192 protein-coding genes, 1 tRNA gene, 2 pseudogenes and 2 riboswitches (2 of these 197 cut by a window edge) are annotated in these 230,686 nt (G+C 72.5%); of the genes and pseudogenes, 123 read left to right on the forward strand and 72 right to left on the reverse strand.

Annotated elements, in window-relative coordinates; all coding sequences use genetic code 11:
* Both ACLJWH_RS06805 and ACLJWH_RS06810 read right to left on the reverse strand, forming a co-directional pair.
* A protein-coding gene (locus ACLJWH_RS06805; protein WP_411140669.1) for a hypothetical protein crosses the window boundary here: on the reverse strand, window positions 1–232 show its 5' end (the start). It extends 1,367 nt beyond the left edge of the window; the window shows 232 of its 1,599 coding nt (coding positions 1–232); the start codon lies at window positions 230–232; the stop codon falls past the left edge of the window.
* 129 nt (window positions 233–361) lie between these two features.
* Window positions 362–685 (reverse strand): hypothetical protein, encoded by a 324-nt coding sequence (locus ACLJWH_RS06810; RefSeq protein ID WP_411140670.1) that lies wholly within the window; start codon window positions 683–685, stop codon window positions 362–364.
* Between the two features lie 140 nt (window positions 686–825).
* On the opposite strand from ACLJWH_RS06810, the gene ACLJWH_RS06815 reads away from it, so the two are divergent.
* Window positions 826–1,800 carry a carbohydrate kinase family protein gene (locus ACLJWH_RS06815; RefSeq protein ID WP_411140671.1) on the forward strand — a complete coding sequence of 325 codons (975 nt, stop codon included), beginning with the start codon at window positions 826–828 and terminating at the stop codon, window positions 1,798–1,800.
* A gap of 63 nt (window positions 1,801–1,863) precedes the next feature.
* Here the strand turns inward: ACLJWH_RS06815 and ACLJWH_RS06820 are convergent, their stop codons facing one another.
* Window positions 1,864–3,336: a cysteine desulfurase/sulfurtransferase TusA family protein gene (locus ACLJWH_RS06820; RefSeq protein WP_411140672.1), complete on the reverse strand. Its 1,473-nt coding sequence runs from the start codon at window positions 3,334–3,336 to the stop codon at window positions 1,864–1,866.
* Between the two features lie 335 nt (window positions 3,337–3,671).
* Between ACLJWH_RS06820 and coxB the strand changes: the two genes are divergently transcribed.
* The 4 genes from coxB (at window position 3,672) to ACLJWH_RS06840 (ending at window position 8,169) form a co-directional block, all read left to right on the forward strand.
* Window positions 3,672–4,634, forward strand: coding sequence for a cytochrome c oxidase subunit II (gene coxB / locus ACLJWH_RS06825; RefSeq protein ID WP_411140673.1), 963 nt, complete (start codon window positions 3,672–3,674; stop codon window positions 4,632–4,634).
* Complete coding sequence (gene ctaD, locus ACLJWH_RS06830; RefSeq protein WP_411140674.1) at window positions 4,631–6,364, forward strand: cytochrome c oxidase subunit I; 1,734 nt, start codon at window positions 4,631–4,633, stop codon at window positions 6,362–6,364. Before coxB ends, ctaD begins: the two co-directional genes overlap by 4 nt.
* Complete coding sequence (locus ACLJWH_RS06835) at window positions 6,361–6,759, forward strand: cytochrome c oxidase subunit 4 (protein WP_411140675.1); 399 nt, start codon at window positions 6,361–6,363, stop codon at window positions 6,757–6,759. The genes ctaD and ACLJWH_RS06835 overlap by 4 nt, the downstream gene beginning before the upstream one ends.
* 135 nt (window positions 6,760–6,894) lie before the next feature.
* Window positions 6,895–8,169 (forward strand): Ig-like domain-containing protein, encoded by a 1,275-nt coding sequence (locus ACLJWH_RS06840; protein ID WP_411140676.1) that lies wholly within the window; start codon window positions 6,895–6,897, stop codon window positions 8,167–8,169.
* 19 nt (window positions 8,170–8,188) lie between these two features.
* On the opposite strand, the gene ACLJWH_RS06845 is transcribed toward ACLJWH_RS06840, so the two are convergent.
* The gene (locus tag ACLJWH_RS06845; RefSeq protein WP_411140677.1) at window positions 8,189–8,590 is read right to left on the reverse strand and encodes a hypothetical protein; all 402 of its coding nucleotides are present in this window, start codon (window positions 8,588–8,590) and stop codon (window positions 8,189–8,191) included.
* Between the two features lie 272 nt (window positions 8,591–8,862).
* Here ACLJWH_RS06845 and ACLJWH_RS06850 point away from each other — a divergent pair, with 272 nt between their 5' ends.
* From ACLJWH_RS06850 to ACLJWH_RS06875, 6 genes are all read left to right on the forward strand, one after another.
* Window positions 8,863–9,483, forward strand: coding sequence for a heme-copper oxidase subunit III (locus ACLJWH_RS06850; RefSeq protein ID WP_052855054.1), 621 nt, complete (start codon window positions 8,863–8,865; stop codon window positions 9,481–9,483).
* Between the two features lie 68 nt (window positions 9,484–9,551).
* A complete protein-coding gene (locus ACLJWH_RS06855; RefSeq protein WP_131123987.1) occupies window positions 9,552–10,361 on the forward strand; it encodes a c-type cytochrome in 810 nt (269 codons plus the stop codon).
* Window positions 10,358–11,422, forward strand: coding sequence for a Rieske 2Fe-2S domain-containing protein (locus ACLJWH_RS06860; protein WP_411140678.1), 1,065 nt, complete (start codon window positions 10,358–10,360; stop codon window positions 11,420–11,422). The genes ACLJWH_RS06855 and ACLJWH_RS06860 overlap by 4 nt, the downstream gene beginning before the upstream one ends.
* Window positions 11,419–13,056 carry a cytochrome b gene (locus ACLJWH_RS06865; RefSeq protein WP_411140679.1) on the forward strand — a complete coding sequence of 546 codons (1,638 nt, stop codon included), beginning with the start codon at window positions 11,419–11,421 and terminating at the stop codon, window positions 13,054–13,056. Before ACLJWH_RS06860 ends, ACLJWH_RS06865 begins: the two co-directional genes overlap by 4 nt.
* A gap of 145 nt (window positions 13,057–13,201) precedes the next feature.
* Window positions 13,202–14,266 (forward strand): anthranilate phosphoribosyltransferase, encoded by a 1,065-nt coding sequence (trpD, locus tag ACLJWH_RS06870; protein ID WP_411140680.1) that lies wholly within the window; start codon window positions 13,202–13,204, stop codon window positions 14,264–14,266.
* Between the two features lie 97 nt (window positions 14,267–14,363).
* Window positions 14,364–14,481, forward strand: a riboswitch (SAM riboswitch).
* Window positions 14,482–14,672: 191 nt separating this feature from the next.
* On the forward strand, window positions 14,673–16,100 hold the full coding sequence (locus tag ACLJWH_RS06875; RefSeq protein ID WP_411140681.1) for an aminotransferase class V-fold PLP-dependent enzyme: 1,428 nt from the start codon (window positions 14,673–14,675) through the stop codon (window positions 16,098–16,100).
* A 38-nt stretch (window positions 16,101–16,138) separates the two neighbouring features.
* On the opposite strand, the gene ACLJWH_RS06880 is transcribed toward ACLJWH_RS06875, so the two are convergent.
* Both ACLJWH_RS06880 and ACLJWH_RS06885 read right to left on the reverse strand, forming a co-directional pair.
* The gene (locus ACLJWH_RS06880; RefSeq protein ID WP_136741556.1) at window positions 16,139–16,420 is read right to left on the reverse strand and encodes an Lrp/AsnC family transcriptional regulator; all 282 of its coding nucleotides are present in this window, start codon (window positions 16,418–16,420) and stop codon (window positions 16,139–16,141) included.
* Window positions 16,417–17,097, reverse strand: coding sequence for a rhomboid family intramembrane serine protease (locus ACLJWH_RS06885; protein ID WP_411140889.1), 681 nt, complete (start codon window positions 17,095–17,097; stop codon window positions 16,417–16,419). The genes ACLJWH_RS06880 and ACLJWH_RS06885 overlap by 4 nt, the downstream gene beginning before the upstream one ends.
* 325 nt (window positions 17,098–17,422) lie before the next feature.
* Here ACLJWH_RS06885 and ACLJWH_RS06890 point away from each other — a divergent pair, with 325 nt between their 5' ends.
* From ACLJWH_RS06890 to ACLJWH_RS06915, 6 genes are all read left to right on the forward strand, one after another.
* Complete coding sequence (locus ACLJWH_RS06890; RefSeq protein WP_381677542.1) at window positions 17,423–17,662, forward strand: hypothetical protein; 240 nt, start codon at window positions 17,423–17,425, stop codon at window positions 17,660–17,662.
* An 18-nt stretch (window positions 17,663–17,680) separates the two neighbouring features.
* On the forward strand, window positions 17,681–19,054 hold the full coding sequence (locus ACLJWH_RS06895; RefSeq protein ID WP_411140682.1) for an NYN domain-containing protein: 1,374 nt from the start codon (window positions 17,681–17,683) through the stop codon (window positions 19,052–19,054).
* Window positions 19,055–19,334: 280 nt separating this feature from the next.
* Complete coding sequence (locus ACLJWH_RS06900; RefSeq protein WP_411140683.1) at window positions 19,335–20,384, forward strand: NlpC/P60 family protein; 1,050 nt, start codon at window positions 19,335–19,337, stop codon at window positions 20,382–20,384.
* Between the two features lie 231 nt (window positions 20,385–20,615).
* Entirely contained in the window at window positions 20,616–21,656 is a 1,041-nt protein-coding gene (locus tag ACLJWH_RS06905) for an NlpC/P60 family protein (protein WP_411140684.1), read from the forward strand.
* 51 nt (window positions 21,657–21,707) lie between these two features.
* Window positions 21,708–23,126, forward strand: a complete 1,419-nt coding sequence (locus ACLJWH_RS06910; RefSeq protein ID WP_411140685.1) for a hypothetical protein — start codon at window positions 21,708–21,710, stop codon at window positions 23,124–23,126.
* Window positions 23,127–23,344: 218 nt separating this feature from the next.
* Window positions 23,345–24,487, forward strand: a complete 1,143-nt coding sequence (locus ACLJWH_RS06915) for a glycosyltransferase family 4 protein (protein ID WP_411140686.1) — start codon at window positions 23,345–23,347, stop codon at window positions 24,485–24,487.
* Between the two features lie 84 nt (window positions 24,488–24,571).
* Here the strand turns inward: ACLJWH_RS06915 and ACLJWH_RS06920 are convergent, their stop codons facing one another.
* Window positions 24,572–26,368 carry an AMP-dependent synthetase/ligase gene (locus ACLJWH_RS06920; RefSeq protein WP_411140687.1) on the reverse strand — a complete coding sequence of 599 codons (1,797 nt, stop codon included), beginning with the start codon at window positions 26,366–26,368 and terminating at the stop codon, window positions 24,572–24,574.
* 270 nt (window positions 26,369–26,638) lie between these two features.
* On the opposite strand from ACLJWH_RS06920, the gene ACLJWH_RS06925 reads away from it, so the two are divergent.
* The 6 genes from ACLJWH_RS06925 (at window position 26,639) to ACLJWH_RS06950 (ending at window position 31,802) form a co-directional block, all read left to right on the forward strand.
* The gene (locus ACLJWH_RS06925) at window positions 26,639–27,454 is read left to right on the forward strand and encodes a metallophosphoesterase family protein (protein ID WP_411140688.1); all 816 of its coding nucleotides are present in this window, start codon (window positions 26,639–26,641) and stop codon (window positions 27,452–27,454) included.
* A 181-nt stretch (window positions 27,455–27,635) separates the two neighbouring features.
* On the forward strand, window positions 27,636–28,133 hold the full coding sequence (locus tag ACLJWH_RS06930) for an SRPBCC family protein (RefSeq protein ID WP_411140689.1): 498 nt from the start codon (window positions 27,636–27,638) through the stop codon (window positions 28,131–28,133).
* A gap of 2 nt (window positions 28,134–28,135) precedes the next feature.
* The gene (locus ACLJWH_RS06935) at window positions 28,136–29,371 is read left to right on the forward strand and encodes an ArsA family ATPase (protein ID WP_411140690.1); all 1,236 of its coding nucleotides are present in this window, start codon (window positions 28,136–28,138) and stop codon (window positions 29,369–29,371) included.
* 101 nt (window positions 29,372–29,472) lie between these two features.
* Window positions 29,473–29,958 carry a DUF5304 domain-containing protein gene (locus ACLJWH_RS06940; RefSeq protein WP_411140691.1) on the forward strand — a complete coding sequence of 162 codons (486 nt, stop codon included), beginning with the start codon at window positions 29,473–29,475 and terminating at the stop codon, window positions 29,956–29,958.
* 123 nt (window positions 29,959–30,081) lie between these two features.
* Window positions 30,082–31,023, forward strand: coding sequence for an ROK family glucokinase (locus ACLJWH_RS06945; RefSeq protein ID WP_411140692.1), 942 nt, complete (start codon window positions 30,082–30,084; stop codon window positions 31,021–31,023).
* A gap of 5 nt (window positions 31,024–31,028) precedes the next feature.
* The gene (locus tag ACLJWH_RS06950; protein ID WP_411140693.1) at window positions 31,029–31,802 is read left to right on the forward strand and encodes an endonuclease/exonuclease/phosphatase family protein; all 774 of its coding nucleotides are present in this window, start codon (window positions 31,029–31,031) and stop codon (window positions 31,800–31,802) included.
* A 58-nt stretch (window positions 31,803–31,860) separates the two neighbouring features.
* Here the strand turns inward: ACLJWH_RS06950 and ACLJWH_RS06955 are convergent, their stop codons facing one another.
* Both ACLJWH_RS06955 and ACLJWH_RS06960 read right to left on the reverse strand, forming a co-directional pair.
* A complete protein-coding gene (locus tag ACLJWH_RS06955; RefSeq protein WP_411140694.1) occupies window positions 31,861–32,568 on the reverse strand; it encodes a hypothetical protein in 708 nt (235 codons plus the stop codon).
* Window positions 32,555–33,352: an alpha/beta hydrolase gene (locus tag ACLJWH_RS06960; RefSeq protein ID WP_411140695.1), complete on the reverse strand. Its 798-nt coding sequence runs from the start codon at window positions 33,350–33,352 to the stop codon at window positions 32,555–32,557. Before ACLJWH_RS06960 ends, ACLJWH_RS06955 begins: the two co-directional genes overlap by 14 nt.
* A 216-nt stretch (window positions 33,353–33,568) precedes the next feature.
* Here ACLJWH_RS06960 and ACLJWH_RS06965 point away from each other — a divergent pair, with 216 nt between their 5' ends.
* The 5 genes from ACLJWH_RS06965 (at window position 33,569) to ACLJWH_RS06985 (ending at window position 39,006) form a co-directional block, all read left to right on the forward strand.
* Entirely contained in the window at window positions 33,569–34,300 is a 732-nt protein-coding gene (locus tag ACLJWH_RS06965) for a lysophospholipid acyltransferase family protein (protein WP_052855003.1), read from the forward strand.
* Between the two features lie 309 nt (window positions 34,301–34,609).
* Entirely contained in the window at window positions 34,610–35,929 is a 1,320-nt protein-coding gene (macS, locus tag ACLJWH_RS06970; RefSeq protein ID WP_411140696.1) for a MacS family sensor histidine kinase, read from the forward strand.
* A gap of 23 nt (window positions 35,930–35,952) precedes the next feature.
* Window positions 35,953–36,597 (forward strand): response regulator, encoded by a 645-nt coding sequence (locus ACLJWH_RS06975; RefSeq protein WP_411140890.1) that lies wholly within the window; start codon window positions 35,953–35,955, stop codon window positions 36,595–36,597.
* Window positions 36,598–36,787: 190 nt separating this feature from the next.
* Window positions 36,788–37,816 carry a 6-phosphofructokinase gene (locus ACLJWH_RS06980; RefSeq protein ID WP_411140697.1) on the forward strand — a complete coding sequence of 343 codons (1,029 nt, stop codon included), beginning with the start codon at window positions 36,788–36,790 and terminating at the stop codon, window positions 37,814–37,816.
* 173 nt (window positions 37,817–37,989) lie between these two features.
* Entirely contained in the window at window positions 37,990–39,006 is a 1,017-nt protein-coding gene (locus ACLJWH_RS06985) for a 2-hydroxyacid dehydrogenase (protein WP_411140698.1), read from the forward strand.
* On the opposite strand, the gene ACLJWH_RS06990 is transcribed toward ACLJWH_RS06985, so the two are convergent.
* The 3 genes from ACLJWH_RS06990 to ACLJWH_RS07000 all read right to left on the reverse strand — a co-directional run bounded on the left by ACLJWH_RS06990 (window position 38,972) and on the right by ACLJWH_RS07000 (window position 41,946).
* On the reverse strand, window positions 38,972–40,933 hold the full coding sequence (locus tag ACLJWH_RS06990; RefSeq protein ID WP_411140699.1) for an anthranilate synthase family protein: 1,962 nt from the start codon (window positions 40,931–40,933) through the stop codon (window positions 38,972–38,974). The genes ACLJWH_RS06985 and ACLJWH_RS06990 overlap by 35 nt on opposite strands.
* Window positions 40,934–41,027: 94 nt before the next feature.
* Window positions 41,028–41,090, reverse strand: a complete 63-nt coding sequence (locus ACLJWH_RS06995) for a trp operon leader peptide (RefSeq protein ID WP_367536644.1) — start codon at window positions 41,088–41,090, stop codon at window positions 41,028–41,030.
* A 10-nt stretch (window positions 41,091–41,100) separates the two neighbouring features.
* A complete protein-coding gene (locus tag ACLJWH_RS07000) occupies window positions 41,101–41,946 on the reverse strand; it encodes an alpha/beta fold hydrolase (RefSeq protein ID WP_411140700.1) in 846 nt (281 codons plus the stop codon).
* A gap of 208 nt (window positions 41,947–42,154) precedes the next feature.
* Here ACLJWH_RS07000 and ACLJWH_RS07005 point away from each other — a divergent pair, with 208 nt between their 5' ends.
* From ACLJWH_RS07005 to ACLJWH_RS07015, 3 genes are all read left to right on the forward strand, one after another.
* Window positions 42,155–43,678 (forward strand): PLP-dependent aminotransferase family protein, encoded by a 1,524-nt coding sequence (locus ACLJWH_RS07005; protein WP_411140701.1) that lies wholly within the window; start codon window positions 42,155–42,157, stop codon window positions 43,676–43,678.
* 190 nt (window positions 43,679–43,868) lie between these two features.
* The gene (locus ACLJWH_RS07010) at window positions 43,869–45,218 is read left to right on the forward strand and encodes a class II 3-deoxy-7-phosphoheptulonate synthase (RefSeq protein WP_411140702.1); all 1,350 of its coding nucleotides are present in this window, start codon (window positions 43,869–43,871) and stop codon (window positions 45,216–45,218) included.
* A gap of 165 nt (window positions 45,219–45,383) precedes the next feature.
* Window positions 45,384–45,668: a bacterioferritin-associated ferredoxin gene (locus ACLJWH_RS07015; protein ID WP_411140891.1), complete on the forward strand. Its 285-nt coding sequence runs from the start codon at window positions 45,384–45,386 to the stop codon at window positions 45,666–45,668.
* A gap of 66 nt (window positions 45,669–45,734) precedes the next feature.
* Here ACLJWH_RS07015 and bfr read toward each other — a convergent pair whose 3' ends face one another.
* The gene (bfr, locus tag ACLJWH_RS07020; protein WP_411140703.1) at window positions 45,735–46,211 is read right to left on the reverse strand and encodes a bacterioferritin; all 477 of its coding nucleotides are present in this window, start codon (window positions 46,209–46,211) and stop codon (window positions 45,735–45,737) included.
* Window positions 46,212–46,357: 146 nt separating this feature from the next.
* Here bfr and ACLJWH_RS07025 point away from each other — a divergent pair, with 146 nt between their 5' ends.
* The gene (locus ACLJWH_RS07025; protein WP_411140704.1) at window positions 46,358–46,990 is read left to right on the forward strand and encodes a sulfite oxidase-like oxidoreductase; all 633 of its coding nucleotides are present in this window, start codon (window positions 46,358–46,360) and stop codon (window positions 46,988–46,990) included.
* A gap of 61 nt (window positions 46,991–47,051) precedes the next feature.
* On the opposite strand, the gene ACLJWH_RS07030 is transcribed toward ACLJWH_RS07025, so the two are convergent.
* From ACLJWH_RS07030 to thiO, 5 genes are all read right to left on the reverse strand, one after another.
* Entirely contained in the window at window positions 47,052–47,951 is a 900-nt protein-coding gene (locus ACLJWH_RS07030; RefSeq protein ID WP_411140705.1) for a deoxyribonuclease IV, read from the reverse strand.
* Between the two features lie 61 nt (window positions 47,952–48,012).
* A complete protein-coding gene (gene pknB, locus ACLJWH_RS07035; RefSeq protein WP_411140706.1) occupies window positions 48,013–49,992 on the reverse strand; it encodes a Stk1 family PASTA domain-containing Ser/Thr kinase in 1,980 nt (659 codons plus the stop codon).
* A 203-nt stretch (window positions 49,993–50,195) separates the two neighbouring features.
* Complete coding sequence (locus tag ACLJWH_RS07040) at window positions 50,196–50,990, reverse strand: thiazole synthase (RefSeq protein WP_094795369.1); 795 nt, start codon at window positions 50,988–50,990, stop codon at window positions 50,196–50,198.
* A gap of 9 nt (window positions 50,991–50,999) precedes the next feature.
* Window positions 51,000–51,215 (reverse strand): sulfur carrier protein ThiS, encoded by a 216-nt coding sequence (gene thiS / locus ACLJWH_RS07045; protein ID WP_411140707.1) that lies wholly within the window; start codon window positions 51,213–51,215, stop codon window positions 51,000–51,002.
* Window positions 51,212–52,390 carry a glycine oxidase ThiO gene (gene thiO / locus ACLJWH_RS07050; protein ID WP_411140892.1) on the reverse strand — a complete coding sequence of 393 codons (1,179 nt, stop codon included), beginning with the start codon at window positions 52,388–52,390 and terminating at the stop codon, window positions 51,212–51,214. The genes thiS and thiO overlap by 4 nt, the downstream gene beginning before the upstream one ends.
* A gap of 78 nt (window positions 52,391–52,468) precedes the next feature.
* Window positions 52,469–52,580: riboswitch (TPP riboswitch) on the reverse strand.
* Window positions 52,581–52,735: 155 nt separating this feature from the next.
* On the opposite strand from thiO, the gene ACLJWH_RS07055 reads away from it, so the two are divergent.
* The 5 genes from ACLJWH_RS07055 (at window position 52,736) to ACLJWH_RS07075 (ending at window position 57,622) form a co-directional block, all read left to right on the forward strand.
* Window positions 52,736–53,977, forward strand: a complete 1,242-nt coding sequence (locus ACLJWH_RS07055; RefSeq protein ID WP_411140708.1) for an NAD(P)/FAD-dependent oxidoreductase — start codon at window positions 52,736–52,738, stop codon at window positions 53,975–53,977.
* A 153-nt stretch (window positions 53,978–54,130) separates the two neighbouring features.
* Window positions 54,131–54,496, forward strand: a complete 366-nt coding sequence (locus tag ACLJWH_RS07060) for an Rv2175c family DNA-binding protein (protein WP_411140709.1) — start codon at window positions 54,131–54,133, stop codon at window positions 54,494–54,496.
* Between the two features lie 125 nt (window positions 54,497–54,621).
* The gene (thiE, locus tag ACLJWH_RS07065) at window positions 54,622–55,272 is read left to right on the forward strand and encodes a thiamine phosphate synthase (protein WP_411140710.1); all 651 of its coding nucleotides are present in this window, start codon (window positions 54,622–54,624) and stop codon (window positions 55,270–55,272) included.
* Window positions 55,273–55,519: 247 nt separating this feature from the next.
* Window positions 55,520–56,437, forward strand: a complete 918-nt coding sequence (metF, locus tag ACLJWH_RS07070) for a methylenetetrahydrofolate reductase [NAD(P)H] (protein ID WP_411140711.1) — start codon at window positions 55,520–55,522, stop codon at window positions 56,435–56,437.
* Window positions 56,438–56,473: 36 nt separating this feature from the next.
* Window positions 56,474–57,622 carry a hypothetical protein gene (locus ACLJWH_RS07075; protein WP_411140712.1) on the forward strand — a complete coding sequence of 383 codons (1,149 nt, stop codon included), beginning with the start codon at window positions 56,474–56,476 and terminating at the stop codon, window positions 57,620–57,622.
* A 152-nt stretch (window positions 57,623–57,774) separates the two neighbouring features.
* Here ACLJWH_RS07075 and ACLJWH_RS07080 read toward each other — a convergent pair whose 3' ends face one another.
* The 3 genes from ACLJWH_RS07080 to ACLJWH_RS07090 all read right to left on the reverse strand — a co-directional run bounded on the left by ACLJWH_RS07080 (window position 57,775) and on the right by ACLJWH_RS07090 (window position 60,947).
* Complete coding sequence (locus ACLJWH_RS07080) at window positions 57,775–59,277, reverse strand: phytoene desaturase family protein (RefSeq protein WP_411140713.1); 1,503 nt, start codon at window positions 59,275–59,277, stop codon at window positions 57,775–57,777.
* A gap of 50 nt (window positions 59,278–59,327) precedes the next feature.
* Window positions 59,328–59,948, reverse strand: coding sequence for a DUF4126 domain-containing protein (locus ACLJWH_RS07085; RefSeq protein ID WP_411140714.1), 621 nt, complete (start codon window positions 59,946–59,948; stop codon window positions 59,328–59,330).
* A 384-nt stretch (window positions 59,949–60,332) separates the two neighbouring features.
* Window positions 60,333–60,947 (reverse strand): TetR/AcrR family transcriptional regulator, encoded by a 615-nt coding sequence (locus ACLJWH_RS07090; RefSeq protein ID WP_411140715.1) that lies wholly within the window; start codon window positions 60,945–60,947, stop codon window positions 60,333–60,335.
* A 317-nt stretch (window positions 60,948–61,264) separates the two neighbouring features.
* Here ACLJWH_RS07090 and ACLJWH_RS07095 point away from each other — a divergent pair, with 317 nt between their 5' ends.
* From ACLJWH_RS07095 to ACLJWH_RS07105, 3 genes are all read left to right on the forward strand, one after another.
* Window positions 61,265–61,750 (forward strand): SAV_6107 family HEPN domain-containing protein, encoded by a 486-nt coding sequence (locus ACLJWH_RS07095; protein WP_411140716.1) that lies wholly within the window; start codon window positions 61,265–61,267, stop codon window positions 61,748–61,750.
* A 265-nt stretch (window positions 61,751–62,015) separates the two neighbouring features.
* Entirely contained in the window at window positions 62,016–62,771 is a 756-nt protein-coding gene (locus tag ACLJWH_RS07100; RefSeq protein ID WP_411140717.1) for a methyltransferase, read from the forward strand.
* Window positions 62,772–63,028: 257 nt separating this feature from the next.
* Window positions 63,029–63,439, forward strand: coding sequence for a DUF3040 domain-containing protein (locus ACLJWH_RS07105; protein ID WP_052854943.1), 411 nt, complete (start codon window positions 63,029–63,031; stop codon window positions 63,437–63,439).
* Between the two features lie 523 nt (window positions 63,440–63,962).
* Here ACLJWH_RS07105 and ACLJWH_RS07110 read toward each other — a convergent pair.
* From ACLJWH_RS07110 to ACLJWH_RS07125, 4 genes are all read right to left on the reverse strand, one after another.
* Window positions 63,963–66,398 (reverse strand): transglutaminaseTgpA domain-containing protein, encoded by a 2,436-nt coding sequence (locus tag ACLJWH_RS07110; RefSeq protein WP_411140718.1) that lies wholly within the window; start codon window positions 66,396–66,398, stop codon window positions 63,963–63,965.
* 196 nt (window positions 66,399–66,594) lie between these two features.
* Window positions 66,595–68,013 (reverse strand): DUF58 domain-containing protein, encoded by a 1,419-nt coding sequence (locus ACLJWH_RS07115; protein WP_411140719.1) that lies wholly within the window; start codon window positions 68,011–68,013, stop codon window positions 66,595–66,597.
* Window positions 68,013–69,035 (reverse strand): AAA family ATPase, encoded by a 1,023-nt coding sequence (locus ACLJWH_RS07120; protein WP_411140720.1) that lies wholly within the window; start codon window positions 69,033–69,035, stop codon window positions 68,013–68,015. The genes ACLJWH_RS07115 and ACLJWH_RS07120 overlap by 1 nt, the downstream gene beginning before the upstream one ends.
* A 289-nt stretch (window positions 69,036–69,324) precedes the next feature.
* Window positions 69,325–69,885, reverse strand: a complete 561-nt coding sequence (locus ACLJWH_RS07125) for a beta-class carbonic anhydrase (RefSeq protein WP_411140721.1) — start codon at window positions 69,883–69,885, stop codon at window positions 69,325–69,327.
* Window positions 69,886–70,379: 494 nt separating this feature from the next.
* Here ACLJWH_RS07125 and rsmH point away from each other — a divergent pair, with 494 nt between their 5' ends.
* The 16 genes from rsmH to ACLJWH_RS07205 all read left to right on the forward strand — a co-directional run bounded on the left by rsmH (window position 70,380) and on the right by ACLJWH_RS07205 (window position 88,304).
* The gene (gene rsmH, locus ACLJWH_RS07130) at window positions 70,380–71,339 is read left to right on the forward strand and encodes a 16S rRNA (cytosine(1402)-N(4))-methyltransferase RsmH (protein WP_411140722.1); all 960 of its coding nucleotides are present in this window, start codon (window positions 70,380–70,382) and stop codon (window positions 71,337–71,339) included.
* Window positions 71,336–71,821: a septum formation initiator family protein gene (locus ACLJWH_RS07135; RefSeq protein ID WP_411140723.1), complete on the forward strand. Its 486-nt coding sequence runs from the start codon at window positions 71,336–71,338 to the stop codon at window positions 71,819–71,821. The genes rsmH and ACLJWH_RS07135 overlap by 4 nt, the downstream gene beginning before the upstream one ends.
* Before the next feature lie 120 nt (window positions 71,822–71,941).
* A complete protein-coding gene (locus tag ACLJWH_RS07140; protein ID WP_411140724.1) occupies window positions 71,942–73,963 on the forward strand; it encodes a peptidoglycan D,D-transpeptidase FtsI family protein in 2,022 nt (673 codons plus the stop codon).
* Between the two features lie 18 nt (window positions 73,964–73,981).
* Window positions 73,982–75,700: a UDP-N-acetylmuramoyl-L-alanyl-D-glutamate--2,6-diaminopimelate ligase gene (locus ACLJWH_RS07145; protein ID WP_411140725.1), complete on the forward strand. Its 1,719-nt coding sequence runs from the start codon at window positions 73,982–73,984 to the stop codon at window positions 75,698–75,700.
* 62 nt (window positions 75,701–75,762) lie between these two features.
* Window positions 75,763–77,196, forward strand: a complete 1,434-nt coding sequence (locus ACLJWH_RS07150) for a UDP-N-acetylmuramoyl-tripeptide--D-alanyl-D-alanine ligase (RefSeq protein WP_411140726.1) — start codon at window positions 75,763–75,765, stop codon at window positions 77,194–77,196.
* 5 nt (window positions 77,197–77,201) lie between these two features.
* A complete protein-coding gene (gene mraY, locus ACLJWH_RS07155; RefSeq protein WP_052854925.1) occupies window positions 77,202–78,266 on the forward strand; it encodes a phospho-N-acetylmuramoyl-pentapeptide-transferase in 1,065 nt (354 codons plus the stop codon).
* A gap of 20 nt (window positions 78,267–78,286) precedes the next feature.
* The gene (murD, locus tag ACLJWH_RS07160) at window positions 78,287–79,681 is read left to right on the forward strand and encodes a UDP-N-acetylmuramoyl-L-alanine--D-glutamate ligase (protein ID WP_411140893.1); all 1,395 of its coding nucleotides are present in this window, start codon (window positions 78,287–78,289) and stop codon (window positions 79,679–79,681) included.
* Between the two features lie 58 nt (window positions 79,682–79,739).
* Window positions 79,740–81,080, forward strand: coding sequence for a putative lipid II flippase FtsW (gene ftsW / locus ACLJWH_RS07165; protein ID WP_411140727.1), 1,341 nt, complete (start codon window positions 79,740–79,742; stop codon window positions 81,078–81,080).
* A gap of 6 nt (window positions 81,081–81,086) precedes the next feature.
* Entirely contained in the window at window positions 81,087–82,175 is a 1,089-nt protein-coding gene (gene murG / locus ACLJWH_RS07170; RefSeq protein WP_411140728.1) for an undecaprenyldiphospho-muramoylpentapeptide beta-N-acetylglucosaminyltransferase, read from the forward strand.
* A gap of 22 nt (window positions 82,176–82,197) precedes the next feature.
* Complete coding sequence (locus ACLJWH_RS07175) at window positions 82,198–83,025, forward strand: cell division protein FtsQ/DivIB (protein WP_411140729.1); 828 nt, start codon at window positions 82,198–82,200, stop codon at window positions 83,023–83,025.
* A gap of 283 nt (window positions 83,026–83,308) precedes the next feature.
* A complete protein-coding gene (ftsZ, locus tag ACLJWH_RS07180) occupies window positions 83,309–84,562 on the forward strand; it encodes a cell division protein FtsZ (protein WP_411140730.1) in 1,254 nt (417 codons plus the stop codon).
* A 13-nt stretch (window positions 84,563–84,575) separates the two neighbouring features.
* Window positions 84,576–85,331 (forward strand): peptidoglycan editing factor PgeF, encoded by a 756-nt coding sequence (pgeF, locus tag ACLJWH_RS07185; protein WP_411140731.1) that lies wholly within the window; start codon window positions 84,576–84,578, stop codon window positions 85,329–85,331.
* A 3-nt stretch (window positions 85,332–85,334) separates the two neighbouring features.
* The gene (locus ACLJWH_RS07190; protein WP_411140732.1) at window positions 85,335–86,054 is read left to right on the forward strand and encodes a YggS family pyridoxal phosphate-dependent enzyme; all 720 of its coding nucleotides are present in this window, start codon (window positions 85,335–85,337) and stop codon (window positions 86,052–86,054) included.
* Between the two features lie 123 nt (window positions 86,055–86,177).
* A complete protein-coding gene (locus tag ACLJWH_RS07195; RefSeq protein WP_052854910.1) occupies window positions 86,178–86,798 on the forward strand; it encodes a cell division protein SepF in 621 nt (206 codons plus the stop codon).
* 71 nt (window positions 86,799–86,869) lie between these two features.
* Entirely contained in the window at window positions 86,870–87,163 is a 294-nt protein-coding gene (locus tag ACLJWH_RS07200) for a YggT family protein (RefSeq protein WP_052854907.1), read from the forward strand.
* A 49-nt stretch (window positions 87,164–87,212) separates the two neighbouring features.
* A complete protein-coding gene (locus ACLJWH_RS07205) occupies window positions 87,213–88,304 on the forward strand; it encodes a DivIVA domain-containing protein (protein ID WP_411140733.1) in 1,092 nt (363 codons plus the stop codon).
* Between the two features lie 268 nt (window positions 88,305–88,572).
* On the opposite strand, the gene ileS is transcribed toward ACLJWH_RS07205, so the two are convergent.
* Window positions 88,573–91,725, reverse strand: a complete 3,153-nt coding sequence (ileS, locus tag ACLJWH_RS07210) for an isoleucine--tRNA ligase (RefSeq protein WP_411140734.1) — start codon at window positions 91,723–91,725, stop codon at window positions 88,573–88,575.
* 600 nt (window positions 91,726–92,325) lie between these two features.
* Here ileS and ACLJWH_RS07215 point away from each other — a divergent pair.
* From ACLJWH_RS07215 to ACLJWH_RS07235, 5 genes are all read left to right on the forward strand, one after another.
* Window positions 92,326–93,168, forward strand: coding sequence for a TraR/DksA family transcriptional regulator (locus ACLJWH_RS07215; RefSeq protein ID WP_411140735.1), 843 nt, complete (start codon window positions 92,326–92,328; stop codon window positions 93,166–93,168).
* Window positions 93,169–93,287: 119 nt separating this feature from the next.
* The gene (lspA, locus tag ACLJWH_RS07220; RefSeq protein WP_411140736.1) at window positions 93,288–93,896 is read left to right on the forward strand and encodes a signal peptidase II; all 609 of its coding nucleotides are present in this window, start codon (window positions 93,288–93,290) and stop codon (window positions 93,894–93,896) included.
* Between the two features lie 115 nt (window positions 93,897–94,011).
* Complete coding sequence (locus ACLJWH_RS07225) at window positions 94,012–94,953, forward strand: RluA family pseudouridine synthase (protein WP_411140737.1); 942 nt, start codon at window positions 94,012–94,014, stop codon at window positions 94,951–94,953.
* Window positions 94,954–95,073: 120 nt separating this feature from the next.
* A complete protein-coding gene (locus ACLJWH_RS07230; RefSeq protein WP_411140738.1) occupies window positions 95,074–96,669 on the forward strand; it encodes a Na+/H+ antiporter in 1,596 nt (531 codons plus the stop codon).
* Window positions 96,670–96,728: 59 nt separating this feature from the next.
* Window positions 96,729–97,340: a dienelactone hydrolase family protein gene (locus tag ACLJWH_RS07235; RefSeq protein ID WP_411140739.1), complete on the forward strand. Its 612-nt coding sequence runs from the start codon at window positions 96,729–96,731 to the stop codon at window positions 97,338–97,340.
* 129 nt (window positions 97,341–97,469) lie between these two features.
* Here ACLJWH_RS07235 and ACLJWH_RS07240 read toward each other — a convergent pair whose 3' ends face one another.
* From ACLJWH_RS07240 to ACLJWH_RS07260, 5 genes are all read right to left on the reverse strand, one after another.
* A complete protein-coding gene (locus ACLJWH_RS07240) occupies window positions 97,470–98,417 on the reverse strand; it encodes a thioredoxin domain-containing protein (protein WP_411140740.1) in 948 nt (315 codons plus the stop codon).
* A gap of 60 nt (window positions 98,418–98,477) precedes the next feature.
* Window positions 98,478–99,200, reverse strand: a complete 723-nt coding sequence (locus ACLJWH_RS07245; protein ID WP_411140741.1) for a hypothetical protein — start codon at window positions 99,198–99,200, stop codon at window positions 98,478–98,480.
* A gap of 146 nt (window positions 99,201–99,346) precedes the next feature.
* On the reverse strand, window positions 99,347–100,195 hold the full coding sequence (locus ACLJWH_RS07250; protein WP_411140742.1) for a thioredoxin domain-containing protein: 849 nt from the start codon (window positions 100,193–100,195) through the stop codon (window positions 99,347–99,349).
* Between the two features lie 108 nt (window positions 100,196–100,303).
* Window positions 100,304–100,963, reverse strand: a complete 660-nt coding sequence (locus tag ACLJWH_RS07255) for a hypothetical protein (protein WP_411140743.1) — start codon at window positions 100,961–100,963, stop codon at window positions 100,304–100,306.
* 159 nt (window positions 100,964–101,122) lie between these two features.
* Window positions 101,123–102,574, reverse strand: coding sequence for a DUF2252 domain-containing protein (locus ACLJWH_RS07260; protein ID WP_411140744.1), 1,452 nt, complete (start codon window positions 102,572–102,574; stop codon window positions 101,123–101,125).
* A gap of 332 nt (window positions 102,575–102,906) precedes the next feature.
* Here ACLJWH_RS07260 and dnaE point away from each other — a divergent pair, with 332 nt between their 5' ends.
* Entirely contained in the window at window positions 102,907–106,455 is a 3,549-nt protein-coding gene (gene dnaE, locus ACLJWH_RS07265) for a DNA polymerase III subunit alpha (protein ID WP_411140745.1), read from the forward strand.
* Window positions 106,456–106,794: 339 nt separating this feature from the next.
* Here dnaE and ACLJWH_RS07270 read toward each other — a convergent pair whose 3' ends face one another.
* The gene (locus ACLJWH_RS07270) at window positions 106,795–106,968 is read right to left on the reverse strand and encodes a hypothetical protein (protein ID WP_411140746.1); all 174 of its coding nucleotides are present in this window, start codon (window positions 106,966–106,968) and stop codon (window positions 106,795–106,797) included.
* A 273-nt stretch (window positions 106,969–107,241) separates the two neighbouring features.
* Between ACLJWH_RS07270 and ACLJWH_RS07275 the strand changes: the two genes are divergently transcribed.
* From ACLJWH_RS07275 to ACLJWH_RS07290, 4 genes are all read left to right on the forward strand, one after another.
* Window positions 107,242–108,540, forward strand: coding sequence for an NYN domain-containing protein (locus tag ACLJWH_RS07275; protein WP_411140747.1), 1,299 nt, complete (start codon window positions 107,242–107,244; stop codon window positions 108,538–108,540).
* A gap of 240 nt (window positions 108,541–108,780) precedes the next feature.
* Window positions 108,781–109,713, forward strand: coding sequence for an ABC transporter ATP-binding protein (locus ACLJWH_RS07280; RefSeq protein WP_411140894.1), 933 nt, complete (start codon window positions 108,781–108,783; stop codon window positions 109,711–109,713).
* A 124-nt stretch (window positions 109,714–109,837) separates the two neighbouring features.
* Complete coding sequence (locus tag ACLJWH_RS07285) at window positions 109,838–110,650, forward strand: ABC transporter permease (protein ID WP_411140895.1); 813 nt, start codon at window positions 109,838–109,840, stop codon at window positions 110,648–110,650.
* A 68-nt stretch (window positions 110,651–110,718) separates the two neighbouring features.
* Complete coding sequence (locus ACLJWH_RS07290) at window positions 110,719–111,399, forward strand: ABC transporter permease (protein ID WP_411140748.1); 681 nt, start codon at window positions 110,719–110,721, stop codon at window positions 111,397–111,399.
* Window positions 111,400–111,773: 374 nt separating this feature from the next.
* On the opposite strand, the gene ybaK is transcribed toward ACLJWH_RS07290, so the two are convergent.
* The 3 genes from ybaK to ACLJWH_RS07305 all read right to left on the reverse strand — a co-directional run bounded on the left by ybaK (window position 111,774) and on the right by ACLJWH_RS07305 (window position 114,770).
* On the reverse strand, window positions 111,774–112,298 hold the full coding sequence (gene ybaK, locus ACLJWH_RS07295; RefSeq protein WP_411140749.1) for a Cys-tRNA(Pro) deacylase: 525 nt from the start codon (window positions 112,296–112,298) through the stop codon (window positions 111,774–111,776).
* A gap of 17 nt (window positions 112,299–112,315) precedes the next feature.
* The gene (locus ACLJWH_RS07300) at window positions 112,316–113,062 is read right to left on the reverse strand and encodes an LON peptidase substrate-binding domain-containing protein (RefSeq protein ID WP_411140750.1); all 747 of its coding nucleotides are present in this window, start codon (window positions 113,060–113,062) and stop codon (window positions 112,316–112,318) included.
* A gap of 106 nt (window positions 113,063–113,168) precedes the next feature.
* Window positions 113,169–114,770, reverse strand: coding sequence for an oxidoreductase (locus tag ACLJWH_RS07305; protein WP_411140751.1), 1,602 nt, complete (start codon window positions 114,768–114,770; stop codon window positions 113,169–113,171).
* 231 nt (window positions 114,771–115,001) lie between these two features.
* Here ACLJWH_RS07305 and hisD point away from each other — a divergent pair, with 231 nt between their 5' ends.
* The 8 genes from hisD (at window position 115,002) to hisF (ending at window position 120,908) form a co-directional block, all read left to right on the forward strand.
* The gene (gene hisD, locus ACLJWH_RS07310; RefSeq protein WP_411140752.1) at window positions 115,002–116,324 is read left to right on the forward strand and encodes a histidinol dehydrogenase; all 1,323 of its coding nucleotides are present in this window, start codon (window positions 115,002–115,004) and stop codon (window positions 116,322–116,324) included.
* Between the two features lie 8 nt (window positions 116,325–116,332).
* Complete coding sequence (locus tag ACLJWH_RS07315) at window positions 116,333–117,466, forward strand: histidinol-phosphate transaminase (RefSeq protein ID WP_411140896.1); 1,134 nt, start codon at window positions 116,333–116,335, stop codon at window positions 117,464–117,466.
* Window positions 117,463–118,056, forward strand: coding sequence for an imidazoleglycerol-phosphate dehydratase HisB (hisB, locus tag ACLJWH_RS07320; RefSeq protein ID WP_411140753.1), 594 nt, complete (start codon window positions 117,463–117,465; stop codon window positions 118,054–118,056). The genes ACLJWH_RS07315 and hisB overlap by 4 nt, the downstream gene beginning before the upstream one ends.
* A 118-nt stretch (window positions 118,057–118,174) precedes the next feature.
* Window positions 118,175–118,339, forward strand: coding sequence for a hypothetical protein (locus tag ACLJWH_RS07325; RefSeq protein ID WP_411140754.1), 165 nt, complete (start codon window positions 118,175–118,177; stop codon window positions 118,337–118,339).
* The gene (hisH, locus tag ACLJWH_RS07330) at window positions 118,336–118,977 is read left to right on the forward strand and encodes an imidazole glycerol phosphate synthase subunit HisH (protein WP_411140755.1); all 642 of its coding nucleotides are present in this window, start codon (window positions 118,336–118,338) and stop codon (window positions 118,975–118,977) included. Before ACLJWH_RS07325 ends, hisH begins: the two co-directional genes overlap by 4 nt.
* Window positions 118,977–119,699 (forward strand): bifunctional 1-(5-phosphoribosyl)-5-((5-phosphoribosylamino)methylideneamino)imidazole-4-carboxamide isomerase/phosphoribosylanthranilate isomerase PriA, encoded by a 723-nt coding sequence (gene priA / locus ACLJWH_RS07335; RefSeq protein WP_411140756.1) that lies wholly within the window; start codon window positions 118,977–118,979, stop codon window positions 119,697–119,699. The genes hisH and priA overlap by 1 nt, the downstream gene beginning before the upstream one ends.
* A 22-nt stretch (window positions 119,700–119,721) precedes the next feature.
* Entirely contained in the window at window positions 119,722–120,147 is a 426-nt protein-coding gene (locus tag ACLJWH_RS07340) for a RidA family protein (protein WP_411140757.1), read from the forward strand.
* Between the two features lie 5 nt (window positions 120,148–120,152).
* Window positions 120,153–120,908 (forward strand): imidazole glycerol phosphate synthase subunit HisF, encoded by a 756-nt coding sequence (gene hisF / locus ACLJWH_RS07345; protein WP_411140758.1) that lies wholly within the window; start codon window positions 120,153–120,155, stop codon window positions 120,906–120,908.
* 35 nt (window positions 120,909–120,943) lie between these two features.
* On the opposite strand, the gene ACLJWH_RS07350 is transcribed toward hisF, so the two are convergent.
* The 3 genes from ACLJWH_RS07350 to ACLJWH_RS07360 are packed head-to-tail and all read right to left on the reverse strand — an operon-like array spanning window position 120,944 to window position 124,339.
* On the reverse strand, window positions 120,944–121,687 hold the full coding sequence (locus tag ACLJWH_RS07350; protein ID WP_411140759.1) for a succinate dehydrogenase/fumarate reductase iron-sulfur subunit: 744 nt from the start codon (window positions 121,685–121,687) through the stop codon (window positions 120,944–120,946).
* Window positions 121,684–123,633 (reverse strand): fumarate reductase/succinate dehydrogenase flavoprotein subunit, encoded by a 1,950-nt coding sequence (locus ACLJWH_RS07355; protein WP_411140760.1) that lies wholly within the window; start codon window positions 123,631–123,633, stop codon window positions 121,684–121,686. The genes ACLJWH_RS07350 and ACLJWH_RS07355 overlap by 4 nt, the downstream gene beginning before the upstream one ends.
* A gap of 1 nt (window position 123,634) precedes the next feature.
* Entirely contained in the window at window positions 123,635–124,339 is a 705-nt protein-coding gene (locus tag ACLJWH_RS07360) for a succinate dehydrogenase cytochrome b subunit (protein ID WP_411140761.1), read from the reverse strand.
* Window positions 124,340–124,434: 95 nt separating this feature from the next.
* On the opposite strand from ACLJWH_RS07360, the gene ACLJWH_RS07365 reads away from it, so the two are divergent.
* A complete protein-coding gene (locus tag ACLJWH_RS07365; protein ID WP_411140762.1) occupies window positions 124,435–125,331 on the forward strand; it encodes a LysR family transcriptional regulator in 897 nt (298 codons plus the stop codon).
* Window positions 125,332–125,421: 90 nt separating this feature from the next.
* Here the strand turns inward: ACLJWH_RS07365 and ACLJWH_RS07370 are convergent, their stop codons facing one another.
* Together ACLJWH_RS07370 and ACLJWH_RS07375 are read right to left on the reverse strand one after the other, a co-directional pair.
* Entirely contained in the window at window positions 125,422–126,054 is a 633-nt protein-coding gene (locus tag ACLJWH_RS07370; protein WP_411140763.1) for a TIGR03085 family metal-binding protein, read from the reverse strand.
* A gap of 50 nt (window positions 126,055–126,104) precedes the next feature.
* Window positions 126,105–126,269 carry a hypothetical protein gene (locus ACLJWH_RS07375; RefSeq protein ID WP_172451264.1) on the reverse strand — a complete coding sequence of 55 codons (165 nt, stop codon included), beginning with the start codon at window positions 126,267–126,269 and terminating at the stop codon, window positions 126,105–126,107.
* A 32-nt stretch (window positions 126,270–126,301) separates the two neighbouring features.
* Here ACLJWH_RS07375 and hisI point away from each other — a divergent pair, with 32 nt between their 5' ends.
* From hisI to lgt, 11 genes are all read left to right on the forward strand, one after another.
* Window positions 126,302–126,724: a phosphoribosyl-AMP cyclohydrolase gene (gene hisI / locus ACLJWH_RS07380; protein ID WP_411140764.1), complete on the forward strand. Its 423-nt coding sequence runs from the start codon at window positions 126,302–126,304 to the stop codon at window positions 126,722–126,724.
* A gap of 11 nt (window positions 126,725–126,735) precedes the next feature.
* Window positions 126,736–128,289 (forward strand): anthranilate synthase component I, encoded by a 1,554-nt coding sequence (locus ACLJWH_RS07385; protein ID WP_411140765.1) that lies wholly within the window; start codon window positions 126,736–126,738, stop codon window positions 128,287–128,289.
* 189 nt (window positions 128,290–128,478) lie between these two features.
* On the forward strand, window positions 128,479–129,126 hold the full coding sequence (locus ACLJWH_RS07390; RefSeq protein ID WP_411140766.1) for a TIGR02234 family membrane protein: 648 nt from the start codon (window positions 128,479–128,481) through the stop codon (window positions 129,124–129,126).
* A gap of 85 nt (window positions 129,127–129,211) precedes the next feature.
* Window positions 129,212–129,457, forward strand: a complete 246-nt coding sequence (locus ACLJWH_RS07395; RefSeq protein ID WP_411140767.1) for an HGxxPAAW family protein — start codon at window positions 129,212–129,214, stop codon at window positions 129,455–129,457.
* 169 nt (window positions 129,458–129,626) lie between these two features.
* Window positions 129,627–130,064, forward strand: coding sequence for a DUF2752 domain-containing protein (locus ACLJWH_RS07400; RefSeq protein WP_411140768.1), 438 nt, complete (start codon window positions 129,627–129,629; stop codon window positions 130,062–130,064).
* A gap of 172 nt (window positions 130,065–130,236) precedes the next feature.
* Entirely contained in the window at window positions 130,237–131,046 is an 810-nt protein-coding gene (trpC, locus tag ACLJWH_RS07405; protein ID WP_052854825.1) for an indole-3-glycerol phosphate synthase TrpC, read from the forward strand.
* Between the two features lie 17 nt (window positions 131,047–131,063).
* Window positions 131,064–131,354 (forward strand): tryptophan biosynthesis modulator TrpM, encoded by a 291-nt coding sequence (gene trpM / locus ACLJWH_RS07410; protein ID WP_411140769.1) that lies wholly within the window; start codon window positions 131,064–131,066, stop codon window positions 131,352–131,354.
* Window positions 131,355–131,639: 285 nt separating this feature from the next.
* Window positions 131,640–132,920: a tryptophan synthase subunit beta gene (gene trpB / locus ACLJWH_RS07415; RefSeq protein WP_411140770.1), complete on the forward strand. Its 1,281-nt coding sequence runs from the start codon at window positions 131,640–131,642 to the stop codon at window positions 132,918–132,920.
* A complete protein-coding gene (gene trpA, locus ACLJWH_RS07420) occupies window positions 132,920–133,738 on the forward strand; it encodes a tryptophan synthase subunit alpha (protein WP_411140771.1) in 819 nt (272 codons plus the stop codon). The genes trpB and trpA overlap by 1 nt, the downstream gene beginning before the upstream one ends.
* A gap of 169 nt (window positions 133,739–133,907) precedes the next feature.
* The gene (locus tag ACLJWH_RS07425; protein ID WP_411140772.1) at window positions 133,908–134,717 is read left to right on the forward strand and encodes a DsbA family protein; all 810 of its coding nucleotides are present in this window, start codon (window positions 133,908–133,910) and stop codon (window positions 134,715–134,717) included.
* Window positions 134,718–134,831: 114 nt separating this feature from the next.
* The gene (lgt, locus tag ACLJWH_RS07430; RefSeq protein ID WP_411140773.1) at window positions 134,832–135,878 is read left to right on the forward strand and encodes a prolipoprotein diacylglyceryl transferase; all 1,047 of its coding nucleotides are present in this window, start codon (window positions 134,832–134,834) and stop codon (window positions 135,876–135,878) included.
* 100 nt (window positions 135,879–135,978) lie between these two features.
* Here lgt and ACLJWH_RS07435 read toward each other — a convergent pair whose 3' ends face one another.
* From ACLJWH_RS07435 to ACLJWH_RS07450, 4 genes and pseudogenes are all read right to left on the reverse strand, one after another.
* The gene (locus tag ACLJWH_RS07435) at window positions 135,979–137,154 is read right to left on the reverse strand and encodes an HpcH/HpaI aldolase/citrate lyase family protein (protein WP_411140774.1); all 1,176 of its coding nucleotides are present in this window, start codon (window positions 137,152–137,154) and stop codon (window positions 135,979–135,981) included.
* Entirely contained in the window at window positions 137,151–137,804 is a 654-nt protein-coding gene (locus ACLJWH_RS07440) for a CoA transferase (protein WP_411140775.1), read from the reverse strand. Before ACLJWH_RS07440 ends, ACLJWH_RS07435 begins: the two co-directional genes overlap by 4 nt.
* Window positions 137,801–138,787, reverse strand: a pseudogene (locus tag ACLJWH_RS07445) (ADP-ribosylglycohydrolase family protein); the annotation flags it as partial. The pseudogene ACLJWH_RS07445 and the gene ACLJWH_RS07440, both read right to left, overlap by 4 nt.
* Window positions 138,702–139,268, reverse strand: a pseudogene (locus ACLJWH_RS07450) (ADP-ribosylglycohydrolase family protein); the annotation flags it as partial. The pseudogenes ACLJWH_RS07445 and ACLJWH_RS07450, both read right to left, overlap by 86 nt.
* A 367-nt stretch (window positions 139,269–139,635) precedes the next feature.
* On the opposite strand from ACLJWH_RS07450, the gene ACLJWH_RS07455 reads away from it, so the two are divergent.
* The 4 genes from ACLJWH_RS07455 to ACLJWH_RS07470 all read left to right on the forward strand — a co-directional run bounded on the left by ACLJWH_RS07455 (window position 139,636) and on the right by ACLJWH_RS07470 (window position 147,344).
* Window positions 139,636–140,367 (forward strand): VIT1/CCC1 transporter family protein, encoded by a 732-nt coding sequence (locus ACLJWH_RS07455; protein ID WP_411140776.1) that lies wholly within the window; start codon window positions 139,636–139,638, stop codon window positions 140,365–140,367.
* Between the two features lie 332 nt (window positions 140,368–140,699).
* Window positions 140,700–145,331 carry a glutamate synthase large subunit gene (gene gltB, locus ACLJWH_RS07460; protein ID WP_411140777.1) on the forward strand — a complete coding sequence of 1,544 codons (4,632 nt, stop codon included), beginning with the start codon at window positions 140,700–140,702 and terminating at the stop codon, window positions 145,329–145,331.
* Window positions 145,324–146,784, forward strand: a complete 1,461-nt coding sequence (locus ACLJWH_RS07465; protein ID WP_411140778.1) for a glutamate synthase subunit beta — start codon at window positions 145,324–145,326, stop codon at window positions 146,782–146,784. The genes gltB and ACLJWH_RS07465 overlap by 8 nt, the downstream gene beginning before the upstream one ends.
* Window positions 146,785–147,155: 371 nt before the next feature.
* Complete coding sequence (locus ACLJWH_RS07470; RefSeq protein WP_411140779.1) at window positions 147,156–147,344, forward strand: hypothetical protein; 189 nt, start codon at window positions 147,156–147,158, stop codon at window positions 147,342–147,344.
* A gap of 104 nt (window positions 147,345–147,448) precedes the next feature.
* On the opposite strand, the gene ACLJWH_RS07475 is transcribed toward ACLJWH_RS07470, so the two are convergent.
* A complete protein-coding gene (locus tag ACLJWH_RS07475) occupies window positions 147,449–147,919 on the reverse strand; it encodes a PPOX class F420-dependent oxidoreductase (RefSeq protein ID WP_411140780.1) in 471 nt (156 codons plus the stop codon).
* 142 nt (window positions 147,920–148,061) lie between these two features.
* On the opposite strand from ACLJWH_RS07475, the gene ACLJWH_RS07480 reads away from it, so the two are divergent.
* The gene (locus ACLJWH_RS07480; RefSeq protein ID WP_411140781.1) at window positions 148,062–148,787 is read left to right on the forward strand and encodes an MBL fold metallo-hydrolase; all 726 of its coding nucleotides are present in this window, start codon (window positions 148,062–148,064) and stop codon (window positions 148,785–148,787) included.
* 178 nt (window positions 148,788–148,965) lie between these two features.
* Here ACLJWH_RS07480 and ACLJWH_RS07485 read toward each other — a convergent pair whose 3' ends face one another.
* Window positions 148,966–149,868, reverse strand: a complete 903-nt coding sequence (locus ACLJWH_RS07485; RefSeq protein ID WP_411140782.1) for a hypothetical protein — start codon at window positions 149,866–149,868, stop codon at window positions 148,966–148,968.
* A gap of 265 nt (window positions 149,869–150,133) precedes the next feature.
* Here ACLJWH_RS07485 and ACLJWH_RS07490 point away from each other — a divergent pair, with 265 nt between their 5' ends.
* From ACLJWH_RS07490 to ACLJWH_RS07505, 4 genes are all read left to right on the forward strand, one after another.
* Entirely contained in the window at window positions 150,134–150,943 is an 810-nt protein-coding gene (locus ACLJWH_RS07490) for a S1 family peptidase (protein WP_411140783.1), read from the forward strand.
* A gap of 307 nt (window positions 150,944–151,250) precedes the next feature.
* Window positions 151,251–151,925 carry a sortase domain-bontaining protein gene (locus ACLJWH_RS07495; RefSeq protein ID WP_411140784.1) on the forward strand — a complete coding sequence of 225 codons (675 nt, stop codon included), beginning with the start codon at window positions 151,251–151,253 and terminating at the stop codon, window positions 151,923–151,925.
* A gap of 129 nt (window positions 151,926–152,054) precedes the next feature.
* The gene (locus ACLJWH_RS07500; RefSeq protein WP_411140785.1) at window positions 152,055–152,735 is read left to right on the forward strand and encodes a response regulator; all 681 of its coding nucleotides are present in this window, start codon (window positions 152,055–152,057) and stop codon (window positions 152,733–152,735) included.
* Window positions 152,732–153,892: a sensor histidine kinase gene (locus ACLJWH_RS07505; protein ID WP_411140786.1), complete on the forward strand. Its 1,161-nt coding sequence runs from the start codon at window positions 152,732–152,734 to the stop codon at window positions 153,890–153,892. The genes ACLJWH_RS07500 and ACLJWH_RS07505 overlap by 4 nt, the downstream gene beginning before the upstream one ends.
* Window positions 153,893–153,901: 9 nt before the next feature.
* Here ACLJWH_RS07505 and ACLJWH_RS07510 read toward each other — a convergent pair whose 3' ends face one another.
* Complete coding sequence (locus ACLJWH_RS07510; protein WP_411140787.1) at window positions 153,902–154,057, reverse strand: hypothetical protein; 156 nt, start codon at window positions 154,055–154,057, stop codon at window positions 153,902–153,904.
* 310 nt (window positions 154,058–154,367) lie between these two features.
* On the opposite strand from ACLJWH_RS07510, the gene ACLJWH_RS07515 reads away from it, so the two are divergent.
* Complete coding sequence (locus ACLJWH_RS07515; RefSeq protein ID WP_411140788.1) at window positions 154,368–157,448, forward strand: endo-alpha-N-acetylgalactosaminidase family protein; 3,081 nt, start codon at window positions 154,368–154,370, stop codon at window positions 157,446–157,448.
* Window positions 157,449–157,491: 43 nt separating this feature from the next.
* Here ACLJWH_RS07515 and ACLJWH_RS07520 read toward each other — a convergent pair whose 3' ends face one another.
* Window positions 157,492–159,288, reverse strand: coding sequence for a glycoside hydrolase family 35 protein (locus tag ACLJWH_RS07520; protein WP_411140789.1), 1,797 nt, complete (start codon window positions 159,286–159,288; stop codon window positions 157,492–157,494).
* Between the two features lie 227 nt (window positions 159,289–159,515).
* Between ACLJWH_RS07520 and ACLJWH_RS07525 the strand changes: the two genes are divergently transcribed.
* From ACLJWH_RS07525 to ACLJWH_RS07540, 4 genes are all read left to right on the forward strand, one after another.
* Window positions 159,516–160,403: a helix-turn-helix domain-containing protein gene (locus ACLJWH_RS07525; protein WP_411140790.1), complete on the forward strand. Its 888-nt coding sequence runs from the start codon at window positions 159,516–159,518 to the stop codon at window positions 160,401–160,403.
* A 115-nt stretch (window positions 160,404–160,518) separates the two neighbouring features.
* The gene (gene pepN / locus ACLJWH_RS07530; protein WP_411140791.1) at window positions 160,519–163,068 is read left to right on the forward strand and encodes an aminopeptidase N; all 2,550 of its coding nucleotides are present in this window, start codon (window positions 160,519–160,521) and stop codon (window positions 163,066–163,068) included.
* 221 nt (window positions 163,069–163,289) lie between these two features.
* The gene (locus ACLJWH_RS07535) at window positions 163,290–164,726 is read left to right on the forward strand and encodes a pyridoxal phosphate-dependent decarboxylase family protein (RefSeq protein WP_411140792.1); all 1,437 of its coding nucleotides are present in this window, start codon (window positions 163,290–163,292) and stop codon (window positions 164,724–164,726) included.
* Window positions 164,723–166,183 carry a lysine N(6)-hydroxylase/L-ornithine N(5)-oxygenase family protein gene (locus tag ACLJWH_RS07540; RefSeq protein WP_411140793.1) on the forward strand — a complete coding sequence of 487 codons (1,461 nt, stop codon included), beginning with the start codon at window positions 164,723–164,725 and terminating at the stop codon, window positions 166,181–166,183. The genes ACLJWH_RS07535 and ACLJWH_RS07540 overlap by 4 nt, the downstream gene beginning before the upstream one ends.
* 351 nt (window positions 166,184–166,534) lie before the next feature.
* On the opposite strand, the gene ACLJWH_RS07545 is transcribed toward ACLJWH_RS07540, so the two are convergent.
* Complete coding sequence (locus ACLJWH_RS07545; protein WP_411140794.1) at window positions 166,535–168,028, reverse strand: IMP dehydrogenase; 1,494 nt, start codon at window positions 168,026–168,028, stop codon at window positions 166,535–166,537.
* Between the two features lie 954 nt (window positions 168,029–168,982).
* Here ACLJWH_RS07545 and pyk point away from each other — a divergent pair.
* The gene (gene pyk / locus ACLJWH_RS07550; protein WP_411140795.1) at window positions 168,983–170,419 is read left to right on the forward strand and encodes a pyruvate kinase; all 1,437 of its coding nucleotides are present in this window, start codon (window positions 168,983–168,985) and stop codon (window positions 170,417–170,419) included.
* A 46-nt stretch (window positions 170,420–170,465) separates the two neighbouring features.
* On the opposite strand, the gene ACLJWH_RS07555 is transcribed toward pyk, so the two are convergent.
* Together ACLJWH_RS07555 and ACLJWH_RS07560 are read right to left on the reverse strand one after the other, a co-directional pair.
* Window positions 170,466–171,254 carry a helix-turn-helix domain-containing protein gene (locus ACLJWH_RS07555; protein ID WP_411140796.1) on the reverse strand — a complete coding sequence of 263 codons (789 nt, stop codon included), beginning with the start codon at window positions 171,252–171,254 and terminating at the stop codon, window positions 170,466–170,468.
* Window positions 171,255–171,336: 82 nt separating this feature from the next.
* A tRNA-Leu gene (locus tag ACLJWH_RS07560) sits at window positions 171,337–171,419 on the reverse strand.
* Between the two features lie 89 nt (window positions 171,420–171,508).
* On the opposite strand from ACLJWH_RS07560, the gene ACLJWH_RS07565 reads away from it, so the two are divergent.
* The gene (locus ACLJWH_RS07565; protein ID WP_052854769.1) at window positions 171,509–172,192 is read left to right on the forward strand and encodes an ANTAR domain-containing response regulator; all 684 of its coding nucleotides are present in this window, start codon (window positions 171,509–171,511) and stop codon (window positions 172,190–172,192) included.
* Window positions 172,193–172,280: 88 nt separating this feature from the next.
* On the opposite strand, the gene ACLJWH_RS07570 is transcribed toward ACLJWH_RS07565, so the two are convergent.
* From ACLJWH_RS07570 to ACLJWH_RS07600, 7 genes are all read right to left on the reverse strand, one after another.
* Complete coding sequence (locus ACLJWH_RS07570) at window positions 172,281–172,997, reverse strand: ABC transporter ATP-binding protein (RefSeq protein WP_411140797.1); 717 nt, start codon at window positions 172,995–172,997, stop codon at window positions 172,281–172,283.
* The gene (locus ACLJWH_RS07575; RefSeq protein WP_411140798.1) at window positions 172,994–173,884 is read right to left on the reverse strand and encodes an ABC transporter ATP-binding protein; all 891 of its coding nucleotides are present in this window, start codon (window positions 173,882–173,884) and stop codon (window positions 172,994–172,996) included. The genes ACLJWH_RS07570 and ACLJWH_RS07575 overlap by 4 nt, the downstream gene beginning before the upstream one ends.
* A gap of 7 nt (window positions 173,885–173,891) precedes the next feature.
* Window positions 173,892–175,706, reverse strand: a complete 1,815-nt coding sequence (locus tag ACLJWH_RS07580; RefSeq protein ID WP_411140799.1) for a branched-chain amino acid ABC transporter permease — start codon at window positions 175,704–175,706, stop codon at window positions 173,892–173,894.
* 5 nt (window positions 175,707–175,711) lie between these two features.
* The gene (locus ACLJWH_RS07585) at window positions 175,712–176,641 is read right to left on the reverse strand and encodes a branched-chain amino acid ABC transporter permease (protein ID WP_411140800.1); all 930 of its coding nucleotides are present in this window, start codon (window positions 176,639–176,641) and stop codon (window positions 175,712–175,714) included.
* Window positions 176,642–176,766: 125 nt separating this feature from the next.
* The gene (locus tag ACLJWH_RS07590; protein ID WP_411140897.1) at window positions 176,767–177,990 is read right to left on the reverse strand and encodes a branched-chain amino acid ABC transporter substrate-binding protein; all 1,224 of its coding nucleotides are present in this window, start codon (window positions 177,988–177,990) and stop codon (window positions 176,767–176,769) included.
* A 570-nt stretch (window positions 177,991–178,560) separates the two neighbouring features.
* Complete coding sequence (locus ACLJWH_RS07595) at window positions 178,561–179,031, reverse strand: PaaI family thioesterase (protein ID WP_411140801.1); 471 nt, start codon at window positions 179,029–179,031, stop codon at window positions 178,561–178,563.
* A 115-nt stretch (window positions 179,032–179,146) separates the two neighbouring features.
* Window positions 179,147–181,444 (reverse strand): FdhF/YdeP family oxidoreductase, encoded by a 2,298-nt coding sequence (locus ACLJWH_RS07600; protein ID WP_411140802.1) that lies wholly within the window; start codon window positions 181,442–181,444, stop codon window positions 179,147–179,149.
* Between the two features lie 299 nt (window positions 181,445–181,743).
* Here ACLJWH_RS07600 and polA point away from each other — a divergent pair, with 299 nt between their 5' ends.
* The gene (gene polA / locus ACLJWH_RS07605) at window positions 181,744–184,401 is read left to right on the forward strand and encodes a DNA polymerase I (protein WP_411140898.1); all 2,658 of its coding nucleotides are present in this window, start codon (window positions 181,744–181,746) and stop codon (window positions 184,399–184,401) included.
* An 895-nt stretch (window positions 184,402–185,296) separates the two neighbouring features.
* Here polA and ACLJWH_RS07610 read toward each other — a convergent pair.
* Entirely contained in the window at window positions 185,297–186,361 is a 1,065-nt protein-coding gene (locus tag ACLJWH_RS07610; protein ID WP_411140803.1) for a DUF4184 family protein, read from the reverse strand.
* Between the two features lie 184 nt (window positions 186,362–186,545).
* Here ACLJWH_RS07610 and ACLJWH_RS07615 point away from each other — a divergent pair, with 184 nt between their 5' ends.
* The 3 genes from ACLJWH_RS07615 (at window position 186,546) to ACLJWH_RS07625 (ending at window position 189,777) form a co-directional block, all read left to right on the forward strand.
* Window positions 186,546–188,372: a lytic transglycosylase gene (locus ACLJWH_RS07615; RefSeq protein WP_411140804.1), complete on the forward strand. Its 1,827-nt coding sequence runs from the start codon at window positions 186,546–186,548 to the stop codon at window positions 188,370–188,372.
* 190 nt (window positions 188,373–188,562) lie between these two features.
* Complete coding sequence (locus tag ACLJWH_RS07620; protein ID WP_411140805.1) at window positions 188,563–188,697, forward strand: SPW_0924 family protein; 135 nt, start codon at window positions 188,563–188,565, stop codon at window positions 188,695–188,697.
* 18 nt (window positions 188,698–188,715) lie between these two features.
* The gene (locus tag ACLJWH_RS07625) at window positions 188,716–189,777 is read left to right on the forward strand and encodes a DUF3068 domain-containing protein (RefSeq protein ID WP_411140806.1); all 1,062 of its coding nucleotides are present in this window, start codon (window positions 188,716–188,718) and stop codon (window positions 189,775–189,777) included.
* Between the two features lie 195 nt (window positions 189,778–189,972).
* On the opposite strand, the gene hrpB is transcribed toward ACLJWH_RS07625, so the two are convergent.
* Window positions 189,973–192,585, reverse strand: coding sequence for an ATP-dependent helicase HrpB (hrpB, locus tag ACLJWH_RS07630; RefSeq protein ID WP_411140807.1), 2,613 nt, complete (start codon window positions 192,583–192,585; stop codon window positions 189,973–189,975).
* Window positions 192,586–192,686: 101 nt separating this feature from the next.
* On the reverse strand, window positions 192,687–193,514 hold the full coding sequence (locus tag ACLJWH_RS07635) for a class I SAM-dependent methyltransferase (protein WP_411140808.1): 828 nt from the start codon (window positions 193,512–193,514) through the stop codon (window positions 192,687–192,689).
* Window positions 193,515–193,886: 372 nt separating this feature from the next.
* On the opposite strand from ACLJWH_RS07635, the gene rpsA reads away from it, so the two are divergent.
* On the forward strand, window positions 193,887–195,407 hold the full coding sequence (rpsA, locus tag ACLJWH_RS07640; RefSeq protein WP_052854745.1) for a 30S ribosomal protein S1: 1,521 nt from the start codon (window positions 193,887–193,889) through the stop codon (window positions 195,405–195,407).
* Window positions 195,408–195,516: 109 nt separating this feature from the next.
* On the opposite strand, the gene ACLJWH_RS07645 is transcribed toward rpsA, so the two are convergent.
* Complete coding sequence (locus tag ACLJWH_RS07645; RefSeq protein WP_411140809.1) at window positions 195,517–196,518, reverse strand: nitrous oxide reductase family maturation protein NosD; 1,002 nt, start codon at window positions 196,516–196,518, stop codon at window positions 195,517–195,519.
* Between the two features lie 432 nt (window positions 196,519–196,950).
* Between ACLJWH_RS07645 and ACLJWH_RS07650 the strand changes: the two genes are divergently transcribed.
* The 4 genes from ACLJWH_RS07650 to ACLJWH_RS07665 all read left to right on the forward strand — a co-directional run bounded on the left by ACLJWH_RS07650 (window position 196,951) and on the right by ACLJWH_RS07665 (window position 199,863).
* The gene (locus ACLJWH_RS07650) at window positions 196,951–197,898 is read left to right on the forward strand and encodes a proteasome assembly chaperone family protein (protein ID WP_411140810.1); all 948 of its coding nucleotides are present in this window, start codon (window positions 196,951–196,953) and stop codon (window positions 197,896–197,898) included.
* 255 nt (window positions 197,899–198,153) lie between these two features.
* Entirely contained in the window at window positions 198,154–198,744 is a 591-nt protein-coding gene (gene coaE / locus ACLJWH_RS07655) for a dephospho-CoA kinase (RefSeq protein WP_411140811.1), read from the forward strand.
* Between the two features lie 106 nt (window positions 198,745–198,850).
* Window positions 198,851–199,309, forward strand: coding sequence for a cupin domain-containing protein (locus tag ACLJWH_RS07660; protein ID WP_411140812.1), 459 nt, complete (start codon window positions 198,851–198,853; stop codon window positions 199,307–199,309).
* A gap of 143 nt (window positions 199,310–199,452) precedes the next feature.
* Window positions 199,453–199,863 carry a tetratricopeptide repeat protein gene (locus tag ACLJWH_RS07665; protein ID WP_411140813.1) on the forward strand — a complete coding sequence of 137 codons (411 nt, stop codon included), beginning with the start codon at window positions 199,453–199,455 and terminating at the stop codon, window positions 199,861–199,863.
* Window positions 199,864–200,493: 630 nt separating this feature from the next.
* Here the strand turns inward: ACLJWH_RS07665 and ACLJWH_RS07670 are convergent.
* Both ACLJWH_RS07670 and ACLJWH_RS07675 read right to left on the reverse strand, forming a co-directional pair.
* Entirely contained in the window at window positions 200,494–200,808 is a 315-nt protein-coding gene (locus tag ACLJWH_RS07670; protein WP_411140814.1) for a DUF6343 family protein, read from the reverse strand.
* Window positions 200,809–201,034: 226 nt separating this feature from the next.
* Complete coding sequence (locus ACLJWH_RS07675; RefSeq protein ID WP_411140815.1) at window positions 201,035–202,825, reverse strand: UvrD-helicase domain-containing protein; 1,791 nt, start codon at window positions 202,823–202,825, stop codon at window positions 201,035–201,037.
* 428 nt (window positions 202,826–203,253) lie between these two features.
* Between ACLJWH_RS07675 and ACLJWH_RS07680 the strand changes: the two genes are divergently transcribed.
* Genes ACLJWH_RS07680 through ACLJWH_RS07690 form a run of 3 tightly spaced genes read left to right on the forward strand, consistent with a single transcriptional unit; the run spans window position 203,254 to window position 209,764 of the window.
* On the forward strand, window positions 203,254–206,262 hold the full coding sequence (locus tag ACLJWH_RS07680) for a DEAD/DEAH box helicase (RefSeq protein ID WP_411140816.1): 3,009 nt from the start codon (window positions 203,254–203,256) through the stop codon (window positions 206,260–206,262).
* Window positions 206,259–207,806 carry an SWIM zinc finger family protein gene (locus tag ACLJWH_RS07685; protein WP_411140817.1) on the forward strand — a complete coding sequence of 516 codons (1,548 nt, stop codon included), beginning with the start codon at window positions 206,259–206,261 and terminating at the stop codon, window positions 207,804–207,806. Before ACLJWH_RS07680 ends, ACLJWH_RS07685 begins: the two co-directional genes overlap by 4 nt.
* Window positions 207,803–209,764, forward strand: coding sequence for a helicase-associated domain-containing protein (locus ACLJWH_RS07690; RefSeq protein WP_411140818.1), 1,962 nt, complete (start codon window positions 207,803–207,805; stop codon window positions 209,762–209,764). The genes ACLJWH_RS07685 and ACLJWH_RS07690 overlap by 4 nt, the downstream gene beginning before the upstream one ends.
* Window positions 209,765–210,716: 952 nt before the next feature.
* Here ACLJWH_RS07690 and ACLJWH_RS07695 read toward each other — a convergent pair.
* The gene (locus ACLJWH_RS07695) at window positions 210,717–212,540 is read right to left on the reverse strand and encodes an FAD-dependent monooxygenase (protein WP_411140819.1); all 1,824 of its coding nucleotides are present in this window, start codon (window positions 212,538–212,540) and stop codon (window positions 210,717–210,719) included.
* Between the two features lie 707 nt (window positions 212,541–213,247).
* On the opposite strand from ACLJWH_RS07695, the gene ACLJWH_RS07700 reads away from it, so the two are divergent.
* The 4 genes from ACLJWH_RS07700 to ACLJWH_RS07715 all read left to right on the forward strand — a co-directional run bounded on the left by ACLJWH_RS07700 (window position 213,248) and on the right by ACLJWH_RS07715 (window position 216,558).
* Window positions 213,248–214,204 carry a quinone oxidoreductase family protein gene (locus ACLJWH_RS07700; protein ID WP_411140820.1) on the forward strand — a complete coding sequence of 319 codons (957 nt, stop codon included), beginning with the start codon at window positions 213,248–213,250 and terminating at the stop codon, window positions 214,202–214,204.
* A 156-nt stretch (window positions 214,205–214,360) separates the two neighbouring features.
* Complete coding sequence (locus ACLJWH_RS07705; RefSeq protein ID WP_411140821.1) at window positions 214,361–215,314, forward strand: IclR family transcriptional regulator C-terminal domain-containing protein; 954 nt, start codon at window positions 214,361–214,363, stop codon at window positions 215,312–215,314.
* A gap of 99 nt (window positions 215,315–215,413) precedes the next feature.
* A complete protein-coding gene (locus ACLJWH_RS07710) occupies window positions 215,414–215,863 on the forward strand; it encodes a hypothetical protein (protein ID WP_411140822.1) in 450 nt (149 codons plus the stop codon).
* Between the two features lie 41 nt (window positions 215,864–215,904).
* A complete protein-coding gene (locus ACLJWH_RS07715; RefSeq protein WP_411140823.1) occupies window positions 215,905–216,558 on the forward strand; it encodes a uridine kinase in 654 nt (217 codons plus the stop codon).
* A gap of 41 nt (window positions 216,559–216,599) precedes the next feature.
* Here the strand turns inward: ACLJWH_RS07715 and ACLJWH_RS07720 are convergent, their stop codons facing one another.
* The 4 genes from ACLJWH_RS07720 to ACLJWH_RS07735 form a co-directional block, all read right to left on the reverse strand.
* The gene (locus ACLJWH_RS07720; RefSeq protein WP_411140824.1) at window positions 216,600–218,027 is read right to left on the reverse strand and encodes a WGR domain-containing protein; all 1,428 of its coding nucleotides are present in this window, start codon (window positions 218,025–218,027) and stop codon (window positions 216,600–216,602) included.
* 136 nt (window positions 218,028–218,163) lie between these two features.
* A complete protein-coding gene (locus tag ACLJWH_RS07725; protein ID WP_411140825.1) occupies window positions 218,164–218,706 on the reverse strand; it encodes a DUF1697 domain-containing protein in 543 nt (180 codons plus the stop codon).
* A gap of 69 nt (window positions 218,707–218,775) precedes the next feature.
* The gene (locus tag ACLJWH_RS07730) at window positions 218,776–219,282 is read right to left on the reverse strand and encodes a methylated-DNA--[protein]-cysteine S-methyltransferase (protein ID WP_411140899.1); all 507 of its coding nucleotides are present in this window, start codon (window positions 219,280–219,282) and stop codon (window positions 218,776–218,778) included.
* Between the two features lie 235 nt (window positions 219,283–219,517).
* Window positions 219,518–220,405, reverse strand: a complete 888-nt coding sequence (locus ACLJWH_RS07735) for a glycerophosphodiester phosphodiesterase (protein WP_411140826.1) — start codon at window positions 220,403–220,405, stop codon at window positions 219,518–219,520.
* 563 nt (window positions 220,406–220,968) lie between these two features.
* On the opposite strand from ACLJWH_RS07735, the gene uvrB reads away from it, so the two are divergent.
* From uvrB to ACLJWH_RS07755, 4 genes are all read left to right on the forward strand, one after another.
* Entirely contained in the window at window positions 220,969–223,110 is a 2,142-nt protein-coding gene (uvrB, locus tag ACLJWH_RS07740) for an excinuclease ABC subunit UvrB (RefSeq protein WP_411140827.1), read from the forward strand.
* A gap of 158 nt (window positions 223,111–223,268) precedes the next feature.
* Window positions 223,269–223,847, forward strand: coding sequence for a TerD family protein (locus ACLJWH_RS07745; RefSeq protein ID WP_411140828.1), 579 nt, complete (start codon window positions 223,269–223,271; stop codon window positions 223,845–223,847).
* Between the two features lie 48 nt (window positions 223,848–223,895).
* Entirely contained in the window at window positions 223,896–225,938 is a 2,043-nt protein-coding gene (locus ACLJWH_RS07750; RefSeq protein WP_411140829.1) for a TerD family protein, read from the forward strand.
* 345 nt (window positions 225,939–226,283) lie between these two features.
* The gene (locus tag ACLJWH_RS07755; protein WP_411140830.1) at window positions 226,284–227,267 is read left to right on the forward strand and encodes a TerC family protein; all 984 of its coding nucleotides are present in this window, start codon (window positions 226,284–226,286) and stop codon (window positions 227,265–227,267) included.
* Window positions 227,268–227,312: 45 nt separating this feature from the next.
* Here the strand turns inward: ACLJWH_RS07755 and ACLJWH_RS07760 are convergent, their stop codons facing one another.
* The 3 genes from ACLJWH_RS07760 to ACLJWH_RS07770 all read right to left on the reverse strand — a co-directional run bounded on the left by ACLJWH_RS07760 (window position 227,313) and on the right by ACLJWH_RS07770 (window position 229,862).
* The gene (locus ACLJWH_RS07760; protein WP_411140831.1) at window positions 227,313–228,368 is read right to left on the reverse strand and encodes a S66 peptidase family protein; all 1,056 of its coding nucleotides are present in this window, start codon (window positions 228,366–228,368) and stop codon (window positions 227,313–227,315) included.
* Window positions 228,369–228,467: 99 nt separating this feature from the next.
* On the reverse strand, window positions 228,468–229,124 hold the full coding sequence (locus tag ACLJWH_RS07765; RefSeq protein WP_411140832.1) for an MBL fold metallo-hydrolase: 657 nt from the start codon (window positions 229,122–229,124) through the stop codon (window positions 228,468–228,470).
* A 9-nt stretch (window positions 229,125–229,133) separates the two neighbouring features.
* Window positions 229,134–229,862, reverse strand: coding sequence for a maleylpyruvate isomerase family mycothiol-dependent enzyme (locus ACLJWH_RS07770; RefSeq protein ID WP_411140833.1), 729 nt, complete (start codon window positions 229,860–229,862; stop codon window positions 229,134–229,136).
* A 496-nt stretch (window positions 229,863–230,358) separates the two neighbouring features.
* Between ACLJWH_RS07770 and uvrA the strand changes: the two genes are divergently transcribed.
* Window positions 230,359–230,686, forward strand: the beginning of a protein-coding gene (gene uvrA, locus ACLJWH_RS07775) for an excinuclease ABC subunit UvrA (protein WP_411140834.1). It continues 2,645 nt past the right edge of the window; the window shows 328 of its 2,973 coding nt (coding positions 1–328); the start codon lies at window positions 230,359–230,361; its stop codon lies off the right edge, out of view.

Genomic DNA, 230,686 nt, shown 5'->3' on the forward strand with positions numbered 1-230,686 from the left:
GGTCACCCTGGGCCGGTGCGCCCGTGCCGGATGCCGCGGCGCCGCCCGAGGACGCGGCCCAGTACGCCGCGCCGCCCCCGGTGAGCAGTACGGCGGCGGCCACCGAGGTGACCACCAGTGGAGTGCGCCGCCTGCGCACCGTGGGCAGCGAGGTGTCGGGGTTGCCGGGGCTATCGGTGTTGTCGGTGTTATCAGTGTTGTTGGTGTTGTCCGGGGTGTCGGGGGTCTGCACCGCATCGCTCCTTCGGCTCCGCTGGACATCTGACGTGTCATCCTCCGTGAGAGGAACGCCGATGGGACGGAGCCGGGGCGCGAGCGGTTCCCCGGCGTCGCCGCTCAGCCGCCGGGCTCGGACATACCGTCAGTCGCCGTACTCGGACATACCGTCGACAAGTGCGGCGGAGGCGGCCGGCACCTCGACCCCGCGCAGCTCGGCCGCGCGGCCCGGCGCCGGCGCGGCGGACCGGCCGGCCCGCCAGCGCGGCGCCATCCGCGCGCAGTCGCCGCGCAGCTGGTCCAGCGACTCCGGACCGTCGGCGGACCGCCGTCCGGGGTGCCCCGCCGCGCCGGCGCCCGCCGGGTCACGCGAGATGCCGGAAGAGGCGGAGGTGCTGGAAGCGCCGGAGGGGAAAGAAGTCCCGGAAGTGACGGAATGCGAAGTGGCGGGTTTCACATGCTTGGTCATACCGGCACCGTACGCACCGGGCAGCCTGCGGAGAAAGACCTACTATTGGGTAGATTCGTCAGGTAGGAGCGCCCAGGGCAACCCGGTAGCGTTGCCCTCCGTCCGCCGCCCCTTACGCCATCCGCAGGAGCAGATCCGTCGTGCGTATCGCAGTCACCGGCTCCATCGCCACCGACCACCTGATGACCTTCCCCGGCCGCTTCGCCGACCAATTGGTCGCCGATCAGCTGCACACGGTCTCCCTTTCCTTCCTGGTGGACCAGCTCGACGTCCGCCGCGGCGGCGTCGCCGCCAACATCTGCTTCGGCATGGGCCAGCTCGGCACCGAGCCGATCCTGGTCGGCGCCGCGGGCAACGACTTCGACGAGTACCGCGCCTGGCTCGACCGCCACGGCGTGGACACCCGCTCGGTGCACATCTCCGAGATCCTGCACACCGCCCGCTTCGTCTGTACCACCGACGCCGACCACAACCAGATCGGCTCCTTCTACACCGGGGCGATGAGCGAGGCCCGGCTGATCGAGCTCCACACCGTGGCCGAGCGGGTCGGCGGGCTGGACCTCGTCGTGATCGGCGCGGACGACCCCGAGGCGATGATCCGCCACACCGAGGAGTGCCGCACCCGCGGTATCCCCTTCGGCGCGGACTTCTCCCAGCAGATCGCCCGGATGGACGGCGACGGCATCCGCACCCTGCTGGAGGACGCGGCCTACCTCTTCTCCAACGAGTACGAGAAGGGCCTGATCGAGTCCAAGACCGGCTGGAGCGACGCGGAGATCCTCGCCAAGGTCGGTACCCGCGTCACGACCCTGGGCGCCAACGGCGTCCGCATCGAGCGGGTCGGCGAGCCGGCCATCGAGGTCGGCTGCGCGGAGGAGCGGACCAAGGCCGACCCGACCGGTGTCGGCGACGCCTTCCGCGCGGGCTTCCTGTCCGGTCTGGCCTGGGGCGTCGGCCTGGAGCGCGCGGCGCAGGTCGGCTGCATGCTCGCGACGCTGGTCATCGAGACCGTCGGCACCCAGGAGTACGAGCTGCACCGCAGCAACTTCATGGACCGCTTCACCAAGGCGTACGGCCACGAGGCCGCCGGCGAGATCCAGCCCCACCTGGTCTGAGCCCCACCTGGCCTGAGCCGTAGCGGCCGGGGCGGGGCCGGCCGTTCCGCCCCGGCCGGGCCGTCAGACGCGGCGCCGCACCAGATACGCGGCGCCGCGCTCCGCCGCCCGCTCGCCCAGGTACTCGTGATCGCGCATCGCGCACCAGGCGGGAATGTCCAGCCGCGCGGCCTCGTCGTCGGCGAGCACGGTCACCGTCCCGCCGACCGGCACCTCGCCGATCACCTTCGCCAGCTCGATGACCGGGAGCGGACAGCGCTTGCCGAGCGCGTCGAGCACCAGCTCACCGGGGGAGCCGGTGCCGGCTTCCGGGGGCGCGGCTTCCGGGGTGGCGGTTTCCGGGACGGCGGCCGCCGGGGACTCCGGCGCCTGCCGGGCCGCGCCTGCCGCCGGTCCCGCCGGCACCCCCAGCCGCTCCCGTACCGAGCGCACCACCTCCGGCAGCACCGAAAGGAAGCGGTCCACCGCCTCCTCGGGGGTGCCGTACGGGAGCGAGATCCGGACATTGCCCTCCGACAGCACACCCATCGCGCGCAGCACATGGCTCGGCGTCAGCGTGCTGGACGTACAGGACGATCCGGACGAGACGGAGAAGCCCGCGCGGTCGAGTTCGTGCAGCAGGCTCTCCCCGTCGACATAGAGACACGAGAAGGTCACCAGGTGCGGCAGCCGGCGGACCGGATCGCCGACCACCTCCACGTCCGGGACCAGCTCGGGCACCCGGACCCGGATCCGGTCCACCAGCCGCCGCAGCCGCGCCGCCTCGTCCGGCCCGCTCTCCGCCGCCGCGCGCAGCGCCCGCAGGGATGCCGCCGCGGCGATCACCGCGGGCAGATTCCCGAACCCCGGTACGCGGCCCGACTCCCGTTCGTCCTGCGGCCCCTGGGGTGAGAACCGGGTGCCCTTGCGGACCGCCAGCAGCCCGACCCCGGGCGGCCCGCCCCATTTGTGGGCGCTCGCCGCCAGCAGCGACCAGCCGCCGGGCACCGGCCCCCAGGGCAGCGACTGGGCCGCGTCCACCAGGAGCGGTACGCCCGCCTCCCGGCAGCGGGCCGCCACCGCCTCGACCGGCTGCTCGGTGCCCACCTCGTGGTTGGCGGACTGGAGGCAGACGAGCGCGGTGTCCGGCCGCAGCGCGGCCGCGACGTCCTCGGCCGCCACCCGGCCCGTACGGTCCACGGGCACCTCCGACAGCGTGCCGCCGGCCGCCTCGTGGCGGGCGGCGGCGTGCAGTACCGAGGAGTGCTCGACGGCGGAGTGCAGCAGCCGGCGGCCGACACGCCGACGGGCGGCGAGCGCGCCGGAGATTCCGGAATGCACGGCATACGTCCCCGAAGGGGTGAAAACCAGTTCGTCGGGGCGGCAGCCCACCGCCTCCGCGGCGGCCTCCCGCGCGGCGTCCAGCAGCAGCCGGGCCCGCCGCCCCTCGCGGTAGAGCCGGGCCGGATCGGCCCAGCCCTCGTCGAGCGCGGCGAGCAGGGCCTCCCGGGCGACGGGGTGCAGCGGGGCGGTGGCGGCGGCGTCGAAGTAGGGCACGTACGAGACGGTAGATCACGGTGCCCGGCACGGCACCGGCCCCGGGTCCCGGCGCGGCCGTGCGGGGCGGGGCAGGTGCCGCACGGGCCCGGGGGCCGGGCGCGGCGCCCCGGCGCGGTGCCGGGCGCCGCGTCAGATGCCTGGTGGGACCGGGGTTTCGGCCCCTTGGGGGTGCGGCGCGGCGCGTTGGGCACCCTCCCCGCGCGACCCCAAATAGCGTCCAGTAGGGTTTGGTCCGCATAAACATCCAAACCCCTGCCCGTGCCAGGGCCGGCGACCGACCAGCGAGACGGCCGCAGCCGGTCTCGCGGGCGAGACTCTCGGGAAGGCGCTACGTGAGTCCCAACGGCTCCGACCGCTCGTCGCGGCGCCCGATGCGGCGGAAGCTGCCGCAGGTGCTTGCTGCGGGCCTGGTCCTGGCGACCGCGACTGGTTGCACATACAAGGACTTCCCCCGCCTCGGCATGCCAACGCCCGTCACCGACGAGGCGCCGCGGATCCTCTCTCTTTGGCAGGGCTCCTGGGCCGCCGCCCTCGCAACGGGCGTGCTGGTGTGGGGCCTGATCATCTGGAGCGTGATCTTCCACCGCCGCAGCAGGACCAAGGTGCAGGTCCCCGCGCAGACGCGGTACAACATGCCGATCGAGGCTTTGTACACGATCGTGCCGTTCATCATCATCGCGGTGCTCTTCTACTTCACCGCGCGCGATGAGAGCGAAATCCTCAAGACCTCCAAGAAGCCGGACCACGTGATCAACGTGATCGGCTTCCAGTGGAGCTGGGCGTTCAACTACTTGGAGAACGTGGACGGCGACAAGTCGACCACGAACATCGATGCCAAGGAACTCGCCGCGATCCCGGACAAGTGGAAGAAGGGTGTGCCCGAGGGCGCCGAAGGCGTCTACGACGAGGGCACCCCGGCGACACGGAACCCGCAGACCGGCAACCCGGGCCCGACCCTGTGGCTGCCCAAGGGCGAGACGGTTCAGTTCATCCTGACGTCGCGTGACGTCATCCACTCCTTCTGGGTGGTGCCGTTCCTGATGAAGCAGGACGTCATCCCGGGCCACACCAACGTCTTCGAGGTGACTCCGAACCAGGAGGGCACCTTCATGGGCAAGTGCGCCGAGCTCTGCGGTGTCGACCACTCCCGGATGCTCTTCAACGTCAAGGTCGTCTCCCCCGAGAAGTACCGGGAGCACCTGAAGGACCTGGCGAAGAAGGGCCAGACCGGTTACCTGCCGTCGGGCATCAAGCAGACGGATCACGCCAGGAACGCGGAGACCAAAAACAAGTGAGCATCCTCAACGAACCTCAGGGTGCCGCCGCCGATACGGCTCCGGCAGCACCGCCCGTACGCCAGAAGCAACCCGGTATCGCTGTGGTGAAGTGGCTCACGACCACCGACCACAAGACCATCGGCACGATGTATCTGGTCACGTCGTTCGCGTTCTTCTGCATCGGCGGCGTGATGGCGCTCCTGATGCGCGCCGAACTCGCTCGCCCCGGCACGCAGATCATGTCGAACGAGCAGTTCAACCAGGCGTTCACGATGCACGGCACGATCATGCTGCTGATGTTCGCGACGCCGCTGTTCGCAGGATTCGCGAACTGGATCATGCCGCTCCAGATCGGCGCGCCGGATGTGGCGTTCCCGCGGCTGAACATGTTCGCCTACTGGCTCTACCTCTTCGGCTCGCTGATCGCCGTGGCCGGCTTCCTCACCCCGCAGGGTGCGGCCGACTTCGGCTGGTTCGCGTACTCCCCGCTCTCGGACGCGGTGCGTTCGCCGGGCGTCGGTGCCGATATGTGGATCATGGGTCTGGCCTTCTCGGGCTTCGGCACGATTCTCGGTTCGGTCAACTTCATCACCACGATCATCTGCATGCGTGCCCCCGGCATGACGATGTTCCGGATGCCGATCTTCACGTGGAATGTGCTGCTGACCGGTGTGCTGGTCCTGCTGGCTTTCCCGGTGCTGGCCGCCGCGCTGTTCGCCCTGGAGGCGGACCGTAAATTCGGTGCGCATGTCTTCGACGCGGCCAATGGCGGGGCATTGCTCTGGCAACACCTCTTCTGGTTCTTCGGGCATCCAGAGGTGTACATCATCGCGCTGCCGTTCTTCGGCATCATTTCCGAGGTCATTCCGGTGTTCTCCCGGAAGCCGATGTTCGGTTACATCGGTCTGATCGCGGCGACGATTTCGATCGCGGGTCTTTCCGTCACGGTCTGGGCGCACCACATGTATGTGACGGGCGGTGTGCTGTTGCCGTTCTTCTCCTTCATGACGTTCCTGATCGCGGTGCCGACGGGGGTGAAGTTCTTCAACTGGATCGGCACGATGTGGAAGGGCTCACTGTCCTTCGAGACGCCGATGCTGTGGGCGGTCGGCTTCCTGATCACCTTCACGTTCGGTGGTCTGACCGGTGTGATCCTGGCGTCGCCGCCGATGGACTTCCACGTCTCGGACTCGTACTTCGTGGTGGCGCACTTCCACTACGTCATCTTCGGCACGGTCGTCTTCGCGATGTTCTCCGGATTCCACTTCTGGTGGCCGAAGTTCACCGGCAAGATGCTGGACGAGCGGCTCGGCAAGATCACATTCTGGACGCTGTTCGTGGGCTTCCACGGCACCTTCCTCGTCCAGCACTGGCTCGGCGCCGAGGGCATGCCGCGGCGTTACGCGGACTACCTGGCGGCCGACGGCTTCACGACGCTGAACACCATCTCGACGATCAGCTCGTTCCTGCTGGGCCTGTCGATCCTGCCGTTCTTCTACAACGTCTGGAAGACGGCGAAGTACGGCAAGAAGGTCGAGGTCGACGACCCGTGGGGCTACGGCCGTTCGCTGGAGTGGGCGACGTCCTGCCCGCCGCCGCGGCACAACTTCCTCACGCTGCCGCGTATTCGTTCCGAATCCCCGGCGTTCGACCTGCACCACCCCGAGATCGCCGCCATGGACGCGCTCCAGAACCACGGCTCCTCGGATGACAAGGCGCTCGCCGGTGGCAAGGAGGCTGGCAAGTGAAGATCCAGGGCAAGATGTTCATCTGGCTCTCCGTCTTCGTCCTCGCCATGGCGGTCGTCTATGGCGTCTGGTCGAAGGAGCCCGCGGGAACCACCGCGCTGTTCCTCGCCTTCGGTCTGTGCATCATGATCGGCTACTACCTGGCCTTCACGGCCCGGCGGGTGGACGCGGGTGCGCAGGACAACGAGAACGCAGAGGTCGCGGACGACGCCGGCGAACTGGGCTTCTTCAGCCCGCACAGCTGGCAGCCGCTGTCCCTGGCCGTCGGTGGCGCGCTCGCCTTCATGGGCGTCATCTTCGGCTGGTGGCTGCTCTACTTCTCGGCCCCGATCATCTTCGTCGGACTCTTCGGCTGGGTCTTCGAGTACTACCGCGGCGAGAACCGCACGCAGTAGGCGCGGCGCACGTCGTACCGGGCGGGCCCGGACACCTCAACAGGTGTCCGGGCCCGCCCCGTTTCACCGCGGCCGACGCCCCCGTTTGCACTCCTCCAGCGCGCTGAAACGGGGGATTCTTCATATTTTTGGGTCATGAGTCACAGACCTCGAACCCGGACGGTGCTGAGGTGCGGCCTCCTGCTCGTGCCCCTTGCGGTGAGCGCCACCGCCTGCGGGGGCTCGGCGTCGGACCCGCTCTCCGCCAAGCCCTACGACGCGGCCGACCAGATCGCGGCCAACATCCCGGACGGCAAGCAGCGAGCGGACCCCAACAAGCCGATTGAGGTCTACGTCAAGGGGGACGACACGCGGATCACGGACGTGACCGCCACCGACGCCGCCGGCCGCCACGTCCGCGGCGAACTGAGCGCCGACGGCAGACACTGGCGCACCACCGCGCCGCTGGCCGCCGGCGCCCGCTACACGGTGCAGGTGAGCACCGAGAACGCGGACGGCGCGCCCGGCCGCAAGACCCTCGTGGCCGACACCGCGGACGCCGGTGACCGGCTGACGGTCAAGTTCGGCCCGGACAGCGGCGAGTACGGCGTCGGCCAGCCGGTCACCGCCACGCTGAGCCGGCCGGTCACCGACCCGAAGGCACAGGCCCTTGTCGAGAGCGCCCTGAAGGTCGACTCCTCCCCGCGCGTCGAGGGCGCCTGGCACTGGGTGGACGGCAAGACGCTGCACTTCCGCCCGAAGGACTACTGGCCCGCCCACGCCACCATCGCCGTGCACAGCAACCTGGACGGCCTGAAGGTCTCCGGAGGGCTCTACGGCGGCGCCGCGAAGCCCGTACGGCTCACCACCGGCGACCAGGTGGAGGCGATCACCGACGCCGCGGCACACACGATGACGGTGCTGCGCAACGGCGAGGCGATCAACACCGTCCCCGTCACCACCGGCAAGCCCGGCTTCTCCACCCGCAACGGCGTCAAGGTCGTGCTCGGGAAGGAGAGCTTCGTACGGATGACCAGCAACAGCATCGGCATCGCGGCAGGCAGTTCGGACGCCTACGACCTGCCGGTCTACTGGGCCACCCGGGTCACCTGGAGCGGCGAGTACCTGCACGCCGCGCCCTGGTCCGTCGGCTCGCAGGGCGCCGCCAACGTCAGCCACGGCTGCACCGGCATGTCCACCGCCAACGCGCAGTGGTTCTTCAACACCGTGCACGTCGGCGACATCGTCAAGGTCGTCAACAGCGGCGGCGACACCATGACGCCGTTCGACAACGGCTTCGGCGACTGGAACATGCCCTGGAAGGAATGGCGCGACGGCAGCGCCCTGAGGGGCCAGGGGACCGGTACCACGGGAGCGGCCGAGCAGCAGCCGGAGGCCGCCGATGCCGCCCGGCTGCGCCCGCGGATCTGAGGAGCGCGCCAGGGGCCGCTCAGGCCCCCGCGAGGAGCCTGGTGCGCAGCAGGGCGGCCAGCGCGTCGGCGAACGCCACCGGGTCCAGCGGATGGGTCAGCACGGCGTCCGCGCGGCTCCAGGTGGCCAGCCAGGCGTCCTGCGGGCGCCCGATGAGCAGCAGCACCGGCGGGCAGTGGAAGATCTCGTCCTTGATCTGCCGGCACACGCCCATCCCGCCCACGGGCGCCGTCTCGCCGTCCAGTACGCAGACGTCGATACCGCCCTGGTCCAGGGCCTCGATGACGGCCGGCTGGGTGGCGCACTCCAGGATCTTGAGCTGCGGGACATCGGCGGCGGGCCGCCGGCCGGCCGCCAGCCGGACCTGCTCGCGGGTGTTGGCGTTGTCGCTGTAGACCAGCACCGTGGCAGTCGCCTGCATCGTTCCTCCACGCTCTCGTAGCGGCACAGCATCGGGTGGGACCGTTGCGCGGATGCTACTCCCGCACCGGGCGCCCGCAGGAGGGGCCGGACCGGACCAAGATCTGTGCGACGGCCCGTCAGGACCCGCCGGGACCCGGCCGGCGAGCGCCGGGGACGGCCGTGCTTCGCCCCTTCGGGCGACCGCGGGAATGAGCCGTACGAGCAGGGCATACGCCCTTGACACACCGAACGGCACCCCCCGGAGTGAGGGCGGGATAAGCGACCGACATAATGTCGGTCGTGGCGACAGCAACGACAGTAGAAACCGGGCACGCGCACCCGTCGGTCAATCGACCGAACCTCACCAGCGTCGGAACCATCATCTGGCTGAGTTCCGAGCTGATGTTCTTCGCGGCCCTCTTCGCGATGTACTTCACCCTCCGATCGGTGACCGGAGCTGCGTATTGGAAGGAATCCGCTTCTGCGCTGAATCTTCCGTTCTCCGCGACGAACACCACGATCCTGGTGCTCAGCTCGCTGACCTGCCAGCTCGGCGTATTCGCCGCCGAGCGCGGTGACGTCAAGAAGCTGCGGGCATGGTTCGTGGTCACCTTCGTCATGGGTGCGATCTTTATCGGCGGTCAGGTCTTCGAGTACACCGATCTGGTCAAGCACGAGGGCCTCTCGCTCTCGTCGGGCCCGTACGGTTCGGTGTTCTACCTCACCACCGGTTTCCACGGACTGCACGTGACGGGCGGTCTGATCGCCTTCCTGCTGGTCCTGGGCAGGACGTACGCGGCCAAGAGGTTCACCCACACGCAGGCCACCGCGGCCATCGTCGTGTCCTACTACTGGCACTTCGTCGATGTCGTCTGGATCGGCCTCTTCGCCACGATCTACCTGATCCGGTAACCGGACCCGCATTTCAGACAGACCTAACCAAAGCATCGACGCAGAAGATCCTGACACCGGGGTAATCCGTGAAAAAGCTCTCCGCACGACGGCGCCATCCGCTGGCGGCGCTCGTCGTCCTACTCTTCGCGCTGGCGGTCACCGGGGGGCTGTACGCCGCGTTCGCGCCGGCGGACAAGGCTCAGGCCGATGACGCCGCCCAGTCTCTTGCCATCAAGGAGGGCAAGAAGCTCTACGCCGTGGGCTGCGCAAGCTGCCACGGCACCGGCGGTCAGGGCAGCTCCGACGGCCCGAGCCTGGTCGGCGTCGGCGCCGCCGCCGTCGACTTCCAGGTGGGCACCGGCCGTATGCCCGCCCAGCAGCCCGGCGCCCAGGTGCCGAAGAAGAAGAACATCTACAGCCAGGCCGAGATCGACCAGCTCGGGGCGTACATCGCCTCGCTGGGCGCCGGCCCCAGCGTGCCGACCAAGGACCAGTACAGCCCGGACGGGGCCGACATCGGCAAGGGCGGCGAGCTGTTCCGCACCAACTGCGCGCAGTGCCACAACTTCACCGGTCAGGGCGGCGCCCTGACCAACGGCAAGTACGCGCCGTCGCTCGAGGGCGTGGACCCGAAGCACATCTACGAGGCCATGCAGACCGGCCCGCAGAACATGCCCTCCTTCGGTGACGGTTCGCTGTCGTCGGAGAACAAGAAGGACATCGTCGCGTACCTCGGTGCCGTCAACAGCGATGACACCCCGAGCCCCGGTGGCCTGAGCCTCGGCGGTCTGGGCCCGGTCAGTGAGGGCCTCTTCGGCTGGATCGCCGGTATGGGCGGGCTGGTCGCGGTCGCCATCTGGGTCGCCGCCCGGACTACGAAGGCCAAGAAGTCATGAGTGAGACTGGACGACACGAAGACGTGCCAGAAGAAACCCTTCCCAGTGAGCGGGAGACGGCTCACGCCGGCGCGGTGCAGGTGGCGGACGATCCGTTCGCCGATCCGGGGCTGCCGGCCCACGAGCACCGCGTCCAGGACATCGAAGAGAAGGCCGCCCGGCGCTCCGAGCGCACCGTGGCCTTCCTCTTCCTGCTGTCCATGCTCGCGACGGTCGGCTTCATCGCCGCGTATGTGATCTTCCCGATCGACAAGATCGTCTACATCTGGCCGTTCGGTCACGTCAGCGCGCTGAACTTCTCGCTCGGCCTGACGCTCGGTGTGGCGCTCTTCTGCATCGGCGCCGGCGCGGTCCACTGGGCCCGCACGCTGATGTCGGACGAGGAGGTCGCCGACGAGCGGCACCCGATCGAGGCCGCGCCGGAGGTCAAGGCCAAGGTTCTGGAGGACTTCGCGCAGGGCGCGAAGGAGTCCGGCTTCGCCCGGCGCAAGCTGATCCGCAACACGATGTTCGGTGCGCTGGCCCTGGTGCCGCTCTCCGGCGTCGTCCTGCTGCGCGACCTCGGGCCGCTGCCCGAGAAGAAGCTGCGCGGCTCGGGCTGGAAGAAGGGCATCCGCCTGGTCAACCAGTCCACCAACCTCCCGCTGCGTCCCGAGGACATCGCGGTCGGCTCCCTGACGTTCGCCAAGCCCGAGGGCCTGGAGGAGAGCGACGAGGATTTCAACCAGCGGATCGCCAAGGACGCCCTGATGCTCGTGCGGATTCAGCCGCAGAACATCAAGGACAAGCAGGAACTCGCATGGTCGCACGAGGGCATCGTCGCCTACTCGAAGATCTGCACCCACGTGGGTTGCCCGATCAGCCTCTACGAGCAGCAGACGCACCATGTGCTCTGCCCGTGCCACCAGTCGACCTTCGACCTTGCTGACGGTGCCCGAGTGATCTTCGGCCCGGCCGGACACGCGCTGCCGCAGCTGCACATCACGGTGAAGGACGGCTACCTCGAAGCCGTAAGCGACTTCGCGGAGCCCGTCGGCCCGAGCTTCTGGGAGCGCGGATGAGTAACGAGACGAGCGCGACCACCACGCGCCGCGGCAAAGCGCCCGCCGGCGAACGGGTCGCGGACTGGGCGGACGGCCGGCTGGGCATCTACAGCCTGGCCAAGGCCAACATGCGCAAGATCTTCCCGGACCACTGGTCCTTCATGCTGGGCGAGATCTGCCTCTACAGCTTCATCATCATCATCCTGACCGGCGTCTACCTGACGCTGTTCTTCCACCCGAGCATGGCCGAGGTCGTCTACCACGGCTCGTACGTGCCCATGCACGGCGTCCGGATGACGCAGGCGTTCGAGTCGACGCTGAACATCAGCTTCGACGTCCGTGGCGGTCTGCTCATCCGGCAGATCCACCACTGGGCCGCCCTGGTCTTCCTGGCCGGCATGATGGTCCACATGATGCGGGTGTTCTTCACCGGCGCCTTCCGCAAGCCGCGCGAGGTCAACTGGCTGTTCGGCTTCCTGCTGTTCGTGCTGGGCATGTTCACCGGCTTCACCGGCTACTCGCTCCCGGACGACCTGCTCTCGGGCACCGGCGTCCGCTTCATCGAGGGTGTCATCCTGGCGATCCCGCTGGTCGGGTCGTACCTCCAGATGTTCATCTTCGGCGGCGAGTTCCCGGGGCACGACATCATCCCGCGGTTCTTCACGGTGCACGTGCTGCTGCTGCCGGGCATCATGCTCGGTCTGCTGGTGGCGCACCTGATCCTGGTCTTCTACCACAAGCACACGCAGTTCCCGGGTGCCGGCAAGACCAACAACAACGTCGTCGGCATGCCGCTGCTGCCGGTCTACATGGCGAAGGCCGGAGGCTTCTTCTTCCTGGTCTTCGGCTTCATCGCGGTGATCGCGGCGGTGGCCACCATCAACCCGGTGTGGGCGATCGGTCCGTACCGTCCGGACCAGGTGTCCACCGGCGCCCAGCCCGACTGGTACATGGGCTTCGCCGAGGGCCTGGTGCGCGTGATGCCCGGCTGGGAGTGGGACATCTGGGGTCACACCATCAACTTCGGTGTGCTGATCCCGATCGTGATCTTCCCGCTGGTCCTGGTCGCGATCGCGGTCTACCCGTTCGTCGAGTCCTGGATCACCGGTGACAAGCGCGAGCACCACCTCCTGGACCGTCCGCGCAACGCCCCGACCCGCACCGGCTTCGGTGTGGCCTGGCTGACCGCGTACTTCGTGATGCTCATCGGTGGCGGCAACGACCTGTGGGCCACGCACTTCCACCTGTCGATCAACGTGATCAGCTGGTTCGTCCGGATCGCGTTCTTCGTCGGGCCGGTGCTCGCCTTCATCGCCACCAAGCGGATCTGCCTGGGTCTCCAGCGGCGTGACAAGGACAAGGTGCTGCACGGGCGCGAGTCCGGCATCATCAAGCGCCTGCCGCACGGTGAGTTCGTCGAGATCCACGAGCCGCTCACCCAGGAGCAGCTGCACACGCTCACCCAGCACCACCAGCCCGAGCCCATGGAGATCGGCCCCGTGGTCGACGAGAACGGGGTCGAGCGCAAGGTGCCGCGTTCGCAGAAGCTGCGTGCCAAGCTCTCGCAGGGCTACTACGGCGAGAACAATGTCATTCCGAAGCCCACGGCGGAGGAGTACAAGGAGATCACCAGCGGCCACGGCCACCACTGATCCCCGCAGCGTCCTATAAGGGCGCGGTTGTGAGTACGCCACCCAGAAGGCCCCGTCCTGCCTCATCCGGACGGGGCCTTCCGGCATGCCCGGGGGTCGATAGGGTTGGCCGCACAAGCAGGAGACGAAACCAGGAGCGTGGACCATGAACGTTGTGACCCCGGTTGGCGGCGACAGCGTGGCGGCCCACACCTGGCCGGGCATCCTGAACGCCCTGCTGGACGGCCGTGACCTCGCCGCCGCCGACACCGCGTGGGCGATGGACAAGATCATGCGGGGCGAGGCCAGCGACGCGCAGATCGCCGGTTTCGCGGTGGCGCTGCGGGCCAAGGGCGAGACCGTCGCGGAGATCTCCGGAATGGTCCGGACGATGTACGCGCACGCCCGGCTGATCGAGGTGCCGGGGCCCAGCGTGGACATCGTCGGCACCGGCGGCGACGGCGCCAAGACCGTCAACATCTCCACGATGTCCTCGATCGTGGTGGCCGGCACCGGCGCGAAGGTCGTCAAGCACGGCAACCGCGCGGCGTCATCGGCGAGCGGCGCCTCCGATGTGCTGGAGCAGCTCGGCGTCAATCTCGATCTGACACCGCAGCGGGTCACCGAGGTCGCGCAGGAGGCGGGCATCACCTTCTGCTTCGCGGTGAAGTTCCATCCCTCGCTGCGATATGTCGCCCCCGCCCGCCGTGAGCTGGGCGTCCGCACCACGTTCAACGTGCTCGGCCCGCTGACCAACCCGGCGCGGGTCCGTGCCCAGGCGACCGGTGTCGCCGACGCCCGAATGGCGCCGATCCTCGCCGGGGTGCTCGCCGAGCGCGGCTCGTCGGCGCTGGTGTTCCGCGGCGACGACGGGCTGGACGAGCTGACCACGACCGCGACCTCCCGGGTGTGGACGGTGCGCGACGGCGCCGTGCGCGAGGAGCCCTTCGACCCGCGAGACGTCGGCATCCCGCTGGTCCCGGTGGCGGCGCTGCGCGGCGCGGACGCGGCGTACAACGCGGAGGTGGCGCGCCGGCTGCTGGACGGGGAGAAGGGTCCGGTGCGGGACGCCGTGCTGCTGAACTCCGCGGCGGCGCTGGTGGCGCTCCGGCCGACCGACGCCCCGTTGGCGGAGCAGATCCGGGCGGGTATCGAGCAGGCCGCCGAGTCGATCGACTCCGGGGCGGCCAAAGCGGCGTTGGCGCGCTGGGTGGCGGCCAGCAACGCCTGAGCGCGGCCGCTCCCGGGCACGGGAGGTGGCGCAAGGCCCGGTCCGCATGACGGACCGGGCCTTGCGCCTTTTTGTTCGTGTGGCATGATTCTGCCCAGGTCACGAGTGACAGCGATGCAGGCCCCGGCCCGCTGTCCGGCAACCCTCCTTCCGTGGCGGGGTGCCCCGGGTGATGACCAGGTCGCAGGCAACGAGGTCTGCGGCAAGCGCGGATCCCTCGCCAGGGATCCTGGTCCCCGAGGGAGCACCTTCCGTGATGAAGCGAATGCGATAGGGCCGAAGGCCCCTTTCTCCGCGTTGTTCCGCGCTTTTCCGCGCGTCTTCTCTCTTTCTTCAGCACGCTGCGCCCGCGCCTTTTCGCGCCGGTGCGCGCAGCGAATTCGCTTTTCTCTCACGGGAGTTCGCCATGCCTGTTTCCGTCGTTTCCGCCGTTTCCGCGGACTCTGCCGACCGCGCCGGTTCCGCCGACCGTTCCGGCTGTGCCCCGCTGCCCGTTCTGGGACGGGACGTCCGTGTCCCGCTGGTGACCGGTGGCGAGGCCGACTACGCCGCGCTGGACTACGCCGCCAGCGCCCCGGCACTCCAGCGGGTCTGGGACGACGTGGCGGCCTACGCGCCGTACTACGGCAGCGTGCACCGCGGTGCCGGATACCTCTCGCAGCTGTCCACGGACCTGTTCGAGAACAGCCGCCGGACGATCGCCGACTTCCTGGGCTGCCGCCCGGACGGCGACGCGGGCGACCAGGTGGTCTTCACCCGTTCCACGACCGACTCGCTGAACCTGCTGGCGGCCGCGCTCCCGCAGGACACCCAGGTGTTCGTCTTCGAGACCGAGCACCATGCGTCGCTGCTGCCGTGGGAGCGGCGCGCGGACACCGTGGTGACGTACCTGGACGCGCCGCGCACCCCGCGGCAGGCGGTCGACATCCTGGCGGCGGCACTGGCCGGCCGCGAGCCCTCCGCCGGCCCGGCGCTGGTGTGCGTGACCGGTGCGTCGAACGTGACCGGTGAGCTGTGGCCGGTACGGGAGCTGGCGGCCGTGGCGCATGCGCACGGCGCGCGGATCGTGCTGGACGCGGCACAGCTCGCACCGCACCACCCCATCGACATCGGCGCGCTGGACGTGGACTGGGTGGCCTTCTCCGGGCACAAGCTGTACGCCCCGTTCGGTGCCGGGGTGCTGGCCGGCCGCGCGGACTGGTTGCAGGGCGCCGAGCCGTACCTCGCGGGCGGCGGGGCCAGCCGTACGGTCGCGCGGCGTACGGACGGCGGGGTGGACGTCGACTGGCACACCACCGCGGCCCGGCACGAGGCCGGTTCGCCGAACGTCATCGGCGCCTACTCCATCGCCGCCGCCTGCCAGGCGCTGACCGAGGCCGGCTTCGACGAGCTGGTGGCGCGCGAGCAGCGGCTGATCGCCCGGGTCCGGGAGGGCCTGGCCACGGTCCCCGAGGTGCGGGTGCTCTCGCTGTTCGGCGACGACGCCCCGCGGGTCGGCGTCCTCTCGTTCGTGGTCGAGGGCTGGAACAGCTCGCACTTCGCGGCGGCGCTGTCGGCGGAGTACGGCATCGGGGTCCGCGACGGCCTGTTCTGCGCGCACCCGCTCGTACGGACCCTGCTCGGCAGCGAGTCCGACGAGCCGGGGGAGTGCGGCGCCCCCGAGGCGGCGCCGGGCGAGAAGTCGCTCAACGCCATCCGGGTCAGCTTCGGCGCCGGCACCCCCGATGAGCACATCGAGCGGTTCGTGCGGGCGGTCCGGGAGCTGGTGGCGGACGGTGCGCGCTGGAACTACCGCACCGAGGGCGGCCGTTGCGTGCCGGACCCCGCCGCCTGAGGGCGGCCGGGCGGTCCGCGTCGCCGGCCGCGACCGGCCTACGCGTCCAGGCCGATGGCGAAGGCCGCCTCCAGGTCGTGCTGCGAGTAGGTGCGGAAGGCGATGTGCGTCTCGGTGGAGGCGACGCCCGGCACCTTGCTGATCCGGCCGGGGATGACGTCGGCGAGGTCGTCGTGCGCGGCGACCCGGACCATCGCGATCAGGTCGTGCGCGCCGGTGACGGAGTAGACCTCGCTGACCCCCTCCAGCGCGGCGATCTTCTCGGCGATCTCCGGGATCTGGTCCACGCTGGTCTTGATGAGCACGATCGACGTGATCACGGCTGGCTCTCTCCCTCGGTCGCCGGTGCGTTGCTCCTGGTGGCCACCACACTATCCCTCCGGTAGCGGAGCCACGCGTAGAGGAAGCCGAGCGCGAAGCCCACCACATGGGCGAGGTAGGCGACGCCCGGACCGCTGGGGCCGTCCTGCGCCGACCGCCACTGGAGGAAGAACCAGAAGAGCAGCACGGCCCAGGCGGGGAAGCGCAGCGGCAGGAAGAAGAGGAACGGGAAGACGCTGGTGACCCGGGCCCTGGGGAAGAGGTGGAGGAAGGCGCCCAGGACGCCGGAGATCGCGCCGGAGGCCCCCACCAGGGTCTGGCCGGACGCGGCGTGCGCGGCCGCGTAGCCGAGCAGCGCCAGATAGCCGGTCGAGAGGTAGAAGACGGCGAACGGCAGCCGGCCCATCCGGGCCTCGGCCATCCCGCCGAAGACGTACAGAAAGAGCATGTTGCCGAGCAGATGCAGCCAGCCGCCGTGGACGAACAGGGCGGTGAGCGGCGTGACCAGGGCCCGGACCGAACCGCTCCACAGGTCGGCCGGGATCACCCCCCACTGCGCGAAGTAGGCAGCCTGGGCCCGGAGCAGCGCGTTGCCGGTGCCGTACACCCGGTTCAGGCCGGAGGCGGGGCCGAGCGCGAAGACCGCGCAGTTCAGGGCGATCAGCACGGCCGTCACCCGGGAGAACACGGCGCGCAGGGACCGGGCGGGCTGGGCCGGCCGGGTGAAGCGGGGAGAACGTGAACCACGTGAACGACGTGAACGACGTGCGGGACGGGGAGAACCGGGGAATTGCGACGGCGCCGTCATGAAGTGATCATGACGTAACGGGGGCAACCGGGACAGAGTGCCTCGCCGCGTCCGGGCTCTCGGGGAGCGCCCGCACCGGCCCCTGCGAGGCCGTAGGGTTACAGGCAGTATTTTGACGTACTTCCGCAGTCCGACGGTGCACCGCGGGAAGCTGCACGGCACGAGCACGACGAGCACGAAAGAGGACTTCACGATGGCGCTTCCCCTGCCGACGGCCGAGACGCGGTGGCGCTGCACCCTGTGCGGCAACCTCACGCGTTTCGACGTGACCCGCCGGTCCAAGGTCGTGGAGTACGTCCACCTGGATCTGGCCGGGGAGCCGAGGGTGGAGGAGCGCGAGGTCCTCGATGAGAGCATCGAGTCCGTGCGCTGCCGCTGGTGCAACGCGGTCGACCAGATCGAGCTGGTGGACCGGCCGGGCGCGAGCGCCTGAGATCGGAGCGATGCAGCCGTGGAGGAGCGTCCAGAGGGGGAGCCGGGCTCAGCGCACGACGACGCACCGGAGGGTGCGGCCGACGAGGTGCTCGACCGTCCGCTGCCCGAGGGCGTACGGCGCCGCGTCGTGGCGCTCACGGCGGAGGCGTTCGGCGGTCTGACGGTCGCCGAACTCCCGCCACCGCTACGGCAGTACGCACGTTTCACGCCGACTCGCCGGGCGAAATTCGCCGGTAATGCGATGGCCGCGGCGCTGGAGAGCGATGCGGTCTTCCGGCAGCGGATCGCGGGCAAGCTACGCGAGGCCCAGCCGGAACTCGCCGAAGCCCTGGAGCACGGCACCCCGCCCGCCGCCGCCGACCCGCTGGATGTCGCGGCGGCGGCCTATGTGCTGCGCCCGGAGGGCTGGGTCAAGCTCGTCGCGGCGGCCGGCGAGGAGGCCCAGCGGGTCCGTGCCGAGCGGGCCGGCGAGGAGGCCGAGCGGGAGCTGGCCCGGCTGCGCGAGGAGCTGGCGCAGGCGCGGACGGACGCCCGTACGGAGTCCGACCGGTCCCGGGCCGACCTGGACGCGGTCCGTAAGGAGAACGAGTCGTTGCAGCGCAAGCTGCGCAGCGCGCTGAGCGACGTCAAGCGGGGCGAGGCGGCGGTGCGCAAGGCGGTCGCGGCGCTGGAGGCCGCGCGGGCGCAGGCGGCGACGGAGAAGACCGCCGCGGACAGCGAACTGCGCCGCCTCAAGGCCCGGATCGCCGAGGCCGAGGCGGCGCTGGAGACCAGCAGACGGGCCGTCCGGGAGGGCCGCAGTGTCGAGGACATGCGGCTGCGGCTGCTGCTGGACACGGTCCTGGACGCGGCCCAGGGGCTCCGCCGCGAGCTGGCGCTGCCGCCCGCGAACGTCCATCCTGCGGACACCGTCGAGGCGGTCGTGCCGGGCCGGATGACGCCGAGGGACATCGCGACCCGGGCGCTGTCGGAGATGGACCCGGCACTCCTCGACCAGCTGCTGGCCCTGCCGCAGGCGCATTTGGTGGTGGACGGCTACAACGTCACCAAGACCGGCTATCCGACGATGCCGCTGGACAAGCAGCGGCTGCGGCTGCTGGGTGGCCTCGCGGTACTGGCGGCGCAGACCGGCGCGGAGATGACCTGCGTCTTCGACGGCGCGGAACTGGCGGCGCCGGTGCTGCTCGCCCCGCCGCGCGGGGTACGGGTGCTGTTCAGCAAACCGGGCGTGACGGCCGACGAGTTGATCCGCCAGCTGGTGCGGGCCGAGCCGCCCGGCCGTCCGGTGGTCGTGGTCTCCACGGACCGGGAAGTGGCCGACGGCGTGGCGAAGGCCGGCGCCCGGCCGGTCGCATCGGCCTTGCTCCTCAAGCGACTTGCCCGGACCTGACGAACCCGCGAATCCGGCGGCAATTCGTGCCTGAGCGTCAAGTTGCCATTACTGCCTGTGCGATGTTGGTAAAGGATGGGGCACCTGACGCAGTTTTTCCCCGTGAGGATTTGAAGGGATCACAAGTCGGTTACTAAGGTCGGGCCCCGAACCTTCATACAGGTGATCATCCAACCGGGATGAACAGTGAAGGAACCGCCGAGTCCGCGGTGTGCGCGCGGAGCCGGGGTCTCGTCCCCACTTCCCGGTAGGCGGCTGGAGGAAGAAGGAGCTCGCCTTCGTGGCGTCCCACCGTCGACCCAAGCAGCCGAGCCGTACTCGCGTGACCGTGCTCACCGCTACCGCCGCTGCCGCCGTTGCCCTCTCGTCCCAGGCCGCCCAGGCCGATCCGAAGCCGGCCAAGAAGGACGTCAAGGCCGAGGTTGACAAGCTCTACGAGCAGGCGGAGCAGGCCACCGAGAAGTACAACGGCGTCAAGGAAGACCAGGACAAGCTCCAGAAGGAGGTCGAGGGCCTCCAGGACAAGGTCGCCCGCGGCCAGTCGGAGCTCAACCAGCTCCGCAAGGGGCTGGGTGTCGTCGCCTCCGGCCAGTACCGCAGCGGCAGCATCGACGCCTCGGTGCAGCTCTTCCTCTCCGGTGACCCGGACACCTATCTGGACAAGGCCGCCACGCTCGAACAGCTCAGTGGCAAGCAGGCCGAGCAGCTGAAGGTCATCGCGGACAAGCAGCGCCGGCTCGCCCAGGAGCGGACCGAGGCCGCGGGCAAGATCAAGGACCTGACGGACACCCGTAAGGCGCTGGGTGACAAGAAGGACGAGGTCAAGGGCAAGCTCGCCAAGGCGCAGGAGCTGCTGAACACCCTCACGGCCAAGGAACGCGCGGAGCTGAAGGCCGAGGACGACAAGAAAGCGGCCGGCGGTGACAACCGCAGCAGCCGCGGCAACGACCGGGTCGACCTGGGCAACGACGCCCCGGCCTCCGGGCGCGGTGCGGCCGCCCTGGCCGCCGCGCAGTCGAAGATCGGGATGCCCTACGTCTGGGGCGCCACCGGTCCGTCCTCCTTCGACTGCTCGGGCCTGACCTCCTGGGCGTACAAGCAGGCCGGTCAGACGATCGCGCGCATGTCGCAGGACCAGGCCAACGCCGGTACCCGGATCTCCTCGCAGAGCGCGCTCAAGCCGGGCGACCTGGTGCTCTTCTACGGCGACCTGCACCACGTCGGCCTGTACGCGGGCAACGGCCAGGTGCTGCACGCGCCGAAGCCGGGCGCCTCCGTGCGCTACGAGGCGATCGGCAACATGCCCTTCATGTTCGGTGTGCGCGTCTGAACCGGCCGGACACTCCGGAACGGCCGCCCGAACGGGCGAATTGCTCCTTGCGCCGCTGACTTCCCGCCCCGCCGGTGACCTGCGCAGTCACCGGCGGGGCGGCTTTTTGCATATGAGCCGGGGTCTTTGGCCGCCGTGTATCCGCGCGGTTACTGTCTGCCCTCGCAGCCGCCGGTCACCGACCGCTCTTCCCGGGCGGCACGGGCTGCACACAGAAGGAGTGCGGCCCACGTGTCCCATCGCCGTAGCGCGCGGCCCGGCCCCGTCACCCTCACCGGTGTCACCGTCCTGTCGGCCGCCCTGGCGACCGCCGCCGCCGCGCTGACCGCGGCACCGGCGTCCGCCGACCCGGCGGACCACACCGCGGCCCGCGACGCGGCCGTCGCCCGGGTCGCCAAGCTCTACGAGCAGGCGGAGCGCGCCACCGAGCAGTTCAACGCCGCCGGCGAGCGGACCGGGAAGCTGCGCGGCGAGGTGTCGGCCCTTCAGGACCGCACGGCCCGCGCCCAGGAGCGGGTCAACCGGATGCGCGGCCGGCTCGGCGCGCTGGCCGCCGCCCAGTACCGGGCCGGCGGGATCGACCCCAGCATCACGCTGATGCTCACCGAACGGCCGGAGAACTATCTGGAGAAGGCCGCCGTGCTCGACCGCCTCAGCAGCTCCCGCCTCGGCGAGCTGCGCGCACTCCGGGCGGCACGGCGGGGCCTGGAGCAGCAGCGCCTGGAGACCGCGAGGAGGCTGGCGGACCTGGAAGCGGGCCGTAAGGCCGTCGAGCGCCACAAGGCGGAGGTCCAGCGCAAGCTGGCCGACGCCCGGCGCCTGCTGAACGCGCTCCCCGCGGGTGACCGGGAGACCTACGACCGGATCTCCCGGGGCGACGGGCACGGCGCCGGTGCCCCGGACCTCTCCGGGGCACCGGCGTCCTCGGGGCGGGCGGCCGCGGCCGTCGCGGCGATCCGCGCCGCCATCGGCTCCCCGTACGCCTGGGGGAGCACCGGGCCTTCGTCGTTCGACTGCTCCGGACTCACCCAATGGGCCTACGGCCGGGCCGGGGTCGCCCTCCCGCGGACCTCGCAGGCCCAGCGGGGCGCCGGGCATCAGGTGCCGCTCGCCCAGGCCCGCCCCGGCGACCTGGTCATCTACCGGTCGGACGCCAGCCATGTCGCGATGTACGTCGGCAACGGCCGGGTGGTGCACGCGCCGTATCCCGGCGCGCGGGTGCGCTACGACCCGGTGGGCATGATGCCGGTCTCGTCCGTCACCCGGCCCTGAGCGGACGCCCAGCGCTGTTGCCCCGGCCGGACCGCACATACGATCGGCCGCATGTCGGGTCAGCGAGCGGGACGGCGGCGGCCGTCGCGGGCCGGGGTGGCGGGCTGCGCCGCCCTGCTGCTCGCGCTGCTCGCCCAGCTGGCCGGCTGCGCGCCGCCCGCGCCCTCCTCACGCGACCGCTTCCCGGACGTCCAGCGGATGCTCGACGCACGGGCGCGGGCCGTCCGGGACCGGGACGCCGCCGCCTTCCTGGACACCACCGACCCGCGGGCCACCGGCTACCGGGCCCGGCAGCGGGAGATGTTCGGCAATCTGGCGGCGGTACCGCTGGCCGACTGGCGCTACGACCTGGTCGCGACCGGTGCCTTCCCGCTCCCGGACGGCGGCAGCGGCGAGCGGCTGGCCGCGCAGGTGCGGCTGCGCTACCGCCTGAAGGGCTTCGACACCGCACCGGTCACCTCCGTCCAGTACCTCACGCTGACCGCCCGCGACGGCCGCTGGCGGATCTCCTCGGACACCGACGGCGCGGCCGCCGGCCGGGCGGGCACCCGCCAGCTGTGGGACCAGGGTCCGGTGCAACTGGTCCGCGGCCGGTACACCCTGGTCCTCGGCACCGCCGTGGACCCGGCGCGGCTGCGCGATCTGGCGGACCGGGCGGACGCGGCGGTGCCCGCGGTCCGCGCCGCCTGGCGGGGGAACTGGCCGGGGCAGGTCGTGGTGGAGGCACCGGACTCCGTCGGCCGGATGGCGCAGCTGCTGGGCAGTGACGACCCGTCCGGCTACACGGGGATCGCGGCCGTCACGACCACCGAGGCGGGCGCCGCGGACGCCGCGCCCGCGGACCGGGTGATCGTCAACCCGGACGCGTACGACGAGCTGAACGACCTCGGCCGCACGGTCGTGCTCACCCACGAGACCACTCACGTCGCCACCCGCACAGCCACCACGGCGGCCACCCCGCTCTGGCTCTCCGAGGGGTTCGCCGACTGGGTTGCCTACCGCGGCTCCCGGCGCGCGCCCGCCGTCGCCGCCCCGGAACTCTCCCGGGCGGTCGCCGCCGGGCAGCTGCCGGTCCGGCTGCCGGCCGACGACGACTTCGGCTTCAAGGGCGGCGCGGACCGCCTGGCGCGGGCCTACGAGGGCGGCTGGCTGGCCTGCCGGATGATCGCCGACAAGTGGGGCGAGGCCACGCTGATGGCCTTCTACCGGGAGGCGGGGAAGTCCGGCAAGGGACAGGGGCACGCGGGGCCGCCCGCGAGCGCGGCGCCGTCCGCCGGGGCCGGTACGCCGTCCGGCACGGCGGTGTCCGGCGCTCCGGGGCCTTCGGGGACTTCCTCCGGGGCCACCGAGGACAACCGGCAGTCGGTCCGCGCGACCCGGCTGGACCGGGCGATGCGGGCCCAACTGGGCGTCGGGCTGGCGGAGTTCACCCGGCAGTGGCGCGCTTACGTGAAGGGCGAGCTGCACTGAGCGCGGGGTGGGCCGGCCGCCGGCTCACCGGGTGAGCGGCCCGGGGCCGGGCGGGCCCGCCCGGCCCCGGCGGCGGGCCCGGCGGCGGGTACGAGGGTCACGCCCGCCGTGGCCGGTCGCCGGGGCGGTACTGTCGGCCCCGAGCCGCCCCACCGGCCCCGCCCGCGTGGCCTGCCGCGCGGGCCCGCCCCGCCGACCCCGACCGCCGAAAGACCATCGTGCACAAGACCCTCATCGTCACGAACGATTTCCCGCCCCGGCCCGGCGGTATCCAGGCATTCCTGCACAGCATGGCGGTGCGGCTGGACCCCTCGCAGGTCGTCGTCTACGCCTCGACCTGGAAGCGGAGCGCCGAGGGCGTCGAGGCCACCGCCGCCTTCGACGCCGAACAGCCGTTCCCGGTGGTCCGCGACCGTTCGACGATGCTGCTGCCCACCCCGGCGGTCACCCGGCGGGCCACCGGTCTGCTGCGCGAACACGGCTGCTCCGCCGTCTGGTTCGGGGCCGCCGCGCCGCTCGGGCTGATGGCGCCCGCGCTCCGCGCGGCCGGCGCCCGCCGCATCGTGGCGACCACCCACGGCCACGAGGCGGGCTGGGCGCAGCTGCCGGCCGCCCGGCAGCTGCTGCGCCGGATCGGCGAGGGCACCGACACCCTCACCTATCTCGGCGAGTACACCCGGTCGTGGATCGCCGGGGCGCTCACCCCCGAGGCCGCCGCGCGGATGGTCCAGCTCCCGCCCGGCGTGGACGAGGAGACCTTCCACCCCGGCCCCGGCGGTGACGCCGTACGGGCCCGCCTCGGGCTCGCCGGCCGGCCGGTCGTGGTGTGCGTCTCGCGGCTGGTGCCGCGCAAGGGCCAGGACACCCTCATCGAGGCGATGCCCGCCATCGTGGCGGCGGTGCCCGACGCGGTGCTGCTGATCGTCGGCGGCGGTCCCTACGAGGAGAAACTGCACGCACTGGCCCTGGCGAAGGGTGTCGGGGACGCGGTGCGCTTCACGGGCGCGGTGCCCTGGGCGGAGCTGCCGGCCCACTACGGCGCGGGCGATGTGTTCGCGATGCCGTGCCGCACCCGGCGCGGCGGGCTGGACGTCGAGGGGCTGGGCATCGTCTATCTGGAGGCGTCCGCCACCGGGCTGCCCGTCGTGGCGGGGGACTCGGGGGGTGCGCCGGACGCGGTGCTGGACGGCGAGACCGGCTGGGTGGTGCCGGGCGGTTCGCCGGAGGCCGCCGCCGAGCGGATCGTCGCGCTGCTCCAGGACCCCGCGCTGCGCCGCAGGATGGGCGAGCGCGGCCGGGCCTGGGTCGAGGAGAAGTGGCGCTGGGACCTGCTGGCGGAGCGCCTCAAGGAGCTGCTCTAGCCAGTCGTCGTACGGGGTGTGGCCGATCTGACATACCCCGCCCCCGTACCGCGCCGCGTTCCGGGGGCCGGCCGAACTCCGGGGCTAGCCCCGGTAGATGGCCTCGATCTCCTCGGCGAAGTCCTTCGCCACGACGCTGCGCTTGAGCTTCAGCGACGGCGTGACATGGCCGGACTCCTCGGTGAACTGGGTCGGCAGGATACGGAACTTGCGCACCGACTCGGCCTTCGAGACGGCGGCGTTTCCGTCGTCCACCGCACGCTGCACGGCGGCCAGCAGCTCCGGGTCCTCGGCGATCTCGGCCGGGGTCACGTCCGCCGGGTGGCCGTGTTCCTGTGCCCAGCGCGGCAGGAACTCCGCGTCGAGGGTGATCAGCGCGCCGATGAACGGCCGGCCGTCGCCGACGACCATGCACTCGGCGATCAGGGCGTGCGCCCGGATGCGGTCCTCGATCACCGCCGGGGCGACGTTCTTGCCGCCCGCGGTCACCAGGATCTCCTTCTTGCGGCCGGTGATGGCCAGGTAGCCGTCCTCGTCGAGGGTGCCGAGGTCACCGGTGTGGAACCAGCCGTCGGAGAGGGCCTCCTTGGTGGCCGGCTCGTTGTTCCAGTACTCCGTGAACAGGTGCTCGCCGTGCAGCAGCACCTCGCCGTCGTCGGCGATCCGCACCACCGAGCCGGGCAGCGGCTGCCCGACGGTGCCGATCTTCTGCCGGTCCCACGGGTTGAAGGCGGTGGCCGCGCAGGACTCCGTCAGGCCGTAGCCCTCCAGGGCGGTGAAGCCGACGCCGCGGTAGAAGTGGCCCAGGCGCTCGCCGAGCGGGGCGCCGCCCGAGATGGCGTGCGTGGCGCGGCCGCCGAGGACGGCCCGCAGTTTGCGGTAGACCAGCCGGTCGAAGATCTTGTGCTTGATCCGCAGGCCGAGGGCCGGCCCCGGTGCGCCGTCCAGCGCGCGGCTGTACGCGATGGCGGTGTCCGCCGCCTTGTCGAAGATCTTGCCCTTGCCGTCGCCCTGCGCCTTGGCCCGCGCCCCGTTGTAGACCTTCTCGAAGACCCGGGGCACGCCCAGGATCAGCGTCGGCCGGAAGGAGGCGAGGTCGTCGGTGAGGTGCTTTATGTCCGGCGCGTGCCCCAGCTTGATGGGGGCCATCACGGAGGCCACCTGCACCAGCCGGCCGAAGACGTGCGCGACGGGGAGGAAGAGCAGTACCGAGGAATCGCCGGTGCTGAAGAGCGGCTTGAGGCGTTCGACGACATTGCCGCACTCCGCGAAGAAGCTGCGGTGGCTGAGCACACAGCCCTTGGGGCGGCCGGTCGTCCCGGAGGTGTAGACGATGGTGGCGGGCGCGTCGGCGTCGGCGAGCGCGCTGCGCGCGTCCACCTCGTCGTCGGAGATATCCGCGCCCGCCGACCGCAGCCGGGTGATGGCGTCCCGTTCGATCTGCCAGATGTTCTCCAGGAGGGGCAGCCGGTCGCGTACCGACTCGACGGCGGCCTCGTGTTCGGGGGTCTCCACCAGGCAGGCGACCGCGCCCGAGTCGCCGAGGATCCACTGGATCTGCTCGGCGGAGCTGGTCTCGTACACCGGGACGGTGATCGCGCCGGCGCTCCAGATGGCGAAGTCCAGCAACGTCCATTCGTAGCGGGTGCGCGACATCAGCCCGACGCGGTCACCCGGCCCGATCCCCGCGGCCATCAGGCCCTTGGCCGCGGCCCGGACCTCGGCGAGGAAGACGGTGGCGGTGACGTCCTGCCACTGTCCGTCCACCTTGCGTCCCATGACGGCGACATCCGGGTGCTGCGCGGCATTCCGGCGGATCAGATCCGTCAGGTTGCCGTCCGCGGGGACCTCGTACAGGGCCGGAAGGCTGAACTCGCGCAAGACTGCTGCTCCTCATTGGCGCCGGCGCCACGACGCTGTGTGTTCGCCGGCTGCGGTCCATGATCAGGCAGGGGATTGGACTGCCCGGACGTTACCCACCGGTATTGCAATTGGCATAGAGGGTCACCCCCAGATGTTCGATGCGTCACACGCTTGTGGACGCGCCAGGGGACTGCTCCGCGCAGAGTAGACCAGCCCTTTGGTGACCGGAAAGTAACCGCAGGTCGCGGCCCTCTCCCCGCATCGGCTCCGGGGATCTAGGGTGACTCCATGCGCGTGCATGTGGTGAGCGACGTACACGGCAACAGCCGGGACCTGGCCGCGGCCGGTGCCGGCGCGGATGCCGTCGTCTGCCTGGGCGACCTCGTGCTCTTCCTCGACTACGCCGACCACTCGCGCGGCATCTTCCCCGACCTCTTCGGCGTGGAGAACGCCGACCGGCTGATCGAACTCCGCACCGCCCGCCGCTTCCAGGAGGCCCGCGAGCTGGGCCGCAGCCTCTGGGGCGAGCTGGACCGCACGGGGACGGGCCGGGAGGCGGCCATCGAGAGCGCCGTACGCAAGCAGTACGCGGAACTCTTCGCCGCCCTCCCCACCCCCGCGTACGCGACCTACGGCAATGTCGATATGCCGAGCCTGTGGCCGGAGTACGCCGGACCCGGTATTACCGTCCTGGACGGCCAGCGGGTGGAGATCGGCGGCCGGGTCTTCGGCTTCGTCGGGGGCGGACTGACGTCGCCGAAGCTTCCCCCGGCACGCCGCTCCGTTCCCACCGGGGAGACCCCGATCCCGTACGTGATCGGTGACGAGGAGTACGCCGCCAAGGTCGAGGCACTCGGCGAGGTGGACGTGCTGTGCACGCACATCCCGCCGGACGTCCCCGAGCTCTGCTACGACACCGTCGCCCGCCGGTTCGAGCGCGGCAGCGCGGCGCTGCTGCACGCCATCCGCACCACCCGGCCCCGCTACTCCCTCTTCGGCCACGTCCACCAGCCGCTCGCCCGCCGGGTCCGGATCGGCGGTACGGAATGCGTCAATGTCGGGCACTTCAACGCGACGGGAACGCCGTACGTCCTCCAGTGGTGAGCGGCTCCGGCCCCCGGCGGCCGGGCCCCGCGGACCCCGCGGCCGCGGCGCGCGGGACCGGCCGTGCGGCGCCCGCTGATGTCCGGCGGCGGCCCGCCGCGCGGTAGCCTTCAGCAGCAGCGACACCGAGTTCGACGCCAGTCGGCGGACCGGTCTGTATCGGCATGGAGGAGTCACGGCGATGGCCGAACACACCAGCTCTAGCATCATGATCGAGGCGGCACCCGCCGAGGTGATGGGGGTGATCGCCGACTTCGACCGCTACCCGGAGTGGACCGGCGAGGTCAAGGAGGCGGAGGTGCTCGCCAAGGACGGCCGGGGCCGTGCCGAGCAGGTGCGCCTGCTGCTGGACGCCGGCGCGATCAAGGACGATCACACCCTCGCCTACACCTGGACCGGTGAGAACGAGGTCAGCTGGTCGCTCGTCAAATCGCAGATGCTGCGCGCCCTCGACGGCACCTACCACCTGGCCGCGCGCAACGGCGGCGCGAGCACCGAGGTGACCTACCAGCTCACCGTCGACGTCAAGATCCCGATGCTCGGAATGATCAAGCGCAAGGCCGAGAAGGTCATCATCGACCGCGCGCTGGCCGGTCTGAAGCAGCGCGTCGAGAGCCCCGAGAGCCCCGAGAGCCCCGAGGGCCCCGGCGCAGCCGCCGACGAGGCCGAGAAGCACTGAGCATGCGCACCCTCCTCGTCACCGGCACCGGCGGCGCGGGCCGCACCACGCTGGCCGCCGCGACCGCCCTGGCCGACGCCCGGCGGGGAGCGCGCGTACTGCTGCTCACCACCGAGAGCGGTGCCCCGGAAGCGGTGCTGGGCACGCCCCTCGGCGCCGCCGCACCCACCGAGATCGCCCCCCGCCTGCACGCCCGGCGGATCGACTCCGCCGACCGCTTCCGCCAGGAGTTCCTCGCCTTCCAGGAACGCGTCGGCGCCGCCCTCGACATGTTCGGCGCGGCCCCCCTCGACGAGGACGAACTCACCGAACTCCCCGGCTCCGAGGCGTTCGCGCTGCTGCACGCGCTGCGCGCCGCGCACGCGTCGGGCGACTGGGACACCGTCGTCGTCGACATGCCGCCGGCCGCCGAAACGATCCGCCAGCTCGCGCTGCCCGCGCAGGTCCGCCGCTATCTGCGCCGGCTGCTGCCGCCCGAGCGCCAGGCCGCCCGCGCCCTGCGCCCGGTCCTCGCCCAGCTCGCCGGCGTCCCGATGCCCGCCCAGAAGCTGTACGAGGCCGCCGAACGCTGGGAGCACGAACTCGCCGCCGTCCAGCGGGTGATCGACGACCCCGGCACGGCCGTACGGCTCGTCACCGAAGCCGGTCCGGTCGCCGCCGCGAACCTGCGCACCGTCCGCGCCGGGCTCGCCCTGTACGGCCGCCGCGTCGATGCCGTCCTCGTCAACCGGCTGCTGCCCACCGGCTCGGCGGACCCGTTCCTCGCCGCGCTCTCCGGCAGCCAGCAGACCGCGCTCAAGGCGCTCCGCGACGAGTTCCCCGAGGTCCCCGTCCACGAGGTGCCGCACCTGGGCCGCGACCCCCGGGGCGTCGACGAACTCGACGCACTGCTCGACGGCCCGGCGGGCGGCACCGCCCCCGCCGCGGCGACCGCTCCGGCAGCTGCCGCCGCCGCGCCCCGGCCGCCGCTCCCGGACACCGACCCCTGGACCGTCGAGGACCGGCGGGCCACCGACGGCGTCCTGCTCTGGCGGGTGCCGCTGCCCGGCGCCGACCGGGAGGGCCTGGGCCTGGTGCGCCGCGGCGACGAGATCGTCGTCACCGTCGGCCGCTTCCGGCGCATACGCACGCTCCCCTCCGCACTGCGCCGCTGCACCGTCTCCGGCGCCGGGCTGCGGGACGGTGTCCTCGACATCCGTTTCACCCCCGATCCCGGCCTGTGGCCCAAGGACCACTGAACGCCGTACCACCATTCGGGTACCGTCGAGGGTGAGTCCCGTCCCGAAACATCCGCTTCGCCGCCGTACCCGCCGCGCCGCAGGAGTCCACGGAGTTCACCATGAGTGATGCCACCGATCGTCCCGCCGACCGCCAGGCCGAGCCCGACGCCGACGCCTGGGCGGCGGCGTGCGCCGAGGACCTCGCGGCCGAAAAGGCCCGCCGCCGCGCCGAGTACGGCCCGCAGCCGGGCAGCGCCGCCGAGGAACTGCGCAAGCTCGCCGAAGCCGTGACCGACAAGCTCAGCGGCATCCAGCTGCCCGGCGCGCTGGGCCAGCTCGCCGGACAGGGCGCCGTCGGCCAGCTGTTCCGGCAGGCCAAGGCCGCCGTCGAGCCGGTCATCGAGCGCAACCCCGACGTCTTCGACCACCTCGCCGCGGCCGGCTCCGAACTGCTCGCCGCCTACCGCTCCGCCGTCGAGGGCAGTGAGGGCCGCTGGACCCGCGAGGACCTCGGCAACCCCCCGGGCCCGGCCGGCGACGCCCGTGCCACCGACCCGCGCGACGACGACGGCCCGGCCGGCACCGAGCGGATCGACCTCGACTGACTCCCCGCCGCGGCCGTCCCGGCGCGGGGCACCCCGGGCCGGCGGCCGTGCGGGACCGGGGAGCCGCCCCCGCCTCCGGTACGGTTGTCCCCGGCGGGGTTCGAGCGAAAAACTGAGGGACACATGGGACTCACCATCGGCGTCGACATCGGCGGCACGAAGATCGCGGCCGGCGTGGTCGACGAAGGGGGCGCGATCCTCGAAACGTGCACGGTGCCGACCCCGCAGGCCACCGACGCGCTGACCGAGGCCATCGCGGACGCCGTCCGGACGGTAGGCGCCGGTCACCGGATCGAGGCGGTCGGCATCGGCGCCGCCGGCTATGTCGACGAGAAGCGGGCCACGGTCCTCTTCGCGCCGAACATCGACTGGCGCCACGAACCGCTCAAGGACAAGGTCGAACAGCGCGTCGGCCTCCCCGTCGTCGTCGAGAACGACGCCAACGCCGCCGCCTGGGGCGAGTACAAGTTCGGTGCCGGCCAGGGCCACAGCGACGTCATCTGCATCACGCTCGGCACCGGCCTGGGCGGCGGCATCATCATCGGCAACAAACTGCGCCGCGGACGCTTCGGCGTGGCAGCCGAGTTCGGCCACATCCGGGTCGTCCCCGACGGACTGCTGTGCGGCTGCGGCAGCCAGGGCTGCTGGGAGCAGTACGCCTCCGGCCGCGCCCTGCTGCGCTACGCCCGCCAGCGCGCCTTCGCCACCCCCGAGAACGCCGCGGTGCTGCTCTCGCTGGGCGACGGCACCTCCGAGGGCATCGAGGGCAAGCACATCAGCGAGGCCGCCCGCCGCGGCGACCCGGTCGCCATCGACTCGTTCCGCGAACTGGCCCGCTGGGCCGGTGCGGGCCTGGCCGACCTCGCCTCGCTCTTCGACCCGTCCGCCTTCATCGTCGGCGGCGGCGTCTCGGACGAGGGCGAACTGGTCCTCGACCCGATCCGCAAGTCCTTCCGCCGCTGGCTGGTCGGCAACCAGTGGCGCCCGCACGCCCAGGTGCTCGCCGCCCAGCTCGGCGGCAAGGCCGGTCTGGTCGGGGCCGCCGACCTGGCGCGCCAGGGCTGACCGCGATGGTGGCCGAGCCGCCCGGACTCCCCGCGTCCGGCACCGCGGCGGACGGCTCCGCGGTGGTCCGCGTGCTCAGCTACAACATCCGCTCGATGCGCGACGACCGGGCGGCGCTGGTCCGGGTCATCCGGGCCTGCGCCCCCGATCTCGTGCTCGTCCAGGAGGCGCCGCGGTTCTTCCGCTGGCGCAAGGCCGCCGAGCGGCTGGCCCGCGCGTCGGGGCTGGTGTACGTCACCGGCGGCGGTACGACCGCGGGCCCGATGATCCTCTCCACGCTCCGCGCCCACGTGGAGCGCACGGAGGACGTCCTGCTGCCCCGCACCCCCGGACTGCATCAGCGCGGTTTCGCGACCGCGGTGCTCCGGTTCGGGGGCGCCCGGCTCGGCGTGCTCAGCTGCCATCTCAGCCTCTCCGCCGCGGAGCGTTACGGGCAGGCCGGGCTGCTGCTGGCGCGGCTGGCACGACTGGACGTGCCGTACGCCGTCGCCGCCGGAGACCTCAACGACCGGCCGGACGGCCGGAGTTACCGGCGGCTGGCGGACCGGCTCACCGACGCCTGGGTGGCGAAACCGTGGGGCGGGGAGTTCACCTCGACACCGGCCGCGCCGCGGCAGCGCATCGACGCGGTCTTCACGACGGACGGCGTCGAGGTGCTGGGCTGCGGCGTCCCGTACGGCCTGCCGGGCGTGCGCGAGGCGGACCTCAGGGCCGCCACGGACCATCTCCCGGTGCTGGCGGCACTGCGCGTCCCGGCCGCCCCCGCCCACCGGCCCTGAGCCGGACGCCCACCGGCCCTGAGCCGGGGACCTGCGTCACCCGGCTCCGCCGCGTCCGCTAGACGACCGCGCCGCTGCCCGGCAGATCGTCGTCGTCCTCGTCGTCGTGCTTCATCCGGGCCACGAGCGTGGCGAAGCCCCCGAGGAAGCCGCCGATGCCCAGCACCGTGATCCACCACGTCACCGGCTGCTGGAAGAGCATCATCAGCACCAGCAGCAGCGGACCGCCGAGCACCGCGAGCCAGGCGAACTTGGTGGTGACATCGGCGCTCGGCAGCGGGGGCGGCTCGGGCGGGGTGAAGTGCCCCTCGTCGCTCGCGTCGAAGTCGTCGTCGGACGGCTCGGCGGCCGACCAGTCGCGCGGCCCGACGCCGGGCGCGAAGACGATGAAGCCACCCGGCCGGCCGGTGCCCGCCGGGCTGCCGGGTCCGCCCTGATCGGGACCGTTCTTTGGCCGGTTCTCGCGCGCGGCGCCGTCCGCCGCTCCGTCGCCGGCCGCGTCCCCGGCGGCCGGCGGGCCGGCCTCGGCCGTGCCCGGCTTCGTCAGGTCGAGGGCGCCGGGGGTGCCGGGGACACCCGCCGGACCGGCGGCGCCCGCCGGCCGCGCGGCCGTGCCGTCGCCACCGTCGCCGCGGTCCTTGCCGCCGCCGCTGTCGTCGTCCGGTGCCGGGAACGGCGGCCGCTCGCCGTAGCCCGCGACGATCTCGGCCCAGGCGGCCTCCTCGTCCAGCGGATCCCGGGGGTCGCGGGGGCTACGCTCCACCACTGGCCGCCGTCCCCTCCCGTGCCGCGCCCGTCCGCGCCTCCGGTGCGAGCCGGGCGATGAAGGCGAAGGTGTCCTCGAAGATCTGCTCGGCGTCGTGGTCGAGCGTCGCGACGTGATAGCTGCGCTCCAGCAGTCTGTGCCGTACGTCCGTCGAGGACACCCGGCTCAGGATGCGTTCGGAGTCCGTGGGCGGGACGACATGGTCCTGCGGGCTGGTCATCACCAGCAACGGCTGGGTGACGCAGGGGAGTTCGGAGTCGACCTGGCGGAAGAACCGGCGCACCGAATGCGCGGCGTGCAGCGGCACCCGGTCGTAGCCGACCTCCCGCGCGCCGGGCTTGGCGATATCGCTCGCCACTCCCTTGGTCGTCCGCACGACATGGCGCAGCACCGGGAGCAGCGGCGCCGCCGCGTCGTGCACGCCGTTGGCGGGGTTGACCACGGCCACCCCGCTGATCGCGTCGCCGTGCCTGGCGGCCAGCCGCAGCGCCAGCGCGCCGCCCATCGACAGCCCGCACACGAAGACCCGTGAGCAGCGCTCGGCCAGCGCCCGCAGTTCGCGGTCCACCTCGGCGTACCAGTCCTGCCAGGTCGTGACCTGCATGTCCTGCCAGCGGGTGCCGTGTCCGGGCAGCAGTGGCAGCGCGACGCTCAGCCCGCGGTCGGCGAGATATTCCGCCCAGGGGCGTACGGACTGAGGGGAGCCGGTGAAGCCGTGGCACACAAGGACGCCGACCTCTCCGCCGTCACGGCGGAACGGCTCGGCTCCGGGAAGGAGCGGCACCGGAGGACTCCGATCGATGAGGGGAGCTGGATGGTTACCTCAGGGTACGCGGCGCGGCGCCCACCGGGTAGGCCGGACGACGGCCGCGGGAGCAGGTCGCGGGGCCTGCGCCGGGCGTCGCCGGGCGCTCGTCGCCCCGCCGCGGTGAGCCGGACGCCGGGGCAGGTTAAGGTCTTTGCGTCACACACAGGAGGCAGTCGGTTGATCTACGGCGCAATGAAGTTTTCCATCGGCGGGTCCCTGAAGCTTGCCTTCCGGCCCTGGGTGGAAGGCATCGAGAACATTCCCGCCGAGGGTCCCGCGATCCTCGCGAGCAACCACCTGTCCTTCTCGGACTCCTTCTTCCTGCCCGCGGTGCTGGACCGCAAGGTCACCTTCATCGCGAAGGCGGAATATTTCACCTCTCCGGGGGTGAAGGGGAAGCTGACGGCCGCGTTCTTCAAGGGCGTGGGCCAGCTTCCGGTCGACCGTTCGGGCGGCCGCGGCGCGGGCGAGGCGGCGGTCCGCAGCGGTATCGAGGTGCTGGAGCGCGGTGAGCTGTTCGGTATCTACCCGGAGGGCACCCGCTCCCCGGACGGCCGGCTCTACCGCGGTAAGCCGGGCGGTCTGGCGCGGGTCGCGCTGGCCACGGGCGCGCCGGTCATCCCCGTCGCGATGATCGACACCGAGAAGGTGCAGCCACCTGGCAAGATCGTGCCGAAGATGATCCGGCCGGGCATCCGTATCGGCAAGCCGCTGGACTTCGCCCGCTATCAGGGGATGGAGGGCGACCGCTTCATCCTGCGGTCGGTCACCGACGAGGTCATGTACGAGATCATGAAGCTGTCCGGCCAGGAGTACGTCGACATCTACGCGACCGCGGCCAAACGGCAGATCGCCGAGCAGGCGAAGGCGGCGGAGGCGAAGAAGAAGGCCGACGCGGAGCAGCAGAAGACCGACACGCCCTAGGGCGGGGCGTCACCGTGGCACCGTTCGCCCGAAGGGCGGGGTGTCCGGTGCGGCGCCCTGCGCGGCGGCGGGTCGCCCGGATCCCGCGTGTACGGGGCGGGTCCGGCAGCGCCGCGTGAGGGCATCCCCCCCGGCGGTGGCCGGGGAGCGGCGTGCGGGGCGCCACCGGGCAGGTACCACGGTGGCGACACGTCCTGGGTCCCGCCGGGCGGGCGGACACGACGGACCAGGCGGGCCGGAGCGGCCCGGACGGCGCGGGCAGGACCGGTGACGGCGACCGGCCGGGCCCGGCGAGGGGTGGGGACCGGCATGACGGAAGCAGACATACCGACGGTGCGCGGTGGCGTCACCAGGGGCAGCGGCAAGCGTCCGAAGACGGTACGGATGTCCGTCGAGCTGCCGCTGTGGCGCGCGCTCACCGGCTACCGCATTCTCACCTTCTGCTACACCTTCGCCCTGGTCGCGTTCTCCTACCGCCACTACGCCCATCCGCTGGGCGCCGCCGCCTACATGGGCACGCTCACCGTCTGGATGGCGCTGACCTGGCGCCGGACGACCTCCGCCGAGCGCTGTACGCGGCGGTTCCTGGTCATCGACCTCACGCTGGTGGTCGGCGGCATCCTGCTCACCTCGCTGGTCGACACGCACGCCCGCATCATGGGCGGTTCGCCGACGCTGCCGTCGATCTGGGCGGCGGGCGCCGTGCTGGGCTTCGCGATCAAGGGCGGCTGGCGGTGGGCCGCGGCGGCGTCCAGCGTGGTCGCCGTCGCCAACCTGATCGAGCGTCAGGAGCTGGCCCGCGGCACCATCCACAACGTCGTCCTGGTGTGGGTGGCGAGCGTGGCGATCGGCTATGTCGTCGAGGTGGCCCGCGCCAGTGAGCGCACCCTCGCCCGCGCCCTCCAGATTGAGGCCGCCACCCGGGAACGGGAGAGGCTGGCCCGCGACATCCACGACAGCGTGCTCCAGGTGCTGGCGATGGTGCAGCGGCGCGGTGCCGCGATCGGCGGTGAGGCAGCCGAACTCGGCCGGATGGCGGGCGAACAGGAGGTCGCGCTGCGCACCCTGGTCTCCGGCGGACTGGTGGGACCACAGCGCGTTGCGGCGCCGGACGCCGCGGCGGACACGGTGGCGCCCGCGACCGGTGCCGGACCGCCGCCCGCCGGCCGGACCGGGCCCGCGCGCCCGGCGCCCGTCACCGGTCCGTGCGACGTCCGGGCGCTGCTCGCGCCGTACGCCGGTGCCGGTGTCACCTTCTCCGAGCCCGGCGCCCCGGTGGAGCTGCCGGCCGCGGCGGCGGCCGAGCTGGCGGCCGCTGTCGGTGCCGCGTTGGACAATGTGCGGGTGCATGCGGGGGCCGCCGCCCGCGCGTGGATCCTGGTGGAGGACGAACCGGACGCGGTGCTCGTGACGGTGCGCGACGACGGCCCCGGCATTCCCGAGGGGCGGCTCGCCGACGCCGAGCGGGAGGGCCGGCTCGGCGTCGCCCTCTCGATCCGCGGGCGGCTGCGGGAGCTGGGCGGCAGCGCCGACTGGATCTCGGTCCCCGGCCAGGGCACGGAAGTGGAGTTGAAGGTCCCCAAGGGCGCCGCGCCCGGGGGCACGAGGCGGGGGAGGGCGAGAGCGTGAGTGAGCAGGCGGGCCTGCGGGTGATGGTGGTCGACGACCACCCGATGTGGCGCGACGCGGTCGCGCGGGATCTGGCGGAGGCCGGATTCGACGTGGTGGCGACGGCCGGGGACGGCCTCCAGGCGGTGCGCCGGGCGCAGGCCGTAGCGCCCGACGTACTGGTCCTGGATCTCAATCTGCCGGGGCTGCCCGGCGTCCAGGTGTGCAAGGAACTGGTCGGCGGCGATCCGGCGCTGCGGGTGCTGGTGCTCTCCGCGAGCGGTGAGCACGCCGATGTCCTGGAGGCGGTCAAGTCCGGCGCGACCGGCTATCTCCTGAAGTCGGCGAGCACCCAGGAGCTGCTGGACGCGGTGCGCAGCACCGCCGCCGGCGACCCGGTGTTCACCCCCGGTCTGGCCGGTCTGGTGCTCGGCGAGTACCGCAGACTGGCGACCGAACCGGCCCCGGCGGCGCCGGACGCGCCCGGCGCGCCGCAGCTGACGGACCGGGAGACCGAGGTGCTGCGCCTGGTGGCCAAGGGGCTCTCGTACAAGCAGATCGCCGAACGGCTGGTCATCTCGCACCGCACGGTGCAGAACCACGTACAGAACACCCTCGGCAAGCTCCAGTTGCACAACCGCGTCGAGCTGGTGCGGTATGCGATAGAGCGCGGCCTCGACGGGGTGTAGCGGGGCGTAGCCGCCGGCCGGACAGCCCGGTCCGCTCGTACGGGTGAACGCCGTGTCCCAACTCCCCGGCGAATCAACGGAGTCGGCGCCCGCCCCATCCCGGAGTGACCCAGATCACCTTTAGCGTGACCGGGGTCGGCTCATTCACGGCCGCGTGCGCGGCCACTGACGGGATGTAGGTGAAGCAGCGATGCGGGTCGGAGTGCTGACCGGCGGTGGCGACTGCCCCGGTCTGAACGCGGTGATGCGAGGCGTGGTCCGCAAGGGCACCCAGGAGTACGGATATGACTTCGTCGGCTTCCGGAACGGCTGGCGCGGCCCGCTGACGGGCGACACGATGCCGTTGGACATCGCGGCGGTGCGCGGCATCCTGCCCCGGGGCGGCACGATCCTGGGCTCCTCGCGGACCAACCCCTTCAAGGAGGCGGACGGCGTCCGCCGGATCAAGGCCACCCTGGCCAAGGAGGAGGTCGACGCACTGATCACGATCGGCGGCGAGGACACCCTCGGCGTCGCCGCCCGGCTCTCCGGCGAATTCGGCATCCCGTGCGTCGGCGTCCCCAAGACCATCGACAACGATCTCTCGGCCACCGACTACACCTTCGGTTTCGACACCGCCGTCGGCGTCGCCACCGAGGCCATCGACCGGCTGCACACCACCGCCGAATCGCATATGCGGGTGCTGGTGGTCGAGGTGATGGGCCGGCACGCCGGCTGGATCGCGCTGCACTCGGGCCTGGCCGGCGGCGCCAACGTCATCCTCATCCCCGAGCAGCGCTTCGACGTCGGGCAGGTCTGCGGCTGGATCGACGCCCGCTTCAAGGTCCGCTACGCGCCGATCGTGGTCATCGCCGAGGGAGCGATGCCCAAGGACGGCCAGATGGTCCTCAAGGACGGCAGCACCGACTCCTTCGGGCACGTCCGGCTCTCGGGCGTGGGGGAGTGGCTGGCCAAGGAGATCGAACGGCGTACGGGCAAGGAGGCGCGCACGACCGTGCTCGGGCACACCCAGCGCGGCGGCACGCCCAGCGCCTTCGACCGCTGGCTGGCCACCCGCTTCGGTCTGCACGCCGTCGACGCGGTGCGGGACGGCGACTTCGGGAAGATGGTCGCGCTGCGCGGTACGGACATCGTCCGGGTGCCGATCGAGGAGGCGACCGCGAAGCTGAAGACCGTCGATCCGGCGCTCTACGCCGAGGCCGGCGTCTTCTTCGGCTGAGCGGCCGCTACCCGCCGGGGCTCCCTGCCGCCCCTCCCGGGCCGGTGTGCCCCGGGGTGTTCCCCCGCCCGGTCTCCGGACGGCACCGCCGAGCGATGGGCCGTATATTCGGCATATTCGTCATATTCGGCCTATCGCTCATCAGCGGGTGAATCGGGATCGGTGGGAGAAACGTGGATATCGTCGCGTTCGGCGTGCAGGTGGACGAGCGGCCGTTGCTGGAGAAGGCGTTCGCCGAACGGCACCAGGTCCGCTGTCTGGATTTCTTCCTCAACCGCGACACCGCGCCCATCGCCGCCGGGTACGAGGTCGTCAGCGCGAGCGTCAACGACGATCTGAGCGCCGAGGTCCTACAGTCCCTCGCGGCCGGCGGCACGAAGATGATCGCCCAGCGCTCCACCGGCTTCAACAACATCGATCTGGAGGCCGCGGCCGACCTCGGACTGACCATCGGCCGGGTCTCCGCCTACTCCCCGTACGCGGTCGCCGAATTCGCCTGGACCCTGGCGCTGGCGGTGAACCGGGGGCTCGTCCGGGCCGTCAACCGCACCCGCAACTTCGACTTCCGGCTGGACGGTCTGATGGGCCGTGACCTGCGCGGCCGTACGGCCGGGGTGATCGGCACCGGCAAGATCGGCGAGGCGTTCACCCGGATCGCCCACGGTTTCGGGATGGACCTGCTGGGCTGGGACGTCGCCGAGAACCCCGCCTGCCTCGACCTCGGCATGCGCTACGTCGACCAGCGGCAGCTGTTCGCCGAGGCGGACCTGATCACCCTGCACGTCCCGCTGCTGGCGGCCACCCGGCATCTCATCGACGCCGACGCGCTGGCCGCTATGAAGGACGACGCGATCCTCGTCAACTCCAGCCGCGGCGGGCTGGTCGACACCGCGGCGTTGGTCGAGACGCTCAAGGCGGGCCGGCTCGCCGGCGTCGGGCTGGACGTCTACGAGGAGGAGGCCGGGCTCTTCTTCCTCGACAAGTCCCTCGACGTCATCAGCGACGACACCCTCGCCCGCCTGATGACCTTCGGGAACGTACTGGTCACCTCCCACCAGGCGTACTTCACCGCGGAAGCGGTCGGCCAGATCGTCGACACCACCGTCGCCAATGTCGAGGACTATCTGGCCGGCCGCACCAACGAGAACACGCTCGTCACACCAGGACAGCGGCCAGCAACTGTGCGGTGACCGAGGCGCCGTCCAGGGACAGCACCGACTCGGGGTGGAACTGCACGCCCGCGAAGCCGGGGCCGCGCAGCGCGTGCACCTCGCCGGTGTCCGCGTCCCGGCTCAACTCCACCCGGTGCATGGCCAGTTCGGCGGCCGTGCGGTCGTCGCAGCGGGCCGTGAAGGTGTTGTAGAAACCGACCGTCTCCGGGCGCCCGAAGAAGTCGATGCGCTCCTGGGCGCCCTGGAACGGCACGTCCTTGCGGACGATCTCCAGCCCCAGCTCCGCGGCGAGCAGCTCGTGCCCGAGGCAGACCCCGAGCAGCCCGTGCCGGTGGCCGGCGACGAGTTCCGCGGTCAGGGAGCGCAGGAAGCGCATCTTGGGGTCGGCGGCGTCGGACGGGTTGCCGGGGCCGGGGCCCAGCACGACCGGCCCCCGGTGCGCCCGGACGGCCGCGCGCAGCCCCGGTTCGTCGTAGCGGCGGACGGTGACGGTCAGCCCCGAGGTGCGCAGCAGATGCGCCAGCATCGCGGTGAAGGTGTCCTCGGCGTCGACGACCAGCGCGTGGCCGCGCAGCGCGGCGGTCGGCGCGGTGCTCTGCATCCGCAGCCAGAAGGGGGCGAGATCGGCGCGGCGGGCGTCGAGCGCGGCGCGCACCCGCGGGTCGTCGGCCAGGTGCGGCGGCGGCCCCGCGGCCCCGGCGCCGGCCGGTGCGGACCGTACGCCCAGCGCGGTGAGCACCCCGGCCGCCTTGGCGTGCGTCTCGGCGACCTCGCCGTGCGGATCGGAGGCGCGCACCAGGGTGGCGCCGACCGGCACCCGCAGCCGGCCGTCCGCGGCGATGTCGGCGGTACGGATCAGGATCGGCGAGTCCAGCGTCTGCGCGCCGCCGGCGTCCCGGCCGATCAGCGCCAGCGCGCCCGCGTAGTAGCCGCGGCCCCGTCCGTCGGGCCCGGCGGGCTCGTACCGGGCGATGACCCGGCAGGCGTTCTGCACCGGCGACCCGGTGACCGTCGCCGCGAACATCGTCTCCTTGAGCACCTCGCGCACATCGAGGGTGGACCGGCCGCGCAGTTCGTACTCGGTGTGCGCCAGGTGAGCCATCTCCTTGAGCCGGGGCCCGACGACCACACCGCCCATGTCGCCGACGGTGCACATCATCTTCAGCTCCTCGTCCACCACCATGGACAGCTCCTCCACCTCCTTGCGGTCGCCGAGGAACGCCAGCAGGCTCTCGGCGGTGGGGCCCCCGGCCGGGTAGCGGTAGGTGCCGCTGATCGGGTTCATCACGACCGTGCCGCCACACATCCGCACATGCACCTCGGGGCTGGCGCCGACGAGGGTGCGCACCCCGGGCCGGTGCACGACATACGTCCAGTACGCGCCGCGCTCGCCGGCCAGCAGCCGCCGGAAGAGGGCCAGTGCGTCGGCCGCCGAGAAGCCCGCGATCTCGCCCTCGAACGTCCTGCGGATGACGAAGTTGGCGCCCTCGCCGGTGCCGATCTCGTCCCGGACGATCCGCCCGACGGTCCCCGCGTACGTCGCGTCGTCCACATCGAACGCGCCGTCCGTCACCCGGACGTCGTGCGTGGGGAGCGCCGCCAGCAGCGCGTCCAGGGGGATTTCGGCGCACTCGCGGGGGCGCAGCACGGCGAGCGGGGTGCCGTCGTCATGGGCCTCGAAACCGCGCTCGCGGATCTGCCGGAAGGGGATCAGCGCGAGCGCGTCGGTCACCGGCGCGTCGGGGACGCCGTCGCCCAGCGGGATGTCCGCCAGCCGCTCGACCTCGGCCACCTCGCCGATCAGCACCTCGACGGCGGTGGTGTCCCGCCCCGGGGAGCGGCGGCGCAGCAGGGCGAACGGCGGGCAGCCGGGATCGAGCAGCCGCTGGACGAGGGCGGCGGCATCGGTACGGGGGACTGCGGGAGGGGTGGGGGTGTGGTGCACGGCGGGTTCCTTCCGGGAGGGGAGGAACGGCCGCCGTACGACGGAAGGCCGCCCCTCGGGGCGGCCTTCGCGAAGTCAGTGGTGCGCGCGCGAATCAGTGGGCCGCCGGATGAGCGGTCCACCACCAGTTCATGCTCATGACCGGTTGCGCGTACATGGCGGGAACTTTACCCGACGCCCGGCGCCGGGGCGGGGGACGGACGCAGACCGGCCAGAAATCCGGCCAGCGCCGCGTCGAAGGCGGTGGGCCGTTCGAGGTTGGGCAGATGGGCGGCGTCCTCGATGACCGCGAGCGTGGCACCCGGGATGCGCCGGTGCAGGAATTCCGCGTCGGCGACCGGTGTGTAGGTGTCGTCCCGTCCGACCACCACCAGCGTCGGCACCGCGATCCGCCCCAACAGGCCGGTGTAGTCGGGGCGTTCGGCCCGGCCGCGGAGCGCGGCGGCGGCTCCCTCGGGCGGTGTGCCGAGCATCATGCGGCGGACGTGCCCGGCGACCTCCGGCTGCCGTGCGACGTTCTCCGGCGCGATCATCTTGTCCAGTACCTCGTCGGTGTAGCCGCCCATGCCCTCGCCCAGCAGCCGGTCGGCGAGGGCGTTGCGCCGCGCCCTGCCCTCGGCGCTCTCGCCCTGCGCGAAGGTGTCGGCGAGGACCAGTCCGCGCAGCCGCTCCGGGAACAGCCGGGCGAACTCCAGGGCGATCTGGCCGCCCATCGACAGCCCGCCGAGCACGATCCGGTCGGCCCCGAGGCCCAGTACGTCCAGCAGCCCGGCGATATCGCGGGCGAACGTCTCCAGCGGTGTGACGCCGGGGACGACCGTCGACGCGCCGTACCCGCGCAGATCCGGCGCGATCACCCGCCATCCGGAACCCGGTCGCGCCGCGCCGAACGTCGCGGTCTGCGGCGCCCACATCGTCCGGTCGAAGGGATGCCCGTGGACGAGCACCAGCGGCACCCCGGTGCCCTGGTCCTCGTACCCGACGGTGATTCCTCCGACGGCAGCCGTACTCAACGCAACTCGCCTCATTCGCCTGGTTGTTGACGCCGTCGCCGGATGCCGGCGCCGTCGTGCGGCCCTTGACGTCCGATGCTAGGAGGCGCACACTCTCGGTGCAATAAAAACATTGCTCTCGGTGCAATGTGGGGCAATGGGCGGAACCAGGCGGAACGCGAGCAGGACCCGGAAGGGCCGGCAGGACCCGGACGGAGAGGGGCGGATCATGAGCGCGGAGGACTACCGGCGCATCGCCGACGCCGTCGCGGCGGACATCGCCGACGGACGGCTGCGCCCCGGCGACCGCCTTCCCACCCAGCGCGCCTTCGCCCGCGCGCACCGCATCGCCAACTCCACCGCCACCCGGGTCTACCGCGAGCTGGCCCGCCGCGGCCTGACCGTCGGCGAGGTCGGCCGCGGTACGTATGTGCGCGCCGCCCGGCACGCGCCGGGCCCCGCGCTCGCCGAACCGGCACCCGCGGGCACCGTCCCCGTCAACCTCGAACTCAACTACCCCGTCGTCCCCGAACAGTCCGCCCTGCTCGCCGCCGGCCTCGCGCCCCTGCTGCGGCCCGACGCCCTCGGCGCCGCCCTGCGCCCGCTCGCCCCGGCCGGTACCCCCGCCGCCCGCGCCGCCGCCGCGGCGCTGCTGAGCGGCCCGGCCCTGCGCGCGGACCCCGACCACCTCCGTTTCGCCGGCAACGGCCGGCAGGCGATGGCCGGCGCGCTCGCCTCCCTCGTCCCGCCGGGGGGACGCCTCGGCGTCGAGGCGTTCACCTATCCGATGGTCAAGGGCATCGCCGCGCGGCTCGGCATCACCCTCGTTCCGCTGGCCACCGACGCGGACGGACTGCGCCCGGACGCGGTCCGCGCCGCCCACCGCGCCGCCCCGCTGCGCGCCCTCTACGTCCAGCCCACCCTGCACAACCCGCTCGGCGTGACGATGTCCGCCGGGCGCCGCGCCGAGCTCGCCGCCACCCTCGGCGAGCTGGACCTGTGGGCCGTGGAGGACGCGGTGTGGGCCTTCCTGCACCCGGACGGCGCGGCGGACGGGGACGGGGCGGCGTCCGGGGCGGCAGGCGGGGACCGTACGGGAGAGGGGGACCGTACGGCGGACCGGGACCGCGCGGCGGACAGGAGCTGTCCGGGGGACGCGGCCGCTCCGGACGCCACCTCCGCCACCGGCACCGCCCGCCCGCCGCTCGCCGCGCTCGCCCCCGACTGCACGATCCTCGTCGACAGCCTCTCCAAACGGCTCGCCCCGGGCCTGACCGTCGGCCTCGCCCTGGCGCCCCCGGCGCACACCGGCCGGCTCTCCGCCGCCCTGCGCTCCGGCGGCTGGACCGCGACCGGCTTCGCCCTGGAGGCGGTCACCCGCTGGCTGACCGACGGCAGCCTGGAGCGGATCGTCGCCGCCAAACGCCAGGACGCCGCCGTCCGCCAGGCGCTGCTCCGCGAGCGGCTGGCCGGCTTCCGCGTACACGCCGACCCGCGTGCCTACTTCGCCTGGTGGGAGCTGCCCGCCCGGTGGCGCGCCGAGACCTTCCTGGCGGCCGCCGCGCGCCACGGGATCGCCGTCACCCCGGCCGCCGCCTTCGCCGTCGCGGCGGAGGGCGCCCAGGGCGCGGGTCCGGCGCCGAACGCCGTCCGGCTCGCGCTCGCCGGACCCGCCCATGAGCCGCTCGCCCAGGCGCTGACCACCCTCGCCGCGCTCGCGCACGGGACGCCCGACGACTCCCTCCCGGACTGACCGGACGGCGGAGCCGGACAGGCCGACGGCGGAGGGACGGGCCGAAGGGGAGTGCGGGGCCGGGAACCCCGCGGTCCGGGGCCGGGCGGAGCGCGGGCGGCGCCGAGGGGGCGGGTCCCGCCGAGTGGGCACTGTCTCAAAGTCCGGGCGGGGAAAGGGCGACTCCCGAGAACCCCGTAATGTTGGCCATGTGACCGTGAACGCTGAAACCCACGCCGGTGGCCACACCTGGCGAGACCTGCCCGCGGCGCAGCAGCCCGACTGGCCGGACCAAGAGGCTCTGCGCGATGTGATCGCGGAGCTTGAGTCCTATCCGCCGCTCGTCTTCGCGGGCGAGTGCGACCAGCTGCGCGAGCGCCTGGGAGCGGTCGCCCGTGGTGAGGCGTTCCTGCTTCAGGGCGGCGACTGCGCGGAGGCTTTCGACGCCGTATCCGCCGAGCACATCCGGAACAAGCTCAAGACGCTGCTCCAGATGGGCGCCGTGCTGACCTACGCCGGGTCCGTCCCGGTGGTCAAGGTCGGCCGGATCGCCGGCCAGTACAGCAAGCCGCGCTCCAAGTCGACCGAGACCCGCGACGGCGTGACCCTGCCGACCTACCGCGGCGACTCCGTCAACGGCTTCGAGTTCACCGAGGCGGCCCGGATCCCGGACCCGCAGCGGCTGAAGCGGATGTACCACGCCTCCGCGGCGACCCTCAACCTCGTCCGCGCCTTCACCACCGGCGGCTACGCCGACCTTCGCCAGGTGCACGCCTGGAACCAGGACTTCGTGAAGTCCTCGCCCTCCGGACAGCGCTACGAGGCGCTGGCCCGCGAGATCGACCGCGCGATGAACTTCATGAAGGCGTGCGGGGTGGAGCCCGAGGAGTTCCGCACCGTCGAGTTCTTCTCCTCGCACGAGGCGCTGATCCTGGACTACGAGTCGGCGCTCACCCGCACCGACTCGCGCACCGGCAACCTCTACGACGTCTCGGGCCACATGGTCTGGATCGGCGAGCGCACCCGCCAGCTGGACGGCGCGCATCTCGAATTCGCCTCCCGGATCCGCAACCCGATCGGCGTCAAGCTCGGCCCGACCACCACGCCGCAGGAGGCGCTCACCCTCGTCGAGCGCCTCGACCCGGACCGCGAGCCGGGCCGGCTGACCTTCATCACCCGGATGGGCGCGGACAAGGTCCGCGACAAGCTGCCCGAGCTGGTGGAGAAGGTCACCGCCTCCGGCGCCAAGGTCGCGTGGATCACCGACCCGATGCACGGCAACACCTTCGAGGCCGCCTCGGGTCACAAGACCCGGCGCTTCGACGATGTGCTGGACGAGGTCAAGGGCTTCTTCGAGGTCCACAAGAGCCTCGGTACGCACCCCGGCGGCATCCACGTCGAGCTGACCGGCGACGACGTCACGGAGTGCGTGGGCGGCGGCGACGAGATCTTCGTCGACGATCTGCACCAGCGCTACGAGACCGCCTGCGACCCGCGGCTCAACCGCAGCCAGTCGCTGGACCTGGCGTTCCTGGTGGCGGAGATGTACCGCGATCAGTGAGGCCGTCCGGCGCTGACGGCGGCCGGTGACACACGCGTGGGGCGCGGATCCTGTGATCCGCGCCCCACCGCGTTGTGGAGCGCTCCTCGCGACAGGTAAGGTAAGGGTTACCTCACTCGCGATCATCCGGATCGGCGAGCCCAGTTCCTCTCGGGGGTGAACCGCGTGTACGTCTGCTCCTGCTTCGGGATCACCGAACAGCAGGTCCGTGACCACGCGGATACCGGCGCCTGTACGCCGCGCCAGATCGCCTCCGCCTGCAAGGCCGGGACCGACTGCGGCGGCTGCGTACGCCGCATCCAGGCACTGCTCGGCCGCGGTGCGTGTCCCCGGCGCCAGCTCGTCGAATCGGGTGCGCCCGAGCCGCTGGGTGCCCAGCCGCCGGCCGCGGGGATGCCGGCCGTGGTGGTGGCGGAAGCGGCGCCTGTGGGGCTTCCGGAAGCCGCCTAGCCGGTGCCGCGCGCCCGGTGCACGGACGTCGGCGGGGCGTGTGCGGCCGGCCCGGCCGTTTGGTGATCAGCTCGGCTGCTTGATGACCTGGGCGATGTAGAGCGGTTCCCCGAGCTTCTCGACCAGTTCCAGCTGGGTGTCGAGATAGTCGATGTGGTGCTCCTCGTCCGCGAGGATGTCCTCGAAGATGTTCGCCGAGGTGATGTCCGCCTTGGCACGCATGACCTCGATACCGCGCTTGAGCCGGTCGATCGCCTCGGCCTCGATCTGCCGGTCGGCCTGGAACATCTCGGTGACGGTCTGGCCGACGCGAACATGGAACAGGCGCTGGTAGTTCGGCAGACCTTCGAGGAAGAGAATGCGGTCCGTCAGGATCTCCGCATGCTTCATCTCGTCGAACGACTCGGCGCGGGTGTATTTCGCGAGCTTCGTCCAGCCGAAGTTCTCCTGCATCTTGGCGTGCAGGAAGTACTGGTTGATCGCGGTCAGCTCGGCAGTCAGCTGCTCGTTGAGGAATTCGATGACCTCGGGGTCGCCCTGCATGGCAGCGGGCTCCTTCCGCGCGAGAACTGGGCAGGTGCCGCGCATCCTCGCACCGCCCCAGCGGGCCGTCCAGTAAGTGCACACTTAGTACGAGTTGTCCGAATCCCTCCCGCCCCGGTCACGGGCACCCCTTCCGGTCTGACAACATGGAGGACATGGGTCAGCCGGAAAGCCGCGAAGAGGAGCATCCTCAGCTGCCCCCGGGGCAGCGTCTTCAGCGAGGCTGGCCGGTCACGCATTACGGACCGGTGCCGAAGTTCCGCCCCGACCGCTGGGAGTTCCGGGCGTTCGGTGCCACCGCGGACGGCGACAAACACTGCTGGACGCACGAGGAATTCACCGCGCTGCCCTACACAACGGTCGTCGCGGATATGCACTGCGTCACGAAATTCAGCATGCTGGGCGCCGAATGGGGCGGGGTACGCACCCGCACCATCCTCGATCTCGCACCGCCCGCGCCCGATGTCACACATGTGATGGTGTGGGCCGAGTACGGATTCAGCTCGAATCTGCGGCTGGCGGATTTCGCCGCGGAGAAGTGCCTCTTCGCCACCCACCGTTCCGGCGAACTGCTCACCGCCGAGCACGGTTTCCCGGTCCGGCTGATCGTGCCGCAGCTGTATGCCTGGAAGGGCCCCAAATGGGTCCGCGGTATCGAGTACATGACGGCGGACCGCCGCGGCTTCTGGGAGGAGCGCGGCTACCACAATCTCGGCGACCCGTGGCGGGAACAGCGCTACTCCTATCAGGAGGAGCCGGGCGAGGGCCCGGAGCTCTGAACCCCGGGCCCGGTCCCGCCGGGAGACCGCCGCCCGCCGTCCGGCGCCGGCGCGGCTTCGCTCAGCGTTCGCGCAGCTCCTTCAGGAGCGCCACGTCCGCCGCGTGCCCCTCCTTGCCGCCCGGTGTCTCGATCACCAGTGGCACCCCCTCGGTCGCCGGGTGGACGAACAGCTCGCGGAACGGCTCCGCGCCGATGTGACCGGCGCCGATGTTCGCGTGCCGGTCCTTGTGGGCGCCGGTCACGTCCTGGGAGTCATTGGCGTGGATCAGCCGCAGCCGGCCCTCGCCCGCGACCTCCACCACCTCGTCCAGCAGCGCCTTCATCCCGCCCGGGGCCGCCATGTCGTGACCGGCCGCGAAGGCGTGGCAGGTGTCGAGGCAGATCCCGAGCCGGGGATGCCGGTCCAGCGCGTCGAAGTACGGCCCGAGGTCCTCGGCCCGTGCGCACAGCGAAGCCCCCTGGCCGGCCGTCGGCTCCAGCAGCAGCCACGGGTCGTCGTCCCGCGTCAGCTCGTCGAGCAGCGGCCGCATCCGCTCCCTGACCTGCGCCAGCGCCTCCGCACGCGGCCGGCCGCCGGTCGCCGAGCCGGTGTGCACCACCACGCCGAGCGCGCCGATCTCCCGCCCGCGCCGCAGCGAGTGGCGCAGCGACTCGACGGACCTGTCCACGGTCGCCTCGGTGTGCGAGCCGAAATTGATCAGATACGGCGCGTGGACATACGCGGGGACGCCCTCCCGCGCACAGCCCGCGCGGAACTCCTCGTCCTGCTCGGGGCTGCCGGGCGGCGTCGCCCAGCCGCGCGGATTGGCCACGAAGACCTGTACGGTCTCGCCGCCGATCTCGCGGGCGTACGCGATACCGACCTTGGCCAGGCCGCCGGCCACCGGCACATGGCCGCCGACCGGATTGCGGGTACGGGCGCGCGGCTCGGCGCGCTGCGGGGAGGGGGAGGTGCTCACCCCTCCAGGGTGCCAGGCGCCCCGCGGCCGCCGGACGGCGGCGGGCCCGCCGCACCCGCCGCTACAGCGCGCCCTTGAGCTTGATGGTGATCTTGCTGCCCTTGGGGGCCTGGTCACCGCCGCCGACCGACTGTGTATCGACGGAGTCCTGCGGGAACAGCAGCGGCTTCTGCACCTCGACCTCGAAGCCGAGATCCGTGAGCTGCCGCTTCGCGTCGTCGGTGCTCTTGCCGGTGACGTCCGGGACGGTCACCATCTCCGGCCCCTTGGAGAGCGTGAGGGTGACCGTGTCGCCCTTGCCGAGCTTGCCGCCCTGGCCGGGGGACTGCTGGGCGACGGTGTCCTTCGCCTGCGGCGAGTAGACGGGCTCGTCCGCGAACTTCACCTGGAAACCGGCACCGGTCAGCGCCGACTCGGCGTCCGCGCGGGCTGCGCCCACCACATCGGGCACGTCCACCGGGGCGCCGCGGCTGATCGTCAGCGCCACCGCCGTGTCCGGCCGCCGCCTGCTGCCCGCGGCCGGGTCCGTACGGATCACCGAACCCTTGGCGACCTCGTCGCTGAACTCCCGTGCCTCGGTGCCCGGCGTCAGCCCGCGGTCCCGGAGCTCGCGCCGGGCGTCCGCGACCGGTGTGCCCGCCAGATCCGGGATCGTGACGACCTCCGGGCCGCGCGAGACGGTGAGGGTGACGGTGCCCGTCCCGCGGATGCGCTTACCGTTCTCCGGGTCCGTGGCCATGACATGGCCGCGCTCCACGTTGGGGCTGTAACCGCGCACCACCTTCACCCGCAGTCCCTCGTCGCGCAGCGTCTTCTCGGCCTTGGCCTGCGGCAGGTCCAGGACGGCGGGGACCGTGGTGAACTGGCCGGCGTTTATGTACCAGACGCCCGCGCCCAGCCCGAGGACCAGCAGCACGGCGGCCACGAGGGTGGCGGTCCGGCGCTGCCGGAAGAGGCCGGTACGCGGCGTCGCGGCGGGCGCCGGGCGCAGCCGGGTGGTCCGCTCGGCGGGCGACGCCGCGGCGGCCGCCGGCAGCTCCAGCCTGGCGGTGCGGTTCAGCTCCGCGTCGGCGGGGGACCCGGGCAGCTGGAGCTGCTCGGCACCGGTCCGCGGCAGCACGCTGGTCTTCTCGGTGTCGTCCCCGTCCGCCGGGACGTCCTTCGCGTGGGGCGGTACGAGGTCCAGCTGCGCGTCGGTGAGCGCCGCGCGGGCGCTGCGTGCCCGGGACAGCAGCGCCACCGCGTCCTGCGGCCGCCGGGCCGGCTCCCGGGCGGTGGCCAGCGCCACCAGGCCGTCCAGTTCCGGCGCCAGACCGGGCACGGACTCCGACGGCGGCCGCACGTCCTCGTGCAGATGCTGGTAGAGGACCTGCGCCGCGGAGCCGCCGGTGTGCGGTTTGCCGCCGGTCAGCATCTCGTAGAGCACCACGCCGCAGGCGTAGACGTCCACGCGGGCGTCCGCGGTGCCGCTCTCGATCTGCTCGGGCGCCAGATAGGAGACGGTCCCCAGAACCGTGCCGGTGGACGCGGTGGTGTTGTTGTCCACCGCGCGCACCAGACCGAAGTCGGCGACCTTGACCCGGCCGTCGTCGCCGATCAGGACGTTCTCCGGCTTCATGTCGCGGTGCACCAGGCCGGCGCGGTGCGCGGCGCCCAGGGCGGCGAGGACGGGCTCCAGGATGTCCAGCGCGGCCCGCGGCTGGAGCGCACCCCGCTCGCGCAGTACGTCGCGCAGCGTGCACCCCGCGACGTACTCCATCGCCAGATAGACGTACGTACCGTCCGTACCCTGGTCGAACACGCCCACCACGTTGGGGTGGGACAGCCGCGCGACCGACTTGGCCTCGCGGATGAACCGGTCGACGAACGCCCCGTCCATGGCGAGGGCCGGATGCATCACCTTCAGGGCGAGCTCCCGGTCGAGCCGGGTGTCCACGGCCCGGTAGACCGTGGCCATACCGCCGGCGGCGATGCGGGCCTGGACGCGGTAGCGGCTGTCGAGCAGCCGGCCGACGAGCGGGTCCTCAAGGGTCGTATCCACGGCAGACGAGTCTACGAGGACCCGCCGGCCACCCGCCCGCCCGGCCGCCACCCCGCCCGTACTGAAGCCGAACGGTGACCGGAACACGACACGGGGCGCACGGGCCGGGGCCGCCCGGGGCCGGGTAGCCGCGATCGGCGGGAGTTCGGGAGGGGCGCACGTCCCGGCCGGACCGAACCGGTCCGCAGACGGCCCGCCCCGCCCTAGAACGCCGGGCGTTCCGGGTCCAGCTCCGCCACGCCCTCGGTCGGCGAGGAAGCCCGCGCGAAGTGGCGGCGCGGGATGCGGCCCGCGCGGTACGCCAGCCGGCCGGCCTCGACCGCGTGCCGCATCGCCCCCGCCATCAGCTCGGGCTCCTGGGCACGGGTCACCGCGGACGCCAGCATCACCGCCGCGCACCCCAGCTCCATGGCCAGCGCGGCGTCCGAGGCGGTACCGGCACCCGCGTCCAGCACGACCGGGACGCCCGCCCGCTCCGTGATCAGCTCGAAGTTGTGCGGATTACGGATGCCCAGCCCGGACCCGATCGGCGAGCCCAGCGGCATGATCGCGGCGCAGCCCACGTCCTCCAGCTTGCGGGCCAGCACCGGATCGTCGTTCGTATAGGGCAGCACGGTGAAACCGTCGTCCACCAGGGTCTCGGCGGCGTCCAGCAGCTCGACCGGGTCCGGCAGCAGGGTGCGCTCGTCGGCGACGACCTCAAGCTTGACCCAGTCCGTGCCGAGCGCCTCCCGGGCGAGCCGGGCGGTCAGCACCGCCTCGCCCGCGGTGAAACAGCCCGCGGTGTTCGGCAGCACCCGGATCGCGTGCCGCGCCAGCAGGGAGAGCACCGAGCCCTGCACGGCCGGATCCAGCCGCCGCATGGCGACCGTCGTCAGTTCCGTACCGGAGGCGAGCAGCGCGCGCTCCAGGACGCCGAGGCTGGGCGCACCACCGGTCCCCATGATCAGACGGGACCGGAAGGTGCGGCCGGCGAGGGTGAGGAGATCATCGGTCATGGTGGCGGATCAGCCTCCCTGGACCGCGGTGAGCACCTCGACGCGGTCGCCTTCGCCGAGCGGGGTGTCGGACCACCGGGTGCGCGGCACCACGGTCTCGTTGACCGCGGCGGCCACCCCGCCGGACGCCCGGGACAGCGTCGCGACCAGCCGGTCGAGGGTGAGGCCGCCGGGGATCTCGCGCGCTTCGCCGTTGACGGAGACGGAAACGGTGGGGGCACTCATACGGACTCCTCCTCCAGGACGCGGGCGCGCTGCGGCCCCGGGGCGGACACGGCGGAAAAGCGCGTGGGGGAGAACGGGCGGACCGCCGCCGGGAGCTCTCCGGTGGTCAGCGCCTCGGCCATCGCGTCACCGGTGACCGGCGTCAGCAGCACACCGTTGCGGAAGTGGCCGGTGGCCAGCTGGAGACCGGGCAGCGCGGTCGGGCCGAGCAGCGGCGCGTTGTCGGGGGAGGTGGGACGCAGCCCCGCGCAGGTCTCGGCCAGCGGCAGTTCGGTGATGCCGGGGACCAGCTCGTGCGCGTCCCGGAGCAGTTCGTAGACGCCGCCCGCGGTCACGGTGGTGTCCCAGCCCAGCTCCTCGCTGGTGGCGCCGAGGACCAGCTCGCCGTTCTCCCGCGGCACCAGATAGAGCGGGCCGCCGCGGACCACGGCCCGTACGGTGCGGGACAGGAAGGCGGCGCCACCGGCCGGTGGCGCCGGCATCCGCAGCCGCAGCACCTGCCCCTTGACCGGGCGCACCGGCGGCAGCACCGCGTCGGGGACCCCGGCCAGCTGCCCGCTGCGGCTCCCCGCGGCCAGGACGACCTGACCGGCCGACAGCCGTGTCCCGTCGGTGAGTTCGGCGCCCGAGGCACGTCCCCGGGCGACCGTCAGCCGCTCGGCCGAGGCGCGGTGGAAGGCCACCCCGGCCCGCTCGCAGGCGACGAGCAGCGCGCCCGCCAGCCGGCGCGGATCGACCTGATGGTCGCCGTCCACCCGCAGACCGCCGCGGACACCGGGCGCCAGCATCGGCTCCAGCCGACGGCACTCGCGCCCCGTCAGCCACTCCGAATCCAGCCCCGACCGGAGTTGCAGGGCGTGCAGTTCGCGCAGCAGGGCGCGGTCGTCGGCGTCCAGCGCGACGGCCAGTGTGCCGCACCGCCGGTAGCCGATCCGCCGCCCGCTCGCCTCCTCCAGCTCGGCGGTGAAGTCCGGATAGCGCCGCGCCGAGGCGAGGTTGAGACCCAGCAGGGTCTGCTCTCCGTAGTGGAGTTCGGTGACCGCGGCCAGCATGCCGGCCGCGATATGGGCGGCGCCGCCGCCCGGCGCCGGATCGACGACGGCCGTCTCCAGCCCCCGGCCGGCCGCCCGCCAGGCCGTGACCAGGCCGATGATGCCGCCCCCGATGACGAGCACATCGGCGTGCTGCCCGCCCGGGGGCGGTGGTGCGGCCGATGTCGATGATGTGGCGGTGGACGGTGTGACAGATGGATGCATGGGCGTCCAGCCCCTCCCTTCGCCGGCATGACCCGGATCAGGTTCGTACGGTCGGAGGCCGCCAGCCTCCCTCTCAGCCCGGTGCGTCCGGGCTCCCGCGAGTGCGTGTATCCCTCACCCTAATACGGGCCCGCGACGCGCCGTAAGGGCGCGCCCGGCGGGGCCCCGGCCGTGCGGCCCCGGGGTGACCGACCGTGACGCTGTGTCAGAGATCTCCTTGCGCGCTGCTGCTGGCGGCGAGACACACCGTCTTACAGTGATCGGGTGAGCGAGCAGAGCACGTCCTCCCAGGCCCCTGACCGGACGCCCCGCGTCGTGATCGTCGGCGCCGGAATCGCCGGTGTGCAGACCGCGGTCGCCCTGCGCGAACAGGGCTGGCGCGGCGCGATCACCCTGCTCGGCGGCGAGCCGCACCAGCCCTACGACCGCCCCCCGCTGTCCAAGGCGGTGCTGCTCGGCAAGGCCGAGGGCTCCACCTTCGACATCGACTTCGGCGCGCTCGGCATTGAGCTGCATCTGAGCCGGCCGGTCACCGCCCTGGTCCCGGGCGCGCACACCGTCGAGACCGCCGAGGGCCCGGTCCCGTACGACTACGCGGTCCTCGCCACCGGCGCCGACCCGATCCTGCTGCCCGGCAGTGCGGGGCTGCCCGGCGTCCACCTGCTGCGCACCCTCGACGACGCCGAGCGGCTGCGGCCCGTGCTGGCCGCCCGGCACGAGATCGTGGTCGTCGGGGCGGGCTGGATCGGCGCGGAGTTCGCGACCGCGGCGCGCGAGGCGGGCTGCGCGGTCACCGTCGTCGAGGCCGCCGACCGCCCGCTGGCCGGCGCCCTGCCCGCCGAGGTCGCCGCCCATATGACCGACTGGTACGCCGACGCCGGCGCCGACCTGCGCACCGGCGCCCGGGTCGCAGCCGTCGAGGCGGGCGCGGTCACCCTCGCGGACGGTACGACGCTGCCCGCCGACGCCGTGGTCGTGGGGATCGGCGCCCGGCCCGCCACCGGCTGGCTGGCCGGCTCGGACGTCGCGCTCTCGCCGCGGGACGGCTCCGTCCTGGCCGACGAGCGGCTGCGCACCTCCGTCCCCGATGTGTACGCGGTCGGCGACTGCGCCTCCTTCCCGTCCGCCCGCTACGGCACCCGCCTGCTGGTCCACCACTGGGACAACGCCCTCCAGGGCCCCCGTACGGTCGCCGAGAACATCCTGCGCGGTGCGGCGGAGGGCATGGTCTACGACCCGGTCCCGTACTTCTGGTCCGAGCAGTTCGGCCGGTTCGTGCAGTACGCGGGCCATCACGGGGACGCCGACGAGCTGCTCTGGCGCGGCGACCCGGCCGGCGCCGCCTGGTCCGTGCTGTGGCTGCGGGGCGCCCGGCTGGTCGCGCTGCTCGCCGTGGGCCGCCCGCGTGACCTGGCACAGGGGCGCAAGCTGATCGAGCGCGGCGCGGCCCTCGACCGGGAGCGGGCCGCGGACGCGTCCGTACCGCTGAAGGCGGCGGCGCTCTAGCGGCCGCGCACGGGCACGGGGTACGGGGCGGCCCGCGGGGGCGCCGCCGTGGCGCGGCGGATGGCACCGCGGGTGTCACCCGCCGGTGTGCCTCGGGCCGTCGACGGCGATGCCCGGCTACCGGCTGTCAGTGCGAGATGGCACGCTTGTCCTGTGACCGAGATTGACGCAAACATCGATGGACTCGTCCCCGCCTGGCTCACCCTCCCCGACATCGCCGAAGAGATCGGCGTCGAGGTGACACGCGTCCGGCAGCTGGTCAAGGAGGGCCAGCTGATCGCGGTGCGCCGCGGCGAGAACAGGGCACTGCACGTGCCGGCCGATTTCATCAAGGACGGCAAGGTCGTCAAGGGCCTCGTCGGGACCTTGACCCTCCTGCGCGACGACGGCTTCGCCGACGAGGAGATGCTGGAGTGGCTCTTCACCGTGGATGACACCCTGCCCGGCACCCCGGCGCAGGCGCTGCGCGAGAACCGCGGCACGGAGGTGAAGCGCCGGGCTCAGGCGCTCGCCGTCTGATCCGCACGGCGCGAGCGCGCCCTCATCAGCAATCGCATCAGCATCCGTAACCGCATTCGCATCCGAGGGGTGTACGGGCCGGAAGGCCCGGCCCGTACGCCGCCGACCTGGGGGGAAGCCGCCCGATGAGCACCGCACGACAGGCCCTGGCCGAGGCCCGGCTGTATCTGTGCACGGACGCCCGCAAGCGGCAGGGCGACCTCCCGCAGTTCCTGGACGCGGTGCTCGCCTCGGGCGTGGACATCGTGCAGCTGCGCGACAAGACCATGGAGGCGGCGGAGGAACTCGCCCACCTCGAAATCTTCGCGGACGCCTGCCGGCGGCACGGCAAGCTGCTGGCGGTCAACGACCGCGCGGACGTCGCCCATGCGGCCGCCGCCCCGGTGCTGCATCTGGGACAGGGCGATCTGCCGGTCCCGGCCGCCCGCGCCCTCCTCGGCACGGACGTCCTGATAGGCCGCTCCACCCACGCCGAGGCCGAGGTGGACGCCGCGGCCACCGAAGCGGGGGTGGACTATTTCTGCACCGGACCGTGCTGGCCGACGCCCACCAAACCGGGCCGCCACGCCCCGGGCCTCGACCTGGTCCGCTACACCGCCTCGCGCGCTCCGGAGCGCCCCTGGTTCGCGATCGGCGGGATCGACGCCGGCAATGTGGACGAGGTGCTGGCGGCGGGCGCCCGCCGGATCGTGGTCGTCCGCGCCCTCACCGAGGCGGACGATCCGGGCGCGGCGGCGGCGGATCTGGCGCGCCGGGTCCGCGCCGCGGCGGAGTGAGTGGCGCATCCGGTAGCGGGATCTCCGGGCGTCCGGTGCGCCGGGCATCCGCAGAGGCACCCTCCGCACAGGCGATGAAGGGATGATCCGGGCATCTGGGTCCTTGGTCGCCGGTAGGGCCCGCATGCTGTCCCCGGATGACCGAGTGGTGATCCGCGCCTGTCCAGCCCGTGGACACGAATCGGCCATACCAGGCATAACGCCGGTGCCGGTTTGAGTGTGCCCGGCCGGTGGTTAACCTGCCCATATGGCCCTAGGTACAGCTTCCACCAGGACTGATCACGCGCCGACCGTGCGCGAGCTGCTGGCTTCCGGCAAGCAGTCATACTCGTTCGAGTTCGCCGCCCCGAAGACCGAGAAGGGCGAGCGGACCCTGTGGAACGCCATCCGCCGGATCGAGGCCGTCTCCCCGACCTTCGTCTCCGTGACGTACGGAGCCGGCGGATCCTCCCGTGAGGGGACGGTGCGCGCCACCGAGCGCATCGCCACCGACACCACGCTCACCCCGGTCGCCCACCTGACCGCGGTCAACCACTCCACCGCCGAACTGCGCAACGTCATCGGCCAGTACGCCGACGCCGGTATCCGCAACATGCTCGCGGTGCGCGGCGACCCGCCCGGCGACCCGATGGGCGAGTGGGTGCGGCACCCCGAGGGCGTCACCTACGCGGCCGACCTGGTCCGGCTGATCAAGGAGTCCGGCGACTTCTGCGTCGGCGTGGCGGCCTTCCCCGAGATGCATCCGCGCTCCACGGACTGGGACACCGATGTGGCGCATTTCGTCGCCAAGTGCCAGGCCGGCGCGGACTTCGCCATCACGCAGATGTTCTTCTATCCGGAGGACTATCTGCGGCTGCGCGACCGGGTCGCGGCGGTGGGTTGTTCGACGCCGATCATTCCGGAGATCATGCCGGTCACGAACGTGCGCCAGATCGAGCGGTTCGCGCAGCTCAGCAACGCGGCCTTCCCGCCCGAGCTGGCGGAGCGCATCCTCGCGGTCAAGGACGACCCGGCGGCTGTACGCTCCATTGGCATCGAGTACGCGACCGAACTGTGTGCGCGCTTGATGGCCGAAGGCGTGCCCGGGTTGCACTTCATTACCCTGAACCACTCCACGGCGACCCTGGAAATCTACGAGAATCTCGGACTGCACCAGCAGTCCTGATGACGGTGGCCGGAAAGCGGCGAAAGAGGGGCGTATATGGGCTGGACGGTCCTCTACATCGCATTCGGCTTCGTCGGGCTGTGGCTGCTGAGTGAGGTCCTGCTCCAGCACAAGGCCCGGCTGCGCTGGCGGCTGCTCGCCTTCACCGGCTTCCTCGGGGTGGTGGCCGGCGTCATCATCCCGTCGGTCATCGTGATCGCCGTGGGTGCCATCGCCTTCGCGGTCGGGCAGGTGAAGGTGACGCTCTCCTTCCGGCGCGGCTTCACGACCGGCTGGGCCCTGCGCCGCAAGCGGACGGAGAGCCGGCGGCGCAGGGCCCGCTCCGGGAACGCCAAGGCACCCGCCGCCGAGCCGGCCCTCCAGGTCTCCGGCCTGGAAGCGGTGCCGCTCACCGAGGGCACCGGCCACGGCACCGACGAGCAGGGGACGTTCACCCAGCGGGACACCCCTCAGGACCAGGGTGCCACCGAGGGCCAGGCGGACTTCCCAGGGCAGCACGGCCTGCACCAGGAGCCCTACCAGGGGCCGGGCCCGTACGACGCGCACCACGGCTACCAGGGCCAGGACCCCTACCAGGACCCGTACCAGGACCGCAGCGTCTTCGTACCGCAGAACTACCCGGACCAGGACGGCTATCCGCGCCCCGACGCCACCGCCGTCTACGCCCCACAGCCGCTCCCCGACGAGACCGGGCAGTACGGCGTCTACAGCACCGACGCCCGCACCCCGCAGACCGGCCGAACCGGCTACGACGCCTACGGCAACGCCACCGGCGGCAGCGACGGCGGCGGCAACGGCCCTGCGTACGGCGGCGGTTACGGCGCTCCCGCCGGGGAGCAGGACCCCTACGCGGGCCAGTACGGGACGTACGGGGGCGACGGCCAGGGCGGACAGCAGCCCTACGCCGACCCGTACCTCGGCGCCCAGCAGTACCCCGCCCCGTACGACCCGTACGAGCAGCCGGACCCTTATGGCCGCCCCCCGTACGTCCCGGAGCAGTACGACGGCCGGCCGGCCGACGGAACCGGGCAGCCCCAGGGGCAGCACCCCGGGCAGGGCTACGTCGAGACGCCGCCCGGCGGGGTCTGGGTCCCGCAACAGCGCGACGCCGAGCCCCCAGCCGGACAGCCGCCCTACCCGCCGCACCAGCAACAGGGTTACGACGAGCAGCACTACCGCTACTGAGCCCTGCGCGGCCCGGCGCCAGGTCGCACGGGCCGGGGCGCGCGGTGGCTTCGTCCCCACCGCGGGCCGCGGCCGGCGCGACCGGCCCGGACGCCGGATGCCGTCCGGGCCGGCGCCGGACCCCGCCCGTCGTCAGGCCCGGGGCCGGGCGCTCACACCGACCCGTGCCAGTCGTCGCCGTTCACGATCAGGCCCGCGACGATCGCGCCGGACATCCCGGCGTGCGCCAGCCCGCCGCCCGGATGCGACCAGCCGCCGACCGCGTATAGCCCGGGTATCCGGGTGCGGTTGGCGGGCCGCAAGAAGCGGCCGTCGGCGCCGGCCAGCGCCGGGCCCGGCACCGACTCACCGTCCGCGGGCGGCAGGACCTCCCGCCACAGCACCCGCTCCCGCAACCCCGGAACCGCGGCCTCGGCGATCTCGGTCATCCGGTCCGCGAGGGCCTCGTCCTCTGCCGACGGGCCGGGCACGGCGACCGTCGCCGTCAGCGTCACGGCCTCGTGGCCGTCGTCCGGGCGGCCGGTGGCGTCGTCCGGACGCAGCACCGTCACCGTCGGCCGGGCACACGGCACGCGCCGCCCCGGGCTGTCCCCGAACACGCCGGCCAGCTCGGCCGCGCGGTCCGGGGTGTGGACGACCGTCCGGTGCGCGGCGTCGCCCGGCCGCGCCCCGCGCAGCGCGAGCGCGACCGTGAACCGCCCCGGCGCACGGTCCCCGGGCCGGGCGGCCGGGCGGACGTCCTCCGCACCCCACGGCAGCCCCGCCCGCAACATCGCTGTCAGCCGGGCTGGTTCGACACCGGCGACCACCGTCTCCGCGTCGGCCACCCGGCCGTCGGCCAGCTCGACGCCCGCCGCCCGGCCGTCCTTCTCGACGATCCGGGTGACCTCCGCGCCGAAGGTGAACTCCACTCCACGGGCCGCGCAGCGTTCGTACAGCGCGTCCGCCAGCGCCCGCATCCCGCCGCGGGCGTACCAACTCCCGAAGGTCTGCTCCATGTACGGCAGCACGGCGGCGCTCGCCGGCGCGCCGCGCGGATCGAAGCCGTACGCCAGCGCATGGCTCTCCAGCAGTGCGACGAGCCGGGGATCCGCCAGCTCACGGGCGGCGACCTCGGCAAGGGTGGCGGTCGTGGGGCCCTTGCCGCGGCCGAACAGCCCGCGCCGGCGCACCGCCGGATACGGATCGCGGCCCAGCACCCGCCAGTCCTGCCACAGCGGCTCCTCCAGGAGCGGCCGCCGGGTGGCGTCCCACGCCTCGCGGGCGCGGCCCACGAACGCGCTCCAGCGCTCGCCCGCACCGGCGCCCAGCGCGCCGTCCAGGGCCGCGAGGACACCGGCCCGTGAGGCGTTCGGCAGGGACACATCGGTGCCGTCCGCGAAGACATGGCGGGCGGCGGGATCGACCTGCGACAGCTCGACGCAGCTCTCCAGCGGCTCGCGGCCGGTCTTGACGAACAGATCGCGGTAGACGGCGGGCAGATGCAGCAGACCGGGCCCCGTGTCGAAGGCGAAGCCGTCCCGCTCGAACCGCCGCAGCGCGCCGCCGTACGTCGCGCCGCGCTCGAACACCGCCACCCGGTGGCCCGCGACGGCCAGCCGGGCGGCGGCCGCCATCGCGCCCATCCCGGCGCCGATCACCGCAATCCGTGCCATGCCTGCGACTTTATCCGGGCCCACTGACAACGCCCGCGCGGGCGGTCGGCTCAGCCCGGCATCGGCCCCGTGTCACCGGCCGTGGCCAGCCGTTTCTCCTGGCGTCGCTGCCGCCGTCGGCGCAGGTACCGGCGGATCCGCGACCAGAGGAAGATCACCAGCGCGATACCGCCGATCAGCAGCAGCGCCGCGATGATCGCCGCCAGCACCGGATGGAACACGGCGAAGGCGACGAGCCCGGCGACCCCCAGATCCTCGGCCAGGCTCAGCACGATGTTGCTCGCGGGCTCCGGCGAGGTGTTGACGGCGATCCGCGTGCCCGCCTTGACCAGATGGCTCAGCAGCGCGGTGGAGCCGCCCACCGCGCCCGCCGTCACCTCGGGCAGCGAGCCGCTGTGACCCGCCAGCAGCGCCGCGACGACCGCACCGGACACCGGCCGGATCACCGTGTGCACGGTGTCCCAGACCGAGTCGACGTAAGGGATCTTGTCCGCGACGGCCTCACAGAGGAAGAGCACCCCCGCCACGATCAGCACATCGGGGCGCTGGAGCGACGCGGGCACCTCGTCGGTGACCCCGGTCGCACCGAGCAGGCCGAAGAGCAGCACGACGGCGTAGGCGTTGATCCCACTCGCCCAGCCACTGGTGAACACCAACGGGAGTACGGACACGCGGGAAAGCGTAGGGCAGCGCTGGGGCGGTGTGCTCAGGTTTGAGTATCCGTACTCAGACGCCGAGATGAGTAGGTACGCGGATGGGCCGGGACCCGCGTGGAAGGAAGAGTGGAGATCACGGAAGGGACGCGGCGCCGCACCGCCGGCACGGGGCGGCGGAACGGCGTGGCTCCCGGACGTGACGGGGGAGGTACGGGGGCTCCACGGGGGAAAACGGGGAGCACGGGGGAAGCGCTGTCCTGGTCGGATCGGTGGGGGAACGATCTGTGCCAGGGCAGCGCACTGCCGTGTGCGCGGCCTCGCGGCCGTCCGGCAGGCACCCTACGGCGCGCGTCCCATGGGACCGCCCGCTGCGGATCTCCCCGCGGCCGCCCGGTGCGGTTACGCGCCCCGGCCGCTGACCCGCCCCTGGAGAAGCCGCGACAGCGCCGCGTGCACCTCGTCGATCGACCGGTCCGGCTGGTAGGACTGCCAGTCCAGGGCGGCCACCAGAACCATCCCGAACAGCGCCGAGGCGGTGAGCGGAATGTCGATCTCGTCGCTCAGCTCACCGTCGGCCACGGCCTCCCGCAGGACCTCCTCCACCACGGTGATGGCTCGTTTCCGCACCACCATCAAGGTGGACTGCCAGGCGCGGTTGGTACGCCACAGCTCGGCGACGTAGAGCTGGGTGAGTGCCGGATAGCGGGAGATGAAGTCCAGGCCGGCCCGGATCATCGCGTCCAGGGCGTCGATCCGGCGGCCGCCCCGGTCGGCCACCTCGTCGGAGGCCGCCTGCAAGGAGGTCGCCAGCAGCTCGATGCCGTGCCGCAGCAGCTCCTCGAAGAGAACGTTCTTGCTCGCGAAGTTGTAGTAGACGGTGCCCTTCGCGACGCCCGCCCGCTCGGCGATCTCGTCCACCGTGGTGGAGGAGAAGCCCTGTTCGGCGATGAGCGTGACCGCCGCGTCGAAGAGTCTGCGTCGGGTGGCGTCGCGGCGTGTAGTGGAGCTGTCCATAGGGGCGATTGTGCCGGTCCCGGATGTGTACGCGTGCACAGGACCGGTTCTGGAACAGGTCCTCCCCGGCGCCCGCTCCCGGTTCGCCGCACCCCGCGGCGACCGCCGTGCCGGACCGCCGCGCAGGACCGCCGCGCGGCCGGTGCAGTCCGCGGCCGTGCGGCAACGGGCCGCGGAGCGGCGTGGGCGGCACCGGGAGCCACCCGGAGTCATTCCGTCTTTCCGGCGAAAGAGCAGGTCAGCGCCGATTGTCAGTGGTACCCGCCACGATGGGGTCAGACGGTCCCGAACCGGCATGCGACAACAGGAGGTTCGTCATGGCAGTTCGTTCCACGGCGGGCAGTTCCGCTGCGTACGCTCCCCCGAGCGATGTCCATCCCGTCCGGCGGCGGACGGCGGCACCGCCCGCCGCCCTCGCCCTGCTCGCCCAGGCCCGGCACGGCCTCGACGAAGCACAGACCCTGTCCACCCCCAACGAACGGTTCGCCACCGCCCATCTGGCTGCGCTGCGCACCGCGGCCGCCGTTCTCGCCGTGCGCGCCAGGCCCGAGAGCGCGCCGCGCCGCAGACCGCGCATCCGCAGCGCCTGGGAGGTCCTGCCGGAGGTCGCTCCCGAACTGGCCGAGTGGAGCGCCCTGTTCGCCTCCGGCGCCGATCGCCGGGCCAAGGCGGAGGCCGGCATAGCTGGCGCGGCCACCCGCCGCGACGCCGATGACCTGCTCCGTGACGCCGGCATGTTTCTGCGGCTCGTCGAACGGATGCTGCTGCTCCCGCCCGCCCTGCCGCCCCAGCGGGCGGGCTGAGGGGCGGCGGGCGGCACCCGGCGCGGCCGTGCGGCCGCAGCCGGGGTGCGCGGCGGCCCGTGGCGGCATTCCGTGGGGGCGTGCGGTGGACGGGCCTCCCGCAGGGCCACCCGTACGGGCACCCGGGCGGCGCACTCCGGGGCCCGGCCGGCCGGCAGGACGCCTGATGGCGGCCCACGCGGCGCCGCAGACGGCGGACGGCGCGGAACGCAATAGGGTGGTAGGCGCCTGAGTAGTTCATGCCCCCGTCGAGGAGCCACCCGCCGTGTCTGACCCGCTGCGCCCGCGCGCATCCCTTCGTACCGCCGTGGTCTGGGAGGTCCTCAAGGACGCCCTGGAGCGCCGGGCCAAGGCCGCCGGGCGCGACGCCCTGGACGTCCTCGACACCGGAGGCGGCACGGGCAACTTCGCCGTGCCGGTGGCCGGCCTCGGCCACCGCGTCACCGTCGTCGACCCCAGTCCCAACGCCCTTTTCGCCCTGGAGCGCCGGGCCGGGGAGGCGGGCGTCGCCGACCGGGTACGCGCCGTCCAGGGCGACGCCCACGGCCTGTTCGACGTCGTCGAGCGCGGCGGCTACGACGCCGTCCTCTGCCACGGCGTGCTGGAGTACGTCGACGATCCGGCCGAAGGCGTCCGCAACGCCGTCGCCGCACTGCGCCCGGCCGGCACCCTGAGCCTGCTGGCCGCGGGCCTGGGCGGCGCCGTGCTGGCCCGTGCCCTCGCCGGACACTTCACCGAGGCCCGCCAGGCACTCACCGACCCGGCCGGACACTGGGGCGCCGGCGATCCGGTGCCGCGCAGGTTCACCGCCGACCAGCTCGCCGGCCTGGTCTCCGGCGCCGGTCTGGAGGTCGGCGCCGTACACGGCGTCCGAGTCTTCGCCGACCTGGTCCCCGGTGTGCTCGTCGACGCCGAGCCGGGTGCCATGGAGGCCCTGCTGAAGCTGGAGGCGGCCGCCGCCGAGCAGCCCGCGTTCCACTCCGTCGCCACCCAGCTGCACGTCCTCGCCGAGCGCGACTGACCCGCGCGACCGCACGGCTACCGCGTGCGGTCGGCCACAGGCCACCCGATCAGCCCCTTCTCCCCGTATGATCGGGATACGACGTTCCGGCATGACGGACAGGCGGGTGGGGAATGCACGCAGCATCACCACCGGCCGCCGCAGCGGCCCGGACAGTGAAATGGCGTAGAGGGGCGGGTTTCACGGGGGCGATTCCCTGCCTATCCTGAAAGGGTCGCACCCGGTCGCCCCCCGCGACCGACGAGTAGGAGGACTCCGTGCCGCTCTCGGAGCACGAGCAGCGCATGCTCGAGCAAATGGAGCGAGCGCTGTACGCCGAAGATCCCAAGTTCGCGACAGCGCTTGAGGGAAGCGGGCTGCGCACGTACACCCGGCGACGGGTTTACCAAGCGGTCGTCGGCTTCCTGGTGGGAATCGCACTGCTCATGGCCGGAATGGTCGCGCAGCAGATCTGGATCAGCGTGGTGGGCTTCCTCGTCATGCTCGGCTGTGCGGTACTCGCTGTCACCGGATGGCGTAAGGCGCCCAAGCCGGGTGAGCAGCAGCCGGGCACGGCCTCCCGGGGCGCCGGCGGGGCCCCGTCGAGCCGCCAGGCCGGGCAGAAGCGCACGATGATGAACCGCATCGAGGACCGCTGGCAACGCCGCCGGGACGAACAAGGCCACTGAGTCCGCCGCCGGCTCAGCGGTTCCACCAGCCCCTTTTCGCCAGTTTTTCCAGCGCGCCGCTGTCCGCCGTACGGGGTGAGAGAGCCCCGAGCGGGACACCACCGAACCGGACAGCTCCTCGGCGTGACGCGCACCGGCTCGACGCATACCGACGTGATGCGGCCGTCCGACAGGATCGGGCGGCCGCATCACGCTGTCGTGGGGTACGGGGCGGAACCGGACACCCCCCGTGTACTGGTTCCGCGGTCCGGCCGGTCGCGGGCCGGACCGCCCGCGCCCCGGGTCCGGGATCTCGCGAGCCCTCCTTCGCCGGGGCTGCCCTCGGGCGTGGCGTGTCGTTACAGGGGCGTCGTGCGCCCGAGGGGCGGGTCCCGCGGTGTCCGGTGCGGTGCATCGCACGGCGGAGGGTCGCCCTGATACCGGGTGTATCGGGATCATCCCCGCAACGCCGCGTGGGGGTGCCACCCAGCGGTAGCTGGGGGAGTGCCGGGCGCCGGGGGCGGGCGCCTCTTTGCCGACACGCCTAGGCCCGCTGACGTTCCCGGCGGAGGGCGGCCGCCGCGCGGCGGGCGGCGGTGACCGGGCGGCTGTCGGCGCAGCGGAGCCGGAGGGCGCCCCACCGGGCGGCGAGGGCCCAGCGGAGGCGTGCCGCGGAGCGAGGGGCGAGCAGCGCGCGCAGGCGCAGCGGGCGGGAGGCCCCGGAGTGCAGTGCGGCCCGTACCCGCTGTACGTCCGCGGCGAGGCCGGTTACCGGATGTGGCCGCGGCGCGTACAGGACCTGCTCGACCGCGGCCGCCACCCGGTGGGCGGCGTCGGCGGCCTCCGGCGGGAGTTCCCCGGTGCGCACGATGCGGGCGGCCGCCTTGCGCGGGGTGAGTGAGCCGTCCGGCAGGATGCCGAAGTCCCAGCCGGTGTCGAGCAGCTCGCGCCAGGCGGCGAGGGTGGCGGCCGCCGGGTCCCCGTCCGTGCCGTCGGCCGTCAGCCGCCGGGAGCGCGTACGGGCGCGCCACAGCAGGGGGAGCGCGGGCAGCAGCAGGACGAGCAGTGCGGCGAGCACGATGCCGGTGACGGCCCAGGGGGACGGGCCGCCGTCCGACGGGCCCGCGTCCGACCGGGCGGGCGGGGCCGGACAGCCGGCCGACCCGGACCCCTGGTGGCCGGGGCCGCAGGACGGGGCGGCGGACGGCCCGGCAGCGGGGGCCGAGGGGCGCGACGGCTGCTGCGCCGGCGGGGCGGCGGCACCGGAGCGGGCATCGTCGCCGAGGGTGTAGTCCGGGGTGCTGCCGCGGCTCGGCGTCGGCTCGAAGCGCGTCCAGCCGACGCCCTCGAAGTACAGCTCGGGCCAGGCGTGCGCATCCTTGAGGCCGACCGATGTCGTACCGTCCGGCTGCCTGGTTCCCGGGGTGAAGCCGACCGCGACCCGGGCCGGTATGCCCAGCGTCCGCGCCATCGCCGCCATCGTGAAGGAGAAGTGGACACAGAAGCCCTCCTTCTGCTCCAGGAACCGCACGATGGCCTCGGAACCGCTGCCGGCCCGGACCTCCGTGTTGTAGCTGAAGCCGCCGTTGAGCGAGAACCAGTCCTGGAGCTTGACGGCCTTGTCGTACGCGGTCCGGGCGCCGTACGTCACCTTCCGCGCCGTGTCGTGCACCACCGGGGGCAGCGAGTCCGGCACCTTGGTGTACTCGCGCAGCAGCTCCGTGGGCGGCGCCGGGGCCGTGGCCAGCTGATGGGCGGTGGGCCGCACCAGCAGGCTCTCCACCTGGTACTGCACACCGCGGGTGTTCTGCCCGCGGTCGCCGACGAGCGTGCGGCCCGCGGGCTCGAAACGCCAGCGCCCGGCGATGTCCACCTTCGCCGCCGGGTAGGGGAGCGGCAGCCAGTTCTGGGCGTACCACTCGGCGGTCGAGAGGGAGGTGTTGACCCTGAGGGTGCGCACCGCCGGGGAGAGACCGGGCGGGTCCGGCAGCCGGTCCGGGACGTCCGTGACCGTACGCTCGGACGGCTTCCAGGCCGTGCCGTCGAACTGGTCCAGGGCGACGATCCGCAGATACATGTCGCGGGTGTCGTCCGTGGTCGTGCGGTAGTTGAGGACTTCCTTGTCGGCGGGCTGGTTGAGGCTGTTCTGGAGCGAGACCAGGGGGTTCACGGCGGAGATCGTGCCGCCCCCGCCCCCGGCCTTCTCACCGCCTGCCGGCGGGCCGAGCAGACCGCCGCCGAGCGAGGGCAGCGCGGCGGGCACCACCAGCGCGATCCCGAGCACCACCGCGCCGATCCGGTGGCCCGTACGGACCGGGGCGAACGCCGTCCCGCCGGGCCCGGCGGGACGGCTGCGGCCATTGTCCGGCCGGTCCGCACCGGGGCTCCCGCCGAACACCCGGCCCCACTGGGAGAGCCGGTCGCGGCCCTCGGCGAGGAGGAGCAGCAGATAACCGGCCGCCGCGACCAGGAACCACAGCCAGCCCGCGCCGCCCGGGGAGAGCCCCGCCGCCACCGAGTACAGCGCGAGCAGCGGCAGCCCGGCGGGGGCCGCCGCGCGGTACGTGACCGCCAGCGCGTCCACGCACAGGCCGATGACCAGCACACCGGCGACCAGCAGCAGCCGGATGCCGGGGGTGACCGGCGCGGGAATGGCGTACCGTCCGACGTCCGAGGCGCCCTGCTGCACCAGCCGGCCGAACTCCGCGACGGCCTCCGGCCCCGGCAGCACCCAGGCGATCGCCTGGCCGCGGGCGAAGAGCAGGGTCAGCAGCAGCACGGCGGCCAGCGCCTGCGCCGCGAGGGCCAGCGGTCTGACCGGTGACATCCGGCGGGCCGCCGCGCCCACACCGCTCACGATCGCCAGCAGGACCGCCGCCTGGCCCAGCCAGCCGATCGGTTCCACCAGCGGCAGCAGCGCGCAGGCCGCGCCCAGGGTCGCCACCGCCGCACACAGTGCCAGCCGCGCCCGGCCGTTCATGCTCGTGCCTCGCTTCGCTCGGGACCGCGTACCCGGGAGCCGCGCCGGCCGCCGGTCCATCCGCCGGGCGGCGGCGCGACGCGCCTGGCCGGGGCGTATCCGCCCGCGCCCCGCCTGCCGGTCACGCACGCACCGGCCGGGCACGCACCGGCCGGGCCCGCGCCCCAGGTCACGCCCCCACTCGCCGAGCCCCCGCTCATGCACCGCCCCCCGCCGCCGACGTCTCCGCGGCCCGCGCCGCCGGTTTCGGCACGGTGGCCGGGCCCGCCGGGGGGCTGCCCAGCACCGGCTGCTCCGTGCCGCTCCCGGCGCGGTCCGTGGCGCGCCAGAGGTCGGGGAGCGAGGCGCCGGGCGACACCGGCAGCGCCGTCCAGCCCGCCTCGCGCAGTATCCGGAGCGGGCCGGCCACCGGTACCCGGGAGTGCGGACCGGGGAAGCGTATGCCGCCGATGCCCCGCGTCCAGGCGTCGCCGTCCAGGACGAACGCGACCGCCGCGCCGCTGCGCCGCCGCATCCGGCCGGCCACCGCCGCCTGCTCCTCGTCCAGCTCGCCGAAGAAGGCGACCAGCAGTCCCTCGTCGCCGCCGTGCAGCACGTCGTACGCCGCCAAGAGCCCCTCCTCCTCGGAGTGCGCCACGTCGGCGAGGGTGTCCAGCAGCAGGCCCGCGGCGTCGGCGGACCCGGCACCGCCCGTACCGTCGGGGCCCGGTACCGAGGTGCCGGTGTCGGTCAGCAGCCGTACGGACAGCCCCCGCTCCAGCAGATGCACCGCCGTCGACGCGGCGCCCGCCACCGCCCACTCGAAAGCGGAGTCGGGCCCGGCGCCCCGGTGGGCCGTGCGGCGGGTGTCGAGCAGTACCGTGCAGCGCGCCTGCCGCGGCTGCTCCTCCCTGCGGACCATCAGCTCACCGTGGCGGGCGGTGGACCGCCAGTGGACCCGGCGCAGATCGTCGCCGTGGCGGTAGCCGCGCGGGATGATGTCGTCCTCACCGGCCAGGGCGAGCGACCGCTGCCGCCCGTCGCCGTATCCCGACGCCTCGCCCGCCGGCCGGACCGGCGGCAGCGGTTCGGTCCGCGGCACCACCGTCAGGGTCTCGGAGGTGCTGAAGGAGCGGGTCAGCTCGCACATCCCGAACGGGTCCGAAAGCCGCAGCTGCAACGGCCCCAGCGGATAGCGGCCGCGCAGGTCGGAGCGGACGCGGTAGGACACCTCGCGGGCGCCGCCGGCCTCCACCCGGTCCAGGACGAAGCGCGGCCGCGGCCCGAGGACGTAGGGCACCCGGTCCTGGAGCATCAGCACACCGGTGGGCAGCCGGGAGACGTTCTCGATCCGCAGCTGGACCCGGGCCTCGGCCGCCGTGGGCACCCGGGCGGGGGAGAGCGTCCGGCTGCCCGTCACCCGGTAGCGGGTGCGGTGCAGGGCCAGGACACAGACCAGCGGCAGTGCCGCGAGCAGCAGCCCGACCCGCAGCAGATCCGCCTGCCCCAGGAGATAGGAGCACACCGCGGCGGCCAGCCCGGCCGCCAGGAACGACCGGCCGCGGGTCGTCAGCCCCCCGAGGGCGGCCCGCAGCCCGCTCCGCTCCGGCGTGCTCTCGCTCCCCCCGCCGGACATCACAGCCCCCGTACGCCGGGCGGCCGCCAGCCGCGGGTCTGCCGCCACTGCTGGGCGGACGGGTCGGGGACCGGGGTGCGGTGCAGGATCTCCAGCACGATCTGCTCGGCCGTACGGCGGTTCAACTGGGCCTGGGCGGTGGGCAGCAGCCGGTGGGCGAGCACCGCCACCGCCAGCGACTGCACGTCGTCCGGCAGCGCGAACTCCCGGCCGGCGAGCGCGGCCGCGGCCTTCGCGGCCCGCAGCAGGTGGAGCGTCGCCCGCGGCGAGGCGCCCAGCCGCAGCTCGGGATGGCCGCGGGTGGCCACCACCAGGTCCACGGCGTATCTGCGGACCGCCTCGGCGACATGGACCTCACGCACCGCGTCGATCAGCTTGAGGATGTCGTGGGCGTGCGCGACCGGTTTGAGGTCGTCCAGGGGAGAGCCGGCGCCGTGCACGCCCAGCATCCGGAGTTCGGCGGCCGGGCTCGGATAGCCGATCGATACCCGCGCCATGAAACGGTCCCGCTGGGCCTCGGGGAGCGGATAGGTGCCCTCCATCTCCACCGGGTTCTGGGTGGCGACCACCATGAAGGGGCTGGGCAGCTCATAGGTCTGCCCGTCCATCGTGACCTGGCGCTCCTCCATCGACTCCAGGAGGGCGGACTGGGCCTTGGGCGAGGCGCGGTTGATCTCGTCGCCGATCACGATCTGGGCGAAGATCGCGCCGGGCTTGAACTCGAAGTCCTGCCGCTGCTGGTCGAAGACGCTGACGCCGGTGATGTCGGACGGCAGCAGATCGGGCGTGAACTGGATGCGCTGCACCGAGCAGTCGATGGACCGGGCCAGCGCCTTGGCGAGCATCGTCTTGCCCACGCCCGGCACGTCCTCGACGAGCAGATGTCCCTCGGCCAGCAGCACCGTCAGGGAGAGCCGTACGACCTCCGGCTTGCCTTCGATCACACCCTCGACCGACCGGTGAACCCGCTCAGCTGTGGTGGTCAGATCACTGAGGCTCGCTCGTTCGTCATACGTCGTCACCCGGCCCTCCTCGGCCCTTCCCCACGCTCCCGGAGAAGCGGGGGACACCCCATCCATGGGCCGGTGCCCGCTGTACCACGGACCCGGCCCACCCCGACATACACGTCGTGCCCGGCCAGGGCCCGCACAACGTCACCCACGCATTGTTGCCGTCCCCGCGGCTTCGCGTCATGGCCTGTGGATAACTGGTGGCGATATGTCCCGACCCGCCCCGGCCCCCTGGCGAATCCGGCCCGCCCGCGCGATCCCGTCCGTACGGTTCCACGTCCGCACGGGCCGGTCCCGGGAGTCACCGCTGCGGGCTGATCTCCCGCAGCAGACCCGTCGTCACGTCGAAGACGAAGCCGCGGACATCGTCCGTGTGCGGCAGGAAGGGGGAGGTCCGCACCCGCTGCATGGACTGCCGCACGTCCTCGTCGAGGTCCTTGAACGCCTCGACCGCCCATGTGGGCCGTTGCCCGACCTCGGCCGCCAGATCGTGGCGGAAGTCCTCGGTCAGGCTCAGCAGACCGCAGTCGGTGTGGTGGATCAGCACGATCGAACGGGTGCCCAGGGCGCGCTGGCTGATCGTCAGGGAGCGGATGATGTCGTCGGTGACCACACCGCCCGCGTTGCGGATGGTGTGGCAGTCGCCGAGCTCCAGGCCCAGCGCGGCGTGCAGGTCGAGCCGGGCGTCCATACAGGCCACCACGGCGACCTTGAGGACGGGCCGGGCATCCATGCCGGGGTCGGTGAAGGCGGCGGCGTAGCTCTCGTTCGCCTCGATCAGACGGTCGGTGACCGTGCCACCGGTACGCGCGGCGGCGCTGTCATCGGGCGGGGGCAGCGGCTGCGAGGCAGGTATAGGCATGCGTTCACGGTAATGGCCGGTGGCCCGTCCGGCTGCATGGGAAGCCCGGCACGAGGGTCAACTTCACCCCTTGTGAGGTAACCCACAGGTGCCTTCGTGAGGCCGCCGTACGGGTGACCGGGCCGGGCGAAAGCCGTCGCGGGACGCGCGGAACCGGTTGATTGACCGGGACACCCGGTGGACTAAAGTGGCGCGAAGTGGGAGGCGTGACGCTCTCCTTGGATTCCGAATCACCCGCGTGCGCGATCCCGTACGTACGGCTCGGCCTCCTCCCGCTCCCCGGTCTTCCGACGTCACTTCCCCGTCGTCGGAGGGCCACTTCCCCTTCAGAGCGGGCGGGGACCAAGCGGTACGTGCGGCCTCCCCCAGCCAGCGGCCGGGGCCCCACCTGCCGCCCACCCCATCGGAAGGCACATGAGCGAGCGCAGCGAGCGAATCAGGAAGAGGTGCGCGCTCTGCGAATGCGGGCCCGCCGAGCGCGGCGAGGCCGGCGCATGAGCGGCAACACCCGTCACGTACCCGTCATGCTCCAGCGCTGTCTGGACATGCTCGCCCCCGCCCTCGCCGAACCCGGGGCGGTCGTCGTCGACTGCACCCTCGGCCTCGGCGGGCACAGCGAGGCGCTGCTCGCCACCTTCCCGGCGGCCCGCCTCGTCGCCCTCGACCGCGATCCGGCCGCGCTGCGGCTCGCGGGGGAGCGGCTGGCCCCCTACGGGGAGCGCGCCACCCTGGTGCACGCCGTCTACGACGAACTGCCCGAGGTCCTCGACCGGCTCGGACTGCCACGCGTCCAGGGTGTCCTGTTCGACCTCGGCGTCTCCTCCATGCAGCTCGACGAGGCCGAGCGCGGTTTCGCGTACGCGCAGGACGCGCCGCTGGACATGCGGATGGACCAGACGACCGGGATCAGCGCCGCCGACGTCCTCAACACCTACGCGCCCGGTGACCTCGTCCGGATCCTGCGCTCCTACGGTGAGGAGAAGCAGGCCAAGCGGATCGTCGAGGCGATCGTCCGCGAACGCGCCAAGGAGCCGTTCACGAACAGCGCGCGGCTGGTCGAGCTCATCCGCGGCGCGCTGCCGCAGGCCGCCAAGCGCACCGGCGGCAACCCCGCCAAACGCACCTTCCAGGCCCTGCGCATCGAGGTCAACGCCGAACTGGCCAGCGTGGAGCGCGCCATCCCGGCCGCCGTGAAGGCCCTGGCGGTCGGCGGCCGGATCGCCGTCCTCTCCTACCAGTCGCTGGAGGACCGCATCGTCAAGCAGGTCCTCGCGGCCGGCGCGGCCAACACCGCACCGCCCGGCCTGCCGGTCGTCCCCGAGCGCTACCAGCCCCGGCTGCAACTGCTGACCCGGGGCGCCGAACTCCCCACGGAGGAGGAAGTCGCCGAGAACCGGCGCGCGGCCCCCGCCCGGCTGCGCGGCGCACAGCGCATCCGCGAGGACATCGCGTGAGCGCCCAGGGGCGGCCGCGCGGGAGGCAGGGACGCCTCTCGGCGCTCTTCCCCTCCGGCGCCGGCACCGCGGCGCGTACGCCCTTCGTACTCCTGGTCGTCGTCCTGCTCGGCTCCGGGCTGATCTCGCTGCTGCTGCTCAACTCCGCGCTCAACCAGGGATCGTTCGAGCTCAGCAAGCTGGAGAAGAAGACCGACGAGCTGACGGACGAGCAGCAGGCGCTGCAACAGGAAGTGGACGCCTACTCCGCGCCGGGCGGGCTCGAACGGCGGGCCCGGGAGCTGGGCATGGTGCCGGGCGGCAACCCGGCGTTCCTGAACCCGGACGGTACGGTCCGCGGCAAGCCGAGCGAGGCCACGTCCGGGCCGGCGCCGATGAGCTTCCGGGTCCGGCCGCTGCTCCCGGGCCGGTCCGCGCTGCCGGGCACGGCGGACGCTCCGGGTGCCGGGGCCGCCCCCTCTCCGACGACCCTCGGCAGGTGATCCCGTGACGCGCGAGGCCGCTGACCCCTGCGGCACCTACACCGCCCAGACCCCAGGTGATCCCGCGGCCACCACCGCCCGCGGTCCCGCCACCCCCGCGCACGCCCCGGAGAACGCGGTATGACCGAGCCCAAGGACCCCCGCCGCCGCGTCCCGCGCCCGGCCCAGCGCGGCCCGCAGCGCCCGGCCGCCCGCCCCTCGGCGAAATCGGCGTCCGGCAAGCGCACCGCGTCCGGGTCCGGCAGCTCCAGACCCGCGGCGGCCCGGCGCCCCGCCCCCCGCTCCGGACGCCCGCGCTCCGGGGCCGCTCCCTTCCGCCTCGGCAGCCCGCGTCCCCGGCTGCGGCTGGTCGCGCTCGCGCTGACGCTGGTGATGCTGGTCTTCGTCGTACGGCTCTTCCAGGTGCAGGCCGTGGACGCCGCGACGTACGCCGCCAAGGCCAACGAGAACCGCTACGTGCCGGTCAAGCTCGCCGCCGAGCGCGGCACGATCACGGACCGGGGCGGTGTGGCCCTGGCCACCTCCGTGGACGCGTACGACATCACCGCCGACCCCAGCCTGCTGGCGCCCGACAAGATCAAGATCGAGGACGCGCCGCAGCAGGCCGCGGCGCTGCTCGCGCCCGTCCTCGGCGAGGACCGGGCCACCCTCGCCAAGAAGCTCGGCAACGCCCGGACGCGCTACGTCGTGCTCGCCCGGCAGCAGACCCCGCAGGTCTGGAAACAGATCAAGGACCTCCGTAAGGTCCTCGACCGCAAGGCCGCCGCCGCACCCCGGCAGACGCCCCGCCCCAACGTCCTGGTCGGCATCTTCGCCGACAAGCACAGCAAGCGCGTCTACCCCAACCAGGACCTCGCGGCCGGCGTCGTCGGCTTCGTCAACAACGAGGGCAAGGGTGCCGGCGGCCTGGAGGCACGGCTCGACAAGAGCCTCGCGGGCAAGGACGGCAAGCTCGTCTACGCCCAGTCCGGCGGCCGCCGGGTGCCCACCGGCGACACCCAGGAGCACCCTGCCGTCCCCGGCACCGGCGTCACGCTGACCCTCGACCGAGACATCCAGTGGGCGGCCCAGCAGGCCATCACCCAGCAGGTCGCCAAGTCCAAGGCCGACCGCGGTTACGTCGTCGTCCAGGACACCCGGACCGGCGAGATCCTGGCGCTGGCCAACTCGCCCGGCTTCGACCCCAACAACGTCGCGAAGGCGGACCCGGCCGCGCTGGGCAACGCCGCGCTCACCGACGCGTACGAACCGGGCTCCACCAGCAAGCTGATGTCGATGGCCGCCGTCCTGGAGGAGGGCGCCGCCACCCCCGCGACCAAGGTCACCGTGCCCAACCGGCTGCACCGCGGCGACCGGCTGTTCGCGGACGACATCGACCACGCCACCTGGCACCTCACACTCAACGGCGTGCTCGCCAAGTCCAGCAACATCGGCACGATCCTCGCCGTCGGCCAGCTCGGCAAGACGCAGCAGGAGACCAACCAGGTGCTCTACTCCTACCTGCGGAAGTTCGGGATCGGGAAGCCGACGGGGCTCGGCTTCCCGGGCGAGACGGCCGGCATCCTGGCCGAGCCGCAGAAGTGGAACACCTCGCAGCAGTTCACCATCCCGTTCGGCCAGGGGCTGTCCCTCAACGCCGTCCAGGCCGCGTCGGTCTACTCCACGATCGCCAACGGCGGCGAGCGCATCGCCCCCACGCTCGTCCGCGGCACCACCGGGCCCGGCGGCCGCTACACCCCCGCGCCCGAGCCCGCCAAGAACCGCGTGGTCAGCAAGAAGACCGCGGCCACCCTCGCCACCATGCTCGAGTCGGTGGTCGACGACGAGGAGGGCACCGGAGCGAACGCGAAGATCGACGGATACCGTGTCGGGGGCAAGACCGGCACGTCCAACAGGGTGGACCCCAAGACCGGCCGTTACCACGGCTACACGGCCTCCTTCGCCGGGTTCGCGCCCGCCGACAAGCCCCGTATCACGGTCTACTGCGCCGTCCAGAACCCCACCAAGGGCAGTTATTTCGGCGGTCAGGTCTGCGGCCCGATCTACCAGAAGGTCATGGAGTTCGCGCTGAAAACCCTCCAGGTTCCGCCGAGCGGCAGCCAGCCCCCGAGGCTGCCGGTCACCTTCAAGCCAGGCGAATGAAATCGAGGCAACACCGCCGTGACGACCATCACCCCCGGCCCCGGGAACCGATCCCCGCAGCAGCCCTCACTTCGCCCCGGAGCCGTTGTGCCCGGTACGCTCACCGCCGTGTCACAAGCTGATCAGTCCCCAAAAACCCGGAACGCCGAGAAGGAAAGCCCCGGCACATACCCGGGCGCACCCCGCCCCGAGCGGGTCCGTCCGACCCGCCTGGCGGATCTCGCCGCGCAGCTGGGCATCCCGGCTCCGGCCGCGGGCGGGCCCGATGTCCAGGTCACCGGCATCACGCACGACTCCCGGGCGGTCCGTCCCGGTGACGTCTACGCCGCGCTGCCCGGCGCCCGTCTGCACGGCGCCGACTTCGTCGCCCAGGCCGCCGACCTCGGCGCCGCCGCGATCCTGACCGACCCGGCGGGCGCGGACCGCGCCGCGGCGACCGGCCTGCCGGCCCTCGTCGTCGAGAACCCGCGCTCGCGGATGGGCGCGCTGGCCGTCTCGATCTACGGAGCGCCGGGCGAGGACCTGCTCCAGATCGGCATCACCGGCACCTCCGGCAAGACCACCACCGCCTACCTCATCGAGGGCGGGCTGCGGGCGGCCGCCGCGAAGTCGGACGGTGCGCCGACCGGCCTGATCGGCACCGTCGAGACCCGGATCGGCGGTGAGCGTATGAAGTCCGAGCGCACCACCCCCGAGGCCACCGACCTCCAGGCGCTCTTCGCCGTCATGCGCGAGCGCGGCGTCCGCGCCGTCGCCATGGAGGTCTCCAGCCACGCGCTGGTCCTCGGCCGCGTCGACGGCTGCGTCTTCGACGTCGCGATCTTCAACAACCTCAGCCCGGAGCACATGGAGTTCCACTCCGGCATGGAGGACTACTTCCAGGCCAAGGCCCAGCTGTTCACCAGGGCCCGCAGCCGTGCCGGTGTCGTCAACCTCGACGACGAGTACGGCCGGCGGCTGGCCGACGGCGAGTCCGAGGTCCCGGTCACCACCTTCTCCGCGGAGGGCCACCCGGACGCGGACTGGCGGGCCGCGGACGTCGAGGTCGGCGCCCTGGGCTCGACCTTCACCGTGCACGGCCCGGACGGCCGGACGCTGCGCGCCGCCTCCCCGATCGCCGGCCCGTTCAACGTCGCCAACGCGCTCGCCGCCATCACCGCGCTGATCGTCGCGGGGATCGACCCGCAGACCGCCGCCGACGGCGTCGCGGCGGTCCCCGGCGTCCCCGGCCGCCTGGAGCGCGTCGACGCCGGCCAGCCCTATCTGGCGGTCGTCGACTACGCGCACAAGACCGATGCCGTCGAATCGGTGCTCCGCGCGCTGCGCAAGGTCACCGAGGGCAAGCTGCACGCCGTCCTCGGCTGCGGCGGCGACCGTGATCCGCACAAGCGCGTCCCGATGGGGGCCGCGGTCGCCCGGCTCGCCGACACCGCCGTACTGACCTCCGACAACCCCCGTTCCGAGGACCCGCTCGCGATCCTCGCCACCATGCTCGCGGGCGCCGCCGAGGTGCCCGTCCACGAACGCGGCACGGTGCTGGTCGAAGAAGAGCGGGCCGCCGCCATCGCCGCCGCCGTCGCCCGTGCCGAGCCCGGCGACACCGTGATCGTCGCGGGCAAGGGCCATGAGCAGGGCCAGGACATCGCCGGAGTGGTCCGCCCCTTCGACGACCGCCAGGTGCTGCGCGAGGCCATCGAGGCTTCCTTGACGTCACAGCAGCCGAACCACCAGGGATGACACACCGCCATGCGCGCACAACCCTTCTGTTGGTACCTCCTGCCCCCCGCCGGGGGTGACCTGTGATCTCCCTGTCCCTAGCCGAGATCGCGAGAATCGTCGGCGGGCAGCAGCACGACATACCGGACGCCGGCGTCCAGGTCACCGGGCCCGTCGCCAAGGACTCCCGCGAGGTACGCCCCGGCGGCCTGTTCGTGGCCTTCGCCGGGGAACGCGTCGACGGCCATGACTTCGCGCACCGCGCGGTCGAGGCGGGCGCGGTGGCCGTACTGGCGGCCCGCCCCGTCGGCGTCCCCGCGATCGTCGTCGACGATGTGGTCGGCGCGCTCGGCGCGCTCGCCCGCACCGTCGTCGAGCGGCTCGGCGCCACCGTCGTCGCCCTCACCGGCTCGGCCGGCAAGACCAGCACCAAGGACCTGATCGCCCAGCTCCTGCAACGGTGCGGTCCGACCGTCTGGCCGGAGGGCAACCTCAACAACGAGATCGGGCTGCCGCTGACCGCGCTGCGTGCGGAGACGGACACCCGGCACCTCGTCCTGGAGATGGGCGCCCGCGGCGTCGGCCACATCCGCTACCTCGCCGAGCTGACCCCGCCCAGGATCGGCGTGGTGCTGAACGTCGGCACCGCGCACATCGGCGAGTTCGGCGGCCGTGAGCAGATCGCCCAGGCCAAGGGCGAACTGGTCGAGGCGCTGCCCGAGGACGGACTCGCGGTCCTCAACGCGGACGATCCCTACGTGCGCGCCATGGCGCCCCGTACGAAGGCCCGTACGCTCCTGTTCGGCGAGGCCGCGGACGCCGACGTACGTGCCGAGAATGTCCGGCTCACCGCCGAGGGCAGGCCCGCCTTCACGCTTCACACACCCTCCGGGTGCGGCGATGTGACGATGCGGCTGTACGGTGAGCACCACGTGTCGAACGCGCTTGCCGCGGCCGCCGTCGCCCATGAGTTGGGCATGCCCGCAGACGAGATCGCCGTGGCGCTCTCCGAAGCCGGCACGCTCTCCCGCTGGCGGATGGAGGTCACCGAGCGCGCGGACGGCGTGACGGTCGTCAACGACGCCTACAACGCGAATCCCGAGTCCGTGCGAGCGGCGCTGCGAGCGCTGGTCGCGATGGGCACAGCCGCCAAGACAGCAGGCGGTCGTACGTGGGCGGTGCTCGGTGAGATGGCCGAGCTCGGCGGGGACGCGCTCGCCGAACACGACGCGGTCGGACGGCTGGTCGTCCGGCTCAACGTCAGCAAGCTCGTGGCAGTCGGCGGCAGGGAAGCGGCCTGGCTCGACATGGGCGCCAAGAACGAGGGTTCGTGGGGTGAGGAGTCGGTGCACGTGTCCGACGCGCAGGCGGCGGTCGACCTGTTGCGCAGCGAGCTGCGACCGGGAGACGTCGTGCTGGTGAAGGCGTCCAGATCGATGGGTCTGGAGCGGGTCGCCGCAGCATTGCTGGACGACGAGGGCGTACTGGGCGCTGAGGGCGGGGCCGCAGCCCGATGAACTCGATGAAGCAGATCCTCTTCTCCGGAATGATCGGGCTCTTCCTGACCCTGATCGGTACGCCGGTGCTGATCAAGCTGCTGGCCAAGAAGGGCTACGGTCAGTTCATCCGCGATGACGGACCGCGGGACCACCACAGCAAGCGCGGTACCCCCACCATGGGTGGTATCGCCTTCATCCTGGCCACGATCATCGCGTACGCGCTGACCAAGGTCATCACGAGCAGCGACCCCACCTTCTCCGGTGTGCTGGTGCTCTTCCTGATGGCGGGCATGGGTCTGGTCGGCTTCCTCGACGACTACATCAAGATCGTCAAGCAGCGTTCGCTGGGCCTGCGGGCCAAGGCCAAGATGGCCGGCCAGCTGATCGTCGGCATCGCCTTCGCGGTGCTCTCCTTGCAGTTCGCGGATCTGCGCGGACAGACCCCGGCCTCCGACCGGCTGTCCTTCACCCAGGACTTCGGCTGGCAGATCGGCCCGGTGCTCTTCGTGATCTGGGCGCTGTTCATGATCCTGGCGATGTCCAACGGCGTGAACCTCACCGACGGCCTCGACGGCCTGGCCACCGGCGCCTCGGTGATGGTCTTCGGCGCGTACACGTTCATCGGTATCTGGCAGTACCAGGAGTCCTGCGCCAACCAGATCACCGCGGGACCCGCCTGTTACGAGGTCCGCGATCCACTCGACCTGGCGGTCGTCGCCTCGGCGCTGATGGGTGCCTGCTTCGGCTTCCTGTGGTGGAACACCTCACCCGCCAAGATCTTCATGGGTGACACCGGTTCGCTGGCACTGGGCGGCGCGCTCGCCGGTCTGGCCATCTGCTCCCGTACCGAAATGCTGCTGGCCGTTCTCGGCGGCCTGTTCGTGCTCATCACCATGTCCGTGGTGATCCAGGTCGGATCCTTCCGCCTCACCGGCAAGCGGGTCTTCCGCATGGCGCCACTTCAGCATCACTTCGAACTGAAGGGCTGGAGCGAAGTGCTGGTGGTGGTCAGATTCTGGATCATCCAGGGCATGTGCGTGATCGTCGGACTCGGCATCTTCTACGGCGGCTGGCAGGCGGCCAAGTGACCCCGCAGGACTTCTCCGGCATGCGCATCACCGTCGCCGGCCTCGGCGTGAGCGGCGTTCCCGCCGCCCGCGCCCTGGCCGGCCTCGGCGCCACCGTCACGGTCGTCAACGGCAGCGACGGCGAGCGGCAGCGCGCCGAGGCCGCCGAGCTCGAAGCGCTGGGCGTGACGGTCCGCCTCGGCGACGGCGACGCCCTCCCCGAGGGCACCGAACTCGTCGTCACCACCCCCGGCTGGAAGCCCACCAGCCCGCTCTTCCGCGCCGCCGAGCAGGCCGGCGTGCCCGTATGGGGCGATGTCGAGCTGGCCTGGCGGCTGCGCCGTCCCGACGCGCCGCCGTGGCTCGCGGTCACCGGCACCAACGGCAAGACGACCACGGTCCGGATGCTGGCCGCCATCCTGGAGGCCGAGGGGCTGCGCACCGCCGCCGTCGGCAACATCGGCGTCCCGCTCGTGGACGTCGTCCTCTCGGACGAGCCGTACGACGTCCTGGCGGTCGAGCTCTCCAGCTACCAGCTCCACTGGGCGCCCTCCGTACGCCCGCACTCCGCCACCGTCCTCAACCTCGCCCCCGACCATCTCGACTGGCACGGCTCCATGGCGGCGTACGCCGCCGACAAGGGCCGTGTCTACGAGGGCAACACCGTCGCCTGCGTCTACAACGCGGCGGACAGCGCGACCGAGGACCTGGTCCGCCGGGCCGACGTCGAGGAGGGCTGCCGGGCCATCGGCTTCACCCTCGGCACCCCCGGCCCCTCGCAGCTCGGTGTGGTCGAGGGCATCCTCGTCGACCGCGCCTTCGTGGCCAACCGGCAGCAGCAGGCGCAGGAACTGGCCGAGGTCACGGACATCACCCCCGCCGCCCCGCACAACATCGCCAACGCCCTCGCGGCCGCGGCGCTGGCCCGCGCCTTCGGCGTGCGCCCCACGGCGGTACGCGACGGGCTGCGTGCCTTCCACCCGGACGCGCACCGCATCCAGCACATCGCGGACATCGGCGGCGTCGCCTACATCGACGACTCCAAGGCCACCAACACCCACGCCGCCGAGGCGTCCTTGGCGGCGTACGAGCACATCGTCTGGATCGCCGGTGGTCTGGCCAAGGGCGCGACCTTCGACGAGCTCGTCCAGAAGTCGGCCGCGCGGCTGCGCGGTGTGGTGCTGATCGGCGCCGACCGGGCGCTGATTCGCGAAGCCCTGGCGCGACACGCCCCCGATGTGCCGGTGGCCGACCTCGACCGGACCGACACTGGGGCGATGCCCGAGGCGGTCCGGGAAGCGGCCCGGCTGGCCGAGCCCGGTGACACGGTCCTGCTGGCCCCGGCCTGCGCCTCGATGGACATGTTCGTGAACTACACCAAGCGGGGCGATGCCTTCGCCGACGCGGTCCGCGAACTGACCGCACCGGATCACTGACCGTTTCTCCCCGCTGCCGTCATCACCGGCGGCGAGCGCACCCGTGGAGGGGACGAGAATGACGGCCCGATCGGCGAAGGCGGCCTCACCGAGACCGGCGCGCCGGCCCTCCACGGGGCGGCCGCCGCGCGGTGGCCGCGCCTTCGGCGGTCCCCGGCGCTTGTACGCACAGGCGAAACGCGCCTGGGACCGGCCGCTGACCGCCTACTATCTCGTCCTCGGCGGCAGCCTTCTGCTCATCGTGCTGGGGCTGGTGATGGTCTACTCGGCCTCCCAGATCAAGGCCCTTCAGTACGGTCTGGCACCGTCGTACTTCTTCCGCAAACAGCTGCTCGCCGCCGTCCTCGGCGGCGGACTCATGCTGGTCGCCGCCCGGATGCCCGTCAGGCTGCACCGCATGCTGGCCTATCCGCTGCTCGCGGGCTCGGTGTTCCTGATGTGCCTGGTGCAGGTGCCGGGTATCGGGGTCGCCGTCAACGGCAACCAGAACTGGCTCAACCTGGGCGGCGTCTTCCAGATGCAGCCCAGCGAGTTCGGCAAGCTCGCGCTGGTCCTGTGGGGCGCCGATCTGCTGGCCCGCAAGCACGACAGGAAGCTGCTCGCGCAGTGGAAGCATCTGCTCGTGCCGCTGATCCCGGTCGCCTTCCTGCTGCTCGGTCTGATCATGCTCGGCGGCGACATGGGCACTGCGGTCATTCTCACGGCGGTCCTCTTCGGGCTGCTGTGGCTGGCCGGCGCCCCCACCCGGCTGTTCGTGGGTGTCCTCTCCGCCGCGGGCGTGATCGCGGCGCTGCTGATCAAGACGAGCGCCAACCGGATGTCCCGGCTCGCCTGCATCGGAGCCACGGATCCGGGCCCCGGCGATCAGTGCTGGCAGGCCGTACACGGTATTTACGCGCTGGCTTCCGGCGGATTCTTCGGTTCCGGGCTGGGCGCGAGTATGGAAAAATGGGGTGAACTCCCGGAACCGCACACCGACTTCATCTTCGCCATCGCCGGGGAGGAACTGGGTCTGGCGGGGACGCTGTCGGTACTCGCCCTCTTCGCGGCTCTAGGCTATGCGGGTATCCGCGTGGCCGGACGCACGGAGGACCCCTTCGTGAGGTACGCCGCGGGAGGTGTGACCACCTGGATCATGGTGCAAGCCATGATCAATATCGGTGCGGTGCTCGGCCTGTTGCCGATCGCCGGTGTCCCGCTCCCGCTGTTCTCCTTCGGAGGTTCCGCCCTGCTGCCGACGATGTTCGCCGTCGGGCTGCTGATCGCCTTCGCGCGTGACGAGCCCGCCGCACGGGCGGCGTTGGCCATGCGGCAACCGGTTTTCGGCAGGAAACCGGCTGGGGTGAGATGGAAATCGATGAGACGGCGCGTGAAGAAGCGACCGTCCGGAGAGCGGTGAATTTCGGTGCATGTCGTACTCGCCGGTGGGGGGACCGCCGGCCACATCGAGCCCGCGCTCGCCCTCGCGGATGCCCTGCGCAGGCAGGACCCGACCGTGGGGATCACGGCACTGGGCACGGAGAAGGGACTGGAGACCCGGCTCGTTCCCGAGCGGGGCTATGAGCTCGGCCTGATCCCGGCCGTACCGCTGCCACGCAAGCCCACCCCCGAACTGATCACCGTCCCCGGGCGGCTGCGCGGCACGATCAAGGCCGCCGAGCAGATCCTGGAGCGCACGAAGGCGGACTGCGTCGTCGGCTTCGGCGGCTATGTGGCGCTGCCCGGCTATCTGGCCGCCAAGCGGCGGGGCGTGCCGATCATCGTCCACGAGGCCAACGCCCGCCCCGGCCTGGCCAACAAGATCGGCTCGCGGTACGCCAAGTTCGTCGCCGTCAGCACCCCGGACAGCAAGCTGCGCGGTGCCCGCTATGTCGGGATTCCGCTGCGCCGCACCATCGCCACGCTGGACCGCGCGGCCGTCCGGCCCGAGGCGCGGGCCGCCTTCGGCCTCGACCCCAACCTCCCGACGCTGCTGGTGTCCGGCGGTTCCCAGGGTGCGCGCCGGCTCAACGAGGTCATCCAGGCCGCCGTGCCCGCGCTCCAGCGCTCCGGCATTCAGGTACTGCACGCGGTCGGCCCGAAGAATGAACTGCCGCGCGTGGACAACATGCCCGGTATGCCGCCGTATGTCCCGGTACCGTATGTGGACCGGATGGATCTCGCGTACGCCGCGGCCGACATGATGCTCTGCCGCGCGGGCGCGATGACCGTCGCCGAACTGTCCGCCGTCGGGCTCCCGGCCGCCTTCGTCCCGCTGCCCATCGGCAACGGCGAACAGCGGCTCAACGCCCAGCCGCTGGTCAACGCCGGCGGCGGCCTGCTGGTCGACGACGCCCAGCTGACGCCGGAGTGGGTGCAGAACACCGTGCTCCCGGTCCTGGCCGATCCGCACCGGCTGTACGAGATGTCCCGCGCGGCCTCCGAGTTCGGCCGCCGGGACGCCGACGAGCTGCTGGTCGGCATGGTGTACGAGGCGATCGCGCAGAGCAAGTAGCGACGAGAGAGAGCAGGGGAGCGTGGCCGGACCGACGACCGCGAAGCGCGACGGGAAGAAAGCGTCGCGGTCCGGCCCGCCCCCTTCGAAGGCGTCCCGCACACGGCGGTTCCCGCGGCTGCGCCGTTCCTTCCGTGCCTTTCGCGTACCGGGCCGCCGCGGTCTGATCATCATCTCGATCCTCGCGGTGCTGCTCGGCGCGTTCGGCGTCTGGACCCTCTACGGTTCGGACTGGCTCCGCGTCGAGCAGGTCAAGGCCGAGGGCACCGAGGTCCTGACCCCGGATGAGGTCATCGAGGCGGCGCAGGCCCAGATGAACGCGCCGCTGGTCTCTGTGGACACCGACGCGATGGCCCGACGGCTGCGCGCGCGCCTTCCGCGCATCAAGACCGTTGACGTCGTGCGATCCTGGCCGCACACCATCGGTCTCGAAGTGACCGAAAGGACACCGGAACTCCTGATGAGATCGGGCAAAAAGTTTGTCGAAGTGGATGCCGAAGGTGTCCGTTTCGCCACTGTTCCGGCCGCTCCCAAGGGTGTTCCCTTTCTGGAAATGGCGGCGTCGGACTCCCCGAGCCTGCACCGGTTCGGCACCGACCGGCTGCGGCGCGCGGCGGCCGACGTCGCCGGGGATCTGCCCGCGCCCCTGCGCAAGGATGTGCGGACGGTCCGCGTACGGTCCTACGACTCCCTCACTCTCGAACTGACGGGGGGCCGTACGGTCGTGTGGGGCAGCAGCGAACAGGGCGCTGAGAAGGCGAAGGTGCTCACCGCGCTGCTGAAAGCGGCACGTGATGCGCGCCACTTCGACGTCTCGGTGCCCAGTGCCCCGGCGACGTCGGGGAGTTGACGTACGTCACCGCAGGCCAGCACCCTGGATGGCTACCACTATGGGTGATCACATAGGGTGAAAAGAAAAACGGGAGGTTCGGCGTGTTCGTTGAACGCGCGCCACTTGTCGACTTAGTGTCTCGTTCCAAAGGGACTATGGAACCCAGGAACACAGGCACAGGTAACCCTAAACTTCAACGTTAGGGTTCGGGTCGGCGATACGGACCGTCCCATCGGCATCAGTCGGCGTCCACACGGAATGTGAGGCGACGACACGTAACTCGAGGCGAGAGGCCTTCGACGTGGCAGCACCGCAGAACTACCTCGCAGTCATCAAGGTCGTCGGCATCGGCGGCGGTGGCGTGAACGCCATCAACCGGATGATCGAGGTCGGGCTCAAGGGCGTCGAGTTCATCGCGATCAACACCGATGCGCAGGCGTTGCTGATGAGCGACGCCGACGTCAAGCTCGACGTCGGCCGCGAAATGACGCGCGGACTCGGCGCCGGCGCCAACCCGGATGTGGGCCGCAAGGCGTCCGAGGACCATCGCGAGGAGATCGAGGAGGTCCTCAAGGGGGCCGACATGGTCTTCGTGACCGCGGGCGAGGGCGGCGGCACCGGCACCGGCGGCGCGCCCGTCGTCGCCAACATCGCCCGCTCGCTGGGCGCCCTGACGATCGGTGTGGTCACCCGGCCGTTCACCTTCGAGGGCCGCCGCCGCGCCAACCAGGCCGAGGACGGCATCGCGCAGCTGCGCGAAGAGGTCGACACCCTCATCGTCATCCCCAACGACCGGCTGCTGTCCATCTCGGACCGCCAGGTGAGCGTGCTCGACGCGTTCAAGTCGGCGGACCAGGTGCTGCTGTCGGGTGTCCAGGGCATCACCGACCTGATCACCACGCCCGGCCTGATCAACCTCGACTTCGCCGACGTCAAGTCCGTGATGTCGGAGGCCGGCTCGGCGCTCATGGGCATCGGCTCGGCGCGCGGCGACGACCGCGCGGTGGCCGCCGCGGAGATGGCGATCTCCTCGCCGCTCCTGGAGGCGTCCATCGACGGCGCTCGCGGTGTGCTGCTCTCCATCTCCGGCGGTTCGGACCTCGGTCTCTTCGAGATCAACGAGGCCGCGCAGCTGGTCAGCGAGGCCGCGCACCCCGAGGCCAACATCATCTTCGGTGCGGTCATCGACGATGCGCTGGGCGACGAGGTCCGGGTGACGGTCATCGCCGCGGGCTTCGACGGCGGTCAGCCGCCGGCCCGCCGTGACGCGTCCACCGGCCTGTCCGCCGCGAAGCGGGACGAGCCCGTACCGGCCCCGAGCCGTCCGGTCACCCCGGCCGAGCCGCGGCCGTCGGCCTTCGGCGGCCTCGGTGCGGTGCCCGTACGGGACGTGGGCGGCTCCGCCGCGGAGCGTGCCGGAGCGGCCGGTCCGGCCGACAGCTCCGTGCTGGGCGAGGTGCCGGCACCCCCGGCGAACACCCCGCAGGTTCCCCAGGCCCGTCCGTATACGGACACCGCGGCCGAGGAACTGGACGTACCCGACTTCCTGAAGTAGCCGAAGCACGCAAGTGATAGGACAACAGCACTACGAGAGCGGCGCGCACTTCGCCTTCACCGACAGGTGGGGCGGGGTGAGCGCCGCTCCGTTTGACCAGCTCAATCTCGGCGGCGCGGTCGGCGACGACCCGCGGGCGGTACGGACCAACCGCGAGCTCGCGGCCCGGGACCTCGGCCTCGATCCGGCGTCGGTCGTCTGGATGCACCAGGTGCACGGCCGGGACGTGGCGGTGGTCGACGGGCCGTGGCGTACGGAAGACATCCCTTGTGTGGACGCGGTGGTGACCGCCCGTCGGGGACTCGCCCTCGCCGTCCTGACCGCCGACTGCACTCCCGTTCTCCTCGCCGACCCGGTCGCCGGGATCGCGGGGGCCGCGCACGCGGGCCGGCCGGGGCTGGTCGCCGGGGTCGTCCCCGCGGCGGTCGAGGCGATGGCCGCACTGGGCGCGGAACCGGCCCGGATCGTGGCCCGCACCGGACCCGCGGTTTGCGGGCGCTGTTACGAAGTGCCCGAGGCGATGCGCTCCGAGGTCGCCGCGGTGGTCCCGCAGGCGTGGTCGACGACCAGTTGGGGCACCCCGGCGGTGGATGTCACCGCGGGGGTACGGGCCCAGCTCGCCGCGGCGGGGGTATCGGTCCGTGAGGATTCCCACGTCTGCACGCGGGAATCGGCGGACCACTTCTCTTATCGGCGCGACCGCACCACGGGGCGGCTCGCGAGCTATGTATGGGTCGGGGTCACCCCCGCCGAAGGTGGGGAGGGCTGAGTCATGACGGACCGCAGAACTGAACTGGCCGAGAACCTGGCGCGGGTGGAGGACCGTATCTCCACCGCGTGCGCCAAGGCCGGCCGGCCGCGTGACGAGGTGACCCTGATCGTGGTCACCAAGACCTATCCGGCGAGCGATGTCCGGCTGCTCGCCGAGCTGGGAGTGCGGCACGTCGCGGAGAACCGCGATCAGGACGCGGCGCCAAAAGCCGCAGAATGCGCTGATTTGCCGCTTACTTGGCACTTCGTTGGTCAATTGCAGACGAACAAGGTACGTTCTGTGGCCGGTTATGCCGGAGTTGTGCAGTCGGTCGACCGGGCCAAGCTTGTCACGGCGCTCTCCGGAGAAGCCGTCCGGGCCGGACGGGAGCTGGGCTGCCTGATCCAGGTGGCGCTTGACGCCGGGTCGGGGGAGCGGGGCGACCGCGGCGGGGTGGCACCGGACGGCGTCGCCGCGCTCGCGGAGGCGGTGACGGCGGCCCAAGGTCTGCGCCTGGACGGTGTGATGACGGTCGCACCGCTGGCCGGACCGTACGCCGCCCGCCAACTCGCCGCTTTCGAGCGGCTGATGGAAATCTCGTCCGACCTGCGCACGGCCCATCCTGCTGCCAACATGGTGTCAGCGGGCATGAGCGCGGACCTCGAAGACGCCGTGGCGGCCGGGGCGACACATGTGCGCGTCGGCACTGCGGTACTCGGAGTCCGACCACGGCTCGGGTAACGTCGCCAAGAAGTCGGACCACAGCACAAAATATGGTCATTCCCGCAAACATGTGGGCAGACCGAGTGGATCCAAGGCGCCCGGTGACGGAGCCGATCCACCACAGAGCGGAGGACGCAGAGAATGGCCGGCGCGATGCGCAAGATGGCGGTCTACCTCGGCCTCGTGGAGGACGATGGGTACGACGGCCGGGGTTTCGACCCCGACGACGAGTTCGAGCCCGAGCTTGACCCGGAGCCGGACAGGGGGCGGCGTCAACAGCACCAAGTGCAGGCCGAGACACGCCCGGAGCGGGAGGAACCGGTCCGGGCCGTGCAGCCTCCGGCGCAGCGCGAGCCCGCTTCGCTCGCCGCGGAAAGCGGACGACCCGCCCGAATCGCCCCCGTGGCATCCATCACACCCGACCGCCCGAATCTGGAGAAGAACGCACCGGTGATCATGCCCAAGGTTGTGTCCGAGCGGGAGCCCTACCGCATCACCACACTGCACCCGCGGACCTACAACGAAGCCCGTACCATCGGGGAACACTTCCGTGAGGGCACTCCGGTGATCATGAATCTCACGGAGATGGACGACACGGACGCGAAGCGACTTGTCGACTTTGCCGCCGGACTCGTCTTCGGTCTGCACGGCAGTATCGAACGGGTGACGCAGAAGGTGTTCCTGTTGTCGCCTGCTAACGTCGATGTCACGGCGGAGGACAAGGCCCGTATCGCAGAGGGCGGGTTCTTCAACCAGAGCTGAGACGCAACACCGGGCACACCGAGGCCGCGAGGCCAACACAGAGGCAAGGCAAGGGGAGAGGGACGCGCGAGATGAACGTCGCTGGTCAGGTGATCTATATCGCGCTGTACTGCTTCCTGATCGTGTTGATCTTCCGGCTGGTGATGGACTATGTCTTCCAGTTCGCCCGTTCATGGCAACCCGGCAAGGCGATGGTGGTCATTCTGGAGGCCGCCTACACTGTCACTGATCCGCCACTCAAGCTTCTGCGGCGGGTCATCCCGCCGCTGCGTCTCGGGGGCGTGGCGCTCGACCTGTCCTTCTTCGTATTGATGATCATCGTGTACATCCTGATCACCGTCGTGAGGTCGGTGTTGTTGGTGTGAACGATACGGTCTTGCCGATTGCCGACGACTACGTTGAGGTGAAGTAGAGATGCCGTTGACCCCCGAGGACGTGCGGAACAAGCAGTTCACGACCGTCCGCCTCCGAGAAGGCTATGACGAGGACGAGGTCGATGCCTTCCTCGATGAGGTCGAAGCCGAACTGACCCGTCTTCTGCGGGAGAACGAGGACCTGCGCGCCAAGCTGGCCGCCGCCACGCGTGCCGCCGCGCAGAACCAACAACAGCAGGGCATGCGTAAACCGGACCCGCAGGATCAGCAGCAGCAACGCCAGGGTGCTCCGGTGCCCGCTGCCATATCCGGTCCGCAGCCGGTCCCGCAGCAGCAGGGGATGGGTGGCCCTCCCCAACTGCCCGGCGGTGCACCTCAGCTGCCCCCCGGCCCTGGTGGCCATGGCCCGCAGGGTCCGCACGGACCCGGTCCGATGGGCCCCGGCGGTCCGCTCGGTGGCCCGATGGGCGGCCCCGGCGGTCCGCAGCAGCTGCCGCAGGCGCCCCAGCAGGGTGGCCCCGGTGGCGACAGCGCGGCCCGCGTGCTGTCCCTGGCACAGCAGACTGCCGACCAGGCGATCGCGGAGGCCCGTTCCGAGGCCAACAAGATTGTCGGCGAGGCGCGTAGCCGTGCCGAGGGCCTGGAGCGGGACGCCCGCGCCAAGGCCGATGCGCTGGAGCGGGACGCGCAGGAGAAGCACCGCGTGGCGATGGGCTCGCTGGAGTCCGCCCGCGCCACGCTGGAGCGCAAGGTCGAGGACCTGCGCGGCTTCGAGCGCGAGTACCGCACGCGGCTGAAGTCGTACCTGGAGAGCCAGCTGCGTCAGCTGGAGAACCAGGCTGACGACTCGCTCGCCCCGCCGCGGACCCCGGCGACCGCTTCGCTGCCGCCGTCGCCGTCGATGGCGTCGGCCGGTGCACCGAGCATGGGTGGCGGCCACTCCATGGGCGGTGGCCCGTCGATGGGCGGCCACGGCGGTCCGTCCGGCGGCGCTCCGTCGTACGGCGGCCAGCAGCAGATGTCGCCCGCGATGACCCAGCCGATGGCACCGGTGCGGCCGCAGAGCCCGCAGCCGATGCAGCAGGCGCCGTCGCCGATGCGCGGCTTCCTCATCGACGAGGACGACAACTGACGTCCGCACCGCGCGTGTAGTAGGCAATCAGGGCCGGGCCCCGAGGGAACATTCCTCTCGGGGCCCGGCCCTTTTGCATGCCGGGTGCCGAGTGCTGAGTGCCGGGTGGTCGGGAGACCGGTTCGGCGGACCCGTGGTCCGGACGCGGTGGCTGCGGACGGCGAAGCCCCCCGGCGCGGGAAGTGCCGGGGGGCTTCGTGCGATGTCGGGCCGCGGTGGCGGCGACGAGTGCGGCCGTTACGGCGGCACCGTCAACACGGCCAGGTGACTACGCCTTGCGGAGCTGGAAGGTGAGAGCCAGGCCCTCGTCCGTGAAGGGCTCGCCGTAGCCGGTGGTGTCCTCGCCGGTGGCGCCGTGCTCGTCCACGAACGCGGTGGCGAGCACCTCGTCGGAGATCAGACCGGCGTGGTCGGCCAGTGCCGTACGCACCTCGTCGTCGGTGGACCGCCAGCGCAGCGCGATCCGGTCGGCGACGTCCAGCCCGCTGTTCTTACGGGCCTCCTGGATCAGCCGGATGGCGTCGCGGGCCAGGCCCGCCCGGCGCAGCTCCGGGGTGATCTCCAGGTCGAGTGCGACGGTGGCACCGGAGTCGGAGGCCACCGACCAGCCCTCGCGCGGGGTTTCGGTGATGATGACCTCGTCGGGGGCCAGGGTGACGGTCTCGCCGTCGACCTCGACGCTCGCCGTACCGTTGCGCAGCCCGAGCGAGAGCGCCGCGGCGTCCGCGTCGGCGACGGCCTTGGCGACCGCCTGGACGCCCTTGCCGAACCGCTTGCCCAGGGCGCGGAAGTTCGCCTTCGCAGTGGTGTCGACCAGGGAACCTCCCACCTCCGAGAGCGAGGCGAGCGAGGCGACGTTGAGCTCCTCGGCGATCTGCGCGCGCAGGTCCGCGGAGAGCTCCGCGAAGCCGGCGGCCGCGACCAGCGCGCGGGACAGCGGCTGACGGGTCTTCACACCGGACTCGGCGCGGGCCGCCCGGCCCAGCTCGACCAGCCGGCGCACCAGCAGCATCTGCGTGGACAGTGTCGCGTCGGTGCGCTCCGGGTCGGCGACCGGCCAGCTGGAGAGGTGGACGGAGTCCGGGGCGTCCGGGGTGACCGGCACGACCAGGTCCTGCCAGACCCGCTCCGTGATGAACGGGGTGAGCGGCGCCATCAGCCGGGTGACCGTCTCGATGACCTCGTGCAGCGTGCGCAGCGCGGCCGCGTCGCCCTGCCAGAAGCGGCGGCGCGAGCGGCGGACGTACCAGTTGGAGAGGTCGTCGACGAACGCGGACAGCAGCTTGCCGGCCCGCTGGGTGTCGTACTCCTCAAGGGACCGGGTGACCTGATCGACCAGGGTGTTCAGCTCGCCGAGCAGCCAGCGGTCCAGCAGCGGGCGGTCGGCGGGGGCCGGGTCGGCCGCGGACGGTGCCCACTGGGACGTACGGGCGTAGAGCGCCTGGAAGGCGACGGTGTTCCAGTACGTCAGCAGGGTCTTGCGGACGACTTCCTGGATGGTGCCGTGGCCCACCCGGCGGGCGGCCCAGGGCGAACCGCCGGCGGCCATGAACCAGCGGACCGCGTCGGCGCCGTGCTGGTCCATCAGCGGGATCGGCTGGAGGATGTTGCCCAGGTGCTTGGACATCTTCCGGCCGTCCTCGGCGAGGATGTGGCCCAGGCAGACGACGTTCTCGTAGCTCGACTTGTCGAAGACGAGGGTGCCGACCGCCATCAGGGTGTAGAACCAGCCGCGCGTCTGGTCGATGGCCTCCGAGATGAACTGCGCCGGATAGCGCTTCTCGAAGAGCTCCTTGTTGCGGTACGGGTAGCCCCACTGCGCGAACGGCATCGAACCCGAGTCGTACCAGGCGTCGATGACCTCGGGGACGCGGGTCGCGGTCCCCTGGCAGGTCGGGCAGGCGAAGGTGATGTCGTCGATGAAGGGGCGGTGCGGGTCCAGCCCCGACTGGTCGGTACCGGTCAGCTCGGAAAGTTCGGCGAGCGAGCCGACGCAGGTGAGGTGGTCCTCGGCGCAGCGCCAGATGGGCAGCGGAGTGCCCCAGTAGCGGTTGCGGGACAGCGCCCAGTCGATGTTGTTGTTCAGCCAGTCGCCGAACCGGCCGTGCTTGACCGAATCCGGGAACCAGTTGGTGTTCTCGTTCTCCCGCAGCAGGGCGTCCTTGACCGCGGTGGTGCGGATGTACCAGGACGGCTGGGCGTAGTAGAGGAGCGCGGTGTGGCAGCGCCAGCAGTGCGGGTAGCTGTGCTCGTACGGGACGTGCCGGAAGAGCAGGCCGCGGGCGTCGAGGTCGGCCACGAGCGCCTCGTCGGCCTTCTTGAAGAACTGGCCGCCGACCAGCGCCAGCTCCTCCTCGAAGGTGCCGTCCGGGCGGATCGGGTTGATCACCGGCAGGTCGTACGCCTTGCAGGTCCTGAGGTCGTCCTCACCGAAGGCCGGGGCCTGGTGGACGAGGCCGGTGCCGTCGTCGGTCGTGACGTACTCGGCGTTGACGACGAAGTTGGCGCCCTCCAGCTCGACGAGGGAGAAGGGGCGCTCGTAGGCCCAGCGCTCCATCTCGCGGCCGGTGAAGGACCGGCCGGTGGCCGTCCAGCCCTCGCCGAGGGCCTTCGCCAGCAGCGGCTCGGCGACGACCAGCTGCTCGGTGCCGTCGGTGGCGACGACATAGGTGACGTCGGGGTGCGCGGCGACCGAGGTGTTGGAGACCAGGGTCCAGGGGGTGGTCGTCCAGATCAGCAGCGCGGCCTGGCCGGCCAGCGGGCCCGAGGTCAGCGGGAGGCGGACGAAGACCGAGGGATCGACGACCGTCTCATAGCCCTGCGCCAGCTCGTGGTCCGACAGGCCGGTGCCGCAGCGCGGGCACCAGGGGGCGACGCGGTGGTCCTGGACCAGCAGGCCCTTGCCGAAGATCTCCTTGAGCGACCACCACACCGATTCGATGTAGTCGGGGTCCATGGTGCGGTACGGGTCGTCGAGGTCGGTCCAGTAGCCCATGCGGGTCGTGAGCTCGGCGAAGGCATCGGTGTGCCGGGTCACCGACTCACGGCACTTGGCGTTGAACTCGGCGATGCCGTACGCCTCGATGTCCTTCTTGCCGTTGAACCCCAGCTCCTTCTCCACGGCCAGCTCGACCGGGAGGCCGTGGCAGTCCCAGCCGGCCTTGCGGCCGACGTGGTAGCCCTGCATCGTGCGGAACCGGGGGAAGACGTCCTTGAAGACGCGCGCCTCGATGTGGTGGGCGCCGGGCATGCCGTTGGCGGTCGGGGGACCTTCGTAGAAGACCCACTCGGGCCGTCCCTCGGACTGCTGGAGGGTACGGGCGAAGACCTTCTGCTCCTGCCAGAAATCGAGCACGGCGTGCTCAAGGGCGGGAAGGTCTACCTGGGCGGGCACCTGGCGGTACTGGGGCTGCGGACTCATCGGGGGCTTCCTCCGGCGGACACCTGCTGCGTTCTCCGTCCGGAGGGACGAGAGCTCGCGCTCCCGCGGTACCACCCTCCTTGGCGGTGCCGCTGCACCGCCCCCTCATTGGGGTCGCGCTGCCGGTTCTACTCGCCTCCGGGGTGACCCGCGGGCTTTCTTCCGGCGACTCCGGGGTGATCTTCACGTCGTGCACGCCCCCGGGCTCACACCGTCCCCGGGTCGCTGTCGGCTGCGTACGACGCTACTCGTCCCATCAATGCCTCTCGCTGCGCCCAGTGTACGGGGCCGCGGTGACAGTGGCCGACCGGTTTTCCGGGTGGGCGGGGGCGTGGGGCCGGGCGGCGGTGCGGTGCGGACGGCGTGACCCGAATGGCGAGACACCGGGTGCCGGAGTGCGCGGGGCGGTCGGTGCCCCTCGCGGTGGCGGATTACCGGGCGGGGAGCCGGGAACAACGGAGGCAGACCGGGCTCGGGGGCCGGGCGGCGGGCGCCGGCGGGCGGTGCGTCCCGTTGCCGCGTGCCGTGTGGCGATTTATCGTTCCCGTCACGATTCGCGAACAAGATCACCTAGATCATATACGTGAAGGGGTCGCGGCCATGGTGGCGAAAAAGACCGCCGCGAAGAAGAGCACGACGCCCGCCGGGAAGGCCGCCGCGAAGAAGGCCGCGCCCGGTGGGCAGCGGCACGCGACCACGGCGGCGGACGCCGCGGTGGATGCGGCGCACGGCACGGCGACCCCCGAGCAGGCCCCGGTGGGGAGCACGGCGAAGAAGACCCCGGCCAAGAAGACCCCGGCCAAGAAGACCCCGGCCAAGAAGGCTCCGGCGGCCAAGGCCCCGGCCAAGAAGGCGGCCGGGACCGCCGCCGCGAAAGCCGCTCCGAAGGCCGCCCCGGCCAAGACCGCCGCCGCCAAGACCGCGGCATCGAAGACGGCGGAGACGAAGACGGCACCGTCCGGGACCGCGGCTGCCAAGGCGAAGAAGACGGGTGCCGGGAAGGTGGCGGCGAAGAAGCGCGCGGGTGCGGTACCGGCCGCGGCGCCGGACGAACTCGCCGTCCGGCCCGGCGAGGACCCCTGGACGCCGGACGAGGTCGCCGCGGCGCGGACCGAGCTGATGGGCGAGGCGGTGCGGCTGCGCACCGAGATCGCCGCGTCCGAGACCGCCATCGCCGGGCTGATGCGGGACTCCGGCGACGGCGCGGGGGACGACGAGGCCGACACCGGCACCAAGAACATCACCCGGGAACACGAACTGGCGCTCGCCTCCAACGCCCGCGAGATGCTGGCGCAGACCGAGCGGGCGCTGGGCCGGCTGGACGCGGGCACGTACGGCCTGTGCGAGAACTGCGGCAAACCGATCGGCAAGGCGCGGATGCAGGCGTTCCCGCGCGCGACGCTGTGTGTGGAGTGCAAGCAGAAGCAGGAGCGGCGCGCCTGACGGTGCCGTGGGGCCGTCGCCGGACACCCGTACCGGCCCCGGCCACCAGCGTGTGCCGTACCCTCATGGTCAGCCAGGCGTGGCCTGGCCGCGGACTCAACGGGCTGAGGGACTCACACGTGGCAGAGGCGGAACGCATCACCGGTACGCCGGAATCCGAGCCGGGTTCCGGATCGGATCCCGCATCGGGAGCCGAAGGGGGACGGCCGGCGGAGCCGGAGCCGGAACAGGGGGAGGGCCGGGGCAAGCGCCGGATCCTGGCACTGCTCCTGGTCGCGGCCGTCGTGTACATGCTGGACCTGGGCAGCAAGATGCTGGTGGTCGCGAAGCTGGAGTACCACGCGCCCATCCAGGTCATCGGGACGCTGCTCCAGTTCGACGTGATCCGCAACCGCGGTGCCGCCTTCGGCATCGGCGAGGCGCTGACGATCTTCCTCACGATCATCGCGGCGGTGGTGATCGTGGTGATCGCCCGCATCGCGCGCAAGCTGTACAGCCTGCCGTGGGCCATCGCCCTCGGGCTGCTGCTCGGCGGCGCCTTCGGCAACCTCACCGACCGGATCTTCCGCGCGCCGGGCGTCTTCGAGGGCGCGGTGGTCGACTTCATCCGCCCGGCGCACTTCGCGGTCTTCAACCTCGCCGACTCCGCGATCGTCTGCGGCGGCATCCTGATCGTGATCCTCTCCTTCCGCGGGCTCGACCCCGACGGCACGCTCCACAAGGACTGACGGGCCGGGCGGCCGCCGGGCCCCGGCGGCCGGCCACCCGCCACCGGGGCCGGGCCGGGCGGGCCCCGGGGCGGACCCGGGAAGGGCACCGCGGCGGGACTGCCATACTCGTGGGGTGAGCACCGTTCCCGAGATCCGCACCCTGCCCGTACCGGACGGCCTGGAGGGCGAGCGCGTCGACGCCGCGCTGGCCCGCATGTTCGGCTTCTCCCGTACGAAGGCGGCCGAACTGGCCGCGGCCGGGAAGGTCCGGGTCGACGGGTCCGAGGTGATGAAGTCCGAGCGGGTACAGGGCGGTGCCTGGCTGGAAGTCGAGATGCCGGCGCCCGCGGTGCCCGTGGAGATCGTCGCCGAGCCCGTCGAGGGCATGGAGATCGTGCACGACGACGACGACATCGTCGTGATCGTCAAGCCGGTCGGCGTCGCCGCGCACCCGAGCCCCGGCTGGAGCGGCACCACGGTCATCGGCGGTCTCGCCGCGGCCGGCTACCGCATCTCCACCTCCGGCGCGGCCGAGCGGCAGGGCATCGTGCACCGCCTCGACGTCGGCACCTCGGGGCTGATGGTGGTGGCCAAGTCCGAGCGCGCCTACACCCTCCTCAAGCAGCAGTTCCGCGAGCGTACGGTCGACAAGCGCTACCACGCCCTCGTCCAGGGCCACCCGGACCCGATGAGCGGCACCATCGACGCCCCCATCGGCCGGCACCCGCAGCACGACTACAAGTGGGCCGTGACCGCCGAGGGCAAGCCGTCGGTCACGCACTACGACCTGATCGAGGCGTTCCGGGCGGCCAGTCTGCTCGACATCAAGCTGGAGACCGGCCGCACCCACCAGATCCGGGTGCACATGTCCGCGCACCGCCACCCCTGTGCCGGTGACCTGACCTACGGCGCCGACCCCACGCTCGCCAAGCGGCTCGGGCTCACCCGCCAGTGGCTGCACGCCGTGCGGCTGGGCTTCGAGCACCCCTCCGACGGCAGCTGGGTCGAGTTCGAGAGCGCCTACCCCGACGACCTCCAGCGCGCCCTGGACACCGTCCGGGACGAGAGTGCCTGATACCGCGGTGGCCGGACACCGGTCCGGCCACCCGCGGCACCGGCCGCGACGGATACCGACCGGTGTCGTGGCAGGCTTGGGGCGGAAAACGATCGAAACCGACCCCGGAGCGTAGCCACCGTGGACCAGCTGGCCCTGATGTTCGTTCTTCTCCTCGGGGCTGTGGTCACGGTCCCGGTCGGTGACCGGCTGGGGCTTCCCTCACCGGTGCTGATGACCCTCTTCGGGGCCGTGCTGGCGCTGCTGCCGTTCGTGCCCAACGTCGAGGTGCCGCCCGAGTTCATCCTCCCGCTGGTGCTGCCACCGCTGCTCTACGCCGCCGTGCAACGCACCTCCTGGCGGCAGTTCACGGCCAACCTCCGGCCGATCCTGCTGCTCGCCGTCGCCCTCGTCTTCGCCACCACGGCCGCCGTCGCCGCGGTCGCCCAGGCCGTCGTGCCCGGTCTGCCGCTGGCCGGCGCCGTGGTGCTCGGCGCGCTGGTCGCCCCGCCCGACCCGGTCGCCGCGACCGCCGTCGCGGGCAAGCTCGGACTGCCCCGCCGGATGGTCTCCATCCTGGAGGGCGAGGGGCTGTTCAACGATGTCACCGCGATCGTGCTCTACCACGTCGCGCTCGCCGCGGCCGTCAGCGGCACCTTCTCCGCCCCCGCCGCGGTCGGTTCGCTGGTGCTGTCCGCGGTCGTGGCCATAGCGGTCGGGCTGGTGCTCGGCTGGGCCGCCAACAAGCTGATGGGGCGGCTCGGCGACCCGACGTTGCAGATCGGCCTGACGCTGCTGGTGCCGTTCGTCGCGTACGTACTCGCCGAGGAGTTCCAGGGGTCCGGGGTGCTGGCGGTGCTGACCAGTGCGCTCTTCCTGGCCGAGTACGCCGTCGACGCCGACGACGTGATGGGCCGGCTCGCCGGATACACCTTCTGGGAAGTCGTCGACACCCTCGTCACCGGTGTCGCCTTCGGGCTGATCGGCCTGGAGATGCACAACATCTTCGGCACCGCGTCCGGGCGGTGGGCCGAGATGCTCGGCGCGGCCGCGGCCGTCGTCGGTGTGGTCGTCGCCGTCCGCCTGCTGTGGCTGCTGCCCGCCGCCTGGCTGGCCAAGCGGATGCACAAGCGCCGCGACTACGACGAGGACATCCCACTGAGCTGGCGCGAGACGGTCATCATGTGGTGGTCCGGGATGCGCGGGGTGGCCTCGGTGGCGCTGGCGCTGGCCATCCCGTACACCGTCGACGGCGGCACGGACTTCCCGGCCCGTGACGAGATCCTCTTCATCGCCTTCGCGGTGGTGCTCACCACTCTGGTAGTCCAGGGCCTGAGCCTGCCCTGGCTGGTGCGCAAGCTCCGGGTGCGGGCCGACACCGATGCCGAGGACGCGCTGGAGCGGGAGCTGGCGCTCCGGGTGATCAAGGCGTCCAAGCGGCGGCTGCGGGAGATCATGGAGGTCGAGGAGCTGCCCGAGGAGATCACCGACCAGCTGTCCCGGCGCGCGTACGACATCGGCGCCCGGATCTCGCCGGAGATCATGGACGACGAGCGGCGCGAGCACTTCGAGAAGCGGATCACGCGGATGAAGAAGGTGCAGCGCATCCACGGGGAGATGCTCTCCGCGGCCCGGCACGAGGTGCTCGCCGCGCGCAGCGAACCGGGTGCCGACCCGGAGATCGTGGACCGGGTGCTGCGCCATCTGGACATGCGCAGCCTGCGCGCCACGCAGTGAGCGGAACTGTCAGTGGCAGCTGGCACGATGGGGGAAGAGCGAGCAAACCCCAGGGAGTGATGTCAGTGCCGGCCTCCACCGAGTCCGCGGCCAGCGGTTCTTCGACGATTGTCCTGTTCCATTCGGTGTGCGGACTGCGCCCCGCGGTGCACGCCGGGGCGGACCGGCTGCGCGCCGCCGGGCACGAGGTGATCGTCCCCGATCTGTTCGACGGCCGGACCGCCGGTTCGGTGCAGGACGGGATGGCCATCAAGGACGCCATCGGCAAGGACGAACTGCTCAAGCGGGCCGTTCTGGCCGCTGCGCCGTACTCCGACCGCGGTCTGGTCTACGCGGGTTTCTCCTTCGGCGGTTCGGTCGCGCAGAATCTGGCGCTGGCGGACGAGAAGACCCGCGGTCTGCTCCTGCTGCACGGCACCTCCGACATCGCGGAGGACGCCGTCGCCGACGACCTCCCGGTGCAGCTGCACGTAGCCGACCCGGATCCGTACGAGCCGCACGACTGGCTGAACGCCTGGTACCTCCAGATGCGGCGGGCCGGCGCGGACGTCGAGGTCTTCCGTTACGCCGGCGCCGGCCACCTCTACACCGACCCCGAACTGCCGGACTACGACGCGGAGGCGGCGGAGCACACCTGGCGGGTGGCGCTGGGGTTCCTGGCCGGACTGTAGCGGCGGGCGCGGGAACCCTCGGCGCACCGGCCCTGGCCCCGGGAATCCCCGGAGCCAGGACCCCGGGGATTCCCGGACATCCCGGTGAGTGCGCCCGCCCGTTCCCCCGTACGGCACCGGCGGTGCGGTCTACCGGGTCGGTTCGCCCTCGCGGATCCCCTTCCCGCCGCCGGTCTCCTTGCCCTTGGCGCCGTCCTTGCCGCCGCTCTTGTCCGCGTCCTGGCCCGGAGCGGTCCCCTTCGCCGGGCCGAACTCCTTGTCGATCATCTTCTTGAAGTTGGCCTGCGCGAGCTGGTTGTACTGCTCCTGCGTCATCTGCTGCTGCGGTACCTCGGGGATCACCAGCTTCTTGTCACCGTGCATGAAGGTCGGCGTGCCCTTGACCCCCTTGCGGCCGAACAGCGCCGTCATCTCCATCACCCAGCGGTTGTAGGTGCCCTGCTCGACCGCCGTCTCGAACGCCTTGTTGTTCTTCAGCGCCGGTACCTCGGCGGCGACCTTGAGCAGTTCGGAGTTCTTGCCGTAGACGTCCTCGCGCTCATCGGGGTGGTACTTGGCGGAGTACAGCGCCGCCTTGTACTTCAAGAAGGCGTCCTGGCTGATGTTCAGCGCCGCGCCGAGCGCGTTCAGCGCCTTCTTGGAGCCCTCGCCGCCGCCCATACCGTCGATGAAGGTGTACATGGTGAAGCGGACCTTGTACCGGCCGTCCTCGATGTCCCTGAGCAGGGCCGGGCCGGTGCTCTGCTCGAACGCCGCGCACGCCGGGCAGCGCACGTCCTCGAAGACCTCCAGGGTCTCCTTGGCGTTCTTGCCGCCGATCAGGATCTCGGTGCCGTTCTCGCCCTGGGTGTGCGCCGGTGCGACGAGCTTGGCCTCCTTGGCGGCCTCCCAGCCGGTGGGCTCGTTCGCCTTCAGCACGGCGTAACCGATGCCGCCGGCGATCGCCAGGACGCCGATCACCGCGCCCGCCACGACGAGCTGGCGGCGCACCTTCTCCTTCTTCTTCTGCCGCTCGCGCTCGGCACGGATCCGTTCGCGGGCTGCCGACTTGCTGGCCTGGTTGTTGCGGTTGCTCATGAGTGTGTCCCGGTCCCCTCGGTGCTGCGGCGGGCTGCCGCCGACTCTCGTACGGACTGCTCAGACGGCGGCGGGGCGGTGGTGGTGCCCCTGCCGTGCGGGCGCGGGGGGCGGGCCGCGGCGCTGTACGCAGTGCACGAGGTGGGGCCGCGGGCGGGCCGGCAGCACGGGATGCGGCGGCCGGATCCGGCGGCGGGGCGGGGGAGGCGCGGCGGCGTCCGCGCGCGGCAGCGGCCGGAACGCGAACGCGGCCACCGCGCGCAGCAGCCGGTCCAGTGCGGCATCCCCGCGGTGCAGCCAGGCGGCGGCGAGCAGCCCGACCGCCAGATGCGCGGCGAGCAGCAGCCAGGGGGCGGCCACCGGTACGGCGGGCGGCAGCGGGCCGCCCGGATGGGCGGCCACCCGGGCCAGCGGGGTGCCCAGCTCGCCGCCCCGGCAGAGCAGTTCGACGCCGACCGCGCGCAGCGGGCCGGTGACCGGACCGCCGGCCGGTCCGTAACAGGTGTGCTGCCCGGCGGTGAAGACGGTGTCGGCGGCCAGCTCCAGCGGTATCAGGAGGGCGGCGATCCGCCAGTAGCCGCGCTCCCGGCCGCCCAGCGCGTACGTGGCGGCGAAGACGGCGGCGCAGCTCGCGGCGACCGTCGCGGGCGGTAACGGGGCACGCGAGAGCAGGACGTGGGAGGCCGCGGACAGGGTGACGCAGAGCGCGGTGAACAGCGCGGCCCGCACCACCCTGAGGTGCACCGCCGGCCGGGCCACCGGGCGCACTCCCGTCCCCTGCATGCCGGGAGTCTGCCATGAACACGACGGAAGGCCGGGTCAAGATTTGGCATCGGCCGGCGCGCAGCTCGCGCGCCGGCCGGGAATGCCGCGGTCAGCCGTGCCCGGCGGTCAGCCGTGCCCGGCGGCCGGCCGGGCACGGCGGGAGGTCAGGACTTCAGGGCCTTGTCGACCATCGAGTTGAAAGCGTCCAGCGTGGCCGGGGCCACCTTGCCCCGTTCGCCGTCGGTGCCCAGCACCGCGCCGTTCAGCTTGATCGTCGGGGTGCTGGTGACGTCCTTGACCGAGTCGAACGCGTCGGACATCTCCAGCGCCCACCGGTCGTACGTGCCGTCCTTGACGGCCTTCTGGAAGGCGGCGTTGCCCTTGAGCGCCGGGACGGTGTCGGCGACCTTGAGCAGATAGCTGTTGTCGGCGAACTTGTCCGGGCCGGTCTCCTCCGGGTGGTACTCCTTCGAGTACAGCGCCTCCTTGTACTTCAGGAAGGCGTCCGGGCCGACGTTGAGCGCGGCACCCATGGCGCTCAGCGCGTCCTTGGAGCCGGTGCCCTTGAGCATGCCGTCCAGGAAGGTGCCCACGTGGAAGGACGCCTTGTACTTGCCGTCCTTGACGTCCTTCTGGATCTGCTCCCCGACGTTCTGCTCGAAGTTGGCGCAGCCGGGGCAGCGCGGGTCCTCGAAGACCTCCAGGGTGTTCTTGGCGTCCGCCTTGCCGACGACGACCTCGGTGCCCTTGGCACCGGCGGTGTTGGCGGGCTTGACGAGCGTGGCCTTCGCGGCCTTCGCCCAGGTGTCGCCGGCCGCGCCGCCGCCGGCGCTGTCGCCGCCCGAGTTGGCGACCGCCACGCCGATACCGCCGGCTATCGCGAGGACCGCGACGATCGCGCCGCCGACCGTCAGCTGCCGGCGGGTCCGGTCCTTCTTCGCCTGCCGCTCGCGCTCGGCGCGCAGCCGCTCGCGCGCTGCCTGCTTGTTGGCCTGGTTGTTGCGGTTGCTCATGGCTGTACCTGCTCCGTGGGAAATCCGTGGGAAGGGGGTGCGTGCTGTCGGGAGGCGTACGCGCGCCCTTAGGGGTGCGTACGTACGCGCGCTGCGCGGGCCGGGGCCTCAGGCAGCGAGCGCGCAGGGCGGTCCACGGCGCACGACACAGTGCACGAGCAGGGGGGCGGTGCCGGTGGCCGGAACGGCCCCCACGGGAGCGGGCGCCGGGCGGCGCGGGGCGAGCGCCCGGCCGGCCACCGCGACGGCGATCAGCAGCGGCCGGAAGGCGAAACCGGCCACCGCGCCCAGCAGCTGCGCCAGTGCGGCCTCGCCGCGGCGCAGCCAGGCGGCTGCCAGCAGCCCGATGAGCAGATGCGCCACGAGCAGCAGCAGCCAGGTCGAGACGGGCGCGGCGTCGTCCCCGGACAGCTGGGTCAGCGGGGAGCCGACCGAACCGCCGCCGCAGAGCAGATCCACGCCCAGCGAGCGCAGCGCGCCGGTGACCGGGCCGCCGGCCGGTCCGTAACAGGTGTGCTGGCCGATGCTGAAGACGGTGTCGGCGGCCAGTTCCAGGGGGAGCAGCAGCGCGGCGATCCGCCAGTAGCCGCGCTCCCGGCCGGCCAGCGCGTAGGCGAGGGCGTACACGGCGAGGGAGAGGGCGGCGACGGTGGTCACCGGCAGCGGCATACGGGACAGCAGCACATGGGACGCCGAGGACAGCGTCACGCACAGCGCCGTGAAGAGCGCCGCGCGCAGTGCCCGCAGGTGTGCCGCCGAGATGTCCATTGGTGCGAGTGTGCCATGGGCCGGGATAAGTGCCGGCTAAGGGGCTTCGGGGCGGAACGTCCCGCGAATCCGCCCGGTGGGTGCCCGGCGGGACCGGCTCTGGCGCCCCGGTCGCGCCGGGGCGGTCCGGGCACGCCGGCGCGGTTCCGCGGCGCGGCCTCACACGCCGGGGATCCGGCCGTCGCGGAGGAGGTCCACGAAGATCTCGTGGTCGCGGCGGGCACGCGCGCCGTAGGAGTGCGCGAAGTCCACCAGCACCGTGGCGAAGCCCTCCTCGTCGGCCGCGATGGCCGCGTCGATGGCGCGCTCGGCCGAGAACGGCACCAGGGCGTGGCCGCCGCCGGCCGGCACGGCGTGCAGGGCCGCCGTGACCCGGCCCAGGCCGGCCACCACCGCCGAGATCTCCGCCGGGTCGTCGAGCTCCGGCCAGTCCAGACCGACCGCGTACGGGGAGAGCTCGGTGACCAGATGACCCGCGCCGTCCAGCTCGGTCCAGCCCAGCCACGGGTCGGCGTGTGCTTGCAGCGCGCGCTGTGCGACGGCGGCGCGGTGTCCCTCGTGCCGGAAGTGGCCGCCGACCAGAGGGCCGGTGAGGTGCCGCGCGACGGCCGGGGTCCGCGCCTGCCGCAGGGAGATCACCACATCGCTCTCCAGGGCGTCACTGCCGCCCTCCAGGAGGATGTCGTAGGAGGGTGTTCCGGCCGGGCCGGTGCCGTGCCGGCCCACCACGTCCTTGACGCGGTACGCGTCCGGGTGGGCCAGGCTCGACTCGGGCAGCGTCTCCAGATAGCCGTCGAAGGCCGCCAGGACCTTGTAGCGGGCCGCCGCGTCCAGCTCGACGGCCCCGGCGCCGGCCGAGAACCGCCGCTCGAAGTCGCGGACCTCCGTCACCGTCTCCAGCAGCCCGCTCCGGGTGCGCGCACGGGCCTCGCGCAGCGTGTCCAGCAGCGGACCCTCGGCGGTGTCGAGGGTGAGCGGCGGCAGCTCGTCGCGGCCGGGGCTCTTCGCGTCGGCGGCCAGCGCGTGGATCCGCTCGCGGTAGGCGGCGGCGTACGTCCGCACCAGGCCGGTGATCTGCGCGTCGCTGAGCGCCTTGGCGTGGCCGAGCAGCGCGACGGAGGCGGCGAACCGCTGGAGGTCCCAGAGGAAGGGCCCGACGTACGCCTCGTCGAAGCCGCCCGCGTGGAGGACCAGTCGGCCCGTGGCGTCCAGGTACGTGCCGAACGCCCCGGCGTGCAGATCGCCGTGGATCCACACCCGGCTGGTCCGCTCGTCCAGATACGGGCCGGTGTGCGGGCTGTCGGTGTGCGGGCTGCCGGTGTGCGGGCTGCCGGTGTGCGGGCCGGCCGCGGTGACACCGTCCGTCCCGTACGCCCTGTCCGCACTGTCCTTCTCGTCCGGCCGCGCTCCGTGCCCGGCCGCCAGGTCGCGGTAGAACAGGCAGGCCGCGCCCCGGTAGAAGGCGAAGGCGGAGGCGGCCATCTTCCGGAACGTGCCCCGCAGGGCCGCGGGGCCGGCGGCGAGCGGCTCCGCGAACGCGGTGTCGAAGACGGCGAGGATCTGCTCGCCGCGCCGCGCGGCGTCCTGTGCCGGGGCGTGCTGGGACGACATCGCTGAGTGCCTCCTGAAGAACGGCAGCGGAGAGGGGGCGGAGACCGGCGCCGGAACCCGGTCCCCCGGAGCGGCCGCGGAGGCCGGCCGGGGAGACATGTCACCGGGATCCGTCGCCGGGATCCGTCACGGACAACGGGCGGGACCTCGCGGGAGTGCCCCTCCCGGGCCGCTCGTCCGATGGCTTCCGGCGCCCTCCGGCGTCGCCCCGGTGCCGCCCTGGGATCGCCTCGGTTGTCACTGGGGGGTCGTAGACTTCGAAACCGTCTCACCCACCTCCCTCGCCCCCGCCGGGAGGTGCCCCGCCGACCGTTTCCCGGAGGTCTTCCGCCGTGGCCAAGCCGCCCTTCACGCACCTGCACGTCCATACCCAGTACTCGCTGCTGGACGGTGCCGCGCGGCTGAAGGACATGTTCAACGCGTGCAACGAGATGGGCATGTCGCATATCGCGATGACCGACCACGGCAACCTCCACGGCGCCTACGACTTCTTCCATCAGGCGAAAAAGGCGGGCGTCACCCCGATCATCGGCATCGAGGCGTATGTCGCCCCCGAGTCCCGCCGCAACAAGCGGCGCATCCAGTGGGGCCAGCCGCACCAGAAGCGCGACGACGTCTCCGGTTCCGGTGGTTACACCCACAAAACCATCTGGGCGGCCAACCGGACCGGTCTGCACAACCTCTTCCGGCTCTCCTCCGACGCGTACGCCGAGGGCTGGCTGACGAAGTGGCCCCGGATGGACAAGGAGACCATCGCGCAGTGGTCGGAGGGGCTGATCGCCTCCACCGGCTGCCCGTCGGGCGAGGTGCAGACCCGGCTGCGGCTCGGCCAGTTCGACGAGGCGGTGCAGGCGGCCTCCGACTACAAGGACATCTTCGGCGAGGGCCGGTACTTCCTGGAGCTGATGGATCACGGCATCGAGATCGAGCGGCGGGTGCGCGACGGTCTGCTGGAGATCGGCAAGAAGGTCGGCATCCCGCCGCTGGTCACCAACGACTCGCACTACACCTACGCGAACGAGTCCACCGCGCACGACGCCCTGCTGTGCATCCAGACCGGCAAGAACCTCTCCGACCCGGACCGCTTCCGCTTCGACGGCACCGGCTACTACCTCAAGTCGACGGACGAGATGTACGCCATCGACTCCTCCGACGCCTGGCAGGAGGGGTGCGCCAACACCCTCCTGGTCGCCCAGCAGATCAACAACGACGGCTGGTTCGACAAGCGTGACCTGATGCCGAAGTTCGACGTGCCCGAGGGGTTCACCGAGGTCACCTGGTTCCAGGAAGAGGTCCGGGTCGGCATGGCCCGCCGCTTCCCGAACGGGGTCCCCGAGGACCGCCAGAAGCAGGCCGAGTACGAGATGGACATCATCATCCAGATGGGGTTCCCCGGCTACTTCCTGGTGGTCGCCGACTTCATCATGTGGGCGAAGAACAACGGCATCGCGGTCGGCCCCGGCCGTGGCTCCGCGGCCGGCTCGATCGTCTCGTACGCCATGGGCATCACCGACCTCGACCCCATCGAGCACGGGCTGATCTTCGAGCGGTTCCTCAACCCCGAGCGCATCTCCATGCCCGACGTCGACATCGACTTCGACGAGCGCAGGCGCGTCGAAGTGATCCGGTATGTGACGGAGAAGTACGGCGCAGACAAGGTCGCCATGATCGGCACGTACGGCACCATCAAGGCGAAGAACGCCATCAAGGACTCCGCGCGCGTCCTGGGCTACCCGTACGCGATGGGCGACCGCCTCACCAAGGCGATGCCCGCCGATGTCCTCGGCAAGGGCATCGACCTCAACGGCATCACCGACCCCAAGCACCCGCGCTACGGCGAGGCGGGCGAGATCCGGGGGATGTACGAGAACGAACCGGACGTCAAGAAGGTCATCGACACCGCCAAGGGCGTCGAGGGCCTGGTCCGGCAGATGGGTGTGCACGCGGCCGGCGTGATCATGTCCAGCGAGACCATCACCGACCACGTCCCGGTCTGGGTGCGGCACACCGACGGCGTGACGATCACGCAGTGGGACTACCCCAGCTGTGAGTCGCTCGGCCTGCTGAAGATGGACTTCCTGGGCCTGCGCAACCTCACGATCATGGACGACGCCGTCAAGATGGTGAAGGCCAACAAGGGCGTCGACCTCGATCTCCTCTCCATCCCGCTGGACGATCCCAAGACCTACGAACTGCTCCAGCGCGGCGACACCCTCGGCGTCTTCCAGTTCGACGGCGGCCCGATGCGCTCGCTGCTGCGGCTGATGAAGCCCGACAACTTCGAGGACATTTCCGCCGTCTCGGCCCTGTACCGGCCCGGCCCGATGGGCATGAACTCGCACACGAACTACGCGCTGCGCAAGAACGGCCAGCAGGAGATCACCCCGATCCACCCGGAGCTGGAGGAGCCGCTCAAGGAGGTCCTCGGCCTCACCCACGGCCTGATCGTCTACCAGGAGCAGGTGCAGAAGGCCGCGCAGATCGTCGCCGGCTACTCCCTCGGCGAGGCCGACGTGCTGCGCCGCGTCATGGGCAAGAAGAAGAAGGAGGAGCTGGACAAGAACTTCGTGCTCTTCCAGGCCGGCGCGAAGAAGAAGGGCTTCTCGGACGCGGCGATCCAGGCCCTGTGGGACGTCCTGGTCCCCTTCGCCGGCTACGCCTTCAACAAGGCGCACTCCTCCGCGTACGGCCTGGTCACGTACTGGACCGCGTATCTGAAGGCCAACTACCCGGCCGAGTACATGTCCGGACTGCTCACCTCGGTGCGCGACGACAAGGACAAGTCGGCGGTCTATCTGAACGAGTGCCGCCGCATGGGCATCAAGGTGCTGCCGCCGAACGTCAACGAGTCGGAGGCGAACTTCGCCGCCCAGGGCGACGACGTGATCCTCTTCGGCCTCACCGCGGTCCGCAACGTCGGCCAGAACGTCGTCGATTCGATCATCCGCTGCCGCAAGTCCAAGGGGAAGTACGCCTCCTTCCCCGACTACCTCGACAAGGTCGACGCGGTCGCCTGCAACAAGCGCACCACCGAATCGCTGATCAAGGCCGGCGCCTTCGACGAGATGGGCCACACCCGCAAGGGGCTGACGGCGCACTACGAATCGATGATCGACAACGTCGTCCAGGTCAAGCGCAAGGAGGCCGAGGGGCAGTTCGACCTCTTCGGCGGGATGGGCGACAGCTCCGACGACGGCTCCGACGGCCCCGGCTTCGGGCTCGACGTCGAGTTCTCGGACATCGAGTGGGACAAGGCGTACCTCCTCGCCCAGGAGCGCGAGATGCTCGGCCTCTACGTCTCCGACCACCCGCTCTTCGGGCTGGAACACGTTCTGTCCGACAAGGCGGACGCGGCCATCGCCCAGCTGACCGGCGGCGACTACTCGGACGGCTCGATCGTCACCATCGGCGGCATCATCTCCGGCCTCCAGCGCAAGATGACCAAGCAGGGCAACGCCTGGGCCATCGCCACCGTCGAGGACCTCGCCGGCTCCATCGACTGCATGTTCTTCCCGGCGACCTACCAGCTGGTGTCGACCCAACTCGTCGAGGACACCGTGGTGTTCGTCAAGGGCCGGCTCGACAAGCGGGAGGACATCCCGCGGCTGGTCGCCATGGAGATGATGGTCCCCGACCTCTCCGAGGCGGGGGCGAACGCGCCGGTCACGATCATCATCCCGACGGTCAAGGTCACCCCGCCGATGGTCGAGAAGCTCGGTGAGGTGCTCAGCAGCCACCGCGGCTCCACGGAGGTGCGGATCAAGCTCCTGGGGGCCCGCAAGACCACCGTGCTCCGGCTGGACCGGCACCGGGTCACACCCGACCCGTCGCTGTTCGGCGATCTCAAGGTGCTGCTCGGCCCGTCCTGCCTGGCGGGCTGAGCCCCGGCGGGCCCCGGTCACCGGGCGCGGGGCCGCCGGTCCGTCCCGGTGGCGACGGCCCGGACGCCGCCGCACGCCCGGACGCCCCGTATGCGCGGGCGCCCGGGTCCGGCGGGCGCCCCGGCGAGGGCGGCCCGCCCCGGTGGCGGCGACGTTGCTCAGCCACAGCGGTGGTGTACCCGAACGGGTAACAACCGTGGGATGCGGCGGACCTCTGCGCGAAGAGCGTGTGCGCCGCAACCGGAACCCGTACGAGGGACGGCCGTCGGCCGGCCGCGGTGCCCAGGCCGAGGGGCGCGTCCGCACCGGGCGCGCCCCTCAACTCATCGGTGCGCTGTGTCAGTTGTGGCCGAAGCGCCGCTGGTGCTTGCGGGCGACGTCCGCCGGATTGCCCTGGGCCGACTGCTGTGGCTGGGATATCGCGTCGAGGGACGATTTCTGGGACTGCTCGTGACCGCGCTCGGCCGGTCCGGCCTTCTGCTGCTTATTTCGGTCTTTCTTGTGCTTGGCCATGATCATGCCTCCTGAGGGGGGATCCTGAGATCGGGGCCGGGACCAGACTTACACGCCGGACAAGGCACCGCATTTCGGGTAATTACCGCGGGTGATGCGGGAGGTCACGCGAACCACCCGGGATCCCCGCCGAATCCGCCACGCCGATGATCGAGTTCGGGCAGATAACCCCCGTACGGTCGGGCAGACTCGAAGGAAAGCCGAAGGAAACTCGTGCCACAGGCCGAGCCGGGGGGCGACCGGACTTCAGCACCTCAGGGAAGAGGGTGGAACGTGGATCGCTGCGTCGTCCTGGTGGACGCCGGATATTTGCTCGGCGCCGCCGCGAGTCTGCTCGCCGGAGAGCCTGCCCGGTCCCGGATCACCGTCGATCACGCCGCCCTCATCCAGGGCCTGCGGCAGCGGGCCGAGGCCGATACGGAACGGCCGTTGCTGCGGATCTACTGGTTCGACGGCGCCCCCGACCGCGTCCCGCAGCCCGAGCACCGCCGGCTCCGCGTCATGTCGCGGGTCACCGTCCGGCTCGGCGCCCTCACCCGCAGCGACGGACGCTGGGCGCAGAAGGGCGTGGACGCCGCCATGCACGCCGAGCTGACCGAACTCGCCCGCAACCGTGCCTGCTCCGACATCGTCCTCGTCACCGGCGACGGCGATCTGCTGCCCGGTCTGATGTCGGCGAAGGAGCACGGCGTCGCCGTCCACCTGTGGGCCGTCCAGGCCGCGGACGGCGACTACAACCAGTCCGAGGACCTGGTCGCGGAGGCCGACGAACGGCGGGTGCTGGACCGGGCCTGGATCACCCGGGCGGTACGCGCCAAGGAGATCGGCGGCCCCTGCGCACCGCCCCCCGTACCGCGCCCCGAGATCGCCGCGATCCTCTCCGCGCCGCTGCCGGAGTCCGCGGTCGCCGCCGCGGCCGCCGCCGCCACCGGGTCGGACACCACCGACCACGGCCACGAACGCCGCAACGGCACGAACGGTACGGCGCGGCCCGGGAGCACCGACGACAGCGCGACGGACGAGAACTCCGGCACCACCGGCCCCAGGGTCGTCCCCACGCCCAAGGATCTGGCCGGGCTGAGCCGGACCCACGCCGCGGGTCCGGGACCGGCCGCCCCGGCGTCCGGCGGCCAGCAGGTGCCCGCACCCAGCGCCACTCTGCGCTGGTCCTCCGACAAGGGGTGGGTCGAGCGCGGTGGCCCGGCGGGCGAACTGTCCGAGACCGCGTCCCTGCCGACCCTCGCCCAGCTGACCAGCGCCGAGCAGCGCTGGGCCGACCGTGAGGAGGACATCACGGCCGTCAGCGGCGACCCCTTCGAGGTCGGCCAGGTCTTCGCCCGGCGCTGGACCGAGCGGCTCTCCGGCACGGCGCATCTCCAGCAGCTCTCGGTGGAGTACCCGCGTATCCCGCACCGCATCGACGGCGAACTGCTCCGCTACGCCGCCCGGTTCGGCCTGCTCGCCCACAAGGACGACCAGATCGACGAGCACGACCGCTATGCGATCCGGGCCGGATTCTGGCGCGAGGTGGACCAGCGCACCGCCGCCGAGCGCACCCCGGCCGGGGACTGACGGCCGCATCCGGCCGCCCGCCGCGCGCGGCGGGCCCGCCGCACCTCGCCCGCCGGCCGCGCGCCCGCGTCCGTCCCCCGCGCACGGCCCGCCGCCCCGGCCCCGGTGCCGCCCCTGACCCGCGGGCCGGGGGCGGCACGGGGCCGCGTACCCTCATAGCTCGTGAGAACGGGCGCAAAACAGGTGGAGCGCGGCGCGACGGTGTGTGCCGTACGGGACCTGGTCAAGACGTACCCCGCGATGCGCGGGCGCCGCGGGGCGGCACAGGCGCCCGCGGTACGCGCCAGTGACGGCATCAGCCTCGACGTGCGGCGCGGCGAGATCTTCGGGCTGCTCGGCCCCAACGGCGCCGGCAAGTCCACCCTGGTGCGCCAGCTGACGGGACTGCTGCGACCGGATTCCGGCAGCGTGTCCGTGCTCGGCCACGACCTGGTGCGCCACCCTGAGCGGGCCGCGCGGCTGCTCGGCTATCTGGGTCAGGAGTCCACCGCGCTGGACGAGATGACCGTCGCGCTCGCCGTGGAGACCACCGGCCGGCTGCGCGGACTGACCGCGCGCGAGGCACGGGCCCGGCGGGACGCGGTCGTCGGTGAACTGGGCCTCGCGGACATCGCGGGCCGCGCCCTGAAGAAACTCTCCGGCGGACAGCGGCGGCTGGCGTGCTTCGCGGCCGTGCTGATCGGCGAGCGGCCGCTGCTGGTACTGGACGAGCCGACCACCGGTATGGACCCCGTCGCGCGGCGCGCGGTGTGGGCCGCGGTGGACCGGCGCCGGGCCGAGCGGGGTACCACCGTGGTGCTGGTGACGCACAACGTGCTGGAGGCCGAGAGCGTGCTGGACCGGGTCGCGGTGATCGACCGGGGCCGGGTCATCGCCTGCGACTCACCGGGCGGGCTGAAGGAACTGGTGGGGGAGGAGATCCGGCTGGAACTGGTGTGGCGGGATCAGCCGCCCCTGGACGTCCCCGAGGTCGCCGCCCTCGCCGCCACCGCCCGCGCGGCCGGCCGCCGCTGGACCCTCCGCCTCCCCGCCGGACAGGCCCGCGCCGCCGTCTCGGCCGTCACCGCGGGCCCGGCCTTCGCCGCCCTGGACGATTTCACCCTCGCCACGCCCAGCCTGGAGGACGTGTATCTGGCACTCGGCGGGCGCGGGGAAGGGCTGGTCAAGGGGTGAGGCGGGGGAGCGCGGCGGCCGCGGGCGGCGACCGCCCGGCGCCCGGCATGGCGGGTACGGGGGCGTACCGAAGACGTACCGAGGAAGGCTTGGTGGAGGCGTGAGTGTGGTTCCCGCGGAAGCGGTGGCCGGGACCGGAGTGGGCACCCCGGATCCCGGGGCGTGGCCCGAGGACGGCCCGGCCGCCCCGCTGGGGCCGCGCGCCCGCCTGTTCCCCGCGCTGGGCGCCGTCTACCGCGCCCAGCTCTCGCGGGCCCGGGTCGCCCGGATCCCCCTGCTCTTCGTCGCCACCTTCCAGTCCGTCGGGATCATGATCCTGATGCGCGGGGTGGTCGACGGCGGCGACGAGGCGCGGGCCGTGGTGTCCGGGGCCAGTGTGCTGGTCGTCGCCTTCGTGGCACTCAATCTGCTGGCGCAGTACTTCGGGCAGCTACGGGCCGGTGGCGGGCTCGACCACTACGCGACGCTGCCCGTGCCGCCGGCCGCGGTGGTGCTCGGGGCGGCCGGTGCGTACGCCTCGTTCACCGTGCCCGGCACGGTCGTCACCGCCGTCACCGGCTGTCTGCTCTTCCAGCTGCCGATGGCCAACCTGTGGATACTGGCCGCCGTGATCCCGCTGGCCGGTGCGGCGCTCGCCGGCCTCGGCGCCGCCCTCGGACTGCTCGCCCCCCGCCCTGAACTGGCCACCCTCTGTGGTCAGTTGGGCATGTCGGCGGCGCTGCTGCTGGGCGTACTGCCGGCCGGCCGGCTGCCCGCGCCGATCGGTTACGCCCGCGATCTGCTGCCCTCGACGTACGGGGTGGAGGCGCTGGGGCGGAGCTTCGACGCCCGCCCCGACTGGTGGGCGATCGGCGCCGACCTGGGCGTTTGTGCGGCCGTCGGCGTGCTCTCGCTGGCCGTCGCGGCCTGGGCGTACCGCCGGGCGGCGGTCCGGTGACCGGGCCGACAGGCCCGAACGGGCGTCCTGCTGCTGGCGGCACGGCGCCGACCTGGCACGATGACAAGGTGACCGCACCGCTGACGCCACGCGACGACCAACCGCCCGAAGAGCCGCGGAACCCCTGGGCCGCGCCCGCCACCGGGGGAGCCACGGCCGACCCCGACGGGTACGGGGCCGCGGAACACGGCGGCCTCGGCGGCCCCGGATTCCGCCGCGAGCTGGTCGAGGGCGCCGTGCTCGCGCTCGTCCTGGCGGTCAGCGGTGTGCTGCTCGGTGTGCTGTGGGCGTGGCTGGCGCCGCACACCCCGCTGATCGCGGACACCCGCAACGTCTACCTCAAGAACGCCGAGGGGGAGGAGGCGATCGGCGCGGACGGCACGTTCGTGCTGCTGGCCCTCGGTTTCGGGGCGCTCAGCGCCGCCGTGGTGTTCCTCTTCCGCCGGCGGGGCGGGCTTCCGCTGGTGGCGGCGCTGGTCGTCGGCGGGCTGCTCGCCGCGGTGGTGGGCTGGCTGACGGGCATGTGGCTGGGCCCCACACCGGATGTCGTCGCCCACGCCAAGGAGGTCGGCACCGGGGTGACCTTCTACGGCCCGCTGCGGCTCCAGGCCAAGGGCGTGCTGCTGGCCTGGCCGATCGCCGCGATGGTGGTGCAGGTGGTGCTGACCGGGCTGTTCGGGCCGCGCGACCCGGAGCAGCCGCCCGTGGTGCCGGACTGGTCCGGCCACCTGGGACCGCAGGAGCGGTGACGACGGCCGGTCCCGGCGCCCGGCCCGTGACATCCGGCCGGCGGGCGCCGCGGACCGGAGCCGTCCGGCAGGTCCCGGTCCCCGGGGCCTCAGGACGGCCGGCGTCCGTGGTTGGCCCGGCGCTTCCTGATGCGCCACTTCCGCTTGCGGGTCCTCTTCGACATGGCGTACCTCCACCCCGGTCGTAGCCGAGGAGGCGCCCGCCGTAAAGGCTCCGGACGGGCCCGCGGCCGCCGTACGGCGCCGTCCGCGGCTGTTCTCGGCCATGCCCGCCCGGCTGCCCGGGGCCCGGCCGCCACGATCCGGTCCCATGAGCCGGTCCGTCGCCCCGGCTCCGTCAACCCGGCCCCGTGACCCGGGCCTCGCCCCCGGGCTCAGCCGCGGGCGATCGGTGCCAGCCGCGCGCCGGTCAGCGCGACCAGATCGGCGGGGGACAGCTCGACCTCCAGGCCGCGCCGGCCCGCCGAGACGCAGACCGTCGGCCGGCCCTCGGCCGATACGTCCACCACCGTCCGCAGCCGTTTGCGCTGGCCGAGCGGCGAGATGCCGCCGAGGACGTACCCCGTGCTCCGCTCGGCCGCCGCCGGATCGGCCATCGCGGCCCGCTTGCCGCCCACCGCGGCCGCCAGCGCCTTGAGATCCAGGGAGCCGGACACCGGGACCACCGCGACGGTCAGGGTGCCGTCCACCTCCGCCAGCAGGGTCTTGAACACCTGCTCCGGTGCGACGCCGAGCGCCTCGGCGGCCTCCTCGCCGTACGAGGCGGCGGCCGGGTCGTGCTCGTACGCGTGCACCGTGAACGCGACACCGGAGGCGGTGAGCGCGACGGTCGCCGGGGTGCCGCCGGCGCCGGACCGCGACGGTTCGTGCTTCGCCTGCTTCTTCGACTTCTTCGACAACTGGGGAGCGCCTCGCGTCAGTTGGGGCTGGTCGGCTGCCGGGTCAGATTCACGGCCGGCAGCGACGGGAGCTTACCGAGCAGCGCCGACTCCTGGCGAAGGAGTTTCAGCTCCTGGGTGAGCCGGGTCGCGGTGTCCGCCGCCTCCAGCAGCCGCTGCTTGGCGGGGATGTCCAGTACGGCCGCGGCGGCCACGAGGTAGGAGAGCACGGCCGGGTCGGCGGGCAGGTCCTGCCCGGTGGACAGGGTGCGTTCGTTCGCCCACGCCAGCCGCTTCTGATAGGTGCGGAAGGCCCGTACGACGCCCGAGGCGAGCGCCCCCGCGCCGGTCCCCTCGCCCTCCTCCAGCTCCACCACCTCGCCCGTCAGATACGGCCCCGAGGCGTCCACCGACAGCAGCCGGAAACGGCGGGTGCCGGTCGCCAGCACCTCGTAGCCGCTGTCGTCGTCGGACGACCTGGCACGGATGGTCGCCGCGTCCGCGATGCAGCCCACCGGATGGAACGCCCGCATCGGGTCGTCGCCGAAGCCCGCCGTGGGGCCTTCGGCGGCGGGCAGGGTGGCGTCCGGCATGCCGTGCGCGGTGGGGGCGACCTCATGGCCGTCCCGGATGGCGATCACGCCGAACCGGCGGTCGTCCTCGGGCCTGGCGGCCAGATCGCGCATCATCGCCCGGTACCGCGCCTCGAAGACGTTCAGCGGGAGCACGAGTCCCGGGAACAGCACCGAGTTCAGCGGGAAGAGCGGCAGGCGCACGGAAGTCACAGTCGGCAAGCCTAGAGCCTGCGGCCCCGGGCGCCCCCCACGGGCCGGTACGCGGAGCGCGAACGGCGGGCCGGGGCCGCGGGACCCCGCCCCGGCCCGCCGTCCGCTACTGCCGCCGCAGCAGCCGGGACGCACCCGCCGCGACCGTCGTGGCCAGCACCCACCCGGCGAGGATCAGTACGGCCGCCACCCACTGCGCGCCGCCGGCCGGCTTCCAGGCGGTGCCCTGGTTGAGGTCCACCACCGGCAGCAGCAGATCCAGGGCGTAGAGGTACGGGTTCCAGACCGGCGCCTCCTCCGGTTTGAGCGGCGGCGGCGGGGACCCGGCGAAATAGGCCGCGCCGATCGCCCACAGGATGGCCATCCACACCGCGGCCCGGCCGGGGCGGTAGCCGTACGCCACCGTCCAGTCCTGGAGGAAGCCCCATGCCTTCCCCGCCAGGGGGAGCGTCTCGCGGCGGCGGCGCTGCTTGGCCAGCAGCACCTCCCGGGCGCCGGAGTCCTCGCCGCTGCGGCGCAGCGCGGCGGCGAGCATCTCGTACGGTTCGGGTGCGTACTCGGGCGTCGCCGCCGCCACCCAGCGCAGCCGCACGGTGAGCGGGAAACGGCCGTGCGGGACCAGCGTCTCGTAGGCGAAACCGGCCATCCACAGCCCGCCGAGCCCCGGCCAGCTCGCCGATCTGTCGACGAGGGTGACCACCCGGGCGCCGGAGAGGACCACCCGGCCGCGCTGCGGACGCTCGCCGAGGAACCGCAGTTCGGGCGTCTGGATGCGGCGCAGCGACAGCTCCTGGTCGGACTCCATGACGAACCGGGCGTCCTCCAGGTCGATCGCGTCGCCGAACCGCCCGTCGTCCAGCCGCATCCCGCCCTCGCACTCGAAGCGCTGCATGCGGGTGCCGCGGGAGGGGGTGTGCGAGATGCCGTACGGGGGCGTGACGCCGCTGGAGAAGGGGGAGTTCGCCAGGCCCGCGGCCGTCAGATAGAGGGTGCGCTCGACGGTCAGCTGCGGGGCGTTCAGCGCGCGGCGGCCGAAGGGGTTGCTCAGCCGGCTGCCGCGCAGGCTGAGCGTGACGCCGACCGTGGCGCCGCGCAGCGACAGCTCGCCGTAGGACTCGATCATCTCGGCCTGGAGGTCCTGGGCGACGGTCATACCGTCCGCCATGATCGACCTGCCCTGCCGGTCCTTGTGCACCACGATCTGGTTGAGCAGCAGGTCCGTGCCTATCTGGGCGTCCGTGAGCCGGACGCCGGACTGCACCACGCAGCGCGGCAGATGCAGATCGCCCTCGGTGTGCAGCCGGGCCGCCTCCACCCGGGGGATCGCGCAGTTCACCAGCCGCAGGGTCGTGAACCGGCTCTCGGGCAGCACCACCTCCGCCTCGAAGCGGCAGTCGCGCAGCTCCACGAATGGCTTGATCGTGCCGCCCGCGAGGTCGAGGGTGTCCGTGATGTACGCGCCGGTGAGCTTGAGCGCGGCGACCCGGCCCGGCTGGGCGTGCGGGCTCTCCAGCAGCAGCAGGGCCACGACGCGGGCCCGCACCCGGCGCTCCGGCCCCCACAGATGCTGTCCGTGCGGATCGTCCCGGACCGGATCGCCCACGTGCAGATCGCAGGTGCTGCCGTTGCGGAACGCCTGCCACATGCCCCATTCCGCCGAGGTCAGCCGCAGGTCCGCGGGCGCGTCGCCGTCCTCGTGCTCGGTCACGTGGGCTCCCCCCTTCCCGTCGCCGTACGTCTGTACGGATGCCATGCCCGGTGGTGACCGCTTGAACACGCGCGGTGAGGGTCAACTCCGGTCAACTTCCGGTGGTCCGGACACGTGGCCGGAATTGGCCTGGTCCGGACGGTTCCGGCCGCCGTCCGGACCGGGCCGCGCCGGGTATCACTGAGTGATACGGCCGCTCGGGCCCGAGAACCGGTCTGAGACACTGGGACTGTGATCTCCCGAATCGATCTGCGCGGTGACGCCCTCCCCGAGGGCGGCGCCCTGCGCGACCTGCTGCCCCGTGCCGAGTTCGACGTGGAAGCCGCCCTGGAGAAGGTGCGGCCCATCTGCGAGGACGTACGCCATCGCGGCACCGCGGCGCTGATCGAGTACGCGCGGCGGTTCGACGGCGTCGACATCGAGCGGGTGCGGGTACCGGCCGAGGCGCTCGACCGCGCCCTCCAGGAGCTGGATCCGGCCGTCCGGGCCGCCCTGGAGGAGTCCATCCGGCGCGCCCGGATCGTCCACCGTGAGCAGCGCCGTACGGACACCACCACCCGGGTCGTCCCCGGCGGCACGGTCACCGAACGCTGGGTGCCGGTCGAACGGGTCGGCCTGTACGTCCCCGGCGGTCTGGCCGTCTACCCCTCCTCCGTCGTGATGAACGTCGTCCCGGCCCAGGAGGCCGGGGTCGCGGGCATCGCCGTCACCTCCCCGCCGCAGAAGGAGTTCGGCGGCCTGCCGCACCCGACGATCCTCGCCGCCTGCGCCCTCCTCGGCGTCGACGAGGTCTATGCCGCCGGCGGCGCCCAGGCCATCGCGATGTTCGCGTACGGCACCGACGAATGCCCGCCGGTCAATCTCGTCACCGGCCCCGGCAACATCTTCGTCGCCTCCGCCAAGCGCCTGCTCAAGGGCCGGATCGGTATCGACGCCGAGGCCGGGCCGACCGAGATCGCGGTCCTCGCGGACGCCACCGCCGACCCCGAGCACGTCGCCGCCGACCTGATCAGCCAGGCCGAGCACGACACCCTCGCCGCGGCCGTCCTGGTCACCGACTCCGCCGAGCTGGCCGAGGCCACCGAGGCCGCGCTGAAGCGGCAGGCCGAGGCCACCAAGCACACCGAACGGATCACCACGGCGCTGGCCGGCCGGCAGTCCGCGATCGTCCTCGTCGACGGCCTCGACGCGGGCCTGAAGGTCGTGGACGCCTACGGCGCCGAACACCTGGAGATCCAGACCGCCGACGCCTCCGCCGTCGCCGCCCGGGTCCGCAACGCCGGCGCGGTCTTCGTCGGCCCGTACGCCCCCGTCTCGCTCGGCGACTACTGCGCCGGCTCCAACCACGTCCTGCCGACCGGCGGCTGCGCCTGCCACTCCTCGGGCCTGTCCGTGCAGTCCTTCCTGCGCGGCATCCATGTCGTGGACTACTCCCGCGACGCGCTGGCCGAGGTCGCCCACCATGTGGTGACCCTCGCCGAGGCCGAGGATCTGCCGGCCCACGGCGCCGCGCTGAAGGCCAGGTTCGACTGGAAGGTCCCGCAGAGCAAGTGAGCAGGCACGTGACCGGCATCGACGATCTCCCCATCCGCGACGAGCTCCGCGGCAAGTCCCCGTACGGCGCCCCGCAGCTCGACGTCCCCGTACGGCTGAACACCAACGAGAACCCCTACCCGCTGCCCGAACCGCTGGTGCGGCGGATCGCCGAGCGGGTCACCGAGGCCGCCCGGCACCTCAACCGCTACCCCGACCGGGACGCCGTCGAGCTGCGCACCGGGCTCGCCGCGTACCTCACCCGCACCGGCGGCCACCCGGTCACCGCCGCCCAGGTCTGGGCCGCCAACGGCTCCAACGAGGTCATCCAGCAGCTGCTCCAGACCTTCGGCGGCCCCGGCCGCACGGCCCTCGGCTTCGAGCCGTCGTACTCCATGCACGCGCTGATCTCGCGCGGTACGGGCACCGGCTGGATCTCCGGACCGCGCGGCGACGACTTCACGATCGACGTGGCGGCGGCGACCGCCGAGATCGCCGCGCACCGGCCCCACGTGGTCTTCATCTGCTCGCCGAACAACCCCACCGGCACCGCCGTCGAGGCCGGTACCGTCCTCGCGCTGTACGAGGCGGCGCAGGCCGCCCGTGCCGACGGCGCCGGGGCACTGGTCGTGGTGGACGAGGCGTACGGCGAGTTCAGCCACCGCCCCTCACTGCTGCCGCTGATCGAGGGCCGGCCGAATCTGGTCGTCTCCCGGACCATGTCCAAGGCGTTCGGCGCCGCCGGGCTCCGGCTCGGCTATCTGGCCGCCGACCCCGCGGTGGTCGACGCCGTCCAGCTCGTCCGGCTCCCGTACCACCTCTCGTCCGTCACCCAGGCCACCGCGCTCGCCGCCCTGGAGCACACCGACACCCTGCTGAAGTACGTCGAGCAGCTCAAGGCCGAGCGGGACCGCCTGGTCACCGAGCTGCGCGCCATCGGCTGCGAGGTCGTCACCTCCGACGCCAACTTCGTCCAGTTCGGCCGCTTCGACGACGCGCACGCCGCCTGGCAGGCGATCCTCGACCACGGCGTGCTGGTCCGCGACAACGGCGTACCGGGCTGGCTGCGGGTCACCGCGGGCACCCCGGCCGAGAACGACGCGTTCCTCGACGCGGTGCGCACGCTCTGCAAAGAACGCAGCCTGAAGGAGAACAAGCGATGACCCGCGTTGGGCGCGTGGAGCGCACCACCAAGGAGACGACGGTGCTGGTCGAGATCGACCTCGACGGCACCGGACAGGTCGATGTGTCGACCGGGGTCGGCTTCTACGACCACATGCTGGACCAGCTCGGCCGGCACGGCCTCTTCGACCTGCGGGTCAAGACCGAGGGCGATCTGCACATCGACACCCACCACACCATCGAGGACACCGCCCTCGCGCTCGGCGCCGCCTTCAAGCAGGCCCTCGGCGACAAGGTCGGCATCTACCGCTTCGGCAACTGCACCGTCCCGCTGGACGAGTCGCTCGCCCAGGTCACGGTGGACCTCTCCGGCCGCCCGTACCTGGTGCACACCGAGCCGGAGTCGATGGCGCCGATGATCGGCAGCTACGACACGACGATGACCCGGCACATCTTCGAGTCCTTCGTCGCGCAGGCCCAGATCGCCCTGCACATCCACGTGCCGTACGGCCGCAACGCCCACCACATCGTGGAGTGCCAGTTCAAGGCGCTGGCCCGCGCCCTGCGCTACGCCAGCGAACGCGACCCGCGCGCGGCCGGCATCCTCCCCTCCACGAAGGGCGCGCTGTGAGCGACGCACGAGCGGCCGCCGGGCCGCAGCCGACCATGATGACCGCACCGCTGCGCCGCTCGGGCGGAGCCGGGGGCACCTCCCGGGCGTCAGCCCTGGGGGAGACCGGGGGGATGCAGTGAACGGCCTGTCGACCGTCTTCATCATCGTCGGCCTCTTCCTCCTCGGCGGCGTCTACTCCTTCTGGAAGCAGAAGCTGCCCAAGAGCGTGGTCGTGCTGCTCGCCATCGGCTCCGCGATGTGCCTGACCGCCGGTGTGCTGCGGCTGGGGGTGTGGAATTGACCGCCGCGAAGAAGGTCGTCGTCCTCGACTACGGCTTCGGCAACATCCGCTCCGCCGAGCGCGCCCTCGCCCACGTCGGCGCCGAGGTGGAGATCACCCGGGACTACGACCGGGCGATGAACGCCGACGGCCTGCTGGTCCCCGGCGTGGGCGCGTTCGCCGCCTGTATGCAGGGGCTGCGGGACGTCCGCGGCGACTGGATCGTGGGACGGCGGCTGTCCGGCAGCCGCCCCGTCATGGGCATCTGCGTCGGCATGCAGATCCTCTTCGGCCGCGGTATCGAGCACGGCGTGGAGACCGAGGGCCTGGACGAGTGGCCCGGTACGGTCGGCCCACTCAAGGCCGACGTCGTCCCGCACATGGGCTGGAACACCGTCGAGGCCCCCGCGGACTCGCGGCTCTTCGCCGGGCTGGACGCCGACGTCCGCTACTACTTCGTGCACTCCTACGCGGTGCACGACTGGGAGCTGGAGACCGGCAACCGGAACATCACCGCGCCGAAGGTCACCTGGGCCACGCACGGCGAGCCGTTCGTGGCCGCCGTCGAGAACGGCCCGCTGTGGGCCACCCAGTTCCACCCCGAGAAGTCCGGCGACGCCGGTGCCCAGCTGCTGACCAACTGGATTGAGACGCTCTGATGACGAAGCTCGAACTGCTCCCCGCCGTGGATGTCCGCGAGGGCCAGGCCGTCCGCCTCGTCCACGGCGAGTCCGGATCCGAGACGTCCTACGGCGACCCGCTCCAGGCCGCCCTCGCCTGGCAGCGCGCGGGCGCCGAATGGCTGCACCTGGTGGACCTCGACGCGGCCTTCGGCACCGGCGACAACCGGGCGCGGATCGCCGAGGTCGCCGCCTCCATGGACATCAAGGTCGAGCTGTCCGGCGGTATCCGCGACGACGCGTCGCTGGCCGCGGCGCTCGCCACCGGCTGCCGCCGGGTCAACCTCGGCACCGCGGCGCTGGAGACCCCCGAGTGGGTCGCCAAGGTCATCGCCGAACACGGCAACCAGATCGCGGTCGGCCTGGACGTCCGCGGCACCACCCTGCGCGGCCGCGGCTGGACCCGCGACGGCGGCGACCTCTACGAGACGCTGACCCGCCTGGACGCCGAGGGCTGCGCCCGCTACGTCGTCACCGACATCAACAAGGACGGCACCCTCCAGGGCCCCAACCTGGAGCTGCTCAGGAACGTCTGCGCGGCCACCGACCGACCCGTCGTCGCCTCCGGCGGCGTCTCCTCGCTTGACGATCTCCGGGCGCTTGCGACCCTGGTACCGGAGGGTGTCGAAGGCGCGATCGTCGGCAAGGCGCTGTACGCGAAGGCGTTCACCCTGGAAGAGGCGCTGGCGGCAGTGTCGTAGGGCGTAACCGAAAGGCGGCGTGATGACCATCGAGCGCGTACGGACCGGCAGTCCCTGGGAAGAGGCCATCGGCTTCGCACGCGCCGTGGCGGCCGGCGACCGGGTCCTGGTCGCCGGCACGATGCCCCTGGTCGACGGCGTCCTGCACGGCGACGGCGACCCCTACGAACAGACCAAGGTCGCCTTCACCAACGCGCTGGCGGCGATCGAACCGTTCGGCCTGGGCGCCGACGCCGTCCTGCGCACCCGGATGTACCTGACCCATCTGCGTGATGTGGACGCGGTGAGCCGCGCCCACCGGGAACTCTTCGAGGCCGTCCGCCCGGCCGCGACCCTGGTCGTGGTCTCCGGCTTCGTCGATTCCCGCGTACTGGTCGAAGTAGAGCTCGAAGCCTTCCGAGGCTGCCATTCCCCGGGGGGCGACCCCCGCACCCCCGAAGGAGTCTGATCCGCATGACCCTGGCGGTCCGAGTCATCCCCTGCCTGGACGTGGACAACGGCCGGGTCGTCAAGGGCGTGAACTTCCAGAACCTGCGCGATGCGGGCGACCCCGTGGAGATGGCCAAGATCTACGGCGAGGAGGGCGCGGACGAGCTGACCTTCCTCGACATCACCGCCTCCTCCGGCGACCGGGAGACCACCTACGACGTGGTCCGCCGCACCGCCGAGCAGGTCTTCATCCCGCTGACCGTCGGCGGCGGTGTGCGCACCCCCGAGGACGTCGACAAGCTCCTGCGGGCCGGTGCCGACAAGGTGGGCGTCAACACCGCCGCCCTCGCCCGTCCCGACCTGATCCGCGAGATCGCCGAACGCTTCGGCAGCCAGGTGCTGGTGCTCTCCGTCGACGCCCGCCGCACGGCGAGCGGCTCCTTCGAGGTCACCACCCACGGCGGCCGCCGCTCCGCGGGTATCGACGCCGTCGAATGGGCGCACCGGGCGGCCGAGCTGGGCGCCGGCGAGATCCTGCTGAACTCCATGGACGCGGACGGCACCAAGGACGGCTACGACGTCGAGATGATCGAGGCGGTCCGCTCCCACGTCAGCGTCCCGGTCATCGCCTCCGGCGGCGCGGGCCGCCTTGACCACTTCGCCCCCGCCGTCGCCGCGGGCGCCGACGCGGTCCTGGCCGCCTCCGTCTTCCACTTCGGCGATCTGCGCATCGGCCAGGTCAAGGACGCCCTGCGGGAGGCGGGCCACCCGGTGCGCTGAACCGCGCCGTACGGGTGGCCCGCGCCACCGGGCCGTCAGCCGCGCTTGCGGGCGGCCCGGACGAACTCCCGGTTCATCTTCGCGATGCTGAACAGCGGGATGCCCTTGGGGCAGGCGGTCGCGCACTCACCGGTGTTCGTGCAGCCGCCGAACCCCTCCGCGTCCATCTGCCCGACCATCTCCAGAACCCGGCTCTCCCGCTCCGGGGCGCCCTGCGGCAGGGAGTTGAGGTGGACGACCTTGGCGGCGGTGAACAGCATCGCCGAGCCGTTGGGGCAGGCCGCCACGCAGGCGCCGCAGCCGATGCACTCGGCGTGCTCGAAGGCGGCGTCGGCGACCGGCTTGGGGACGGCGGTGGCGTGCGCCTCGGGCGCGGCGCCGGTCGGCGCGGTGATGTAGCCGCCGGACTGGATGACGCGGTCGAACGCGGACCGGTCCACGACCAGATCCTTGACGACGGGGAAGGCGGCGGCCCGCCACGGCTCGACGTCGATGGTGTCGCCGTCCCGGAAGGACCGCATGTGCAGCTGACAGGTGGTGGTGCGCTCCGGGCCGTGGGCGTCGCCGTTGATGACCAGGCTGCACGCGCCGCAGATGCCCTCGCGGCAGTCGTGGTCGAAGGCGACCGGCTCGTCACCGCTGAGGATCAGCTCCTCGTTGAGCGTGTCGAGCATCTCCAGGAACGACATGTCCTGGGAGATACCGTCCACCTCGTAGGTGGCCATGGCTCCGGGGGAGTCGGGGTTCCGCTGGCGCCAGACGCGCAGGGTGAGCTTCATGCGTAGCTCCGCTGAGTGGGGTGGACGTACTCGAAGACGAGGTCTTCCTTGTGCAGGACGGGGGCTTCGCCGGTGCCGGTGAACTCCCAGGCGGCGGCGTAGCCGAACTCCTCGTCCCGGCGGGCGGCCTCGCCGTCCGGGGTCTGCGATTCCTCGCGGAAGTGCCCGCCGCAGGACTCGGCGCGGTGCAGCGCGTCGAGGCACATCAGCTCGGCGAGCTCCAGATAGTCGATGATGCGGTTGGCCTTCTCCAGCGACTGGTTGAACTCCTCGCCGGTGCCGGGCACCTTGATGCGGCGCCAGAATTCCGCGCGGATGTGCGGAATCCGGTCGAGGGCCTTGCGCAGCCCCGCGTCGGTGCGGGCCATCCCGCAGTACTCCCACATGAGTTCGCCGATCTCCCGGTGGAAGGAGTCGGGCGTCCGGTCACCGTCGACGGCCAGCAGTTTCGCCAGCCGTTCCGTGGTCTCGGCGACGACCCGCACGGCCGCCGGATGCGTCGCATCGACCGAATCGTCCAGCGGATGGCGCGCGAGATAGTCGTTGATCGTCGACGGCAGTACGAAATAGCCGTCCGCGAGGCCCTGCATCAGCGCGGAGGCCCCCAGCCGGTTGGCGCCGTGGTCGGAGAAGTTGGCCTCCCCGATGGCGAACAGTCCCGGCACGGTGGTCTGCAGGTCGTAGTCCACCCACAGTCCGCCCATCGTGTAGTGCACGGCGGGATAGATCCGCATCGGTACCTCGTACGGGTTCTCCGCGGTGATCCGCTCGTACATGTCGAAGAGGTTGCCGTACTTCTCCTCGACCCCGGCCCGGCCCATCCGCCCGATGGCGTCCGCGAAGTCCAGGTAGACGCCCTGCCCGCCCGGCCCCACGCCGCGCCCCTCGTCGCACACGTTCTTCGCCGCCCGGGACGCGATATCGCGTGGCACGAGATTGCCGAACGCCGGATAGATCCGCTCCAGGTAGTAGTCGCGCTCGTCCTCGGGAATCTCGTTCGGCGGCCGGGTGTCGCCCTTCGCCAGCGGCACCCAGATACGCCCGTCGTTGCGGAGCGACTCGCTCATCAGCGTCAGCTTCGACTGATGGTCTCCGGTGCGCGGAATGCAGGTCGGATGGATCTGCGTGAAGCAGGGATTGGCGAAATAGGCGCCCCGCCGGTGCGCCCGCCAGATCGCCGTGGCATTGGAATTCATCGCGTTGGTCGACAGATAGAAGACATTGCCGTAGCCGCCGCTCGCCAGTACCACCGCATCCGCGAAGTACGGGGCTATCCGCCCGGTGACCAGATCCCGGGCGACGATGCCCCGGGCCCGCCCGTCGACCACGATCACATCGAGCATCTCGGTACGGGCGTGGAGCGTCACCGTCCCGGCCGCTATCTGCCGGGAGAGCGCCTGATAGGCCCCCAGCAGCAGCTGCTGGCCCGTCTGGCCGCGCGCGTAGAACGTCCGGGACACCTGGACACCGCCGAACGACCGGGTGTCCAGCAGACCGCCGTACTCCCGCGCGAACGGCACGCCCTGGGCCACGCACTGGTCGATGATCTCCACCGAGATCTGGGCCAGCCGGTGCACATTCGACTCCCGCGCGCGGAAATCGCCGCCCTTCACCGTGTCGTAGAACAGCCGGTGGACGGAATCCCCGTCGTTGCGGTAGTTCTTCGCGGCGTTGATACCGCCCTGCGCGGCGATGGAATGCGCCCGGCGCGGCGAGTCCTGATAGCAGAACTGCTCGACGTGATAGCCCTGTTCGGCCAGGGTCGCGCCGGCCGCGCCTCCCGCGAGCCCGGTGCCGACGACGATGACGGTGTGCTTGCGTCGGTTGGCCGGATTGACCAGCTTCGCCTCGAACCGCCGCCGGTCCCACCGCTCGGCGATCGGTCCTTCGGGGGCGGTACGGTCGGCGACCGGTTCACCGGTCGCGTATGCGTGGTACGAGGTCATCTCAACTCACTACTCCGGTCAGCACGGAGACGGGGACGGCGATGAAGCCGAGGGTCAGGAGGGCCGCGAGGCCGTTCGCCAGGCCCTTGAGCGGCCGGTCGAGGCCGGGCCGGTTGGCACCCAGCGTCTGCGCGGCACTCCAGAAGCCGTGCCGGACGTGCAGGCCCAGGGCGAGCATGGCGACGAGGTAGATCGTGGTGCCGTACCAGGTGGAGAAGCTCGCCACGACGTTCTCGTACGGATGGCCGGCCTCGGCGCGCGGATTCACCGTCAGCGTCGTCAGATCCAGGATGTGCCACACGATGAACAGGCCGAGGATGACCCCGCCCCAGCGCATGGTCCGGGTGGCGTAGGTGGCGCGGCGGCGGCGGTGTGCATAGGGGGAGGGGCGGGCGGCCAGGTCGCGACGGCTGAGCTGGTACGCGGCCACGGCATGCGTCACCACCGCGACGACCAGCACCACCCGGGCGATCCACAGGAACCACTCGTGGTGCAGAAACGGCTCACCGATGGTGCGCAGCCAGGCGGCGTAACCGTTGAAATCCAGTGCCCCGAAGAAGATCTTGAGGTTGCCCAGCATATGGACGACCAGATACAGCAGCATCACGATGCCGCTGACGGCCATCGCCGTCTTCTTGCCGACGGTCGAGCGCCACAGAACGCCTGCGAAGGACGGCCGTCGATCCGTCCGTGTGTCCAGTGCCATGAGTCCTGACGTTAAGGACCGACAGTCCTATCAGTCCAAGACATGGACCGGCTCATCTCCATAGCCAGAGCCTATCGCCGCTTTACGATGCCCCCATGCAGCTCCAACAGCTCCGCTATTTCACCGCCGTGGCGGACACCCGCCACTTCACCCGCGCCGCCGAACGCGAACACGTCGCCCAGCCCTCCCTCTCCCAGCAGATCCGCTCGCTCGAAAAGGAGCTGGGCGCCGACCTCTTCCACCGCGCCCGCGGCCACATCACCCTCACCGACGCCGGCGAAACCCTCCTGCCCCTGGCCCGCCGCATCCTCGCCGACGCCGAGACCGCCCGCCGCGAAGTCCAGGAGGTCGCCCAGCTCCGCCGCGGCCGGCTGCGCCTCGGCGCCCCGCCCAGCCTCTGCGCCAGCCTCGTCCCCGACGTACTGAGCGCCTTTCACGCCGGCTACCCCGGCGTCGAACTCATCGTCCACGAGGACGGCTCCCAGGACCTCGTACGGGCACTGGCGGACGGCGAGATGGACCTCGCCCTGATCATCACGCCCCTCCCCGTCCAGGCCCCCGCGCTGGTCACCTCCGAGCTGCTGCGCGAGGAACTGGTGGTGGTGTCCGCCCCCGACCGCCCCGCCCCGGTGAGCCGCCGCACCCGCATCCAGGTGGCGGATCTGCGCGGCCGCCCCCTCGCGATGTTCCGGCGCGGCTACGACCTGCGGGAATTCACCATCGCGGCCTGCCGGGCGGCCGGCTTCGAACCTGTCCTCACCGTCGAGGGCGGCGAGATGGACGCGGTCCTCGGCTTCGTCCGCGCGGGCCTGGGCATCGCCGTCGTCCCCAGCATGGTCGCCGAACGCTCCGGCCTGCGCATCACCCGCTTCGCCACGCCCGGTATGCACCGCGTCATCTCCGTGGCCCACCGGGCCGACGTCTCACCCCCGCGCGCGGCCCGCGAACTGGAACGCATCCTGCGGGAACACCTGGACCTGGGGATGTCCTGACGGCACCGGCCGGGGCGGCTACGGAGCGGAGTCCGGCCGCGGCGCCCGCCGCGGACCGCGCCTCCCGTCGCCCGCCGCGGACCGCCCCCGTCACACCCCCAGCTTCGCCTCCATCACCTGGGCGATCGCTTCCTTGTCACCGTCCAGCTCCACATCCGCCGCCCCCTGCCGCCCGAACGCGAACAGCGTCAGCTCGCCGGGCTCCCCGACCACCGTGACCACCGGCGTCCCCCGGTGCGCCACCACCGTCCGGCCGTCCGGCCGCCGCAGCACCAGCCCGACCGGCGACTTCCGCCCCAGCACCCGGGCCACCCGCTCGATCCGCGCCCACAGCGCATCCGCGAAGACGGGATCCAGCTCCCGCGCCGCCCAGTCCGGCTGGGCCCGCCGCACGTCCTCGGCATGGACATAGAACTCGACCGTGTTCGACGCCTCGTCGATCTGCTTGAGCGAGAACGGCGACATCCGCGGCGGCCCGGTCCTGATGAGCTGGATCAGCTCCTCGTACGGCTTCTCCGCGAACTCCGCCTGGACCCGCTCCAGCCGCGCGGCCAGCGGCTTGACGAGAATCCCGCCCGCCGCGTCGGCACGCCGCTCGCGCACCACCACATGCGCGGCCAGATCCCGCGCCGTCCAGTTGTCGCACAACGTCGGCGCCTCCGGGCCGGCACTCTCCAACAGGTCGGCGAGAAGAAGCCGTTCGCGCTTCGCATGGGTCGACATACCGCCAGCCTACGACCGCGAACCAGCCCCTGCCACGGCACCGCCCGCCCTCAGCGCCACACCACCAGCACCACCGCCACGGCCACCGCCGCCACGAACACCGCCCCCAGCACCCGCACGGCGACCCGCGCGGCACGGTCCGGGTCCCGCTCCGGCCCCTGGCCCCGGTGCGGGCCCGGCTCCGGCGGCGGTACGGGCGGACGCTGCTGATACATGCCAGCAGGATGACGCACGGCACAATGGACCCATGACCAGCCGCGCCACCACCGCAGAAACCGCCGCAGCCACCGCGGACCCGGCCGCCGGGACCGCCGGATCCGCCGGCACCGCTCTGGACCCCGCCATCGCCGCCCGCCTCAAGCGGGACGCCGACGGTCTGGTCCCCGCCATCGCCCAGCAGTACGACACCGGCGAGGTACTGATGCTCGGCTGGATGGACGACGAGGCGCTGCACCGCACGCTCACCACCGGCCGCTGCACCTACTGGTCCCGCAGCCGTCAGGAGTACTGGGTCAAGGGCGACACCTCCGGCCACGTCCAGCACGTCAAGTCCGTGGCGCTGGACTGCGACGCCGACACGGTCCTGGTCCGGGTCGACCAGGTCGGCGCGGCCTGCCACACCGGCGACCGCACCTGCTTCGATGCGGACGTGCTGATCACCGACCAGTAGGCTCCGCTGCCATGACCACGGGAACCACCGGCACCGCCATTCCGGACCTCGACACGTTCCGTACGCTCGCCCACGACCGCCGGGTCATCCCCGTCACCAGGCGCCTGCTGGTGGACAGCGACACCCCGGTGGGGCTCTACCGCAAACTCGCGGCCGAGCGGCCCGGCACCTTCCTCCTGGAATCCGCCGACGCGGGCGGCTCCACCGGGTCCGGCGGCGGGGGAGACCGCAGATGGTCGCGGTACTCGTTCATCGGCGTCCGCAGCGCCGCCACCCTGACCGTCCGCGACGGCCGGACGCACTGGCTCGGCACCCCGCCCGTCGGCGTCCCCACCGACGGCGACCCGCTCGCCGCCCTGCGCGCCACCGTCACGGCGCTGCACACCCCCCGGGACCTGATCGAGGGCGCCGGACTGCCGCCGTTCACCGGCGGCATGGTCGGCTACCTCGGCTACGACATCGTGCGCCGGCTGGAGAAGATCGGTGAGCGGGCCGCCGACGATCTCCGGCTGCCGGAGCTGACCATGCTCCTCACCTCCGACCTCGCGGTCCTCGACCACTGGGACGGCACGGTCCTGCTGATCGCCAACGCGATCAACCACAACGACCTCGACACCGGCGTCGACGAGGCGTACGCGGACGCGGTGGCCCGCCTCGACACCATGGCCGACGACCTCGCCCGCCCCGCGCCGGCCGGCGCCGCGGCGCTGCCGCCCTCCGAGCTGCCGCCGTACACCGCGGAGTGGGGCGGCGCCGCCTACCAGCGGGCCGTCGAGGACGTCAAGGAGCGCATCCGGGCCGGTGAGGCGTTCCAGGTGGTGCCCTCCCAGCGTTTCGAAACCCCCTGTACGGCGAGCGCGTTGGACGTGTACCGGGTGCTGCGGGCCACCAACCCCAGCCCGTACATGTACCTCTTCCGCTTCGAGGGCGACGTGGACGTCGTCGGCTCCAGCCCCGAGGCGCTGGTCAAGGTCGAGGACGGCCGGGCGATGGTGCACCCCATCGCCGGCACCCGGCCGCGCGGCGCCACCCTCCAGGAGGACCAGGCCCTCGCCGACGAGCTGCTGGCCGACCCGAAGGAGTGCGCCGAACATCTGATGCTCGTCGACCTGGGCCGCAACGATCTGGGACGGGTCTGCGAGCCGGGCAGCGTCGAGGTCGTCGACTTCATGTCGGTGGAGCGCTACAGCCACGTCATGCACATCGTCTCGACCGTCACCGGACGGGTCGCCGCGGGCCGCACCGCCTTCGACGTCCTCACCGCCTGTTTCCCCGCCGGCACCCTCTCCGGCGCCCCCAAACCGCGGGCCATGCAGATCATCGAGGAACTGGAGCCGAGCAGGCGCGGTCTGTACGGCGGCTGCGTGGGCTATCTCGACTTCGCCGGCGACTCCGACACCGCCATCGCGATCCGTACCGCCCTGCTGCGGAACGGCACCGCCTACGTCCAGGCGGGCGCCGGTGTCGTCGCCGACTCCGACCCGGTCGCCGAGGACACCGAGTGCCGCAACAAGGCGGCCGCGGTGCTGCGCGCGGTGCACACCGCGAACCGGCTGGGCACCTGACGGTCCGCGCTGCCGGGCGGACGAACGGGCCGGGCACCCGGCGCGGCCACGCCCCACCGGCGGGCGGCCGCCCGGCAGCGCGGCCCGACGCTCCGTCCCGCACCGGCCTGCCCCCGCACCGGCCTGCCCCGCACGGGTCCGGCACCCCGCGCGCCGGGCCCCACCCGCCCGTACGCGATAGTGGGGCATGTGAGTGCCGCACCCCAGCCCCGTACCGACGCCGCGCCCCCGAAGGCCGCCGCGCCCCGCAGTGCCACGCGCACTCTCGCCCTCGCGCTGCTGTCCGGCGCGGCCGGCGCCGGCCTCGCGCTGCTCGCCTCCGGCCGCACCTGGGCCGAGGGCTCCGCGACGCTGGCGCAGGGCGAGCTGCCCAGCAGTGTCACCGGCGCCGATGTGACGGGCGTGCCCGGCGCGCTCGCCATCGTCGGCCTGGCCGCGCTGGTCGCCGTCTTCGCGGTGCGCCGGGCCGGCCGGATCGCGGTCGCCGCGCTGCTGGCGCTCAGCGGCCTGGGCACCGCCGTCGCCGCGGTCCTCGGCCGCTCCGACACCTCGGCGCTCAAGGAGAAGGCGGCCCTCGCGGTCGGCCTGAGCAGTACCGATGTGCATCACGTCACACATTCCGGCTGGCCGTGGGTGGCCGCCGCCGGCGGTCTGCTGCTGCTGGTCGCCGGCGCGCTCGCACTGCTCCACGGCCGCTACTGGCCTGAGATGTCCGGGCGTTACGAGCGCACGCCGGACGGCGCCCGCGGCCCCCGCCGCGCCGCGCCCGCGCCGGACCTGGCCCGCCCGGAAGAGATCTGGAAGTCCCTGGACCGGGGTGAGGACCCCACCCGGTAGCCGGGCTTCACCGGCCATCGGGGACAATGGCGAAGAGGTATCACCGCGGCCGGACCCCGGCGCAACAGATCAACGAGGAGCACTCATGTCGAGCAGTGGCCACGGACACACTCCCGCCGCATGGACCGGCGTCATCATCTCGTTCATCGGCTTCTGTGTCGCCGGCCTGTTCATGGTGATGGCGAACGTCCCCGGTTTCTGGGCGGGCATGGTCCTGATCGGCCTCGGTGCCGTGGTCGGCGGCCTGATGCGCCTGGCCGGGATGGGCGCGACCCCGAAGCGGTCGGCGCAGGTCCCCGTGCCGGCGGCCGCGCAGCCGCAGGAGGGCTGACCTCCGCCGCTCCCGTGGCGCCGGACACCGGCACCACACCGGCAGCACCCCACGCAGGCGCCGCTTCCCGGCCCGTACGCACCCCCGGTGCCGTACCCGCCGTCCGTGCCCACCCCGGACGGCGGCCGAGAAGCTGCGCCTTCGCGCGTCCGGCAGCACAATCGGCACCGTGAACGCTCCCGTGGCCCCGCCGACGGCCCGCCGCCGCGGCCCGGTCCGCAGACTGGCGGCGCCGTTCGGCGTCCTGGCGGCCGGCCTCGCCGCCTTCGCGTACGTCGGCGCCGTCGATCCGCGCCACCCCGGCCACTATCCGGTCTGCCCGCTGCTCCACCTCACCGGCGTCTACTGCCCGGCCTGCGGCGGACTGCGCAGCGCGTACGCCGTCGCGCACGGCGACCTCGGCGCCGCGCTGGGCGCCAACGCCCTCGCGGTCGCCGCCTACGCCGCCTGCGCGGTCTTCTGGGTGGTCTGGACCGTCCGGGCGGCGAGCGGCCGCCGTACGCCGGGCCCGCAGCCCCGGGCCGTCCACTGGTGGGCGCTGGGCGCTCTGCTGCTGGTCTTCACGGTGGTCCGCAACCTCCCCTTCGGCGCCGCCCTCGTCCCGTGACCGCCCGTCCGCGCACACCGTCGTAATGGCCACAGATGTCCAGGTAGTGGGACTGATGTCCACCGGGTGCGTGACCTGTGCCCCGTGCCGGATACCATCGAAGAGTCTGGGGGACGGCACCTCGCCCCGCGGGCACTGTCCACCTCCACCGCTGAAGAAGGAGGCCGCTCGCGTGAGTGTGCTCGACGAGATCATCGACGGAGTCCGCGCCGACCTCGCCGAGCGGCAGGCGCGCGTCGGCATCGACGAGCTCAAGGAACGGGCCCGCAAGGCACGCCCGGCCAAGGACGGTGTCGCCGCCCTCAAGGGCGAGAGCGTCACGGTGATCTGCGAGGTCAAGCGCTCCAGCCCGTCCAAGGGCGCGCTCGCCGCGATCGCCGACCCCGCCGGGCTCGCCGCCGACTACGAGGCGGGCGGCGCCGCGGTCATCTCCGTCCTCACCGAACAGCGCCGCTTCGGCGGTTCGCTGGCCGACCTCGAAGCCGTCCGCGCCAAGGTGGACATCCCGGTCCTGCGCAAGGACTTCATCGTCACCGCCTACCAGCTGTGGGAGGCCCGCGCGTACGGCGCCGACCTGGCGCTGCTGATCGTCGCCGCGCTGGAGCAGGAGGCCCTGGTCTCGCTCATCGAGCGGGCCGAGTCGATCGGGCTGACGCCGCTGGTCGAGGTGCACGACGAGGACGAGGTGGCCCGCGCGGTCGACGCCGGGGCCAGGATCATCGGCGTCAACGCCCGGAACCTCAAGACGCTGGAGGTCGACCGCGGCAACTTCGCCCGGGTCGCCCCCGAGATCCCGGACCATATCGTCAAGATCGCCGAATCCGGGGTGCGCGGGCCGCACGACCTGATCGCGTACGCCAACGACGGCGCGGACGCCGTGCTCGTCGGCGAATCCCTCGTCACCGGCAAGGACCCCAGGACCGCGGTCGCCGACCTGGTCGCCGCGGGCTCCCACCCGGCCATCCGCCACGGCCGGTCCTGAGCGGCCGGGACCCGGACATGACCGCCTCCGCCGCCGGCCTCCGCCGCCCCGCCCCGGGTACGCACCCGGGCCGGGCGGGCGTGTGTGCCGCGGCGGGCGCCGCCCGGCCGCCGCACCCGGCGCCGGGCCACGGCCACCGGCCGCACCGTCACCGCCGCCCCGAGGCCAAGCGCTCCGCGCTGCCCTCCTGGCACCGCGGCTGCCGGGCGCCCGCCCGGCGGGTGCTCGGCCGGCGGGTCAGATATCACATCGGCGCCGAGCCGGGACAGGTCAACGGCAGGAGATGGCCGGCGGGGTCCGCGCGCTGACGCGCCGGCCCCGCGCCGGCGCAGGGGTACCCAGGGGCACGGCGGTCGTCCGACCGCTGCGCCACAGCCCACGCCGTCCGTCGGCCACCCGCCGGCGGCGGCGCCCCGCGCGGTGACCGCGGCCGGTCCGGTGTCCCGAGGACGCCGGACGGCCCGTCAGCGGAACCGGTACGAGCCGGTTCCGCGCCCACCGAGACCGGCACAGCGCGCACCGCACAGCGTGATGCCCGTATTCCGACATACCCAGACTTCCGGGGCGGCTGCCCCGGCCTAGGAGTGCGTCAGATGTCCTCCGAGTTCTTCATTCCCGACCCCGACGGTCAGGTCCCCAGCGCCGAGGGCTACTTCGGTGCCTTCGGCGGCAAGTTCATCCCCGAGGCGCTGGTCGCCGCGGTCGACGAGGTCGCCGCGGAGTACGAGAAGGCCAAGGCGGACCCCGCCTTCGCGGCCGAGCTCGACGACCTGATGGTCAACTACACCGGGCGCCCCAGCGCGCTCACCGAGGTGCCGCGGTTCGCCGAACACGCGGGCGGCGCCCGGGTGTTCCTCAAGCGCGAGGATCTCAACCACACCGGCTCCCACAAGATCAACAATGTGCTGGGGCAGGCGCTGCTCACCAAGCGGATGGGCAAGACGCGGGTCATCGCGGAGACCGGCGCCGGCCAGCACGGCGTCGCCACCGCGACCGCCTGCGCCCTCTTCGGCCTCGACTGCACCATCTACATGGGCGAGGTCGACACCCGGCGACAGGCCCTCAACGTCGCCCGGATGCGGATGCTCGGCGCCGAGGTCGTCTCCGTGACGTCCGGCAGCCGCACCCTCAAGGACGCCATCAACGAGGCGTTCCGCGACTGGGTCGCCAACGTCGACCGCACCCACTACCTCTTCGGCACGGTCGCCGGACCGCACCCCTTCCCGGTGCTGGTCCGCGACTTCCACCGGGTCATCGGCGTCGAGGCCAGGCGGCAGATCCTGGAGCGCGCCGGCCGGCTCCCGGACGCGGCGGTGGCCTGCGTCGGCGGCGGCTCCAACGCCATCGGCCTCTTCCACGCCTTCCTCCCCGACGCGACGGTCCGCCTGATCGGCTGCGAGCCGGGCGGACACGGCGTCGAGACCGGCGAGCACGCGGCCACCCTCACCGAGGGCACCCCGGGCATCCTGCACGGCTCGCGCTCCTACGTCCTCCAGGACGAGGACGGCCAGATCACCGAGCCGTACTCGATCTCGGCCGGACTGGACTACCCGGGCATCGGCCCCGAGCACTCCTACCTCAAGGACACCGGCCGCGCCGAGTACCGCGCGGTCACCGACGACGCGGCGATGCAGGCGCTGCGGCTGCTGTCGCGGACCGAGGGCATCATCCCGGCCATCGAGAGCGCGCACGCGCTGGCCGGCGCCCTGGAGGTCGGCCGCGAGCTGGGCTCCGACGGCCTGCTGCTGGTCAACCTCTCCGGCCGTGGCGACAAGGACATGGACACCGCCGCCCGCTACTTCGGCCTGTACGACGACGAAGGCCGCGGCGCCGCCCGCGCCGAGGACCGGCCGGCAGACCAGGAGGAGAAGTGATGTCGGGCAACGTGGAACTGCTGACCTCGGTGCTGGCCACCGCCCGCGCCGAGAACCGGGCCGCGCTCGTCGGCTACCTCCCGGCCGGTTTCCCGACCGTGGACGGCGGCGTGGCGGCGATGACCGCGATGCTGGCGGGCGGCTGCGACATCGTCGAGGTCGGACTGCCGCACAGCGACCCGGTCCTGGACGGGCCGGTGATCCAGACCGCCGACGACATCGCGCTGCGCGGCGGTGTGAAGATCGTCGATGTGCTCCGCACGGTCGGTGAGGTGCACGCCGCCACCGGCGCGCCGGTGCTGTGCATGACGTACTGGAACCCCGTCGACCGCTACGGCGTCGAACGGTTCGCGGCCGAGCTGGCCGCGGCGGGCGGCGCCGGCTGCATCCTGCCCGACCTGCCGGTCGAGGAGTCCGAGGGGTGGCGCAAGGCCGCCGAGCAGCACGGTCTGGCCACCGTCTTCGTGGTCGCGCCGAGCAGCCGGGACGAGCGGCTCGCCAAGATCACCGCGGCTGGCACCGGCTTCGTCTACGCCGCCTCCCTGATGGGGGTCACCGGCACCCGCGAGTCGGTCGGCCGCGAGGCGCAGGACCTGGTGCACCGCACCCGCGCCACCACGGACCTGCCGGTGTGCGTCGGGCTCGGCGTCTCCAATCCCGAACAGGCCGCCGAGGTCGCCCAGTTCGCGGACGGTGTGATCGTCGGCTCGGCGTTCGTCAAGCGCCTGCTGGCGGCGGACGGTGATCCGGCGGCCGGTCTCGCCGGCGTACGCGCCCTGGCGGGCGAGCTGGCCGAGGGCGTGCGCAGGCGCGGATAGCGCCGCCGGGCACCGCGCGCCGCCGGGCACGCCGGGAGGCCCGGCCCGCGCGCGGGCCGGGCCGGGCCGGGTACGTGTGTACGGCGGCCGGGTGGGCGCCGTCCCCCGATAGGGCGAACATCGGTGCGGAGGGGTGCGACGGCGCCCCTCCGCTTCGTTGTCCAGGGGCGTGAGCCAGAAGAATCATGACGATAAGAGCAGCGCCCGCGAGCGGCTGCAAGCACAGCGCGACAAGGAGAGGGCACGGGCCCGGCGCGGCCGGCAGGCGATCGTCGCCGGAGTGGTGGTGGCGGTGCTGGCGATCGCGGGCGGCGTCGCCGTCTGGGTCTCGTCCGACGCGGGCGAGGAGAGCGGCAGCACGGAAGCGGCGCTCCCCAAGGGGACGACCGACGGCGACAAACCGGCCGTCCCGGTGGGTCTGCGCGGCGCCCCGGCCACCCTCACGGTCTGGGAGGACTTCCGCTGTCCCGCCTGCCGGCAGTTCGAGACCGGCTTCCGCTCGGCCATCCACGAACTGGAGGACTCCGGCGAGCTCCGGTCCGAGTACCACCTCGCGACGATCATCGACGGCAACGCCGGCGGCCGGGGATCCCTCACCGCCGCCAACGCCGCGCTCTGCGCCCAGCAGGCCGGCCGGTTCCGCGAGTACCACGACGTGCTCTACACCCACCAGCCCCCCGAGCAGCAGGACAAGTTCGCCGGCAAGAAGTACCTCCTGGAACTGGCCGGCAAGGTGAAGGGGCTGGTGACGGACTCCTTCACCCGGTGCGTCGACGACGGGACGTACGACGCCTTCGTGCAGAAGTCCAACGCCGCCTTCACCAACTCCGGATACCGCGGTACGCCGACCGTGCTGCTCAACGGCAAGGATCTGGCGACGGTGAAGGGCGGGCAGTTCACCCCCGCGGAGTTCAAGAAGATGGTGCGGGACGCCAACAAGGGCAAACAGCCGGGCCGGAGCGCCGCCCCCGCCTCGTAGCGGCCGGCCGCGCCGGACACTCCGCGTCACGGCGCGGCCCGGCGGGGTCGTTACGCAGCCGTTGCCGAGTGGGTTGCCGCCGATCCGGCCCGGCGCGGTAGCGTCGACCCTGCCATGGACCTCGCATTCATTCCCAGCCCGTCGGTCGGTGTCGTACATCTCGGCCCGATCCCGCTGCGCGGCTACGCGTTCTGCATCATCATCGGCGTCTTCGTCGGCGTCTGGCTCGGCAACAAACGCTGGGTGCAGCGCGGTGGCCGCTCCGGCACCGTCGCGGACATCGCCGTATGGGCCGTGCCCTTCGGACTCGTCGGCGGACGTCTTTACCACGTCATCACGACGTACGAGCCGTACTTCGGCAAGGACGGCCATCCGCTCGACGCCTTCAAGGTGTGGGAGGGCGGCCTCGGCATCTGGGGCGCGGTCGCGCTCGGCGCGGTGGGTGCCTGGATCGGCTGCCGCCGGCGCGGTATCGCGCTCCCGGCGTACACCGACGCGCTGGCGCCGGGACTCGCGCTCGGGCAGGCCATCGGGCGCTGGGGCAACTGGTTCAACCAGGAGCTCTACGGCCGGGCGACCGATGTGCCGTGGGCTCTGGAGATCAGCTCCGACCCGGCCGTCGGACGGATCGGCGGCACCTACCACCCGACCTTCCTCTACGAGTCCCTGTGGTGCGTCGGCGTCGCGGTCCTGGTGATCTGGGCGGACAAGCGCTTCCGGCTCGGCCACGGGCGGGTCTTCGCGCTCTATGTCGCCGCGTACTGCGCGGGCCGCGCCTGGATCGAGTACATGCGCGTCGACGAGGCGCACCACATCCTGGGCATGCGGCTGAACGTCTGGACCGCGCTCATCGTCTTCCTGCTCGCCATCGCCTACCTGGTGATCTCCGCGAAGAAGGCGCCGGGCCGCGAGGCGATCGTCGAGCCCGGGGCGCAGGAGGAGGCGGCCGCCGCCGCGGCCGGGGCGGACGCCAAGAGCGACAAGACCGATAAGGCCGATAAGGCCGGCGAGACCGCCAGGAGCGACGAGAGTGACGAGGCCCGGCCGGACCGGCCGGGCGCGAAGGTCTCCGTGGCGAAGAGCGTCGGTGGCGAGGGTGCCGGGGACACCGTTCCGGGGGACGGGGCGGACGCCGCCGGGGACGGCACGAAGACGTCCTGACACGGCGCGTACCGCGGCCGGTCTCCGTAGCGCGCCGGGCGGACCCGATACACCGGGTCCGCCCGGCGCTTCGCTGTGCGGGGCCGTCCGGAGAGCGGGCTCAGCGGTAGCGGTAGGCGAGGGCCAGTACCCGGCGGGCGCCGGCGACCACGGCCGGGTCCACGAACCGGCCGTCCGAGAGGGCCACCGCCCCGGCGTCCGTCGTGGCGGCCCGCACGATCTCCTCCGCCGCCTCGATCTCCTGGGCACAGGGCCGGTGGGCCGCCTCGATGACCGGGAGCTGGCGGGGATGGATCGCGGCCCGGCCCAGGAAGCCCAGCGCCCGGCCGTACGCACAGGACCGGGCCAGGCCGTCCAGATCGCGCGCGTCCGGATAGACCGACTGCGGCGGCGGGGGCAGACCGGCGGCGCGGGCGGCGACCACCGCCCGGCTGCGCGGCCAGGCCAGCCCCGTCTCCTCCCGCAGCCCCAGTTCCGCGCGGAGATCGGCCTCGCCGAGGGCGATACCGCGCAGCGCGGGGTGTGCGGTGGCGATGGCGAAGGCGTGCTCGATGCCGAGCGCGGATTCGAGGAGGGCGTAGAGGTGCGGGACGCGGGCGTCCGGGTGCTTGGACGGGACCGATGCCGTGGGTGCGGGCGCGGACGTCGCGGTGGGGGCGGGCGTCGGCGCGGACGGCGGAGTCAGGGGGGCCGGGGCCGGGGCACCTCCGGCGGGCCGGGCGGGAGCTTCCGCGTGAGGGGCGGCGGTGGGTGGGAGCGTGATCGGGGTCATGAGGGGCGGCGCCATGAGGGGTGTGGTGTGCGGGGTGCACGGGTCGTACCGGAGTTGCGCGGCGTACGGGCGGTCCGCGGCGTAGGGGCGGTCCGGTGCGGGCCGGGGCGCGGCGGTGGCCCAGGCGGCGGCGCGGTGGATGTCGGCGGGGTGGTGGACCTTGGGCAGCCGCAGTCCGGCGAGGCCCGGGAGGGCGCTGAGGGTGCGGATCTCGGTCTCGGCGAGCGGGCCGTCCAGGGCGTTGACGCGGACGTGCACCGGGGCCGGGCCGGGGGCCGCCTCGGCCAGCAGCTCGGCGGTGGCGCGCAGCGCGTACTCCTTGCGGTACGGGGCGACCGTGTCCGCCAGGTCGACGAGGAGCACATCGGCGCCGCAGCCGAGCGCCTTGGCGACCGCGTTCGGGCGGTCACCGGGCACGTACAGCCAGGTCAGCGGTGTCGGGTACGGGTCCGGGCCGGGGGCGGGGGGCCGCAGCGGGGCGGGCGGCGGCCCGGCGGCGGTCACCGCGCGCCCGCCGCGGACGGCCCGGCGGCCCCGGGACCGGCCGGACCGAGGGCGGTCGGCGCCTCGTCACGGTCCGCGCCGTGCGGGCGGCCCGCCCACCGGATCGCGCCCGGGATCCCGGCGAGCCGGCAGCGGACGTGCCGCATCCGCGCCGTGCCCGGCTCGCCGTCCGGGACCTCGGTGATCGAGCAGGGGGCTCGGTACCGCTCGTCCGCGGACAGCGCGTGGACGGCGTGGACGGCGTGGACGGTGTGGGCGGGCGGGACGGCTGCCTCGGCCTTCTCGGACGCGGCGGCGAGGGTCTCGGCCGGGTCGTGCCGGGCGATCCGGCCGCCGACCGCCGCGCCCGGTTCGCCGGTGTGCCGGTCGCGCCCGGCGCCGGGCGCGCACCGGGGCCCGCCGGTCGCATCCGTCCGGCCGACCAGCCGCGACACCCGGTCGGCGACGGACCGCCACGAGGCGGGCACGGCCACCCAGGAGCCGTCGGCGGTGCGACAGGCGTCGCGCGGGGCGTGGCCGGCGGAGCGGTCGCCGGTGCGTGACCGGACGTGGCCGAGCCGGTCGGCCCGTGGCGCGGTGTGCGGCGCGCGGCGGCCGGTGGTGTTCGGGCCGGCTGCCGGGGCCGGGCCGACGGCGGTCGGATCGGTCATGGGGTGGATGCCTCCGGTCGGTCGGGGTGGCGGACGGCGAGCGCGGCGGTGCGGTGCGCGAGGGTGTCGAAGCCGATGCCGTCCAGCCCGCCGGCCGTCGTGGCGAGCCGGTTGCGCAGCGGCGCCGTCCAGCGGGCGGGGAGCGCGGCGGGCGCGCCCGCGAGCAGCCCGGCGATCGCGCCGGCCGTCGCGCCGTTGGAGTCGGTGTCCCAACCGCCGGACACCGCACGGCAGATGGAGCCGCTGAAGTCACCGTCGGCGTGGGTGAGCGCGGCGGCCAACAGCGCGGCGTTCGGTACGGCATGCACCCGGTGGTGGTGCCCGTACGCGTCGTGCAGGCGGTCGACGACAGCCGCGAAGCCGGCCGGTGTCCCGGTCGGCCCGGCGCGGGCCGCCGCGATACCGGAGCGGACGGCTCGCGCCAGCCGGGACCGGGCGGGGAGCACGCGGAGTCCGGCCCGCAGCGCACCGTGCACATCAGCGCCGCCGCCCGCGGCCTCGGCGATGGCCGCCGCCGCGAACATCGCGTCGTACACCCCGTTCGCGGTGTGGCTGAGCGTGGCGTCCCGCCAGACCTCCGCGGGGGCGCCCGCCGGGTCGCCGGGGCGGGTCCAGCCGTAGACGTCCGCCCGGATCCGCGCGCCGATCCACTCCCGGAACGGGTTGCGGTAACGGGCGGTGTGCGGCGGCTCGATACCGTCCAGGAGGTCGCGGTACGCGATGCGCTCCGCGGTGAAGGTACGTCCCGCGGGCAGCTCGTCCAGCCACAGCCGGGCCAGGTCGGCGGTGTCGAAACCGTGCCCGTGGCGTTCGAGGAGCAGCAGGCCGAGGACGGAGTGGGTGAGGTCGTCGTCCTCGGGCATCCCGTCGATGTGCCCGGCGAGCGAGGTGGCGCGGCCGCGGCGGTTCCAGGGGTACGCGGCGGCCGGCGCCGAACGGCGTGGCGCGCATCGCCAGTCCGTCGCTCCAGGCGTGCCGGTGCTGTGCCGAGACGGGGGCGGCCAGGCCGCGGCGGAGATTCTCCAGGGTGCCGCGCTCGCTGAGGCCCGCGCCGCGGAACGGGCCCTCGTCGGGGTCGGCGATCAGCCGGCGCCAGGCGGTCTCGGCCTGGGCGACGGTCAGCGCCGAGCCGTGCGCGGCCGGCAGCAGCCCGGAGAAGACCGCGTACTCGGTGTCGTCGGAGCCCGCCGGGTCCGCCGTGACATAGCCCTCGATCCGGCCCCAGCGGCGGCGGATCTGAGCGGGCCGCGGATTCTCGGCGGGCCCGCCGGGCGCGTCCCCGACGGCGGGCCCGAGCAGCGCGCCGCGCGCCCGGTCGCGCACGGGACCGGGCGGACGGGGGACGGCACCGCGTACGGCGTCACCCGCGGGGCCGCCCGCCGGACCGGGACCGGGCCCGGGACCGGGTCCGGCCGCGCGGCGGGCGGGCCGGGGCGTCGCGGGCGGGCGCTGCGGTGCGCTCATGGTGCGTGCCCTTCTGTCGTACGGGGCGGATCCGCCGTGCGGGGCGGACCGCCGCGGTCTCACGGGCGCGGCGCCGCATCGGGCGCCGCGGTGTATCCGTCCCACGCCGCGGCCCGGCTCTCCTGCCTCGGGCGGCAGGGTCACCCGGTCGAATCCCCTCGGGACGCCCGCCGCGGCACCCCCGGCCGCCCTCGAAGCGGTCCGTGATCCGGATCTCACTCTCGGCGACTCGGTAAAGCCGCAGGTCAGAGCGGTAAGTTTGGCCTTCCTTGCTAGCGGCGGAGGGTGATTCGCGCATAGCTTCGAGATGTTGCAGGGGGAAGTGCCGCTATCGGCCCACACCTCGTGGAAGGGAGCAGGTCCCGCTATGTCAGTTATGGACGCCTCGGCGCCGACCCATATCGCGCACCGTGACAACCACACCCACCGCGATGTGAACGGCGGCTGGCTGCGCCCCGCCGTCTTCGGCGCGATGGACGGTCTGGTCTCCAACCTCGCCCTGATGACGGGTGTCGCGGGCGGTGCCGTGGCACAGCAGACGATCGTCCTCACCGGCCTCGCGGGGCTGGCCGCCGGCGCCTTCTCGATGGCCGCGGGGGAGTACACCTCGGTCGCCTCGCAGCGGGAGCTGGTCCTCGCCGAGCTGGACATCGAGCGGGCCGAACTGCGCAAGCACCCCAAGGACGAGCTGGACGAGCTGGCCGCGCTCTACGAGTCGCGCGGCGTCGAGCCGGAGCTCGCCCGGAAGGTCGCCGAACAGCTCTCCGCGGACCCGGAGCAGGCGCTGGAGATCCACGCTCGTGAGGAACTGGGCATCGATCCGTCCGACCTTCCGTCGCCCACCGTCGCCGCCGTCTCCTCCTTCGGATCGTTTGCGCTGGGTGCGCTGCTGCCTCTCCTTCCTTATCTGCTGGGGGCTTCCGCGCTGTGGCCCGCGGTGCTGCTGGCGCTGGTGGGGCTCTTCGGCTGCGGGGCGGTCGTGGCCCGGGTGACCGCGCGTTCCTGGTGGTTCAGCGGGCTGCGCCAGCTGGCCCTCGGTGCTGCGGCCGCGGGTGTGACGTACCTCCTGGGAGCGCTCTTCGGAACCGTCGTAGGGTGACGTTTCATGCGGATGGCCGCATAATTAACGTGGTACCCGGCGGTTTCGCGCTACGGGCCGCCGGGCATAAGGCCGAGGCGTCGTGGGCAATGTCGCCCGTCGAGCGCCGCACTCCCGGACGACGAGACATCCGTCCATTCCGTCCATGACCTTGTTCCACCGCACTGCGCGGTGTCCGCATGCTGGAAGCCTGTATCCGCTTTTCGAGAAGCGGGCCATCCTGTAACCTGCACGAAATTTCGCGGAGGGCCAACGTCGTCCCTCGGTAATTCCCCCAGAGCCTGTACGGCCTGGGAGGTATCCACATTGCCACCACGACGTTGGGAGAGCCGATGCGTTCCGCGTCCACGCACTCCGCGACCACCGGCAGCGCCCGCGCCGCCTGGTCGCCCATGGACGGGCGCCCCGCCCAGCAGGGGATGTACGACCCGCGCGATGAGCACGACGCCTGTGGCGTCGGCTTCGTGGCGACCCTCACCGGCGAGGCCGGCCACGCGCTGGTCGAGCAGGCGCTCACCGTTCTGCGGAATCTTGAGCACCGCGGTGCCACCGGCTCCGAACCGGACTCCGGTGACGGCGCCGGCATCCTGCTCCAGGTGCCCGACGCGTTCCTGCGCGAGAACGTCACCTTCGAGCTCCCCGAAGCCGGCGCGTACGCCGTCGGCATCGCCTTCCTGCCGTCCGGTGCCCGGGATGCGGCCGCCGCCGTCTCGCAGATCGAGACGATCGCCGCCGAGGAGGACCTCGACGTCCTCGGCTGGCGCGTCGTCCCGGTCGCCCCGCAGCTGCTCGGCAACGGCGCCCGCGCCACCATGCCGGCCTTCTCCCAGCTGTTCGTCGCCGACCGGCCCGACGGCGCCCGGGGCGGCGCGGCCACCGGACTGGCCCTGGACCGCAAGGCGTTCGCGCTGCGCAAGCGCGCCGAGCGCGAGGCGGGTGTCTACTTCCCCTCGCTCTCCGCCCGGACCATCGTCTACAAGGGCATGCTGACCACCGGCCAGCTGGAGCCCTTCTTCCCGGACCTGTCCGACCGCCGCTTCGCCACCGCCATCGCGCTGGTCCACTCGCGGTTCTCCACCAACACCTTCCCGAGCTGGCCGCTGGCCCACCCGTACCGTTTCGTCGCGCACAACGGCGAGATCAACACGGTCCGGGGCAACCGCAACTGGATGCGCGCCCGGGAGTCCCAGCTCGCCTCGGAGCTCTTCGGCGAGCAGGACCTGAAGCGGATCTTCCCGGTCTGTACGCCGGACGCCTCCGACTCCGCCTCCTTCGACGAGGTCCTGGAGCTGCTCCACCTCGGCGGCCGCTCGCTGCCGCACTCGGTGCTCATGATGGTCCCCGAGGCGTGGGAGAACTCCCCGGCCATGGACCCGGCCCGCCGCGCCTTCTACCAGTACCACTCCACGATGATGGAGCCCTGGGACGGCCCGGCCTGCGTCACCTTCACCGACGGCACCCAGGTCGGCGCGGTCCTCGACCGCAACGGCCTGCGTCCCGGCCGCTACTGGGTCACCGACGACGGCCTGGTCGTGCTCTCCTCCGAGGTCGGCGTCCTCGACATCGACCCCGCCAAGGTCGTCCGCAAGGGCCGCCTCCAGCCCGGCCGGATGTTCCTCGTGGACACCGCCGAGGGCCGGATCATCGAGGACGACGAGATCAAGGCGCAGCTCGCCGCCGAGCAGCCGTACCAGGAGTGGCTGGACGCCGGTCTGATCGGCCTCGCCGACCTGCCCGAGCGCGAGCACATCGTGCACACCCACGCCTCGGTCACCCGCCGCCAGCAGACCTTCGGCTACACCGAGGAGGAGCTGCGGGTCATCCTCGCGCCGATGGCCAAGGCCGGCGCCGAACCCATCGGCTCGATGGGCACCGACGCGCCGATCGCCGCGCTCTCCGAGCGCCCCCGGCTGCTCTTCGACTACTTCACCCAGCTCTTCGCGCAGGTCACCAACCCGCCGCTGGACGCCATCCGCGAGGAACTGGTCACCTCGCTGATCTCCTCGCTCGGCCCCCAGGGCAACCTCCTGGAGCCGTCCGCGTCCTCCTGCCGCAGCGTCACCCTGCCCTTCCCGGTCATCGACAACGACGAGCTGGCCAAGCTCGTCCACATCAACGCCGACGGCGACATGCCGGGGATGAAGGCCGTCACCCTCTCCGGTCTCTACCGGGTCTCCGGCGGCGGCGAGTCGCTGGCCGCCCGGATCGCCGAGATCTGTGCCGAGGCGGACGCCGCCATCGACGACGGCGCCCGGCTGATCGTCCTCTCCGACCGGCACTCGGACGCCGAGCACGCGCCGATCCCCTCGCTGCTGCTCACCTCCGCCGTCCACCACCACCTCATCGGCACCAAGGCGCGCACCCAGGTCGGCCTGCTGGTCGAGGCGGGCGATGTGCGCGAGGTGCACCATGTCGCGCTGCTCATCGGCTACGGCGCCGCGGCGGTCAACCCGTACCTGGCCATGGAGTCCGTCGAGGACCTCGTCCGGGCCGGCACCTACTTCCGCGAGCTGCCCGGCCTCGACACCGACACCGCCATCCGGAACCTGATCAAGGCGCTCGGCAAGGGCGTGCTGAAGGTCATGTCCAAGATGGGCATCTCGACCGTCGCCTCCTACCGAGGCGCCCAGGTCTTCGAGGCCATCGGCCTGGACGAGGGGTTCGTGGCCGAGTACTTCCACGGCACCACGACCAAGATCGGCGGCGCCGGTCTCGACGTCATCGCCCAGGAGGTCGCCGCCCGGCACGCCAAGGCATACCCGGCGACCGGTATCGCCGCCACCCACCGCGCGCTGGAGATCGGCGGCGAGTACCAGTGGCGCCGCGAGGGCGAGCCGCACCTCTTCGACCCGGACACCGTCTTCCGGCTCCAGCACGCCACCCGCTCACGCCGTTACGACATCTTCAAGCAGTACACGGAGCGGGTGAACGAGCAGTCCCAGCGCCTGATGACGCTGCGCGGCCTGTTCTCCTTCGCCTCCGGCCGGCCCGCGGTCCCGCTGGCCGAGGTCGAGCCGGCGTCCGCCATCGTCCGGCGCTTCTCCACCGGCGCGATGTCCTACGGTTCGATCTCCCGCGAGGCCCACGAGACCCTCGCCATCGCCATGAACCAACTGGGCGCCAAGTCCAACACCGGTGAGGGCGGCGAGGACCCGGACCGTCTCTACGACCCGGCGCGGCGCTCGGCGATCAAGCAGGTCGCCTCCGGCCGGTTCGGCGTCACCAGCGAATACCTCGTCAACTCCGACGACATCCAGATCAAGATGGCGCAGGGCGCCAAGCCCGGCGAGGGCGGCCAGCTGCCCGGCCACAAGGTCTACCCCTGGGTCGCCACAACCCGGCACTCCACCCCGGGCGTCGGCCTGATCTCGCCGCCGCCGCACCACGACATCTACTCCATCGAGGACCTCGCCCAGCTCATCCACGACCTGAAGAACGCCAACCCCCGGGCGCGTATCCACGTCAAGCTGGTCAGCGAGGTCGGCGTCGGCACCGTCGCCGCCGGTGTCTCCAAGGCACACGCGGACGTCGTCCTGATCTCCGGCCACGACGGCGGTACGGGCGCCTCGCCGCTGACCTCCCTCAAGCACGCCGGCGGCCCCTGGGAACTGGGCCTCGCCGAGACCCAGCAGACGCTGCTGCTCAACGGCCTGCGCGACCGCATCGTCGTGCAGACCGACGGCCAGCTCAAGACCGGCCGCGATGTCGTCATCGCCGCCCTGCTGGGCGCCGAGGAGTTCGGCTTCGCGACCGCCCCGCTGGTCGTCTCCGGCTGCGTCATGATGCGCGTCTGCCACCTGGACACCTGCCCGGTCGGCATCGCCACCCAGAACCCGGTGCTGCGCGAGCGGTTCAGCGGCAAGGCCGAATACCTCGTCAACTTCTTCGAGTTCATCGCGGAAGAGGTCCGTGAGCTCCTCGCCGAGCTGGGCTTCCGCACCCTCGACGAGGCGATCGGCCACGCCGAGATCCTCAACACCGCGCGGGCCGTGAACCACTGGAAGGCGCAGGGCCTGGACCTGGCCCCGCTGCTGTACGTCCCCGAACTGCCCGAGGGCGCCGTCCGCCACCAGGTCACCGTCCAGGACCACGGCCTGGCGAAGGCGCTCGACAACGAGCTGATCGAGCTCGCCGCCGACGCGCTGGCCGCGGACACCGCCGAGGCCGCGCAGCCGGTCCGGGCCCAGGTCGCGATCCGGAACATCAACCGGACCGTCGGCACCATGCTCGGCCACGAGGTCACCAAGAAGTTCGGCGGCGCGGGCCTGCCCGACGACACCATCGACCTCACCTTCACCGGCTCGGCCGGCCAGTCCTTCGGCGCGTTCCTGCCGCGCGGCATCACGCTGCGCCTGGAGGGCGACGCCAACGACTACGTCGGCAAGGGCCTGTCCGGCGGCCGCATCGTGGTCCGCCCGGACCGCGGCGCCGACCACCTCGCGGAGTACTCCACCATCGCGGGCAACACCCTCGCCTACGGCGCGACCGGCGGCGAACTGTTCCTGCGCGGCCGGGTCGGCGAGCGGTTCTGCGTCCGCAACTCCGGGGCGACCGTGGTGTCCGAGGGCGTGGGCGACCACGGCTGCGAGTACATGACCGGCGGCCACGCCGTCATCCTGGGCGAGACCGGCCGCAACCTCGCGGCGGGCATGTCCGGCGGTGCCGCGTACGTCCTCGACCTCGACCCGGACAACGTCAACCGCGAGCTGGCCGGTGCGGTCGGCGCGCTGACGGACACCGACAAGCGGTGGCTGCACGATGTCGTGCGCCGCCACCAGGAGGAGACCGGCTCCACCGTCGCCGCCAGGCTCCTCACCGACTGGGACGCGGCGGCCGCCCGTTTCAGCAAGATCGTCCCGGCCACCTACCAGGCAGTGCTCGCCGCCAAGGACGCCGCCGAGCGAGCCGGACTCACCGAGTCCGAGACCCACGAGAAGATGATGGAGGCGGCGACTCATGGCTGACCCGAAAGGCTTCCTGACCACCGGCCGCGAGGTCGCGCAGACCCGCCCCGTCGGCGAGCGCGTCCAGGACTGGAACGAGGTCTACGTTCCCGGATCGCTGCTGCCGGTCATCAGCGAGCAGGCCGGCCGTTGCATGGACTGCGGCATCCCCTTCTGCCACAACGGCTGCCCGCTCGGCAACCTCATCCCCGAGTGGAACGACTACGCCTACCGCGAGGACTGGAGCGCCGCCAGCGAGCGGCTGCACGCCACCAACAACTTCCCGGAGTTCACCGGGCGGCTCTGTCCGGCCCCCTGCGAGTCGGCGTGCGTACTGGGCATCAACCAGCCGGCCGTCACCATCAAGAACGTCGAAGTCACCATCATCGACAAGGCGTGGGACAGCGGCGACGTCACCCCGCAGCCCCCGGAGCGGCTGTCCGGCAAGACCGTCGCCGTCATCGGCTCGGGACCGGCGGGCCTCGCCGCCGCCCAGCAGCTGACCCGGGCCGGCCACACCGTCGCCGTCTACGAGCGCGCCGACCGCATCGGCGGCCTGCTGCGCTACGGCATCCCCGAGTTCAAGATGGAGAAGCGCCACATCAACCGCCGCATCGAGCAGATGCGCGCGGAGGGCACCAAGTTCCGTACGGAGGTGGAGATCGGCCGCGACATCGACGCCCGGAAGCTGCGCAAGCGCTACGACGCCGTGGTCATCGCCGCCGGTGCCACCGTCTCCCGCGACCTGCCGGTGCCCGGCCGCGAGCTGGCGGGCATCCACTTCGCGATGGAGTACCTCCCGCTCGCCAACAAGGTGCGGGAAGGGGACCTGACGGTCGCCCCGATCAGCGCCGCGGGCAAGCACGTCGTCGTCATCGGCGGCGGTGACACCGGTGCGGACTGCGTCGGCACCGCCCACCGCCAGGGCGCGGCCTCCGTCACCCAGCTGGAGATCATGGGCCGGCCGGGCGAGGAGCGGAACGCGAACCAACCCTGGCCGACCTTCCCGATGCTCTACAAGGTCACCTCCGCGCACGAGGAGGGCGGCGAGCGGCTCTACTCCGTCTCCACCACCCACTTCGAGGGCGACGAGGACGGCAATGTCCAGTTCCTGCACCTGGTCGAGGTGGAATTCAAGGACGGCAGGCCGGAGCCGCGGCCCGGCACCGAGCGGCGGATCCCGGCCCAGCTGGTCACCCTCGCCATGGGCTTCACCGGCACCGATCAGGAGAACGGTCTGGTCACCCAGTTCGGCCTGGAGCTGGACGCCCGAGGTAATATCGCCCGTGACGCGGATTTCGCCACCAATGTCCCCGGCGTGTACGTTGCCGGTGACGCCGGCCGCGGCCAGTCGCTGATCGTCTGGGCCATCGCCGAGGGCCGCTCGGCCGCCCGGGGCGTGGACCGCTTCCTGACCGGCGCGAGCGCCCTGCCGGCCCCGATCAGGCCGACGGACCGCGCACTGACCGTGTGACCGCCCCACCGGGGCCCTGACTGTCCCGTACAACGTCGTGCGGAACACACCGCGGCGCCTGCCCCACTCCCCGACCGGAGCGCAGGCGCCGCGGACTTTGCGCGCGTACGCCCCGGACCGGCCGGGCGCGCTACGAACCGTTCCGCCGGCCCGGGAAGCGGCGTCCGAGCTCGCCCGGATCCTCTGCGATCACATCGCGGGCGCGCTGGGCGTCGCGATCGCCGACGCGATGGCCGAACGCGGTCTGTCGGCGGGGGAGTGCGGCCCGGCGCTGACCCGCCGGCGCCACCTGGCCGGCCGCCCTCGGTATCCCCGACACCGGCCCGCCGGCCGCCCACCGCGCCCATGTCCGCACCTGCCCGGACTGGACGGTGCGCCGCCGGCACCTCGCCGGCGCGGCCCTGTTCGGCCACGCCCCGGAGCGGCGGTGGATCGTCAAGGCCCCGGCCACCCGCGTCCGCACCGTCACCGGCACCGGACGCACGGCGTCCCGCGGGCATCTGGGGCTGCCCGACGACGTCCTCTCCCCGTCCCCGGCCCTGCTCCCGCCGCGCCCCTGACGGCGGCCGGGGCGGTCCCGGCGGACCGGCGCAGCACCGGTCGGGCGCGGAACGTCAACGGGGGCGCCCACCGCGCCCGTCGAGCCGCCGCGACCGGCGGGCGGTCACTCCGGCCGGGCCAGGTGGGCCGGGAAGCCGCCCGTCGCGACCGGGCCCCAGCGCAGCGGCGTGACCCGGATCAGCGACTTGCCCTGCTCGCGCATCGCCGCGCGGTACTCGTCCCAGTCCGGGTGCTCACCGGCGATGTTGCGGTAGTACTCGACGAGCGGTTCGACCGAATCCGGCGCGTCGATGATCTCGGCCTCGCCGTCCACCTGCACCCACGGCCCGTGCCACTCGTCCGACAGGACGATGACACTGACCGACGAGACCCGCCGCGCGTTGCGGACCTTGGCGCGCTCCGGATAGGTCGCCATGACCAGCCGCCCGGCATCGTCCACCCCGCAGGTCAGCGGCGACCCCTGTGGAGTGCCGTCGGACCGGCGGGTGAGCAGGATCGCGCGGTGACGGGGGCGGACGAAGTCCAGCAGTCCGGGCAGTTCGACACGGGCGTTGGTGGCGATGGAAGGGCTCATGCGGGCGAGCCTACGGCGTGCGGCGCGCGGTGGCGGGCAGGCCGACCGGCGGCGTCCGGCCGCGCGCCGTCCGCCGTCCGCTCAATCCGCCTCCGGCGCAAAGAGGGTGAGCGGAGCGCGCGCGGCGGTTAGCGTCCGCGTCATGGACACCCTCACCCAGCTCACCCCCACCATCTGGCAACTCCCGTTCGCCGTCGGGCATGTGTACGCCGTCGCCCTGCCGGACGGCGGGTACGCGGTGGTCGACACCGGCGTCCCCGGGTCCGCTCCCGCCATCCTCGACGCGCTCACCCGGCTCGGCGGCCGGCCGGGCGGGCTGCGGCAGATCGTGCTGACGCACGCGCACCTCGATCACATGGGGTCGGCGGCGGACCTGGTCGCCGCCACCGGCGCCCGCGTACTGGCCGGCGCGGCGGACGCCCCGTACATCCGCGGCACCGCCCCCGAACCGCCGCCCGTGCTCACCCCGCGCGAACGGGTGGTGCACGCACAGGTCACCGCCGGTCTCGCCGCCGGCACCCCGCCGGTGCGCCCTGTCGACGTGGACCGCGAACTGCACGAGGGGGACACCCTGGACGACTGGCCCGAGCCGGTCCGGGTACTGCACGTCCCGGGGCACACGCCGGGCAGCACCGCGCTGTACCTCCCGGAGAGCGGGGTGCTCTTCCCCGGCGACACCATCGCCACGGTGGACGGCCGGGTGGTCCTCGGCCCGTTCAACAGCGACCAGGAGAGGGCCGTCGCGTCCTTCCGGAGGCTCGCCGCCCTCGACGGCCTCGACACGGTGTGCGTTCCGCACGGCGACCCGGTCCGCGGCGGCGCGCGGGCCGTCCTGGCGGCGGCGACGCCGGAGCGGGACTGGCTGTGAGCGGGGGAGCGGCGGACGGGGCGGTCGCGGGCACGGCCGCGGACGGCGTGCCCGGTCCGGCGGCGCGGGCCGTCGCGGTGCCGCTGACCGTATGGGAGCCGGCCCCGCCACCGATCCGCTGATCCGTCGATCCGTTGATCCGCCGTCCGGTGGCCGGTCCGTACCCGTCCCGGCTCCCTCAGGTCTCGCAGTCCAGCAGGGTGTGGCAGAGCGCGCAGCGGGCCTGGAGCCGGCCGCGGACCGGGACCCGGATCCGCTGATGGCAGGCGGGGCACGGGAACGTGACCCGCAGTGGTGCCGGGCCCTCGAAGGCATAGCTGTCGCCGGGGCCGCGCACCGCCGTCCCGGCCGCGCCCTGTGCCGCCCTGCGGTCCCTGGTGTAGCGGTGCCGGGCGGTCCACCCGGCACCGGCCAGCGGCGGCCGGCGGGCGTCCTGGCGGGCCCGTGCCCGCCCCGCCGTATAGGCGTCGTACGCCTGCGGGCTGGTGAACCACGGCGACGGGTCCTCGTCGAAGAACAGCGCCCGCTCGGCGAGGACGTAGCCGAACTCCTCCGGCGTCAGATAGCCGAGCTTCTGGGAGAACGGGCCGTGCTCACGGTAGGCGTCCAGCAGCAGCCAGCCGGCGCCGAGATAGGCGGTGGCGGTGTCGGTGAGGATCTCGTTGTCGCGGGTGCCGGGGAAGGACAGGTCCAGGCGGTGCAGATAGACGTGCATCACCTCGTGGGCCAGCGCGGCGCCGATGTCCTCGCGGTGCGTGGCGAAGCGGGTGTTGAGCTCGATGAAGTACTCGGGCCCCGCGGTGAGTTCGACGTTCGCCGCATGTTCCATATCGCGGAAGGACACCACCATCCGGGCGTCCGGCAGGCGCAGATGGCGGACCAGGGCGCGGGCGACCCGCTGCGCCCCCAGGTGCAGGTCCTCCGTGTCGTCGAAGGCGACGTCGACCGGCAGCACGCTCGTGCCGAAGGTGCTCACCGTGTCGTACGACAGGCGTTTGTAGAGCGCCGTGACGGCCGACCGGACCGTGTCGAGGTGGGGATATCCGCGTCTGATCTCAGCCCCAGGGCTTCCCGCTGCCATCCGGCCACTGTACGGGTGACCGGGATCGACCGGTATGGGCCGAACGGTGCCGCTGGGGCAGGGGAGTTGGCCGGATGTGCACTCTTGTCACTCTGATCTCCCGGTCCACATAATCACAGAGCGCTTCACGGGCTCATCCCCCACTGGGTCCGGACGCCTCGCGGTGTGCCGACGTCCGCCGCGGGCGTCCTTCGACGGCCGCGGCCGGCTCCAGTGTTGGCATGAGCCCGTCATGTGCAGCTGTCCCCCCACGGAAGGAAGCCCGTTGCGCACCTACCTGAAGCACCTCAAGAGATCCGCCGCCGCCGGCGCCGTCGTCCTGGCCGCCGCCAGCCTCCAGCCCGCGTCCGCCTTCGCCGCCCCCGCGCCGCAGCCCACCGGCTCCGTACAGACCAGGGTCGTCGGCGGCACCCGGGCCACCCAGGGCGAATTCCCCTTCATGGTCCGGCTGTCGATGGGCTGCGGTGGCGCCCTCTACACCAAGGACATCGTGCTCACCGCGGCGCACTGCGTCGACGGCAGCGGCCCGAACACCTCCGTCACCGCCACCGGCGGCGCCGTGGACCTCCAGGACTCCAAGGCGGTCACGGTCAAGTCCACCGAGATCCTCCAGGCCCCCGGCTACAACGGCAAGGGCAAGGACTGGGCGCTGATCAAGCTCGCCAAGCCCATCGACCAGCCGACGCTGAAGATCGCCGAGAACGACACGTTCAACAACGGAGACTTCCAGATAGCGGGCTGGGGCGCCGACAAGGAAGGCGGCGCCCAGCAGCGCTACCTCCTCAAGGCGACCGTCCCGTTCGTCGACGACGCCACCTGCCAGCAGGCGTACGGCAGCTCGCTGACGCCCGGCGAGGAGATCTGCGCGGGCAAGCTGACGACCGGCGGTGTCGACACCTGCCAGGGCGACTCCGGCGGCCCGCTGTTCCGCAAGGACGACGCCGGTGCCTGGCTCCAGGTCGGCATCGTCTCCTGGGGCGAGGGCTGCGCCCGCCCCGGCAAGCCCGGCGTCTACACCGAGGTGAGCACCTTCGCCGCGGACATCAAGAAGGCCGCGGCCGGACTGGGCGGCTGACCCGCCGCCGCCCCGGGCCCGGGGACACGCTCCCCGGGCCCGGCACACCGACGGGCCGCTCTCGCGGACCCGCGCGCCGCGCCCCCGGACCGGGACTTTGGTCCGCCCCGCACCGGGACCTCCCTCGTTCTTTCGGCCGGTCCGCACCCCGCCACAGATGGCCGGACAGCCGATAGGCGGACCGGCGGTGGCTCCGTAGCGTGAACGCCGTGACCACCGAGCCGCACCCCCGTGCCCCGCTGCCGCCCACGACCGCCCCCGCGTCCGGTGCCCGCGCGACGGACCGCGGCCCGGCCTGAGGCGCGCGGTGGAGATCCCCGCCACCCGCCGCCGGTTCCGCGGCGGACCGGTGCGCGTCCTGGGAGAGCACCCCCCGGGCCGCCCCTCGCGCCGCGCCGACCGCCGGGTGAACACCATCGCCGCGCTGCTCCTCGCCGGCTCCGCGGCCACCCTCGCCTGGACCCTGCTGAGCGGCCACGACACCGTACGGTCGGTCGTCGTGGCCGGGACCGCCGGCAGCCACACGCCCGTCGCCCTCGACATCCCCAAGGCCGGGGTGCACGCCCCGCTGATGCGGCTCGGCCGGAACGCCGACGGCACGGTGCAGACCCCGGACGCCGGTCAGGGCGCCTACGCCGGCTGGTACGACCGGAGCGCACCGCCCGGCGACAACGGCACCGCGGTCATCGTCGGCCACCACGCCACCCGCTACGGCCACGCCGTCTTCCACGACCTGCGCGCACTGGGCCGGGGCGATCTCATCGACGTCACCCGCGCCGACGGCAGCCACCGCACCTTCGCCGTCCAGCGCAAGGAACAGGTGGCCGGGTCCGCCCTCCCCGGCGAGCGCGGCTATGTGAACAGCCGCGGCCCCACCCTGCGGCTGATCACCTGCGCCGGGGTGCCGGACGCGGCCCGCCACCCGGCCGGCGACCTCGTGGTCTACGCGGTCCCCGGCGGGGCGGGACACCGGCCGGACTGACCGGACCGCCTGCCGGGGGGCGGTCCGGCCGGCACTGCGGTTGCGGCCCCCGGCCACCGCCGGTCAGATGGAGACACACGGGCCCGGACCCCCGCGGCCGGCGGCCCGGAGCACGGAGACAGGGAAGAGATGCCGATCAGCGTGGTCATCGCGGACGACCAGGAGATGGTCCGGACGGGATTCCGGATGATCCTGGAGAGCCGGCCCGACATCGAGGTCCTCGACGACGTGGTGGACGGCGAGGCCGCCCTCGACGCCGTGGAGCGGCTCCGCCCCGACGTGCTGCTGCTGGACATCCGGATGCCCGGGACCGACGGCCTGGAGGTCACCCGCCGGCTGGCCGAACGCGCCGCTGCCCACCCCGAGTACCAGGAGAAACCGCGGATCGTCATCGTCACCACCTTCGACCTGGACGCCTACGTGCACGCCGCGCTGCGCGGCGGCGCCTCCGGGTTCCTCCTCAAGGACGCCAGCCCCGCGATGCTGGTGGAGGCGGTCCGGGCCGCCGCCGTCGGCGACTCGCTCGTCTCACCCGCCATCACCGTCCGGCTGCTGCGCGAGCTGGCCCCGGCCACCGGCCGCGGTTCCACCGCCCGCACCCCCTCCGAACCGCTCACCGAACGCGAACAGGACGTCGTCCGGGCCCTGGCGAGCGGCCGGACCAACGCCGAGATCGCCGCTGAGCTGTACGTATCGCTGTCCACCGTCAAGACCCACCTCGCCCGGGTGCAGACCAAACTGGCCGCCCGCAACCGGGTCGAGATCGCCGCCTGGGCCTGGGCGAGCGGCCTGGCCGCGGGCGGCACATGAGCCCGGTGTCCGGCTGGGCCCACGCCCACCCCCGCGGGTCCGCCGTGGCCAAGGCCGCGCTCGCGGCGGTGCTGCTCTTCCTGGTCGGGTTCGAGACGGTGGCGCTGGCCCGCCAGCCCACCCGGCCGCACGCCATCGTGGTGGCCACCGCCGTCGTGGTGTGCCTGTGCGCGGTGCCGTACTCCTGGATCCCGCTGAACGTCCGGGCCTGGACCGCGGCCGCCGCGTCCCTGGCCGGCTCCGTGGTGCTGATCGCCGGCCGGCACGCCCTCAAGGTGTGGGGCCTGGGCGAGGGCATCGCCCTGCTCGTCCTGCTCACCGCCGTCGTCCACCGCGCCCCCGGCCGCACCGCCGCCGTCCTCGGCCCGATGCTGGGCCTGGCCTGCGTGCTCGCGCCGATGCGGGACATCCGGCTGGGCGTCTTCACCATCGTCTACGGCGTGCTGACCGTGGTCGTCGCCGCCTACTCGCTGATCCTGCGCTGGCAGGAGGCCCAGCGGATGCGTGATCTGGCGGCGGTACGGTCCGCCGAACGCCTGGAACTCGCCAGGGAACTCCACGACGTGATCGCCCACCACGTCACCGGCATCGTGGTGCAGGCCCGCGCCGCCCGCTTCACCGCCGTCGACGCCGAACGGGCCGATGCCACCTTCGCCCGGATCGAGACCGCCGGCGGCGAGGCGCTCGGCGCGATGCGCCGGCTGGTGCGGGTGCTGCGCGAGGGCGCGGCCGGCACCCAGCCGCTCGCCGGTCTCGCCGAGGTGCGCACGATGGCCGACGCGTTCGCCCGTAACGGCCCGCCGGTCGTCCTCACCATCGGCCGGGGCCTGGCCGAGGCGCTGCCCGCCGAGGTCGCCGCGGGCGTCCACCGCATCGTGCGGGAGGCGCTGACCAATGTCCGCAAGCACGCGGCGGACGCGACGGCGGTGCGGATCACCCTGCGCTCCGTCCCCGAGGGGGTGGAACTGCGGATCGCCGACGACGGCCGCGTCCGCGCCCCCCTCTCCGAACAGGCCCGCGGCGGCGGCTTCGGCCTGGCCGGGCTCACCGAGCGCGCCGAGGCGATGGGCGGCCGGCTCACCGCGGGCCCCGCCCCGGAGGGCGGCTGGGAGGTCGCCGCGGTCCTGCCGCTGGAGGGCGGCGGACCGCGGAGCTGACCTGGGCCGTCATGCCGCCGGGCCCCGCGGACGGGTGACGTCCTTCGCGGGCGGCCCGCCGTCCGGCGGGCAGTCGTCGACGGCCTCGCCGGCACCGGAGCCGGGGCAGCCCACGCACCCGGCGTGGGCGCGCACCGGGACGGTCACCGGCTTCGGGCCGCGCATCGCCCGGTGCGTGCCGCACCCTCCTCGCAGGACGTCCGGGTGCCGCCGGTGGCCCGGACCGTCGACGCGGCGGAACCCGGCCGCGAGTGAGCACCGACCCGGGAACTCCCGGCGCCACCGCCCAGGGGAGCGGCCACCGAATCCACCGGGGCAGCCCCCGTACGCGCCGTCGGGCCCGCCCCACGGCCCGTCCCGCACCCGCCGTCCGTTAGTCCAACACCTGTCCCTCCTTTGTCCATAGGCGCCCGCCGCGCGCGGGGCGCACGCTGTCCGGCGACAAGCAGTGCCGGTGCGAAGGAGGACAGCGCGCGTGAACGAACAGCCAGATGCCCGACGCGGGCCCAGCCGCAGAAAGGTCGTCGCCGCCGGCGCGCTCGCCGGGGCCGCCACCGCCCTCCCGCTCGGCGCCGGCGTCGCCACGGCCGCGCCCCGGGCCGGCGAGGCGGTACTGCGCTCCGGCACCCTGGAGGTCCGCGTCGGCACCGCCTTCCCGCGCATCGTCTCCTACACCGACCGCGGCACCGGCGCCGTCCTGTACGGCCAGGACACCCCCGTCACCCAGGTCCTCCTCGACGGCACCGCGCACACCCCGAAGGTCACCCACCGGGCCCGCGCCGACCGCGCCTCCTACACCCTCGCCTTCGACGGCGGCACTGAGATCGCCGTCGAGATCTCCGTCCGGGGCCGGCAGGTCACCTGGCAGGTCACCCGCATCGCCGACACCGCGGCGCGGCCCGTCGGCACGCTCCAGATCCCCGGCCTCGCGCTGCTGAGCGTGCGCAGCGACCAGCCGGACGCCGCGCTGCTCGCCGCCCGCATCGAACTGGACAAGGCGGGCAGTGGCGACACCCTGGTGCGGGTCACCGCCGACACCCCCGCCGACGCCGCGCCCACCGGATGCGCGTACGCGGTGGTCGCCACCGGCGAACTGGCCGCCGCCATCGAGACCAACACCGTCTACGACCGGCCCGCGGCCGGCACCACCTGGGAGAACGGCAGGCTGTGGCGGCAGACCGTGCACAGCGGCGGCCGGGTGCAGGCGCGGCTGTCCTGCGGCCAGTGGACGTACCGGGCGGCCGGCCAGCCGACGGCCGCCACCGACCCGCTGCCGTACGCCACGGTCATCGTCACCCGCGACCGCAACGGCGACGGCACCGCCGACTGGCAGGACGGCGCCATCGCGATGCGCGACATCATGGTGATGCCGCCGGGCGCCGGCGAACAGCATCTGCGGGTCGTCCCGCACATCCCGTTCAACTTCGCCAGCCAGGCCACCAACCCGTTCCTCGCCACCCTCGACAACATCAAACGGATCGCCCTGGCCACCGACGGACTGCGGCAGTTCACCCTGCTCAAGGGCTACCAGTCCGAGGGCCACGACTCCGCCCACCCGGACTACGGCGGCAACTACAACGAACGGGCCGGCGGGCTGCGGGACCTCAACACGCTGCTGCGGGCCGGAAAGAAGTGGCAGAGCGACTTCGCGGTCCATGTGAACGCCACCGAGTCCTATCCGGTCGCGCACGCCTTCTCCGACACGCTCGTCAACCGGAACGACGAGCAGTGGGACTGGCTGGACCAGTCCTACCGCATCGACCCCCGCCGCGACCTGGTCTCCGGCGATATCGCCCGGCGCTTCCGGCAGCTGCGCGAGGAGACCGACCCGGCACTCGACACCGTCTATATCGACGTCTTCCGCGAATCCGGCTGGAACTCCGACCGGCTCCAGCGCCACCTGCACGACCAGGGCTGGCAGGTGGCCACCGAATGGGGCCACGGCCTGGAACGGTCCGCGCTGTGGTCGCACTGGGCGAACGAGACGGACTACGGCGGCGACACCTCCCGTGGCATCAACTCCCGCCTCATCCGCTTCCTGCGCAACCACCACAAGGACGTCTTCGCCGACAAGTGGCCCACCCTGCTGGGCGCCGGGCGGATGGGCAACTTCGAGGGCTGGACCGGCAAGACCGACTGGTACGCCTTCCACACCGTCATCTGGACCGACGCGCTGCCCGCCAAGTACCTCCAGGCGTACCCGATCAGGACCTGGGGCGCGCACGAGATCACCTTCGAAGGTCCCACCGGCACCTCCGTCAGCGACGCGGACGGCACCCGGAAGATCACCACCGACGGCCGGCTGGTCTACGACGCCGGCACCTACCTGCTGCCCTGGGAACCGCGCCGCGCCACCGACCCGGAGAAGCTCTACCACTACAACCCCCGCGGCGGCACCACCAGGTGGTCACTGCCGCGCGGCTGGTCCGGCGCCGGCGCGGTGTACGCCTACCGGCTCACCGACCAGGGCCGCACGGACCGGACCCGCGTCCCCGTCCGCGGCGGCAGGATCACCCTCACCGCGCAGGCCGGTGTGGCGTACGTCGTCCACCGGCGCCCGGCCCCCGCCCAGGGCGACCCCGGCTGGGGCGAGGGCACCGGCCTGACCGACCCCGGCTTCCACTCCGGCACCCTGGACGGCTGGCAGGCCCACGGCCCGGCCGCGGTCCGCCTCAGCGCGCTGGGCGACTACGAACTGGTCATCGGCGCGGGCGGCGCCGCCACCGCCGGCCAGCGGCTCGCCCGGCTGGCCCCCGGCAGCTACGCCGCGTCGGTACAGGTCGAGGTCGGCGCGACGGCGGGCGAACGGCGCCGGGCGGGGCTGACGGTGCGCACCGCCGACGGCATCACCGCCGCCAACTGGACCGAGACCTCGACGGCCGGCAACTACGTCGCCGCCGACCGCAAGTCCGGCACCCGCTTCCAGCGGCTGTTCACCCGCTTCACCGTCCCCGAGGGCGGCGGCCCGGTCACCCTCACCCTGACCGCGGCGGCCGGCCGGGCCCAGGTCAGGTTCGACAACGTACGCGTCGTCCGCACCGCGTCGGCGGCCCGGACGGGCGCGCTCGCGTACGAGGACTTCGAGGACGTCCCACAGGGCTGGGGCGTCTTCGTCAAGGGCGACGCCGGGGGAGTCACCGACCCGCGCACCCATATCGCGCAGCGCCACGCGCCCTACACCCAGCGCGGCTGGAACGGCAAGGCCATCGACGACGTCATCGACGGCGGCCAGTCGCTCAAGTCGCGCGGCGAGCGGAGCGGGCTGGTCTACCGCACGGTGCCGCACACCGTCCGCTTCACCGCGGGCCGCCGCTACCGGGTCACCTTCCGCTACGAGAACGAGAAGGCCGGCCAGTACGCCTGGGTCACCGCCGTCGACGAGCCCGCCGCCCGCGAACTGACCCGCAGCCCGCTGCCGGCCGCCACCCAGCCGGCCACCCACACCTACGAGTTCACCGCACCGGCCCGCGGCGAGGCGTGGGTGGGCCTGCGCAAGGTGGGGGACGACGGGACCGCGGAGTTCGCCCTGGACGCCTTCGAGGTCCGGGAACTGTAGCCGCGCACCCGGCGGGGCCACGGCCGGCCCCCGCCGGGCCGCGTCAGCGCGGCGCGCAGGGATACAGACCGGGTGCCCCGGCCCCTTCTCCTTCCCCCAGGAGGGGCGGGGCACCCTCCAGCTCCAGCAGCAGCAGTTCGTTGTCCCCGGCGCGCAGCACGGGCCCCGGCACGAACAGGGTCCGCTGCGGGCCGACGGCCCAGTAGCGGCCCAGACAGAAGCCGTTGACCCAGGCGAAACCGCGGGTCCAGCCCGGCAGCGCGAGATCCGCGTCACCGGGGCGGCCGGTCACCGTCAGCGTGCCCCGGTAGAGCCCGGCGGCCGGCTCCGCACCGGCCCCGCCGACGGCCCGGAACGGCACCTTCGCCGGCGCCCCGGCCTCCTCCAGGGCGTCCAGCCGCAGCCCGCGCGCCCGTACGCCGTGCAGAAACTGCCGCTCGTGCAGCAGCCCGCCGGTGATCCCCTTCGGCTCGGCCAGCCGCGGCCCGTAGTTGACCCGCCCCAGGGACTCCACCCACAGCTCCACCGACGCGGGCCCCGCCACCTCCCCGAGCACCGCGTCCTCCGTGTCCAGCACCGGCCCGCGCACCCCGTCGACGAACACCACCGCCCGGTCCCGCAGCCCGGCCACCCGCAGCGGATACGGCTGACGCGGCCCCGGCACCGCCACCCGGTAGCGGACCACCCCCCGGTCCACGCCCAGTTCCTCGAACGTCACCGGACCGCCCGCCTCGACCTCGGCGCCGCCCAGTGCCGCCAGGACGTCCTCGGCCGGCGCCCACGCCTCCACCACCGCCCGCACCGGGGCCGAGAGCACCGGCTCCGGCTCCGGCAGCTCCGGCAACGGCCCGTCCGCCCACTCGGCCAGCACCTCACGGAACCGCCAGAACATCTCCGTCGGACGGCCCCGTTCATCGACCGGCGCCCCGTAGTCGTACGAGGTGACCGTCGGCTGCAACGCCCCGTCGTGCAGCTCACCGGCGCGGTTGGCGCCCGCCCAGCCGCCGAAACTCGTGCCGCCGTGCGCCATGTAGATGTTCACCGAGCCGCCGCACTCCAGGATCTCGCGCAGCGCCGCCGCGGCCTCCTCGGGCGGGCGCGGCACCCCCTCCCGCCCCCAGTGCGCGAACCAGCCGCACCAGAACTCCATACACATCAGCGGCCCGTCCGGCCGGTGGCGGCGCAGCGCCGCGAACGCCTCCTCGGCACCGGACCCGAAGTTGGCGGTGGCCAGCACCCCCGGCAGGGAACCGCCGGTCAGCATGTGGTCCTCGGGTCCGTCCGAGGTGAACAGCGGCACCCGCACCCCCCGCGCGCGCAGCAGGTCCGCGATCCGCGCCAGATACACCGCGTCGCTGCCGTACGAGCCGTACTCGTTCTCCGCCTGCACCATGATCACCGGCCCGCCGGTGTCGCACTGCCGCGCCACGACCTGCGGCAGCAGCCGCGCGAACCAGGCGTCCACCGCCCGCAGATATTCCGCGTCCCGGGTCCGCACCCGCCGCCCCAGCGGCCCCGTCAGCCACTCCGGCAGCCCGCCGTTCTCCCACTCCGCGCAGATGTACGGACCCGGCCGCACGATCGCCCACAGCCCCGCCGCCCGCACCGCGTCCAGGAACCGGCCCAGCGCCCCGGGATCCCGGAACTCCCCGGGCCGCGGCTCGTGCAGATTCCACGGCACGTACGTCTCCACGCAGTTCAGGCCCATCGCGCGGAGCATCGCCAGCCGGTGGCCCCACTGCGCCTCGTGCACCCGGAAGTAGTGCAGCGCCCCGGACAGCAGCCGCACCGGCCGCCCGTCCAGCATGAAGTCCCGCTCGCCCACCACGAACTGAGCCACTTTCCCGTCCTGTCTGTCAAAGGTGCGCCCGCCGGACCGCCGCCGGCCGGGCCGCGACGCGGAGCGCCGCGCCCGTCGATCATGCTCACCGGTCACCTTCGCCCTCTGGCGGTGCGGCGGTCCATGGACAAAGATCGGCGTTGTTTGGACGGAGCGGCGCACTTCGCGGCCCTGGACACCGGCGGGCCGCGGGCACGGCGGGAGCGCACGGCGACGGGAGGCCGGTCATGTACCACACCTGGATGCGCTACTTCACGCCGAACCCGGTCCACCACCGGCTCGGCCTGGTGTGCCTGGGCGTCGGGCTCCAGCACGGCACACTGCCGACGGTCGGCCCGCGCACCCTCGGCCACCACGTCGCCATCGTCGTCAGCGCCGGCCGCGGCTGGTTCACCGGCCCCGACGGCCGCCGCCGGACCGTCACCGCCCCCGCCCTGCTGTGGCTCACCCCCGGTGTACCGCACCACTACGGAGCCGACCCGGAGACCGGCTGGGACGAGAGCTTCGTCGACTTCACCGGAGCCGCCGCCGACACCTACACGGAACTGGGCTACATCACACCCGACGACCCGGTCGTCCCGCTCGCCGACACCGGCCCGGCCCGCGCCGCCGTCGGCCGGATAGCCCGCGCCGCCCGCCGCGGCAACCCGCTGCTGGAGGTCGAGACCTCGGCCGCCGTGCACGAACTCCTCGTCGTCCTGCGGCGCGCACGGGCCGACGCGGACGCCGACGGCGACCCCGTCCTCCAGGCACTGGCCCGGGACGCGTTCCTGCCGCTGTCGGTCGCCGAACACGCCGCCCGGCACGGCATGACCCCCGCCGAACTGCGCACCGCCGTACGGCGCGGCGCCGGATGCAGCCCCAAGGACTACCTCCTGGGCATCCGCCTCGGCCGCGCCAAGGAACTCCTGGCGGGCACCGAACTCCCGGTCGCCGCGGTCGCCCGCCGGGTCGGCTACGACGACCCGGCGTACTTCAGCAGACTCTTCACCCGCCGCGTCGGCACCGCCCCGATACGCTTCCGCGACCGGCAGGGCCGCAGCGTCCCGGGCGGCTGGTCCACCCAGATCCCCGACCCCGACAACCCCCCGCTGGTCAGCGGCCGCAACGGCTGACCAGCGGCGCACCACCCGCCCCGCAGACCCGCCCCGGACCGGCCCCCGGACACCGCCCTCCCCACGCGTACAAACACATGTGCGCACGTCCTGGGCCGTACGGCAGCATGACCCCATGCCCGCACTCCAGCGCGACGAGGCGCAGAACCGAGCCCGACTCATCGACGTCCACGGCTACGAGGTCGAACTCGACTTCACCCGCGGTACGGACCACTTCGGCTCCCGCACGGTCATCCACTTCACCGCACGGGCTGCCGGCGACACCTTCGCCGAGATCAAACCCGCCGAGCTGCACCGCGTCACCCTCGACGGCGCACCCCTCGACCCGGCCACCCTCGCCGACAACCGCCTCCCGCTGACCGGCCTGGCCCCCGGCGCCCACGAACTGCGCCTCGACGCCACCATGCGCTACTCCCGCACCGGCGAAGGCATGCACCGCTTCACCGACCCCGCCGACGGCGAGACCTACCTCTACACCCAGCTCTTCATGGAAGACGTCCAGCGCGTCTTCGGCGCCTTCGACCAGCCCGACCTCAAGGCCACCTTCACCCTCACCGTCACCGCACCCGACGACTGGACCGTCCTCGGCAACGGCATCGCCACCCAGGGCGCACCCGGCCGCTGGACCCTCGCCACCACACCTCTCATCAGCACCTACCTCGTCGCCGTCGCCGCCGGCCCCTGGCACTCCGTCCGCACCGAACACGCCGGACTGCCCTTCGGCATCCACTGCCGCCGCTCCCTCGCCCCCCACCTCGACGCCGACGCCGACGAGATCCACGACATCACCCGCCGCTGCTTCGACCGCTACCACCAGATGTTCGACGAGCCGTACCCCTTCGACTCCTACGACCAGGCGTTCGTCCCCGAATTCAACGCCGGCGCCATGGAGAACCCCGGACTCGTCACCTTCCGCGACGAATTCATCTACCGCTCCGCCGTCACCGACACCGAACGCCAGACCCGCGGCATGGTCATCGCCCACGAAATGGCCCATATGTGGTTCGGCGACCTCGTCACCCTCCGCTGGTGGGACGACATCTGGCTCAACGAGTCCTTCGCCGAGTACATGGGCTTCCAGGTCCTGGCCGAAGCCACCCGCTTCACCGAAACCTGGACCGATTTCGCCGTCGCCCGCAAGGGCTGGGGCTACGACGCAGACCAGCGCCCCTCCACCCACCCCGTCGCCCCCGCCCCCGAAGACGTCCCCGACACCGCCTCCGCCCTCCTCAACTTCGACGGCATCTCCTACGCCAAGGGCGCCTCCGCCCTGCGCCAGCTCGTCGCCTGGATGGGCGAGCGGGACTTCCTCGCCGGCATCAACGACCACTTCGCCCGGCACCGCTTCGGCAACGCCACCCTCGCCGACTTCATCGACTCCCTCGCCCGCCACACCGACCGCGACGTCCACGCCTGGGCCGCGAACTGGCTGCGCACCACCGGAGTCGACACCCTCACCCCCACCGTCGAGACCCGGCCCGACGGATGGCGGCTGGACGTCGCGCACACCGGCGGCAGACCGCACCGCATCGCCGTCGGCCTCTACGACCAGGACCCCGCCGACACCCGGCGCCTGACCCTGCGCGACCGCCTCGACCTGGACCTCCCCGGGGACACCGGCCACACCCACCGCACCTTCCCCACGCCCGCCCCCGACCTCGTCCTCCTCAACGACGGCGACCTCACCTACGCCAAGATCCGCTTCGACCCCGCGTCCTGGCAGACCCTCACCGCCACCCTCGCCACCCTCCCCGACTCGCTCTCCCGCGCCGTCGCCTGGAACGCCGCCCGCGACCTGGTCCGCGACGGCGAACTGCCGCCCGCCGCCTACCTGGACCTCGCCCGCACCCACCTCCCCCGCGAATCCGACCTCGCCATCGTCCAGGGCGTCCTCACCTTCGCCCGCACCCAGATCGCCGACCGCTACCTCCCCCACACCGAGCGCCACACCGCCCTCACCACCCTCCACACCATCAGCCGCGACATCCTGCGCCACACCGAAGGCCCCGCCCACGGCGCCCACGCCGGCCTGCGGCTGACCGCCGTACGCGCCTTCATCGACAGCGCCACCCGCCACGAACCCCTCCAGGAATGGCTCGACGACGGCAGCGTCCCCGGCGGCCCCGCCCTCGACCCCGAACTGCGCTGGCGCATCCTCGGCCGGCTCGCCGTCCTCGGCGCCACCCCCCTCGACGGCCTCCGCGCCACCATCGCCGCCGAACTCGTCCGCGACCCCAGCGCCACCGGCCGCCAGGGCGCCGCCCGCTGCCACGCCGCCCTCCCCGACCCCGCCGCCAAACAAGCCGCCTGGGACGCCCTGTTCACCACCGACGACGGCGAAGCCCTCTCCAACTACCTCTTCACCGCCACCGCCACCGGCTTCTGGAACCCCGAACAGCACGACCTGCTCCGCCCCTACGCCGCCCGCTACTTCACCGAAGTACCCGCCCTCGCCGCCCACCGCGGCCCCGCCCTCGCCGAAGCCGCCGGCCGCTACGCCTTCCCCGCCACCCTCGTCGAGGACACCACCCTCACCCTCGGCGAGACCTGCCTGGCCGACGGCGACCCGACCCCCGCGCTGCGCCGCAAACTCATCGACCAGCTCGACGACCTGCGGCGCGCCCTCGGCATCCGCGCCGCGCACGGGACACCCCCGGCGCCCTGACGACGTGGAGCCGGCTCACGGACCGGGCCGGACGGCACGGGTGCCGCGGACCGCCGGGGGAGCGGCCGGCGGCACCCGAACACGTGCGGCAGGCCACGTACCACGAACGGGTGGAACCACCGGGACCGGTGGCCGGGCACCACACGGGGAAAGTAGCTTAGGGCGGCCTAAGGTCCGGAGCCGGACCGCCACCCGAACTCCCCGCTCAGAAGGGCACGTTCATGCCCGTGCCGCCTGCCGGCACCGCCCTCGCCGGCGGCACCAACGGACCCCGCGCGCTGCGCCCGCTCCTCGACACGGTCCTCGACGCCCTCACCACCGGCGCCGAGGACCGCGCGGGACCCCTGCCGCCCGGCGGCCCCGAAGCCGTCGCCCGCTCCGTACGCGACGCCTGCGCCCCCCTGCTCCCCGAACACGGCAGCGGTCCGCACGCCGCCCTGCGCACCCTCGTCCACACCCTCGCCGCCGGCGCCGCCGACCCCGCCGACCCGCACTGCGCCGCCCATCTGCACTGCCCGCCGCTCGCCCTGGCCACCGCCGCCGACCTCGCCGCGAGCGCCCTCAACCCCTCCATGGACTCCTGGGACCAGGCCCCCGCCGCCTCCGCCCTCGAAGCCCTCACCTGCCGCGAACTGGCCGCCCTCGTCCATCCGACGGCCACCGCCCCCGACGCACTGGTCACCACCGGCGGCACCGAATCCAACCAGCTCGCCGTCCTGCTCGCCCGCGAAGCCACCCACAGCGACCAGGACCGGAGCCGGATCGCGGCACACCACGGCAACGCCACCGCCCCCCTCCAGATCGTCTGCGGCGCCAACGCCCACCACAGCATCCACCGCGCCGCCTGGCTCCTCGGCCTCCCCGAACCGATCACCCTCCCCACCCCCGACGGCGTCCTCGACCCCCACGCCCTCGACGCCGCCCTGCACACCCTGCACAGCCCGCTGCTGATCACCGCCACCGCCGGGACCACCGACTCCGGCGCCATCGACCCGCTCCCCGCCGTCGCCGACCTCGCCGACCAGCACGGCGCCCGCCTGCACATCGATGCCTCCTACGGTGGCCCGCTCCTCTTCAGTGACACCCACCGCAGCGCCCTGGACGGCCTCGCCCGCGCCCACACCGTCACCCTCGACCTGCACAAACTCGGCTGGCAACCGGTCGCGGCCGGCCTCCTCACCGTCCCCGACCCCGCCACCCTCGCCCCGCTCGCGCACCGCGCCGACTACCTCAACGCCGACGACGACACCGAAGCCGGCCTGCCCGACCTCCTCGGCCGCTCCCTGCGCACCACCCGCCGCCCCGACATCCTCAAGATCGCCGTCACCCTCAAGGCCCTCGGCCGCCACGGCCTCGGCGACCTCGTCGACCGCACCCTGGCCGCCGCCCGCACCCTCGCCGACCTCATCGAGGACCACCCCCACTACGAACTCCACTCCCGCCCCACCCTCAGCACCGTCCTCTTCCGCCCCACCGGCGCCGACGACACCACCCTCGCCGGCATCCGCCGCACCCTCCTCACCGACGGACACGCCGTCCTCGGCCGCGCCGTCACCCCCACCGGCCTCTGGCTCAAAGCCACCCTCCTCAACCCCCACACCCAGTCCGGTGACCTCACAACGCTGCTGAAACTCGTGGAAGGCCACACGCCCCGATGAGCACCACCCCCCACTTCGGCACCACCCACGCGCTCGCCACCACCGACACCACGTCCCCCGAAACCCCGGACCCCGGCCGGATCCTCGACCTCGCCGGCATCGGCATCGGCCCCTTCAACCTCTCCCTCGCAGCCCTCGCCCAGCCCCTCACCCACCTGCGCACCGCCTTCTACGACCAGCGCCCCGCCTTCCACTGGCACCCCGGCCTCCTCATCGACGGCGCCACCCTCCAAGTCCCCTTCCTCGCCGACCTGGTGACCCTCGCCGACCCCACCAGCCCCTGGTCCTTCCTCAGCTACCTCAGAACCCGCGAACGCCTCTACCCCTTCTACTTCGCCGAGCGCTTCCACATCCACCGCGCCGAATACGACGCCTACTGCCGCTGGGTCAGCGAATCCCTCACCGGACTCCACTTCAGCCACCAGATCGAAGCCCTGCGCTGGAACACCGAACACCACCTCTTCGAAGTCGACTTCACCCAGCTCGGCACCGAAGGCGGAGCCGAAGCCCTCGGCCGCGTCCACGCCCGCAACCTCGTCCTCGGCATCGGCACCGCCCCCTACATCCCCGAATCCCTGCGCCCCCTCGTCGAAGCCCCCACCGTCCCCGTCATCCACTCCGCCGACTACCTCGACCACCGCGAACAGCTCCTCACCGCCGACCACATCACCGTCATCGGCGCGGGCCAGTCGGGCGCCGAGATCTTCCTCGACCTGCTGCGGGCCCGCCCCCTCGGCCGCGAACAACTCCACTGGCTCGCCCGCACCCCGGCCTTCGCGCCCATGGAGTACAGCAAACTCGGCCTCGAACACTTCACCCCCGACTACACCCGCTACTTCCACGCCCTCCCCGAAACCGTCCGCGACCACCTCGTCCCCGGACAGTGGCAGCTCTACAAAGGCATCGACCACGACACCCTCGCCGCCATCCACGACGAGCTCTACCGCCGCACCCTGCACGGCGGCTGGCCCGACGCCACCCTCACCCCGGGCGTCTCCGTACGCACCGCCGGACGCATCGGCCCCGGAAAGATCGAACTCCACCTCGACCACACCCAGCAGGACACCCGCTCCCGCCTCACCACCTCCGCCGTCATCCTCGCCACCGGCTACCGCGAACGCCGCCTCGACACCCTCCTCGCCGCCCTGGAGCCCTACCTCTGCCGCGACACCGCCGGCCGCCCGCGCATCGACGAACAGCACCGCCTCGTCCTCGACCCCGCCGTCACCGGCTCCCTCTACGTCCAGAACGCCGAACGCCACAGCCACGGCGTCGGCACCCCCGACCTCAGCCTCGCCGCCTGGCGCAGCGCCACCATCCTCAACTCCCTCAGCAGCACCCCTCCCTACCCCCTCCCCACCCGCACCGCCTTCACCACCTTCGGCCTCCAGCAACCCTCAACCCGCCCCACCACCCCCATCCCCCGGCCGACCACCACCCTCGTCCCCCGCCCCTGACCCACCCCAACCCCGCACAACGGAAAGGGCCTTACGGGAAACCGGCCCCGGGGGAGAGGGCCGACACCATGCCGCCCGAATCGCCGCTCGCACCGGCCCCGGCGGGCGGCACCACCCCGGTCTCCGCCGTAGCCCCCGACACCTGGACCGCCACCCGTACCGGGCTCACCCGGCTCCCCACCCGCGACGGCGGCACCGCGGGCACCGCCGGTGCGAGCGGAGCCGCCCGTCCGACGAGGGACGATCCTCTTCCGCGAAGTGCTTCAGCACCAACGGGCAGCGCCCCGGAACACGTCGTCCCCGCCACCCGGAACGGGAGTGGCGGAGACGACGCGGCCGGCCGACCGTGGGTCACTCGCCGGAGTCGACGGACCGCTCCCGCAGCCGCACCTCGGCGGTGTTCTGCTCGTAGGACCGCTCGGAAACCTGGACCATGACCGCCTCCTCGTGGAACTGCCTCAGCGTGGTCGCACCGCAGCTGATCATGGTGGCGGTCAGCTTCGACCTGGTCAGCTCCACGTTGTCGGACAGACTGCCCGCATAGGGCACGAAACCGTCCACGCCCTCCTCGAAGGCGATCTCGTCGCCCTGCCCGTAGCGGGCAGCGTTCCGGGCACGCCGTGATCCCTCGCCCCAGTACTCCTTGTAGTACTGGCCGTCCACGCGGACCTTGCGCGAGGGGGACTCGTCGAAGCGTGCGAAGTACCGGCCCAGCATGACGAAATCCGCGCCGATCGCGAAGGCGATCGCCATGTGGTAATCGCTGAGCAGCCCGCCGTCACAGCAGACCGGTACATGGACACCGGTCTCGGCGGCGTACGCGTCCCGCTCCCGGACCACATCGATCAGCGCGGATGCCTGACCCCGGCCGATGCCCTTCTGGTCACGGGTGATGCAGATCGACCCGCCGCCGATTCCGACCTTCACGAAATCGGCCCCGGCCTCCGCCAGATACCGGAACGCGCGCCCGTCGACGACATTTCCCCCACCTGCGAACACCTCATTTCCGTACTCTGTGCGCACGGATTCCAGAGCCTTCTTCTGGTGGACGGAATAGCCGTCCGATGAATCGAGGCACAAGACGTCCGCGCCGGCCTCGACCAAAGCGGGGACGCGCTTCGCAAAGTCACGGGAATTGATGCCGGCGCCGACCCGGAATCGCTTCCGGCCGTCCACGGACGCATGGTGGAACGCCTTGTGCGCCTGGTAATCCCGCTTGCGGACCAGCGACGCGAGCCGGTCTCCGTCCACGACCGGCAGTACGTCCAGCCGGTGCTCCCAGACGAGTGCGTTCGCCTCCGGCGGACTGATCGTGGACGGGGCCGTCCTCAGCTGGTCACGGGGACGCATCCGGGCGGTGACGACCTCGTCGGCACCATGGCGCTCGGTGTGGAAGTCCTCCAGGCCGATCACACCGAGGAACCGGCCGTCCGCACTCCCGTTCTCCGTGACGACGGCCACGCCCTGGTCCACCTCGGCCAGCAGCCGCGCGACGTCGCCCAGGGTGGCGGACGGCTCGACGCTGACCTCACTGGTGCGGAAACCGGCCTTGTGGCGCTTGACCGCACGCACCTCATCGGCCTGATCGGCGATCGGCTGGTTCTGATGGACAAAGGACAGCCCGCCACTCCGGGCGAGGGCCACCGCCAGCTTCGGCGAAGAGACCGCCTGCATGATCGCGCTCACCAGGGGGGTGGCGATCCGGACCGGCGAATCCTCCCCGACCTTGTGCCGCACGACGGACGTGGTCAGATCCACGTTCTGCGGAGTGCACTCTGCCGTCGTGAGCCCCGGCAGAAGAAGGAATTCGTTCAGCGTGCGAGAAGTCTCGTCGAGGATTTTCACATGGCCTCCTGAAGGGAGCCGGTGATCCGATATTCGCCGGAGTCAGCAGGCTCTGACGGGCACAGTAAATCGGTGCCGACCTGCCATGCGTATCCGGAAGAACCCGTCCGGAAAATGTCCGACGACGAGCGCACAGAGGTGGTCCGGTGCCAACGCTGAAGACAGGTCGTCGTGAACCGCCGCATACGCTGCACAGGCGCTTACTTCCCTTACGCCATGCGAGATGCTATCGCACCCCCCGTGCAGGAAAGGCCGGCCCGAGGGGCATCCGCGATCTCGCTCCGGGCGACCGAACACGTCGATCTGGGCCACGAGTTCGCGGTTCCCACTGCGTGCGACGGAGGCCCTCGCCCCGTTCATCGAGTTCGGCCCGGAGGCCGAGAATCCGCCGTTCCAGCTCGGCGACCCGGCGGGCGAGCGACTCGACATCCGAGCGGCGCCGAGGCCGGACACCTACCGGGCGACCCTGCCTGGCCGCTCCACCGCAGAGGAACGTGAGGCGCCGGAAGACCTGATCCGGCGGACGGCGGACACCGCCCCCCCTACGTCCTGCACCACATCGCCACGGTCCGGATCGCGCAGAAGAACTTCGCGGAAGCCGAACGACTCCTCCCGCACACCACCGAATCCGGGCAACGCCACACCTTCGCCAAGGCCCTGGCCTTCCCTCCGAGGGGCAGACGGCGACCACGAAGGCGCCCCCCGCATCCGACGCTGCGGCCTCGCAGCCGACGGCAGCCCCGCCCGCGCCCTGCTGGCCACCGGGTCCCGGGCCGGCGCCCCGCACAGCGGGTGACCGGACCGCCACCCACCCCACCCGGCACACGGCAAATCCGCTCATCGGAGCGCCTTCACGCGCATTCCACAACTTGTCAAGAGCCCTTCACCGAGCGGTCGTTGGGCAGTCACTTCCCCACAGCTCTCTACCAGTCGGTAAGTCATAGAGTCGGAGACATGCGCCGAGCAAAGATCGTCTGCACCCTGGGACCCGCCACCGACACGTACGAGCAGATCAAGGCACTCGTCGACGCCGGAATGGACGTGGCCCGCTTCAACCTCAGCCACGGCACCTACGCCGATCACGAGGCGCGATTCGACCGGGTCCGCAAGGCAGCCGAGGAGACCGGCCGCAGCGTCGGCATCCTCGCCGACCTACAAGGTCCGAAGATCCGCCTCGGCCGATTCCGCGAAGGCCCCGTACTTCTCGAACGCGACGACGAGTTCACCATCACCGTCGAACCGTCCGTCGAAGGCGACCGCCGGCTCTGCGGCACCACCTACGACGGCCTCGCCGCCGACGTCACCCCCGGCGAACGCATCCTCGTCGACGACGGCAAAGTCACCCTCGAAGTCACCGGCGTCGACGGACCCCGCGTCCACACCAAGGTCATCGAGGGCGGCATGGTCTCCGACCACAAGGGCCTCAACCTCCCCGGCGTCGCCGTATCCGTCCCCGCCCTCTCCGGCAAGGACCAGGACGACCTCCGCTGGGCACTGCGCACCGGCGCCGACGTCATCGCCCTCTCCTTCGTCCGCAGCGGCCGCGACATCGAAGACGTCCACCGCATCATGCGCGAGGAGGACCGCTTCCTCCCCGTCATCGCCAAGGTCGAAAAGCCACAGGCCGTCGAGAACATCGACGACATCGTCGCCGCCTTCGACGGCATCATGGTCGCCCGCGGCGACCTCGGCGTCGAAATGCCGCTGGAGACCGTGCCGATCGTCCAGAAGCGCGCCATCAAACTGGCCAAACGCAACGCCAAGCCGGTCATCGTCGCGACCCAGATGCTCGACTCGATGATCGACAACTCCCGCCCCACCCGCGCCGAAGCCTCCGACGTCGCCAACGCCGTCATCGACGGAACCGACGCCGTGATGCTCTCCGGCGAGACCAGCGTCGGGAAATACCCCACCGAGACGGTCCGCACCATGAGCCGCATCGTCGAGGCCGCCGAGGAGGACATCCTCGCCAAGGGCCTGCCGCCGCTCACCGAACGCAGCAAGCCCCGCACCCAGGGCGGCGCGGTCGCCCGCGCGGCCGCCGAGATGGGCGACTTCCTCGGCGCCAAGTTCCTCGTCGCCTTCACCCAGTCCGGCGACACCGTCCGCCGCCTCTCCCGCTACCGCTCGCCCATCCCGCTCCTCGCCTTCACCCCCGACACGGCCACCCGCGCCCAGCTCAACCTCACCTGGGGCGTCGAGACCTTCCTCGGCCCGACCGTCAACTCCACCGACGAGATGGTCGCCCAGGTCGACGAGGAACTCCTGCGGATCGGCCGCTGCCACCCCGGCGACGTCGTCATCATCACCGCCGGCTCCCCGCCCGGCGTCCCGGGCTCGACCAACCTCGTCCGCGTCCACCGCATCGGCGCCGACGACACCGCCGAGTAGCCACCCGCACCCGCGCGTGGGGCCGCGGTTCCGACCGCCGGCCCCGTCAGTGCTTCGGCCCGATGTGACGGTCCATGAGGGCCACGGAGGCGCGCCGGGCGACGGAGACGGACTGCGCCCGGCGGGACTGGCGCGAGGGCCGCCACGCCACGCCGACCTTGTCGAGAGTGTCGGTACAGAGCCGCAGGATGTCGGTGGACGTGTTGGTGAAGAAGTACCGCGGGTACTCGTAGCGCTTGCGCTCCCCGCCGGCCGTGCGCGTCGTCCAGTTGGTGATCCGGCAGCCGTCGGAGTGGACGAGCCCGCGGAGGAACTCCCAGGGATGCGCGTCCACGATCTGCTGCTGCCAGGCTTCGAGGACGATCGGCCGCTCGTGCTTCTTGCCGGGGCCGTGCTGGGGGAACAGGCACCATAAGTGCTTTGAGTAGACCTTCACGTTGTGGCAGCCCTTCCTGCGGACCCGGCATACGGAGTTGTCGGGGAAGACGGCACGCATCGCGGCTTCGCAGGCGTCCATCAGGCCCGGCCAGGCGTCGTCGCACGCGATCATGAGACTCGGGACGCGGTGGGCCGCATGCTGGATGATGTGTCCGTCGCCGAGGTAGAGACTCAGTAGATACGAGTAGGCTGCCGCGTCGAGTTCGCGACCGTCGCACCGTGGGCATTTCGGGTTGTGGGCGCCTGGACACTCTCCGCGCTTGGCGCGGTCCATATGTCGCCAGTAGGAGACGGTGCCAAGTGGGATGCCCATGGCGCGGGCGACATCTGCGTTCCTGGCCCCCGCGCGGAGCTTGGCTACAGCTCTCTGTCGTACGTCTGTGCCGTGAAAAGTCATGTCATCACTGTGCGTGATGTTGCATGCTCCCAGGGGCGCAATGCGGATGATTCACGAGAAGGTGAAATTCCGCTGGTAGCGGTGCCGGGTGCGGGACTCGAACCCGCAAGCCCTTTCGGGCAGATGTGTTTGAGACATCCGTGTATGCCATTCCACCAACCCGGCCGGTGGCTTCAGACACCATACCGTGTGCGCCATAGCGGCCGCCGCTAGGTAGGCTGCAAGGGCACCGCCTGCCCGCACCGAGGAGTCCCGTGAGCGCCGCCGAGCCCGAGCAGCACGTCGCCGATGACGATCAGTCGCACGTCCCGCCGCTGACCACGCGCGTTGTGATCGCCGAGGACGAGGCCCTCATCCGTCTCGACCTCAAAGAGATGCTGGAGGAAGAGGGCTACACCGTCGTCGGCGAGGCCGGGGACGGCCAGACGGCCGTCGAGCTGGCCCGGGAGCACCGCCCCGACCTGGTGATCCTGGACGTGAAGATGCCGGTCCTGGACGGTATCTCGGCCGCCGAGAAGATCGCCGAGGAGAGCATCGCGCCGGTCCTGATGCTGACCGCGTTCTCGCAGCGTGAGCTGGTGGAGCGGGCGCGTGACGCGGGCGCGATGGCGTATCTCGTGAAGCCGTTCTCCAAGAGCGACGTGGTCCCGGCGATCGAGATGGCCGTGAGCCGTTTCACCGAGCTGAAGACGCTGGAGAAGGAGGTCGCGGACCTCACCCAGCGGCTGGAGACGCGCAAGCTCGTGGACCGGGCGAAGAGCGTTCTGCAGACCCAGTACGGGCTGACCGAACCGGCCGCGTTCCGCTGGATCCAGAAGACGTCGATGGACCGCAGGCTCTCGATGCAGCAGGTCGCCGAGGCGGTCATCGAGGACGCCGCGGAGAAGAAGCAGAAGGACCGGGAACAGAAGGAACAGCGGGAGCAGAAGGACGCGTAGCGACGCGCGCCGAGCGTGTGCGGCCCCGTACCGGTGACTGACCGGTGCGGGGCCGTCGTCGTGGTGCGGGCGGCCGGAGCCGGCGGGGTCAGTCCTCGCCGAGGTACGCCTTGCGGACGGATTCGTCGTGGAGGAGTTGTGGGCCGGTGCCGGAGAGGACGATGCGGCCGGTTTCCATGACGTGGCCGTGGTCGGCGAGGGAGAGCGCGGCGCGGGCGTTCTGTTCGACGAGCAGGATGGTGGTGCCCTGGGTGCGGAGTTCGCGGATGGTGTCCATGATCTTTCGCATCATGATCGGGGACAGGCCCATGGAGGGTTCGTCGAGCATCAGGAGTCTGGGGCGGGACATCAGCGCGCGGCCCATGGCGAGCATTTGCTGTTCGCCGCCGGAGAGGGTGCCGGAGGCTTGCTTTCTGCGTTCGCCGAGGAGGGGGAAGAGGTCGTAGACGCGCTGTATGTCGTGTGCGACGGCGCTGGTGTCCTTGCGGAGGAACGCGCCGAGCTGGAGGTTCTCGGTGATGGTGAGGCGGGGGAAGAGGCGGCGGCCTTCGGGGGAGTGGGCCAGTCCGCGGGCGACGATGTGGTGGGCGGGCAGGGCGCCGAGTGGTTCGCCGTCGAAGGTGATCCGGCCGGCGAGGGGGGTGTGGAGGCCGGAGAGGGTGCGCAGGGTGGTGGTCTTGCCGGCGCCGTTGGTGCCGATGAGGGTGACGACCTGGCCGGCTTCGACGGAGAAGGTGATGCCTTTGACGGCTTCGATCTTGCCGTAGGCGATCCGCAGGTCCTCGACCTGGAGCAGGGCGGTCATCGGCGGTCTCCTGGTGGCGGCTGGGTCGTGGGGTCGGTCCGGTGGGCCGGGGTTGTGGGCCGGTGGGCGGTTGTCGTGGTGTCTTCTTCGGTGGGGGTGCCGAGGTAGGCGGCGATCACGCGTTCGTCGGCCTGGACGGTTTCCGCGGTGCCTTCGATGAGTTTGTGGCCCTGGACGAGGACGGCGACGCGGTCGCAGAGGTTGAAGATGAAGCGCATGTCGTGCTCGATGACGAGGACGGCGGTGCCCTGGTCGCGGATGGCGAGGACGAGGTCCTGGGTGGCGCGGGTTTCGTGGGGGTTCATGCCGGCGGTGGGTTCGTCCAGGAGGAGCAGGCCGGGTTCGCTGGCGAGGGCGCGGGCGATTTCGAGCTTGCGTTGTTCGCCGTAGGGGAGGTTGCGGGCGAGGTGGTCGCGTCGGGTGGCGAGGCCGGTGAATTCGAGGAGTTCCATGGCGCGTTCTTCCGAGGTGCGTTCGGCTTTTTTGAAGCCGGGGCCTCGGAGGAGGGCGGACCAGAGTCCTTCTTTGGTGCGGGTGTGGCGGCCGACGAGGGTGTTTTCCAGGACGGTCATGTTGGCGAAGAGGCGGATGTTCTGGAAGGTGCGGGCGATGCCGGCCTGGGTGACGAGGTGGGGTTTGGGGGAGAGGCGGGTGCCGTTGAAGCGGACGGTGCCTTCGGTGGGGGCGTAGAGGCCGGTGAGGCAGTTGAAGAAGGTGGTTTTTCCGGCGCCGTTGGGGCCGATGAGGCCGACGATCTCTCCGGTGTCGACGGTGAGGTCGACGCCGCGTACGGCGGTGAGCCCGCCGAAGCGCATGGTGACGCCGGCGGCTTCCAGGATGGTCCCGGTCCCGGTCCCGGCGTGGGGCGGGGTGGTGGGTGTGGTCATGGTGTCCTCAGCCCTTCGCCGGGGTGGAGCCGGGCGTCGCGCCGGTGCCGGGGAGGCGCCGGCCGGGCGGGTCGGGCCGGCTGGTCTCGTGGAATTCGAGCTGTTTTCTGCGGTCGGGGATGAGGCCCTCGGGCCGTAGGCGCATCAGCAGGACGAGGGCGATGCCGAAGAGGAGCAGCTGGTAGTCCTGGAGGAAGTCGAGTTTGGCGGGGATGAGGAAGAGCAGGGCGGCGCCGATGAGGGGGCCGCTGAGGGTGCCCATTCCGCCGAGGATGACGGCGGCGAGGAGGAAGGCGGAGTTGGGGGGCTGGGGGCCGGCGAACTGGAACTGTTCGGGGGTGGCGGTGGTGACGACGTGGGCGTGGACGGTGCCGGCGAGTCCGGCGAGGGCGGCGCCGAGGGCGAAGGCCAGGAGGCGGAGGCGGAAGCTGTTGATGCCCATGGCGACGGCGGCGGTTTCGTCTTCGCGGATGGCGATCCAGGCGCGGCCGATACGGGAGGCGGCGGCGCGGCGGAAGACCAGGACGACGAAGGCGGTCACGAAGATCATGAGCAGGTAGTAGTTGCCGTAGGTGGCGAGGGGGATGCCGAGGATGTGGTGGGGTTCGCCGAAGTTGAAGCCGAGGATTTCGAGGTTGGGGATGTTGGGGATGCCCATGGCGCCGTTGGTGATGTCGGGGCCGGTGGTGCCGTTGAGGTTGAGCATGGCGATGCGGAAGATCTCGCCGAAGCCGAGGGTGACGATGGCCAGGTAGTCGCCGCGCAGGCGGAGGGTGGGGGCGCCGATGAGGACGCCGAAGACGAGTGAGGCGGCGGCCCCGGTGAGGAGGGCCGCCCAGAAGGGGAAGTGGAGGCCGAGGGTGGATTCGGGGGACCCGGAGACGAGGGCGGCCGCGTAGGCGCCGACGCCGAGGAAGGCGACGTATCCGAGGTCGAGGAGTCCGGCGAGGCCGACGACGACGTTGAGGCCCAGGGCGACGGTGGCGAAGATCAGGATGTTGGCGCCGATGATCGTGTACTGGTCGGTGTCCTGGGTGAAGGGGAAGCCGGCGGCGGCGGCGAAGGCCGCGCCGAGGGCCACGCCCCGGTGCCGGTGGGTGAGTTCGGTGAGCCGGGTGAGAAGTCCGGCCCGGTGGAGGGCGGGGACGGCGAGCACCATGAACAGGAGATAGCCGACGAAGGGCGGGCCGTCGTCGGTGTCGATGCCGTAGGTGAAGGCGAAGAGCCCGGCGGCGAAGGCGGCGGCGATGAGCGGGATCTCGGCCCAGGGCGGGAGTGACAGGGTGCGGCGTCGTACGGGGGTGGCGGCGAGGGCGCCGGTGAAGCGTTGCCAGGTGGTGGTGGGGGGTGGCGTGGTGGTGCGATCGGCGGGCAGGCCGAGGGCGCCGATGAGGGTGGTGAGGGAGGTGATGCCGGCGAGAAAGCCGCCGGGTTCGAGGTTGACGAGGCCGCCGAGGTCGATGGCGATGGCGATGAGGGTGAACCAGGTGGTGGCGAAGGTGGCGAGGGCGGCGAGGAGCACGGAGGCGTTGCGGCCGCCGGGGGTGAGCCGGCGCAGGCCGGGGAGGCCGAGTCCGGCGGTGGCGAGGAGGAGGGTGAGGAGGCCGCCGGCGAGGGTGACGGTTTGCAGGCCGGCGGGGGATCCGTAGTAGGTGAGGTCGCCGGGGAAGGCGCTGCTCCAGGTCCAGGCGAGGCCGGTGGTGGCGGCGGTGGCGAGGGCGGCCGTGGCGGCGGTGATGCGGGCGGCGCGTTCGGGGAGGGGGAGGACGCCGGGGTGGGGGTGTGGTGTCGTGCTGGTGGTTTTGGTGGTGTCGGTGGTCATCGCTATCACGCCCGATCCGCGACGCGTTCGCCCAGGAGGCCCTGTGGTCTCAGGAGGAGTACGAGGATGAGGAGGACGAAGGCCCAGACGTCCTTCCAGGCTCCGCCGCCGAATTGCTGCATACCGGGGATCTCTTCGATGTAGGCGGTGGAGAGCGCTTCGGCGACGCCGAGGACGAGGCCGCCGAGCATGGCGCCGTAGACGTTGCCGATGCCGCCGAGGACGGCGGCGGTGAAGGCTTTGAGGCCCATGATGAAGCCCATGCGGAACTGCACCTCGCCGGTGCGCAGACCGTAGGCGACGGCGGCGACGCCGGCGAAGGCGGCGCCGATGGCGAAGGCGAGGACGATGATGCGGTCGGTGTCGATGCCCATGAGCCTGGCGGTGTCGGGGTCCTGGGCGGTGGCCTGCATGGCGCGGCCGCTGCGGGTCCTGGTGACGAACAGGCCGAGGGCGATCATGCAGACGGGGGCGGCGATGATGACGAAGAGGTCGCCGCGCTGCACGGTGGCGCCCAGGATGTCGAGGGCGCCGCCCTTGAACTGGGGGAAGACGCGGGCCTGTTTGCCGTCGGGGTACCAGCGCCAGACGGCCTGCTGGAGTGCGAGGGAGAGGCCGATGGCGGTGATGAGCGGGGCCAGGCGGGGTGCGCCGCGCAGTGGCCGGTAGGCGAACCGTTCCGCCGCGACGCCGACGAGGACGGATACGGCGATGCCGCCGAGGAGCATGACGGGCAGGGCGAGGGCGAGCGGGGTGCCGGCGGGGAGTGCGAGGTGGACGCTGAGCGCGCCGAAGCCGCCGACCATGAAGATCTCGCCGTGGGCGAAGTTGATGAGCTGGACGATGCCGTAGACCATCGTGTAGCCGATCGCGATGAGTCCGTACATCGCGCCGAGGATGAGTCCGTTGGCCAGCTGTTGCGGCAGTTCGCTCACCGCTGGGCCTCCGAGGGGTGGGAAGTGACGGGGAGTTCCGGGTGCCGGTGTGCCGCGGGCCGCGCCAGGGGGGTGGGGGCGTCCTGGCGCGGCCCGGGGTCACCGGCCGGTGCGGTGCGGGCCGGTCAGCTCTTGTCGGACTTCTTGAATTCCGCGCTGAAGCGGGAGACCCAGGTGCCCTTGTCGACCTGGTAGGCGGTGATCATGGTGTTGGTGGTGTCGCCGTAGGCGTCGTAGGAGACGCGGCCGGTGACGCCGTCGAAGGAGACCTTGTTCATGGCGGTGACGACTTTTTTGCGGGCGTCGGCGGGGAGTGTGCCGCCGTTGTCGGCGACGACTTTCTTGACGGCCTGGACGAGGGACCAGGTGGCGTCGTAGGCGGAGCCGCCGTATGTCTCGTAGGGCTCCTTGAACTGGGCCGCCTTGTAGTCGGCGATGAACTTCTTGGCGGAGGGGAGCTGTTCGACGGGTTTGCCGATGGAGGAGGCGTAGTCGCCCTGCGCCTTCTTGTTGAGCTTGATGTAGTCGGCGCTGTACATGCCGTCGCCGCCCATGAGGGGGACGGCGAGGCCGCCGTCTTTGAGCTGCTGGCTCAGGGGGCCGGAGGCGGGGTATTCGCCGCCGTAGAAGACCAGGTCGGGCCGGGCGGCGACGGCCTTGGAGACGACGGCCTTGAAGTCGCGGTCGTCGGGGCTGATGTGTTCGCTGCCGGCGATGGTGCCGCCGAGCTTGCGGAACTGGTCCTTGAAGGAGGAGGCCAGGCCGACGCCGTAGGTCTTCTGGTCGTCGATGACATAGGCCGTCTTGGCCTTGAGTCTCTCCCAGGCGTACTGGCCGTCGAAGGCGCCCTGGATCTCGTCGGTGGTGGCGGTGCGGAAGTAGGTGGGGAACTGGCGGACGCGCTTGTTCTGTTTCCAGTCCTTGCCCTGGGTCAGGTCGGGTGTGGTGTTCGCCGGGGAGATCAGGGTGAGGCCGTTCTGCTGGGAGATCTGCTGCATCGACTGGGCGACGCCGGAGTTGATCGGGCCGACGACGCCCAGGACGTCCTTGTCGCCGGCGAGTTTGGTGGCGTTCTGCTGGCCGACGTTGGGCAGGGCCTTGTCGTCGAGGGCTTCGAGGCGGAAGGTGACGCCTTTGACCTCGGAGGTCTTGTTGGCGGTGTCGATGGCGAGCTGGACGGAGTTGCGCATGCCCAGGCCCAGGGCGGAGAGCTCGCCGGTGATGGGGGCGTCGACGCCGATGACGACGGTGGCCGCGGATGTGCCGCCGCTCTTCTTGTCGTCGCTCCGGGAGCCGCACGCGGAGAGCGTGAGGGCGCCTGCGGTGACCGCGGTGGTGAGTATGAGCAAGGAACGGTGACGCACGATCAGTCCTTTCCCTGGCGCGGCCATTGCGTGTCGCACGGCCGATTCGCGCACCGGGCTGTACGGCGTGGTACAGGGTCCGTGCTCGCAGCGCGCCCGGCGGCGCGGTGACTGGCGGTGACTCTAGAGGGGTGTTCGATTTCCCGGGAGTGGCGCTGTGAAGGATGTGACGCTCTTGTTATGTCATGCGATGAGCGTTATGCCGTCATGGTCCTTACCGCGGGGACGGGCGCCGAGCGGAAGGTGAACTCACGCTTCCACAAGGGGATTTGGCGCGCTGTGACGGAGGCGCGTCCGGATATCGGAAGCGGTGGGCGCGGTGCGGACGGGCGGGTGAGAAGCCCTGGATGCGGGGCTGGTACGGCATCGCGCCGGTGTCACGCAGCGTTACGGCAAGGTGGTGTGAGGTGGGGCGGCGCGGGCGCGCGGGGGCCGCCCCGACGGGAGTACGGGAGAACGGGAATGCGGGAATGCGGGAGTATGGGAATGCGTACGGCCCCGCTCCGGAGGTGCCGGGCGGGGCCGTATCGGGTGGGGCGGCCGGTGCGGGGGGCGTCAGCCGTGGGCGGTGGGGTCCGCGTCCCGCAGCAGGCAGGTCAGCCGGGCGGTGCAGACCCGCTTGTCGTGCTCGTCGGTGACGGCGATCTCGTACGTCGCGGTGGTGCGGCCCCGGTGGACGGGGACGGCGACGCCGGTGACCAGGCCGGAGCGGGCGCCCCGGTGGTGGGTGCAGTTGAGGTCGACGCCGACCGCGATCTTGGCGGGGCCGCCGTGCAGCATGGCGCCGACGGAGCCGAGGGTTTCGGCGAGGACCGCGGAGGCGCCGCCGTGCAGCAGTCCGTAGGGCTGGGTGTTGCCCTCGACGGGCATGGTGCCGACGACGCGGTCGGGGGCGGCCTCCAGTACCTGCACGCCCATCCGGCGGCCGAGGTCCCCGGCGGAGAAGAGGGTGGACAGGTCGAGGCCGAGGTCGGCCCACCGGTCGAGGACCTCCTGCGGGAACTTCGTGGATCTCTGCTCGCCCATGCCCTGCCGCTCCGTTCGCTCGCACGTGATCGCTGTCGGTCTGTGGATGTTCCTATCAGGCCACTGAGCGGGCGCTCGGCGCGGGGTTGCCGTCCCGCCGTACGGCCGCGGACGGTCAGTCCCGGTGCGGCTGTTCCAGGCGGATCACCACGGACTTGGCGGCGGGGGTGTTGCTGGTGTCGGCGGTGTGGTCGAGCGGGATGAGGACATTGGTCTCGGGGTAGTAGGCGGCGGCGCAGCCGCGGGCCGTCGGGTAGTGGACGACGCGGAAGCCGGGCGCGCGCCGTTCGCTGCCGTCCGTCCACTCGCTGACCAGGTCGGTGTACGCGCCGTCGGCCAGGCCCCGTTCGCGGGCGTCCTCGGGGTGCACGAGCACCACGCGGCGGCCGTTCTTGATGCCGCGGTAGCGGTCGTTGAGGCCGTAGATGGTGGTGTTGTACTGGTCGTGGGAGCGCAGCGTCTGGAGCAGCAGCCGTCCTTCGGGGACGACCGGGTACTCCACGGGTGCGGTGGTGAAGTTGGCCTTCCCGGTGGCGGTGGGGAAGCGGCGGCTGTCCCGGGGGGCGTGCGGGAGGGTGAAGCCTCCGGGGCGGGCGGCCTTGGCGTTGAAGTCGTCGAAGCCGGGGATGACGGCGGCGATGCGGTCGCGGATCGTCGCGTAGTCCTTCTCGAACTCCGCCCAGGGGGTGTGGCTGGCCTCGCCCAGGACGCGGCGGGCCAGGCGGGTGACGATGGCGGTTTCGGAGAGCAGCTGGGGGCTCGCGGGCTCCAGGCGTCCCCGGGAGGCGTGCACCATGCCCATGGAGTCCTCGACGGTCACGAACTGTTCGCCGCCGCTCTGGACGTCGCGTTCGGTGCGGCCGAGGGTCGGCAGGATCAGGGCGCGGGCGCCGGTGACGACGTGCGAGCGGTTGAGCTTGGTGGACACGTGGACGGTGAGGCGGGCGCGGCGTACGGCGGCCTCGGTGACGTCGGTGTCGGGGGTGGCGGAGACGAAGTTGCCACCCATCGCGAGGAAGACCTTGGCCTGTCCGTCGCGCAGTGCGCGGATGGCGCGGACGACGTCGAGGCCGTGCTCGCGCGGCGGGGCGAAGCCGAATTCCTTCTCCAGGGCGTCGAGGAAACCGGGCTCGGGCCGTTCGAAGATGCCCATGGTGCGGTCGCCCTGGACGTTGCTGTGCCCGCGTACGGGGCAGACGCCGGCACCGGGGCGGCCGATGTTGCCGCGCAGCAGGAGGAAGTTGACGATCTCCTGGATGGAGGGGACGGAGTGCTTGTGCTGGGTCAGGCCCATCGCCCAGCACACGATCGTGCGCCGGGACGCGAGGATCATGCGCAGCGCGCTCTCGATCTTCTCGCGGGTCAGGCCGGTGGCGCGCAGCGTCGCGTCCCAGTCGTCGTCGGCGCGGGCGGCCGCGGCGAACTCCTCGTACCCGTGGGTGTATTCGCGGACGAACTCCGTGTCTACGGCGCCGGGGTCGTCCGCCGCCGCTTCCAGGATGAGGCGGTTGAGGGCGCGGAAGAGGGCCTGGTCGCCGCCGAGGCGCACTTGCAGGAAGAGGTCGGTGAGGGCGGTACCGCCGCCGGCCAGGCCGCGCGGGGTCTGCGGGTTCTTGAAGCGCTCCAGGCCGGCTTCGGGCAGCGGGTTGATCGAGATGATCTTTGTGCCGCCGGCCTTGGCCTTCTCCAGGGCGGTGAGCATGCGCGGGTGGTTGGTGCCCGGGTTCTGCCCGGCGATGATGATCAGGTCGGCCTGGTAGAGGTCCTCCAGCAGGACGCTGCCCTTGCCGACGCCGATGGTCTCGCTGAGCGCGGAGCCGGACGACTCGTGGCACATGTTGGAGCAGTCGGGGAGGTTGTTGGTGCCGAATTCGCGGGCGAAGAGCTGGTAGAGGAAGGCGGCTTCGTTGCTGGTGCGGCCGGAGGTGTAGAAGACCGCCTCGTCGGGGGAGTCGAGTGCGGTGAGCTCCTCGCCGATGATGTCGAAGGCCCGCTCCCAGGTGACGGGGGTGTAGTGGTCGCCGCCCTCTGCCAGGTACATGGGGTGGGTGAGCCGGCCCTGCTGGCCGAGCCAGTAGCCGCTGCGGCCGGCGAGGTCGGCGACGGAGTGGTCGGCGAAGAAGGCGGGGGTGACACGGCGCAGGGTGGCCTCTTCGGCGACGGCCTTGGCGCCGTTCTCGCAGAACTCGGCGGTGTGCCGGTGCTCGCCCTCGGGCCAGGCGCAGCCGGGGCAGTCGAAGCCTTCCTTCTGGTTGACCCGCAGGAGGGTGAGGGCGGTGCGGCGGACGCCCATCTGCTGCTGGGAGATGCGCAGGGCGTGGGTGATGGCCGGCAGGCCGACGGCGGAGTGCTGGGGTTCGCTGACCTCCGGCGCGTCCTGGACGGGGTCCGACGCGGGCGGCTTGCCTGCCATGGCGCTCTCCCTTGAGCCGAGTGATGGTGCGGTCTCCGCCGGGGCGCGGCGGATCGTTGCCGTACACACTCAATCCTGTCACGGAAGGGAGGAGCGGTGTAGGGGCGGCGGCGGGGGAGCGGCCGCACCCGGCGGGCCGGCGGGCACGGGGCGGGGCGCGGGCGGCCGGCGAGCGGCCGTCGCGGCGGGGATTGTCAGTGGGGCGTGGCAGGATCGGGGGCGTGGCAGCAAAGGCAGCGAAGAAGAGCGAAGCGACCGGCACCGAGGCGGCGGCGGGCGGCCGTCCCCGCCTGCTCCTGATGGACGGGCATTCCATGGCGTACCGGGCGTTCTTCGCCCTTCCGGTGGAGAATTTCACCACCGCCATGGGGCAGCCGACCAATGCGATCTACGGCTTCGCGTCGATGCTCGCGAACACTCTGCGCGATGAGGCACCTACGCATTTCGCGGTGGCGTTCGACGTCTCGCGCAAGACCTGGCGCTCCGAGGAGTTCCCGGAGTACAAGGCGAACCGCGCCAAGACGCCCGACGAGTTCAAGGGCCAGGTCGAGCTGATCGGCGAGCTGCTCGACGCGATGCAGGTCAAGCGCTTCGCCGTCGAGGGGTACGAGGCGGACGACGTCATCGCCACGCTGGCCACCCAGGCCACGGCGGAGGGTTTCGAGGTCTCGATCGTCACGGGCGACCGCGACTCCTTCCAGCTCATCACCGACGATGTCACGGTCCTCTACCCCACCAAGGGCGTCTCGGAGCTGACGCGCTTCACTCCCGAGAAGGTCGAGGAGAAGTACGGCCTCACCCCGGCGCAGTACCCGGACTTCGCGGCGCTGCGCGGCGACCCGTCGGACAACCTCCCCGGCATCCCGGGTGTGGGGGAGAAGACCGCCACCAAGTGGATCAACCAGTTCGGTTCGTTCGAGGAGCTGGTGGCGCGGGCCGAGGAGGTCAAGGGCAAGGCGGGGCAGAACTTCCGCGACCACCTGGAGGCGGTCAAGCTCAACCGCCGGCTGACGGAGATGGTCCGCGACGTCGAGCTGCCCTGCGGCCCGCAGGAGCTGGCCCGCGAGGCGTACGACCGCCAGGCGCTCAAGGTCTTCCTGGACGCGCTGGAGATCCGCAACCAGGGCCTGCGGGACCGGCTGCACGCCGTGGACCCGGGCGCGGCGGAGACCGCCGACGAGGCCGCGCCGGCCGCCGGCGTCGAGGTGGACGGCACGGTCATCGGCGCGGGCGAGCTCGCCCCGTGGCTGGCCGAGCACGGCGCGGGGCCGCTGGGCGTGGCGACGGTCGACGTCTGGACGCTGGGCACCGGCAGCGTCGCCGAGGTGGCACTGGCCGCGGCCGACGGCCCGGCCGCCTGGTTCGACCCGGCCCAGCTGGACGAGGCGGACGAGCGGGCCTTCGCCGCCTGGAGCGCGGACGCCGCCCGGCCCAAGGTGATGCACAACGCCAAGGGTCTGATGCGGGTCTTCGGCGAGCACGGCTGGTCCGTCGACGGCGTCACGATGGACACCGCGCTGGCCGCCTACCTGGTCAAGCCCGGCCGCCGCTCCTTCGCGCTGGACGCCCTCTCCATCGAGTATCTGGGGCGCGATCTCGCCCCCGTGGCGGCCGACGGTCAGCTGGCCTTCGGCGCCGACGAGCAGGCCGAGGCGGACGCCCTGATGGGCCAGGCGCGGACGGTCCTGGACCTGGGCGCGGCGTTCGGGACCAAGCTGGCGGAGGTCGGCGCGGCCGAGCTGCTGCGCGAGGTGGAGCTGCCGACCAGTGTGCTGCTGGCCCGGATGGAGCGGGCCGGGATCGCCGCGGACCGCGACTGGCTGGAGCAGCTGGAGCAGCAGTTCGCGGGCGCCGTGCAGCAGGCCGTGCAGGAGGCGCACGCCGCCGCGGGGCACGAGTTCAACCTGGGTTCGCCCAAGCAGCTCCAGGAGGTCCTCTTCGGCGAGCTGGGCCTGCCCAAGACCAAGAAGACCAAGACGGGCTACACCACCGACGCCGACGCCCTCGCCTGGCTGGCCGCCCAGACCGAGAACGAACTCCCGGTGATCATGCTCAGGCACCGGGAGCAGGCCAAGCTGCGCACGACGGTCGAGGGCCTGATCAAGACCATCGCCGCCGACGGCCGGATCCACACCACCTTCAACCAGACGGTGGCCGCCACCGGCCGGCTCTCCTCGACCGACCCGAACCTCCAGAACATCCCGGTGCGGACGGACGAGGGCCGGGCGATCCGCCGCGGCTTCGTCGTCGGCGAAGGCTTCGAATCGCTGCTGACCGCCGACTACAGCCAGATCGAGCTGCGGGTGATGGCCCACCTCTCCGAGGACGAGGGCCTGCTGGCGGCGTTCACCTCCGGTGAGGACCTGCACACCACCGTCGCCTCCCATGTCTTCTCGGTCGGCAAGGACCAGGTCGACCCGGAGATGCGCCGCAAGATCAAGGCGATGTCCTACGGCCTGGCGTACGGCCTGTCGGCGTTCGGCCTCTCCCAGCAGCTGGGCATCCAGCCGGATGAGGCCCGCAAGCTGATGGACAACTTCTTCGAGCGGTTCGGCGGGGTGCGCGACTATCTCCAGCGCGTGGTGGAGGAGGCCCGCGCCACCGGCTACACGGAGACGATCCTCGGCCGCCGCCGCTACCTCCCGGACCTCAACAGCGACAACCGCCAGCGCCGCGAGATGGCCGAGCGGATGGCGCTGAACGCCCCGATCCAGGGCACCGCCGCCGATATCGTCAAGATCGCCATGCTGAAGGTCGACGCGGCGCTGCGCGAGGCGAAGCTGGCGTCCCGGATGCTGCTCCAGGTCCACGACGAAATCGTGGTCGAGGTGGCCCCCGGCGAGCGCGAGAAGGTCGAGGAACTGGTCCGCCGGGAAATGGCCGCCGCCGTCGAACTGAGCGCCCCGCTGGACGTCTCGGTCGGCTCCGGCACGGACTGGGAGTCGGCGGCGCACTGACCGCGGCCGCCCGGGGCCAGCGCCTGGCCCCGCCCCGGTCCGGCGCCCGGGGCGGGGCCCCGTCCTCCTCCGGCGGGCCGGAGATCCGGCGCGGGCCCGCCTCCCGGCGGGGTCGGCCCCGGACCCGGACCCAGACCCGGACCCGGACCCAGACCCAGACCCGGACCTGGACCCGGACCCGGACCCAGACCCGGACCCGGACCCAGACCCAGACCCGGACCTGGACCCGGACCCGGACCCGGATCCGGCCCCAGACCCGGACCCGGACCCAGACGCGGACCCGGACCTGGACCCGGACCCGGACCCGGATCCGGACGGTCCGGGGCGGCGGTGTCTGCTGTCCTGCCGCTCCAGACGCGAAGTGCGTCAGGACGGGGACGAGACACGGGAACGGAAGCCGGGACGGGGCGAGTACGAGTGCAGGGTCGGAGGCGGGGAGCGCGGCAAGGGGCCGCGCCGGTGCCCGGCTTCCGGCTCGCGGGGGACTCCGGGCTCGCGGCAGACTCCGGGCTCCCGGGGGATGCGGGCTCCAGGCCGGGAGCCACCGCCCCGCCGGGTGTCATCCCCATCCGGTGTCACACCCGCCTCACCTGCGGCACGGCGTCGCGTACGGCGCCCGCACTGGGTGCGGTGCCCGCACTGGGTGCGGTGCCCGCACTGGGTGCGGTGCCCGCACTGGGTGCGGTGCCCGCACTGGGTGCGGTGCCCGCACCGGGTGGGACGCCTGCACCGCGTACGGCGCCCGCACCGCGTACGGCATCCGTACCCCATGTCACCACCGCATCCCATGCCGCATCCGCATCGAGTACGGCCCCATCGGGTGCGGCGCCCGCACGGTGTGCCGCCCACGGTTCCGGTGCGGCGACACCGCCGGCCGCTGAGCGGCCGCGGCGCGTCAGGGCCCGGAAGCGCGCATCCGCCGACGGCGGCGGGGGGCCTCCGCACCCGTCTCCCCGGACGCGCCTCGCGGCTGCCACGTCCCGCCGCCGTCGGTCGGCCGGGGCCGGCGCGTACGCCGGTGCCGGAGCCGTACGACGATGGCGTAGAGCGGCAGGCCGAGGGCGAGGCCGGCACCGGCGCCGAAGAGAACGGACGGGACGTAGTCGAACCAGGTCGCCGCGTCGCCGTAGACGGCGTGCGCCCGCACCGTGCGGTGGACCGCGCCGGCGAGTACACACAGGACGACCGGGCCGGCCGGCAGCAGCCGCCACCGGACGGTCAGCGCGGGGACGGCGGCGAGGGCCACCCCACCGGCCACCCCACCGGCCGCCGCACCAGCACCATGTGCCGTCACGTCAGCACCACCCGCACCCGCACCCGCACCCGCACCCGCAGCCGGTCCCGAAGTCCCACCGGCAGTCACCCCCGGCATCGCGCCCCCGCCCCCGGCCTCGCCGCCGCTCTTCAGCGCGGACCAGAGGAACCAGCCGATCGCGCCCAGTGCGAGCGCCGACGTGCCGTACTGGAGATACATCGTCAGCGGGCGGCCGCCGACGGTCCTGCCCAGGACGGGGATCAGCCGGGTGCCCCAGAGGCCCGGGTGGGTGAAGGCGTCCCAGACGACATGGGTGGTGGAGCCGAGTACCGCCGAGAGGCAGAACCACCCGGCCGACGCGGCGAGTTGGCGCGGCCGGTGCGGGCGCCACGGGCGCCCGCGGACAAGCGCGTGGACCCGGCCTTGCCAAGCCCGGGGCAGCAGGGCCACGAGCGGTTCGCGCAGCAGCAGCCAGCCGCCGACCAGCGCGACGGTGATCAGGACATCCACCGTCAGGACGCCCCGCAGGCTGTGGGTGAAGGCGCCGAACAGCATCGCGCCCGGAATCAGCGAGTCCGCGAAGTACGTCACATCCGGCGCGAAGGAGCCCGCGACGAGCGCGGAGGCGATCAGCGGGCCGCGCGCCGCCCCGGTCCGCCGGACGGCAGGAAGCACTGCCGCGGCGTGGCTGAGCGTGAATGGCATGGATCGCTCCCGGTATTTTCTCTGAACAAATCGGATCGTTGTGCGGGCCGACGAGATCGTTGTGCGGGCCGACAAGAATGCTGGCTGCCCGTCCTGAGTTGTCGTAGTCTCGCTGAGTTGGAGTGCTGGGGAGCGCCGTGCCGCGTCATCCGCGCGGTCGGGCAACGCGGAGGGGACGGCAGGAATGGCAGCCAGGTACGGACGGCGGCTCCGCAAAGGAGCGGCTTCGACGGCGGTGGCGGCAGCAGCGCTCGCCGCGCTGACCGCCTCTCAGGCGCCGGGCGCCGCGCAGAGCGTTGTCGCCAAGGAACAGTCCGCGCCTCCGCCCCCGCCCGCGGACACCTCCGTCGACGGCGGCTCGGCGTACTACACCGATCTGCCGCCCCTCAACAGTCCGGTACCGCCCGGCGGTTCGGACGGGCCCGGCGGCACCGCCGGCACCGGCATCGGAACCGGCGCCGCCGAGGCCGGTATCCCCGCGACGGTGCTCGCCGCGTACAAGAAGGCCGAGGCGGCGATAGCCGAGTCCGATCCGGGGTGCCGGCTGCCCTGGCAGCTGCTCGCCGCGATCGGCAAGGTGGAGTCCGGCCATGCGAACGGCGGCGCGGTCGACGCCGAGGGCACCACCCTCAAGCCGATCCTCGGCCCGCAGCTCAACGGCAACGGATTCGCGAGCATCCCCGACACCGACGGCGGCCTCTACGACGGCGATCCCAAGTACGACCACGCCGTGGGCCCGATGCAGTTCATCCCGTCCACCTGGGCCAAGGGCGGCCACGACGGCAACGGCTGGGGCGCCGACGGCAACGGTGACGGCAAGAAGGACCCCAACAACATCTTCGACGCGACGCTCGCCGCCGGCCACTACCTCTGCAACGGCGGCCGCGACCTGTCGGTGCAGCGCGACATGGAGCGCGCGATCCTCAGCTACAACTACTCCCAGGACTACCTCCACACGGTGCTGTCCTGGTACGCGTACTACCGCAAGGGCACCCACGAGGTGCCGGACGGCACGGGCACCCTGCCGGTACACCGCAGCGGCTCGGGCACCGGCGGCGGCCCGGCCGGTGGTGCGCCTCCCGGCGCGGACGGTGCGACACGTCCCGGCGCGCACCCCGGCGGCTCGGGCACCGGCGGCGCCAAGCCCGGCAAGGTGACGCCGGACAAGCCGAAGGAGCCCGCCGGGCCCGGCGGTTCGCACGGTTCCGGCGGCTCGTCCGGCGGCGGTGACAAGCCGGCCCCGACGCCCACCCCCACCCCTACCCCCACCCCGCCCGCCAAGCCCGCGCCGCTCACCGCCCTCGAACGGGTCGGCGACAAGAGCCTGACCGCCACCGCGGGCACCGAGTTCGCCGCGCCGCCACAGGTGCGCGCCAAGGACGCCGCCGGCAAGCCCGTCGCGGGCGCCCCCGTCCGGTTCACCCTCGTGGGCTCCACGGACGCCCGCTTCCCCGGCGACGCGACCGCCGTCACCGTCACCACCGGCAAGGACGGCCTGGCCACCGCCCCGACGCTGCGCGCGGGTGACAAGGCCGGTGCCTTCACCGTCCGGGCGACCGCCGTCGGCCGCACCGTGCCCGCCGTCGACTTCGACGGGACCGTCAAGGCCAAGCCCGCGCCGAAGGCCGACGCGCTCGCCCGTACCTCCGACAAGGAACTGACGGCGACCGCGGGCGCGGCGTTCGCGGACGACGCGGTCGAGGTCGAGGCGACGTACCAGGGCAAGGCGGCGGCGGGCGTGCGGGTCACCGCGACGATGATCACCGACGACCCGAAGAACCCGGTCGAGAACGGCGAAGGCCCCTACTTCAAGGACCCCGGGGCCACCGGTGCGGACAAGGACAAGCCGGTCCGCACCCTGACCACCCTCACGACGGACGCCAACGGTCTGCTGAAGCTTCCGAAGATCTACACCGATGCGCACGCCGGGACGTTCCAGCTGAGGCTCACCACTGCCGACGGCGCCGTACTGACCGTCAAGCTGAACGTCCGGGCGCCGGCGGGCTCGTAGCAGCCCCGCCCGGCCAGGGGCCCCGCCCCACGGCCGCCCGCCCCGCCACCACATCACCCCGGAGCACCTCATGCACCGCCGTCCCGCCCGCACCCGGGCAGGGGCGGCGGTGCAACGTGTTCTCATCTGTGCCGCCCATTGCTACGGTGCCCCCGCCCTGACGCCGCATCAGCTCTCCGGGAGGCCGGCCATGCGCGCCCTCAAAGCAGCCGCGGTCGGACTGGCCGCCGCGCTCGCCCTCGTCTTCGCCGCCACGGCGATCGGCGGGCCCGCCGGTCAGACCTCGCCCGAACCGCTGCTGACCACCGTCCCCGCGCACCCCTGAGGGAGGGACACCGCCGCCATGCGCCGCACCGCCAGTCTGGTGCTCCTCGCCGTCGCCGTCTTCTGTACCGCCCTGTCCCCGCTGCTGCGGTGGTACGCCTTCCCCCGGCTCGCCAAGATCCCGCCCGGCCAGTACCAGACCATGGTCCTGGAGGCGTCGCCCGCCACCCTTGTCGACTACGGGACGATGAAGGCCAGGCAGGTGCCCAAGGTCACCATCGTGCAGACCCTCAAGGGCAATGTCGCCGAGTCCGGCCGGATCGCGAAGACCGCGGGCCGCGATGTCGTCGTCTGGGACACGCTGTCCTACGTCGCGGGGCCCGACGGCAAGATGGTCTCCGAGATCCCCGAGCGCTACATCTTCGACGCGCACTCCCAGGAACCCGTGCACGCCACCGGCGAGATGGTCGACGGCGACCCGGTCCGCCGCATCGGCATCGAGTACAAGTGGCCCTTCCTCACCGAGAAACGCGACTACACCTACTTCGACGCCCAGACCCGCACCTCCGCCCCCATCCACTACAAGGGGACCCGCACCTTCCGCGGGCTGGAGGTCTACTACTTCGAGCAGACCATCCCCTGGACCAAGGTCCCGCTCCCCAAGAAGATGCCGGTCCAGGGCATCACCCCGGAGTCCGTCGAGAAGCTGGGTACCACCCGCTGGTACACCACCAAGCGGATGTTCTGGGTGGACCCGGTCACCGGTGCGCCCGTCAACGGCCAGGAGATCCACAAGGAAGAACTGCGCGGCGGCCAACTGCTGCCCGGCGGCGGTAAGGTCACCGCCTTCGCCGGCCATGTGAAGATGCGCGCCGACTACGTCGACGCCACCGTGGCCCTCGTGAAATCCCAGCGGACCCTGGTCCTGCTGCTCACCCGCTACCTCCCCTGGGGCTTCCTCGCACTCGGCGCCGTGCTGCTCGCCCTCAGCCTGTACCTGGAAGCCCGCGGCCGCCGTCCGGGCCCCGGCACCGTCGGCGGAGACCGGCCCGAAACCGAAAGCGGCCCCGGCCCCGGCTCCGACCCGGGCGGCCCCGTACCGCCGCCGTCCGCGCCCCGCACTGTCAGTGGCGGCCCGTAGGGTGTCCGTATGACGCAGACGAACCGCCCGCCGCCCGGTGAAGTGGCGTACTGGACACCGGAGTTGACCCGCCCTGCCCGTGGTGACGGAGCCGCCGCGGCCGCACCGCTCCGGCGAGGAGGCGGCCCCTGGCCCCACGCCAAGGAAACGGTCCGCGGAGCCCGCCCGCACCCCGCCCGCGCGCCCGCCGCGCCCTCAGCCCCGCTTGAGCCGCGCCGTCGTGTGCCGGGTCGGCTCGGCCGTCGAAGGATCCTCCGGCCAGGGGTGCTTGGGATAGCGACCGCGCAACTCCGCGCGCACGGAGCGGTACCCGCCCTGCCAGAACGAGGCGAGATCGGCCGTGACGGCGGCCGGACGCCCGGCGGGGGAGAGCAGATGCACGAGGACGGGCACCCGCCCGCCGGCCACCCGCGGTGACTCCTGGCGGCCGAACAGCTCTTGCAGCTTGACGGCCAGTACCGGCTGCTCACCGCCGTAGTCCACCCGCACCCGCGACCCGCTCGGCACCTCGATGCGCTCCGGCGCCAGCTCGTCGAACCGGGCCGCGTCGCCGGTCGCCCACGGCAGCAGCCGGGCCAGCGCCTGCCCCGCGTCGACCCGCGCCAGATCGGCCCGCCGCCGCACCCGCCCCAGCTCCACCCCCAGCCACTCCTCGACGCGCGCCAGCAGCGCCGCGTCCGACACATCGGGCCACGGCGCGCCCAGCTCCCGGTGCAGAAACGCCATCCGCTGCCGCAGCGAGACCGCCCCCGGCGACCAGCGCAGCAACCCCGGCCCCTCCTGCCGCAGCCCCGACACCACCGCGTCCCGCAGCAGCCCGGGACCGGGCGCGGTCAGCGGCCGGGCGGTCAGCTCGATCGCCCCCAGCCGGGTCACCTTCCTGGCCACCACGTCCCCGTCCGACCAGCGGACCTCCTCGCCCGAGGAGTACAGCGCCCGCGCCGCGGCGCGGGCCGTCGCCTCGTCGATCACCGCCGCGAGCCGCACCCGCGCCGAGGCCGCCGCCACCGGCCGGTCCGCCACCGCCACCGCCAGCCATGCGGCATCACGCAGCCGCGAGCCGTCCCCGGCCCGCGACCCAGGGCCGGGCCCCGCCCCGGCCAGCTCGGCCCCGGTCCCCGACGCCATCAGATAGCTCCCCACGCCTCGCATCCGCGCCACCCGCTCCGGAAACGCCAACGCGGCCACCAGCCCGGCAGCGGCATCGTCCCCCGACCCCGCCCCCTCACCTGTCCGCAGGCCCCCGACGGCCTCCGTACCCCCGCCGGCACCGGAACTCCCGCCGGCCGCCGACCCGCCGGCCGCCGATACCAGCCGCCGCGTCTCCTGCCGCCACCTGGCGGCGTACGCGTCACCGCCCCGGCGCGCCGTGCGCCACGCACCGGCCAGATCGTCGCCGTACGTGCGCGGTGGCTCCTCGCTCAACAGGGCCACCACCTCCGCGGCCCGCCGCAGGCCGACCTCCCCGGCACCGTCCAGCAGCGCTCGGGCGAGCCGCGGCGGGAGCCCGAGCCGCCCCATCCGCACCCCCCGGTCCGTCGCCCGGCCGTCCGCGTCCACCGCGCCGATCGCCGTCAGCACCTCCCGGGCCGCGGCCAGCGCACCGGCCGGCGGGGCGTCCAGCAGGGTCAGGCCGGCCGCCGACGGATCGCCCCAGCAGGCCGCCTGCAACGCGAACGCCGTGAGGTCCGCGACCTTGATCTCCGGGTCGGGAAAGCGCGGCAGCCGTCCGTCCTCACCCTCCGACCAGCAGCGGTAGACCACACCCGGCGCCTCGCGGCCGGCCCGGCCGGCGCGCTGCCGCCCCGCCGCCTGCGAGGCCCGTACGGTCGTCAGCGCACTGAGCCCGCGTGCGTGATCCGTCCGCGGCACCCGCGCCAGCCCGCTGTCCACCACCACCCGTACGCCGGGCACGGTCAGGCTCGATTCCGCCACCGAGGTGGCCAGCACCACCCGCCGGGCGCCGTCCCCGCCCGCCAGCACCGCGTCCTGCACCTCGGCCGACGCCCGCCCGTGCACCTGCCACACCTCGGCGTCCACCCCGGTCAGCTGCCCCGCGACCCGCCCGATCTCCCCGACCCCGGGGAGGAAACACAGCACATCCCCCGACTGCTCCCGCAGCGCCCGCCGGACCACCGCCGCGACATGTGTCAGCAGCGCCGGATCGACCCGCATCCCGTGCGCCGGCCGCACCGGCCGCTCCGGCGGCGCCCACACCACCGCCACCGGATGCGACACCCCCGCCGCCTCGACCACCGCGGCCGCGTCCCCGGCGCCGCCCAGCAGCCGCGCCCACCCCTGCGCGTCCGTCGTCGCCGACGCCGCCACCAGCCGCAGCTCCGGCCGCAGCGTCTCGCGCACGTCCAGCAGGAAGGCCGCGGAGGTATCGGCGTCGAGATGCCGCTCATGGCACTCGTCGAGCACCACGACATCGACACCGGCCAGCTCCGGATCACGTTGCAGCCGCTGCAACAGCACCCCGGTGGTCACCACCTCCACGGCGGTACGGGGCCCGGCCCGGCGCTCACCGCGCACCGTGAACCCGACCCGCTCGCCTACTTTCTCGCCCAGCAGCCAGGCCATCCGCCGCGCCGCGGCGCGCGCGGCGATCCGCCGGGGCTCGGCGACCAGCACCCGCCGCGCCGGCCCCGTACCGGTCAGGCCCGCGAGATCCAGCGGCACCAGGGTCGTCTTACCGGTGCCCGGCGGCGCGCAGAGCACCGCCGTACCGGCCCCGTCGAGGGCCTCGCGCAGCGCGGGCAGAGCGGTACGGACGGGCAACTGCGCAAGAGCGTCACGGCGGATCACCGCTCCAGTCTGCCGCCCCGGCGCCCCGCGGCCCCCGGCCGGGCCTCCGCACGGGAACCGGGCCCGTCCCCGGAGCCGGGGTCACCCGGCTCCGGACGCCCTCACTCCGCCACGCAGACGAAGATCGCCGTCCCCGGGATCAGATGTCCACGCAGCGGGGACCAGCCGCCCCACTCCTGCGCGTTCCATTCCGGCCACTCCGGTTCGACGAGATCCACCAGCCGGAACCCGCCGGCCACCACGTCCCGCACCCGGTCACCCAGCGTCCGGTGGTGCTCGACGTACACCGCCCGTCCCGTCCCGTCCTGCTCGACGTACGGCGTGCGGTCGAAGTAGGAGGCGGCCACCGACAGCCCCTCGGGGCCGGGCTCGTCGGGGAAGGCCCAGCGGATGGGGTGCGTGACGGAGAAGACGAACCGGCCGCCGGGCCGCAGCACCCTGCGCACCTCGCGCAGCACCCGTACCGGGTCGGCCACGAACGGCAGCGCGCCGTACGCGGAGCAGGCGAGATCGAAGGAGCCGTCGCGAAACGGCAGCGCCCCGGCGTCCGCCTCCACCAGTTCGGTGCCCCCGGCCGCCTCCGTGGCCGCCCCGTCGGCGATCCGCAGCGCGTGCTGCAACTGCCGGTGCGAGAGGTCGAGGGCCACCGGCCGGGCGCCCTGCGCCGCCAGCCAGCGGGAACACTGCGCCGCGCCGGCCCCGATCTCCAGGATTCGCCGCCCCTTCAGCCCGGCGGCCGGCCCGAGCAGCGCGGCGTCCGCCTCGTCGAGTCCCTCGGGGCCCCAGACGAAGCGGTCGTCCCCGAGGAACGCGCCGTGCTCGCTCTGGTACTCGTCCGCGTTCCTGTCCCACCAGCTGCGACTGGCCCGGCTGCTCTCGGTGTCCGAGGCGCCACGTCGCGTCGCCTCCGGCTCTTGGTCTTGGTTCATCGCGCCCGTCGTCGTAGTCTTCGCTGAGCTTGTAGCAGCAGGGGACTGTGAGGCCGTACGACCTCGCGGAAACATTGCGTGTGCCGGATATAGGGCGTTCTGCCCTGGGTATGCGCCTTCGCGCATTGACCGTGTCCGGCTGCCCCCGTATGCTACAAGTTGCGCTGCGGGCCTGCGCGCCTCAGACGGAGCAGGTCGCGCTCGCATCTGTATGTATGTCCCCTCGGTTTTCGAGGCGCTCCAGTCGCTCCAGTTCGTAAGGAGCTTCCGGAAAATGCGCCTCTGACGCTGTCCGGCTTATGCAGAGGCGATACCGGCTCTCGGCGTAGCAGTACCTACGACTTCAATGTCCGTACCGGAGCCCTTTCCCACATGACGAGCAGCACCGAGACCACCGCCACCACCCCGCAGGTTGCGGTCAACGACATCGGTAACGAGGAAGCTTTCCTCGCCGCGATCGACGAGACGATCAAGTACTTCAACGACGGCGACATCGTCGACGGCGTCATCGTGAAGGTCGACCGGGACGAGGTCCTGCTCGACATCGGTTACAAGACCGAAGGCGTCATCCCCAGCCGCGAGCTGTCGATCAAGCACGACGTCGACCCCAACGAGGTCGTCGCCGTCGGTGACGAGATCGAGGCCCTGGTTCTCCAGAAGGAGGACAAGGAAGGCCGCCTCATCCTGTCCAAGAAGCGCGCTCAGTACGAGCGTGCCTGGGGCACGATCGAAAAGATCAAGGAAGAGGACGGGATCGTCACCGGTACGGTCATCGAGGTCGTCAAGGGTGGTCTCATCCTCGACATCGGCCTCCGTGGCTTCCTCCCGGCCTCCCTGGTCGAGATGCGCCGCGTGCGCGACCTCCAGCCCTACGTGGGCAAGGAGCTCGAGGCCAAGATCATCGAGCTGGACAAGAACCGCAACAACGTGGTCCTGTCCCGCCGTGCCTGGCTGGAGCAGACCCAGAGCGAGGTCCGTCAGACCTTCCTCACCACCCTCCAGAAGGGTCAGGTGCGCTCCGGCGTCGTCTCCTCCATCGTCAACTTCGGTGCCTTCGTGGACCTGGGTGGCGTGGACGGTCTGGTGCACGTCTCCGAGCTGTCCTGGAAGCACATCGACCACCCCTCCGAGGTCGTCGAGGTCGGCCAGGAGGTCACGGTCGAGGTCCTGGACGTCGACATGGACCGCGAGCGCGTCTCCCTGTCGCTCAAGGCGACGCAGGAAGACCCGTGGCAGCAGTTCGCCCGGACCCACCAGATCGGTCAGGTCGTCCCGGGTAAGGTCACCAAGCTCGTTCCCTTCGGTGCGTTCGTGCGCGTCGACGAGGGCATCGAGGGCCTGGTCCACATCTCCGAGCTGGCCGAGCGTCACGTGGAGATCCCGGAGCAGGTTGTCCAGGTCAACGACGAGATCTTCGTCAAGGTCATCGACATCGACCTTGAGCGCCGTCGCATCAGCCTCTCGCTGAAGCAGGCCAACGAGTCCTTCGGCGCCGACCCGTCCGCGGTCGAGTTCGACCCGACCCTGTACGGCATGGCCGCGTCCTACGACGACCAGGGCAACTACATCTACCCCGAGGGCTTCGACCCCGAGACCAACGACTGGCTCGAGGGCTACGAGACCCAGCGCGAGGCGTGGGAGAACCAGTACGCCGAGGCGCAGCAGCGCTTCGAGCAGCACCAGGCCCAGGTCATCAAGTCCCGCGAGGCCGACGAGCAGGCGGCGGCCGAGGGTGCTGCGGCGCCGGCGGCCGGTGGCGGCAGCGGCAACGCCGGTGGCGGCAACGTCTCCGGTGGCTCGTACTCCTCGGAGTCGGCGGACAACTCCGGCGCCCTGGCGTCGGACGAGGCCCTGGCCGCGCTCCGCGAGAAGCTGGCCGGCGGCCAGAGCTGATTGCTCACCGCTAGGCAGTAGCCGATAGGCGAAGGCCCGTTCCCCCTGGGGAGCGGGCCTTCGCCGTGTCCGGGGGTGGTTCTGGCGGGGTCCGCGACCGGGCGGGCCGTCAGCCCACCGGGATGCCCGGGTTGGCGATGCCGCGGCCGCCGGTGACGGTGTTGTCGAGGGCGATGGTGACCGGGCAGTCGGCCGCGTCGTAGTTGGTGATGTTGAAGGCATAGCGGCCGGAGCCCGTCGCACCGCTCAGGTCGGACTTGTTGCCGCGGAAGACCGTGCCGCAGCCCCAGCCCGGCTGCTGGGTGTGGGTCTCGTAGCCGTTGTTGGTGGTGTGGCGGCCGGTGTTGTTCTCGACGAGGACGTCGTTGCCCTTCACGTCGACCCAGGAGTCGTCGAAGTGGACGCCGGTCAGGCCGCTGCCGTCGAAGGTGTTGCCGATGATCTTCGTGCCGGTCGTGCCTTCCTTGACGTCGACGTTCTCGGCGCCGACGCCGGGGCCGATGGTGTTGTCGAGGATCTGCACGTTGTCGCTCTTGTCGTCGGTGCCGCCCGCACTGCCGACGTAGATCCCCTCACCCATCCCGCGGCCGTCCTTGCCGGTGTCGCGGATTGTGGAGTTCCTGATGATCCCGTTCTTGCTGGACTTGCGGAAGTGCACGCCCTCCATGTCCAGGTCGTGGACGGTGACGGAGTCGATGACGACACCGTTCGCGCCGTCCGTCACGATCCCCTTCTGGCCACCGGTGACGGTGATCCCTTTGACGGTCCAGTACGAGGAGCCGTTCAGATGCAGCCCGTAGCCACCGCTCGCGGAGAGCACGGCCTTCGACGAGCCGGTGAGGGTGATCCGGGACGCGGTGCTGCCGGCGACGGAGGTCGTGAAGTTGCCCCGGTACGTCCCGTCGGCGAGCTGGATGGTGTCACCGGGGCGGGCGGCGGTGAGCGCGGCCTTGAGCTGGGCCGCGGTCGATACGCCGATCGCGCGGGCGGGGGAGTGCGAACGGGCGCCGGCGGAGGCGGGGTTGCCGACGGCTGTCGGCGTGACGGTCAGGACGGTGCCGACCGCCAGCAACGCGGCGGCCGAGAGGTGCAGGAGAGGTCCGGTGCGCATGCAACTGCCTTTCCATATCTGAACGTTGGGCGTGAGTGTGAATCGCGAGGGTGCCCGTGAAGCTAGAGGCGTGGCCGAAGAGACGTCAAGGTTTCGCGGTGGATCTGCGCGCATGCCGGACACGGCCGGTCGGCTCGTCAACTCTGCGGTGCGGGACGGTAGTTCAGAGGTGTGAATTTTGGCGCCGCTGTTGCCGAAGGCGGGGTGGAACGTGGAGGTGGGGTGGCGGACTCCGGCATCGGACCGTGCGAGCTGGTGGCGTTGTCCGTGGCGTGAACGTGGCGCGATCTCGTCGGTGCGGCAGCCGGATCGTCGGAGCGGCCGGTGCCGGTGGTGTGGCCGGTATCGCGCTGGGGGCGGGCGCGAAGGGGCCGGGAATGCGGGGCCGGTGTGGGACGTTCTTCCCCACGGATACGAGGAGGAGCGGTCACTGTGTTGGATCCCCAAGGGTTGTACGAATGGGAGCCGAGCGGGCTCGCGGCGGTTGAGGCGATCGCCGCCAGGGACTCCGCCGGTCTGGTGCTGCTGTACCACTTCGACGGCTATATCGACGCCGGCGAGGCGGGCGACCAGATCGTGGAGCGGCTGCTCGACGGGCTGACGCACCGAGTGGTCGCACGCTTCGACCACGACCGACTGGTCGACTACCGCGCCCGCCGTCCGCTGCTCACCTTCCAGAGCCACCGCTGGACCGCGTACGAGACCCCGAGCATCCAGCTGCGACTGGTCGAGGACACGACCGGTGCGCCGTTCCTGCTGCTGTCCGGCCCCGAACCGGATGTGGAGTGGGAGCGCTTCGCCGCGGCGGTACGGCAGATCGTGGAGCGGCTCGGGGTACGGCTGTCGGTCAATTTCCACGGCATCCCGATGGGCGTGCCGCACACCCGCCCCGTAGGGATCACGCCGCACGGCAACCGCACGGACCTGATGCCGGGGCACGGCAGCTACTTCGACGAGGCCCAGGTGCCCGGCAGCGCCGAGGCGCTGATCGAGTTCCGGCTCGCCGAGGCGGGACACGACGTCCTGGGTGTGGCGGCGCACGTACCGCACTACGTCGCCCGCTCCGCGTATCCGGACGCCGCGCTCACAGCCCTGGAGGCGGTGACGGCCGCGACCGGTCTGGTCCTGCCCACCGCGGCGCATTCGCTGCGCACGGAGGCGCTGCGGACCCAGGAGGAGATCGAACGGCAGATCTCCGAGGGTGATGAGGAGCTGGTCGCGCTGGTCAGCGGGCTGGAGCACCAGTACGACGCGGTGGCCGGGGCCGAGACGCGCGGAAATCTGGTGGCCGAGCCGATGGAGCTGCCCTCGGCGGACGAGATCGGCAGGGAGTTCGAGCGTTTCCTCGCGGAGCGGGAGGGTGACGGAGGCGGGGCATGACCCCGGCCTGAGCGTGACCCTGGTCCGAGGGGGCCGGATTCCGGGGCGGGGGAGCTGGGCGATGTGCTGCGCGGTGGGCGGCCGGCTGAGCAGTGGGCCGGCCTGTCCGTTGCGTCGGTCCGGCTGGTGTGGCGCGCGCCGTTCGGCCGGCGCGTGCGGTGCGGTGCGGGCAGTATGCGCACTGCGATGTGTGCGGCGTGGCGCGGTGTGTGCGGTGCCGGGGTCGGCGTTCCGTGGACCGTATAGCGTGGGCGCATGGTGAAAGTGGGGCTGACGGGCGGAATCGGCGCGGGCAAGAGCGAGGTCTCGCGATTGCTGGCGTCCTACGGCGCGGTGATCGTGGACGCCGACAGAATCGCCCGCGAGGTTGTCGAGCCGGGGACGCCCGGACTGGCGGCGGTGGTCGAGGAGTTCGGGGCCGGCGTCCTCGCGCCCGACGGCACTCTCGACCGGCCGAAACTGGGCCGCATCGTCTTCGCCGACCCGGAGAAGCTGAAGGCGCTGAACGCGATCGTGCACCCGCTGGTGGGCGCCCGCTCGGCCGAACTCGAGGCGTCGGCGGGGCCGGACGCGGTGGTGGTGCACGATGTGCCGCTGCTTGCGGAGAACGGCCTGGCACCGCTGTACGACCTGGTGATCGTCATCGATGCCGCACCGCAGACCCAGTTGGACCGGCTGGTGCGGCAGCGCGGTATGACGGAGGACGAGGCGAAGTCCCGGATGGCGGCGCAGGCGACCCGCGAGCAGCGTCTGGTGGTCGCGGATCTCGTCATCGACAACGACGGACCGCTGGCGGAACTGGAACCGCAGGTCCGGAAGGTCTGGGAGCGCCTGCGGAACCGGTGAGGCCGATGGGGCGGGGCTGATGGGGCGGGGTGCCGGCGGAGCTTACGAGCAGGATGTGGCGGGAGCGCCTGCGGGTGGGGTGCGGGTGGGCGATAGCCTCGCCGCCATGACTGCTATCGATCTTGACTCCGCGACCGCCGTTTCCGGCCCCGGCCCCGGCTCTGCCTCTGGCGCGGAAGCCGGCTCCGATGCCCCCGAGGTCTCCGCTGTGCCCGCCGCGTCATTCGTCGTCAGTATCCCCGGGTTCGCGGATGCCGAGCTGGAGCCGGAGCCGCTGGATCCCGGTCAGATCGTCTCAGGGGAGCCGGTGGTGACCGGCAAGGTGCTGTGGGAGTCGCCGGACGGGCGGCAGATCCGAGGGGTCTGGCAGATCACGCCCGGCGTGGTGACGGACACCGAGGCCAACGAACTCTTCGTGGTCGTCAGCGGGCGCGCCACGATCGAGGTGGCGGACGGTCCGGTGCTCCAGGTGGGACCGGGGGACGCCTGCATACTGCGCGAAGGCGACCGCACGCGGTGGACCGTGCACGAGACGCTGCGCAAGGCGTACCACATCAGCCTGTAGGGGCTGGGCCATGGGAAGAGGCGGAGCGGGGAGCGGGTGGGGCACGGGGGAATTCGGTGGCGGACGGGATTGTTGTGGGGCACGTAACGCCGTGCGGTGGGTGGCTGACGGGCTGCCCGGACGGCCCCGGAGAGGAGACGGTTGTGCCCGATCGCAGCCCCGAGACGCATGTCATCGACTTCCGCGCCGCGGAGCACCTGTTGGAGGCCCGCGATCCGCGCGGTGCGATCCGGCTGCTGGACTCCGTCATCTCCGCACACCCGGAGAACACCGCGGCCCGACTGCTGCGTGCCCGCGCCTTCTTCCTCGCCGCTCAACTGCGCCCCGCCGAACTCGAGTTCCAGATCGTGCTGGAACGCGAGCCGGACAACGCCTTCGCCCACTTCGCGCTGGGCCGCACTCTGGAGCGTGCCAACCGCCCCGTGGAGGCGCTGCGTCACTTCCGCCTCGCGGCGGCTCTGGAGCCGCGCCCGCAGTTCATCGAGGCGGCCCGCTTCGCGAGCGGTACGGATGACGGTGACGGCGGCCCCGGCGCGGGTCACCGCCGGAGTTAGGGCTAGCGGGGCGGGCCGGGCCGGGCCTGGACAGCAGCTTGCCGAGGGCCCGCGGATCTGGGCGGCGTCCCTGGCCCGGACAAGTGATTCCGGTGCGGGGTGTCGTTCCGGTCGGTGATGCAGGCCCGCATGTCCACGTCCAGGACCTCGGCGGGTGGCCGGACTCCGCGGCGTACGCCCGGACGTCGTGGCGTACGCGCTGATCCGCCGACTTGGAGAACCACCGCTCGGCCAGGCTCGGCCATCGCGGTTCGCTGGGTGTGAAGTCCGCTGGGTGTGAAGACGGTTCGCCGGGTGGGAGGGCGATCCGCTGACGGGGACGTGGGGGTGGAGGCGGGGTGGGCGGAGAACCGGTGCTGCATCGTCGGGGCTCTGTGGGTGGCGTACTTGCTGCGGATCAGATGCACCTGGTGGCCTTCGGATACCTCCTTGCCGATCGTGGTGGGGAACCGGCGGAACGTGACCGTGCGGCATCGGCGGCGAGATGAATCGACGGCCTTTCCTGTCGTGCGGGCCGGCGCCCCGGGGTGAGGCTCGTCCGCCGGTCCGTCCGGCCGGCCGGTCCTGAGGGGAGCCGTTCCGCCATGTGGATACGGCACCCCGTGGCAGTTCCGGGTCGGCGGCGACGCCTTACGGCCCGGCCTTGCGTCTCCGGCCGGTGGTGTCCCGTCTGCCGAAGGCGTCGTTCCGGCCGTGGTCGGGCTCGTAGGGTGGTATGTCCTTGCCCGGCTGGTAGTGCGGTCCCTGCCGGATGTGCCGGATCACCAGCGACAGATCGACCGCCGCCACCGCCGCCACGGCGGCACAGGCGGCCGCCCATTCCGGCCTGCCGGCCATGACGAAGGCCACTGTTCCGGCGATGGTCCACAGGAGTCCCCACAGCGCCAGCCCACAGCGCATTTTCAGCGGGCTGCGTGCCTGAAGGGGTTCATTTCCCGTACGCATCGGCACCCATCTCCCACCTACAGGATCCTCCCGCCGGGCAAGCCCGTCACCTGCCCCGCGGTGGCGATTCGGGAAGCGCGTCAGGGGGTGGTGTGACGGCCGTGCCGCGGGTCTGGACCCGGGGCGTGGTGCTGCTGCTGCCGTCCGTGTGAGGGCAGGCTCGGAGTCCTCTGCGCAGCGTCCTCGCTCCATGACGTCCCGTACGCGCCGGAGGTCCGCTACCGCATCAGTGCTCCCCACCGTCCTCCCCTGCCCTTCGCGTTCCTTCCGCCGCATCATCAGCGGTCGCGCCACCGCCTGCCGTCCCACCGGCCACGCCGCCGTCGCCGTGCTTCGGGCGAGAGTGGCCTCGTTGGCGTGGGGGCGGGACCCACGGCTCCCTGTCTTTCCGGGTGGTACCGCGCTCCGTGCCGTCACCTCCGCGAACTCGTTCATCCGGTCCAAGGGGCCCATCCGGCCTATGGGGCCCGTGGAGCCCATACGGTTCATGCGGTCCATCGGGTCTGTCGTACCGGTCCTCGGTTCCCGCTTCGCGGGGTCGTGGATCGCCCGCCGGATGCCCGTTGATCCAGGACAGCCCGCCGATGTCGAGGTGTGAGCGGGCGCGGGTCACCGCGACGTAGGCCAGACGCGCCTCGTCGATGTCGATCGGCCCGGGGAGCGGCGTTCCGTCCTCGCCGCGCTCGTCGAGATCGCCAGGAGGCGTGAAATCGTCCGCGATGCGCACGCTCGCCCACTCCCGGCCTTTGGCCCGATGTGCCGTGGACACCGTCACCTCCGCCGATTCCTCCGGCCAGAGCCGCTCCAAGGCGTGTAACAGGGCTGCGGTGCCGTGTTCATCGACGAGCCCCACCAACGGCAGCAGATCCCGGCCCGCCGGGTCGTACGCCGCGTATTCCCGCAGTTCCGCCCAGGACTCGAAGAGCATCAGCTCGGGATGGGACGTGCGGCGCCCCGCCTCCAGGTCGTGGGCGGCCCGCACCAGCGCGCTCAGCGCCTCGCCGCCACCGGCGAGCGCGACCCGGCGGTGCGCCTCCAACTGCCGCATCACCTCCACCATCGCCCCGACATTCGACCGGCACAGGATCGCCGCCGGTTCGCGGACCGGGCCCAGCTCCGTCTCCAGCCACGGGGATCCGGTGAGCCGGATCGGCGCGTCCACGATCGTCAGCCAGCGGTTGGCCTCCGCGGCCAGTGCCGGCCCGAAGCGGAACGAGCGGGAGAGGGTGAGCTGCCTGCCGTCGAATCCGGTCATCACATCGCGTGCGCCGCGCCAGCCGTAGACGGCCTGCGCGGAGTCCCCGACCAGCACCAGCTGTGCGTGGTCCCGCTGCGCCATCAGGATTTGTTCGACCACGGGATTGGTGTCCTGCGCCTCGTCCAGGAGCAGGAAGTCCACCGGGATGACGGGCTCTCGCAGTGCCCACATCTTGAGGTAGTGATCGTGCTCGAAGCGGACGACGCCGTGGTCGGGGCGTTGCAGGTCGCGCCATGCCTTGCGGGCGTAGGGCAGGACGATGCCGGTGAGCTGATGGTGCAGCGGTGCCGATTCCGCTCCGCGCAAGGGCGGGACATGGTGGCGGGTGATTTTCTCGTCGGCCGATTGGCAGAACCGGGTGACCGTGCGCAGGACCGTATGGGAGAGGGCCTTGTGGTCGACCGTGCGCGCCCCGATGCGTACGGACAGGCCGACGTCGATGCCCAGGGCCGCGCCCGTTCTCCACCCCGCCTGCCGAGGGGCGTTCATCCGTGCCTGGTAGGCCCTGCCCACCGCGGTATATGCGAGGGCGTGAGCGGTTCCGCAGGCCACGCCGGCGGGGAACTCCCGGGCGGCGTCGCGCGCGACGGCTCTGTTGAAGGCGATGTACCGACCGAGCCGGCCCTCGCGCCGTGCTTCGCGCGCCAGCATCGCGAGGGTCGTCGTCTTGCCGGTGCCGGCACCGGCCTGCATCACGAGGTGGGTGCCGGCCCGGAACGCGTCGGCCGCGGCGGTCTGCTCGGGAGTGGGGGCATGCATGGGAACTCCTCACCGACAAATGACGATTACCGAGAGTGATGACGTCACTCACCGTAGCGGATTTCGGAGGGAGGGTGAGATGTGCTGTGCGGCCTGTGGATAACTCCGCTCGGCGGCCCCGGCGGCCCCGGCGGCCCCGGCGGGGTCAGCGGGGTCAGCGGGGTCGGCGTGAGCCGTCGGCGACCGGCGTGGGAAGCGCGGCCGAGACGCATTGTCAGTGCCGTCTGCTTCCATCGACATCACGTTCCGTCGACATGACGCACGGCGCGGCGGGACCGACGCCGGTGTGCAGCCGACACGGGGGAGGGGCAGTGCGTACGACCGTAGACTCGCAGGTCGGGGCCGCGAGGGTGAGCCGGGCACGGCAGGCCCGGCCGTGGCCGCGACCGGCATGGAGCGAAAAGGCACGAGGGGACGGCAGGAACGGTATGGCGAGGCGGTGGGAAGCGGCAGCAGGGGCCGGTGGGCCGTCGGACGCCGCGCTCACGGCCGGGTCCGGGGCGAGCGGGGACACCGGCGGCCTCGCTGCCGCCGTGGCCCGGTGTGCCGTGGTCTTTCTGCCTGCCCGGCCACCGCGCGCCGGACAGCTCGCCCTCTGGCGGCCCGATGGCGGCCGGCTCCCGGACACCGGCGCCGGCGAAGGAGCGGCGCGGGGCGCGGACGGAGCGGCCGCGCCGGCCACCGGGCCGGCACAGCTGACCGTCGCCCGCCGCCACGGAAACGGCGCACGCAGCCGCACCGTCCCCGCCGTGCTGCTCCCGCTGGCCGACGCCGTTCCGCTGCTGGTCCGCGCCCGCCACGATCCGGCCGCTCACCCGGCCGCCGCCTGCTGGGGCGCGGCCACCCTGCACGCCCTCCACCTCGCCGCGCGCGGAAAAATGCTGCCTGGGCTGACCGCCGAGGACACCGACGCCTGGCGGGCCGGCCCGCTGGACCCCGACGACATCGCGCATCTGCGGGCCATCGCCGCCGCCATGCCCGCCGAGGCGTACGCCGTGCCGCTCCCCGGCAGCCGGCCGCTCCAACTGCCCGACCCCGCAGCTCTGGTACGGCTCTTCGTGGACGCCGTCGCCGACACCCTGCCGCGCACCCCGGCCGCCGCCCTCGTGGCCGGTGTCCCGTTCGCCGCGAGTGCGCCGCAGCAGCTCCCGGGCGCCCGGGAATGGGCTGCCGAGGTCGCGGCCGGCGCCGACGCCGGAGTGCGGCTCTCCCTGCGTCTGGACCTGGCCCCGCACCGGCTCTTCGACACCGGGCGCCAGGACGCCGGGACCGACACGGGCAGCGGTGCGGAAGGTACCGGTGGCCCGGACGCCGCCGGTGCGCGCGCCGGCGGCGGTGCCGAAGAGCGCGGCGCGGCGGCCGTCGTCCTCCAGGTCCACAGCCTCACCGACCCGACCCTGGTCGCCGACGCCCGCGACCTGTGGGAGGGCGACGGCCCCGACCATTTCGGCCCGCGCTCCCGCGTCGCCACCCTCCTGGCACTGCGGCGCGCGGCCCGCGTCTGGCCGCCGCTCACCCGCCTCCTGGAGCGGCCGGTCCCCGACGTACTGCCGCTCGGCGAGGACGAGCTGTACGAGCTGCTGGGCGCGGCCACGCCGCGACTGGGCGCAGCCGGGGTGACCGTCCATTGGCCCAAGGAGCTGGCCCGCGGGCTGACCGCCGCGGCCGTGCTGCGCCCGGCGCCGGGCTCGGCCGCGGACGGCTTCGGCTTCTTCGACACCGATGAACTGCTGCAATTCCGCTGGCGGCTGGCGCTGGACGGCGCGCCGCTCAGCGAGGCGGAGATGGACGCCCTCGCCGAGGCCCACCGCCCGGTCGTCCGGCTGCGCGACCAATGGGTCCTGGTCGACCCCGCGCTCGTACGCAAGGCCCGCAAACGGGAGCTGGGCTACCTGGACCCGGTCGACGCGCTCGCCGCGACGCTCCGCGGCACGACCGACGTGGACGGCGAAGAGATCGAGGTGGTGCCCCTGGGCGCGCTCGCCGAGCTGCGCGGCCGCCTCACCACCGATGCGCGCCCCCTGCCCCAGCCACCCGGGCTGCGGGCGACCCTGCGCGACTACCAGCTGCGCGGTATGGCCTGGCTCGACACCATGACCTCGACCGGCCTCGGCGGCTGCCTCGCCGACGACATGGGCCTCGGCAAGACCATCACCGTCATCGCTCTCCACCTCCACCGGCGGCCCACCGCACCCGTCCTCGTCGTCTGCCCCGCCTCCCTCCTCGGCAACTGGCAGCGCGAGATCGAGCGCTTCGCCCCCGGCACGCCCGTACGCCGCTTCCACGGTGCCGGCCGCAGCCTCGACGGGCTGACCGGCGGCTTCGTCCTCACCACCTACGGGACGATGCGCAGCAGCGCCGCGCAGCTGGCCGCCCAGTCCTGGGGATGGGTCGTCGCCGACGAGGCCCAGCACGTCAAGAACCCGCGGTCCTCCACGGCCAAGGCGCTGCGCAGCATCAAGGCTCCGGCCCGGATCGCCCTCACCGGCACCCCCGTCGAGAACAACCTCTCCGAGCTGTGGGCCCTCCTCGACTGGACCACCCCCGGGCTGCTCGGCCCCCTCAAGACCTTCCGCGCACTGCACGCCCGTGAGGTCGAGGGCGGCGAGGACCCGGAGGCGGCGCGGCGGCTGGCCCGGCTGGTGCGCCCGTTCATCCTGCGCCGCAAGAAGTCCGATCCCGGAATCGCGCCCGAACTCCCGCCCAAGACCGAGACGGACCATCCGGTGGCGCTGGGCCGCGAACAGGCCGCGCTCTACCAGGCCGTCGTCCGCGAGGCGCTCGCCCGGATCGAGTCCGCCGAGGGCATCGCGCGCCGCGGCCTGGTGATGAAGCTGCTGACCGCGCTCAAGCAGATCTGCAACCACCCCGCGCAGTACCTCAAGGAGGCCGCGCCCGGTCTGGCCGCCCGTTCGGGAAAGCTCGAACTCCTCGACGAACTCCTCGGCACCATCCTCGCCGAGGGCGGCGCGACACTGATCTTCACCCAGTACGTCGGCATGGCGCGGCTGCTCGAACGGCACCTCGACACCCATGGCATCGCGCACCAGTTCCTGCACGGCGGCACCCCCGTGGCCCAGCGGGAACAGATGGTCGACCGCTTCCAGTCGGGTCACACCCCCGTCTTCCTGCTGTCCCTGAAAGCGGCCGGTACGGGCCTCAACCTCACCCGCGCGGGACACGTGATCCACTACGACCGCTGGTGGAACCCGGCGGTGGAGGAGCAGGCCACCGACCGCGCCTACCGCATCGGCCAGACCCAGCCCGTCCAGGTCCACCGCCTGATCGCCGAGGGCACCGTCGAGGACAACATCGCCCAACTCCTCACCGCCAAAAGGGCCCTCGCCGATGCGGTGCTCTCCGGTGGCGAGGCCCCGCTCACCGAGCTGTCCGACGCCGAACTGGCCGACCTCGTCTCCCTGAGGAGGCCCGGATGAACCCTCGTCCCGCAGCCGGCGGTTCCGGCTCCCACCGCTCCGGCGCGGGCCGGGCCGCGGCCGTCGGTGGCACCACGGGCGCGGGCTTCCGGGGCCGGCCCGCCACCTCGGGGCGCGCCGCCGCCGCGGACCGGCTGGTCCGCGCGGACCGTTCGCGTACGTTCCCGCCGCTGCCGGTCCGTACCGGCGCCGGAGATCCGTCCGCCGAATCCTGGTGGGGGAGCGCATGGCTGGACGCGCTGGAGACCACCGCCCTGGACAGCGCCCGGCTCGCCCGCGGCCGGACGTACGCCCGCGACGGCCATGTGGACACCATCAACGTCACACCGGGCCGCATCGTCGCCACCGTACGCGGCAGCAGGCCCCGCCCCTACAGCGCCGAGATCCGCATCGGAACCCTGACCGACGAGGAGTGGTCCGGCCTCCTCGACGCGATCGCCGCCGAGCCCGCCCAACTCGCCGCCCTCCTGGCCAAGAAGCTGCCCCGGACGCTGGCCGAGGAAGAGGTGCGCCTCCTGCCAGGTCCGGGTGACCTCGTGCCCCGCTGTTCGTGTCCGGACCACGGCCGTCCCTGCAAACATGCCGCCGCGCTCTGCTTCCAGGTGGCCCGCCTCCTGGACACCGACCCCTTCGTCCTGCTGCTGATGCGCGGCCGCGGCGAGCGCGAACTCCTCGACGAGCTCTTCCGCCGTAACGCCGGCCACACCGCACGCGAAACCCGCGCACACCCCCTCGCGGCCCCCGTGCCGCCCGGCGGCACAACCGTCCCCGGAACCGCCGGCGCCGCCACCGGACCCACCGCTTCCGGCCACCCCGGCCCGGCCCGAGAGACCCGCACCGCCGCCGGAACGGCATCCCCGGCAAGCCCCGCACCCCGCGGCGTCCTCGCCCGCGAGGCCCTCGGCGACCGCCCCCGGCCGCCGCTCCCGCCGCCCCTGCCCGCGCCACCGCACCCCGGCCGCCCGCCGGCCCTCCCGGACGCCGACGGCCTCCCCTTCGATCCGGCCGTCCTCGAATTCCTGGCCGCCGACGCCGCGGCCCGTGCCCACGCCTGCGTATCCGCCGCCGGTCCCCGCGGCTCGGGAGGGCCCGCCGTCCCCGGCCCGTACCCGGCGCTGCCCCCGTGGGAGGACGCCATCCGGCTGGCGGCCACCGCCCACCCCACCGCGGGCCTGACCTCCACCACCCGCGCGCTCTACCGTGACCTGGCGGCGGCCACCGGCCGTACCCCCACCGATGTGGCCCGCTCCGTCGCAGCCTGGCGCCAGGGCGGCGCCGAAGGGCTCTTCCTCCTCCACACCTCGTGGAACCCCCCGGCCGGTGACTTCGACCGCGCCCGCAGTGCCCTCCTCGCCGCCGACCTCCCGGCGCTGCGCCCGCACCACAACCGCCTCACCGACCCCCGCGGCGGCATCCAGCTCCGTTTCGGCCACGACAACCGCTGGTATCCGTACGAATCCGAGCCCGGCGCCGAGGACTGGTGGCCCACCGGGCCCGCGGACCCCGACCCCGTGGGCGCCCTCACCGCCCTGCTCGCGCGATGACTAACCTCAAGGCCGTGGAAGGTCTCGACACACTCACCCGGTCCCTCGCGCAGCGCACCCCCGAGCAGCTCGCCGCGCTCCTCAGCCGCCACGCCGAGCCGCTCGCCCGGAAGCCCGCGCCCACCCAACTGCGCGGCCTGGCCGGCGCGTTGTGGTCGTACGAAACCCTCCACCACCTGGTGCTGCACCTCGACCACCCCCGGCTCCAGGTACTCGCCACCGCTGCCCGCATCAGCCAGGACCTCGCCGCGCGCGCCGCACCGGGCCCCGCCGCCCCCGCCCCGGGCGCAGACCACCAGTCCCTGATGGCACACCGGCTGTCCTTCCCGCACCTGGCCACCGCACCCGTCCCGCCCGAGGACGTCTACGCCGCGCTCGGTGCCACACCACCGGGCCCGGCGCGCACCGCCGCCGAGACCGCCTTGCGCTCCCTCTGCGACGACGGACTGGCCGCTCTGACGGAGGACGGCACCCTCGTCGTCCCGCCCCGCGTCCCGCAGCTCCTGGCCGCTCATGACCTCGGCGCGTTCACCCCCGCCGCCCCGCGGCCCGCCTCCGACGGCACTCCGCCGGCCACCGCCCACCCCGGGCTCCGCCCCGCCGTGGTCACCCCGGCCGCGCTCCACGACGAGTCCCGGGCCGCCGCCGCGACCCTCGCGGCCACCGTGGACCGCCTCCTGTCCGCGCTGGCGACACAGCCCGCGGCGCTGCGCAAATCGGGCGGACTGACCGTCCGCGAGATCAGGCGGCTGGCCAGCGCGGCCGGCGCCACCGAACCGCACACCCGGCTCCTCCTCGACCTCACCCTCGCCGCCGGCCTGATCGCCCTGACCCGTACCCCCGCCGGTATCACCGCGCTCCCCACCAGCGCCTACGACGACTGGCTCACCCGTCCGCCCGGCGAGCGCCTCGCCCCCCTCCTGACCGCCTGGTCCGCCCTGTGGGCCGTCCCCACCCACACCCCCTTCGGCGAGACCGCGACCGCGCTGGTCCGCGGAGAGGACCGGCACGCCCCCGCGCTCCGGCACGCCCTGCTGGCCGCCCTCGCCGCAGTCCCCCTCGGCGCGAGCTCCCCCCTCCCGCCCCTGCCGCCCGCGGCAACCCCCGGCCCGGGGGACGACGCCGGCACCACCTTGCAGACCCTCCTCCGTGCCGCCACCTGGTACCGGCCCCTCGCCGTCACCGGGCAACCGACGGCCGAGGACCGCGCCGTCCACACCCTCCACGAAGCTGCCTACCTGGGCCTGACCGCCCACGGCACCCTCACGCCGCTGGGCCATGCGCTCCGCACCGACCCGCAGACCCTCGACGAGCCGCTCCGCGACCTGCTCCCGCCGCTCCTCGAACAGGCCCACTTCCAGGCCGACCTGACCGCCGTCGTCCCCGGCCGCCCGGCCGCCGCCCTCGCCGGACTGCTCGCCGCCGCGGCGGACCGTGAGTCCGAAGGCCACGCCGTCACCTGGCGGTTCACCCCCGCCTCCGTACGCCGCGCCCTGGACGCCGGCCACACCGCCGACAGCCTGCGCGACGACCTCACCGCCGCCTCGGCGACCGGCGATCTGCCGCAGCCGCTCGGCTACCTCATCCAGGACACCGCCCGCACCCACGGCCGGATGCGCGTCCTGCCCGTCGCCTGCTGCATCCGCTCCGACGACACGGCCCTCGTCGGTGAACTCGCAGCCCACCGCGCACTGCGCGACCTCGGCCTGCGCGCCATCGCCCCCACCGTCCTGGTCAGCGGCCGCCCGCCGGCCGCCACCCTGGAGGCGCTCCGCGCGGCGGGTTACGCCCCCACCCTCGAATCCGACACCGGCACCACGACCGTCGAGCGCCTCCCCGCCCACCGCACCAAGGCACCCGCCGCCCCCCGGGGCACCGGCGCCCCCCTCGCCCTCGCCCAACGCCTCCTGGGACTCCCCGCCGGGCCCCCGCACGCGACGGGGGCCGGGGGTCCGTGACCCGCCGCCGGCCCCCGACCCGCTTCCGGCGCCGACTCCGTGTGTGGGGTGCCATGCCGCCTACCGCCAGGGCGCGGCGGTCCGGGGTCCTCGCGTCCGGCTGCCGCGCACCGGGCCGCTCGCACGTCACCTGGCGGCGCCTCGCCCCCCGTCCGGCGGCAGTCCCTTGGGACAGCTCGCCGCGCAGCCGTAGCACCGTGCCCCGGTGACCTACGGAACGGTCGGCCCAGCCGGTCGGCCCGGTTCGGCCACCGGCCGTCGCAGACGGACCGTCCGCGCCGACGCAGGACGGCGGGGTACGGACCCGCCCGTGCGAGCTCCGGCGCAGCGGTGCGCGGTCGCTCGTGAATCACTGGCCGCCCGACCGCGGCGCGCGAGGACGAGCGAGACGCGAGCGTTGTCGCACGGGACCGGACGGAAGCCGCCGAAGCGTTGACGAGGCTGAGACCGCCGAGGCCGCGGACGGCCGACGTGACGGCACGCGCGACGCTTATGACGACACATTCGCCGGGGAACGTCAGCCGGCGCTCGGGGCCGTCACCTACGGCCACGCGGAGCGGGGGTATGAGCCCATGGCCGGCATCGCAGGCGGCATCACCTGCGCAGCCGCAGCCGCAGCCGCAGCCGCAGCCGCAGCCGCAGCCGCAGCCGCAGGTACGGGCGCGGGCACAGGCGTCCGCGGTTCGCGGTCAGGCTGCCCTTGGCGCGCGGTCACCAGGGGCCGTAACCCCCGGTGCCTGAGTCTGCAACACCCGGTATCTGAGCGAAATGGTCCATGGCGCCCCCATGGCACGGCAGGACCCGGGCGCGCCGGTCGGGCGGCGCGGATCCGGCAGGGGTGGCGGCAGAGCCCGCAGGCGGGACGGTACGGCGGGTGAGCCGTCGCGAGCCCCCTCCCCGTGAAGGGGGCTCGCGGACTGTGGGCCGCGGACCGGCCCGCGGTGCGGGCGGGTCAGCCCGCCGGCTTCCGCCTGTTGCCCCGGCCGGTGCGCCGCAGCGCCGTCGGCCCGAGGCTGAGCGGGCGGGGGAGACGCCGGGCGGGGCGCTCGGCGGCCGGGTGCGGTGGGACGGGGGTGACGGCCGCGGACGCATCGGCCGGATCGGGCCGGGAGACGGCCTCCGGTCCGGCCACGGACGCGTACGGAGGAGCCGCGGGCGGCCCCTGTCCGGCCGGCGTGGCGGAGCGGGCCGGGGCAGCGGAGCCGGTGGGCACCGCTGACACGCCCGGCGCGGCACCTGAAGCACCGGGCGGCGGCCCCGCGTCAGCCGGGCCCGCGATCCGTGGTGCCATCGGCGGCCGCGGACCGCCCGGCAGCATCTCGCCGCGTACTGCGGCGGCCGGCGGCGGTCCGGCCGGGCCCGGCCGCGCCGCACCCCGGACCGCGCCGAGGGCCGAAGAGGCACTCGGGAAGCGGGCCGCGGGGGCGGCGGCCGCGGTCACATCGACGTAGTCCTGGCAGACAGCGGACCGGCCGGCCGCGCCGGGCAGGAGGTGGTGCACGGTGGTGCCCACCAGCCGGGAGGCCGCCGGCCGTCGCCATACGGCGGGGGAGTGGACGCCCTGACCGGTGGCCTGGGCCCAGGACGCCTGGACGATACGCCCGATGCTCCGTTGCAGGCAGCGGGCGAGCGACGGATCGTCCAGTCCGCGGCGGTGCACCGTGTCGCGCAGCGCGACGGCACCGTGGGCGGCGAGGGACAGTCCCTGGCCGTAGTCGGGGTGGCACGCGGCCACCGCACCGCCGAGGACGACGAACCCCGTGGGCCAGGACGCCAGCTGTTCGTAGCGGCGCCGGCGGCTGGCCGTGTCGCGGGACAGTCGTACCTCGCTCAGCGGCTCGGCGCCGGCGATGAGGTCGCCGACGACGGGGTCCGCCATACTGCGGGCGAACGGCACGAACCGGTCGGCGTGCCCGGACGGTTGACCGCCCCGGTCGCCGGTGAGCGTGACCAGCCAGCGGCCGCCCTCGATGGGAACCAGCGTCGCCGTCCGCTCGGGACCCGGGGGAACCGGGCCCCCGGAAACGGCACCGCCGCCTGCCGGTTGTGCCCCGGCCACCGAACGGACGCTGATCACCGGGCAGTTCTCAGTGCCCGCCGGGGCCCGGAAGATCCGGGTGGCGCAGACGATCCCCGGGTCCACGGCCTCTTCGCGCGCGGCAGGTATACCGAGCGCCGCCAGTCTGCCGGGGGTGGCGGAGTTCCGGCCGGTGGCATCGACGACGAGGTCGGCATCCAGGCGGTACGACTCGCCGGTGACGGTGTCCCGGACCCGCACCCCGGTGACGTGGTCCGCGGTGCCGGACAGCCCTTCGGCTTCCGTACCGTCGAGGACGGTGACCCCGGGAAGGGCCGCCGCCTGCTGCCGCGCGACCCGGTCGAGCAGATCGCGGGAACAGGCGATCAGGTACGGCGCCGACGGCCGGTGCGGCGACCGGACCGGCAGGGACCGGCCGACGAGCCCGGCCGACAGCGGGATACGGCGGGCTCCCTCGGCCACCCACCGCGCGAGGGTGCCGGGCAGCAGGTCCTCGACTCTCCGGGCGCCCGCCGCCGCCAGCAGATGGGCGTGCCGGGGCTGCGGAAGATCCGTACACGGCACCGGAGTCCACGGCAGCCGCTCCCGCTCGACCACCACGACATCCGCGTGCGCGGTCAGTGCCGAGGCGGCCAGCATCCCCGTGAAACCGCCGCCGAGCACCACGGCGAGGTGCGGTCGCCTGAACCGGAGCGCGGTGCCGCCCGACCTGCCCGGCGCGTTCACAGACAGTGCCATTCCCGGCAGGGGCGCCGGGTTTCCGGGCGGGTGGGTGTCGCGTCCGGAGAGGGCAGTGCCGCATACGGAAGGGACCGGCGGCGCGCGGCGGCGCGGACAGTGCCGGTGGCGGCCGTGAGCGAGGCCGTCCACGCGGCCGGCAGGGAAGCGGACACGGCCCGCAGGATGCGCAGGTGCGCCGGCGGCAGTGGCAGCGCCCGTTGCAGGTCCCGGCAGGCCGGCGCGCAGGCCCCTGTACCGGTGTCCGATTTCCCCATGTGACTCCCCCTCAGCCTGTGCACGCCCCGCCATACACACGGCCATGTGCTTTGCCGCACGTCACTCACCCGGGGCGGCGCGGACGGGTACCACCTCGTGAAACGAGCTCTGCCCCGGGGAACGCGGCCGCCACCTGATGCCGACGGTGGACACGACTCCGGATGGTAGGCGGCGGAGATTCCCTGCGGTACCTGCGCATGTCCCAGGGGCGCGTGGCAGCCACCCCGGGGATACCCATGGGTAGATCTGATGCAAAACGGCGAAATGGGTGGAAAGCGCTCCGCGCGTTTCTCGTGACGCGAGAAAGCCGGCCGGTATCGCTCATGGCGCGACGGGTGTGGGCGCCGGAAGCCCCTTGTTGTTGGCGTGAAATGGTCGGGTGCCCGCGGGGTGACGGACGCCGTGCCTACCCTGTGCGGACACCGCAGGTGAGAACCCGAGGGAGAGTCGTGCGCGCGATCGTGATGCGAGAATTCGGCGGTCCGGACGTGCTGCGTCCGGAGGACGTCCCCGAGCCCGCGCCCCGTGGCGGCCACGTGCTGGTGGAGGTGACCCTGGCCGGCGTCAACTACGCGGATGTGCACGTACGGGGCGACTCCTATCTCGCGCCCGTCGAGCTGCCGTACGTTCCCGGCAACGAGGTCGTGGGGACCGTGGACGGCGCGCGGCGCGTCGTCGGGCTGTGCCGCGGCGGCGGATACGCGGAGCGGGCACTGCTGCACCGCAAGGTCATCTGGGACGTCCCCGACGGCATCAGCGACGAACAGGCCGTCGCGCTGGCACTCCAGGGCAACAGCGCCTGGCACCTGCTGTTCACCTCGCTGCGCATCACCCCGGGCGAGACCGTCGTCATCCCGGCCGCGGCGGGCGGCCTCGGCTCGCTGGCCGTCCAGCTCGCCGCCCACGCCGGGGCGAAGGTCATCGGCCTCGCCGGTTCCCCGGAAAAGCGCAAGCTGGCCGAGGAACTGGGCGCCCACGTGGTGGTCGACTCGACCGCCGAGGACCTGACCGAGCGCATCGTCGAGGCGGCCGGCGGGCCGGTCCGGGCGGCGCTGGAGATGACCGGCGGCGTCACCTTCGAGCGGACCCTCGCCGCGGTCGCCCCGCGCGGCCGGCTCGCGGTGTACGGCTACGCGGGCGGCGAGTTGGCGAGTGTGCCGACCCGGGACCTGATGGAGCGGTCCCTCACCGTCTCGGGCTTCTGGCTGCCCCAGCTCTACGCGGACCGGACGGCGCTGCCGGCCTCCATGCAAGCCCTGTTCGACGCGGTCGCGGCCGGCTGGCTCAAGCCGCTGACCGGCGCCACCTACGCCCTCGACGAGGCGGCTCGGGCGCATCGTGATCTGGCCGCCCGCACCCCGACCGGGAAACTCGCCCTGGACGTCGCACGCCGGCACCGGGCGTAGCACCCGGCGCCGGACCGGTACGACGGCCCGGGGCGCGTGTTCCGGGGCCGTCCGCCCGGGGCCGCGGATCACCCGGCGGGCGGCGGGTGGCCCGGCCCGCACCGTAAATGCCGTGCGCCTGCGGGCGCGGATCACTGTCAGGGGAGAGCACACACGATGGGCAACAGCACCAGAATTCCGGGATCCACCGCGTCGGCCGCCACCCACTCCGCTTCGGGCGCCGACGCCACGGTGGCGGGGGCCCCGGGACGCACCGGGAGTACGCGCCGGACGGCATCCGGGCCCGCGGCGGCCGCGGCCGCCGCGGGCTCCCGGACGTCGGGATCCGGCCATGCCGAGCGCGTCTTCCTCGTCCAGACGGCCTTCGCCGAGCTCGGCGGATCGGCCCATGGGCCTGGGGAAATAGCCGAATTCACCGGCCTGGACGACTCCGTCGTCTACCGCATCCTCCAGTCCGGTATCTACCAGCGCATCTTCGAACGGGTGGACCGCGGCCTCTACCGGCTGCGGACCTCGGCGGCGCAGCTCGCCTTCACCGCACTCGACCACCGTCTCGACGGCGCGACCTCGCAGACCGTGCTCGGCCGGCTGCGGACGGCCACTGACGACGGGCTGGCGTTCCTCTACATGGTGGCTCCGTTCTCCGGGGCGCACCGGCAGTGCGTCGATATGGCGGTCGGCGACTCCGACCTCGCGGAGCTGGGCATGACGCCCCGCGATGTGCTGTCCGTGACGCGCTCCCTGCGCACCGGCGCCTCCGGCCGGACGATCCTCGCCTACCTGCCGGCCGTGCTCCAGCAGCGGGTGCTCGCCGAGCCCGTACCCGACCAGGCCGGGCCGGGCGTCTACCGGGACAACGATGCCCTGCTGGCCTCCCTGGCCGAGGTCCGCGATCTGGGTCACGCGCTCGGCAACGAGGAGTGCATGGCCGGCTGGAACTCCTGTGCGGCCCCCATCATGTGGGACGGCGCCATCATGGGCGCGGTCCTGCTGCTCAAGCTCAAGTCCGTGATGCCGGTGGCCCCCGACGGCGTGATCGAGGCGACGAAGGAGGCGGCGGCCGAGCTCAGCCGCTGCGGAGCCGCGGTGCCGGCCGCGGACCAGGACTGAGCCGGGCCGCCCGGTGTCCGGCCTGGTCATGTCCCGGTCCGCCTCTCTACTCTGGCACCGGCAACCGGACACCGGACGCACCACACACAAGGGGGCCTCATGGAAGCGGAGTTGGTGACGCTCGCGCTGGCGGGGGCGACGACGCTGGTACAGCAGATGGCGACGGACGGCTGGGAGGGGGTCCGCCAGCGGGTGGCCTCCTTCCTCGCCCGGCGCCACGGCATGGCGGACGAAGAGGCACTCGAAGGTGAACTGGAGGTCTCCCGCGCCGATGTGCTGACGGCCCGCGAGGAGGGCGACGAGGACGGAGTGCGGGGGGTGACCGCCGCCTGGCAGCTGCGGCTGCGGCGCCTGCTGCGCGAGGACCCGGCCGCGGCGGCCGAACTGCGGGCCCTGCTGGACGAGTTGGCGCCGGAGCGGGATCGGGTCTCGGTGCGGGAGGTGCACAACAGCATCAGTGGCGGGGTGCAGCACGGCATGGTCATCCAGGCCGGGGTGGTCTCCGGTGACCTGATCAACAGGCCGTCGGGCGGACCGCACCCCGGCTGACCCGGTGCGCCGCGCGCCGCGGGGCCGGGCACAATGACGGGGTGCGGCTCGAAGCGATCACCTGGGAACGGCTGACCGACGCGCTCGCCGAGCGCATCGTCGCGATGCCGGCGCACGACGGGAGCCCGTGGCTGCGGGTGGCGGTCGACGGGGCTCCCGCCGCGTCCCCGGACGCCCTCGCGGCGCGGCTCACCGAGGCGCTGCGGGTCCGCGGGCGGGCCGTCCACCAGGTCGGCGCGTCCGGATTTCTGCGCCCCGCCTCGCTGCGGCTGGAGTACGGACGGCAGGACCCGGACGCTTACCACGACACATGGTTCGACCGGCAGGCTCTGTGGCGCGAGGTGTTCCGGCCGCTGGATCCAGGGGGCACCGGGCGGGTGCTCCCCGATCTGTGGGATCCGGTGGCGGACCGGGCGACGCGCAGTGCGTACGTCGAGCTGCCGCCCGGTGGTGTCCTGTTGCTGCACGGTCCTCTGCTGCTGGGTCACTGGTTCCCCTTCGATCTCTCCGTGCACCTGAAGCTGACACCGGCCGCGCTCGCCCGTCGTACACCGGAGGGCGAACGCTGGACACTGCCCGCGTTCGCGCGCTACGAGGCCGGGACCCGGCCGGAGGAGGCCGCGGACGTCGTCGTGCGGGCGGACGATCCCCGTCGGCCGGCCTGGAGCGGACCGGGCTGGAGCGGGCCGGGCTGAGCGCCGGTCCGGCCCCGGGCACCCCGGGCGTGCCCGGGGTGTCAGACGAGCTGCCGGATCTCACCGCGGACGCGGTAGAACCCGCCTGGGGCCGGGGACAGATCGTCGACGACGTACCGCACCCCGGGCCGGCGTATATGGCGCGGGAACTGGACGTTCCAGGACGGTTCGTAGCCGTCGGAGACGACGTGGACCCGCAGCCGGCCGCTCTCCTGGACGCACTCCACCACGATCCCCGAGGCCGCGGTGGAGGCCACCGTCCGCACCGTGGCGGACGGGGTGTACGTGGGCAGCGCGGCTGCCGACTTGACGTCCCGGGCGACCGGAACCGTGCCCGACCGGGCGGCGGCGATCGCCGCGTCGCTCGCGTCCACGCACACCAGGGACCCGTCGGTGGTCACCATGTACAGCTTCTCGTCCAGATACTGCATCGACAGCGCCGATCCGCCGCCGGTGCCCAGCTTCCACAGCCGGGTGCCGTCGGCGGCGAAGCAGTACACCGAGGAGGCCGAGTCACCGGCGAAGACATAGCGGCCGCCGGGGGCGGTGGCGCAGGAGTAGACGACCGTGTCGCACCGGTAGGTGGCGTGCAGCGCGCCGTCGTCCTTCGCCAGCCGCTGCACGACGCGCCGGTCGGTGCCGGCGTACACCGCGTCGTCCTCCTGCCAGCCGAACAGCACCGCACCCGTGGTCGGCGTGTGCCACAACTCGCCGCTGCCGTCGGCCGAGTAGGCGGTGACGCCCTGCTGATGGCCGTGGTAGACGGCATCTCCGTCGCGCCGGACCATCCACGCATGCGCGCCCGCACTGCGCCGCGACCACTGGTACTCGTCCTCGTGGTCGATGACGGTCAGCCCGCCGTTGCGGTCCGCGACATTCAGCACGCCTTCGTGGATGTCCAGCCAGAAGATGTCGACGTCGGGGGCGATGGCGTAGGCGGCGAACGGCAGCTTCGAGGAGAGGTCGTAGACCGTGCCGTCGTCGCAGCCCGCGTAGATCCAGAAGTCGTCCGCCACCAGGCACTTGACGCCGTCGGGGAGCTGGTAGCGGGCCAGCACCTCGCCGTCGTGGCCGAGGGTGTAGACATCACCGCTCTGGTTTCCGACCCAGCAGCGGTCCTCGGCGATATGGATCCCGAACGCGGCGGCGCCGGTACGGAACCGCCACAGCACCGGCGCCACCGCGCGGGCCGTCGACGGCGCGGAGGCGACCTGGCGCCGCGTCACAGACCGGGCGGCGCGCTGTCCGGCGACGGCGGGCGCATAGCCCTTGCGGACCTTCTCGCCGATCTTCCTGGCGGCCGCGGCCTGTGCCTTCTCCGCGGTCGGGAAGGACGAGGTCTGCTGCTGGCCGGCCGCGCCGATCCGTCCGTAGCGGACCGAGACGACCGTGCCCGCCACCGTCACCTCGTAGAACTTGTGTGCCCCGTCACCCTCTTGGGACAGCTCCAGATATGTCGTGCCGGACATGGCGATCCCCTCCCCGGGCGGCCCGTGCGACCGTTTCCCGCTGCTGAAAACCGTACGGCCGACCACTGACAATCGACCGCGGACACGATCAACGGCCGGACGGCACAGCGGTATGCGGGTGCCGGTCAGGCGTTGGTCAGGCGTCGGCCAGGGCCAGGAGCCTGGTGACCGTGCTCCAGTTGCGCGCGGTGGCCGTCACCCCGAACCGGACCCGGCCGACCGCCCCGGCGAGCCGGGAACGGCCGGTGCCGTCGGGGCACCACAGATACAGCTCGCGGCCGATCAGCCGGTACTGATCGGGCGCGAAGGCGGCGGGATCGAGCGCGTCCAGCCGGGCGGTGTCGGCAGGCACCGCCGACAGGAACGTGACATGCAGGCTCTTGGGCTCCGCCACGGCCTGCGGGAACGGGTTCGCGGCGACGGCGGCGGCCAGCTCGTCGCGGGTCCGGACGACGACCGGGACCGTAAGGCCCAGGTCGGCGGCGATCCGGTCCCGGATGGCGCGCGCGGTCTCCGCCGGCGGCTCACCGGGGTCGGCGAAGACGATGTTGCCGGTCTGGAGAAGGACGGAGACGTCCTCCAGACCCAGGGACTCGGCCAGCGCCAGCTGCCGTGCCTTGGGGAAGGAGTTGTGGCCTCCGACGTTGATACCGCGCAGCAGCGCGATCTGACGGGACATGGCACCGGCCGTTCGTAGGCCCCGGAACCCGGCCCGGACCCGGACGCGGCGGCGGGGGACGGGAAAGGTTCAGAACAGGGGCGCGGGGAGGACGCCCTCCAGGGCCAGCAGCAGCCGCTTGGTCTCCAGACCGCCGCCGAAACCGCCGATACCGCCGTCACTCGCCACCACACGATGGCAGGGGACGACGACTGGAAGCGGATTGGAGCCCATCGCCGCGCCCACCGCGCGGGCGGCGCCGGGCTCCCCGACCCGGTCGGCGAGATCCTGATAGCCGACGACGCTGCCGTAGGGGACGCCGTCGGCGAGCGCGTGCAGGACCCGGGCGTGGAAACCGCCGGAGAGGGACCAGTCCAGGGGGACGCTGAAGACCCGCAGCTCACCGGAGAAATAGGCGGTGAGCTCGGCCGCCGCCGTCGCCAGATGCGGTATCTCCGGGGACGGCGGGGCACCGAAGACGCGCTCCAGACGGGCCGACGCGCGGCGGGCCGTCGGTCCGTCGGCATGGAAGACGACCTCGACCAGGCCCTCCCGGGTCGCGGCGAGCAGCAGGGGGCCGATCGGGGTGTCCAGCAGCCGCCGGCCCCAGGCGCGCCCGGCATCCGGCCCGGCATCCGGCCCGGCATCCGGCCCGGCATCCGGCCCGGCATCCGGCGCGGTGTCCGGCTCGCCCGCCCGCCCCGGCAGCTGCTCCGTATGCGCAACCCGCTCTGAATTCGTCACGTGATCAGCCTAGGACGCCCCACTGACAACGTGGCGGCGAGCGGGCCGGTCCGCGCCGCCCCGGCCCCGCACCGCCCCGCTCACCGGGTCAGCGGCCGTGGCCCGTCAGTGCCTCGCGCACCACGTCGGGCCTGCTGCTGATGACGCCGTCGACACCCAGCCCGGCGGCCTTGCGCGCGGTCGGGGCGTCGTCGACGGTCCAGGTGTAGAGCTCCAGCGGGCGGTGGTGCGGGCCCTTCAGCCGCTTGACGGCCGCGACATAGGCGCGGGTGAGCGCCGTGTGGGCGGGGTTGATCTGGTCGCAGTACCTGGCGTACGCGGGGAGGTCGGCGGCCGCCGGGTTGCCGAGGAGGCCGGTCTTGATGTCCGGCCGCAGACGGTGGACGGTTTTGACGGCGGCGGCGTCGAAGCTCTGGACGATCAGACGGTGGTTGACATGCGAGGTGTTCAGCCAGCCCGCGCGGCGCAGCTCCCTGAGGGTCTGCCGCTCGATACCGGGGTAGCGCCGCGGCGACTTGAGCTCCAGCAGCAGCTTCTGGCCGTTGTGCTCGACCTCGTCCAGGTAGGCATCGAGGGTGGGCACCCGCTCACCCGTGAACTCCGGCCCGAACCAGCTGCCCGCGTCCAGTTTCTCGATCTCGCGGAGCGTGAAGTCGCCGACGTTCCAGGGCGAGCGGTGCGGGAAGACCTGCTCGGCGTCGGTCGTCCGGGCGAGCGAGGTGTCGTGCAGGACGACCAGCCCGCCGTCCTTGGTGCGCTGGACGTCGTTCTCGACCCAGTCGAACCCGAGCCGGTCGGCCGCGTCGACCGAGGCGAGGGTGTTCTCGGGCGCGTACGAGGGGGCGCCACGGTGGGCGACCGTCGCCACCGTCCGGTGGCCGCCGGACGTGGCCGTGGCGGCGGGTGGGGCGAGGACGAGCGCGGACAGACCCAGGAACGCGCCGGTGACAGCGGCGGCGACGGGGCGAATACGCATACGGACTCCTCGTGACGTCATGGGACGCGAGCTGACGGGAACCGGTGGGCGGGAGGTGGCGCGCGCCGGCCGGCAGCGGTGCGCGGCCGGGTGGCGCGAGGGGCGGATGCGGGCGGGCCGGCCCCGGGGCGGCCGGGACGGGGGACGGAAGCAGCCGGTGCTCCGTGGTCGAGGGCTTGGGCGTGCGATGACCGGAAGGCGCCGGGCTGGGGACGTACACCCGGGCGCCGTCCAACTTGCCGGAGACACGGCGTTCACGCATCCCGGCCGACGGTTCGTCACCCCTCGTGTGTCTGACCGGTTCCGGCTTCCCGGGGCGGCGCGGCTCCCGCGGCAGGCCCCCGCGCGCGGGCGCGGGCACCTGCGCGGGCGTAGTCGTGGGCGTGGGCACGGACACCGGCGCGGGCACGCCGGGCGGGCTCACGCCCGGTCACGGCCGGGAGCCGTCGGGGTGCCGGCCGACCGCCCGGCGCCCTCGGAAGCCTGCTTACGCCCCTCGGGCAAAGATGCTGGTCGGAGCGCTCGCCCGGTCGATTGTCAGTGCCGGGTCGTACGGTGGATTCATGCGGCCCGTATCAAAGATCGAACGCACGGTGGCGCCCTTCGAGGTCGTCAGCCCCTACCAGCCCAATGGCGACCAGCCGGCGGCCATCGCCGAGCTGGAACGGCGCATCCGCGGCGGTGAGAAGGATGTCGTCCTGCTGGGCGCGACCGGCACCGGTAAGTCGGCGACCACCGCGTGGATGATCGAGAAGCTGCAACGCCCGACGCTCGTCATGGCGCCCAACAAGACCCTCGCGGCCCAGCTCGCCAACGAATTCCGTGAGCTGCTGCCCAACAACGCCGTCGAATACTTCGTCTCCTACTACGACTACTACCAGCCCGAGGCGTACGTCCCGCAGTCCGATACGTACATCGAGAAGGACTCCTCGATCAACGAGGAGGTCGAGCGGCTGCGCCACTCCGCGACGAACTCGCTGCTCACCCGGCGTGACGTCATCGTGGTCGCGTCGGTGTCCTGCATCTACGGCCTGGGCACGCCGCAGGAGTACGTCGACCGCATGGTGCCGCTGAAGGTCGGCGACGAGATCGACCGGGACCAGCTGCTGCGCCGCTTCGTCGACATCCAGTACACCCGCAACGACGTGGCGTTCACCCGGGGCACCTTCCGGGTACGCGGCGACACCATCGAGATCTTCCCGGTCTATGAAGAGCTGGCCGTCCGGATCGAGATGTTCGGCGACGAGGTCGAGGCGCTGTCCACGCTCCACCCGCTCACCGGCGAGGTCATCAGCGACGACCGGGAGCTCTACATCTTCCCGGCCAGCCACTACATCGCGGGCCCGGAACGCATGGAGAAGGCCATCGCCGGTATCGAGGCCGAACTGGCGGACAGCCTCGCCACGATGGAGAAGCAGGGCAAACACCTGGAGGCCCAGCGGCTGCGCATGCGCACCACGTACGACATCGAGATGATGCGGCAGATCGGCTCCTGCTCCGGCATCGAGAACTACTCGATGCACATGGACGGCCGTGAGCCCGGCTCCGCGCCCAACACCCTCATCGACTACTTCCCGGACGACTTCCTCCTGGTCATCGACGAGTCGCATGTCACGGTCCCCCAGATCGGCGCCATGTACGAGGGCGACGCCTCCCGCAAGCGCACCCTGGTCGAGCACGGCTTCCGGCTGCCGTCCGCCATGGACAACCGGCCGCTGAAGTGGGAGGAGTTCCTGGAGCGCATCGGCCAGACCGTCTACCTGTCGGCGACCCCGGGCAAGTACGAGCTCGCGCGCGGCGACGGCTTCGTGGAGCAGATCATCCGCCCGACCGGCCTGGTCGACCCCGAGGTGGTCGTCAAGCCCACCGACGGACAGATCGACGACCTGGTGCACGAGATCCGCACCCGCACGGACAAGAACGAGCGTGTCCTGGTCACCACCCTCACCAAGAAGATGGCCGAGGACCTCACGGACTACTTCCTGGAGCTCGGCATCCAGGTCCGCTATCTGCACAGCGATGTGGACACCCTGCGACGCGTGGAGCTGCTGCGCGAACTGCGGGCCGGCGAGTACGACGTCCTGGTCGGCATCAACCTGCTGCGGGAGGGACTCGACCTCCCCGAGGTCTCCCTGGTGGCCATCCTGGACGCCGACAAGGAGGGCTTCCTGCGGTCCGGTTCGGCCCTGATCCAGACGATCGGACGCGCGGCGCGCAACGTCTCCGGACAGGTGCACATGTACGCCGACAAGATCACCCCGGCGATGGAGAGGGCCATCGACGAGACCAACCGCCGCCGGGAGAAGCAGCTCGCGTACAACAAGGAGAACGGCATCGACCCGCAGCCGCTCCGCAAGAAGATCGGCGACATCGTCGCGACGATCGCCCGCGAGGAGATCGACACCCAGGAACTGCTGGGTTCGGGATACCGCAAGGGGTCCGGCGCCAAGGACGCCCAGGGCAAGGCGCCGGTCCCCGCGCTTGGCGCGAAGGCCGCGAAGGGCCGGGCGGGCAAGGGCGGGAAGGGCGCCGTGGCCCTGACGGACCGCCCCGCCGCCGAACTGGCGGAGCTCATCGAGGAGATGACCGAGCGGATGCGGGCCGCCGCCGCCGAGTTGCAGTTCGAGGTCGCCGCCCGGCTCCGCGACGAAGTGGGCGAACTGAAGAAGGAGTTGCGGCAGATGCGGGAGGCCGGGGTCAGCTGACGGGCGGCGCCGCGGCGGGCGGGCGGCGCCCGGTGTGTTGCAGAAACGCCACAAAGAGCGGGGCTGGTGGCCGTTCGGCCCGCCGCCGTGCGTAGGGTCGAGGGGCCGCCGTAAGGCGGGCGGGGACAGCGAAGAGCAGCGAGGAGAGGGGACGGCGCGTGTCGGTCAATTTGTCCAAGGGGCAGGGCATCAGCCTGGAGAAGTCCGGCGGAGGGACGCTGACCGCGGTCCGGATGGGGCTGGGCTGGCGCTCGGCGCCCCGCCGCGGTCTGTTCCGGTCGCGTACGCGGGAGATCGACCTGGATGCCTCGGCGGTGCTGTTCGCCGACCAGAACCCCATAGACGTCGTCTTCTTCCAGCACCTCGTCAGCAACGACGGTTCGCTCCGGCACACCGGCGACAACCTGGTCGGCGGCGCGGGCGAGGGCGGCGACGACGAGGCGATCCTGGTCGACCTGGCGCGGGTGCCGGTGCACATCGACCAGATCGTGTTCCTCGTCAACTCCTTCACCGGCCAGACCTTCGCGGAGGTGCAGGACGCCTTCTGCCGGCTGGTCGACGAGACCACCGGTCAGGAGCTGGCCCGCTACACCCTCACGGGCGGCGGTGACTACACCGCGCAGATCATGGCCAAGGTGCACCGGGTGGGCGGTGGCTGGCAGATGACCGCCATCGGCGAACCCTCCCAGGGCCGGACGTTCCAGGACGTGGTGCCGGCGATCCTGCCGCACCTGTAACCCGCACGCGGCCCGCGCCCGCGGCGTACACCTCCAGGGAGAACATCGATGACGGCCGAGCTGGTCCGGGGGCAGAACCACCCGCTGGACCGGACCCGTGTGGAGATCCGGATCGTGGCGGGCGGGCCCGTGGTGGCCGGGGTCACGCTCGGCGATGCGCAGGGCAGGCTCCCGGGCACCGAGTCCGTGGCCCATCCGGGCGCACCCCGGCTCACCGGCATCGAGGTTCCCGGCCGGGCCGCCGCCGAGCACCGCATCGCGGTGGATCTCGGTGCGCTGTCCGCCGCCGTCCACCGGGTGAGCGTGCTGCTCGCGCTGCCGCCCACCGGGACCGGTGGCCGCAGTGGGTTCGGCGCGGTCGCCGCACCCTCCGTCGCGGTCACCGCTCCCGACGGCACGGCGATCGCCGGCTACACCCTCTCCGGCCTGGGCGCCGAGTCCGCCGTCGTCGCCGTGGAGCTGTACCGCAGGCAGGGCGCCTGGAAGGTACGCGCCGTGGGCCAGGGGTACGCCGACGGCCTCGCCGCGCTGCTGCGCGACCAGGGGCTGCCGCAGGCGGCGGAGCTGGCCGCCGCCATCGAGGACGCCGCCGGGCAGACCCCCGCCCGCACCCTCCGCGCGCCCGTCGCGGCGCACCGGGCCGAGCCGCCCGGGGGAGAACCGGCCGCCGCCGTGGGCCACCCGGCCCCGGCCCGGACGCCCGCCGCGGACCGCCCGGAACCCGCCGCGGACCCGTCGCCGCCCGCCGCCCCGCCCGGCGGCGCCCCCATCGACTACCGCCACCCGGAGCGGCGCACCGTACCGGCCTCGGCCGCCGCCGCGCCGGACGGCACATCCGCCGTACCGCGCCGGACCCCGGCACCGCCCGGGGGCGTCCCGGCAGTGCCCGACGGCCCGCCGCCCCCGGTGGCCGGTGACGCCGGCGGGTGGAGCATGGACGAGCGGCTCTACAACCAGGTCTGGGGCATGTTCGAGGATCTGGCCCGTTCGGTCGCCGCGTACCGCAGCGCATCCGACTTCGCCGACTCCCGCCTGGCGAAGGAGCTGGACAACGCCCTCGCCGACCCGCGCAACCGCCTCGGCACGGCTGCCGACACCGCCCGTGCCGCCGCCCGTGACAAGCACGCCGCCCTCGTGGCACGGGCCCGTGAGGCCCTCGACCGCGACCTCGCTCAGCTCGTCGCCGAGGCGGAGGTCGTGGAGCCCGCGCTGCCGCCTCCCTTCGCGCGCTGGGACAACCCCGTATGGCAGGGCTACCGCGTTCCGCCCGAGCCCCCGATGGCGGTCCGCCTGGGCGATCTGCACCTCCCCGAGGTCCCGCACCTGCGCATCCCCATGCTCGTCCGCCTCCCGCTGGAGCGTGGGCTGTGGATCGACAGCGGGCGCGCCGCGGTCCTGCGCAGCGGCGGTCACCCGCCGGAGCGCGAGTACGGCCGCCGGGAGCTGGGCAGCGCGCTGACGGACGGACCGCCGGACGAGGCCGAGCTGCGCAGGCTCGCCCTGGAGACCGCAGTCGCCGTCGCCGCCCGGCTGCTCGCCGGCCACCCCGTCGGCGACTTCGCCGTCCAGGTCATCGATCCGGAGGGTGCCGCGGCGCCCTCGCTCGCCCCGCTGCTGGAGACCGGCGCGCTGCGCGAGCTGCCGGCTCCCGGGGCCGCGGGCGTGGCCACGGTCCTGGAGACGCTGACCCGGCGCGTGGACCTCGTCCAGATGGCGTTGCGCCATCGCGCCGCGGACGCGCTGCCGCCGGACCTCGACACCGCCCAGCAGCTGCTGATCGTGCACGACTTCCCGCACGGCTTCGACGACCGTGCCCTCACCCGGCTCCGCTATCTGGCGGACGAGGGCCCGTCGGCCGGGGTGCATCTGCTGATGGTCGCCGACCGCGACCGGACCCGGGAGTACGGCCCGCTCCTGGACCCGCTGTGGCGCGCCCTGCTGCGGATCACGCCGGTGCCCGCCGCGCACCTCGGCGACCCCTGGGTGGGCCACGCCTGGACGTACGAGCCGCCGCTCGCCCCCAAGGGCAGTCAGGTGGTGCGCCAGGTCCTGGACCGGCTCGCCGAGGCCCGCCGCGCCGACGGACGCTGACCGGCCCCGACCGGCGCCGGCCCACCGGGCGGTGCAGCAGACGGCGCACCGTACGGAGAGCCCGGTCGAGGAGTGGTGTCGAGCCCGCAAAGCCCTGTCCCTTGAGGTCATGAGCCCCTGACCAGCATTTTTGCCCTTCTCTTTACTATTACTTTCCATTCCTTTACTCTTTGGGGGCGGAGGGGAGTATTCCTGCTGCGACGTACCCGTCATCACGGATTCCGGATGTGACGAGATCCCGGGGCGTCGGCCCATCTCAGTGATCGCGAGCAATGGCGGTCCGGGTGGAAGAGACCTCCGGCAGCGACGACGCTGTACGTGCCGTACGACTCTGCCGGAGGAGCAGTGGACGTCTCCCTGACCCTGTGGGTGCTGACCATTCTCGGTCTGTGCGCCCTCATCGCCGCCGATTTCTTCATCGGCGGACGCACCCCGCACGAGGTCTCCCTCAAGGAGGCCGGAATCTGGACCGGTGTCTGGATCGCGCTCGCCGCGCTCTTCGGACTCGGACTTCTGCTGTACGGCGGCGGTGCCCCCGCCGGTGAGTTCTTCGCGGGCTTCATCACCGAGAAGTCCCTGAGCGTCGACAACCTCTTCGTCTTCGTCCTGATCATGGGCAAGTTCGCGGTCCCGGCCGTCTATCAGCAGCGGGTGCTGCTGGTCGGTGTGCTGATCGCGCTGGTGCTGCGGGCCGGCTTCATCGGCGCGGGTGCCGCGATCATCGCCAACTTCTCCTGGGTGTTCTACCTCTTCGGCGCCTTCCTCATCTGGACCGCCTGGAAGCTCATCAAGGAGGCGCGCGCCGGTGAGGAGGACGAGGAGTTCGAGGAGAACCGCTTCCTGAAGCTGGTCGAGAGGCGCTTCCCGTCGACCGACACCTACCGCGGCACCAAGCTGTTCGTCGTCGAGAACGGCAGGCGGCTGATGACGCCGATGCTGATCGTGATGCTGGCGATCGGCACCACCGATGTCCTGTTCGCCCTGGACTCCATCCCGGCGATCTTCGGCCTCACCCAGGACCCGTACATCGTCTTCACCGCCAACGCCTTCGCCCTGATGGGTCTGCGGCAGCTGTACTTCCTGCTCGGCGGGCTGCTCAAGAAGCTGGTCCACCTCTCGTACGGCCTGTCGGTCATCCTCGGGTTCATCGGTGTGAAGCTGGTGCTGCACGCCCTGCACGAGTCGGGCGTGAGCGTGCCGGAGATCAGCATTCCGGTCTCGCTGGGCGTCATCTGCACCGTGCTCGTCGTCACGACGATCACCAGCCTGCGCGCCTCCCGGAAGCGGGCGGCGGACGGGTCAGAGCCCAAGGACACCCTCGGCGTCTGAGCGGCGCGCGCCACAAGCACCGGCGTCCGGTGCCCGTGGCGTCACTCAGTACGTCACCGTGATACGCCGCGCCGCCCCGTCCACCCGGACCGTGCCGCCGTACGGGATCACCAGCTGCGGATCGGTGTGGCCGAGATCGACATCGAAGACCACCAGGGTGTCCGGGGCGTACGCGGCCAGCGCCCGCAGCACCGCCGCGCGCTGCTCACGCCGGTAGGCCGCCTTCGCCTCCCGGGAGTGGGGCCGGACCCGCGACCACGCCTTGGGGCGGCCCATCAGCAGCGCGGGGAACCGCCGGAGCAGCCCGCGCTCGCCCATGCTGCGCAGCACGAAGTACACCTCGTCGGCGCTCGGCAGGGTCTCGGACGTCTCCAGGAACAGCACCCCGCCGTCGGGGGCGGCGGGGATCTCGCGGTCCGCCATCAGCATCCAGGACAGCGGCCCGAGGCTGCCGCCCCAGCTGATGCCCTCGACCACCCGCTCCGGTCCGTGCCAGTGCCAGCCGCCGCCCGGCCGGACGGGCGGCTCGGCCGTGAAGGTGTCGGGGTCGGCCCAGTCGCGGTCCTCGTCGCGGTAGTGCGCCGCGGGCCGCAGTTCGTACGGTCCCGGGGTGAACAGCGCGGCGCGCAGCGACTCCGTGGTCAGCGGGTGCATCGCCCCGGGGCGCCCCAGTTCGCACATCACGGTGGCACCGTGGAAGCCGACGATCCCGGTGCTGTGGAGGTAGGCCAGCAGGTTGGTGTTGTCGCTGTACCCGAAGAACGGCTTGGGGTGCGCGCGGAACACCTCGCGGTCCAGGTGGGGCAGCACGGTGAGCTGGTCGTTGCCGCCGATGCTGGCGAAGACCGCGGCGATGTCCGGGTCCGCGAAGGCGGCGTGCAGATCGGCGGCCCGCTCCTGCGCGGTGGCGCCCGTCTTCCGGGTGGCCGGGTACTCGACCGGCAGCAGCCCGAACTCCTCCGTCAGCCGGGTGAGGCCGAGTTCGTACGGCAGCGGGAGGAGTCCCGGCAGCCCCGATGACGGGGAGAGCACCGCGACGCGGTCCCCGGGCCGGGGCTTGGGAGGGTAGGCGGGAGCGGCGGTGGTGGCGGATATCGGCATGGCGCGAGGGTAGGGGGCAGGAAAGCGGGCCGGCAGCTCAATATCCGCCCGCCGGCCCGCACTTCCCGCCGTGGTGGCGCCGCGGGGCGCCCCCGCGTGCTACCAGCCGCGCTCGCGCCACTCCGCGAGATGCGGCCGCTCCGCGCCGAGCGTGGTGTCGGCGCCGTGGCCCGGATAGACCCAGGTCTCGTCGGGCAGCCGGTCGAAGAGCTTGGTCTGTACGCCGTCGATCAGCGTGCCGAAGTCCGCCGCGTTCCCGTGGGTGTTGCCGACGCCCCCGGGGAAGAGGCAGTCGCCGGTGAACAGATGCGGATGGCCGTGCGGGTCGTCGTAGACCAGCGCGATGCTGCCCGGGGTGTGGCCGACCAGATGGCGCGCGGTCAGCTCGACGCGGCCGACGGTGAGGGTGTCACCGTCCTCGACCGGTACGTCCGTGGGGACGGGGATGCCCTCGGCGTCGTACCGCCCCGCGTACGTCCGCGCGCCCGTCGCATCGACCACCTCGCGCAGCGCACCCCAGTGGTCACCGTGCCGGTGCGTGGTGACGACGGACGCGATACCGCTGTCGCCGATCAGCGCGAGCAGGGTGTGCGGTTCGGCGGCCGCGTCGATCAGCAGCTGCTCGTCCGTCGCCCGGCACCGCAACAGATAGGCGTTGTTGTTCATCGGACCGACCGCGACCTTCGAGATCATCAGGTCGGTCAGCTCATGCACGTCGGCCGGTCCGCCGACCTTCACTGCTCCGCTGTAGCCCATGGGGCCAGCTTAGAGCGGGGGGACGGCGGGCAGGTCGGAGCCCGGGGTGTCGAGTCCGCTCCCGTCGCCACGGCCGGTGAGCCAGCCGGTCAGCGCCGCCGGGGAGCCGGTCACCACCACGGGCGCACCGGTGTCCGCCCGCCCGGTGCGCCACCGCCGGCCGTCGTCGGTACGCAGCTCCAGCGCGGGCAGCGCCGCGTGTCCGGCGAACTTCACCTCGGTCAGGAACGTCAGCACACCGTCGAGGAACGCGGACGGCAGCTGTTCCACGGAGTAGCCGACGCCGAGATCGACGTGGTGCAGTTCGATCTCGTTCAGCCGCCGCTGCGGCAGCCGGTCGGCCCGGTCCACGACGCCGTTGCGCATCTCCACCCGGTACGCCAGGCGCTCGGGCGGCAGCGCGTCCACCGCCGCGTCGAACCGCGCGGCGGTGGCCCGCAGGTCCTCCAGATGGGCCGCCAGCGAGCGGTCCGCGTCCCGGGCGATATCGGCGTCGCGGGCCCCGGCGCTGTCGTACATGGGCGTCGGTACGTCCGTACGTGCCCAGGTGAGGAGGTTGACCAGCGCGTCCGCGTTGCGCGCCAGATGGGCGAGGAGATGGCCGCGGGTCCAGCCCGGGAGCAGGCACGGTTCGCCGACCGCGGCGTCGTCCAGCTTGGCCACCGAGTCGAGCAGCCGGTCGGTGGCCTCGCGGACGGCTGCCACATCGTGCGGGAAGTCAGGCGGGGTGGAGGTCATGCCCAGACGCTAGCGCCGCGCCGCCGGCTTCGGGAGTCGGCCGGGCGGATCCGGGGCGTACGCGGGTGTGACGGGAGGGGCGGACGGGGCGCTATGGAGGGGATGGTCCGGAATGCCGGGCCGGGCGGGTGGCCGGCGCCGGCCACCCGCCCGGCCGTCGCGCTTCGCGGCCCGCCCGCGCGGACCGCTCTCGCCGGTGAGACCGGGTGGCAGCGCCCGGCCGGTGCGAGGGCATTCGAGGGCATTCGGGGCACGCGTGCGAGGCCGGGCGGCAAGGGGCGGCGGCGCTGCCACACGTTTGGGTGAAGCGGGCTTGCGGGCGCCGTAAATCGAATGCGCGTGCTATAGGCTCGTGTGTGGCATCACTCAGACAGCGCCGTGGCAGTTCCCCCTACCCTGGGTGGGGGGCTCCGCTCCGCTCCGCCTCTGCTCGTTCCACCGGGCCGCGGAAGCAGAGCCGCGGCTCCCGCCCCTCTCCAGAAAGGTGCCGACCGGCGTGGCCGACCGTCTCATCGTTCGTGGCGCTCGTGAGCACAATCTCCGAAACGTCTCGCTCGACCTCCCCCGCGACTCCCTCATCGTCTTCACGGGGCTCTCCGGGTCGGGCAAGTCCTCGCTCGCCTTCGACACGATCTTCGCCGAGGGGCAGCGGCGCTATGTCGAGTCGCTCTCCTCCTATGCCCGGCAGTTCCTCGGGCAGATGGACAAGCCCGATGTGGACTTCATCGAGGGCCTGTCCCCCGCGGTCTCGATCGACCAGAAATCGACCTCGCGCAACCCGCGCTCCACGGTCGGCACGATCACCGAGGTCTACGACTACCTCC

Source organism: Streptomyces sp. x-80 (assembly GCF_046549095.1).
GTDB lineage: Bacteria > Actinomycetota > Actinomycetes > Streptomycetales > Streptomycetaceae > Streptomyces > Streptomyces celluloflavus.

What these genes read in the sequence shown, in the direction of transcription:
- ACLJWH_RS06810 (WP_411140670.1), bottom strand. Translation starts at nt 685, where the DNA reads ATGACCAAGCATGTGAAACCCGCCACTTCGCATTCCGTCACTTCCGGG.
- ACLJWH_RS06840 (WP_411140676.1), top strand. Translation starts at nt 6,895, where the DNA reads ATGAGTCACAGACCTCGAACCCGGACGGTGCTGAGGTGCGGCCTCCTG.
- ACLJWH_RS06845 (WP_411140677.1), bottom strand. Translation starts at nt 8,590, where the DNA reads ATGCAGGCGACTGCCACGGTGCTGGTCTACAGCGACAACGCCAACACC.
- ACLJWH_RS06850 (WP_052855054.1), top strand. Translation starts at nt 8,863, where the DNA reads ATGTCGGTCGTGGCGACAGCAACGACAGTAGAAACCGGGCACGCGCAC.
- ACLJWH_RS06860 (WP_411140678.1), top strand. Translation starts at nt 10,358, where the DNA reads ATGAGTGAGACTGGACGACACGAAGACGTGCCAGAAGAAACCCTTCCC.
- ACLJWH_RS06865 (WP_411140679.1), top strand. Translation starts at nt 11,419, where the DNA reads ATGAGTAACGAGACGAGCGCGACCACCACGCGCCGCGGCAAAGCGCCC.
- trpD (WP_411140680.1), top strand. Translation starts at nt 13,202, where the DNA reads ATGAACGTTGTGACCCCGGTTGGCGGCGACAGCGTGGCGGCCCACACC.
- ACLJWH_RS06875 (WP_411140681.1), top strand. Translation starts at nt 14,673, where the DNA reads ATGCCTGTTTCCGTCGTTTCCGCCGTTTCCGCGGACTCTGCCGACCGC.
- ACLJWH_RS06890 (WP_381677542.1), top strand. Translation starts at nt 17,423, where the DNA reads ATGGCGCTTCCCCTGCCGACGGCCGAGACGCGGTGGCGCTGCACCCTG.
- ACLJWH_RS06910 (WP_411140685.1), top strand. Translation starts at nt 21,708, where the DNA reads ATGTCGGGTCAGCGAGCGGGACGGCGGCGGCCGTCGCGGGCCGGGGTG.
- ACLJWH_RS06925 (WP_411140688.1), top strand. Translation starts at nt 26,639, where the DNA reads ATGCGCGTGCATGTGGTGAGCGACGTACACGGCAACAGCCGGGACCTG.
- ACLJWH_RS06930 (WP_411140689.1), top strand. Translation starts at nt 27,636, where the DNA reads ATGGCCGAACACACCAGCTCTAGCATCATGATCGAGGCGGCACCCGCC.
- ACLJWH_RS06935 (WP_411140690.1), top strand. Translation starts at nt 28,136, where the DNA reads ATGCGCACCCTCCTCGTCACCGGCACCGGCGGCGCGGGCCGCACCACG.
- ACLJWH_RS06940 (WP_411140691.1), top strand. Translation starts at nt 29,473, where the DNA reads ATGAGTGATGCCACCGATCGTCCCGCCGACCGCCAGGCCGAGCCCGAC.
- ACLJWH_RS06945 (WP_411140692.1), top strand. Translation starts at nt 30,082, where the DNA reads ATGGGACTCACCATCGGCGTCGACATCGGCGGCACGAAGATCGCGGCC.
- ACLJWH_RS06950 (WP_411140693.1), top strand. Translation starts at nt 31,029, where the DNA reads ATGGTGGCCGAGCCGCCCGGACTCCCCGCGTCCGGCACCGCGGCGGAC.
- ACLJWH_RS06965 (WP_052855003.1), top strand. Translation starts at nt 33,569, where the DNA reads ATGAAGTTTTCCATCGGCGGGTCCCTGAAGCTTGCCTTCCGGCCCTGG.
- macS (WP_411140696.1), top strand. Translation starts at nt 34,610, where the DNA reads ATGACGGAAGCAGACATACCGACGGTGCGCGGTGGCGTCACCAGGGGC.
- ACLJWH_RS06975 (WP_411140890.1), top strand. Translation starts at nt 35,953, where the DNA reads ATGGTGGTCGACGACCACCCGATGTGGCGCGACGCGGTCGCGCGGGAT.
- ACLJWH_RS06980 (WP_411140697.1), top strand. Translation starts at nt 36,788, where the DNA reads ATGCGGGTCGGAGTGCTGACCGGCGGTGGCGACTGCCCCGGTCTGAAC.
- ACLJWH_RS07005 (WP_411140701.1), top strand. Translation starts at nt 42,155, where the DNA reads ATGAGCGCGGAGGACTACCGGCGCATCGCCGACGCCGTCGCGGCGGAC.
- bfr (WP_411140703.1), bottom strand. Translation starts at nt 46,211, where the DNA reads ATGCAGGGCGACCCCGAGGTCATCGAATTCCTCAACGAGCAGCTGACT.
- ACLJWH_RS07025 (WP_411140704.1), top strand. Translation starts at nt 46,358, where the DNA reads ATGGAGGACATGGGTCAGCCGGAAAGCCGCGAAGAGGAGCATCCTCAG.
- ACLJWH_RS07040 (WP_094795369.1), bottom strand. Translation starts at nt 50,990, where the DNA reads ATGACCGATGATCTCCTCACCCTCGCCGGCCGCACCTTCCGGTCCCGT.
- thiS (WP_411140707.1), bottom strand. Translation starts at nt 51,215, where the DNA reads ATGAGTGCCCCCACCGTTTCCGTCTCCGTCAACGGCGAAGCGCGCGAG.
- thiE (WP_411140710.1), top strand. Translation starts at nt 54,622, where the DNA reads ATGAGCACCGCACGACAGGCCCTGGCCGAGGCCCGGCTGTATCTGTGC.
- metF (WP_411140711.1), top strand. Translation starts at nt 55,520, where the DNA reads ATGGCCCTAGGTACAGCTTCCACCAGGACTGATCACGCGCCGACCGTG.
- ACLJWH_RS07075 (WP_411140712.1), top strand. Translation starts at nt 56,474, where the DNA reads ATGGGCTGGACGGTCCTCTACATCGCATTCGGCTTCGTCGGGCTGTGG.
- ACLJWH_RS07080 (WP_411140713.1), bottom strand. Translation starts at nt 59,277, where the DNA reads ATGGCACGGATTGCGGTGATCGGCGCCGGGATGGGCGCGATGGCGGCC.
- ACLJWH_RS07090 (WP_411140715.1), bottom strand. Translation starts at nt 60,947, where the DNA reads ATGGACAGCTCCACTACACGCCGCGACGCCACCCGACGCAGACTCTTC.
- ACLJWH_RS07095 (WP_411140716.1), top strand. Translation starts at nt 61,265, where the DNA reads ATGGCAGTTCGTTCCACGGCGGGCAGTTCCGCTGCGTACGCTCCCCCG.
- ACLJWH_RS07110 (WP_411140718.1), bottom strand. Translation starts at nt 66,398, where the DNA reads ATGAACGGCCGGGCGCGGCTGGCACTGTGTGCGGCGGTGGCGACCCTG.
- ACLJWH_RS07115 (WP_411140719.1), bottom strand. Translation starts at nt 68,013, where the DNA reads ATGTCCGGCGGGGGGAGCGAGAGCACGCCGGAGCGGAGCGGGCTGCGG.
- ACLJWH_RS07125 (WP_411140721.1), bottom strand. Translation starts at nt 69,885, where the DNA reads ATGCCTATACCTGCCTCGCAGCCGCTGCCCCCGCCCGATGACAGCGCC.
- rsmH (WP_411140722.1), top strand. Translation starts at nt 70,380, where the DNA reads ATGAGCGGCAACACCCGTCACGTACCCGTCATGCTCCAGCGCTGTCTG.
- ACLJWH_RS07140 (WP_411140724.1), top strand. Translation starts at nt 71,942, where the DNA reads ATGACCGAGCCCAAGGACCCCCGCCGCCGCGTCCCGCGCCCGGCCCAG.
- mraY (WP_052854925.1), top strand. Translation starts at nt 77,202, where the DNA reads ATGAAGCAGATCCTCTTCTCCGGAATGATCGGGCTCTTCCTGACCCTG.
- murD (WP_411140893.1), top strand. Translation starts at nt 78,287, where the DNA reads ATGCGCATCACCGTCGCCGGCCTCGGCGTGAGCGGCGTTCCCGCCGCC.
- ftsW (WP_411140727.1), top strand. Translation starts at nt 79,740, where the DNA reads ATGACGGCCCGATCGGCGAAGGCGGCCTCACCGAGACCGGCGCGCCGG.
- ACLJWH_RS07190 (WP_411140732.1), top strand. Translation starts at nt 85,335, where the DNA reads ATGACGGACCGCAGAACTGAACTGGCCGAGAACCTGGCGCGGGTGGAG.
- ACLJWH_RS07195 (WP_052854910.1), top strand. Translation starts at nt 86,178, where the DNA reads ATGGCCGGCGCGATGCGCAAGATGGCGGTCTACCTCGGCCTCGTGGAG.
- ACLJWH_RS07200 (WP_052854907.1), top strand. Translation starts at nt 86,870, where the DNA reads ATGAACGTCGCTGGTCAGGTGATCTATATCGCGCTGTACTGCTTCCTG.
- ACLJWH_RS07205 (WP_411140733.1), top strand. Translation starts at nt 87,213, where the DNA reads ATGCCGTTGACCCCCGAGGACGTGCGGAACAAGCAGTTCACGACCGTC.
- ileS (WP_411140734.1), bottom strand. Translation starts at nt 91,725, where the DNA reads ATGAGTCCGCAGCCCCAGTACCGCCAGGTGCCCGCCCAGGTAGACCTT.
- ACLJWH_RS07215 (WP_411140735.1), top strand. Translation starts at nt 92,326, where the DNA reads ATGGTGGCGAAAAAGACCGCCGCGAAGAAGAGCACGACGCCCGCCGGG.
- ACLJWH_RS07235 (WP_411140739.1), top strand. Translation starts at nt 96,729, where the DNA reads ATGTCAGTGCCGGCCTCCACCGAGTCCGCGGCCAGCGGTTCTTCGACG.
- ACLJWH_RS07240 (WP_411140740.1), bottom strand. Translation starts at nt 98,417, where the DNA reads ATGAGCAACCGCAACAACCAGGCCAGCAAGTCGGCAGCCCGCGAACGG.
- ACLJWH_RS07245 (WP_411140741.1), bottom strand. Translation starts at nt 99,200, where the DNA reads ATGCAGGGGACGGGAGTGCGCCCGGTGGCCCGGCCGGCGGTGCACCTC.
- ACLJWH_RS07250 (WP_411140742.1), bottom strand. Translation starts at nt 100,195, where the DNA reads ATGAGCAACCGCAACAACCAGGCCAACAAGCAGGCAGCGCGCGAGCGG.
- ACLJWH_RS07255 (WP_411140743.1), bottom strand. Translation starts at nt 100,963, where the DNA reads ATGGACATCTCGGCGGCACACCTGCGGGCACTGCGCGCGGCGCTCTTC.
- ACLJWH_RS07260 (WP_411140744.1), bottom strand. Translation starts at nt 102,574, where the DNA reads ATGTCGTCCCAGCACGCCCCGGCACAGGACGCCGCGCGGCGCGGCGAG.
- ACLJWH_RS07270 (WP_411140746.1), bottom strand. Translation starts at nt 106,968, where the DNA reads ATGGCCAAGCACAAGAAAGACCGAAATAAGCAGCAGAAGGCCGGACCG.
- ACLJWH_RS07280 (WP_411140894.1), top strand. Translation starts at nt 108,781, where the DNA reads ATGCGCGGGCGCCGCGGGGCGGCACAGGCGCCCGCGGTACGCGCCAGT.
- hisB (WP_411140753.1), top strand. Translation starts at nt 117,463, where the DNA reads ATGACCCGCGTTGGGCGCGTGGAGCGCACCACCAAGGAGACGACGGTG.
- priA (WP_411140756.1), top strand. Translation starts at nt 118,977, where the DNA reads ATGACGAAGCTCGAACTGCTCCCCGCCGTGGATGTCCGCGAGGGCCAG.
- ACLJWH_RS07340 (WP_411140757.1), top strand. Translation starts at nt 119,722, where the DNA reads ATGACCATCGAGCGCGTACGGACCGGCAGTCCCTGGGAAGAGGCCATC.
- hisF (WP_411140758.1), top strand. Translation starts at nt 120,153, where the DNA reads ATGACCCTGGCGGTCCGAGTCATCCCCTGCCTGGACGTGGACAACGGC.
- ACLJWH_RS07350 (WP_411140759.1), bottom strand. Translation starts at nt 121,687, where the DNA reads ATGAAGCTCACCCTGCGCGTCTGGCGCCAGCGGAACCCCGACTCCCCC.
- ACLJWH_RS07355 (WP_411140760.1), bottom strand. Translation starts at nt 123,633, where the DNA reads ATGACCTCGTACCACGCATACGCGACCGGTGAACCGGTCGCCGACCGT.
- ACLJWH_RS07360 (WP_411140761.1), bottom strand. Translation starts at nt 124,339, where the DNA reads ATGGCACTGGACACACGGACGGATCGACGGCCGTCCTTCGCAGGCGTT.
- ACLJWH_RS07365 (WP_411140762.1), top strand. Translation starts at nt 124,435, where the DNA reads ATGCAGCTCCAACAGCTCCGCTATTTCACCGCCGTGGCGGACACCCGC.
- ACLJWH_RS07370 (WP_411140763.1), bottom strand. Translation starts at nt 126,054, where the DNA reads ATGTCGACCCATGCGAAGCGCGAACGGCTTCTTCTCGCCGACCTGTTG.
- ACLJWH_RS07375 (WP_172451264.1), bottom strand. Translation starts at nt 126,269, where the DNA reads ATGTATCAGCAGCGTCCGCCCGTACCGCCGCCGGAGCCGGGCCCGCAC.
- hisI (WP_411140764.1), top strand. Translation starts at nt 126,302, where the DNA reads ATGACCAGCCGCGCCACCACCGCAGAAACCGCCGCAGCCACCGCGGAC.
- ACLJWH_RS07385 (WP_411140765.1), top strand. Translation starts at nt 126,736, where the DNA reads ATGACCACGGGAACCACCGGCACCGCCATTCCGGACCTCGACACGTTC.
- ACLJWH_RS07395 (WP_411140767.1), top strand. Translation starts at nt 129,212, where the DNA reads ATGTCGAGCAGTGGCCACGGACACACTCCCGCCGCATGGACCGGCGTC.
- trpM (WP_411140769.1), top strand. Translation starts at nt 131,064, where the DNA reads ATGACCGCCTCCGCCGCCGGCCTCCGCCGCCCCGCCCCGGGTACGCAC.
- trpB (WP_411140770.1), top strand. Translation starts at nt 131,640, where the DNA reads ATGTCCTCCGAGTTCTTCATTCCCGACCCCGACGGTCAGGTCCCCAGC.
- trpA (WP_411140771.1), top strand. Translation starts at nt 132,920, where the DNA reads ATGTCGGGCAACGTGGAACTGCTGACCTCGGTGCTGGCCACCGCCCGC.
- lgt (WP_411140773.1), top strand. Translation starts at nt 134,832, where the DNA reads ATGGACCTCGCATTCATTCCCAGCCCGTCGGTCGGTGTCGTACATCTC.
- ACLJWH_RS07440 (WP_411140775.1), bottom strand. Translation starts at nt 137,804, where the DNA reads ATGACCGATCCGACCGCCGTCGGCCCGGCCCCGGCAGCCGGCCCGAAC.
- ACLJWH_RS07455 (WP_411140776.1), top strand. Translation starts at nt 139,636, where the DNA reads ATGTCAGTTATGGACGCCTCGGCGCCGACCCATATCGCGCACCGTGAC.
- gltB (WP_411140777.1), top strand. Translation starts at nt 140,700, where the DNA reads ATGCGTTCCGCGTCCACGCACTCCGCGACCACCGGCAGCGCCCGCGCC.
- ACLJWH_RS07465 (WP_411140778.1), top strand. Translation starts at nt 145,324, where the DNA reads ATGGCTGACCCGAAAGGCTTCCTGACCACCGGCCGCGAGGTCGCGCAG.
- ACLJWH_RS07475 (WP_411140780.1), bottom strand. Translation starts at nt 147,919, where the DNA reads ATGAGCCCTTCCATCGCCACCAACGCCCGTGTCGAACTGCCCGGACTG.
- ACLJWH_RS07480 (WP_411140781.1), top strand. Translation starts at nt 148,062, where the DNA reads ATGGACACCCTCACCCAGCTCACCCCCACCATCTGGCAACTCCCGTTC.
- ACLJWH_RS07485 (WP_411140782.1), bottom strand. Translation starts at nt 149,868, where the DNA reads ATGGCAGCGGGAAGCCCTGGGGCTGAGATCAGACGCGGATATCCCCAC.
- ACLJWH_RS07500 (WP_411140785.1), top strand. Translation starts at nt 152,055, where the DNA reads ATGCCGATCAGCGTGGTCATCGCGGACGACCAGGAGATGGTCCGGACG.
- ACLJWH_RS07505 (WP_411140786.1), top strand. Translation starts at nt 152,732, where the DNA reads ATGAGCCCGGTGTCCGGCTGGGCCCACGCCCACCCCCGCGGGTCCGCC.
- ACLJWH_RS07510 (WP_411140787.1), bottom strand. Translation starts at nt 154,057, where the DNA reads ATGCGCGGCCCGAAGCCGGTGACCGTCCCGGTGCGCGCCCACGCCGGG.
- ACLJWH_RS07525 (WP_411140790.1), top strand. Translation starts at nt 159,516, where the DNA reads ATGTACCACACCTGGATGCGCTACTTCACGCCGAACCCGGTCCACCAC.
- pepN (WP_411140791.1), top strand. Translation starts at nt 160,519, where the DNA reads ATGCCCGCACTCCAGCGCGACGAGGCGCAGAACCGAGCCCGACTCATC.
- ACLJWH_RS07535 (WP_411140792.1), top strand. Translation starts at nt 163,290, where the DNA reads ATGCCCGTGCCGCCTGCCGGCACCGCCCTCGCCGGCGGCACCAACGGA.
- ACLJWH_RS07540 (WP_411140793.1), top strand. Translation starts at nt 164,723, where the DNA reads ATGAGCACCACCCCCCACTTCGGCACCACCCACGCGCTCGCCACCACC.
- pyk (WP_411140795.1), top strand. Translation starts at nt 168,983, where the DNA reads ATGCGCCGAGCAAAGATCGTCTGCACCCTGGGACCCGCCACCGACACG.
- ACLJWH_RS07555 (WP_411140796.1), bottom strand. Translation starts at nt 171,254, where the DNA reads ATGACTTTTCACGGCACAGACGTACGACAGAGAGCTGTAGCCAAGCTC.
- ACLJWH_RS07570 (WP_411140797.1), bottom strand. Translation starts at nt 172,997, where the DNA reads ATGACCGCCCTGCTCCAGGTCGAGGACCTGCGGATCGCCTACGGCAAG.
- ACLJWH_RS07575 (WP_411140798.1), bottom strand. Translation starts at nt 173,884, where the DNA reads ATGACCACACCCACCACCCCGCCCCACGCCGGGACCGGGACCGGGACC.
- ACLJWH_RS07580 (WP_411140799.1), bottom strand. Translation starts at nt 175,706, where the DNA reads ATGACCACCGACACCACCAAAACCACCAGCACGACACCACACCCCCAC.
- ACLJWH_RS07595 (WP_411140801.1), bottom strand. Translation starts at nt 179,031, where the DNA reads ATGGGCGAGCAGAGATCCACGAAGTTCCCGCAGGAGGTCCTCGACCGG.
- ACLJWH_RS07600 (WP_411140802.1), bottom strand. Translation starts at nt 181,444, where the DNA reads ATGGCAGGCAAGCCGCCCGCGTCGGACCCCGTCCAGGACGCGCCGGAG.
- polA (WP_411140898.1), top strand. Translation starts at nt 181,744, where the DNA reads ATGGACGGGCATTCCATGGCGTACCGGGCGTTCTTCGCCCTTCCGGTG.
- ACLJWH_RS07610 (WP_411140803.1), bottom strand. Translation starts at nt 186,361, where the DNA reads ATGCCATTCACGCTCAGCCACGCCGCGGCAGTGCTTCCTGCCGTCCGG.
- ACLJWH_RS07615 (WP_411140804.1), top strand. Translation starts at nt 186,546, where the DNA reads ATGGCAGCCAGGTACGGACGGCGGCTCCGCAAAGGAGCGGCTTCGACG.
- ACLJWH_RS07620 (WP_411140805.1), top strand. Translation starts at nt 188,563, where the DNA reads ATGCGCGCCCTCAAAGCAGCCGCGGTCGGACTGGCCGCCGCGCTCGCC.
- ACLJWH_RS07625 (WP_411140806.1), top strand. Translation starts at nt 188,716, where the DNA reads ATGCGCCGCACCGCCAGTCTGGTGCTCCTCGCCGTCGCCGTCTTCTGT.
- ACLJWH_RS07635 (WP_411140808.1), bottom strand. Translation starts at nt 193,514, where the DNA reads ATGAACCAAGACCAAGAGCCGGAGGCGACGCGACGTGGCGCCTCGGAC.
- rpsA (WP_052854745.1), top strand. Translation starts at nt 193,887, where the DNA reads ATGACGAGCAGCACCGAGACCACCGCCACCACCCCGCAGGTTGCGGTC.
- ACLJWH_RS07645 (WP_411140809.1), bottom strand. Translation starts at nt 196,518, where the DNA reads ATGCGCACCGGACCTCTCCTGCACCTCTCGGCCGCCGCGTTGCTGGCG.
- coaE (WP_411140811.1), top strand. Translation starts at nt 198,154, where the DNA reads ATGGTGAAAGTGGGGCTGACGGGCGGAATCGGCGCGGGCAAGAGCGAG.
- ACLJWH_RS07660 (WP_411140812.1), top strand. Translation starts at nt 198,851, where the DNA reads ATGACTGCTATCGATCTTGACTCCGCGACCGCCGTTTCCGGCCCCGGC.
- ACLJWH_RS07670 (WP_411140814.1), bottom strand. Translation starts at nt 200,808, where the DNA reads ATGCGTACGGGAAATGAACCCCTTCAGGCACGCAGCCCGCTGAAAATG.
- ACLJWH_RS07675 (WP_411140815.1), bottom strand. Translation starts at nt 202,825, where the DNA reads ATGCATGCCCCCACTCCCGAGCAGACCGCCGCGGCCGACGCGTTCCGG.
- ACLJWH_RS07680 (WP_411140816.1), top strand. Translation starts at nt 203,254, where the DNA reads ATGGCGAGGCGGTGGGAAGCGGCAGCAGGGGCCGGTGGGCCGTCGGAC.
- ACLJWH_RS07685 (WP_411140817.1), top strand. Translation starts at nt 206,259, where the DNA reads ATGAACCCTCGTCCCGCAGCCGGCGGTTCCGGCTCCCACCGCTCCGGC.
- ACLJWH_RS07690 (WP_411140818.1), top strand. Translation starts at nt 207,803, where the DNA reads ATGACTAACCTCAAGGCCGTGGAAGGTCTCGACACACTCACCCGGTCC.
- ACLJWH_RS07695 (WP_411140819.1), bottom strand. Translation starts at nt 212,540, where the DNA reads ATGGCACTGTCTGTGAACGCGCCGGGCAGGTCGGGCGGCACCGCGCTC.
- ACLJWH_RS07705 (WP_411140821.1), top strand. Translation starts at nt 214,361, where the DNA reads ATGGGCAACAGCACCAGAATTCCGGGATCCACCGCGTCGGCCGCCACC.
- ACLJWH_RS07710 (WP_411140822.1), top strand. Translation starts at nt 215,414, where the DNA reads ATGGAAGCGGAGTTGGTGACGCTCGCGCTGGCGGGGGCGACGACGCTG.
- ACLJWH_RS07720 (WP_411140824.1), bottom strand. Translation starts at nt 218,027, where the DNA reads ATGTCCGGCACGACATATCTGGAGCTGTCCCAAGAGGGTGACGGGGCA.
- ACLJWH_RS07725 (WP_411140825.1), bottom strand. Translation starts at nt 218,706, where the DNA reads ATGTCCCGTCAGATCGCGCTGCTGCGCGGTATCAACGTCGGAGGCCAC.
- ACLJWH_RS07735 (WP_411140826.1), bottom strand. Translation starts at nt 220,405, where the DNA reads ATGCGTATTCGCCCCGTCGCCGCCGCTGTCACCGGCGCGTTCCTGGGT.
- uvrB (WP_411140827.1), top strand. Translation starts at nt 220,969, where the DNA reads ATGCGGCCCGTATCAAAGATCGAACGCACGGTGGCGCCCTTCGAGGTC.
- ACLJWH_RS07750 (WP_411140829.1), top strand. Translation starts at nt 223,896, where the DNA reads ATGACGGCCGAGCTGGTCCGGGGGCAGAACCACCCGCTGGACCGGACC.
- ACLJWH_RS07760 (WP_411140831.1), bottom strand. Translation starts at nt 228,368, where the DNA reads ATGCCGATATCCGCCACCACCGCCGCTCCCGCCTACCCTCCCAAGCCC.
- ACLJWH_RS07765 (WP_411140832.1), bottom strand. Translation starts at nt 229,124, where the DNA reads ATGGGCTACAGCGGAGCAGTGAAGGTCGGCGGACCGGCCGACGTGCAT.
- ACLJWH_RS07770 (WP_411140833.1), bottom strand. Translation starts at nt 229,862, where the DNA reads ATGACCTCCACCCCGCCTGACTTCCCGCACGATGTGGCAGCCGTCCGC.